General features: G+C 67.6%; 190 protein-coding genes, 1 other RNA gene, 1 pseudogene and 3 riboswitches (1 of these 195 only partly in view). Of the genes and pseudogenes, 112 read left to right on the top strand and 80 right to left on the bottom strand.

Annotated features, from left to right (window positions below; translation table 11 throughout):
• Together IC535_RS04790 and alr are read left to right on the top strand one after the other, a co-directional pair.
• Nucleotides 1-747 carry the 3' portion of a D-amino acid dehydrogenase gene (locus tag IC535_RS04790; RefSeq protein WP_228885771.1) on the top strand. Its footprint begins 564 nt before the window's first position, so only the last 747 of its 1,311 coding nucleotides appear in the window; the start codon falls outside the window, past its left edge; the stop codon is at nucleotides 745-747.
• A complete protein-coding gene (alr, locus tag IC535_RS04785; RefSeq protein ID WP_228885770.1) occupies nucleotides 726-1,802 on the top strand; it encodes an alanine racemase in 1,077 nt (358 codons plus the stop codon). Before IC535_RS04790 ends, alr begins: the two co-directional genes overlap by 22 nt.
• Nucleotides 1,803-1,901: 99 nt before the next feature.
• Here alr and IC535_RS04780 read toward each other — a convergent pair whose 3' ends face one another.
• On the bottom strand, nucleotides 1,902-2,468 hold the full coding sequence (locus IC535_RS04780; RefSeq protein WP_228885769.1) for a DUF3016 domain-containing protein: 567 nt from the start codon (nucleotides 2,466-2,468) through the stop codon (nucleotides 1,902-1,904).
• 179 nt (nucleotides 2,469-2,647) lie between these two features.
• Between IC535_RS04780 and IC535_RS04775 the strand changes: the two genes are divergently transcribed.
• The gene (locus IC535_RS04775; protein ID WP_429000360.1) at nucleotides 2,648-4,696 is read left to right on the top strand and encodes a PAS domain-containing hybrid sensor histidine kinase/response regulator; all 2,049 of its coding nucleotides are present in this window, start codon (nucleotides 2,648-2,650) and stop codon (nucleotides 4,694-4,696) included.
• Between the two features lie 113 nt (nucleotides 4,697-4,809).
• On the opposite strand, the gene IC535_RS04770 is transcribed toward IC535_RS04775, so the two are convergent.
• Entirely contained in the window at nucleotides 4,810-5,073 is a 264-nt protein-coding gene (locus IC535_RS04770) for a hypothetical protein (RefSeq protein ID WP_228885768.1), read from the bottom strand.
• Nucleotides 5,074-5,224: 151 nt separating this feature from the next.
• Here IC535_RS04770 and IC535_RS04765 point away from each other — a divergent pair, with 151 nt between their 5' ends.
• From IC535_RS04765 to IC535_RS04755, 3 genes are read left to right on the top strand one after another with little or no spacing between them, the layout of a single operon-like run.
• The gene (locus tag IC535_RS04765) at nucleotides 5,225-6,349 is read left to right on the top strand and encodes a class I SAM-dependent methyltransferase (protein ID WP_228885767.1); all 1,125 of its coding nucleotides are present in this window, start codon (nucleotides 5,225-5,227) and stop codon (nucleotides 6,347-6,349) included.
• Nucleotides 6,346-7,050 carry a pseudouridine synthase gene (locus tag IC535_RS04760; protein WP_228885766.1) on the top strand — a complete coding sequence of 235 codons (705 nt, stop codon included), beginning with the start codon at nucleotides 6,346-6,348 and terminating at the stop codon, nucleotides 7,048-7,050. Before IC535_RS04765 ends, IC535_RS04760 begins: the two co-directional genes overlap by 4 nt.
• Nucleotides 7,047-7,724: an HAD family hydrolase gene (locus IC535_RS04755; RefSeq protein ID WP_228885765.1), complete on the top strand. Its 678-nt coding sequence runs from the start codon at nucleotides 7,047-7,049 to the stop codon at nucleotides 7,722-7,724. Before IC535_RS04760 ends, IC535_RS04755 begins: the two co-directional genes overlap by 4 nt.
• Before the next feature lie 699 nt (nucleotides 7,725-8,423).
• Here IC535_RS04755 and fabB read toward each other — a convergent pair.
• Together fabB and fabA are read right to left on the bottom strand one after the other, a co-directional pair.
• Nucleotides 8,424-9,632 (bottom strand): beta-ketoacyl-ACP synthase I, encoded by a 1,209-nt coding sequence (fabB, locus tag IC535_RS04750; protein ID WP_228885764.1) that lies wholly within the window; start codon nucleotides 9,630-9,632, stop codon nucleotides 8,424-8,426.
• Nucleotides 9,632-10,147 carry a 3-hydroxyacyl-[acyl-carrier-protein] dehydratase FabA gene (gene fabA, locus IC535_RS04745; protein WP_228885763.1) on the bottom strand — a complete coding sequence of 172 codons (516 nt, stop codon included), beginning with the start codon at nucleotides 10,145-10,147 and terminating at the stop codon, nucleotides 9,632-9,634. The genes fabB and fabA overlap by 1 nt, the downstream gene beginning before the upstream one ends.
• Before the next feature lie 244 nt (nucleotides 10,148-10,391).
• On the opposite strand from fabA, the gene dinB reads away from it, so the two are divergent.
• The gene (gene dinB, locus IC535_RS04740; protein ID WP_228885762.1) at nucleotides 10,392-11,474 is read left to right on the top strand and encodes a DNA polymerase IV; all 1,083 of its coding nucleotides are present in this window, start codon (nucleotides 10,392-10,394) and stop codon (nucleotides 11,472-11,474) included.
• 391 nt (nucleotides 11,475-11,865) lie between these two features.
• On the opposite strand, the gene IC535_RS04735 is transcribed toward dinB, so the two are convergent.
• Nucleotides 11,866-12,783 (bottom strand): MBL fold metallo-hydrolase, encoded by a 918-nt coding sequence (locus IC535_RS04735; protein WP_228885761.1) that lies wholly within the window; start codon nucleotides 12,781-12,783, stop codon nucleotides 11,866-11,868.
• A gap of 65 nt (nucleotides 12,784-12,848) precedes the next feature.
• A complete protein-coding gene (locus IC535_RS04730; RefSeq protein ID WP_228885760.1) occupies nucleotides 12,849-13,487 on the bottom strand; it encodes an NAD(P)-dependent oxidoreductase in 639 nt (212 codons plus the stop codon).
• A gap of 97 nt (nucleotides 13,488-13,584) precedes the next feature.
• On the opposite strand from IC535_RS04730, the gene IC535_RS04725 reads away from it, so the two are divergent.
• Nucleotides 13,585-14,547, top strand: a complete 963-nt coding sequence (locus tag IC535_RS04725; RefSeq protein WP_228885759.1) for a LysR family transcriptional regulator — start codon at nucleotides 13,585-13,587, stop codon at nucleotides 14,545-14,547.
• An 8-nt stretch (nucleotides 14,548-14,555) separates the two neighbouring features.
• Entirely contained in the window at nucleotides 14,556-15,206 is a 651-nt protein-coding gene (gph, locus tag IC535_RS04720; RefSeq protein ID WP_228885839.1) for a phosphoglycolate phosphatase, read from the top strand.
• Between the two features lie 112 nt (nucleotides 15,207-15,318).
• On the opposite strand, the gene btuB is transcribed toward gph, so the two are convergent.
• The 3 genes from btuB to IC535_RS04705 form a co-directional block, all read right to left on the bottom strand.
• Nucleotides 15,319-17,160 carry a TonB-dependent vitamin B12 receptor gene (gene btuB, locus IC535_RS04715; RefSeq protein ID WP_228885758.1) on the bottom strand — a complete coding sequence of 614 codons (1,842 nt, stop codon included), beginning with the start codon at nucleotides 17,158-17,160 and terminating at the stop codon, nucleotides 15,319-15,321.
• A 121-nt stretch (nucleotides 17,161-17,281) separates the two neighbouring features.
• Nucleotides 17,282-17,507, bottom strand: a riboswitch (cobalamin riboswitch).
• A gap of 148 nt (nucleotides 17,508-17,655) precedes the next feature.
• A complete protein-coding gene (locus IC535_RS04710; RefSeq protein WP_228885757.1) occupies nucleotides 17,656-18,027 on the bottom strand; it encodes a TfoX/Sxy family protein in 372 nt (123 codons plus the stop codon).
• The gene (locus IC535_RS04705; protein WP_228885756.1) at nucleotides 18,024-18,506 is read right to left on the bottom strand and encodes a GAF domain-containing protein; all 483 of its coding nucleotides are present in this window, start codon (nucleotides 18,504-18,506) and stop codon (nucleotides 18,024-18,026) included. Before IC535_RS04705 ends, IC535_RS04710 begins: the two co-directional genes overlap by 4 nt.
• A 74-nt stretch (nucleotides 18,507-18,580) precedes the next feature.
• On the opposite strand from IC535_RS04705, the gene bioD reads away from it, so the two are divergent.
• Nucleotides 18,581-19,327: a dethiobiotin synthase gene (bioD, locus tag IC535_RS04700; protein WP_228885755.1), complete on the top strand. Its 747-nt coding sequence runs from the start codon at nucleotides 18,581-18,583 to the stop codon at nucleotides 19,325-19,327.
• On the opposite strand, the gene IC535_RS04695 is transcribed toward bioD, so the two are convergent.
• The 4 genes from IC535_RS04695 to msrB all read right to left on the bottom strand — a co-directional run bounded on the left by IC535_RS04695 (nucleotide 19,261) and on the right by msrB (nucleotide 24,260).
• Entirely contained in the window at nucleotides 19,261-20,691 is a 1,431-nt protein-coding gene (locus IC535_RS04695; protein ID WP_228885754.1) for a PLP-dependent aminotransferase family protein, read from the bottom strand. The genes bioD and IC535_RS04695 overlap by 67 nt on opposite strands.
• Before the next feature lie 496 nt (nucleotides 20,692-21,187).
• Nucleotides 21,188-21,862: a peptide-methionine (S)-S-oxide reductase MsrA gene (msrA, locus tag IC535_RS04690; RefSeq protein WP_429000368.1), complete on the bottom strand. Its 675-nt coding sequence runs from the start codon at nucleotides 21,860-21,862 to the stop codon at nucleotides 21,188-21,190.
• Nucleotides 21,863-21,938: 76 nt separating this feature from the next.
• Nucleotides 21,939-23,717, bottom strand: a complete 1,779-nt coding sequence (locus IC535_RS04685) for a cytochrome c biogenesis protein DipZ (RefSeq protein WP_228885752.1) — start codon at nucleotides 23,715-23,717, stop codon at nucleotides 21,939-21,941.
• A 36-nt stretch (nucleotides 23,718-23,753) separates the two neighbouring features.
• Nucleotides 23,754-24,260, bottom strand: coding sequence for a peptide-methionine (R)-S-oxide reductase MsrB (gene msrB / locus IC535_RS04680; RefSeq protein WP_228885750.1), 507 nt, complete (start codon nucleotides 24,258-24,260; stop codon nucleotides 23,754-23,756).
• Between the two features lie 147 nt (nucleotides 24,261-24,407).
• Between msrB and IC535_RS04675 the strand changes: the two genes are divergently transcribed.
• The gene (locus IC535_RS04675) at nucleotides 24,408-25,130 is read left to right on the top strand and encodes a response regulator transcription factor (protein WP_228885749.1); all 723 of its coding nucleotides are present in this window, start codon (nucleotides 24,408-24,410) and stop codon (nucleotides 25,128-25,130) included.
• Nucleotides 25,127-26,602 (top strand): sensor histidine kinase, encoded by a 1,476-nt coding sequence (locus tag IC535_RS04670; protein WP_228885748.1) that lies wholly within the window; start codon nucleotides 25,127-25,129, stop codon nucleotides 26,600-26,602. The genes IC535_RS04675 and IC535_RS04670 overlap by 4 nt, the downstream gene beginning before the upstream one ends.
• Here the strand turns inward: IC535_RS04670 and IC535_RS04665 are convergent.
• Nucleotides 26,571-27,935, bottom strand: coding sequence for an ATP-binding protein (locus IC535_RS04665; protein WP_228885747.1), 1,365 nt, complete (start codon nucleotides 27,933-27,935; stop codon nucleotides 26,571-26,573). The genes IC535_RS04670 and IC535_RS04665 overlap by 32 nt on opposite strands.
• 32 nt (nucleotides 27,936-27,967) lie before the next feature.
• Nucleotides 27,968-28,657, bottom strand: a complete 690-nt coding sequence (locus IC535_RS04660) for a winged helix-turn-helix domain-containing protein (RefSeq protein WP_429000367.1) — start codon at nucleotides 28,655-28,657, stop codon at nucleotides 27,968-27,970.
• A gap of 352 nt (nucleotides 28,658-29,009) precedes the next feature.
• Between IC535_RS04660 and IC535_RS04655 the strand changes: the two genes are divergently transcribed.
• Together IC535_RS04655 and asnB are read left to right on the top strand one after the other, a co-directional pair.
• Entirely contained in the window at nucleotides 29,010-29,621 is a 612-nt protein-coding gene (locus IC535_RS04655; protein ID WP_228885745.1) for a porin family protein, read from the top strand.
• Nucleotides 29,622-29,744: 123 nt separating this feature from the next.
• A complete protein-coding gene (gene asnB, locus IC535_RS04650) occupies nucleotides 29,745-31,670 on the top strand; it encodes an asparagine synthase (glutamine-hydrolyzing) (RefSeq protein ID WP_228885744.1) in 1,926 nt (641 codons plus the stop codon).
• Between the two features lie 142 nt (nucleotides 31,671-31,812).
• On the opposite strand, the gene IC535_RS04645 is transcribed toward asnB, so the two are convergent.
• Both IC535_RS04645 and queD read right to left on the bottom strand, forming a co-directional pair.
• On the bottom strand, nucleotides 31,813-32,163 hold the full coding sequence (locus IC535_RS04645) for a phasin family protein (protein ID WP_228885743.1): 351 nt from the start codon (nucleotides 32,161-32,163) through the stop codon (nucleotides 31,813-31,815).
• An 81-nt stretch (nucleotides 32,164-32,244) separates the two neighbouring features.
• Nucleotides 32,245-32,598, bottom strand: coding sequence for a 6-carboxytetrahydropterin synthase QueD (gene queD, locus IC535_RS04640; RefSeq protein WP_228885742.1), 354 nt, complete (start codon nucleotides 32,596-32,598; stop codon nucleotides 32,245-32,247).
• 186 nt (nucleotides 32,599-32,784) lie between these two features.
• Here queD and IC535_RS04635 point away from each other — a divergent pair, with 186 nt between their 5' ends.
• Nucleotides 32,785-35,442, top strand: coding sequence for a TonB-dependent receptor plug domain-containing protein (locus tag IC535_RS04635; RefSeq protein ID WP_306433073.1), 2,658 nt, complete (start codon nucleotides 32,785-32,787; stop codon nucleotides 35,440-35,442).
• Between the two features lie 60 nt (nucleotides 35,443-35,502).
• A complete protein-coding gene (locus IC535_RS04630; RefSeq protein ID WP_429000358.1) occupies nucleotides 35,503-38,085 on the top strand; it encodes a M14 family zinc carboxypeptidase in 2,583 nt (860 codons plus the stop codon).
• A 104-nt stretch (nucleotides 38,086-38,189) separates the two neighbouring features.
• Here IC535_RS04630 and IC535_RS04625 read toward each other — a convergent pair whose 3' ends face one another.
• On the bottom strand, nucleotides 38,190-39,596 hold the full coding sequence (locus IC535_RS04625; RefSeq protein ID WP_228885739.1) for a DEAD/DEAH box helicase: 1,407 nt from the start codon (nucleotides 39,594-39,596) through the stop codon (nucleotides 38,190-38,192).
• Between the two features lie 594 nt (nucleotides 39,597-40,190).
• On the opposite strand from IC535_RS04625, the gene IC535_RS04620 reads away from it, so the two are divergent.
• Nucleotides 40,191-41,180 (top strand): fumarylacetoacetate hydrolase family protein, encoded by a 990-nt coding sequence (locus IC535_RS04620; RefSeq protein ID WP_228885738.1) that lies wholly within the window; start codon nucleotides 40,191-40,193, stop codon nucleotides 41,178-41,180.
• 20 nt (nucleotides 41,181-41,200) lie between these two features.
• The gene (gene maiA / locus IC535_RS04615) at nucleotides 41,201-41,857 is read left to right on the top strand and encodes a maleylacetoacetate isomerase (RefSeq protein WP_228885737.1); all 657 of its coding nucleotides are present in this window, start codon (nucleotides 41,201-41,203) and stop codon (nucleotides 41,855-41,857) included.
• A 39-nt stretch (nucleotides 41,858-41,896) separates the two neighbouring features.
• On the opposite strand, the gene IC535_RS04610 is transcribed toward maiA, so the two are convergent.
• Entirely contained in the window at nucleotides 41,897-43,027 is a 1,131-nt protein-coding gene (locus IC535_RS04610) for a PilT/PilU family type 4a pilus ATPase (protein WP_228885736.1), read from the bottom strand.
• 99 nt (nucleotides 43,028-43,126) lie between these two features.
• On the opposite strand from IC535_RS04610, the gene IC535_RS04605 reads away from it, so the two are divergent.
• From IC535_RS04605 to IC535_RS04550, 13 genes and pseudogenes are all read left to right on the top strand, one after another.
• A complete protein-coding gene (locus IC535_RS04605; protein ID WP_429000356.1) occupies nucleotides 43,127-43,528 on the top strand; it encodes a DUF4398 domain-containing protein in 402 nt (133 codons plus the stop codon).
• The gene (locus IC535_RS04600; protein ID WP_429000354.1) at nucleotides 43,528-44,433 is read left to right on the top strand and encodes a hypothetical protein; all 906 of its coding nucleotides are present in this window, start codon (nucleotides 43,528-43,530) and stop codon (nucleotides 44,431-44,433) included. The genes IC535_RS04605 and IC535_RS04600 overlap by 1 nt, the downstream gene beginning before the upstream one ends.
• Nucleotides 44,434-44,815: 382 nt before the next feature.
• Entirely contained in the window at nucleotides 44,816-45,034 is a 219-nt protein-coding gene (locus IC535_RS04595) for a YdcH family protein (protein ID WP_228885734.1), read from the top strand.
• 228 nt (nucleotides 45,035-45,262) lie between these two features.
• Nucleotides 45,263-46,633 (top strand): pyridoxal-phosphate dependent enzyme, encoded by a 1,371-nt coding sequence (locus tag IC535_RS04590; RefSeq protein ID WP_228885733.1) that lies wholly within the window; start codon nucleotides 45,263-45,265, stop codon nucleotides 46,631-46,633.
• 130 nt (nucleotides 46,634-46,763) lie between these two features.
• Nucleotides 46,764-47,954 (top strand): cystathionine gamma-synthase, encoded by a 1,191-nt coding sequence (locus IC535_RS04585; RefSeq protein WP_228885732.1) that lies wholly within the window; start codon nucleotides 46,764-46,766, stop codon nucleotides 47,952-47,954.
• A gap of 3 nt (nucleotides 47,955-47,957) precedes the next feature.
• A complete protein-coding gene (locus tag IC535_RS04580; protein WP_228885731.1) occupies nucleotides 47,958-48,740 on the top strand; it encodes an ABC transporter permease in 783 nt (260 codons plus the stop codon).
• A complete protein-coding gene (locus tag IC535_RS04575) occupies nucleotides 48,737-49,969 on the top strand; it encodes an ABC transporter ATP-binding protein (RefSeq protein WP_306433072.1) in 1,233 nt (410 codons plus the stop codon). The genes IC535_RS04580 and IC535_RS04575 overlap by 4 nt, the downstream gene beginning before the upstream one ends.
• A pseudogene (locus tag IC535_RS18770) lies at nucleotides 49,935-50,216 on the top strand (wsae); the annotation flags it as partial. The gene IC535_RS04575 and the pseudogene IC535_RS18770, both read left to right, overlap by 35 nt.
• Nucleotides 50,217-50,264: 48 nt before the next feature.
• The gene (locus IC535_RS04570) at nucleotides 50,265-51,197 is read left to right on the top strand and encodes a wsae (protein WP_306433079.1); all 933 of its coding nucleotides are present in this window, start codon (nucleotides 50,265-50,267) and stop codon (nucleotides 51,195-51,197) included.
• A gap of 52 nt (nucleotides 51,198-51,249) precedes the next feature.
• Nucleotides 51,250-53,085: a glycosyltransferase family 2 protein gene (locus tag IC535_RS04565; RefSeq protein WP_228885729.1), complete on the top strand. Its 1,836-nt coding sequence runs from the start codon at nucleotides 51,250-51,252 to the stop codon at nucleotides 53,083-53,085.
• 140 nt (nucleotides 53,086-53,225) lie between these two features.
• On the top strand, nucleotides 53,226-54,326 hold the full coding sequence (locus tag IC535_RS04560) for a hypothetical protein (RefSeq protein ID WP_228885836.1): 1,101 nt from the start codon (nucleotides 53,226-53,228) through the stop codon (nucleotides 54,324-54,326).
• Between the two features lie 29 nt (nucleotides 54,327-54,355).
• A complete protein-coding gene (locus tag IC535_RS04555; RefSeq protein ID WP_228885728.1) occupies nucleotides 54,356-56,632 on the top strand; it encodes a hypothetical protein in 2,277 nt (758 codons plus the stop codon).
• A 24-nt stretch (nucleotides 56,633-56,656) separates the two neighbouring features.
• Nucleotides 56,657-57,649, top strand: coding sequence for a glycosyltransferase family 2 protein (locus IC535_RS04550; RefSeq protein ID WP_228885727.1), 993 nt, complete (start codon nucleotides 56,657-56,659; stop codon nucleotides 57,647-57,649).
• Between the two features lie 104 nt (nucleotides 57,650-57,753).
• Here the strand turns inward: IC535_RS04550 and IC535_RS04545 are convergent, their stop codons facing one another.
• The 13 genes from IC535_RS04545 to IC535_RS04485 form a co-directional block, all read right to left on the bottom strand.
• Nucleotides 57,754-59,469, bottom strand: coding sequence for a hypothetical protein (locus IC535_RS04545; protein WP_228885726.1), 1,716 nt, complete (start codon nucleotides 59,467-59,469; stop codon nucleotides 57,754-57,756).
• Entirely contained in the window at nucleotides 59,466-59,876 is a 411-nt protein-coding gene (locus tag IC535_RS04540; protein ID WP_228885725.1) for a GtrA family protein, read from the bottom strand. The genes IC535_RS04545 and IC535_RS04540 overlap by 4 nt, the downstream gene beginning before the upstream one ends.
• Before the next feature lie 56 nt (nucleotides 59,877-59,932).
• A complete protein-coding gene (locus tag IC535_RS04535) occupies nucleotides 59,933-61,786 on the bottom strand; it encodes a hypothetical protein (protein WP_228885724.1) in 1,854 nt (617 codons plus the stop codon).
• Between the two features lie 35 nt (nucleotides 61,787-61,821).
• Nucleotides 61,822-63,114 (bottom strand): NAD(P)/FAD-dependent oxidoreductase, encoded by a 1,293-nt coding sequence (locus IC535_RS04530; RefSeq protein ID WP_228885723.1) that lies wholly within the window; start codon nucleotides 63,112-63,114, stop codon nucleotides 61,822-61,824.
• A 27-nt stretch (nucleotides 63,115-63,141) separates the two neighbouring features.
• Nucleotides 63,142-64,086, bottom strand: a complete 945-nt coding sequence (locus tag IC535_RS04525) for an NAD-dependent epimerase/dehydratase family protein (protein WP_228885722.1) — start codon at nucleotides 64,084-64,086, stop codon at nucleotides 63,142-63,144.
• 29 nt (nucleotides 64,087-64,115) lie between these two features.
• Nucleotides 64,116-64,787, bottom strand: a complete 672-nt coding sequence (locus tag IC535_RS04520; RefSeq protein ID WP_228885721.1) for a class I SAM-dependent methyltransferase — start codon at nucleotides 64,785-64,787, stop codon at nucleotides 64,116-64,118.
• Nucleotides 64,788-64,813: 26 nt separating this feature from the next.
• Nucleotides 64,814-65,545 carry an SDR family oxidoreductase gene (locus tag IC535_RS04515; protein ID WP_228885720.1) on the bottom strand — a complete coding sequence of 244 codons (732 nt, stop codon included), beginning with the start codon at nucleotides 65,543-65,545 and terminating at the stop codon, nucleotides 64,814-64,816.
• A gap of 2 nt (nucleotides 65,546-65,547) precedes the next feature.
• A complete protein-coding gene (locus IC535_RS04510) occupies nucleotides 65,548-66,855 on the bottom strand; it encodes an FAD-binding oxidoreductase (RefSeq protein WP_228885719.1) in 1,308 nt (435 codons plus the stop codon).
• On the bottom strand, nucleotides 66,852-68,243 hold the full coding sequence (locus tag IC535_RS04505; RefSeq protein ID WP_228885835.1) for a UbiA family prenyltransferase: 1,392 nt from the start codon (nucleotides 68,241-68,243) through the stop codon (nucleotides 66,852-66,854). Before IC535_RS04505 ends, IC535_RS04510 begins: the two co-directional genes overlap by 4 nt.
• Before the next feature lie 114 nt (nucleotides 68,244-68,357).
• On the bottom strand, nucleotides 68,358-69,347 hold the full coding sequence (locus IC535_RS04500) for a lysylphosphatidylglycerol synthase transmembrane domain-containing protein (RefSeq protein ID WP_228885718.1): 990 nt from the start codon (nucleotides 69,345-69,347) through the stop codon (nucleotides 68,358-68,360).
• Between the two features lie 348 nt (nucleotides 69,348-69,695).
• Nucleotides 69,696-71,471 (bottom strand): LTA synthase family protein, encoded by a 1,776-nt coding sequence (locus tag IC535_RS04495; RefSeq protein ID WP_228885717.1) that lies wholly within the window; start codon nucleotides 71,469-71,471, stop codon nucleotides 69,696-69,698.
• Between the two features lie 298 nt (nucleotides 71,472-71,769).
• Nucleotides 71,770-72,708: an electron transfer flavoprotein subunit alpha/FixB family protein gene (locus IC535_RS04490; RefSeq protein ID WP_228885716.1), complete on the bottom strand. Its 939-nt coding sequence runs from the start codon at nucleotides 72,706-72,708 to the stop codon at nucleotides 71,770-71,772.
• The gene (locus IC535_RS04485; protein ID WP_228885715.1) at nucleotides 72,708-73,454 is read right to left on the bottom strand and encodes an electron transfer flavoprotein subunit beta/FixA family protein; all 747 of its coding nucleotides are present in this window, start codon (nucleotides 73,452-73,454) and stop codon (nucleotides 72,708-72,710) included. The genes IC535_RS04490 and IC535_RS04485 overlap by 1 nt, the downstream gene beginning before the upstream one ends.
• A 285-nt stretch (nucleotides 73,455-73,739) precedes the next feature.
• Between IC535_RS04485 and rfbB the strand changes: the two genes are divergently transcribed.
• From rfbB to IC535_RS04460, 5 genes are all read left to right on the top strand, one after another.
• On the top strand, nucleotides 73,740-74,795 hold the full coding sequence (gene rfbB / locus IC535_RS04480; RefSeq protein ID WP_228885714.1) for a dTDP-glucose 4,6-dehydratase: 1,056 nt from the start codon (nucleotides 73,740-73,742) through the stop codon (nucleotides 74,793-74,795).
• Between the two features lie 49 nt (nucleotides 74,796-74,844).
• On the top strand, nucleotides 74,845-75,732 hold the full coding sequence (gene rfbA / locus IC535_RS04475; protein ID WP_228885713.1) for a glucose-1-phosphate thymidylyltransferase RfbA: 888 nt from the start codon (nucleotides 74,845-74,847) through the stop codon (nucleotides 75,730-75,732).
• Nucleotides 75,729-76,286 (top strand): dTDP-4-dehydrorhamnose 3,5-epimerase, encoded by a 558-nt coding sequence (gene rfbC / locus IC535_RS04470; protein WP_228885712.1) that lies wholly within the window; start codon nucleotides 75,729-75,731, stop codon nucleotides 76,284-76,286. Before rfbA ends, rfbC begins: the two co-directional genes overlap by 4 nt.
• Nucleotides 76,283-77,188, top strand: a complete 906-nt coding sequence (rfbD, locus tag IC535_RS04465) for a dTDP-4-dehydrorhamnose reductase (protein ID WP_228885711.1) — start codon at nucleotides 76,283-76,285, stop codon at nucleotides 77,186-77,188. Before rfbC ends, rfbD begins: the two co-directional genes overlap by 4 nt.
• A gap of 92 nt (nucleotides 77,189-77,280) precedes the next feature.
• Nucleotides 77,281-78,678, top strand: a complete 1,398-nt coding sequence (locus IC535_RS04460) for a hypothetical protein (protein ID WP_228885710.1) — start codon at nucleotides 77,281-77,283, stop codon at nucleotides 78,676-78,678.
• 39 nt (nucleotides 78,679-78,717) lie between these two features.
• On the opposite strand, the gene IC535_RS04455 is transcribed toward IC535_RS04460, so the two are convergent.
• Nucleotides 78,718-80,121 carry a mannose-1-phosphate guanylyltransferase/mannose-6-phosphate isomerase gene (locus IC535_RS04455; RefSeq protein WP_228885709.1) on the bottom strand — a complete coding sequence of 468 codons (1,404 nt, stop codon included), beginning with the start codon at nucleotides 80,119-80,121 and terminating at the stop codon, nucleotides 78,718-78,720.
• A 12-nt stretch (nucleotides 80,122-80,133) separates the two neighbouring features.
• Nucleotides 80,134-81,483: a phosphomannomutase gene (locus IC535_RS04450; RefSeq protein WP_228885708.1), complete on the bottom strand. Its 1,350-nt coding sequence runs from the start codon at nucleotides 81,481-81,483 to the stop codon at nucleotides 80,134-80,136.
• A 171-nt stretch (nucleotides 81,484-81,654) separates the two neighbouring features.
• Between IC535_RS04450 and IC535_RS04445 the strand changes: the two genes are divergently transcribed.
• Together IC535_RS04445 and IC535_RS04440 are read left to right on the top strand one after the other, a co-directional pair.
• Nucleotides 81,655-82,389 carry a CoA transferase subunit A gene (locus tag IC535_RS04445; protein ID WP_228885707.1) on the top strand — a complete coding sequence of 245 codons (735 nt, stop codon included), beginning with the start codon at nucleotides 81,655-81,657 and terminating at the stop codon, nucleotides 82,387-82,389.
• 1 nt (nucleotide 82,390) lies between these two features.
• Nucleotides 82,391-83,023 carry a CoA transferase subunit B gene (locus IC535_RS04440; RefSeq protein ID WP_228885706.1) on the top strand — a complete coding sequence of 211 codons (633 nt, stop codon included), beginning with the start codon at nucleotides 82,391-82,393 and terminating at the stop codon, nucleotides 83,021-83,023.
• 104 nt (nucleotides 83,024-83,127) lie between these two features.
• Here the strand turns inward: IC535_RS04440 and IC535_RS04435 are convergent, their stop codons facing one another.
• Nucleotides 83,128-85,128: a glycoside hydrolase family 99-like domain-containing protein gene (locus IC535_RS04435; protein WP_228885705.1), complete on the bottom strand. Its 2,001-nt coding sequence runs from the start codon at nucleotides 85,126-85,128 to the stop codon at nucleotides 83,128-83,130.
• A gap of 179 nt (nucleotides 85,129-85,307) precedes the next feature.
• On the opposite strand from IC535_RS04435, the gene IC535_RS04430 reads away from it, so the two are divergent.
• Complete coding sequence (locus IC535_RS04430) at nucleotides 85,308-85,898, top strand: alpha-ketoglutarate-dependent dioxygenase AlkB family protein (RefSeq protein WP_228885704.1); 591 nt, start codon at nucleotides 85,308-85,310, stop codon at nucleotides 85,896-85,898.
• On the opposite strand, the gene IC535_RS04425 is transcribed toward IC535_RS04430, so the two are convergent.
• The 4 genes from IC535_RS04425 to IC535_RS04410 are packed head-to-tail and all read right to left on the bottom strand — an operon-like array spanning nucleotide 85,861 to nucleotide 89,408.
• The gene (locus IC535_RS04425) at nucleotides 85,861-86,535 is read right to left on the bottom strand and encodes an ABC-type transport auxiliary lipoprotein family protein (RefSeq protein ID WP_228885703.1); all 675 of its coding nucleotides are present in this window, start codon (nucleotides 86,533-86,535) and stop codon (nucleotides 85,861-85,863) included. The genes IC535_RS04430 and IC535_RS04425 overlap by 38 nt on opposite strands.
• On the bottom strand, nucleotides 86,532-87,458 hold the full coding sequence (locus tag IC535_RS04420) for an MlaD family protein (protein ID WP_228885702.1): 927 nt from the start codon (nucleotides 87,456-87,458) through the stop codon (nucleotides 86,532-86,534). The genes IC535_RS04425 and IC535_RS04420 overlap by 4 nt, the downstream gene beginning before the upstream one ends.
• A 3-nt stretch (nucleotides 87,459-87,461) precedes the next feature.
• A complete protein-coding gene (locus tag IC535_RS04415; protein WP_228885701.1) occupies nucleotides 87,462-88,292 on the bottom strand; it encodes an ABC transporter ATP-binding protein in 831 nt (276 codons plus the stop codon).
• 3 nt (nucleotides 88,293-88,295) lie between these two features.
• Nucleotides 88,296-89,408, bottom strand: a complete 1,113-nt coding sequence (locus tag IC535_RS04410; protein ID WP_228885700.1) for an ABC transporter permease — start codon at nucleotides 89,406-89,408, stop codon at nucleotides 88,296-88,298.
• 103 nt (nucleotides 89,409-89,511) lie between these two features.
• On the opposite strand from IC535_RS04410, the gene IC535_RS04405 reads away from it, so the two are divergent.
• Nucleotides 89,512-90,771, top strand: a complete 1,260-nt coding sequence (locus IC535_RS04405; RefSeq protein ID WP_228885699.1) for a threonine/serine ThrE exporter family protein — start codon at nucleotides 89,512-89,514, stop codon at nucleotides 90,769-90,771.
• Between the two features lie 318 nt (nucleotides 90,772-91,089).
• Here IC535_RS04405 and IC535_RS04400 read toward each other — a convergent pair whose 3' ends face one another.
• From IC535_RS04400 to IC535_RS04390, 3 genes are all read right to left on the bottom strand, one after another.
• Nucleotides 91,090-91,464 carry an H-NS family nucleoid-associated regulatory protein gene (locus IC535_RS04400; RefSeq protein WP_228885698.1) on the bottom strand — a complete coding sequence of 125 codons (375 nt, stop codon included), beginning with the start codon at nucleotides 91,462-91,464 and terminating at the stop codon, nucleotides 91,090-91,092.
• A gap of 152 nt (nucleotides 91,465-91,616) precedes the next feature.
• On the bottom strand, nucleotides 91,617-93,323 hold the full coding sequence (locus IC535_RS04395) for a proline--tRNA ligase (protein ID WP_228885697.1): 1,707 nt from the start codon (nucleotides 93,321-93,323) through the stop codon (nucleotides 91,617-91,619).
• A gap of 110 nt (nucleotides 93,324-93,433) precedes the next feature.
• Complete coding sequence (locus IC535_RS04390) at nucleotides 93,434-93,814, bottom strand: DUF4124 domain-containing protein (RefSeq protein WP_228885696.1); 381 nt, start codon at nucleotides 93,812-93,814, stop codon at nucleotides 93,434-93,436.
• Nucleotides 93,815-93,973: 159 nt separating this feature from the next.
• On the opposite strand from IC535_RS04390, the gene pssA reads away from it, so the two are divergent.
• The 3 genes from pssA to rimI are packed head-to-tail and all read left to right on the top strand — an operon-like array spanning nucleotide 93,974 to nucleotide 95,711.
• Nucleotides 93,974-94,753, top strand: coding sequence for a CDP-diacylglycerol--serine O-phosphatidyltransferase (gene pssA, locus IC535_RS04385; protein WP_228885695.1), 780 nt, complete (start codon nucleotides 93,974-93,976; stop codon nucleotides 94,751-94,753).
• Nucleotides 94,750-95,217 (top strand): hypothetical protein, encoded by a 468-nt coding sequence (locus IC535_RS04380; RefSeq protein ID WP_228885694.1) that lies wholly within the window; start codon nucleotides 94,750-94,752, stop codon nucleotides 95,215-95,217. The genes pssA and IC535_RS04380 overlap by 4 nt, the downstream gene beginning before the upstream one ends.
• Entirely contained in the window at nucleotides 95,214-95,711 is a 498-nt protein-coding gene (gene rimI / locus IC535_RS04375; protein WP_228885693.1) for a ribosomal protein S18-alanine N-acetyltransferase, read from the top strand. Before IC535_RS04380 ends, rimI begins: the two co-directional genes overlap by 4 nt.
• 42 nt (nucleotides 95,712-95,753) lie before the next feature.
• On the opposite strand, the gene IC535_RS04370 is transcribed toward rimI, so the two are convergent.
• The 4 genes from IC535_RS04370 to IC535_RS04355 all read right to left on the bottom strand — a co-directional run bounded on the left by IC535_RS04370 (nucleotide 95,754) and on the right by IC535_RS04355 (nucleotide 101,689).
• On the bottom strand, nucleotides 95,754-96,578 hold the full coding sequence (locus tag IC535_RS04370; RefSeq protein WP_228885692.1) for a DMT family transporter: 825 nt from the start codon (nucleotides 96,576-96,578) through the stop codon (nucleotides 95,754-95,756).
• Between the two features lie 204 nt (nucleotides 96,579-96,782).
• Nucleotides 96,783-99,626 (bottom strand): valine--tRNA ligase, encoded by a 2,844-nt coding sequence (locus IC535_RS04365; RefSeq protein WP_228885691.1) that lies wholly within the window; start codon nucleotides 99,624-99,626, stop codon nucleotides 96,783-96,785.
• 73 nt (nucleotides 99,627-99,699) lie between these two features.
• Complete coding sequence (locus tag IC535_RS04360; RefSeq protein WP_228885690.1) at nucleotides 99,700-100,125, bottom strand: DNA polymerase III subunit chi; 426 nt, start codon at nucleotides 100,123-100,125, stop codon at nucleotides 99,700-99,702.
• Nucleotides 100,126-100,210: 85 nt separating this feature from the next.
• Nucleotides 100,211-101,689 (bottom strand): leucyl aminopeptidase, encoded by a 1,479-nt coding sequence (locus IC535_RS04355; RefSeq protein WP_228885689.1) that lies wholly within the window; start codon nucleotides 101,687-101,689, stop codon nucleotides 100,211-100,213.
• 104 nt (nucleotides 101,690-101,793) lie between these two features.
• Between IC535_RS04355 and lptF the strand changes: the two genes are divergently transcribed.
• Together lptF and lptG are read left to right on the top strand one after the other, a co-directional pair.
• Nucleotides 101,794-102,873, top strand: a complete 1,080-nt coding sequence (gene lptF, locus IC535_RS04350; RefSeq protein ID WP_228885688.1) for an LPS export ABC transporter permease LptF — start codon at nucleotides 101,794-101,796, stop codon at nucleotides 102,871-102,873.
• The gene (gene lptG, locus IC535_RS04345) at nucleotides 102,870-103,976 is read left to right on the top strand and encodes an LPS export ABC transporter permease LptG (protein ID WP_228885687.1); all 1,107 of its coding nucleotides are present in this window, start codon (nucleotides 102,870-102,872) and stop codon (nucleotides 103,974-103,976) included. Before lptF ends, lptG begins: the two co-directional genes overlap by 4 nt.
• A gap of 103 nt (nucleotides 103,977-104,079) precedes the next feature.
• Here the strand turns inward: lptG and IC535_RS04340 are convergent, their stop codons facing one another.
• Nucleotides 104,080-104,556, bottom strand: coding sequence for an RDD family protein (locus IC535_RS04340; protein WP_228885686.1), 477 nt, complete (start codon nucleotides 104,554-104,556; stop codon nucleotides 104,080-104,082).
• A gap of 70 nt (nucleotides 104,557-104,626) precedes the next feature.
• Between IC535_RS04340 and xerD the strand changes: the two genes are divergently transcribed.
• Together xerD and IC535_RS04330 are read left to right on the top strand one after the other, a co-directional pair.
• Nucleotides 104,627-105,604 (top strand): site-specific tyrosine recombinase XerD, encoded by a 978-nt coding sequence (gene xerD, locus IC535_RS04335; protein WP_228885834.1) that lies wholly within the window; start codon nucleotides 104,627-104,629, stop codon nucleotides 105,602-105,604.
• Between the two features lie 86 nt (nucleotides 105,605-105,690).
• Nucleotides 105,691-106,467, top strand: coding sequence for a DsbC family protein (locus tag IC535_RS04330; protein WP_228885685.1), 777 nt, complete (start codon nucleotides 105,691-105,693; stop codon nucleotides 106,465-106,467).
• 70 nt (nucleotides 106,468-106,537) lie between these two features.
• On the opposite strand, the gene IC535_RS04325 is transcribed toward IC535_RS04330, so the two are convergent.
• Nucleotides 106,538-108,640, bottom strand: a complete 2,103-nt coding sequence (locus tag IC535_RS04325; RefSeq protein ID WP_228885684.1) for a glycosyl hydrolase family 18 protein — start codon at nucleotides 108,638-108,640, stop codon at nucleotides 106,538-106,540.
• 316 nt (nucleotides 108,641-108,956) lie between these two features.
• On the opposite strand from IC535_RS04325, the gene purL reads away from it, so the two are divergent.
• The 17 genes from purL to pncB all read left to right on the top strand — a co-directional run bounded on the left by purL (nucleotide 108,957) and on the right by pncB (nucleotide 136,984).
• Nucleotides 108,957-112,841 carry a phosphoribosylformylglycinamidine synthase gene (purL, locus tag IC535_RS04320; protein WP_228885683.1) on the top strand — a complete coding sequence of 1,295 codons (3,885 nt, stop codon included), beginning with the start codon at nucleotides 108,957-108,959 and terminating at the stop codon, nucleotides 112,839-112,841.
• 449 nt (nucleotides 112,842-113,290) lie between these two features.
• Nucleotides 113,291-120,865: an ESPR-type extended signal peptide-containing protein gene (locus IC535_RS04315; RefSeq protein ID WP_228885682.1), complete on the top strand. Its 7,575-nt coding sequence runs from the start codon at nucleotides 113,291-113,293 to the stop codon at nucleotides 120,863-120,865.
• A 157-nt stretch (nucleotides 120,866-121,022) separates the two neighbouring features.
• The gene (locus IC535_RS04310) at nucleotides 121,023-122,876 is read left to right on the top strand and encodes a S8 family peptidase (protein ID WP_228885681.1); all 1,854 of its coding nucleotides are present in this window, start codon (nucleotides 121,023-121,025) and stop codon (nucleotides 122,874-122,876) included.
• Nucleotides 122,877-122,999: 123 nt separating this feature from the next.
• Nucleotides 123,000-124,727, top strand: a complete 1,728-nt coding sequence (gene gspE, locus IC535_RS04305; protein WP_228885680.1) for a type II secretion system ATPase GspE — start codon at nucleotides 123,000-123,002, stop codon at nucleotides 124,725-124,727.
• Nucleotides 124,728-124,764: 37 nt separating this feature from the next.
• Nucleotides 124,765-125,985: a type II secretion system protein XpsF gene (xpsF, locus tag IC535_RS04300; protein ID WP_228885679.1), complete on the top strand. Its 1,221-nt coding sequence runs from the start codon at nucleotides 124,765-124,767 to the stop codon at nucleotides 125,983-125,985.
• Between the two features lie 44 nt (nucleotides 125,986-126,029).
• Complete coding sequence (gspG, locus tag IC535_RS04295; protein ID WP_228885678.1) at nucleotides 126,030-126,464, top strand: type II secretion system major pseudopilin GspG; 435 nt, start codon at nucleotides 126,030-126,032, stop codon at nucleotides 126,462-126,464.
• 84 nt (nucleotides 126,465-126,548) lie between these two features.
• Nucleotides 126,549-126,968 carry a type II secretion system protein XpsH gene (xpsH, locus tag IC535_RS04290; RefSeq protein ID WP_429000366.1) on the top strand — a complete coding sequence of 140 codons (420 nt, stop codon included), beginning with the start codon at nucleotides 126,549-126,551 and terminating at the stop codon, nucleotides 126,966-126,968.
• Nucleotides 126,965-127,393 (top strand): type II secretion system protein XpsI, encoded by a 429-nt coding sequence (gene xpsI, locus IC535_RS04285; RefSeq protein WP_228885676.1) that lies wholly within the window; start codon nucleotides 126,965-126,967, stop codon nucleotides 127,391-127,393. The genes xpsH and xpsI overlap by 4 nt, the downstream gene beginning before the upstream one ends.
• A complete protein-coding gene (locus IC535_RS04280) occupies nucleotides 127,390-128,040 on the top strand; it encodes a prepilin-type N-terminal cleavage/methylation domain-containing protein (protein ID WP_228885675.1) in 651 nt (216 codons plus the stop codon). Before xpsI ends, IC535_RS04280 begins: the two co-directional genes overlap by 4 nt.
• Nucleotides 128,037-128,900 (top strand): general secretion pathway protein GspK, encoded by an 864-nt coding sequence (locus IC535_RS04275; protein ID WP_228885674.1) that lies wholly within the window; start codon nucleotides 128,037-128,039, stop codon nucleotides 128,898-128,900. Before IC535_RS04280 ends, IC535_RS04275 begins: the two co-directional genes overlap by 4 nt.
• Nucleotides 128,897-130,054: a PilN domain-containing protein gene (locus tag IC535_RS04270; protein WP_228885673.1), complete on the top strand. Its 1,158-nt coding sequence runs from the start codon at nucleotides 128,897-128,899 to the stop codon at nucleotides 130,052-130,054. The genes IC535_RS04275 and IC535_RS04270 overlap by 4 nt, the downstream gene beginning before the upstream one ends.
• A complete protein-coding gene (gene gspM, locus IC535_RS04265; RefSeq protein ID WP_228885672.1) occupies nucleotides 130,029-130,829 on the top strand; it encodes a type II secretion system protein GspM in 801 nt (266 codons plus the stop codon). Before IC535_RS04270 ends, gspM begins: the two co-directional genes overlap by 26 nt.
• Nucleotides 130,819-131,604 carry a general secretion pathway protein GspN gene (locus tag IC535_RS04260; RefSeq protein ID WP_228885671.1) on the top strand — a complete coding sequence of 262 codons (786 nt, stop codon included), beginning with the start codon at nucleotides 130,819-130,821 and terminating at the stop codon, nucleotides 131,602-131,604. The genes gspM and IC535_RS04260 overlap by 11 nt, the downstream gene beginning before the upstream one ends.
• Nucleotides 131,605-131,614: 10 nt before the next feature.
• Nucleotides 131,615-133,822: a type II secretion system secretin GspD gene (gene gspD, locus IC535_RS04255; protein WP_228885670.1), complete on the top strand. Its 2,208-nt coding sequence runs from the start codon at nucleotides 131,615-131,617 to the stop codon at nucleotides 133,820-133,822.
• 103 nt (nucleotides 133,823-133,925) lie between these two features.
• A complete protein-coding gene (locus IC535_RS04250; RefSeq protein WP_228885669.1) occupies nucleotides 133,926-134,786 on the top strand; it encodes a glycosyltransferase family 2 protein in 861 nt (286 codons plus the stop codon).
• Nucleotides 134,783-135,619 (top strand): glycosyltransferase family 2 protein, encoded by an 837-nt coding sequence (locus IC535_RS04245; RefSeq protein ID WP_228885668.1) that lies wholly within the window; start codon nucleotides 134,783-134,785, stop codon nucleotides 135,617-135,619. Before IC535_RS04250 ends, IC535_RS04245 begins: the two co-directional genes overlap by 4 nt.
• 186 nt (nucleotides 135,620-135,805) lie before the next feature.
• Entirely contained in the window at nucleotides 135,806-136,984 is a 1,179-nt protein-coding gene (gene pncB, locus IC535_RS04240) for a nicotinate phosphoribosyltransferase (RefSeq protein ID WP_228885667.1), read from the top strand.
• Nucleotides 136,985-137,017: 33 nt separating this feature from the next.
• Here the strand turns inward: pncB and IC535_RS04235 are convergent, their stop codons facing one another.
• Nucleotides 137,018-138,334 carry an NCS2 family permease gene (locus tag IC535_RS04235; protein WP_228885666.1) on the bottom strand — a complete coding sequence of 439 codons (1,317 nt, stop codon included), beginning with the start codon at nucleotides 138,332-138,334 and terminating at the stop codon, nucleotides 137,018-137,020.
• A 364-nt stretch (nucleotides 138,335-138,698) separates the two neighbouring features.
• Complete coding sequence (gene ettA / locus IC535_RS04230) at nucleotides 138,699-140,363, bottom strand: energy-dependent translational throttle protein EttA (RefSeq protein ID WP_228885665.1); 1,665 nt, start codon at nucleotides 140,361-140,363, stop codon at nucleotides 138,699-138,701.
• A 234-nt stretch (nucleotides 140,364-140,597) separates the two neighbouring features.
• Here ettA and IC535_RS04225 point away from each other — a divergent pair, with 234 nt between their 5' ends.
• The 5 genes from IC535_RS04225 (at nucleotide 140,598) to ribD (ending at nucleotide 144,694) form a co-directional block, all read left to right on the top strand.
• A complete protein-coding gene (locus tag IC535_RS04225) occupies nucleotides 140,598-141,074 on the top strand; it encodes an RcnB family protein (protein WP_228885664.1) in 477 nt (158 codons plus the stop codon).
• A 160-nt stretch (nucleotides 141,075-141,234) separates the two neighbouring features.
• Nucleotides 141,235-142,488 carry a serine hydroxymethyltransferase gene (glyA, locus tag IC535_RS04220; protein ID WP_228885663.1) on the top strand — a complete coding sequence of 418 codons (1,254 nt, stop codon included), beginning with the start codon at nucleotides 141,235-141,237 and terminating at the stop codon, nucleotides 142,486-142,488.
• Nucleotides 142,488-142,928 carry a hypothetical protein gene (locus IC535_RS04215; protein ID WP_228885662.1) on the top strand — a complete coding sequence of 147 codons (441 nt, stop codon included), beginning with the start codon at nucleotides 142,488-142,490 and terminating at the stop codon, nucleotides 142,926-142,928. Before glyA ends, IC535_RS04215 begins: the two co-directional genes overlap by 1 nt.
• 93 nt (nucleotides 142,929-143,021) lie before the next feature.
• Nucleotides 143,022-143,540 (top strand): transcriptional regulator NrdR, encoded by a 519-nt coding sequence (nrdR, locus tag IC535_RS04210; protein ID WP_228885661.1) that lies wholly within the window; start codon nucleotides 143,022-143,024, stop codon nucleotides 143,538-143,540.
• A 71-nt stretch (nucleotides 143,541-143,611) separates the two neighbouring features.
• The gene (gene ribD / locus IC535_RS04205; protein ID WP_228885660.1) at nucleotides 143,612-144,694 is read left to right on the top strand and encodes a bifunctional diaminohydroxyphosphoribosylaminopyrimidine deaminase/5-amino-6-(5-phosphoribosylamino)uracil reductase RibD; all 1,083 of its coding nucleotides are present in this window, start codon (nucleotides 143,612-143,614) and stop codon (nucleotides 144,692-144,694) included.
• A gap of 119 nt (nucleotides 144,695-144,813) precedes the next feature.
• Here ribD and IC535_RS04200 read toward each other — a convergent pair whose 3' ends face one another.
• Both IC535_RS04200 and IC535_RS04195 read right to left on the bottom strand, forming a co-directional pair.
• A complete protein-coding gene (locus IC535_RS04200; protein WP_228885659.1) occupies nucleotides 144,814-145,695 on the bottom strand; it encodes a hypothetical protein in 882 nt (293 codons plus the stop codon).
• Between the two features lie 902 nt (nucleotides 145,696-146,597).
• The gene (locus IC535_RS04195) at nucleotides 146,598-147,236 is read right to left on the bottom strand and encodes an outer membrane beta-barrel protein (protein ID WP_228887689.1); all 639 of its coding nucleotides are present in this window, start codon (nucleotides 147,234-147,236) and stop codon (nucleotides 146,598-146,600) included.
• 154 nt (nucleotides 147,237-147,390) lie between these two features.
• Nucleotides 147,391-147,535: riboswitch (FMN riboswitch) on the top strand.
• 76 nt (nucleotides 147,536-147,611) lie between these two features.
• Here IC535_RS04195 and IC535_RS04190 point away from each other — a divergent pair.
• From IC535_RS04190 to thiL, 5 genes are all read left to right on the top strand, one after another.
• A complete protein-coding gene (locus tag IC535_RS04190) occupies nucleotides 147,612-148,244 on the top strand; it encodes a riboflavin synthase (protein ID WP_228887688.1) in 633 nt (210 codons plus the stop codon).
• Nucleotides 148,241-149,338 (top strand): 3,4-dihydroxy-2-butanone-4-phosphate synthase, encoded by a 1,098-nt coding sequence (gene ribB / locus IC535_RS04185; RefSeq protein WP_228887687.1) that lies wholly within the window; start codon nucleotides 148,241-148,243, stop codon nucleotides 149,336-149,338. Before IC535_RS04190 ends, ribB begins: the two co-directional genes overlap by 4 nt.
• 175 nt (nucleotides 149,339-149,513) lie before the next feature.
• Complete coding sequence (gene ribH / locus IC535_RS04180; RefSeq protein ID WP_038690522.1) at nucleotides 149,514-149,981, top strand: 6,7-dimethyl-8-ribityllumazine synthase; 468 nt, start codon at nucleotides 149,514-149,516, stop codon at nucleotides 149,979-149,981.
• The gene (nusB, locus tag IC535_RS04175; RefSeq protein WP_228887686.1) at nucleotides 149,978-150,457 is read left to right on the top strand and encodes a transcription antitermination factor NusB; all 480 of its coding nucleotides are present in this window, start codon (nucleotides 149,978-149,980) and stop codon (nucleotides 150,455-150,457) included. The genes ribH and nusB overlap by 4 nt, the downstream gene beginning before the upstream one ends.
• Nucleotides 150,458-150,663: 206 nt before the next feature.
• Nucleotides 150,664-151,635 carry a thiamine-phosphate kinase gene (gene thiL / locus IC535_RS04170; protein WP_228887685.1) on the top strand — a complete coding sequence of 324 codons (972 nt, stop codon included), beginning with the start codon at nucleotides 150,664-150,666 and terminating at the stop codon, nucleotides 151,633-151,635.
• A gap of 38 nt (nucleotides 151,636-151,673) precedes the next feature.
• On the opposite strand, the gene IC535_RS04165 is transcribed toward thiL, so the two are convergent.
• The 4 genes from IC535_RS04165 to IC535_RS04150 are packed head-to-tail and all read right to left on the bottom strand — an operon-like array spanning nucleotide 151,674 to nucleotide 155,710.
• Entirely contained in the window at nucleotides 151,674-153,059 is a 1,386-nt protein-coding gene (locus tag IC535_RS04165; protein WP_228887684.1) for an FAD-binding oxidoreductase, read from the bottom strand.
• Complete coding sequence (locus tag IC535_RS04160) at nucleotides 153,059-153,598, bottom strand: metal-dependent hydrolase (RefSeq protein WP_228887683.1); 540 nt, start codon at nucleotides 153,596-153,598, stop codon at nucleotides 153,059-153,061. Before IC535_RS04160 ends, IC535_RS04165 begins: the two co-directional genes overlap by 1 nt.
• Before the next feature lie 16 nt (nucleotides 153,599-153,614).
• On the bottom strand, nucleotides 153,615-153,983 hold the full coding sequence (locus IC535_RS04155) for a YraN family protein (protein WP_228887682.1): 369 nt from the start codon (nucleotides 153,981-153,983) through the stop codon (nucleotides 153,615-153,617).
• Nucleotides 153,984-153,988: 5 nt separating this feature from the next.
• Nucleotides 153,989-155,710: a penicillin-binding protein activator gene (locus tag IC535_RS04150; protein WP_228887681.1), complete on the bottom strand. Its 1,722-nt coding sequence runs from the start codon at nucleotides 155,708-155,710 to the stop codon at nucleotides 153,989-153,991.
• Between the two features lie 80 nt (nucleotides 155,711-155,790).
• Here IC535_RS04150 and rsmI point away from each other — a divergent pair, with 80 nt between their 5' ends.
• Complete coding sequence (rsmI, locus tag IC535_RS04145) at nucleotides 155,791-156,612, top strand: 16S rRNA (cytidine(1402)-2'-O)-methyltransferase (protein ID WP_228887680.1); 822 nt, start codon at nucleotides 155,791-155,793, stop codon at nucleotides 156,610-156,612.
• Between the two features lie 37 nt (nucleotides 156,613-156,649).
• Nucleotides 156,650-157,001, top strand: an RNA gene (gene rnpB / locus IC535_RS04140) — RNase P RNA component class A.
• 504 nt (nucleotides 157,002-157,505) lie between these two features.
• Here rnpB and IC535_RS04135 read toward each other — a convergent pair.
• Both IC535_RS04135 and IC535_RS04130 read right to left on the bottom strand, forming a co-directional pair.
• Nucleotides 157,506-158,015 carry a DM13 domain-containing protein gene (locus IC535_RS04135; RefSeq protein WP_228887679.1) on the bottom strand — a complete coding sequence of 170 codons (510 nt, stop codon included), beginning with the start codon at nucleotides 158,013-158,015 and terminating at the stop codon, nucleotides 157,506-157,508.
• Nucleotides 158,016-158,118: 103 nt separating this feature from the next.
• Nucleotides 158,119-158,880: an NRDE family protein gene (locus IC535_RS04130; RefSeq protein WP_228887678.1), complete on the bottom strand. Its 762-nt coding sequence runs from the start codon at nucleotides 158,878-158,880 to the stop codon at nucleotides 158,119-158,121.
• A 325-nt stretch (nucleotides 158,881-159,205) separates the two neighbouring features.
• Here IC535_RS04130 and mraZ point away from each other — a divergent pair, with 325 nt between their 5' ends.
• The 15 genes from mraZ (at nucleotide 159,206) to lpxC (ending at nucleotide 176,105) form a co-directional block, all read left to right on the top strand.
• Nucleotides 159,206-159,652 carry a division/cell wall cluster transcriptional repressor MraZ gene (gene mraZ, locus IC535_RS04125; protein WP_259209259.1) on the top strand — a complete coding sequence of 149 codons (447 nt, stop codon included), beginning with the start codon at nucleotides 159,206-159,208 and terminating at the stop codon, nucleotides 159,650-159,652.
• Between the two features lie 14 nt (nucleotides 159,653-159,666).
• On the top strand, nucleotides 159,667-160,650 hold the full coding sequence (rsmH, locus tag IC535_RS04120) for a 16S rRNA (cytosine(1402)-N(4))-methyltransferase RsmH (RefSeq protein ID WP_228887676.1): 984 nt from the start codon (nucleotides 159,667-159,669) through the stop codon (nucleotides 160,648-160,650).
• Nucleotides 160,647-160,910 (top strand): cell division protein FtsL, encoded by a 264-nt coding sequence (gene ftsL, locus IC535_RS04115; RefSeq protein ID WP_228887675.1) that lies wholly within the window; start codon nucleotides 160,647-160,649, stop codon nucleotides 160,908-160,910. Before rsmH ends, ftsL begins: the two co-directional genes overlap by 4 nt.
• Nucleotides 160,907-162,751 carry a peptidoglycan D,D-transpeptidase FtsI family protein gene (locus IC535_RS04110; protein WP_228887674.1) on the top strand — a complete coding sequence of 615 codons (1,845 nt, stop codon included), beginning with the start codon at nucleotides 160,907-160,909 and terminating at the stop codon, nucleotides 162,749-162,751. Before ftsL ends, IC535_RS04110 begins: the two co-directional genes overlap by 4 nt.
• On the top strand, nucleotides 162,748-164,253 hold the full coding sequence (locus IC535_RS04105; protein WP_228958656.1) for a UDP-N-acetylmuramoyl-L-alanyl-D-glutamate--2,6-diaminopimelate ligase: 1,506 nt from the start codon (nucleotides 162,748-162,750) through the stop codon (nucleotides 164,251-164,253). The genes IC535_RS04110 and IC535_RS04105 overlap by 4 nt, the downstream gene beginning before the upstream one ends.
• On the top strand, nucleotides 164,250-165,692 hold the full coding sequence (locus IC535_RS04100) for a UDP-N-acetylmuramoyl-tripeptide--D-alanyl-D-alanine ligase (RefSeq protein WP_228887490.1): 1,443 nt from the start codon (nucleotides 164,250-164,252) through the stop codon (nucleotides 165,690-165,692). Before IC535_RS04105 ends, IC535_RS04100 begins: the two co-directional genes overlap by 4 nt.
• On the top strand, nucleotides 165,682-166,767 hold the full coding sequence (gene mraY / locus IC535_RS04095; RefSeq protein ID WP_228887489.1) for a phospho-N-acetylmuramoyl-pentapeptide-transferase: 1,086 nt from the start codon (nucleotides 165,682-165,684) through the stop codon (nucleotides 166,765-166,767). The genes IC535_RS04100 and mraY overlap by 11 nt, the downstream gene beginning before the upstream one ends.
• Nucleotides 166,767-168,089, top strand: a complete 1,323-nt coding sequence (gene ftsW / locus IC535_RS04090) for a putative lipid II flippase FtsW (RefSeq protein WP_228887488.1) — start codon at nucleotides 166,767-166,769, stop codon at nucleotides 168,087-168,089. Before mraY ends, ftsW begins: the two co-directional genes overlap by 1 nt.
• Nucleotides 168,086-169,177 (top strand): undecaprenyldiphospho-muramoylpentapeptide beta-N-acetylglucosaminyltransferase, encoded by a 1,092-nt coding sequence (murG, locus tag IC535_RS04085; RefSeq protein ID WP_228887487.1) that lies wholly within the window; start codon nucleotides 168,086-168,088, stop codon nucleotides 169,175-169,177. Before ftsW ends, murG begins: the two co-directional genes overlap by 4 nt.
• 31 nt (nucleotides 169,178-169,208) lie before the next feature.
• The gene (gene murC / locus IC535_RS04080; RefSeq protein ID WP_228887486.1) at nucleotides 169,209-170,645 is read left to right on the top strand and encodes a UDP-N-acetylmuramate--L-alanine ligase; all 1,437 of its coding nucleotides are present in this window, start codon (nucleotides 169,209-169,211) and stop codon (nucleotides 170,643-170,645) included.
• Nucleotides 170,642-171,607 (top strand): D-alanine--D-alanine ligase, encoded by a 966-nt coding sequence (locus IC535_RS04075; RefSeq protein WP_228887485.1) that lies wholly within the window; start codon nucleotides 170,642-170,644, stop codon nucleotides 171,605-171,607. The genes murC and IC535_RS04075 overlap by 4 nt, the downstream gene beginning before the upstream one ends.
• Nucleotides 171,604-172,335 (top strand): cell division protein FtsQ/DivIB, encoded by a 732-nt coding sequence (locus IC535_RS04070; protein WP_228887484.1) that lies wholly within the window; start codon nucleotides 171,604-171,606, stop codon nucleotides 172,333-172,335. Before IC535_RS04075 ends, IC535_RS04070 begins: the two co-directional genes overlap by 4 nt.
• Entirely contained in the window at nucleotides 172,332-173,567 is a 1,236-nt protein-coding gene (gene ftsA / locus IC535_RS04065) for a cell division protein FtsA (RefSeq protein ID WP_017355446.1), read from the top strand. The genes IC535_RS04070 and ftsA overlap by 4 nt, the downstream gene beginning before the upstream one ends.
• Before the next feature lie 214 nt (nucleotides 173,568-173,781).
• Nucleotides 173,782-175,014, top strand: coding sequence for a cell division protein FtsZ (gene ftsZ, locus IC535_RS04060; protein WP_228887483.1), 1,233 nt, complete (start codon nucleotides 173,782-173,784; stop codon nucleotides 175,012-175,014).
• A gap of 179 nt (nucleotides 175,015-175,193) precedes the next feature.
• Nucleotides 175,194-176,105: a UDP-3-O-acyl-N-acetylglucosamine deacetylase gene (gene lpxC / locus IC535_RS04055; RefSeq protein WP_228887482.1), complete on the top strand. Its 912-nt coding sequence runs from the start codon at nucleotides 175,194-175,196 to the stop codon at nucleotides 176,103-176,105.
• A gap of 283 nt (nucleotides 176,106-176,388) precedes the next feature.
• Here the strand turns inward: lpxC and IC535_RS04050 are convergent, their stop codons facing one another.
• A complete protein-coding gene (locus IC535_RS04050; protein ID WP_228887481.1) occupies nucleotides 176,389-176,829 on the bottom strand; it encodes a DUF721 domain-containing protein in 441 nt (146 codons plus the stop codon).
• A 12-nt stretch (nucleotides 176,830-176,841) separates the two neighbouring features.
• Here IC535_RS04050 and IC535_RS04045 point away from each other — a divergent pair, with 12 nt between their 5' ends.
• The 5 genes from IC535_RS04045 to IC535_RS04025 all read left to right on the top strand — a co-directional run bounded on the left by IC535_RS04045 (nucleotide 176,842) and on the right by IC535_RS04025 (nucleotide 184,204).
• A complete protein-coding gene (locus tag IC535_RS04045) occupies nucleotides 176,842-177,792 on the top strand; it encodes a M23 family metallopeptidase (protein ID WP_228887480.1) in 951 nt (316 codons plus the stop codon).
• A gap of 166 nt (nucleotides 177,793-177,958) precedes the next feature.
• The gene (gene secA / locus IC535_RS04040; protein ID WP_228887479.1) at nucleotides 177,959-180,691 is read left to right on the top strand and encodes a preprotein translocase subunit SecA; all 2,733 of its coding nucleotides are present in this window, start codon (nucleotides 177,959-177,961) and stop codon (nucleotides 180,689-180,691) included.
• Between the two features lie 720 nt (nucleotides 180,692-181,411).
• On the top strand, nucleotides 181,412-182,227 hold the full coding sequence (locus IC535_RS04035; RefSeq protein ID WP_228887478.1) for a HEAT repeat domain-containing protein: 816 nt from the start codon (nucleotides 181,412-181,414) through the stop codon (nucleotides 182,225-182,227).
• Nucleotides 182,224-183,063 (top strand): hypothetical protein, encoded by an 840-nt coding sequence (locus IC535_RS04030; protein WP_228887477.1) that lies wholly within the window; start codon nucleotides 182,224-182,226, stop codon nucleotides 183,061-183,063. The genes IC535_RS04035 and IC535_RS04030 overlap by 4 nt, the downstream gene beginning before the upstream one ends.
• Nucleotides 183,064-183,250: 187 nt before the next feature.
• Nucleotides 183,251-184,204, top strand: coding sequence for a Nudix family hydrolase (locus IC535_RS04025; protein ID WP_228887476.1), 954 nt, complete (start codon nucleotides 183,251-183,253; stop codon nucleotides 184,202-184,204).
• 75 nt (nucleotides 184,205-184,279) lie between these two features.
• Here IC535_RS04025 and IC535_RS04020 read toward each other — a convergent pair whose 3' ends face one another.
• Both IC535_RS04020 and metF read right to left on the bottom strand, forming a co-directional pair.
• Nucleotides 184,280-184,864 carry a DUF4124 domain-containing protein gene (locus IC535_RS04020; RefSeq protein ID WP_228887475.1) on the bottom strand — a complete coding sequence of 195 codons (585 nt, stop codon included), beginning with the start codon at nucleotides 184,862-184,864 and terminating at the stop codon, nucleotides 184,280-184,282.
• A gap of 50 nt (nucleotides 184,865-184,914) precedes the next feature.
• Nucleotides 184,915-185,742 (bottom strand): methylenetetrahydrofolate reductase [NAD(P)H], encoded by an 828-nt coding sequence (metF, locus tag IC535_RS04015; protein ID WP_228887474.1) that lies wholly within the window; start codon nucleotides 185,740-185,742, stop codon nucleotides 184,915-184,917.
• A 122-nt stretch (nucleotides 185,743-185,864) separates the two neighbouring features.
• On the opposite strand from metF, the gene IC535_RS04010 reads away from it, so the two are divergent.
• Nucleotides 185,865-186,755 (top strand): TIGR01777 family oxidoreductase, encoded by an 891-nt coding sequence (locus IC535_RS04010; protein WP_228887473.1) that lies wholly within the window; start codon nucleotides 185,865-185,867, stop codon nucleotides 186,753-186,755.
• A 48-nt stretch (nucleotides 186,756-186,803) separates the two neighbouring features.
• Here IC535_RS04010 and IC535_RS04005 read toward each other — a convergent pair whose 3' ends face one another.
• A complete protein-coding gene (locus IC535_RS04005; RefSeq protein ID WP_228887472.1) occupies nucleotides 186,804-188,336 on the bottom strand; it encodes an amidohydrolase family protein in 1,533 nt (510 codons plus the stop codon).
• Between the two features lie 163 nt (nucleotides 188,337-188,499).
• On the opposite strand from IC535_RS04005, the gene IC535_RS04000 reads away from it, so the two are divergent.
• Nucleotides 188,500-189,057 (top strand): DUF3228 family protein, encoded by a 558-nt coding sequence (locus IC535_RS04000; protein ID WP_228887471.1) that lies wholly within the window; start codon nucleotides 188,500-188,502, stop codon nucleotides 189,055-189,057.
• Nucleotides 189,058-189,110: 53 nt separating this feature from the next.
• Here the strand turns inward: IC535_RS04000 and IC535_RS03995 are convergent, their stop codons facing one another.
• The 3 genes from IC535_RS03995 to ahcY all read right to left on the bottom strand — a co-directional run bounded on the left by IC535_RS03995 (nucleotide 189,111) and on the right by ahcY (nucleotide 191,790).
• Nucleotides 189,111-189,620, bottom strand: coding sequence for a hypothetical protein (locus IC535_RS03995; RefSeq protein ID WP_228887470.1), 510 nt, complete (start codon nucleotides 189,618-189,620; stop codon nucleotides 189,111-189,113).
• Nucleotides 189,617-190,090 carry a Cys-tRNA(Pro) deacylase gene (ybaK, locus tag IC535_RS03990; protein WP_228887469.1) on the bottom strand — a complete coding sequence of 158 codons (474 nt, stop codon included), beginning with the start codon at nucleotides 190,088-190,090 and terminating at the stop codon, nucleotides 189,617-189,619. Before ybaK ends, IC535_RS03995 begins: the two co-directional genes overlap by 4 nt.
• 239 nt (nucleotides 190,091-190,329) lie before the next feature.
• Complete coding sequence (gene ahcY / locus IC535_RS03985) at nucleotides 190,330-191,790, bottom strand: adenosylhomocysteinase (protein WP_228887468.1); 1,461 nt, start codon at nucleotides 191,788-191,790, stop codon at nucleotides 190,330-190,332.
• 81 nt (nucleotides 191,791-191,871) lie between these two features.
• Nucleotides 191,872-191,958, bottom strand: a riboswitch (S-adenosyl-L-homocysteine riboswitch).
• 126 nt (nucleotides 191,959-192,084) lie between these two features.
• Between ahcY and IC535_RS03980 the strand changes: the two genes are divergently transcribed.
• From IC535_RS03980 to IC535_RS03970, 3 genes are all read left to right on the top strand, one after another.
• Nucleotides 192,085-194,607: an alpha/beta hydrolase family protein gene (locus tag IC535_RS03980; RefSeq protein WP_228887467.1), complete on the top strand. Its 2,523-nt coding sequence runs from the start codon at nucleotides 192,085-192,087 to the stop codon at nucleotides 194,605-194,607.
• 269 nt (nucleotides 194,608-194,876) lie between these two features.
• Nucleotides 194,877-197,588, top strand: a complete 2,712-nt coding sequence (ppc, locus tag IC535_RS03975; RefSeq protein ID WP_228887494.1) for a phosphoenolpyruvate carboxylase — start codon at nucleotides 194,877-194,879, stop codon at nucleotides 197,586-197,588.
• A 304-nt stretch (nucleotides 197,589-197,892) separates the two neighbouring features.
• Nucleotides 197,893-199,986 (top strand): hypothetical protein, encoded by a 2,094-nt coding sequence (locus IC535_RS03970; RefSeq protein WP_228887466.1) that lies wholly within the window; start codon nucleotides 197,893-197,895, stop codon nucleotides 199,984-199,986.
• A 21-nt stretch (nucleotides 199,987-200,007) separates the two neighbouring features.
• Here the strand turns inward: IC535_RS03970 and IC535_RS03965 are convergent, their stop codons facing one another.
• Together IC535_RS03965 and metK are read right to left on the bottom strand one after the other, a co-directional pair.
• Complete coding sequence (locus tag IC535_RS03965; protein WP_228887465.1) at nucleotides 200,008-200,526, bottom strand: acyl-CoA thioesterase; 519 nt, start codon at nucleotides 200,524-200,526, stop codon at nucleotides 200,008-200,010.
• A 272-nt stretch (nucleotides 200,527-200,798) separates the two neighbouring features.
• The gene (gene metK, locus IC535_RS03960) at nucleotides 200,799-202,010 is read right to left on the bottom strand and encodes a methionine adenosyltransferase (RefSeq protein ID WP_228887464.1); all 1,212 of its coding nucleotides are present in this window, start codon (nucleotides 202,008-202,010) and stop codon (nucleotides 200,799-200,801) included.
• Nucleotides 202,011-202,355: 345 nt separating this feature from the next.
• Between metK and IC535_RS03955 the strand changes: the two genes are divergently transcribed.
• On the top strand, nucleotides 202,356-203,198 hold the full coding sequence (locus tag IC535_RS03955) for a UDP-2,3-diacylglucosamine diphosphatase (RefSeq protein WP_228887463.1): 843 nt from the start codon (nucleotides 202,356-202,358) through the stop codon (nucleotides 203,196-203,198).
• 48 nt (nucleotides 203,199-203,246) lie between these two features.
• Nucleotides 203,247-204,326: a metal-dependent hydrolase gene (locus IC535_RS03950; RefSeq protein ID WP_228887462.1), complete on the top strand. Its 1,080-nt coding sequence runs from the start codon at nucleotides 203,247-203,249 to the stop codon at nucleotides 204,324-204,326.
• Between the two features lie 24 nt (nucleotides 204,327-204,350).
• Here the strand turns inward: IC535_RS03950 and IC535_RS03945 are convergent, their stop codons facing one another.
• From IC535_RS03945 to IC535_RS03910, 8 genes are all read right to left on the bottom strand, one after another.
• On the bottom strand, nucleotides 204,351-205,358 hold the full coding sequence (locus tag IC535_RS03945) for a glycosyltransferase family 2 protein (RefSeq protein ID WP_228887461.1): 1,008 nt from the start codon (nucleotides 205,356-205,358) through the stop codon (nucleotides 204,351-204,353).
• A gap of 11 nt (nucleotides 205,359-205,369) precedes the next feature.
• A complete protein-coding gene (locus IC535_RS03940; protein WP_228887460.1) occupies nucleotides 205,370-207,256 on the bottom strand; it encodes a DUF7657 domain-containing protein in 1,887 nt (628 codons plus the stop codon).
• Between the two features lie 175 nt (nucleotides 207,257-207,431).
• The gene (locus tag IC535_RS03935) at nucleotides 207,432-208,259 is read right to left on the bottom strand and encodes a methyltransferase domain-containing protein (protein WP_228887459.1); all 828 of its coding nucleotides are present in this window, start codon (nucleotides 208,257-208,259) and stop codon (nucleotides 207,432-207,434) included.
• Between the two features lie 38 nt (nucleotides 208,260-208,297).
• The gene (gene dusB / locus IC535_RS03930) at nucleotides 208,298-209,296 is read right to left on the bottom strand and encodes a tRNA dihydrouridine synthase DusB (RefSeq protein ID WP_228887458.1); all 999 of its coding nucleotides are present in this window, start codon (nucleotides 209,294-209,296) and stop codon (nucleotides 208,298-208,300) included.
• A 196-nt stretch (nucleotides 209,297-209,492) separates the two neighbouring features.
• On the bottom strand, nucleotides 209,493-210,236 hold the full coding sequence (locus IC535_RS03925) for a SagB/ThcOx family dehydrogenase (protein ID WP_228887457.1): 744 nt from the start codon (nucleotides 210,234-210,236) through the stop codon (nucleotides 209,493-209,495).
• A gap of 14 nt (nucleotides 210,237-210,250) precedes the next feature.
• Nucleotides 210,251-211,588: a YcaO-like family protein gene (locus IC535_RS03920; RefSeq protein ID WP_228887456.1), complete on the bottom strand. Its 1,338-nt coding sequence runs from the start codon at nucleotides 211,586-211,588 to the stop codon at nucleotides 210,251-210,253.
• Nucleotides 211,585-212,148, bottom strand: coding sequence for a hypothetical protein (locus IC535_RS03915; protein WP_228887455.1), 564 nt, complete (start codon nucleotides 212,146-212,148; stop codon nucleotides 211,585-211,587). The genes IC535_RS03920 and IC535_RS03915 overlap by 4 nt, the downstream gene beginning before the upstream one ends.
• Nucleotides 212,149-212,199: 51 nt before the next feature.
• Complete coding sequence (locus IC535_RS03910) at nucleotides 212,200-213,057, bottom strand: hypothetical protein (protein ID WP_228887454.1); 858 nt, start codon at nucleotides 213,055-213,057, stop codon at nucleotides 212,200-212,202.
• 133 nt (nucleotides 213,058-213,190) lie between these two features.
• On the opposite strand from IC535_RS03910, the gene IC535_RS03905 reads away from it, so the two are divergent.
• Nucleotides 213,191-213,790 carry a hypothetical protein gene (locus IC535_RS03905; protein ID WP_228887453.1) on the top strand — a complete coding sequence of 200 codons (600 nt, stop codon included), beginning with the start codon at nucleotides 213,191-213,193 and terminating at the stop codon, nucleotides 213,788-213,790.
• An 821-nt stretch (nucleotides 213,791-214,611) separates the two neighbouring features.
• Here the strand turns inward: IC535_RS03905 and IC535_RS03900 are convergent.
• Nucleotides 214,612-215,604 carry a ribokinase gene (locus IC535_RS03900; protein ID WP_429000408.1) on the bottom strand — a complete coding sequence of 331 codons (993 nt, stop codon included), beginning with the start codon at nucleotides 215,602-215,604 and terminating at the stop codon, nucleotides 214,612-214,614.
• Nucleotides 215,604-216,902, bottom strand: a complete 1,299-nt coding sequence (locus tag IC535_RS03895) for a NupC/NupG family nucleoside CNT transporter (protein WP_228887451.1) — start codon at nucleotides 216,900-216,902, stop codon at nucleotides 215,604-215,606. Before IC535_RS03895 ends, IC535_RS03900 begins: the two co-directional genes overlap by 1 nt.
• A gap of 192 nt (nucleotides 216,903-217,094) precedes the next feature.
• Between IC535_RS03895 and IC535_RS03890 the strand changes: the two genes are divergently transcribed.
• The 5 genes from IC535_RS03890 to IC535_RS03870 all read left to right on the top strand — a co-directional run bounded on the left by IC535_RS03890 (nucleotide 217,095) and on the right by IC535_RS03870 (nucleotide 222,472).
• On the top strand, nucleotides 217,095-218,060 hold the full coding sequence (locus tag IC535_RS03890) for a potassium channel beta subunit family protein (RefSeq protein WP_228887450.1): 966 nt from the start codon (nucleotides 217,095-217,097) through the stop codon (nucleotides 218,058-218,060).
• Nucleotides 218,061-218,283: 223 nt separating this feature from the next.
• The gene (gene hemP / locus IC535_RS03885) at nucleotides 218,284-218,484 is read left to right on the top strand and encodes a hemin uptake protein HemP (RefSeq protein ID WP_017357220.1); all 201 of its coding nucleotides are present in this window, start codon (nucleotides 218,284-218,286) and stop codon (nucleotides 218,482-218,484) included.
• Nucleotides 218,485-218,656: 172 nt separating this feature from the next.
• Nucleotides 218,657-220,858: a TonB-dependent hemoglobin/transferrin/lactoferrin family receptor gene (locus IC535_RS03880; RefSeq protein WP_429000407.1), complete on the top strand. Its 2,202-nt coding sequence runs from the start codon at nucleotides 218,657-218,659 to the stop codon at nucleotides 220,856-220,858.
• Between the two features lie 4 nt (nucleotides 220,859-220,862).
• Nucleotides 220,863-221,459 (top strand): Hemin transport protein, encoded by a 597-nt coding sequence (locus IC535_RS03875; RefSeq protein WP_228887449.1) that lies wholly within the window; start codon nucleotides 220,863-220,865, stop codon nucleotides 221,457-221,459.
• A gap of 71 nt (nucleotides 221,460-221,530) precedes the next feature.
• The gene (locus IC535_RS03870; RefSeq protein WP_228887448.1) at nucleotides 221,531-222,472 is read left to right on the top strand and encodes a DUF6607 family protein; all 942 of its coding nucleotides are present in this window, start codon (nucleotides 221,531-221,533) and stop codon (nucleotides 222,470-222,472) included.
• 143 nt (nucleotides 222,473-222,615) lie between these two features.
• Here IC535_RS03870 and IC535_RS03865 read toward each other — a convergent pair whose 3' ends face one another.
• From IC535_RS03865 to IC535_RS03855, 3 genes are all read right to left on the bottom strand, one after another.
• On the bottom strand, nucleotides 222,616-222,969 hold the full coding sequence (locus IC535_RS03865; RefSeq protein WP_228887447.1) for a DMT family protein: 354 nt from the start codon (nucleotides 222,967-222,969) through the stop codon (nucleotides 222,616-222,618).
• 103 nt (nucleotides 222,970-223,072) lie between these two features.
• Nucleotides 223,073-225,559: an ABC transporter permease gene (locus IC535_RS03860; RefSeq protein WP_228887446.1), complete on the bottom strand. Its 2,487-nt coding sequence runs from the start codon at nucleotides 225,557-225,559 to the stop codon at nucleotides 223,073-223,075.
• Nucleotides 225,556-226,158, bottom strand: coding sequence for an ABC transporter ATP-binding protein (locus IC535_RS03855; protein WP_228887445.1), 603 nt, complete (start codon nucleotides 226,156-226,158; stop codon nucleotides 225,556-225,558). The genes IC535_RS03860 and IC535_RS03855 overlap by 4 nt, the downstream gene beginning before the upstream one ends.
• A 120-nt stretch (nucleotides 226,159-226,278) precedes the next feature.
• On the opposite strand from IC535_RS03855, the gene IC535_RS03850 reads away from it, so the two are divergent.
• From IC535_RS03850 to IC535_RS03840, 3 genes are all read left to right on the top strand, one after another.
• Nucleotides 226,279-226,929: an arylesterase gene (locus IC535_RS03850; RefSeq protein WP_306433110.1), complete on the top strand. Its 651-nt coding sequence runs from the start codon at nucleotides 226,279-226,281 to the stop codon at nucleotides 226,927-226,929.
• 100 nt (nucleotides 226,930-227,029) lie between these two features.
• Nucleotides 227,030-227,743 carry a response regulator transcription factor gene (locus IC535_RS03845; protein WP_019182442.1) on the top strand — a complete coding sequence of 238 codons (714 nt, stop codon included), beginning with the start codon at nucleotides 227,030-227,032 and terminating at the stop codon, nucleotides 227,741-227,743.
• A gap of 153 nt (nucleotides 227,744-227,896) precedes the next feature.
• A complete protein-coding gene (locus IC535_RS03840) occupies nucleotides 227,897-229,168 on the top strand; it encodes a sensor histidine kinase (protein WP_228887444.1) in 1,272 nt (423 codons plus the stop codon).
• Nucleotides 229,169-229,347 lie beyond the last annotated feature (179 nt).

Raw genomic sequence — 229,347 nt, 5'->3', positions numbered from 1 at the left:
GCGCTGTGGCTGCCGCGCGACCAGACCGGCGACTGCCAGCTGTTCACCCGCCGCCTGGCGCAGATGTGCGTCGATGCCGGGGTGGAGTTCCGCTTCGACCAGGACATCGCCGCCCTGCAGACCGATGGCGACCGCATCACCGGCGTGCGCATCGACGGCAAGCTGGAAACCGCCGACCGCTACGTGGTGGCCTTGGGCAGCTACTCGCCGTCGCTGGTCGACCCGCTCGGCCTGCGCCTGCCGGTGTACCCGCTCAAGGGCTATTCGCTGACCCTGCCGATCACCAACGCGGCGATGGCACCCACCTCGACCATCCTGGATGAAAGCTACAAGGTGGCCGTGACCCGTTTCGACGACCGCATCCGCGTGGGCGGCATGGCCGAAGTGGGCGGCTTTGATCTGTCGCTGTCGCCGCGCCGCCGCGCCACGCTGGAAAAGGTGGTGGGCGACCTGTACCCGCACGGCGGCGACCTGGCGCGCGCCGAGTTCTGGACCGGGCTGCGCCCGGCCACCCCGGACGGCACCCCGGTGGTGGGCGCCACGCCCTACCGCAACCTGTTCCTCAATACCGGCCACGGCACCCTGGGCTGGACCATGGCCTGCGGCTCGGGCCGTTACCTGGCCGACCTGATGAGCGCGCGCCAGCCGCAGATCAGCACCGAAGGCCTGGATATTTTCCGTTACGGCCATGCGGCCGCGTCCGTTGTCCACAGTGAGCCCAAAGCATGCGCCCAGCCCGCGCGTTGATCGACCTGGACGCGCTGCGTTCGAACTTCCAGCTGGCCCGTGAACTCGGCGGGGGCCGCAAGACCCTGGCCGCGGTCAAGGCCGATGCCTACGGGCATGGTGCGGTGGCCTGCGCGCGCGCGCTGCAGGGCCAGGCCGATGCGTTCGGCGTAGCCTGCATCGAAGAAGCCCTGGAGCTGCGCAGCGCCGGCATCACCGCGCCGATCCTGCTGCTGGAAGGTTTCTTCGAGGCCGACGAGCTGCCGCTGATCGTGCAGCACGACCTGTGGTTCGCCGTGGCCGCACCCTGGCAGGTCGACGCGGTGGCCGCGTTCCAGACCACCGCCACGCTGCAGGTGTGGTTGAAGCTGGACAGCGGCATGCACCGCCTGGGCCTGTCGCCGGCCGATTTCCGCGCCGCGCATGCGCGCCTGTCGGCGCTGCCGCAGATCGCGCCGATGGTGTTGATGAGCCATATGGCGCGCGCCGATGAACTGGACAGCGCGCGCACCGGCGAGCAGGCCGCTGCCTTTGCCGCGGCGATCGACGGCCTGGCCGGGGAAACCAGCCTGTGCAACTCGCCGGCCCTGCTGGGCTGGCCGGACGTGCGCAGCGACTGGGTACGCCCGGGCCTGATGCTGTACGGGGCCAACCCGTTGCCGGTACAGACCGCGCAGACCCTGCGGCTGCGCCCGGTGATGACCATGCAGTCGAAGATCTTCGCGGTGCGCCAGATCGAGGTGGGCGAGCCGGTCGGGTATGGCGCGCGCTTCGTCGCCCAGCGCCCGACCCGGGTCGGCGTGGTGGCACTGGGCTATGCCGACGGCTATCCGCAGTTCGCGCCGAACGGCACCCCGGTGCTGATCGATGGCCAGGCAGCCACGCTGATCGGGCGGGTGTCGATGGACATGCTGACCGTGGACCTGACCGACCTGCCGCAGGCCGGGATCGGCAGCACGGTGACGCTGTGGGGCGAATCGCCGCGGCTGGATGTACTGGCCCCGCTGTGCGGGGTGAGCGCCTACCAGCTGCCCTGCGCGGTCAAGCGCGTGCCGCACGAGCTCGTAGGCGGCTGAGGGCCCAGCCACGCATGGCGTGGCTACGTCCCGGCAGGATGAGCGGGTAGATCCACGCCATGCGTGGATGCCTTCCGCGCGGCGCCGGGCGGCCCGGCGCTACCGGCCTGCCGCGCCGCGCAGCTCGCGCTGGAGCCAGTCGTCGAGCAGCTTCTTCTCGTAACGCAGCGGGTCCGAGCTGCGCTGCAGCCCCAGGTTGTGCAGGTAGCCGCTGTCGGACAGCTTGCGCTCGCCCTCGGCCAGCACCTGGCCCTGCGCATCGCGCAGGCTGAAGGTCAGGCTGATCCGTGGCGGGTAGAGGTCGCGCAGGATGCGGATGTCGTTGGCGCGCGGGCCATGCCACGGTTCGTAGTCGCCGGCGCGTTCGATGTCGGTAATGGTCACCTCCAGCGACTGCCCCGGCGCCAGGCGCTTGCCGGCGGCGCTGCGCAGATACTGCGCCAGCTGCTCCACCCAGTTGCCGCGTTCGGCCTCGAAGCGGTTGCTGCTCTGGCGGATTTCGCTGAACTGGGCCGGATCGGTCCACTGCACCTGCACCGCGCTGTCGCCGGCCAGGGCCCGCGGCGCCTGGGGATCGGTCACGGTGCGTGGCGCGGCGGCCTGGGCCGCTCCGATCGCCAGCAGGCAGGCCAGGGTGCCGGTCAACAGCGGAGGCGAGCGTTTCATGACGAATCCTCGGTGGTGATCACGGATCGGGCAGGCTGTCAGTGTGATCCCGATAGGCCCCCGGGACAATCGGCAGTATCCTCGCCATACGGTGTCCGTTGCCGCCAATTCACCCGCGTCTTCATCCAGAGGGGCCATCGGTGCCCCACGCTTGACGCTACGAATACGCGCCCTGGACGATGCTGTGTCCCTCCGCTTCGCCAGTTGCCCCCTTGACGCCCTTGCCCAGCCTGCCCACCTCAACATTGGAACGAGCCCCCTTCGTGGCCACGGCATCGGACCCCGGCTTGTACCGGAGCGTGCTGGAGCAGATGAATGCCGGGTTCTGCGTGCTCGAGGTGATGTTCAAGGACGGCGTGGCGGTGGATTACCGCTTCCTGGAGGTCAACGAGGCCTTCGAACGCAATACCGGGCTCAGCAATGCCTGCGGGCAGCGCATGAGCGTGCTGCAGCCCAGCCATGAAACCGACTGGTACCGCGTGTATGGCCAGGTTGCGCTGACCGGGGTGGCCCAGCAGTTCGAAATGGAGGCCCGCGCACTGGGCCGCTGGTACTCGGTGGAAGCGGTACGGGTCGGCGAGCCGCACGAGCACCACGTGGCGGTGGTGTTCTTCGATATCACCAACCGCAAGCAGATCGAAGTGGAACTGGCCGAAAGCGAGGCGCGCTTCAGCGCGCTGGCCGACGGCCTGCCGATGCCGGTGTGGGTGCTGGACGAACGTGGCCATGCCCGCTTCGTCAACAGCGCCTTCACCGAGTTCTTCGGCGGCGATGAGCAGCGCGTGCCCGAAGATGTCTGGCGCGGCCTGGTGCACCCCGACGATGCGTCGGTATTCGAGTACGAGCTGCATGAGGCGCTCAAGGCGCAGCGTTCGATGCATGCGCTGGTGCGCGGCCGGCGTGCCGACGGCCAGTGGCGCTGGTTGGAGATGAACGCACGGCCGCGCTTCTCGCGGATGGGGCGCTTCATCGGCCTGGCCGGCAGCAGCCCGGACGTGACCGAGCGGCGCGAAATCGAAATGGCGCGCGAGGAACTGCTGCAGTCCGAACGCGCCGCGCGCAGTGCCGCCGAAAACATGGCGCGGCTGAAGGACGAATTCCTGGCCACGCTGTCGCACGAACTGCGCACGCCGTTGACCACCATCCTGGGCTGGAGCGAACTGCTGCTGCAGCGGGTGGACGCCAGCAGCCCGCTGTACAAGGGGCTGGGCGTGATCGCCAACAGCGCGATGGCGCAGAAGCGGCTGATCTCGGACATGCTGGACCTGAGCAGCATGCTGCTGGGCAAGGTGCAGCTGGAAGTGGAAGTGCTGGACCTGCGCGACCTGCTGACCGAAGCCATGCGCGCGCAGGAGCTGGTGGCCGAGGGCAAGGCGCTGGCGATGCGCCTGGTGCTGCCCGAGCAGGCCGCCTGGGTGCTCGGCGATGCCACCCGCCTGCAGCAGGTGCTGTGGAACCTGCTGTCCAATGCGATCAAGTTCACCCCGGCCGAAGGCAGCGTGGTGGTGACCCTGGACGAGGATGGCGGGCACTGGTCGATCAGCGTGGCCGATTCCGGCGACGGTATCGCCCCGGAATTCCTGCGCCATCTGTTCAGCCGTTTCCGCCAGGCCGACGGCACCACCACCCGCCGCCACGGCGGCCTCGGGCTGGGCCTGGCCATCGCCCAGCAATTGGTGGAACTGCATGGCGGCGCGGTAGCGGCCAGCAGCGAAGGCCACGGCCGCGGCGCTACCTTCACCGTGCGCCTGCCGCGCTACCAGCCGCAGGCCGAAGGCCGCCCGCTGCGCGAAGTATTCAGCGGCCCGATCAGCGAACAGGTGATCGAACCGTTCCCGCTCAAGGGCCTGCACCTGCTGGCGGTGGAAGACCAGCCCGAAGTGCTGGAATACCTGCGCCGGCTGCTGGAAGAGCAGGGCGCCGAAGTCACCGCCGCCGCCTCGGCCGGCGAAGCCCTGGCCCTGCTCGACGCCGGCGGCCATGCCGGCATCGACGTGCTGCTCACCGATATCGGCATGCCCGGCATGGACGGCTACGGCCTGGTGCGTACCCTGCGCGAGGATATCGGGGTGGAATCGCAGGTATTGCCAGCGGTGGCGGTCACCGCCCTGGCCCGCGCCGACGACCGCAAGCGCGCGCTGGCATCGGGTTTCCAGGAGCATGTGGCCAAGCCGTATTCGGTGGCCCAGCTGGTGTCGGCGGTCCGCAGCGTGCTGGCCAACCGGTAGGCCCGAGCCGCGCTCGGGCAACGCGCCCCCAATGGGTGGGTCCGAGCCATGCTCGGACATCGTGAGGTCCGGACCAACCGCGTCGGACCATGGGTCGGACCTACCGTCGAGGGTCAGTGCACGAACAGTTCCGCTTCGGCCTCGAAACGGCGCGCATAGGCGCGTTCATCGGCCACCCGCGCTACTTCCTCATCGGCCATGTCCGGGGCACCGTAGACCGCGTAGGCGACCGTACCGTCGGCCTGCTTGCCGATCTGGTGCAGGCGGTAGCGCGAATGCCCGCCGCCGGTGTCTTCGGGGTAGTGCACGGGTGGTTGCCCGCCCTCCATGTCCATTTCGCTGTTGTCCACCACGCCGCCGACAAACAATGCACGCATGAGCCATCTCCATTGCAGGTGAGCCCCCACCCTGCCGGTTTGGATGTTGGCAGGGCATCAAGGCAGCGTTGAATAAACGCAAATCCGGTCGCGCCGGGCCCGATCCGGGCGAACCGGTAGAATGGCCGTCTCTTTCAAGATGTGCCCCCCAATGGCTGCCCAGCACGACGCCCCCCTGGAAACCCTGTTCCTGCCGTTCGCCAGCGGCGTGCTGTCCTGGCCCGCCGGCCCGGTGCTGTTCCTGCGCGCCCGCGACGGCGCGCCGCTGCGCGAGCATGCCCAGCCCGGCCAACTGGTCTGCGAGCAGAGCTTCCGCCCGTTCGCCGATGCGCTGGAAGCCAGTGGCTGGACCGTGCGCGACGAACAGCAGCTGGCCGCCGACCCCACCCGCTACGCGCTGGTCCTGGTGCTGCCGCCGCGCCAGCGTGAAGAAGCCAAGGCGCTGTTCGCCCGTGCGCTGGCCCTGGCCGCCCCCGGCGGCATCGTGGTGGCCTGCCAGCACAACAACGAGGGCGCGCGCTCCGGCGAAGGCGACCTGCAGCAGCTGGCCGGCCTGGGCGGCAAGCTGACCAAGAACCATTGCCGCAGCTACTGGACCGCGCCGCTGAACGGCCAGCACGATGCCGCCCTGGCCCAGCGCTGGGCTACGCTGGATGCGCCGCGGCCGATCCTGGGCGGGCGTTTCCAGAGCCGCCCGGGCATCTTCGCCTGGGACCGCATCGACCCGGCCTCGGCCCTGCTGGTCGAGCAGCTGCCGGCCGACTTGGCCGGCCGTGGCGCCGACCTGGGCGCTGGCTTCGGCTATCTCTCGGTCGAAGTACTGTCCCGCTGCCCGGGCGTGACTGCGTTGGACCTGTTCGAGGCCGAGGGCCGCGCCCTGGCCCTGGCCCGCGAGAACCTGGCCGCGCTGGGCAAGCCGGCGCTGCTGGGCTTCCACTGGCAGGATGTCACCGCCGGGATCGAAGGCCAGTACGATTTCATCGTCACCAACCCGCCGTTCCACACCCCCTCGCGCGCCGACCGCCCCGACATCGGCCAGCGTTTCATCGCCGTGGCCGCGCAGGCACTGCGCCCGGGCGGGCGGATGTGGCTGGTGGCCAACCGCCACCTGCCGTATGAGCAGATCCTCAACGCGAGCTTCGGCCAGGTGCGGGTGGCGGCCGAGCGCGACGGTTTCAAGCTGATCGAAGCGACCCGCATGAAGGACACCGGCCGCGCCCGGGAGCCGGCCCGGGTCAAGGACAGCCCGCGCAGCCGCAACTGGGACCGTGCATGAAGCTGGTCAAGCTGCTGGCCAACCTGGGCTATGGCAGTCGCAAGCAGGTGCAGCTGATGTTCCGCGAGGGCCGGGTCACCGACGCCGACGGCGAGGTGCTGTATGCCGATGACCTGCTCGCGCACGAGGCGATCCGGGTCGACGGCGAGCCGCTGGACCCGCCGCATGGCTTGACCCTGCTGCTGCACAAGCCGCGCGGGTATACCTGCTCGACCAAGGACAAGGGCCGGCTGATCTACGACCTGCTGCCGCCGCGCTACCGCGAGCGCTCGCCGCTGCTGTCTTCGGTGGGCCGGCTGGACCGCGACACCAGCGGCATGCTGCTGATGACCGACGACGGTGCGCTGCTGCACCGGATCGTGTCGCCCAAGTCGCGCCTGGACAAGGCCTACGAGGTGACCCTGGCCGAAGACCTGCGCGGCGATGAGACCGCGCGTTTCGCCAGCGGCACGTTGCTGCTGGAATCGGACGACAAACCGTTGTTGCCGGCCGAGCTGCTGGTGCAGTCGCCGCGCCAGGCGCAGCTGGTGCTGCATGAAGGCCGCTACCACCAGGCGCGGCGGATGTTCGCCGCGGTGGGCAACCATGTCCAGGCGCTGCACCGCAGCCGCATCGGCGGGCTGTCGCTGGGCGATCTGGGCGAAGGCCAGTGGCGCACGCTCGACGCCGGCGACCTGGATACCCTGTTCAACGTGCCATGACCATGATCGCAGAACTGCCGTTCCTGCCCGACGCCGTCATTTTCGACATGGATGGCTTGATGATCGACAGCGAGCGGGTGTCGATCGCGTGCTGGTCGCAGGCCGCGCGCGAGCTGCAGTTGCCGTTCGAGGACGGGTTCTGGCTGCAGATGGTGGGCCTGGGCGACCGCGACTGCGGGCAGTTGCTGCGGCAGCGCGTTGATGCGGACCAGGTGGCGGCCTTGTTGGCGCGCTGCCACGATCTGTACGAGGCACGCACGCAGGCCGGCCTGCCGTTGCGGCCGGGGATCATGGAGCTGCTGCAGCTGCTGGACGACCACGGCATCGCCCGCGCGGTGGCGACCACCACGCGGCAGCCACGGGCGTCGCGCAAGCTGGCGGCGGCCGGGCTGCTGCGGTTCTTCGAGGTGGTGGTGACCAGCGGCGATGTCGCCCACCCCAAGCCGGCACCGGACATCTACCTGCTGGCGGCGCAGCGGCTGGGCAAGCACCCCACGCGCTGCCTGGCGCTGGAAGATTCGCCGGCGGGGATCCGCGCGGCGGTGGGCGCGGGCATGACCGCCATCCAGGTCCCGGACCTGGTGCACCCCGACCAAGCACTGCGCGCGCTGGGCCATCGCATCGTCGCCTCGCTGGCCGACGCGCACAGCCTGCTGCTGACCCACCTTCGGTAGGGTCGGTTCCCGAACGACCGCCGATACCGGTGAGCGGCACGACGAACGCATGACCCTTTCGGTAGGGTCGGTTCCCAAACGACTGCCGATACCGGTGATCGGCCCGACGAACGCATGACCCCTGCCGAATCTCGCTTCGCTTCCAGCCCATGCCATCAACGAACGTTGCGCAGGTGATCGGCAGTCGATCGGGATGCGACCCTACCAGCGCATCGCAGGTGCCTGGACGTGCCACCTCCGGTAGGGTCGGTTCCCAAACGACTGCCGATAACGGTGATCGGCACGACGAACGCATGATCCCTGCCGAAGCCCGCTTCGCTTCCAGACCATGCCATCAACGAACGTTGCGCAGGTCATCGGCAGTCGATCGGGATGCGACCCTACCGAAGCAGAACCCGCCATAGGCACCCAGGCTCCCGGCCGGTAGGGTCGGTTCCCAAACGACTGCCGACACCGGTGATCGGCACGACGAACGCATGACCGCCGCCGAAGCCCGCTTCGCTTCCAGGCCATGCCATCAACGAACGTTGCGCAGGTCATCGGCAGTCGATCGGGATGCGACCCTACCGAAACAAAAACGCGTCGATCGCCGCAGGTGCCAGGGCTCATACCCGCGCGCGTACATTGGCGATGCTGCCCGGGAACCATGAAAAAGCCCGGCGCATCGGCCGGGCTTTTCGTCACCGCATCAACCGCCGGTCACACCCGGCCGAATACCAGCGCCGCGTTGGTGCCACCGAAGCCGAAGCTGTTGGACATCACCGTGTTCAGCTGCGCCGGCGTGCTGTCGCGCACGATCGGGAAGCCTTCCACCAGCGGGTCCAGCTCGCCGATGTTGGCCGAGCCGGCGATGAAGCCGTCGCGCATCATCAGCAGGCAGTAGATCGCCTCATGCACGCTGGCAGCCCCCAGCGAATGGCCCGACAGCGCCTTGGTCGAGGACAGCGGCGGCACCGCTTCGCCGAACACTTCGCGCACCGCCTTCAGCTCGGTGACATCGCCCAGCGGGGTCGAGGTGCCGTGCGTGTTGAGGTAGTCGATCGGGGCCGACAGGTTGGCCATGGCCATGTTCATGCAGCGCACCGCGCCTTCGCCGGAAGGAGCGACCATGTCCGCGCCATCGGAGGTGACGCCATAGCCGATCAGCTCGGCATGGATACGCGCGCCACGTGCCACGGCGTGATCGTAGTCTTCCAGCACCAGCATGCCGCCGCCACCGGCGATGACGAAGCCGTCGCGGTCCTTGTCGTACGGGCGCGAGGCATTGGCCGGGGTGTCGTTGAAGCGGGTGGACAGCGCGCCCATGGCGTCGAACATGACGCTCATCGACCAGTGCAGGTCTTCACCGCCGCCGGCGAACATCACGTCCTGCGCGCCATGCCGGATCAGGTCGGCGGCCGCGCCGATGCAGTGCGCCGAGGTGGCGCAGGCGGCCGACAGCGAATAGCTCAGGCCCTTGATCTGGAACGCGGTGGCCAGGCAGGCCGACACGGTCGAGCACATCGTGCGCGGCACCATGTACGGGCCGACCTTGCGCACGCCACGCGCGCGCAGGATGTCGGCCGATTCGACCTGCCACTGGCTGGAGCCGCCGCCGGAGCCGGCGATCAGGCCGGTACGCGGGTTGGCCACCTGTTCGGTGTCCAGGCCGGCATCGGCGATCGCGTCGCGCATGGCGATATAGGCGTAGGCCGAGGCATCGCTCATGAAGCGCTTGACCTTGCGGTCGATCTGCGCGTCCAGGTCCAGTTCGATGTTGCCACCAACGTGGCTGCGCAGGCCGGCTTCGGCATGGTCGGGCAGGTGGCGGATGCCGGGGCGGCCCTCGCGCAGTGCGCTGGAGACCGTGTCCAGGTCGTTGCCCAGGCACGAGGTGATGCCCATTCCGGTAATGACGACGCGACGCATCAGAAGTTCTCGGTGGAGGTGAACAGACCTACGCGGAGGTCCTTGGCGGAATAGATTTCGCGGCCGTCCACCAGCATGCGGGCATCGGCCTGGGCCATGACCAGCTTGCGGTTGATGACGCGGGTGATGTCGATTTCGTAGCTGACCAGCTTGGCCTGCGGCAGTACCTGCCCGGTGAACTTCACTTCGCCGCAGCCCAGTGCGCGGCCGCGGCCGGGCGCGCCCATCCAGGTCAGGAAGAAGCCGGTGAGCTGCCACATGGCGTCCAGGCCGAGGCAGCCGGGCATCACCGGGTCGCCGATGAAATGGCAGCCGAAGAACCACAGGTCGGGGCGGATATCCAGTTCGGCGCGTACCAGTCCCTTGTCGTGTGGGCCGCCGTTGTCGCGGATGTCGGTGATGCGGTCGAACATCAGCATCGGATCGTTGGGCAGGCGGCCGCTGCCCGGGCCGAACAGTTCACCGCGGGCGCTGGCCAGCAGTTGTTCGCGCGAGAACGCGTTGAGACGAGTCATGGAAAACGCAATCCTGAGGAAGTTGCCATCGGGTGAAGCCGGCCATTGGTCGGCTATCTTGCTGGGATACAAGTGCTCAAGAGTGCAGAGGAAAGGTGATTCAATCAAACGTTTTAACCGTACGCCGGCGTAGTGTTTTCAGCTTGAAAAACGCATGTCGTTGTTATGAAAAGACCATACCCAGGCGTGTGGCTGTAATCTTGTTCATCTGATCCCGCCGTTCCAGGCCTGAGTCCTTTCCGCCGTGCCCGCTCTCCGCAAAATCATTCACGTGGACATGGACGCGTTCTACGCGTCGGTGGAGCAGCGCGACGATCCGTCGCTGCGCGGCAGGCCGGTGGTGGTGGCATGGAAGGGCGCGCGCTCGGTGGTGTGCGCGGCGTCCTACGAGGCGCGCGTGTTCGGGGTACGTTCGGCGATGCCGGCGTTGCGGGCCGAACGCTTGTGCCCGGATGCGGTGTTCGTGCCGCCCGATTTCGTGCGTTACAAGGCGGTGTCGCGGCAGGTGCGCGAGATTTTCCTGCGGCATACCGATCTGGTGGAGCCGTTGTCGCTGGACGAGGCCTACCTGGACGTGACGGTGCACAAGGGCGGGATGGCCGTGGCCACCGAGATCGCCGAGCAGATCCGTGCGCAGATCCGCGAGGAAACCCGGTTGACGGCGTCGGCGGGGATCGCGCCGAACAAGTTCCTGGCCAAGATCGCCTCGGATTGGCGCAAGCCCGACGGGCAGTTCGTGGTGCCGCCGCACCGGGTGGAGCAGTTTCTGACGCCGTTGCCGGTGAACCGGGTGCCGGGGGTGGGCAAGGTGATGGAGGCCAAGCTGGCCGAGCTGGGCATCGTCACGGTGGGCGATCTGCGCGCGTTGCCGCTGGAGCAGCTGGAAGCGCGGTTCGGCAGTTTCGGGACGCGCCTGTACAACCGCGCGCGCGGTGTGGATGAGCGCGCGGTGGAGCCGGACCAGCCGGTGCAGTCGATTTCCTCGGAAGATACCTTCGCCGAGGATCTGCCATTGGAAGCGCTGGAGGCGGCGATCGTGCGGTTGGCCGGGAAGACCTGGCAGGCGACGCGGAAGACCGAGCGGGTGGGGCATACGGTGGTGCTGAAGTTGAAGACCTCCCAGTTCCGGATCATCACGCGCAGCTTTACCCCGGAGTCGCCACCGGAAACGCTGGAGGAACTGCGCGATATCGCACTGGCGCTGCGGGCGCGGGTGGATCTGCCGGCGGAGACGCGTTACCGGCTGGTGGGCGTGGGCCTGGGCGGTTTCCGCGAGCGCGAGGCGGTAAGCCAGCCGGGGTTGTTTGATCATCTGGATGATGATTGATTTTCGCTTGTAGCGAATAGCTAAAAGCTAAGAGCCAGTGCGTTGGGGCGTGCCTGCTTAGGGGCTGGGGCGCGCGGGCGGGTTGGCGACCCACGCCGCAAGTACGTCCGTGTAGGCTCGTGAGCGCCATGCATGGCGCCCAACGGTCCCGCCAACCCACCCGCATCACCCCCTGACACCCGGTCGGCGCGTTGGGGCGGGCAACGGCGACATTCGCTCAATGCTCATCGTGCACGTCATGCCTATCGTGCTCGGAAAATTCTATTTGGTAGGGTCGCATCCCGATCGACTGCCGATGCTCTGTCAACGTTCTGTTGTGGCATGACAAAAACCAACGCGGCGCATTTTCTTTGACGCGTTACATCGCTTTCCTCTGCTGCTTGTCACGCCATCACGGCCACTGCATTTCCGCCTTCGCAACCTTCGCACTGATCTCCAACGAACCCACGCCCTGCAGGGTCGGGTAACGCTTTTTCATTGCGGCGATCAACGCATCGGCATCCTTGCTGCGTGCCGCTTCTTCATCGAACGCGCGGATGTAGGCGCTGGTGAAATCGATCGCGCTGACGTCGAGTTTCGATCCGCGGGCGTAGTGGCCCGGGATGACGCGGGTGGGGTGCAGCGCCTTGATCGTGGCCAGGGTCTTCAACCAGTCGGCATGCGATTGCGCGCCCTGGGTGTCGGCCATCCACACGTGTTCGCCGGCCACGACAGGGATGCCGCCCAGTACGGTACGCAGGGCGGGAATCCACAGCACGCTGCGGTCCGGGGTGGGGCCGTCCAGGCCGATGATCTGGATGGCCTGGCCTTCGAGGTTGAGGCTGTCGCCGTCCAGGATCTCGGGAATGACAATGCGCGCGGGTTTGTCGGCGCCCATCTGTGGGCCCCAGTACGCGAGTTTGCCGGCCTGGGTGGCGTTGATGTGGGCCACGGTCTGGGCGGTGGCAACGATGCGCGCGTCGGGGAAGGCATCGTGCAGGGTGGCCAGGCCGAAGTAGTAGTCGGGGTCGCCATGGCTGATGTAGATGGTGGTTAGGCGCTTGCCGGCATCGCGGATGCGCTGCACCAGCTGGGCCGCGTCGGCGGCGGCGAACTGGGCATCGACCAGTATCGCGTCGTGCTGGCCGGTGACCAGCGTCGAGGCGACGGCGAACAGGGCCTTGTCGCCGGGATGGTAGGGCTGCACCTGCAGCGCGCGCTGTCGGGTGCTGGTGGCAGCGGCGGCGTGGTCGATGCTGGCGACGGTCACGCCAAGCGCCGTGCCGATGGCCAGCGCCAGGGCCAGGGTGGTGCGGGAGAGGTTCGGCATGGCAGGAACTCCTGTGCGGGGACGGGGGTAGAGCCGAGCCAAGCTCGGCTTACCCGTCGGCTGCTTCAATACGCCGCCGTCGCGATCTGGCGCAGGTACTGCGGCTGTTCGATTTCGCTGACGAAGGCGTCGGCGTAGTCGGGATAGCTGATCCGGCTGTGGCCGTCGGCGCCGACCAGGAAGTTGCGGGCCTGGGTGCGGAAGCCGCCGCGCTGCGGGCCGGGGCCGATTTCCGCGGCCGGCGAGTAGAAGGTCCAGTCCAGGTCGTCGACGCCGCGCAGCTGCGCCAGCGTTGCGCGCGCGGCCAGCGCGACCGGCTTGTAGGCGTCCGGGAAGCCCTCGGTATCCACCAGCTGCACGCCCGGGGCCACTTCCAGGCTGCCGGCACCGCCGACCATGATGAAGCGCGGCACGTGCGCCTGGCGGGCGGCCTGGACCAGCGCGGCGCTGACGGTGGTGACCGTGTCGGGCGCATCGCCCGGGCGCGGGCCGAACGCGCTGGCCAGCACGTCGTGGCCGGCAATCACCGCGGCCAGGGCGTCGGTGTCGTCCAGCGCGGCCACGGCCAGGCGAGCACCGTCCAGTTCGGCCGGCAGGTCGGTTTCGCGGCGGACGATGGCGGTCACCTGGTGGCCGCGGGCGAGGGCCTGGCGGGCGATTTCACGGCCGATGTTGCCGGTGGCACCAACGAGGGCGATTTTCATGGGGGCAGGTCCGTTGAGGAAGGACGCCCAGCATATGCGCCTGAAATAGTACGAAAAATCCCGTATAACGGCCTAATTTGTTGCATGGATCGAGCAGATGGACCGGATGACCGCCATGAATGTGTTCGTCGAAGTGGTCGAGCGCGGCAGCCTGACCGCGGCGGCCGAGGCGCTGGAGATGTCGCGGGCGATGGTCACCCGCTACCTGGCCGAGGTAGAACGCTGGCTGGGCGCGCGGCTGCTGCACCGGACCACGCGCCGGATCAGCCTGACCGGCCCGGGCGAGGCGGCGCTGTTGCGCTTCCGCCAGATGCTGGCGATCGGCGATGAGCTGCGCGGCGAACTGGCCAGCGACAACCCCGAACCGCACGGGCTGATCCGGGTCACCAGCAGCGTCTCGTTCGGGCAGAGCCACGTTGCCGCCGCCGTGGCCGGCTTCGTCCAGCGCTATCCGCTGGCGCGGGTCGAACTGCTGGCGGTGGACCGGCTGGTCAACCTGGTGGAGGAGCGGGTGGATGTGGCGGTACGTATTTCGCGCGCGATCGACCCGGCCCTGATCGCGCGCCGGCTGGCCACCTGCCGGTCGCTGCTGTGCGCCGCACCGGCCTACCTGGCCCGGCATGGCACGCCGACCAGCGCCGAAGAGCTGGCCCGGCACAATTGCCTGACCCACCACTATGTCGGCAAGAGCGTATGGCAGCTGCAGCGCGGTGGGCGTGCGATCGCGGTGGCGGTGGGTGGCAGCATCAGTGCCAATGAGGCCTCGTTGCTGCTGGAGGCGGTGCGCGCCGGTGCCGGCGTCGCGATGCTGCCCAGCTACCAGGTGGCGCCGTACCTGCGCCGTGGCGAGCTGGTGGCGCTGCTGCCCGAATACGCGCTGGAGGAAATGGGCATCCACGCGGTGTACGCCTCGCGTCGGCAGCTGCCGGCGATCATGCGCAGCTTCCTGGACTACCTGGTGGAACGTTTCGCCGGTGACCCGTTCGGCGACGATGATCCGCTCGCGGTCGGCGCGCCGGCCGGCACCGTTACACTGGGCGGCCCCACGCCGTCGAAGTGAGCCGTACCTTGTCCTACCCGTATCCGTTGGTGGTGTTCGATCTGGATGGCACGCTGGTGGACAGCGCCGCCGATATCGCCGAAGCGCTGAACCGCACGCTGCAGGACTGGCAGCTGCCGCGCGTGCCCGAGGCGACGGTGCTGACCTGGATCGGCGATGGCGTGCGGCGGCTGGTCGAGCAGGCGTTCGACGCGGCCGGCAGCGCTATCGATCTGGACAGGGTGATGCCGGGTTTCATGCAGCATTACCAGGCGTGCCTGTTGCGCAGCCCGCAGTTGTTCGAAGGCGTGGCCGAGACGTTGGCCGCGTTGCGCGAGCGGCAGGTGATCCTGGCGATCTGTACCAACAAGCCGTCGGCACTGGTGGCGCCGCTGCTGCAGCACTTCGGCCTGCAGGAACACTTCGCGCTGGTACTGGGCGGCGATTCGCTGCCCGAGCGCAAGCCCAGCGGCGCGCCGTTGCGGCATATCGCCGCGCAGTTCGGCGTGGCCGCCGAGGCGGCCTTGATGGTGGGCGATTCGATCACCGATTACCGCGCCGCGGTGGAGGCGGGCATGCCGGTGGCGCTGGTGCGCTATGGGTATCCGCGCGGCCTGGACCTGGACAACGTCGAGGCGGTGGCGGTGGTGGATGACCTGCGCGAGTTGCTGGCGCTGTGACGCGTTGGGCAGTGTGCCGACCAACGGTCGGCACCTAGCGGGCGAACGTGTACCGACCAGCGGTCGGCACCCGCTTCGGGTGGGACGGCGGCGGTACCGCCGTCCCGGCGCCTCATTTGGGCTGGTAACGCACGCTCAGACGGTACTCGCGGCCGGGCTGGTTGTACCAGGCCACCGTTTCGTAGTGGCGGTCGAACACGTTGCTGACCCGGCCCAGCACCGACCAGTCGCGGCTGATCGCGTATTCCAGGCGCAGATCGACGGTGCCATAGCCGGCCAGGCGCACCGTGTTGGCGGCATCGTCGTAGCGCTTGCCGGCACCGTTGGCGGTCACCCCGGCGCGGAAGCCGCCGAAGCTGCGGTCGATGTCCAGGCGGGCGGTGTTCTGCGCACGGCGCGCCAGCCAGTTGTCGAACTGCACGCTGCCGTCGGTGCGGTTGCGCGGGTCGGTGTGGCTGAGCTGTGCGTTGAGGTCGAAACCGGCCACGCTGATCGAGCCGGTCAGTTCGGCACCGCGGATACGGGCCTTTTCCACCTGCGACATCATGAAGGTGGTGGCGTCATAGGTGATCAGGTCATCGATGCGGGTTTCATACACATCCAGGCCCCAGCGCCAGCCGTCGCCCTGCTGGGCGATGCCCAGGTTGGCGCTCTTGGACTTCTCCGGGTCCAGCCCCGGCACGCCGCTCCACGGATCGTACAGGTCGCTGAAGGTCGGCGCCTTGAACGCGGTGCCGTAGCTGGCGTTGAGGCGGAAACCGCCGCCCAGTGCCATGCCCCAGCCCAGGCTGCCGGTGGTGTGGTTGCCGAACTGCTGGTTGTCGTCGTTGCGCACGCTGGCCTGCAGCTGGTGGGCGCCGAAACGGCCCTGGTACTGCACGAACACGCCGGTGTTGTCGCGGTTGTCGACCAGGTAGCCGGTGCTGCTGCCGTCCAGGTTGTCCTGGCTCCAGTCCACGCCGGCACTGAGCAGCTGGCCGTCGGCGATGCCGACATCGGCCTGTACCGAGGCGCTGTCGCGGTGGGTCTGCGCCGCGCCCAGCCAGGTGCTGCCGTTGTAGTTGTCCGACTCGTTGTCGGCGCGGCCGACGTTGGCGGTCAGGGTGAAGCGCTCGCCGGGGCGATACACCACCTTGCCGCCCAGCACCTGCTGCAGCGTTTCCGAATAGTTGTAGTAGCCGTCGTAGTGGTTCTCGCCTTCGGCGCGCAGCGCGGTGCCTTCCACGCTCAGCGCATCGGTCAGCGCATAGCCGCCGCGCAGGCTCATCGACAGGTTGCGGTAGCCATCGCGGTCGGGCTCGTCGGCGCCACAGCCGGCGAAGGTGGCCGCATCGCCACGGCAGGAATTGATGCCGTCGGTATGCTGGTAGGCGATGTCGGTGCCGAACCAGCCGCGCTCACCGCTGCCGCCGAAGCCGCCGCTGGCTTCGCGCAGGCCGTTGCTGCCGGCGCCCAGCTGCAGGTGCGGGGCGAAGCTGCCGGTGTTGCGACGGGTGAAGATCTGGATCACCCCGCCGATCGCGTCGGCGCCGTACAGGCTGGACTGCGGGCCGCGCACGATTTCGATGCGCTCGATCTGCGCCAGCGGCAGGTCCTGCAGCATGGCCAGGCCAAGGTCGCCGGTATTGATGCGTACCCCGTCGACCAGCACCAGGGTGTGGGCCGAGTTGGTGCCGCGCAGGAACAGCGAGCTTTGCTTGCCCGGGCCGCCGCTGTTGTTGAGGTTGATGCCGGCGCGGCCACGCAGCAGGTCCTGCAGCGATGGCGCCTGGCTGCGCTCGATCTCGGCGCGGTCGATCACCTGCGCCGGCGAAATGCTGTCCTGCAGGGCGATCGGGGTACGGGTGGCGGTCACCAGCACCTGGTCCAGCGCGGTGGCATCGTCCTGTGCGGCGGCCAGCAGGGGCAGCGCGGACAGCACGGCCAGGGTGAGGATTCGGTTCTGCAGCTTCATCGATGACTCCATGCACCGCGCACGCCCGCGCGGCAAGGGGTGGGGATGGCGGCGCTGCAGGGGGCTTTCGACGGTGGGCGGACGCACGGCGCCGCTTGCCGCCGCCATGCCCGCCGCATCGCAACCAGTCGTCTTCCAGGCCGGTCTCCGGGCTTGCGGGTCGATGGCGGGGCCATCGTGCCAGGCGCCTTCCCATGCCGAAGCACAGTGGTCGATTGCCCGGTGTTTCCACGCTTACCGTTGCGGGGGCAGCGCCGGAGTGGCGGCGGGCAGGGCCCATGCGTCACCGGCTTCCCGTTTCAACCTGCCGGCATGCGCCGCAGGTCACCTGAAAGTGCGCGCAGTGTAGAGCAAAGTCGGCGCCGCATCAGCGCCGAACGCGAGGTCGGGCGGCGGTGGGGCGAGCTGCTGGAACGGCAGCAGCCGTAGGTACCGGCCGTTGGCCGGTACGCCAAACCCCGGTAGGTACCGACCGTTGGTCGGTACGCCTGCCGATCAGACGGTATCGTCGTCCAGCGCGAACGGCGCCGCATCGCCGGCATCGTCATCATCGATGCGTTCGGCGGTGCGGTCGTAGACCGGGCCGGAGGCCGGCGGCGGCTTCTTCAGCGGCTTGTCGGCGATGATCGCATCGTAGGCGGCGACCAGTTCGATCCGGCGCGCTTCGGGCAACTCCTGCCAGTGGCAGTCCTGCAGGGCGCCTTCCAGCGAGTACAGCAGGTTGAGGCTGGGCTTGAAGCCGGCGCGCTTGACCTTGACGAAGGCGCCGACCGAGCCGGCGGCAACCAGGTCCTCGGGCGTACGCAGACCGACCTGGCGCAGCCAGGCCGCGCTCTTGGGGCCGATGTTGCGCAGCTTGGCACTCATCCCAGCGCCTCGACGAACACCGCGGCGATGGCTTCCAGCCCGGCCTGGTCGTCGGCATCGAAGCGCGCCAGCAGCGGGCTGTCCAGGTCGAACACCCCGACCAGCGCATCGCCCTGCACCAGCGGTACCACCAGTTCCGAACGCGAGGCCGCATCGCAGGCGATATGGCCGGGGAAGGCATCCACGTCCTCGATCCGCTGGGTCACCCGCTGGCTGGCGGCGGCACCGCAGACGCCCTTGTCCAGCGGAATGCGCACGCAGGCCGGCAGGCCCTGGAACGGGCCGACCACCAGCTCGCGGCCGTCGTGGAAGTAGAAGCCCACCCAGTTCAGGTGCGGCAGCGCGTGGTAGACCAGCGCGGCCAGGTTGGCGGCATTGGCGATCCGGTCGCGCTCGCCATGCACCAGCGCACGGGCCTGGGCGGTCAGCTGGGCGTACTGTTCCGGCTTGCTGCCGGTGAGCGAGGAAGTACTGAACATGCCCGGAGTCTAGCAAGCGGCAGCCCGCGCCGGGACCACCGATAATGCACCGCTCCTTTCCGACGGCCCGGCCCATGACCGACCCGCTTCCCCCCGCGCTGTACGTCACCGGTACCGATACCGGGATCGGCAAGACCTTCAGCAGCTGCGTGCTGCTGCATGCGCTGCGCCGGCGCGGCGCCACCGCGCTGGGGATGAAGCCGGTGGCCAGCGGCTGCGTGCGCACCGCCCAGGGCCTGCGCAACGACGATGCCAGTGCGCTGCTGGCGGCCAGCGACCCGGCCCCGGCCTATGCCGATCTCAACCCCTATGCGTTGCCGCTGCCGCTGGCGCCGGAACTGGCCGCCGCCGATGCCGGGGTGAGCCTGGCGCTGGCACCGATCGAGGCGGCCTTCGCCCGCCTGCGCGCGCAGGCCGACCACGTCGTGCTGGAGGGCGTGGGCGGTTGGCTGGCGCCGTTGTCGGCCAACCTGGACCAGGCCGACCTGGTCGGCGCGCTGCGCCTGCCGGTGCTGATGGTGGTCGGGCTGCGCCTGGGCTGCCTCAACCACGCGCGGCTGACCGCTGCGGCAATCGCAGCCAGTGGCGCGCAATGCATCGGCTGGATCGCCAATGAGGTCGACCCGACGATGGCGCGCATCGATGACAACGTGGCGATGCTGCAGGCGCGCCTGCCGATGCCGTGCTGGGGCCGCCTGCCGTACGCGCCGGGCGCCGGTCCGGCCAGCCTGGCCGGGCACCTGCACGGCGCGGTTCAGGCTGGCGCGCCGTCCAGCAGTGCGCAGGCCAGTTGCCCCACCGTGGCGATCGCCGCGACGTAGGCCGCGTCCAGTTCCTGGCAGCACGACAGGCGCAGGCAGTGGCGGTAACGCGCGCCGCGCGAATAGACCTGGCCGGGCATGAACACCACCCCGCGCGCCAGCGCCTGTTCGAACAGCGCGCCGGTGTCGATGCCGGGCGGAAGTTCCACCCACAGCAGGAAGCCGCCGCTGGGTTGGGTGGCCGAGGTGCCCGGCGGGAAATGCTGGGCGACCAGGCTGCGCACGCGCCCGACCTGCTCGCTGTACAGGCGGCGCAGCCCGCGCAGGTGGTGCTCGTAGCTGCCCGCTTCCAGGAAGGCGGCCACCGCTTCGCCGAGCAGGCGCGATTCGGCCCCGGTGGACTGGAACTTGAGCAGCCCGATATCGGCGGCGAAGCGGCCGCCATCCAGCCAGCCGATGCGGTAATCCGGCGCCAGGGTCTTGGAGAAGCTGCTGCACACCATCACCCAGCCGTCTTCGTCGAAGGATTTCAGCAGCGGCGCCAGCGGTTCCTGGTACTGCAGTTCGGCGTATACGGCGTCTTCGATCAACGGGATGCGGTACTGGTTGACCAGCGCCGCCAGCCGCTGCTTGGCCGCCACCGGCATGGTGCAGCCCAGCGGGTTGTGCACGCTGGGCATGGCCACGATCGCGGCCAGGGCGCGTTGCTCCAGCTGCGCGGCCACCGCATCCACGTCCAGTCCCTGGCGCGGGTCGGTGGGCAGTTCGATCGCCTTCAGGCCCAGGCTGCTCAGCAATGGGTAGAGGTTGAAATACGAGGGCGCTTCGATGCCGACCGCATCGCCGGGCCGGGTCACTGCGCGCAGCGCCAGCTGCAGGGCTTCCATTGCGCCATGGGTGAGCACCAGGCGTTCCACGCTGGTATGCAGGCCCAGCCGCGGGCCGCGCCGCACGATCTGTTCCAGCAGCCGCCGGGCGCCATTGGGGCGCGCATAGGTTTCGACCATGCCGACCGAGCGGCGCAGTATCTGTGCGGTGCTGCGCGCCAGCTTGGCACCGGGATAGAAGCGGCGGCCGCGCGGTCCGGCGAAGGCCAGGTCGATGACGCCCGGTTGCTGCTGTGCGGCCAGTACCCGGGCCATCATCAGCTGCTGGGCCTGGGTGGTGGCCAGCGATGGGGCCTGGCGCAGCGAGCGGGTCGGCTCGGGCAGGCGCGGGCTGACCACGAAGCCGGCCTTGGGTCGGGGGGTGACCAGGCCGGCGTCTTCCAGTTGCCGGTAGGCGGCGATCACGGTGTTGAGGCTGAGTTGCCGTTGCGTGGCCAGCCCGCGCAACGAAGGCAGGCGGGTGCCGGCCGGCAGCCGGCCGCTGTGGATGGCATCGGCCATTTCATCGGCCAGGGATTGGTAGAGGTTGGCTGCCATCAGGACGGTCCGAGGAAATCTGTATCCATGCGGATGGCCTGTCGTTGGCACTGTAACCGCTGGATTACGCAGCCTAGCATGGTCTGGCCAGCGCATCGGAATCGCTCGATGCGCCTTGCCGGACTTCCCTGGCGCACGGCGGTGCAGTGTTTGGCCGTGCGCTTTTTTCCTTCTTCTGCTCTGCTTGGGCGGCGCCAGATGCTGTTGTTTCCACTTCGCGGTTTTTAACGTCAACAGCTTTCGTGCCCCTACGGGGCGCGAGTTACCTTTCTTTGCTCGTGCAAAGAAACGTAACCCAAAGAAAGCACGCCCCGTCCACGATCCGTCAGGCTACGCCTGCCGGTTCCCTGCGCTTCTCGCGCAATTGCAACCAAGCCCGCCACACGATCGGTCGCATGTCCTCCGTACGTCCGATCCGTCCAGGTAGGTCCGACCCATGGTCGGACGCTCGCAATGTCCGGATATCGCGCGGATATACCTGCGTCGTCGTGGCCGATTATCGTGCCGACAACGTCGACACCAACCGCGGCTTGTCCCGGTACAACGCCGGGTACTGGCGTTTGAGCGCCTCCACCTTGGGCAGGTCGTTGATGCGGATGTACAGCGATTCGGGGTGCAGGGTGAGGTAGTTCTGGTGATAGCCCTCGGCCGGGTAGAAGCGCTTGCCGCCGTCGACCTGGGTCACCACCGGCGCGGCGTAGGCGCGGGCGCGCTGCAGCTGGGCGATATAGGCCTTGGTGGCATCGCGCTGGGCGGCATCGTCGGTGTACACCGCCGAGCGGTACTGGGGACCACGGTCCGGTCCCTGGCGGTTGAGCTGGGTCGGGTCGTGCACCACCGAGAAGAACACCTGCATCAGCTGCGCATAGCTGACCTGCGCAGGATCGTAGGTGACCTGCACCGCCTCGGCATGGCCGGTGCTGCCGCTGCCCACGCGCGGGTAGCTGGCGTCGGCGGCGCTGCCGCCGATATAGCCGGACACCGCGTTGTCCACTCCGGTCATGTGCTGGAACACGCCCTGCACGCCCCAGAAGCAACCGCCGGCGAACACCACCTGGGCGCGGCGGACGCCCGGTTGCCTGAACTCGGCGCTGCCGCTGGGGGCAGGCACGGCCACCGGCGCCGAGGCGGCATGGGCCGGGCGGTCCAGGCTGATCACGGCGGTGACCATGACGGCGGCGATCAACGCGGCGATGCCGCCGGCGGCAAGTTTGTCCATGGCGATCTTCATCGGTGTCCTCCCGGACTCAACCAAAGGTAAAGGCGTAGGCATGCACGCCCGGATCGAGGAACTCGATGTCGAAGGTGCGTTCGCGCACCGGCCCGGTCTGGCGGATCAGCTGGTACAGGCGGTGTTCGCCGACCTGCCCGCTGCCGTCGGCCGAAACATCGCCGCCGGCTGCGGCGCCCGGTGCCTGCCCGTCGATGCGCACCCGATAACGCACCGGCTTGCCGTCCTGGCCCGGGGCCAGCACCAGATGCAGGTCGCGGGCATGGAAGCGGAATGCGATGCGACCGCCGGGCTGGTCCAGGCGCGCGTCTTCATCGCCTACCGTCCAGCGTCCGTGCAGCGCCCACTGGTTGAGCGTCAGCACCGCCGGTGCGCGGTAGTCGCTGGCGCGGTCGGCCTGCTGGCCGCCGGGCGAGGCGAAGTTCTCGGCGCGGGCGTGGCCCAGGTAGGTTTCGGGGGATTTGAGGTTGCGCATGTCCGCCTGCCGTTCCACCCCGTCGCGCGGAGCGCTCGCGCTCATGGCCATCGCCATGGCCTGCGCCGGTTCGCCGGGCAGGCTGTTGCCGGCTTCGCGCAGCAGCTGGCGGATGATCTGCTCGGACTGCGCGTAATTGCCTTCGCCGAAGTGATGCGCGCGGATCTGCCCCTTTGCATCGATGAAATAGTGCGCCGGCCAGTAGCGGTTGTTGAAGCCGCGCCAGATCGCAAACTCGTTGTCGATCGCCACCGGGTAGCTGACTTTCAGGTCCTTTACCGCGCGCTGCACATTGCCCAGGTTGCGCTCGAAGGCGAACTCCGGCGCATGTACGCCGATCACCACCAGCCCATGGTCGCGGTAACGCTCGGCCCACTGGCGCACATAGGGCATGGCGCGCAGGCAGTTGATGCACGAGTAGGTCCAGAAATCGATCAGCACCACCTTGCCGCGCAGCTGCTCGGCGCTCAGCGGCGGGCTGTTGAGCCAGCCGGTGGCGCCGGCCAGCGAGGGCAGGGTGCCTTCCACCGGCAGCTCACCGCCGGCCTGCCCGGCGGCGGCCATCATCATCGCGCTGCCGGGCGCCGGTGCCTGGCCGGGCACGGCATCGAGCAGGCCCTGTTCGAGCCGGGCGGTGCTGACCGACGACAGCCGGGTCAGCACGCCGGTGTCCCAGCCCATGCCGATCGCCACCACCCCCAGCAGCGCGGCCACGCCCAGCCCGCGGCGGATCCACTCGCCCACGCCCAGGCGCTGCTTGAGCGCGGCAAACACCCGTCCGCCGATCCAGATCGCCAGTGCCAGCGAGGTGGCCGCGCCGAGCGCATAGGCCAGCAGCAGCCCGCTGGTACCGACGCTGGCGCCCTGCAGGGCCGCGCCGGTCAGGATCAGGCCGAGGATCGGCCCGGCGCAGGGTGCCCACAGCAGGCCGGTGGCCACGCCGATCAGCAGCGACGTGCCGACCCCGCCGCGGCCGGCATCGGCCGCGGCATCGGCCGAGGCGCTCAGCCGCGCGCCCAGCCGCTGCAACGGCGACAGCAGGCGGTCGGCCAGCGCCGGCCACAGCAGCGCCAGCGCGAATACCGCCATCACCACCAGCGCGATCCAGCGCCCGACCTGGTTGGCCTGGGCCACCCATTGGCTGCCCACCGCGGCCAGGCTGGCGACCACCGCGAACATCAACGCCATGCCGGCCAGCAGCGGCAGGCCGCTGCGCAGGAACGGCCGGTCCGAGCGGGCGAACACGAACGGCAGCACGGGCAGGATGCACGGGCTGAGGATGGTGAGTACGCCACCGAGATAGGCCAACAAAAGCAGCATGGAAGATCCTTGCGGGGAAGGGGAGGAGGGCGGCGCTCAGGCGGCCGCGAAGGTCATGGCCACGCCGTTCATGCAGTAACGCAGTCCGGTCGGGCGCGGGCCGTCGTCGAACACGTGGCCGAGATGGCCGCCGCAACGACGGCAATGCGCTTCCACCCGGATCATCCCCAGCGTGGTATCGCGGTCTTCGCCGACCGCGTTGTGCAGCGGGGCCCAGAAACTGGGCCAGCCGGTGCCGCTGTCGAACTTGGTGGACGAGGAAAACAACGGCAGCGCGCAGCCGGCGCAGCTGAAGGTGCCGCGCCGATGTTCCTTGTTGAGCGGGCTGCTGAACGGCCGTTCGGTGCCCTGCCGGCGCAGCACCGCGTATTGCGCCGGGCTGAGCTGCTGGCGCCATTGCGCATCGCTGCGCATCACCTCGAACTGGCGCGCCGGCGCCGGTTGGGCGGCCGGCGCCGGGCCGCTGCACGCGGTCAGGCCGAACAGGCCGGCCGCGGCGGCCATGCCGCCCATGCCGAGCACATTGCGACGGGTGTAACGCATGGCCGATCTCCGGGTCTGAGGACGATGGCGCCATGCTGCGCCCGGGCCGATCAACGAATCCTCACGCAGGGTTAAATTTTCCGTGACACATTCCAGGCCGGATCCGTCGACAATGCAGCCATCCCCCCGGCCGGCCACCCCGCACCGATGAGCAGCGCCAAGCGTGTCCTGATCGTCGAGGACGATGTCCACATCGCCACCCTGCTGCGCATGCACCTGCGCGACGAGGGCTACGAGGTGACCCACGCCGCCACCGGCGATGAAGGCCTGGCCCTGCTCCAGGCGCAGCCGTGGAGCGCATTGGTGCTGGACCTGATGCTGCCCGGCGTGGATGGCCTGGAAATCTGCAGGCAAGCCCGCGCGATGGCGCGCTACACCCCGATCATCATCACCAGTGCGCGCGCCAGTGAAGTGCACCGCATCCTCGGGCTGGAACTGGGTGCCGATGACTACCTGGCCAAGCCGTTCTCGATGCTGGAACTGGTGGCGCGGGTCAAGGCGCTACTGCGCCGGGTCGAGGCGATGGCGCAGAACGCGCGCATCGATGCCGGCGAACTGGACGTGGCCGGGATCCGCATCGACCCGGTCGCGCGCACCGTGCAGCTGGAAGGTCGCACGCTGGAGCTGACCCCGCGCGAGTTCGACCTGCTGTACTTCTTCGCCCGCCATCCCGGCCAGGTGTACTCGCGCATGGACCTGCTCAACCAGGTCTGGGGCTACCAGCACGACGGTTACGAACACACCGTCAATACCCACATCAACCGGCTGCGCAACAAGATCGAGCGCGACCCGGCCGCGCCGCAACGCATCCAGACGGTATGGGGGCGTGGGTACAAGCTGGTCGATGCCGCCGATGGGGCGCCGGCATGATCCGCCTGACCCTGTCGCAGCGGCTGTCGGTGGTGTTCTGCGCGCTGCTGCTGGTGTGCTGCGGCGCGCTGGTCTGGATCCAGATGCGCAGCACCAGCGTGCACGAGCAGGAAACCGTGCAGCGGCTCTCGCGCGGCCTGGCCGAACACATCGCGCGCAGCGGCGAACTGATGGATGCGCGCGGCATGCGCGGCGGCGAAGTCCGCGCGTTGTTCGGCAAGCTGATGGCGGTCAACCCCAGCGTGGAGGTGTACCTGCTGGACGAGCAAGGTCGCATCCTCGGCCACGATGCGCCCAGCGGCCACCTCAGGCGCGACCGGGTCGACCTGGCACCGGTACGCGCGCTGCTCGGCGGCGCGCCGTTGCCGATCCTCGGCGACGACCCGCGCAGCGCCAGCGGGCGCAAGGTATTCAACGCGGCCCCGCTGTGGGTGCAGGGCCGCCAGGCCGGCTATATCTACGTGGTGCTGGTGGGCGAACAGCGCGAGGCGCTGGCGGCCAGCATCGCCGGCAATGCCACGCTGCGCACTACGTTGTGGTCGCTGGCGATCGTGGCGGTGGTGGGCCTGCTGGCCGGCGTGGTCGCGTTCCGCTGGGTGACCCGTCCGCTGCGCCAGCTGACCCGGCGCATCCAGGCCTTCGACGTGGACGCCGCCGGTGCCGGCACGCTGTTGCCGCCGACCCCGCTGCGCGCCGGCGAGCGCGACGAGCTGGCCATCCTGCAGCACAGTTTCGGCCATATGGCCCAGCGTCTGGGCGAGCAGTGGCAGCAGCTGCGCCAGCAGGACCTGCAGCGGCGCGAACTGGTCGCCAACATCTCCCACGACCTGCGCACGCCGCTGTCCTCGCTGCACGGTTACCTGGAAACGCTGGCGCTGAAGGACGCCACGCTCGGTGCCGACGAGCGTCAACGCTACCTGGGCATCGCCCTGGCGCAGAGCCAGAAGGTCGGTGCGCTGGCCCGCGCGCTGTTCGAGCTGGCGCGGCTGGAGCATGGCGCGGTGGTGCTGGACCGGCAGGCGTTCTCGCTGCCGGACCTGGTGCAGGATGTGTTCCAGAAATTCGAACTGGCCGCGCAGGCGCGCCGGCAGACCCTGCAGGCCGATATCGCCCCGGGCCTGCCGGCGGTGGTGGCCGACCTGGGCCTGATCGAGCGGGTGCTGACCAACCTGCTCGACAACGCGATCCGGCATACCCCCGAAGGCGGCCGCATCGAGGTGGTGCTGCGCGCGCAGGACGGCGAGGTGCAGGTCAGCATCGCCGACAGCGGCCCGGGCATTCCGGCCGAGCGCCGCGATACCCTGTTCACCACCCCGCCGGCACTGGGCAGCCAGCGCCCGGACAGCGGCGGGCTGGGCCTGTTGATCGTGCACCGCATCGTGCAGCTGCATCAGCGCCAGATCCGCCTGCTCGACAGCCGCGCAGGCGCCCTGTTCGTGTTCACCCTGCCGGCGGCGGTGCCCCCGCGCTGACCGATCCCGGCGACGCTGCCGGCGGCAGCAGGATGCGGAAACGCGCCCCGCCCAGCGCCGAGTCGACCACGTCGGCGTGGCCGCCGTGCTTCTCGGCGATCACCTGCACGATCGCCAGCCCCAGGCCGAAGCCATCGTCATGCGGCTGCAGCTGCACATAGGGCTGGAAAATTCGCTCGCGCAGCGCGGCATCCACGCCGGGGCCGTCGTCGTCCACCGCCAGCACCAGCCACTGGCCGCTGCGCTCGGCACTGAGCTGCACCTGGCTGCGCGCATGGCGCAGCGCATTGCCCAGCAGGTTGCGCAGCGCCAGCTGCAGCGCCGCGCGGTTGGCATGCACTACGCCAACCTCGGTGCCGCGCAGGGTGACGGTGACCGCAGCCGGCACGCAGGCCGCATGGCGCAGCTGCTGGAACAGCGCACGCACGCCGATCCGTTCGCCGTCGATGCGTTGCATGCGCCCGATCCGCGAGTAGTCGATGCCGGCCTCGGCCAACTGCTCCAGCCGCAGCACATCGCCGAGGATGCCGTCCAGCAACTGCTCGCGCTCGTGCTCGCTGCCGGCATCGCGCAGCATCTCCACACCAAAACGCATCCGTGCCAGCGGGGTGCGGATCTCATGGGCGACCGCATCGGACAGGATGCGCTGGCCTTCCAGCAGCACCTGCAGGCGTGCCGACAGCGTGCGCAGGGCTTCCTGTAACGGGCGGACCAGGCGCGTGCGCACCGGCGGGATGCCGGCGTGCGCAGGCCCTTCGCGCAGGGTCCGGGCCACGCCGCGCAGTGCATAGACATCGGCCCAGACGCGGTAGACCAGGAAGTACAGCGGCAAGGCGATGGCCAGCATGATGTTGAGCAGCAGCATCAGCTGGTGCACTACCTCTTCGGCGGTCTCCTGCCAGGGCGCTTCCGGCTCGGGGTAGTCCAGGAAGTCGCCCAACACCACCACCTGGCTGCTGCCGTGCAGGCGCTCGTAGCTGGTGGTGCTGCGCGAGACCACGTGTTTGCCTTCGCGTAATGCCGTGGCTTGGGTGGTGCTGAGATCGGCGGTGGCCTCGGCCAGTGTCTGCAGCCGCAGCGGGTAGGCGAAGCGCTTCTGCAGTTGCGTGGTAAGTGCAGGCCATTGCGCCGGTTCAGTCGTTGCGTAGCGGTCCTGCAGCAGGGCATGGGTGCCCTGGGTCTGTGCGCGCCAATGCACGCTGTCCTCGGCTTCTTCCCAGAACGTCACCCCGGACCACAGCCACAGCCCGGCGACCAACAGCAGCAGGTAGACCACCACGAAGGGCAGGCAGTAGCCGAGGAACACGCGGAAGTGCCCGGGCTGCGGTGGCATGGGAGCATCAGCGGCCGGTGGTGGTGGCGTGCTCATTCCCAGGCGCCCCGGTTGAACAGATAGCCGCGGCCGCGCACGGTCTTGATCCCTTGCGCCGGCTCCTGGTCGTCGCCCAGCTTGCGGCGCAGCCGAGATACCCGCGCATCGATGGAGCGGTCGGTGCCATCGAAACTGATCCCGCGCAGCGACTGGAACAGGTCCTCGCGGCTGAAGATGCGCCCGACCCCTTCGGCCAGTACCACCAGCAGGTCGAACTCGGCATCGGTCAGATCTACCCGTGCCTGATGCAGGTGTACCTCGCGGCTGCTGCGGTTGATCCGCAACCGGCCAAAGCACAGTGCATCGGGTTCGCGCCGCGCCGGCGACTGGCGGCGCAGGTGCGCACGCAGCCGGGCCAGCAGCACGCGCGGCTCGATCGGCTTGCCGATGTAGTCGTCGGCGCCCAGCTCCAGCCCCAGTACCTGGTCGATATCGTCGTTGCGGGCGGTCAGCATGCAGATCACCCCGGCATAGCGGGGGCGCAGCGTACGGCAGATGTCGAAGCCGTCGCGGCCGGGCAGGGTGGCGTCGAGCAGCACCGCGGCCGGCGCCTGCGCCAGCACGGTGGCCTCGGCCTGGGCTCCGTCCGGTTCAAGCAGCACGTGGTAGCCGTGACGCACCAGGTACTGGGTTATCAGCGCGCCCAGGCGCTCGTCGTCTTCGACTACCACGATATCGATCACTTGCATGCTCCTGCCGCCTCCAGGCAGGGAGACGCATCGTGCCGGATCTTGCTGCGCCCGGCGTCGGCCGGGCAACCGCCAAACCGAACCTGCGGTTCAGCTGTCGCGCAGAGGTGCATGCAGCGGCATCTACGCACCGCGGCAGCCGATCGGGCCAGACCGCGGGCGTGTCGCAATCGGTCTGGTGACGGCGGCGCGCGCCGGTTCGCGGGCCTGGCGGGATGTCGCATATGGCGTGTGGTTACACGCCGTTACCCAACACTGCGGTTTGGTTGCACACGGCCGACGATTTCGCTGCTGAGTGGCAGGCGTGGCGCTGCCAGCATGGGGCTCCCCAACCAAGGAGTGGAACATGTCCATTCAACGCAACGCTGTCATCGCCGCATGCCTGTCCCTGTTCGCCGCCAGTGCCCCGGCCATGGCCCATGATCGCGAAGGCAGCTATGTGTTTGCCGGTGTCGGTGCGGCCAGCACCGAGTGGAGGACCAAGGCCGCTGCAACGCCGCCCGGGCAGAAGCGCGGCAACACCAGCAGCAACACCAGCTACCAGCTGGGTGCCGGCTACCGTTTCAACAACTATTTCGGGGTGGAAAGCACCTATGCCGATATGGCCGGGCAGGCGCGGCGCGAAGGCATCGGTGGCGTGGATGGCAAATCGCTGGGCGTGGGTGCAGTGGGTTACCTGCCGATCGGCGATCGCTTCGAGTTGTTTGGCAAGGCCGGCGTGGGCAGGACCCGTTACAACTTCCAGTCCGCGGCCGAGCGCAGCGGGCCGCGCACGGTACGCGGCACCAGCTCCTCGCCAATGCTGGCGCTGGGCGCGAACTTCCACCTCAACCGTGCCCTGTCGATGCGCATGGAGTGGTCGACGCTGGCCATATCCAGCAAGGCATTCAACGAGGCCATCGGCGCCGAGTCGCTGGCCACCACGCAGTGGACGGCCGGTCTGAACTACCGGTTCTGATCGACCGCAGCCGCTGCGCCGTGGCTGCCTTGCAGCCGTGGCAGACGGCGGCCGGACGCTGTCACCGAAGGAGACGTCAATGAAGCACCGATACCCCCCACGCGCCGGCGGCAGGAGGTTGGCATGAGCGGCCTGTGCGGCGTGGTCGACCGCCGCGGGTGCGCCCCGGCGCTGCAGGCCCAGGCCATCCAGAGCATGATCCAGCGCCTGCATCGCAGCGCCAGCGGCGGCCGGCATCACTGGCTGGACCCGGCCAGCGGCGTGGCGCTGGCCCACTGCGGCACGCTGCGTACCAGCGACGCCCAACCGCTGGCATCGCCTTGCGGCCGTTTCGTGCTGGTGCTCGATGGCAGCGTGTGCAACCGCAGCGACCTGCGCCGGGCGTTGCGGCTGGACCCGGAGCATCCGGCCTGCGATGCGCAGCTGGTCCTGCAGGCCGTCGTGCGCTGGGGGCTGCGGCGCAGCCTGTCGCGCTGCCGGGGTGCGTTCGCACTGGTGCTGTGGGATGCGCAGGAAGGGCAGCTGTGGCTGGTACGCGACCGCGCCGGGCAGCGACCGTTGTACTACGGCTGGAACGCGGGCATGTTCCTGTTCGGTTCCGAGCTCAAGGCGATGTTCGGCCACCCGCGTTTCCATGCCGGGGTCGACCGCGATGCGCTGACCCTGTTGTTGCGCTACGGCTATATTCCGGCGCCGCACAGCATCCTGCAGGGGGTGTTCAAGCTGGCGCCGGGCCACGCGGTGAAGCTCGATGCCGCCGCGCTGGCCGCCGGTGCGGCGGTGCACCGCCCCGAAGATGCGGTGTGCCGCTACTGGTGCCCGCGCGCGGAGATCGAAACGGCCAAGGCCGAGGTGGAGGCAACGGCCTGCGACCTGGCTACCGCGACCGGGCAGCTGGATGTGCTGTTGCGCGGCGCCGTCGTCAGCGCCGGGCCACAACGCGGCCGCGTTGCCACGTTCCTGTCCGGCGGTACCGATTCTTCGGTGGTGGCGGCATTGGCGCAGTCGCAGAGCGCGTTGCCGATCGATACCTTCACCCTGGGGTTCGCCGATCCCGGCCATGACGAACGCCATTGGGCGGCGCAGGTAGCGCGCCAGCTCGGCACCCGGCATACCGAACATGTGATGCAGGGCGAGGAGGCGTTGGCGCAGGTGCAACGCCTGCCCGAAGTATGGTGCGAGCCGTTCGCCGATGCCTCGCAGCTGCCGACGCTGCTGGCCAGCAGCCTGGTGGCCCGGCACGTGCCGGTGGTGCTGACCGGCGACGGCGGCGACGAGCTGTTCCATGGGCATGCCAGCTATGCGCGGGCGGTGCGCAATGCGCGCTGGGCGCGGCAGGTGCCCGCGCTGCTGCGCCGGCGGCTGGGTGCCTGGCAGGCGCGCGACCCCGAACGTGCGCGGTTGGGTGGGCTGGCCGCCGTCGCCGCCGAGGCGACGGCACAGCAGGTGGAAGGGCATTACCTGCTGCGCGTGTCGCGCTGGCGCGACCCGGCCCGGGTGGTACGCGGCGGTAGCGAACCGGCGACCTGCTTCACCGACCCGACGCAATGGCTGCGCACCGGCAGCGATGCCGACCGGGTGCGCTACCTCGACTTCCGGATGGACCTGGGCGATGGGGTGCTGGCCAAGGTCGACCGCGCCGGCCGTGCGTTCGGGCTGGACACCCGGGCCCCGCTGCTGGACCTGGAGGTGATCCGGTTCGCCTGGTCGCTGCCGGATGAGTTGAAGTACGCCGGTGGCATGCACAAGCGCGTGCTCAAGGCGGTGCTGCGCCGGCACCTGCCCGATGCGCTGGTGGATCGCCCCAAGCGCGGTTTCGGCCCACCGCTGGCGAGCTGGCTGGCCGGTCCGTTGCGGCCCTGGGCCGAGGAACTGCTGGATCCGGTGCGGTTGCAGCGCGAAGGCTGTTTCCAGGTGCCCATCGTGCGCGGCATGTGGCAGGACTTCTGCGCCGGCCAGCGCAAATGGCACACCCACCTATGGCCGATTCTGATGTTCCAGGCTTGGTACGCGCGCTACCAGGCCGAGCTGGCGTCGCCACCGGGCTGAAGGGCCGCGTTCGGGCACCACGATGTTCGGGCATGGCTCGCGCCTGCATGACAGGCAAAAAAAGACCCGACAGAGGGAGGGTTCTGTCGGGTCTGGGATTGCGTGGGGGGAGGGACCCACGCAAATTCGATGTCGGTAGGGCTCAGCGTCTGCCGGCGCCGGTGCCGGCGCCCGCCAGGGGCTGCCGTGCCAGGTCGCCGAAGGCCTGGGAGGCTTTCAGGCCCAGCCCCATCACTTCCTGGCTGGCGCTGGCCCAACGGGAGAGGTTGTCGCGGGCCAGCTGCGCGCCCTTGGGCAACAGCGTGGCAGGTTCCTGTGACTGCACGATGTCACCGAGGAACCCGCTGGTGGCGGTGATGCTCTTCTCCAGGCTCTTCAACTGCACGCCGAACATGCTTTCGGCATTTTCCAGCGCGAGCCGATTGGCGCGCGTGGCCGTGGCGGCCAGCTGGCGGGTGTAGTCGCTGAAGGAATCGGTGAACGCGGACGTCATGGGACGGCTCGAGAACGTTGATGCATTGCAGCATACGCCGATTGTGGTGCGTTGCAACAAAATTTTTTACCGCGCGCGGCCTCAGCCGCGGTAACGGCAGCCGGAGGTGCAGGTTTCATGCACGGTGACTTCGCTCAGTTGGGGCAGGGACGGCTTGAGCTCGTTCCAGATCCAGATCGCCAGGCGCTCGCTGGTGGGGTTGTCCAGGCCGGGGATGTCGTTGAGGTAGTGGTGGTCCAGGCGCTCGTAGATCGGCTGGAAGGCGGCTTTGACATCGCCGAAGTCCATGATCCAGCCGCTGTGCTCGCCCGGCTCGCCTTCCACTTTCAGTTCCACCCGGAACGAATGCCCGTGCAGGCGCGCGCACTTGTGGCCCGGCGGCACGTTGGGGAGGCGGTGGGCGGCCTCCAGGGTAAAGACTTTGAAGATTTCCATGGGCCCATTGTACGGGGCCGGCGCCGGGCGGTGACGGCAATGGCCGTTCTGATCCCCGCCAAAACATATCCATCCGGATGAAGAGATGTTATTTTCTCTTATATCCGTATGAAGAGATGTTATTGGCCGGTTCATGGCCCGGCATGGACTACTGCGGAACTTGTCGTTCACCACCCCACTGAAGTCATGCCCAAGCCAACCCTTCTTGTAGCGGCACTTGCTGCCGCGCTGGCGGCGCCTTTGCCCGCCACCGCCCTCGCCGCCGGCGATGCCTCCCCCACTGCCGATGCCGCCGGCGACAGCAAGACCCTCGCCGCGGTGCGGGTCACCGGTTCCAACATCAAGCGTAGCGACACCGAGGCCGCCAATCCGGTACAGGTGATCGACCGCCAGCAATTGGAGCAGACCGGCAAGGCCACCGTCGCCGACCTGCTGCGTTCGATCTCGGCCAACACCGGCAATGCCAACAACGAAACCACCAACAATGGCTGGGCCTCCGGTTCGGCCGGCATCGGCCTGCGCGGCTTGTCGCAGAAGAACACGCTGGTGCTGCTCAACGGCCGCCGCTTGGCCAACTACGGCTTCCCGGCCGGCGGCCTGTCGGATACCTTCGTCAACCTCAACGCGCTGCCGCTGGTCGCCGTTGAGCGCATCGAAGTGCTCAAGGACGGCGCCTCGGCGGTGTACGGCTCCGATGCCGTGGCCGGCGTGGTCAACATCATCACCCGGCAGAATTTCCAGGGCGCCGAACTCGGCGGCAGCCTGGGCACCGCCGACCAGGGTGGGCTGGACGAGCAGAAACTGAAATTCATCGGCGGCATCGGCGACCTGGATGCGGACGGCTACAACATCCTGGTCAGCCTGGAGGGCTACAACCGCGAACGGCTGGACCAGGACCAGCGCGACCTGACCAAGTCCGGCATCTACAGCGACCAGCCCGGCGGGCGCTGGAACGGCTGGTCGGCCAAGGGTGCGCGCTATCTGATCAACGGCACCTCGGTGCCGATGCTCGATGCCAACGGCCAGTGCCCGCAGGGCACCGAGCTGGTGGCCAGCGCGCCGATCGACGGCCTGGCCGGCAATACCTGCGGCTTCAACCAGGCCCCGTACACCACCCTGATTCCATCGACCAAACGCTACCAGGCCTACGTCAACGGCACCTTCCGGGTGAATGACAACGTCGAAGCCTTCGCCGAGGCGTTGTACAGCGACATCAAGGGCGTGGCCTGGTTCGGCAGCAGCCCGTTCTTCACTCTGGAAAGCGGCCGTTTCGCGCTCAACGCCGCAACCGGCCTGGCCGAACCGGTGTCTTCCAGCCTGCCGGCCAGCAGCCCGTACAACCCGTACGGCCGCGTAGTGCCGATCGAATACACCTTCTTCAACCTCGGCCCGACCATCAAGACCAACCGTTCGCAGGCCTACCGCGGCCTGGTCGGGCTGCGCGGCAGCCTGCAGAACTGGGACTGGGAAGTGGGCGCGTTCGGCGCGCGCAGCAGCGAGCGCGAAACCGTCTCCGGTGGCTTCGCCAACCGCTACGCACTGGCTGGTGCACTGGCCAGTGGCAGCTACAACCTGCTCAACCCATCGGCCACCCCGGCCGAGGTGCTCAACGCGATCAACATCAGCACGCTGCGCCCGGCCGAGTCGGTCCTGCAGGGTGTGGATGCCAAGATCTCCGGCGCGCTCGGCCACACCTGGGCCGGCGAGATCGGTTTCGCCGCCGGGGCCGAATGGCGCCGCGAGAAGCTCGATTCCAACAACCCCTGGCAGATCGACGCCGGCCTGCAGATCCGCCCGGCCATCGCCGAAGTGCATGGCGAGCGCAAGGTCACCGCCGCCTATGCCGAAGTCAACGTGCCGCTGGCGCAGCGCCTGGAACTGCAGGCCGCCGCGCGCGCGGACCACTACAGCGATTTCGGCGATGCGTTCTCGCCCAAGCTGAGCCTGCGCTGGCAGCCGTGGGACATCCTGCTGGTGCGTGCGGCCGCCTCCAAGGGCTTCCGCGCGCCGTCGCTGTCGGAGAACTCCAACAGCACCAGCATCGCCTACGGCAGCGTGATCGACCCGCGCGACCCGGACGTGCCCGGCTCGCGCCAGAACCCGACCTTCTTCACCGTCGGCAACAACGACCTCAGGCCCGAACGTACCAAGAGCTTCAATGCCGGCATCGTGCTCTCGCCGTGGTCCAACACCAGCCTGAGCGTGGACTACTACCGCATCGAACTGGAGAACCTGGTCGGTACCAACAACACCCAGACCCTGGTCAACGACAACGTGCCCGGTGCGGTGCTGCGCGATGAACGCGGCAAGCTGCTGGCGGTATACAACCGTTACCAGAACCTGAGCGAACTGAAGACCTCCGGCTTCGACGTGGAACTGCGCCAGCGCTTCCCCACCGAACGCGCCGGCGACTTCGCGCTCAGCAGCGCCTTCACCCACGTGCGCAACTACAGCCGCCCGACCGTGGTCGGTGGCCAGCTGGTGGACTATGCCGGCAGCAACCTGGGCGCCACCCTGCCCAGCAACAAGGCCACCACCACCTTCGACTGGAGCTACGGCGACTTCCGCACCGCGCTGACCTGGTACTACACCAGCGGCTACGACCAGAAGGCCAGCGCCGCGGCCAGCGCCGTGCAGGATCGTGTCGATGCCTACAACCAGTTCGATCTGTACCTGGCCTATAGCGGCATCGACAAGCTCACCGTCTACGCCAAGATCCAGAACCTGGCCGATGAGGAACCGCCCTACGACGCCTCGTTCCCGGGCATCCGCGCGCCGTACGATTTCAGCCAGTACGACCTGCGCGGGCGCTACTTCACGGTCGGCTTCGACTACCGCTTCTAACACCGTCCGTATCCATCGGGGCCGGCATCGATGCCGGCCCCCGTTCCATGGGGAATTGCTGTGTCCTTGCATCGTGTCGTGTCGCGTCCCATCGCCTGGCTGGTGGGTTCGTTGTGGTTGCTGGCTGCGCCGGCGTTCGCGCAGAGCGCGTACTTTTTTCCGCAGGGCGGTGATTTCGATCCGTCCATCCCCACTCCGCAACAGTTCCTGGGCTACGAGATCGGCAGCCGCTACACCCGGCACGACCAGCTGGTGGCCTACTTCGACGAACTGGCCAGGCACTCGGACAAGATCAGGGTCGAGCGCATCGGCAGCAGCTACGAAGGCCGCCCGCTGCTGATCGCCACCATCACCTCGGCGCAGAACCACCAGCAGCTGGAAACCCTGCGCCGCCAGCACGTCACCCTGGCCGACCCGGCCCAGCCGTTGGCCGCCGCCGGCGCCAGCCCGGTGGTGGTCTGGCTGGGCTACAGCGTGCACGGCAATGAAACCTCCAGCGGCGAAGCGGCGCTGTTGACCGCCTACTACCTGGTGGCCAACCGCAGCGCGGAGACCGCGCAATGGCTGCAGCAGGCGGTGGTGCTGTTGGACCCGGCGCAGAACCCGGACGGGCGCGACCGCGCGGCCAGCTGGCACAACGCTTACGCGTCCTCGCCGGCCTCGGCCGACCCGGCCGACAAGGAACACGTCGAACCGTTCCCGCAGGGCCGCACCAACCACTACTTCACCGATCTCAACCGCGACTGGCTGGCCCTGACCCAGCAGGACACGCGGCCAAAGATCGCCTATTTCCACCGCTGGTATCCCAACGTCCAGATCGATTTTCACGAGATGGGCAAGGACAGCACCTACTACTTCGAACCGTCGCCGGCGAGCATGCACAGCCCGTTGATTCCGGCGTCGTCGTATGACTTCAACAAGACCTTGGCCAAGTACCACGCCCAGGCGCTGGATGCGCTGGGCTCGCTGTACTACACCGGGGAAAACTTCGACAACTTCTCGCCGGTGTACGGCTCGACCTATCCGGACTTCCACGGTGCGGTCGGCGTCACCGTCGAGCAGGCCAGTTCGCGTGGCCGCGTGCAGGAATCGGACAACGGCCTGCTGACCTTCGGCTTCACCATCCGCAACCAGGTGGCCACCGGTCTGGGCACCGTCCGCGGCGCAGTGACCGAACGCGACGGGCTGCTGAAGCTGCAGAAGGAATTCTTCCAGTCTGCGCTGAAGCAGGCCAACCAGCAGCCGGTGAAGTCCTTCGTGTTCGGCGATGCAGCCGATCCGGGCCTGACCCAGCGGCTGCTGGACCTGCTGCTGCAGCACCAGATCACCGTACAGGCGTTGAGCACGCCGGTGACCGTGGACGGCCAGCGTTTTGAGCCGGGCAGCGCCTACGTGGTGCCGACCGCGCAGCCGCAGTTCCGTCTCGTGCATTCGATCTTTGCCGACACCCCGCCGATCAAGGGCGATGTGTTCTACGGCAGCACCTCCTATGCGATCGCGCCGGCCTACGGCATCGCCTTTGCCGCCAGCCGCAGCCGGATCGACGGTGGCGAGCGCGTGGCCAGCGTACCGGCCGCGAACGGTGGCGTGGCGGGTGGCCAGGCGGGCTACGCCTATGTGTTCGATTGGCGCGACTACAACGCCAGCCGCGCGCTGTACGCTCTGCAGGCCAAGGGCGTGTTGACACGCGCGGCCTTCCAGCCGTTCACCGCGGCCACCGCGCAGGGGGAGCAGTCGTTCGGCCATGGCAGCATCGTGGTGCCGGTCGCTGGCCAGCCGCTGGCCGGTGCCGAGCTGCTTGCTGCGGTCGACGCGGCCGCGCGCAGCAGTGGTGTGCACATCCAGGCGCTGTCCAGCGGGCAGAGCCGGGGCGGCATCGATCTGGGCAGCGACAGCGTCAAGGCGCTGCGCAAGCCGGCGGTGGCGCTGGTGATGGGCGAGGGCGTCAGCGCCACCGAGATCGGCTCGGCCTGGTTCCTGCTCGACCGGCACCTGCAGCTGCCGGCCAGCAAGATCGACCCGGCCCAGCTCGGCAAGTTGAGCCTGGATCGCTACACCACGATCGTCCTGGCCGGCGGCACGTATGCCGGCGTCGACGCTACCGCCGTGGCCGCACTCAAGCGCTGGATCAACGCCGGTGGTTCCTTGATCACCTACGGCACCGCCGCACGCTGGGCGATCGAGCAGAAGCTCAGCGACGAAGTGCTGGGGCCGGAGGAAAAGGAGCCGGAGGCGGCGCGCCGCGCGTTCGGCGATCAACGCGACATCGCGGCGATCGAACGCGTGAGCGGCAACATCCTCAGCGCGGACGTGGACAACACCCATCCGCTCGGCTTCGGCGTGCCGCGCCGGCAGCTGGCGGTGAACAAGGAGAACGGCCTGAGCTTCCAGCCCAGCCGCAATCCGTTCTCCACCGTGGTGCGCATCGACGAGACGCCCAAGGTCAACGGCTACCTGTCCGAGCGCAACCGCAGCCGGGTCGCCGGTGCCGCCTGGCTGCTGGTGTCGCCGCAGGGGCAGGGCAACGTGGTGCTGTTCGCCGATGATCCGGCGCACCGCAAGTACTGGCACGGCACCGAGCGCCTGCTGTTGAACGCGATCTTCTTCGGCAACCAGCTCAACCCGACCAAGCCGCGCGGCTGAGACCGCGCCGGGGTAGTGCCGGCCGCTGGCCGGCTCCCGACAGACAAAAAAAAGGGCGACGCAGATGCGTCGCCCTTTTTGCGTTTCAGCGATGCCCGAAGGAATCAGCTGGCGCGCGCGCCACCGCCGCCCTGGCTGCGGCCGCCACCGGCATTGGCGCCGCCACCGCCACGGCGCTGGCCCTGCGGTTGGCCGCCACGCGGCGCACCGCGGCCGGCGCCGTCACGTTGGCCACCGCCGGCCTTCTTCGGGCCGGCATGGGCGTGGCGCGGGGCCTCGGCGTGCGGACGACGCGCGTGCTTGCGCGGCGAACGATCGCCACCGGGCAGTTCGGCCTTGCCCGGCGCGCTGTTGCCCCAGCGGATCGGGGTCTGCGGCTCGAAGCCGGGCACGTCGCGGATGTCCATGTCCTTGTCCAGCAGGCGCACGATCTGGCGCAGCAGCTTGGCCTCGTCCTGGGCCACCAGCGAGATCGCCTGGCCGGTCGCACCGTTGCGGCCGGTGCGGCCGATGCGGTGCACGTAATCCTCGGCCACCATCGGCAGGTCGTAGTTGATGACCTTCGGCAGCTCGTTGATGTCGATGCCGCGCGCGGCGATGTCGGTAGCCACCAGCACGGTCACCCGGCCGGCCTTGAAGTCGCCCAGCGCACGCAGGCGCTGGCCCTGGCTCTTGTTGCCGTGGATCGCCGCGGTCTTGATTCCGGACTTGTCCAGGAACATGGCCAGCTTGTCGCAGCCGTGCTTGGTACGGCCGAACACCAGGGTCTGCTCACGGCTGTCCTGGGCCAGCAGGTGCAGCAGCAGTTCGCGCTTGCGCGGGCCATCGACCGGGTGCACGCGGTGGCTGATGTTCTCGGCAACGGTGTTCTTCGGGGTGACCTGGATCTGTTCCGGGTCGCGCATGAATTCCAGCGCCAGCTGCTTGATGCTTTCTTCGAAGGTGGCCGAGAACAGCAGGGTCTGGCGGTTCTGGCGCGGCAGCTTGGCCAGGATCTTCTTGATCGAGGGCAGGAAACCCATGTCCAGCATGCGGTCGGCTTCGTCCAGCACCAGGATCTCGATCCCGGACAGGTCCACGCTGCGGCGCTCGATGTGGTCGATCAGGCGGCCCGGGCAGGCCACCAGCAGGTCCACGCCACGGCGCAGCACGTCGAACTGGTTGCCCATGCCCACGCCGCCGTAGATGCAGGCGCTGGGGATGCGCAGGTACTTGCTGTAGCCGCGCAGGCTGTCATGCACCTGGGTGGCCAGTTCGCGGGTCGGGGTCAGCACCAGCGCACGCGGCTTGCGCGGGCCGTTGACGGCCTGCGGGTTGGTGCCCAAGTGCTGCAGCAGCGGCAGGCCGAACGCGGCGGTCTTGCCGGTGCCGGTCTGTGCGCCGGCCAGCAGGTCGCGGCCGGCCAGGGCCAGCGGGATCGCCTGTTCCTGGATCGGGGTCGGGTTTTCATAGCCCTGCTCGGACAACGCGCGCAGCAGGAACGGGGCAAGGCCCAGGGATTCAAAAGACATCGGGTGGAAGCTCCAAAGACAAAGTAACGCCAGGCCGAATGGCCGGACGCGAGGCAGATCAAAGTGATCGGCTGACTCGGAGCGTTCCCGTAAACCGCGCTGCGAGAATTGGGTGCAGCCGGCGCGGTGCGCAGACTGGAATGCATGACGAATGGCGTCGGAGTGGGGGCGGGCGACGGATCGTTGGATCCATATCGCCGGCGGTCCCGAAGGGAAACGGACGGCCGTTGCAGACCCGGATAGTCTAACGGATAGTTGAGATCCATACCAAATCCCCCTGTTCAGTTTGGCGGAGGGCCTCAGACGCCGTAGATCCACGCCATGCGTGGATGCTCTCGTCCCGGGCATGCACGCCCTGATGGTCGCTTCGATCGGTGTTCAACGCCGGTTGGGGGGCGAGCACGGGGAAGGTGGCTTCGGATGGGGGCCGCGCTGCGCGCGGTATCCACGCATAGCGTGGATCTGCGGGCATTGCCACTTGGCCCCGGCGGCGGCAAGGATGCTTTACGGTGGGCGATGCGGCGGTGCAACTGGCGACCCTGTCGCGCATTTGATTACACTTGAAACCTATTTCGCGATCCCGGATACCCACCCATGAAGCTTGGTTCTTTGAAGGAAGGCGGCCGCGACGGCACCCTGATCGTGGTGTCGCGCGACCTGCGCCATGGCGTGCGCGCCACCGGCATCGCGGCGACCCTGCAGCAGGCACTGGAAGACTGGAGCCATCTGGCGCCGCGGCTGAACGCGTTGTACGAATCGCTCAACGACGGCAGTGCCGACGGCGTGTTCGATATCGACCTGCAGGCCCTGGCCGCGCCGTTGCCGCGCGCCTATGAATTCGTCGACGGCAGTGCCTACCTGCCGCACGTGGCGCGCGTGCGCCGCGCCCGCGGTGCCGAAGTGCCGGAGAGCTTCTATACCGACCCGTTGATGTACCAGGCCACCAGTGCCGGCTTCCATGGCCCGCGCGATGCGGTCAAGGTGGTCAGCGAGGACTACGGCATCGATCTGGAAGCGGAGCTGGTGGTGATCACCGACGACGTGCCGATGGCGGTCACCGCCGAGCAGGCCGCCGGCCATATCCAGCTGGTCGGCCTGGTCAATGATGTGTCGCTGCGCAACCTGATCCCGGGCGAGCTGGCCAAGGGCTTCGGTTTCCTGCAGTCCAAGCCGCGCTCGGCGCTGTCGCCGGTGTTCGTCACCCCCGATGAGCTGGGCCCGGCCTGGCAGGACAGCAAGGTGCACCTGCCGCTGGTCACCCACGTCAACGGCGCCTGGTTCGGCGCGCCCGAGGCCGGGGTGGACATGCAGTTCAACTTCGCCCAGCTGGTCGCCCATGCCGCCAAGACCCGGCCGCTGGGCGCCGGGGCGATCGTCGGCTCGGGCACCATCGCCAATGAGGACACCAGCAAGGGCGCCTCCTGCTTTGCCGAACTGCGCACCGTAGAAGCCCTGCGCGACGGCAAGCCGAGCACGCCGTTCATGTCGTTCGGCGACGTGGTCCGGATCGAAATGTTCGATGCCGCCGGGGCCAGCATCTTCGGTGCGATCGAGCAGCGCATCGAACCGGCCGCCACGCCCTGAACGCCGCCGCCGCCCCGTCGATGGAGCCGATCGAGCTGTTCAGCTACTGGCGCTCGAGCGCGGCCTATCGCGTGCGGATCGGGCTGAACCTCAAAGGCCTGCCGCACCAGATCACCCCGGTGCATCTGGTCCGCGACGGTGGCCAGCAGCACACCGACGCCTATGCGGCGCTCAACCCGCAGGAACTGGTGCCCACCCTGCGCCATGGCGCGCGCGTGCTGACCCAGTCGATGGCCATCCTGGAATACCTCGACGAGGTGTTCCCGGACCCGGCGCTGCTGCCCCACGATGCCGAGGGGCGGGCGCGGGTGCGTGCACTGGCCCAACTGGTGGCCTGCGACATCCACCCGCTGAACAATCTGCGGGTGATGCAGTTCTTTGGCGATACCTGGAACGTGCCGGCGCCCGAGCGCGACGACTGGACCCGGCACTGGATGCGGGTCGGCCTGGAGGCAATGGAGCGCATGCTGGTCGAATCGGTGGATACCGGCCGCTACTGCCACGGCGACAGCCCGAGCCTGGCCGACTGCTGCCTGGTGCCGCAGCTGTACAACGCCCGCCGGTTCAACCTGGATCTGGCGCCGTACCCGACCATCGCCCGGATCGATGCGGCCTGCGCGGCGTTGCCGGCGTTCGATGCGGCGCGCCCGGAGGTTCAGGCCGACGCGTCGGCCTGAACCGGTAGGTGCCGACCGTTGGTCGGCACGCATTCCCGGTCAGAACCCGTGGGTGATCGCCGCCGGGGTGCTGGCCGAGTAATCGGCGTACGGGTCGTGGTCGCCGCTGCCGCCTTCGGACAGGCGGAACTTCAGCGCCAGGCCATCGCGCGAGTCGGCCGCCCGCAGGGCTTCCTCCTGCTCGATGATGCCGCTCTTGGCCATCCGGAACAGGCACTGGTCGAAGCTCTCCATGCCTTCTTCCAGCGACGCTTCCATCGCCGCCTTGATCTCATGCACCTGGCCGCGCCGCAGCAGGTCGCGGATCATCGGGGTGTTGATCAACACCTCGGTGGCCGGCAGGCGGCGCCCGTCCTTGCCCTTGACCAGGCGCTGGGAGACCACCGCGCGCAGGTTCAGCGACAGGTTCATCAACACGTTGCGGTGCGCGCTCTCGGGGAAGAAATTGAGGATGCGCTCGATGGTCTGGTCGGCGTTGTTGGAGTGCAGCGTGGCCAGGCACAGGTGCCCGGTCTCGGCGAAGGCGATGGCCGCCTCCATGGTTTCGGCATCCAGGATTTCGCCGATCAGGATCACGTCCGGCGCTTCGCGCATCGCGTTCTTGAGCGCGTTGTGGAAGGCGTGCGTGTCCAGCCCGACCTCGCGCTGGTTGACGATGGACATCTTGTGCTTGTGCAGGTACTCGATCGGGTCCTCGATGGTGAGGATGTGACCGGTAGTGGTGCTGTTGCGGTGGTCGATCATCGACGCCAGCGAGGTCGACTTGCCCGAACCGGTCGAGCCGACCACCAGCACCAGCCCGCGCGGGGTCATGATGACGTCCTTGAGCACCTGCGGCAGGTTGAGCTCTTCGATGCTGGGGATCTTGCTGCGGATCGCACGGATCACCATGCCGACCTCGCCACGCTGCTTGAACACGTTGACGCGGAAACGCCCGGCCTCGGCCAGGGCGATGGCCATGTTCAGTTCCAGCTCGCGCTCGAATTCGGGCACCTGGCCCTCGTCCATCAGCGAGTAGGCGATCTTCTTGACCATGCCCGGCGGCAACCCGGTGTTCCCCAACGGGTACAGCTTGCCCTCGATCTTGATGTATACCGGTGCTCCGGTGGTCAAGAACATGTCCGAAGCGTTCTTTTCGGTCATCAGCTTCAGGAAATAGCCGATATCCATGCGAAATGTTTCCCCAACAATCGGCCGCGTGCCATTGCAAGCACGCCGCAGGCTTCCGACAATGGCCGCGCACCCAACCCTCTGGCGACGGCACCCCCAATGAAATCTAGCTTCGCACAAATACGCCCCATCCCGTATCTGGCCATCCTGATTTGCGTGATGGCGGGCACATTTGCGCTCGCCGGTGCCGCCCAGGCGCAGGACGGTGCGCTGGAGCTGATGCAGGCCCGGCAGGCGGTCGACAAGGCCACCCAGGCCGACGCCGACCAGTACGCGCCGGACCTGATCGCGGTGGCCCGACAAGGCCTGGAACAGGCCCAGCGGGCCGCCGGCGACCGCCGCGAGCGCAAGAACGCGCCGGCCCTGGCCGTTCGCGCCACGGTCGACGCCGACCTGGCCCGCGCCCGCAGCGACGAAGCCACCGCCACCGCCCAGCTGCAGCTGCGCCGCAATGAAGTGGCCCAGCTGCAACGTCAGCTGGCCACCGGGGAGAACCGTTGATGAAGCCTGTACCGATGAAAGCCACCGCGCTGCGCGCCTGCCGCCTGTTGCTGGCGCTCAGCCTGGCCCTGGCGGGCCTGGCCGCTGCCGCCGAGGACCCGGCGGTGGCCCAGCTGAGCCAGCGCCTGATGACCATCCAGGCCAATCCCGATGCCGCCGAGCTGGCCGCCTTCGAGCGCCTGCAGGCCCAGCAGGCGGTGGCCGAACTGGCCAAGGCCAAGCGCCGCGACCAGGACCAGGCGCGCTACCTGGCCGAACGTCGGGTCGAGATCGCCGAAACCAGCGTGCGCGCCGCGCTGGCCCGGCGCGAGGTGGACCGGCTCGAACGCACCCGCAGCGAGCTGCTGATCGAAGCCAGCCGCCGTGACGCCCAGCGCGCCCGCCAGGAAACCGAGCGCCTGCGCGTGCAGGCCCAGATCCAGGCCGAGGAGGCCGAACAGCTGCGCCAGGCCGCCGAGGCCGAGGCGCTGGCCCGCCAGGATGCCGAAACCGCACTGACCAGCGTGGCCGGCAAGCAGACCGCACGGCTGAGCGCGGCCCAGCAGAACGCGGCGCGGCTGGCCCGCGAAGAGGCCGAGCTGGTCTCGGGCAACAAGCTGCCGGGCTCGAAGTTCGACAGCCGCGGCGAGGTTTTCACGTTCAACGGCGATGCCTTTGCCGCCGGCAGCCTGTCGGCCGGGGCCAAGGGCCAGGCCAAGGCCTTGGCCGAATACCTGAACATCGGCAAGAAGGGCCGGATCCGGATCGAGGCCTATGACGCCGCCGCCGGCGTGGGCCAGCAGCGTGCCCAGGCCCTGCGCGATGCGCTGGTGGCCGCCGGGGTCAACGCCAGCCGGCTGCAGGCCAGTGGCAAGAAGGCAGCGGCTACCAAGGCACGCGCGGCCGAGGTGATCATCGCGCCGTGATCGGTGGGTCAGGCGGGCCCTACCCGGTGGGTCACAACCATTGGTTGTGACGCAACCCACTGTTTTTGTTTAAATTTCGTTGAACTGCGTGTTCAGACTGAACCTCGGCTGGGGCGCATCGAAAATAGTCGTCGAAGTGCTTGAACCCCCTCGCCGGCAGGCGTAGGGTCGATTGTCCGGGTCGCCTTCCGCGCCCCGGACGATTGGAGGGCCGGGCCGATGAACCGAGGGCACGCACCACAGCAGTCTGCAGTCCGGGCAGTTCCGGGTGCGCCTGCAGGTACGTCCGAGGCAATGGTTCTGCGCTCCACCCGAAAGCAACGCCCCGTGCCGCAAGGCCGGGGCGTTCTTGTTTCTGTTAGACAGCGATAGGAGGTTCATCATGTTTGAAGGTCAGCCCCAGAGCGAGATCGACGCACGCCGGCAGCGTGATCCGGAATTCAAGGCGCTTTACGAACGGCACCAGAAGTTGAACAAGAAGTGCATGGATGCCGAGCTGGGCGTACTTCCGATCGATGGTCTCACCCTGGGCCGGATGAAGCGTGAGAAGCTGCTGGCCAAGCAGAAGCTGGAACGGATGTACCACTCCCCCATGCATTGACGCCCTTGTGTGCCGGCCAGCGGCCGGCACTGCCACCCAACGCCGCGGGCGGCGTCCGATTCCTCGTCGACGGGCGCCGTCCGCGTCGCTCCGGCCCAGCCGGGGCGGCAGCGGTGTACCGCCCGCCGGCCTGCGCCGGCCTCCGGTCACGCCCTTACCTGACTTTCTACGCCAACCGTCGGATAATCACCGGTCCGGCCGCATTGCGGCGCGAATCGACGTGAACCGATGGCAATCCACTCCTCCGTACTCGACCTCATTGGCCAGACCCCGATCGTCAAGGCCCAGCGCCTGGACACCGGCGTCTGCGAGCTGTACCTGAAGCTCGAAAGCGCCAATCCCGGAGGATCGATCAAGGACCGCATCGGCCTGTCGATGATCGAAGCGGCTGAAAAGCGCGGCGAACTCAAGCCCGGCGCGACCCTGGTCGAAGGCACCGCCGGCAACACCGGGCTGGGCCTGGCCCTGGTCGCCCAGCAGAAGGGCTACAAGCTGATCCTGGTGGTGCCCGACAAGATGAGCCGCGAGAAGATCTTCAATCTCAAGGCGATGGGCGCCGAAGTGCGGCTGACCCGTTCGGACGTGGCCAAGGGCCATCCGGAGTACTACCAGGACATGGCCAAGCGCGTGGCCGAGGAAACTCCAGGCGCGTACTTCATCAACCAGTTCGGCAACCCGGACAACCCGGCCGCGCATGAATTCGGCACCGGCCCGGAGATCCTGGCGCAGATGGGCGGCGAGCTGGACGCGGTGGTATTCGGCTGCGGCAGCTCGGGCACCATGACCGGCCTGTCGCGCGCCTTCGCCACCGCCTCGCCGAACACCGAACTGGTGCTGGCCGATCCGGTCGGCTCGATCCTGGCCGAGTACATCAACGACGGCGTACTCAACGACAAGTCCGGCAGCTGGCTGGTGGAAGGCATCGGCGAGGACTTCCTGCCCTCGATCGCCGATTTCAGCCGGGTCACCAAGGCCTATGCGATCAGCGATGCCGAAAGCTTCCATACCGCGCGCGAGCTGCTGGGCAAGGAGGGCATCCTCGGCGGTTCCTCCACCGGCACCCTGCTGGCGGCGGCGCTGAAGTACTGCAAGGAGCAGACCACCCCCAAGAAGGTGCTGGTGCTGGTCTGCGACACCGGCAACAAGTACCTGTCCAAGATGTACAACGACTACTGGATGCTGGACAACGGCTTCCTGGAGCGCCCGCAGAGCGGCGACCTGCGCGACCTGATCCTGCGCCCGTACGGCCAGCGCGACACCGTCGTGATCGGACCGAACGACCTGCTGACCACCGCCTACCAGCGCATGAAGCTGTACGACGTGTCCCAGCTGCCGGTGATGGACGGCGACCAGCTGGTCGGCATCGTCGACGAAAGCGACGTGCTGCTGCACGTCTATGGCGATGAAACCCGCTTCCGCGATACGGTCGCCACCGCGATGGTCAGCAAGCTGGACCGGCTGGACGTCAAATCGCCGATCGAGGCCCTGCTGCCGGTGTTCGACCGCGGCCAGGTCGCCATCGTCATGGACGGCGGCACGTTCCTGGGCCTGATCACCCGCATCGACCTGCTGAACTACCTGCGCCGGCGCGTGCAGTAGGCCGGCAACGGCCCGCGCGCCGCGCTGAACTCCCGTTTATCCGCGTCAACGGCTGATTAAGCCAGCGCTGATAGACTTCCGCTCCTTTTGCGGGGGCCCCGATAGGGGCTCTCCATTGCTGGGAAACAACATGTCCGACCACGCATCCTCCGGGCACGGCAACCGTGCGCTCGCCCTGGCCACCCTGGCCATCCACGGCGGCCAGTCGCCGGACCCGAGCACCGGCGCGGTGATGCCGCCGATCTACGCGACCTCGACCTACGCCCAGTCCAGCCCCGGCGAACACCAGGGCTTTGAATACTCGCGCACCCACAATCCCACCCGCTTCGCCTACGAGCGTTGCGTGGCCTCCCTGGAAGGCGGCAGCCGCGGCTTCGCGTTCGCCTCGGGCATGGCCGCCAGCTCCACCGTGATGGAGCTGCTGGACGCCGGCAGCCACGTGGTGGCGATGGATGACATCTACGGCGGCACCTTCCGGCTGTTCGAGCGCGTGCGCAAGCGCACCGCCAACCTGCAGTTCAGCTTCGTCGACCTGACCGACCTGGCCGCGTTCGAGGCCTCGATCACCGCGCAGACCAAAATGGTCTGGATCGAAACCCCGACCAACCCGATGCTGAAGATCGTCGACATCGCCGCGGTGGCCGCCATCGCCAAGCGCCATGGCCTGATCGTGGTGGTCGACAACACCTTCGCCTCGCCGATGCTGCAGCGCCCGCTGGAACTGGGCGCCGACCTGGTCCTGCATTCGGCCACCAAGTACCTCAACGGGCACTCGGACATGGTCGGCGGCATGGTGGTGGCCGGCGACAACGCCGAGCTGGCCGAGCAGATGGCCTTCCTGCAGAACTCCATCGGCGCCGTCCAGGGCCCGTTCGACAGCTTCCTGGCCCTGCGCGGCCTGAAGACCCTGCCGCTGCGCATGAAGGCCCACTGCGCCAACGCGCTGGCCCTGGCGCAGTGGCTGGACAAGCACCCGGCCGTGGAAAAGGTGATCTACCCCGGCCTGGCCTCGCACCCGCAGCATGAACTGGCCACGCGCCAGATGAACGGCTACGGCGGCATCGTCTCGATCGTGCTCAAGGGCGGCTTCGACGCGGCCAAGCGCTTCTGCGAGAAGACCGAACTGTTCACCCTGGCCGAATCGCTCGGTGGCGTGGAAAGCCTGGTCAACCACCCGGCGGTGATGACCCATGCCTCTATCCCGGTGGAGCGCCGCGAGAAGCTGGGCATCAGCGATGCGCTGGTACGGCTGAGCGTGGGCGTGGAAGAGCTGGGGGACCTGCAGGTGGATCTGGAGCAGGCTCTGGTGGGGAATCCCTGATCAATGCAGAAGCATGCCAATCTGCTCTTCCTTTTCCGCCAATTGCTGGGGCGTGAACTGGCGGCCCGTTATCGGACGACCACGCTGGGCGTGCTGTGGCTGGTGCTGCAGCCGGTACTGATGCTCTGTGTTTACACCTTGGTGTTCAGCGGCGTCTTCAACGCGCGTTGGGCGGGGGCTGAATCCACTGGTGATTTCGCGCTGATGCTCTTCGCTGGACTGGTGCCGTTCACCCTATTGTCCGAGGTGCTGGTCACTGCCCCCGGGATTATCGCCGGCCAGCCCAACTTCGTGAAGAAGGTGGTGTTTCCGCTGCCCATACTTTCGATGGTGAAAGTTGCTGCCGCGATGACGACTGCCGGTGTAGGCCTGCTGATTCTGCTGGTCGCGCAGACTTGGCAATCTGGCTTGCCTTCGGCTTGGGCGCTCACCGCGCCGTTGATCCTGCTTGAGATGACGCCCATGTTGCTGGCAATTGCCTGGTCGTTGTCCGCGCTGGGCGTGTATCTGCGCGACATTGGCCAGTTTGTCGGCATTCTGAGCAGCGTGCTGCTGTTTCTCAGCCCGATCTTCTTTCCGGCCAAGGCCATGCCTGCCGCCGTCGCCGGCGTAATCCACTTCAATCCGTTGGTGACCCCGATCGAACAGCTGCGTGCAGTCACAGTGCAGAACTCGCCGCCTGACCTGATTGCGCTGCTGCCCCACTTTACGCTGTCGGTCGTCTTCGCCCTGGTTTCCTACGCGCTCTTCCGTCGCCTTTCCCGCGGCTTCTCGGACGTCCTATGAACAGCATGCTTACCGCTGACGCGCCGCCCCTTGCCGACGCGGCGATCGAGGTCCTGAATGTAACCAAGGATTACCCGGTCTACGCCAGCCCGCGTGAGCGTCTGATGTCGCTGCTGCGGCCCTCTGGTGACCGTGCCAGTCGAACCTTCCGTGCCCTGGACGGCGTCAACCTGATCGTGCCTCGGGGCGAGACGGTGGGCATCATTGGTCGCAATGGGGCAGGTAAATCGACGTTGCTGCAGATACTGTGTGGCACCGTCCGGCCGACCTCGGGGTCGGTGAATATCCGTGGTCGCTTCGCGGCGCTGCTTGAACTCGGCGCGGGTTTCAATCCGGATTTCTCCGGGCGCGACAACGTCTATTTGAGTGCTTCGCTGCTCGGTTTGAGCCGGAAGGAAGTGGACGACAAGCTGGAGTCGATCATCGCTTTCGCCGATATCGGCGATTTTTTCGACCGCCCCGTCAAAACATATTCCAGCGGAATGTACGTGCGCTTGGCGTTTTCTGTTGCCATCCACACCGAGCCCGATGTACTGATCATCGACGAGGCGCTATCGGTGGGTGACATCCGCTTCCAGATGAAGTGCCTGGCCAGAATCGAGCAGATCCGCGCACGCGGTGCTACCATTTTGTTCGTTTCACACTCGTTGGAGCAGGTTAAGCGCTTCTGCCAGACCGCCTTGTGGCTGGAAGGCGGCAAGGTCAAGCTGCATGGTGAGGCGAGTTTTGTCGCCGATCGCTTCCGCGACTACGAATTGGGTCGCGAACAGGCGGCCGAAGCAGCGAGCGAGGCGTGCAGAGCGCCACGCCCGGACAGCATCCCCGCGCATCTTGAAACGGTAGGGTTGAGCACCGACATGCTTGCCCCGTTTGAGCCGTTAAGCGTGGATATCACCTACACGGTGGTTGACGATACGGTGCAAGGCCTGTTGCTTGGCGTAGCGATTAAAGGGATGGATGGCCTGCACATTTTCGGCCCTAATACCTACCTGGAGCGCGTCCAGATACCTGTGTCGCGCGGATCGCACCGCGTCACTTATCACATTCCCTCGATGACACTGCTCACTGGCACATATCGCGTCGACGTCGGCCTGTTCACCGATAAGGGTCTGGTTTGCCTGGACTACCTGTCCGAAGCCAGTGTGTTCACTGTGGCTGCGCCGTACTTCAGTGAAGGCGTGGTCTATATACCTCATGAGTGGAAGGTCCATGACGTCGATGCTTCTTGATATCCCGTTCGACCACTATCAGCGTTACGCTGCGGCCGCTCACCTGCTCCAGGCACTGGAGCTCGAAGCACCAAGCGTGTTGGAAGTCGGCGCCAATCGGCAACGCCTGTTGGGCCAGTTCCTGCCGCGAGCGACGTTTCTGTACACAGACCTGCATGTCGAAGGCGACGAGAGGGACTTCGTGGTCGCCGACGCCACCGCATTGCCGTTTGCCGAGCAGCAGTTCGACGCAGTGGTGTCCCTGGATGTACTTGAACACATCCCCGCAGCGCTGCGCACGCGCGCGATCGCGGAGATGGCGCGGGTTGCTGGTCGTGCCGTGATCGTCGGTTTCCCGCCGCAGCGCCCGTGGGTAGAACAGGCCGAGGAAGAGGCCAATGGACGCTGGCATGAACTTTTCGGTGAAGACTACGTCTGGCTGCAGGAACACAAGGAATTCGGCTTGGTCGAGACGTCCGAAGTCGTGCAGACGTTCGAAGCGGCCGGCATGGAAGTACTGCGTTTTGGCCAGGGGAATGCCAGTTTGTGGGCAAGCCTGATGGGGGCTCACTTCATCAAGGTGAAGTTCCCTGAGCTGGAGCCGCTGGTGGAGGCTGCAGACCGTCTGTACAACAGCCGCGTGTTTGCCGGAGACCACAGTGACGAGCCGTACCGTGAGTACTACGTCGCCGTGCGCCGCGACGCCGATGCCGCACGCCTGCGTGCCGATCCGCCGTTCCAGGCCAGGTCCGACGCCGAAGCCACGGCCTTGCTTAACGGGCTGGCCAGTGGCCTACGCGCACTGGCACTGCGCGCCCACAACGCCGAATGCGAGTGGGAGTCCACCGCCCGGATGCTCGACGCCTATATCGCAGACCTGGCGGTCGCCAAGCGCGAGTGGGGCGCCACGGCCGAATATGTGCACCAACTTCAGGCCGCCAAGGACCAGGGCGATGTTGACTGGCAGGCGCGCGATGCCGCCAGTCAAGTGGTACTGCAGCGCGCGCAGGAGGAACTCAGGGAGCTCGGCGAGGTAGTCGCAAAGCGTGAGAGCGAGCTGGCCCAGGCCGATGAGCGCCTGCAGCGCGAGCGCGAACAGCAGGCACAGGTGCGACGCGACCTGGAACGCAAGCTTGAGGATGATGCAGTCGCCTATGCGCGCTCGCGCAGGAGATGGGCGTTGCTGATGCTGGCATTGACCATTGGCGGCCTGCTGGCCGGCTACCTTGCCGCACAGGCCACGTTGTGAGCCGGGCGGCGATGGTGCGCGACCTTGCCTCGATCCAGAAGGGAGATATCTAATGCTGTCCAAGCTGCGTAACGTGTTCAAAGCAATTTACTGGAGCGTTCGCCGTGCGCGGGGCCAAGGTGCTTCCGCAGGAAGCATTCTCTCCGTGCTTGCCCGTGCCTCACGCAAGGGGCCGCGCCATCTGGTGCGTGCGATCCTGGTCTATGCCAGCGGCCCGCAGGCCCCCGCCGTTGCGCTTGAGCCGGATATCTACGCGCAATGGCTGGCCGACCAGCCGCGAGTGCCGGTACCCGCCGATGCCGGGCTGATCAGCGTGGTGATGCCGGTATGCAACACACCGGAGGACTTCCTGCGCGAAGCGATTGCCAGCGTACGGCAGCAGAGCTACCGGAACTGGGAGATTTGCATTCATGACGATGCCTCCGACCAGCCGCACGTTGCGGCGGTCCTTGCGGAACTGCAGCGCGAGATCCCTACCCTTCGGGTGACCCGTTCACTGCAGCGGAGTGGCATCGCTGCGACCACAAATGCAGCGTTGGCCCAGGCGAGCGGTCGCTGGGTGACCTTCCTGGACCACGACGATCTGCTAGAGCCGGACGCGTTGGCGGCGGTGGTGGAATGTCATCTTCGTACCGGCGCGGACATCGTCTACACCGACCACGATATGCTTGGCGATGACGGTCGGTTGCGTAATCCATATTTCAAGCCGGACTGGAACCACGACCTGTTCATGGCGCAGATGTACCTGGGTCATCTGGTCAGCTTCGAACGCCTTTTGATCCAGCGCCACGGTGGCCTGGACAGCACATGCGATGGTTCTCAGGACTATGACCTGGTGTTGCGTTGTGTAGCTGATGGTGCAAGCGTTGCACACGTGCCGCGCGTGCTGTACCACTGGCGTGCCCACGCTGGCTCGACTGCGGCCAACGCTGGTTCCAAGCCCTATGCCCATGATGCTGGTAAGCGTGCAATCCAGCGCCATGTTGATGTGCTGTACCCCGGCGCGCAGGTGGATGATGGCAAACAGTTGTTCTGCTATGACGTCCGCTTTCCGGTAGCGGCACCGGTACCGATGGCCAGCATTATCATCCCGACTCGCGACGGTCTGGACTTGCTGCGTACCTGCGTGGAGTCCTTGATCGCCACGACCGAGTATCCAGCCTACGAGATCATCGTCGTTGACAATGGTTCCACCAAGCCCGAGACCCAGGCGTGGTTGGAGGAAATGTCGCGTCGTGAAGACTTCCGCGTCATCGATGCCAACGTGCCGTTCAACTGGTCGGCTCTGAACAACTTGGCCGCTGCCCAGGCCCGCGGTGAAGTACTGGTGTTCCTCAACAACGACACAGAGATCATCGAGCAAAATTGGCTACGCCGCTTGGTCGAGAACGCATTGCGCCGGGACGTCGGTGTATGTGGCCCGCTGCTGCTGTACGGGGATCGGACTATTCAGCATGCCGGCGTGGTTGTCGGCATGGGGGGCTGGGCCGACCACGTCTTCAAGGGCGAAGTGCCACAGCACAACCAGAACCTGTTCGTGTCGCCGGTGCTGCAGCGCCAGGTTCTGGCCGTTACCGGCGCGTGCATGGCCATCGCGCGCAGCAAATTCGAGAAGATCGGCGGGTTCGACGAATCGTTCATCGTCTGCGGTAGCGACGTTGAGCTGTGCCTGCGTGCCTATGCCGCTGGTTTCCACACGGTGTACGTAGCCCAAGCCTCGATGATCCATCACGAATCCAAGACCCGCGATCCGCGTTCCATCCCTCAGAGTGATTTCGTACGCTCGGCGCAGGCATATTCGCCCTACCGTGAAGAAGGCGATCCGTTCTATAGCCCAAATCTGGATTACATGGCGTCCTCACCGCGACTGAATCGGAGGCAAGGATGAGGCGCTTTGCTTCGCTGCTGCGTCGAGTTGCAGGCCGCCTGGAAGCTGGCGGCCCGGTCAGCGTCTCTCCGGTAACCAGCGTGGGAGAGATTACCCCTTGCACTGCGCGGCGTGATCCGTGGCAGGGTAAACGCCTGAACTTGGTGCTGCCCTCGATCAACCGTCGGCACTATTTCGGCGGCATCCACACCGCCGTGTTGATCTACCGCGAACTGTGCCGTTTTTTCCCTGCTTCGCGCATCATCCTGGTGGACAGCGAGCCGGACGAGGAGGCTCTGTCGCGCTTCCATGATCACAGCCTTGTGCCTGCTGATACCACGTCCGACACGTCGCGCCAGATCGTTCCTTTCAGTGACCGTTATGGCAAGACCTTGCCCGTCGCTGGCGACGATATCTGGGTGGCTACCGCCTGGTGGACTGCATATGCGGCACAGCGTCTGTCGGCCTGGCAGGGGACGCACGGCGGTGTGGACCGTCCAGTGGTTTACCTGATCCAGGATTTTGAGCCCGGATTCTATGCCTGGTCTAGTCAGTACGCCCTTTCATCGAGTACATACCGTTGCGATCGAGACATTGCGATCTTCAATACCCGGTTGCTCGCTGATTTCTTCGCTCATCATGGCATGAATTATGCAACCGCCAGCGTGTTCGAGCCGGTGCTGCATGATGGCCTGCGCGACGCGTTGGCTAATGCGCGCATCGATACCACCGCGCGCGAACGTCGCATGGTGGTCTATGCGCGTCCCGGCACCCCGCGCAATGCCTTCGAACTGATCTGCGAGGGTCTGCGCATGTGGGGCTGGACGGATCAGCGTTCGGCGCAGTGGCAGGTGGTCGCCCCGGGCGAAATAGAATGTGATTTGGAGCTCGGGCCGTTCAAGCTCAAGGCGCTGGGCAAGCTGGACATCGATGCATACGCCAAGCTGCTCTCAACCTCATCGATAGGGCTGTCGTTGATGGTGTCCCCGCATCCGAGCTACCCGCCGCTGGAGATGGCGGCATTCGGCATGTCGGTACTGACCAATCGTTATGACAACAAACGGCTGGACGAGAGCGTGGCCAATATCCACTCGTTGGAGTCAATGACGCCCGAGGCGATCTGCGCAGGGCTGCATGCGCTGGTTGACGCATGCGAGGCGCGCGAAATGGCTGCTGCACCGGTTGCAGGGCCGGATCATCCTCTGCTGGCCGAGGGTAGCTTCGATACTATCGCGGCTGGCGTGGCGCGGGCGTTTACGTAGTCGCATCAATCAGCTCTGGTGCAGAGGGATTGAACGGAGAACATGCATTGGAAGTGTTGAAAGCACACGCCCGCAGCAAGTTGTGGTTGTTCCTGCTCTATCTGGTAGCGGTGGCCTTGTTTGCCCAGACGCGCTGGCAGTTCGAGTTCATATTGCTGCTTACGGTTTCGCTGCTGACGATGGCGCTGATTGGGCATCGGCTGATTGCCTGGTTGGGCGTATTGCCGCGTTCCGGTGTGCCGCTGGTCTTTTTCAGTGCGTTGCTGGGGCAGTTCATCCTGGTGGTGGTGTGGTTGTTATGCAGCCCGCTGACCTACGCATGGACGCGGGGGCTCGGCCTGCCGCTGGCAATGCCATTGCTGGTAGTGAGCGTGGCTACCGTGGCGGCGTGGGGGCTGCTGAGGAAGCCACAAGGCGTTGCTTGTGGTGCGTCCGAGACAACATCGGTCCTGGCGTGGGTGCCAGTGGTGCTTGGTGGGCTGGTCTGCCTGAAGCTGGCTTCGTACTACTCCATGCGCGCTGGCAGCCTGGGGCTGGATACTCACCAGCACATCGCGTTCAGCCTGGACCTGTTTCGGGCCGGGTATCCGAAGCTGAGTGCGGGCAACACCGACTGGCTGGAAAAGTACCCGAAGATGCTTCACCTGCTTACGTCCTTGTGGGCGTGGCCTGCACTGGGCCACCACATGGGCCCGTTCCTAAAGGTGCAACCTGTATTGCAGGCGACCCTGGCTCTGTTTGCACTGCTCGAACTGATGTGTTGCTCGCTGCGGCGATCTCTGGTTGATCAGCGCTTGCAGGTCGCCTTTGCCGCGGTGCTGTCATTGCTGTGGTGCTATGTGATGGTGCGTGGAACGGCGTACCTATATCCCGTAGTAGACCTTAACAGCACCGGGCGGCTGGCAGGCTTTGGTGTACTGCTGGCACCGACTTTGTGCGCTTTGCTGTGCTGGCTAACGCCGGCCCGGGCAACTCAGCTGCTGGCATGGACGCTCTTTGCGTTCGCCGGTGCAATGGCTGCCAAACTAAATCCATCGCTGGTGATCGGTTATGCCAGCTATGCAGCGCCGCTGTTCGCCGTGGTGATGTTGTTGCCGTGGTGGAGAACCGGAACCATTGGCGGGCGACTTGGCTGGCCGTTGCTCGGGATGCTTGCTGGCAGTCTTCTCGGTGGCCTGCTGTTGGCATGTGATCCCTACTACCTTCAACTGCTGGCTGAAGTGAGCCCCGCAGTTCATCATTTCGTGGAACACACCCTCGGCCTCCGAGTGTTGGAGACATCGCACGATATCAGCTCGGCAAGCGGAGGCGTCACACGCTTGTGGGAAGTTTTGCGTTGGGAGCTATGGTACGGCCCGCAGCCGACGCTGTGGGACCAGTGGCTGCCCGCTACAGCACAGATATTCAGCTCCAAACTGCTGTGGGTAACGCGTGCGGCCGCAGTGCTGTCGCTGTTACTCAGCCTGGCGTTCATGGTGCTTATACCGTTCAAGAGTCGTCAGCGTAGCGGATTCGTGCTGATTTTCGTCCTACAGCTCGGGGCGCTGTTGGCGGTGCTGGTGGCGCTGCGGTCCTCCAACGTCATCTCATTGGTACTGGGCCACGAAACCCTACAGGCCAGCCTTCTCAGCACGTATACCCAACGTTATGTGGATTTGATCGCTATGTACAGCGTGCCGATTCACTGGCTTCTATTGAGTGCCGCTGCGGCGCTTGGGTGGGACACGCTGCGATCCCTGAGGCCCGCAGCGCTTCCGGCAGTAGGAACGCAGCGCTGGTCGACATGGGGGCTGCTGTTGATTCTGCTCGTCTGCGCTATAGCTATCCGCAGGATTGATGTACGGGGCCCGCCGCCCAAGAGCATGGGCTGGACCCTGCCGGTTACGGAGAAGAAGGTCCGACAATTTCGAGCCGCCGAGGCAAGACTGCCAGAAGACGCTGTGGTCCTGGCGCCCGCCTACAGCAAGGTGCTCAATGGCCGCGAAGACTGGGTCTTGCCGGCTGGGGAGATCGCTTCCTACCTGCCATTCGGTTCACGCGACTATCTCTTCAACGTACGCTTAGGAAGCGGCTATGCACTGCAGGCGCGCGACCTTGACGCCGCGTTCTGCCACGCCTCGCGCGCCGATGCACGTGCGTTGCTGCGTCGCCATGGCATCACCCATATCGTCGCCACCCGGGGCAGTGCCGGGGCACCGCTGTTTGACCGGGAATACTGTTCGCTGAGCTATCGAGACCTGGGCATCTGGGGCAGTGAGGTGTCCGAGGGCCCAGATAACATCGTCTTCTACCGTATCCTTCCCTGAATGATGATCTGTCGAGACATGCCGATGAGTTCCCCTCCGACTGCCCCCGCCCGCCCGTCCCGCGTTGCCGTCGTCATCCCCTGCTACAAGGTGACCCGGCACATCTTGGGGGTGATCGCGGCCGTTGGGCCGGAAATCACCGCCATCTACTGCATCGACGATGCCTGTCCCGAATCGTCCGCAGACCTGATCGAGCGCCATAGCAACGATCCACGGGTAAAAGTGGTTCGCCGCGCGGAGAACGGCGGCGTGGGCGCGGCGGTACTCACCGGCTATGCGCACGCGGTGGCGGATGGCATGGACGTCATGGTCAAGATCGACGGCGATGGCCAGATGGATCCTGCCCTGCTCCCGCACTTCATCAATCCCATTCTGCGTGGCGAGGCCGACTACACCAAAGGTAACCGCTTCTGGGATCTCACCCAGATCCGCCAGATGCCCTGGATCCGCCGGATAGGCAACCTGGGCCTTTCGTTCCTGGCAAAGGCCTCCACCGGTTACTGGGATACATTCGATCCGACGAACGGTTACACGGCCATCCACGCACGCGTGGCCGAGCGCCTGCCGGTGGACGCCATCAGCAAGCGCTACTTTTTCGAAACCGATGTGCTGTTCCGGCTGAACACTATGCGTGCGGTGGTGGCGGATGTGCCAATGGACGCGCGCTACGGTGACGAGGAAAGCAACCTTAGCATTGGAAAAGTACTGGGCGAGTTCGCTGTGAAGCATTTGCGCAATCTGCTCAAGCGCATCACCTACAACTACTACTTGCGAGACCTGTCGATCGCGTCATTCGAGCTGGTTGCCGCAGCCATGCTTCTCGTGGGTGGTGCCGCCTACGGCGGCTGGCACTGGTGGCAAGCCGCCTCGGAGAATCTACCCTCGCCGGTAGGAACGGTCGTGCTGCCCGCGATCGCCTTGGTCAGCGGCCTGCAGTTTCTGCTCGCCTTCATTGGCTACGACATCGCCGCCGTGCCGCGCCGGGCTTTGCATGGTTCACTCATGCCGCTGCGGTGAGCGATTCCAGAAAGGAGGGCGCATTGCTCCCTCCCCCCATCTGCGGCTGCTGATGGTGCCTCAGGCATCGTGCGGATTGGGTCTATGGGCCGCCGCGCCTTCGCCTACTGATAGTTGAAGGCGCCACTGCAGATACCCGGAATTACCACTTTCATCGGTCCCGGCGTCAACGCCGAGCGCGGCGCATACAGCTTGAATGGAGCGCCGAAGTCCTTATTGCCGGGCGCCCTTTCCGGCACGGCAAGGACACCGCGGCCGATAATCCTGTCCTGTGCATCCAACAGATACAACGTGCTCAGGCTATTGCCCAGGCGCTCGTCTACCAAGCCGCCCTGGAGGCGCGACCACTTTTCGGAATGTGGGAGATCGGTGGTTACCGGGGGGACCACCCCGCAACCTGCAGCAGGCGCGTCCCGGTAAATCTTGCCGATACTGTTGGAAGCGTCGCGGATCCACGGATTGGCGAAGATGGACAAGTCCTGCGCAGCGGCCTTGTGTGCGATCTCCAATACGCGTGGAGAGTCGGGGTAGGTCCACATGATCTGCTCGTCATCGCGGGCACCCATCTCCAATGCCAAGGCAGCGGTAACCTTCTCAAAATCGGCGAGCTGATTGTGCTTGATGGCGCTCAACTGCAAGGGCAGGAAGGCCAGCGGAAAGAAAAGCAACACGCTCGCCCAGCGTCCGCGCGCCCAGGCAAACCGGCCCGATAGGCGGGCGCCGCCCAATATGAGGATGCAGCCGATGACAAGCAAGGCAGGGGTCGTATAACGACTGGCAACAGCACTCTCAAGTCCGAAAATCACCCGGCTCGTGGAAACCGCGGCGGCCGACGCTCCAAGGTAGGCCAGGAACAGGCCGATCACCAGTTCCAAGTCCACCGATACCCGCCGCCGCAGCAACGCAGTCGAGCCCAGGAATGCGGCCAGTACTGTGATCACACCGCCGCATGCGGCGGCAAGCGGCACATTGGGGGCAGCCTCTGGCACAAGGTGCGCGAATGGACTGCCAAGGTAAGAGAACAGGAACCACACCACGCCTCGCGGCTGGCCCTTCAGGATCGTTGCCAACGAATTCCCGCCCGGTGAAACATAGCCATGGAAGTAAAAGCCACCGACAGCAATGGCGACGAGCAGCGCCACCGCACACCGCTTCCAGCTTTGACGGCCAATTAAACAGCCAGCGAGGACTAGCCAAGAGGCAACAACACCGTTGGCCATACTGCCTGCAGCAAGTACGGCAACGCACAAGCTTGCCGCAAACCACCAGGATCGATGTCGTCCTGGTATGCCGGAGCGCCATAGCAACACTAGGCTCGCCAGGGGCATTAGCTGGGCCAGAAAGAACTGGCTTTGGAAGCCCCATGTAAGGTTGTTTTCCTGGGTCCAAAGATAGGTCAGGGTAAGAATCACCGCAGCGATGATCCGCATGCTGGTCGTTGCCGGAACGGCGATACGCAGCCCGCACCATGCTAAAAGCGTAAACGTTGCAGCCGCCAGCACGTAGTTGGTAACCAGCAAGAACACCGCCTGGCCACCGAAGTACTGAAGGTCGAGGAAGAACAGGATCCGCGCCAGTATGATGCGGTGCTCGTTATGTTGTGCCCACCAGGCTGATGGGTCCGTCTGCTGATTCATGTAGAAGCCCAGCGACCCGTCCCACATATCCCAGAACGGAACCGGGCTGTGCGCACGGATGCCAGCGATGATGCCGAACACCGCGTAGACCAGGGCCAGCGCCAGTCCGACACTGACCAGCGGATTGTCCTTGATGTAACCGATCGCGCCCTTGAAGGGGACGGTGGGCGGGCTGGGCGTCATGGACGTGGCTCCTTGGTTTGCTTGAAGGTGAAATGCTTGTGACCGAAGTAGCTCACAACTGCCGGTGCCGCGATTCCCAACGCATGCGCGATTGTCTCAGGATGGGAGGTCATACCCAGCCAGGGGAAGACGTAGTGGGTGAATAACAGACTGATCAGCAACGTTTGCAGCAGTGCAAGCATGTTCACCGTCACGAACCAGAACACCTGATAGACGAGGGGCTTGTCGGCATCCTTGAACACGAAGGCGCGATTGAGCAGGAAGGCGGTGGCCATGCCGACCATGTAGGCAAGCACGATTGACGGCACGTAGCCCATTGCATGGCTCAAGCCGATGCGCGAGCAGAAATTGGCAAGCGCGGCCAGCCCGCTGGCGGCGACAAACAGCATGAAGCGACGGTCGATCATGAGAGGAAAGAGCCAGCGAGATGGGACGTCATGGGATGTGTGCACTTGGCCCGCATTCAAGGATGTGGCTTTGGAGGGAGGTCATCACTACGGAGTTCGTTGTCGAAAAGGCTGCCTTTGACCAACTGCCTGCATGCATCAGCAGACAATGGCGAATGCCAGACCAGACTCAGATAGCCGGCAAGATGAATGGGTATTCCCTCGGCAGACGATTCGTTGGTACACCGCCGAACTTCATCTCGCCAATCCAGCCGTTCATGAGTCCGTTGCCCATTCTGGAAGGTATGCGGAATCGGCGCCAGCAACAGTACGATCAGTAGCATGCGCGCGATTCCACGCGCTTCAACCATGAGTTGAATCAGTAGCCAGCTTACGAAGATGTATGGATAGAAGAAGTAGCGCGGCCCGCCCCTGAACGGATCCAATGAATCCACCGGTACACGCCCGGCGCTCGCTACGACGGATAGGACCAGGCAGGCGGCCACCAGCGTGATGACCAGTCCGTTACGGTGTCGCTGTGCCAAGCCGTAGACGGCTGCGATGAGCAAGACAGCAATACCAATTCCATAGGCGAGCGCGGGTGAGCCCGAATCGGGCGACCACCAAAAGTAGTTCCCTACGAACTTTCCGAGGAGACTCGGAATGCCAGGAAGCTGGTGCGGTTCCGCTCCGCGCTGTGTGTTAATCAATACCAGGGTAGCCTGCACGACGGCGAGCACGCCAGCCACGGCGGCCATGGCCCACTCGGAGCGCTGGCGAAGCCAGATCGCACGCGCTAGGTAGAGCGGTGCCAAAAAAACAATAAACGGTGATGAAAGTGCGCCCACCACCAGAAGGGGCGCGCGACGGCGCAATGAAGGATCACACCGTTCATCCCAGAAAATCGGCACCACGGCCAGGAGCGAACCCCACCATAGAGCATAGGCAGACGTGGTAAATACTTCGGGGTCGGTAGGTACGGCAAGCACGGCAATTGCGCAGAGAACGGGTGCGCGCAGTCTGGTCGGCGACATGGCGATAAACAGAATCACTACGACCGTAAACAGCGCGCACAACGCCAGGCTTATCTCTGGTAACCAGCGGAAGGAAGCACTGAGAGCGATCGCATTGATCAGCTTGTTCGGAAGGAGAATGTAGCCGGCAACGGGCTCAAACAATGTCTGCCAGCCGTACTTGACGAAATGGGGCAGTAGATCCCTGCCGTCCTCAACCCAAATATATGGATTGCTCCATTGCGACGGCCGTCTGAGCACCAAAGCAACGATGGTGACGACCGAAACGGCGAAGGCCACAATCACCGAGCGAGTACGCGTACGTGCGGGTTGATCTGCAAGCGGGGGGGCAACCCGCCAGATGAACGGATACAGCACAGAGAGTAGAAGGAGCGCGATGCTCACGGGCATCCATCCACCATTGCCGGATCCGATACCGACCCCTATCCATCCAAAGCCCTCTTTGGAGTTATCAGTAACAGTCAAGGTGCTCTGCTGGGAATGGAGCGCTTCCGGCAGCCCAATGGTCCACGGCACCCACTGATCGCCCGCACGAGGCAGTGCCACGGGATACCTGCTTCCATCTGCTCCAATGAGCGCCGCGCTTATCCCGGGGGTGTCCCCATATCCAGCGATCTCCACCCTCATCGACTCGGTACCCGGCGGAATCGGCCCGACCACCAGTTCAGCGACATCGGCGTTATGCTCGTCGCAGAACGAAATCGCGCGCGGCGATGCCGACTTTGCCTGCTTGAGGAATGGCGACAGCACCTGCGAGCAACCCCCGCTGATCTGTCCGTGATATTGCCTGTCCGTCAGACCAACGGCTGCAACCACCACGGCGGCTAACAATAAGAAGACGCGTGCTCGGGTCGAGCCCTGCCGCAGTAGTGCGCGCGGTCGCTGGTCTGCTCGCATGGAGGATGAATATCCTGGTAAGGAGGAAAGAAGACTCAGACGCTCGCCATTTCGGCCAGGCGGGTACCGACGGCCAGGCTTTCATTGATCGAGCGATCCTCCGGGTAGTAGTAGGCCGTGTCGGCCATGTAGAAGCCTTCCAGCGGCGTCTTCATCGGCGGCAGCATATCCTGGAAGCCCGGCGGGCAGATGGTCTGCGCGAACTCATAGCGATGGCAATGCGTCGCGCGGATCCACTCGGGCTTGAACGCCGGATTGATCATCGGCAGGTAGCTGATGACTTCATCGATCAGCTGCTGATTGGTCCACTGCCACTTCGGGTGCGTCTTCGGCATGTAGTAGGGCGCGTACACGATGTGCTCGCCCGGCCCCCTGCCCGGATTGAGGTTGCTGTACTCGATAAGGCCCGGAATGGCAATGCGGTCATCGCTGATGTTCATCCAGAAGTTCTCGCTGACCGGCTGCGACAGCTTCAGAATCACGCAGGCTACGGGAATGTTCTCGATTGCAGCGACCTGGTCGGCGAATGCCTGCGGCAGGCCCGGGACGAGCCTGGGCACGTACTGGATGGGCGCGGTGGAGACCACCTTGTCGCAGGCGGTGTGACCGCCCGGCGTGCGGATGCCGGTGACCTTGCCACCTTCAGAGGTGACTTCGTCGATCGGCTGGCCGAGCAGGATGTTTCCGCCCAGTCGCTTCACTTCGGCAGCCATCCGCTCCAGCAGCACGGCCGAACCGCCGTCCAGGTAACCCATGCTTTCGTTGAACAGGTTGCGCCGCGACAGCGCCACGCGCTTGATGCGGGTGCCGATCCACGACGCCGAGAGCTTGTTCTGGTACTCGAAGAACTTAAGCGCGAACGCCTTCTCCCACATCACCTTGTAGGCCTTCGGGCCGATCCAGCGGGTGATCCAGTCGCGCGCATTCTCCTTGTCCAGCGCCGCCCAGTCCTTGATGCCCTTGGTGTGCATCACGTGCAGCGCATAGCGGACCTTGTCGATCAGGCCCAGGTGCGGGAAGCCAAGCAGCGCGAAGGGCGTGCCCCACTTGTGCAGCTTGCCTTCGTAGTAGTAGCCCATCTTGGTGTCTGTCCAATGCAGGCGGTCAGACAGCTTCATCTCATCGAGCAGCTTGAACAGCGGGTAATCGGTCTTGCAGATGAAGTGGTAGTAGCGCTCGATGCGCAGGCCATCGAAATCGAAATCGGCCGACATCCCGCCGATTCGATCATCGCGCTCGTAGATGTCGACCTTGTGGCCCTGCTTGAGCAGCTCCAGCGCTGCCATGAGCCCCATGGGGCCGCTGCCGATGATGGCGAAATTGGTCATTGGAATGTCGTCCGTTTATCTGTGGGGTCAGCGCTGGAGCACGATGTGACTGTAGCGAGGATCGGTATAGCTTTCGCGGATGGCGGCTTCGAACGGGGTCTGGCGAACGCCGAACACGGCTTCGGTATCGACGCCCTTGAAGTCATCCCCGGCGCTGAGTGCCTTCAGCTGGTCCGCGGTAAACGGCGGCTTGTTGCTGAACAGCGAGTAGGTGCGGAGCAGGAATGCGAAGAAACCGATCGGGATGTGCACGATCAACGTCCGCAGGTTTTTGACCCGCTTGATGGTGCGGATGATGTCCACGTAATCCACGCGGGTATCGCCGACGATGTCGAACACCTGGCCATCGGGCTCGGTCTCGATGCACTTGGCGATGCAACGGCAGAAGTCGCGCTCGTACAGTGGCTGGCGCATGAAGCGGCCGTCGCCGGGGATCGGGAAGACCGGCGTGCGCGCCATGAAGCGCGACAGCCAGCCCAGGTGCTTGGGATCGAACCAGCCGAACATCAGCGTGGGCCGCAGCACGCAGTGGCGTTGGCCGCTGGCCGCTACCATCGCTTCCTGCTCGCGCTTGGTGTGGGTGTAATCATCCTTGGCTACCGAGTTCACCACCGAGGAGCTGATGTGGACCATGTAGGGCACATTGGCCGCCTTGCAGGCGGCCAGTACACGCTCGGTGGCGGTCAGGTTGTTGCGCACGAACAGGTCGGTAGTTTTACCGGTGATCTGTGCGTGCAGCTGTACCACCAGGCGAGCGCCGTCGAATACGGAAGTCCAGTCGCCCGGTTCGGCAAGATCGGCCAGCACCGTCTTCACGTCCGGGTGCAGCTTGCGCAGTATCTCGAGGTTGTGAGCATGCTTGTCGATGGCCACCAGCTGGGTATAGCCCTGCTGCTTCAGCTCGACGATGAGGTTCTGCCCCACCAAGCCTGCAGCGCCGGTCAGGACAATCTTGTCATTCTTCTGTGCCATGGACGAACTCGAGTACCAGTAATGAAGAATCAGCCGGGCTTGTAGGCGACGACCAGGGCCTGCTTGCCCAGAATGTGCCAGGCCAGTGGAATACGCAGGTAAAGGGAAACCAGCCATGGCGCCTGCGGCAGCCGGCTTTTGGTGGTGTAGGGCAGGAATCTAGGGATCACTACCCGCGGCTCAAGGCCGGCCATCAGCACGCCTTCGACCAGGCTGCGGTCGCTCAGCGCGGTGTGGTGGTCGAAATAGTCCCAGTACTCGTCGTACAGGAAGCGGATGTTGGGTTGCAGGATGATCGCCCGGCCACCGGGTTTGAGCATGCGTGCGCTCTCGCGCAGCGTCTGCAACACCAGGTCCTTGGTCGGCAGGTGCTCAAGGAAGTTGCTCATGAATACCGCATCGACGCTGCCGCTCGGAATGGAGCTGACCTCCGTGCACGATTCGTTGATTATCTCGATGCCGCCTGCGGCGAACCTGCGGACGTCGGGGTTGAGGTCGACGGCGATCTTGCGGCCGGCCGGAATGTTGTTGATGAATTCGCAGTAGCCCGCGCCGATGTCTACGACGGTGTCGCCGGGATTGATGAAACGGTTGAAGTACTGTGTGCACAGTACCTTCCAGATGCGGTTCTTGTTCGCCAGTTCCTCTTTCGGGAACCGGTACTGATAGAGAACGTCAAGATCGTGATCGATATCCGGCATCGCAACATGTCCATTTCTTTGAGGAGTTAAAGGGAGATACGGCGGAACACGAACTCGGGAATATTCTTGATCACCATCATGATCGCCCACCAGAAACCGGGCAGGTACGCCACCGCACGGCGGCGGTCGGAGGCGCGCACGATACCTAGTGCCACTTTGTCGGCGGACGCCCACAGCGCGCCCTTCTTGAATGCCTGGGTCATGGGAGTATCCACGAACCCGGGCTTGATGTTCAGTACGTTGATGCCCTGCTTGCGCAGGCGCTGGCCCTGGCCGCTCAGGAACGCAGTTACTGCCGCCTTGGCGCTGCCATACAGGTAGTTGCTGGCGCGACCGCGGTCGCCGGCCACCGAAGAGATCACCGCCAGGTTGCTGCCGGAGGCCAGCCGCTGGGCAAGTGCCGTGCACAGCGCGATGGTGGAAGTGCCGTTGGTGACGAATTCACGCAATGCCACGTCCACAGAGGCGTCGCAAGCGGCCTGGTCGGGCAGGGTGCCGTGGGCGATGAGCACGGTATCGATGCCGCCGTTGGCGGCCCAGGCCGCATCGAGCATGGCGGCGTGGCCGGCCAGATCGTTGAGGTCCAGGGCATAGGCGTCCACCTGGTGGGCGCCACGCACGCGCAGATCGGCGGCGATGGCGTCCAGGCGGGTCGCATTGCGGCCGACCAGGAAAATCGTGCTCGCACGGGCGGCGTACAGGCGTGCCACCGCTTCAGCGATGGCGGAGGTGGCGCCGATGATCAGAACCTTTTGCATGCTTACTCCATGACCCGGCGCCAGAAGCCGGACGAAAAACGGGGATCAACGTGATGGGAGAAGGCCTCCCAGGCCGGGAATGCCTGGCGGAACAGGGCGCCGGACATGCGCGCATCCTTGGCGGGGTACACCGCCCCACCGGCCTCGGCGACGATACGGTCGAGCCGCTCCAGCATCCTGAGCAGGTCCGGTCCGGTATTTGGGAAATCCAGCGCCAGCGTCGTGCCCGGGCGCGGGAAGGAGAGCATACCCCGCGCCGGTGCATCCCCGAATTCCTTCAGGACCGCCAAGAACGAGCCGCGCCCGCTGCGCGAGATCTCCGACAACAGGGCGGCGGTGGCCTCGCGCGCGACCGCCGGTGGCAGCACGCACTGGTGCTGCAGGAATCCGGCCGGGCCGTACATCCGGTTCCAGTCGTTGATGCCGTCCAGCGGGTAGAAATAGCTCTGGTAGTGCGACAGGTGGCGTTTGCGCCGTGCCGGCTGCCGCCAGTAATACAGGGTATTGAACGGGCGCAGGGTCAGGCCGTTGACCATCGAAACCGGCGGCACGAACGGAATGCTGCGGCGCGGCATCGCGCTGGGCGTGGCCGCGCGAGGATCGCCCCGGGCATGGTCGCCGCGCAGGAAGTGCCCGCGCCCGAGCTGCTTGCCCGTGGCCAGACAGTCGATCCACGCCACGGTGTATTCGAAGCCTGCGGCCGAGTCGCGCGAGAGCGCGAAGAATTCGTCCAGGGAGTCGAAACGGATGGATTCGGTTTCGATCCACGGGCCGGGAACGCGCCGCAGTTGCAGCTCTGCCCAGGTGATGAATCCGGTCAGGCCCAGTCCGCCCACGGTGGCGGCGAACAGCCCGGTGCTGTCGTCCCCGTCCAGTTCGATCCGTTGGCCGTCGCTGCGCAGTAATTCCAAACCCCGCAGGTGGTGGCCAAAACTGCCGGCACGATGATGGTTCTTGCCGTGCACATCGTTGGCGATCGCCCCGCCGAGCGTAGCGTAGCGGGTTCCAGGGGTGACCGGCAGGAACCAGCCTTGTGGCAACGCCAGTTCAATGATCTCGCCCAGCGTAACGCCGGCCTCGCAGCGCACTACGCCGGTAGTGGGGTCGAAGGCGATGAACCTGTCCAGCGACCGCGCCATCAGCAGTGCGCCGCCCGGATTGAGGCAGCTGTCGCCATAGCTGCGCCCATTGCCATGGGGCAGCATCAGGCCGTCGACGGCCGGCAGCGGGGCGGCACGGTCGGCCACCGGCAACAACTGCTGCGTCGCCAGGGGGTAACGCCCCCAGGACTGGCCGCCGACAGGGCTCATATCGCCGCCAGCACGATCACTACGCCCAGCGCGATCACCATCTGGCTGCCGCGGTCGGTGGCCGCGAACACGATCGGGTCATCGTGCATATCGCCGCGATGGGAGACGATCCACATGCGGCTGATCCAGTACAGGAGGATCGGGCAGAGCAGCCACAGCACCTTGGGGTGCCGATACAGCTCCAGGCTCTCGGGACTGTTGATATACAGCGCGAACACCAGCACACCGATGTAACCGGCGGCGGCGCCGAGCGACTGCACCAGTGGCAGGTCGGCGACCGAGTAACCCCGCCCGATCGCCAGCTCCTTGCCATTGGCCAGGGCGGAGGCCAGCTCGGTGTAGCGCTTGAGCATGGCCAGGCTGAGGAAGACGAACATCGAGAACGCCAGCAGCCAGAACGACAATTCCGAACCGATCGCCACGGTGCCACCGATGATGCGCACGGTGTACAGCGCCGCCAGCAGTACCACGTCGATCATGACGATGCGCTTGAGCTGCAGCGAGTAGCCCAGGGTCATCACGTAGTAGGACAGCAGGACCAGTGCGAACGAGGGGCTGCACAGCAGGGCCAGCGCAAACCCGGCCAGCGTGAGCAGCGGCGCGACCAGCAACCCGTGCAGCAGCGGCAGGGTGCCCGCCGCGAAGGGACGCTTGCGCTTGCGCGGGTGCATCCGGTCCGGGGTGAGGTCGAGCAGGTCGTTGAGCAGGTACACGCCGGACGCGCAGAGCCCGAAGGCCAGGAACGCCGTGCCCGCGTCCACCAGCGCGGTGGGGTCGAGGAAGCGGTGGGCGGTCAGCAGCGGCACCAGCACCAGCAGGTTCTTCAGCCACTGGTAGATGCGCAGCGCCTTGATCCAGGTGAGCAGGCCACCGTTCTGTGCGGGCAGGTGCGCCAGAACCTCGGTGCGCTTGGCCGCCTCACGGGCCAGGCCCTGGCCGTTGTTGACCACGATGGCGCCGCCGGCGTGGGCCCAGACCTGCAGGTCGACCCGGCCATTGCCCATGTAGTCGAAGCCGCGTTCGCCGAACCGCTCGGCCAGGGCCTTGCCCTTGTTGTGGCCGGACAGGTTGGTGTGGCCGTCGCTGGCCATCACCTCTTCGAACAGGCCCAGGTGGTCGGCGATCGGTTGCACCAGCATCTGGTCCGAAGCCGTGCACAGCACGCGTGGCCGCTGCGTGGTGGCGCGCAGGATCTCCAGCACGCGCTCGTCGTAGGGCAGGGTGTCCGCAGGCAGTTGCACGCGCGATGCCAGCTGGCGCTTGACCGCCGCCTTGCCACCCAGCAGCCAGAACGGGATCAGGAACAGATACAGCGGGTTGCGGGCCAACAGCGCCAGCAGGGATTCGTAAAGGATGTCGCTGCGCAGCAGGGTGCCATCCAGGTCCACGCAGAGGGCGCGATGTTCAATGACCAAGATTCAGGACTCCGGCGGAAGGAAAGGGATGGGGAAGTAAAAGCGAGTGTGGGCGCTCTCGGGCGAAAACGGCGTGGGCATATCCACTTAGCTCGGCTCCCTCGTTGCGGGGCCAACTTCCAGGCTCAGCATCGCCAGCATGCCCACCCCGATAGCGAGCCAGAGGGTGACCAGCCGGATGCCGACGGCGGCAGCCAATGCCACGTCCAATGCGGCGCCCGTTGCGCCCAGCATTACCACGATCGCAGCTTCGGTGGTGCCCACCCCTCCGGGTACGAACGATAACGCGCCGGCCAACATTGCGATCGGGTAGATCCCCAAGGCATGTGGCCAGGACAGATGGATGCCCATGGTCTGACAAAGGTAGGCAAATGCGGCCGCGTTGAAGGTCCACGCCAGCGCGCCCATCAGCAACCCTGGGGCCACGGTACGCGAACGCAACAGAGGGCCAGCAAGGCGTGCGCCATCGAGAAGGAAGGTAGCCAGCTGACGGATCCGCCTGCCCGGCAGCCGGACCGACAGTGCGAACAGAATCCCCTGTAACCATGACCAGCACATGGCCAGGCAAAGCACTACCAGAAGCCCAGTTACGACCCCGACCAGAGTGCCGAAGGCAGGGATCAAGCTGGCGGCACCCAGGCCGAGCGCAGTGATCACGAGCAGGTCCAGCCCGCGCTCGTAGATGAATGTGCTCAGCACTGTTCGCGACGGCACCTGGAGCCTGCCAAAGTAGCGGATGCGTAGCAGCTCGCCAGCCTTGCCTGGTGAGACGGTAAAAGCGAAGCCGGCCAGATAGGCTCGAAGTCCGGCCAACCAGGGAAGCCTGGCATGACCCTGAACGCTCAACGCCGAGCGCCACCGTTGATAGCGCAATGCAAAGCTGATTAGAACCGCCGACGCGCAGATGGCAAGCGGGCCGCCCAGGCCGCCGAGCCGGGCCAATATACCATTGCCGTGATCCACGTACAGCAGTAGTGCCAGATAGCCCGCCCCGACTACTAGTAGGAAGGCAAGCGAACGCCGCCGCTGGTCAACGGGGCGCGCAACGGCGGGGGGCGCATCGGGAAGCGGGCGCATGGGTCGGAGCTCCGCTTGGTCGTGGCTACTGATCGAACAGGCAATTCTACCTACATTGGATATCGTTTTTGAAGGCAATTTCCGCTGCCTGACCCGGGATCGGCCGGATTTGCTGCATTCGTAGCGCTCGCCGCCCCGCAGGATAGCCCGCCACCGGCGACCGGCCCGCGGCCTGCTGCGGCAACCTGGTTGTCGGCTCCGGATCGCGCTGGACGAGATGCATACCGGCTGTAGGCGCTGGCGCCCACGCATTGCAGAGTGGGCGCCAATCCGCGCTGCCGAAAAATTCGCTCAGCGTAGGACGCGCCTCCCCTAGGGCGGATCAGGAAGGCGCGCGCCCGCGCGGGGCTAGCGGGCGTCGATAACCAGGTCCATTGACTTGTAACGTTCGATGGCGCGCTTGCTCTCTTCGTAGCGCTTCTTCTGCGAGGGGGGGACGTAGTACTCCGAGTAGGAGCCGTCCCCATCGGTCAGGATGTACTCGACGCCAATGTTGGACACCCGATCCAGCGCGCATTGCTCGAAGAACGTGCAGCCCAGAAAGAGGTTGTGGGCCTTTTTGACTCCGAGCAAGCTGATCAGCGACGGCGCGAGATCCAGCGAGTTCTTGCCGGCTACGTCGATCATCCGGTGTTCGGCGCCCTTCCAATACATCAGCAACGGGATGGTGTCAACGAAATAACCTTCGACACGATCATCTGCACGGACCGCATTGGGGCTGGGAAAGGTCGAGTGGTCGGCGGTGAACACGAGCAGCGTGTTCTCATGCAGACGGCTGGCCATGAAGCGATCGAGGAGCCTTCCGACATCGCGATCATAGGTATGGAAGCGGTTGAGCAACCGATTGTCGCCGTTTCCATAGGGTTCCTCGCCATCAAGGAAGGCGTGGGTCTGGAAATTATAGGCAGCGGCGAAGAAGGGCTGGTCGTCCGGCTGGGCTTCAAGTTCGGTCAGCAGGGTGTCGAACAATTCGCTGTCGGACAAATACTTCGGACGATCACTTGCTGAAGTGCCTCGCAGGTAGTGGTCATACAGATAATCGCGGCCAAGCACGCGGTCGAAGCCCAGGGTCTCGATCATCTTGTTCAGGTATTCCTGCTGGGACAGGAAAAAAATGCTGCGGTATCCCTGCGCACGCAGAACTTCGGGGATGCTGATGCGGGAAATTGCGGTGACGTCGTTGGATACGTCGCGTTGGCCGATGCCTGTGCCTTCCTGGTTGTAGCCGTCAACTTCCTGGTGGCCGGAGGTCAATTGCCCTCGCAACCCGCGGAAGGTGGCGGCGGTGTGGTTGTAGTAGTTGCGGAACACCAGAGAGCCGTCGGCAAGGCGGTCCAGATTGGGAGTTACGCCCGGATGTACGCTGCCGTAGGTATCCATCCAGCGGGCCGACATACCCTCGGTAAAGATCACAAGGACGTTCGGCCGGTGCGGCAGTGCACGGGTGAGCTCTTCGGGAAATCCCTGTTGATAGACGGCACGACGCGAGAATTCCGCGCGGGCCTCGATCAGCTCGGCCGCGCTGAGTTGCGCGCGGCCGTTCATGCCTGCATACGTCGCTGCCGAGCGCAGGAACGAAGACACCGGTGCTTCGCCCCGAGCGACCACGATCCCGCGTGCCAGTGGCTGGGCTGCAAGGACCGCAGCATAGCCTGCCGCGAGTACCAGCATGCCTCCCACAAGTGCACCCCGTGACAGAGGGGCGTTGGGCGCCGTACGGACCAGGCAGGCGTAGCCGATGAACGCTACAAGGAAGGTAGCGAGCAATGCGTAGATACCATCAAAGGCGATCAGCCCGACAACTTCCTGATTGGCGAACGCGATTGGAGGAATCAAGCCACCGGAAATCCAGATGGAATAGAGCTGGGCCATGTAGATGCAGCCGCCAAACAGCGGCAGCGCAAGCCCCAGGCCGCGAAGCGGAACACCGTGCAATCGCAGCGCCAGTCGCGTGGTCAGATCCAGCAAGAGCAACTCCAGCGCACAGCTTGCCGCGAATATGGCCAAGTCGGAACCGGCATAGAATCGCTGCATTCTGATCAGCAGGACGACGGTCGACAGGCCTGCAACGCAGGTTCCCCATCCGGGCATGCGCCGGAAGATCTTCGAATCTGAAATCTTCATCACCTGAACGGACGATCCACTCCGGAATCCTTCCTGAAACGCTCCCTATGTCAAATATCTCTGTTTCCACGGCTTTCAATGTAAAGGCCGCGTGACAGGGTAGATCATACGATTTCTGTCGCGGAACTGAAATACTGAGGGGGTTCGTTCCGCCAGATTCTGTGGGGTAGATAACAGACTAGGCGCAATAGGCTTCCCTTCAGAGCCGCCGAAAGGATGCCGCAGGGAGCAGGGACGGGTACACGAAAAAGGCCGGAATCCTGAGGGATTCCGGCCTTTTTTTGGAGGGCTGTACGACTTACAGCGCCGCTTCCAGTTCCGGCAGCAACGTGAACAGATCGCCCACCAGGCCGATATCGGCGATCTCGAAGATCGGCGAGTCCGGGTCCTTGTTGATCGCCACGATGGTGCCGGCGTCCTTGATCCCGGTCAGGTGCTGGATCGCGCCGCTGATGCCCACGGCCACGTACAGCTCCGGCGAGATGATCTTGCCGGTCTGGCCCACCTGCAGGTCGCTGGGTACATAGCCGGCATCGACCGCGGCGCGCGAGGCACCGACGGCGGCGCCGAGCTTGTCGGCCAGCTGGAAGATCACCTTGAAGTTCTCTTCCGAGCCCACGCCACGGCCGCCGGAGACCACGCGCTTGGCGCTCTGCAGGTCCGGGCGGTCGCTGGCGCCGGCGGCCAGGCCGATGAAGCGGGTGTGGGTGGGCAGGGCCGCATCCACGCTGGCCGCTTCGATGCTGGCGCTGCCGCCGGCGGCCGCTTCCGGCCAAGAGGCCGCGCGCACGGTGGCGACCACGATCTGGTCGGCCGGGGCCTGCACGGTGATGATCGCGTTGCCGGCATAGATCGGGCGCTTGAAGCTGTGGCTGCCTTCGACGGTCATCAGGTCGGAGACCTGGTTGACGCCGAGCAGGGCGGCCACGCACGGCATCAGGTCCTTGCCGAAGGTGGTGGAGGGGCCGAGCACGTGGGTGTAGCCGGTGGCCAGCTGCGCGATCTGCGGGGCCAGCACCTGGGCCAGCGCCTGGGCATTGGCCGGGTTGGCCACGGTCAGCACCCGCGCCACGCCGGCCAGCTGCGCGGCCTGGGCGGCGACGGCGGCCGGGTCGGCGGCCAGCACCAGCACGTCGATGCTGGCGCCGCCGATGGCGGCCGCGGCGCTGACCGTCTTGGCGGTGGCGGCGTTGAGCTTGCCGTCATGGTGTTCGGCGACAACGAGGATCTTGGTCATTACAGCAACCCCTTCTGCTTGAGTGCGGCGACCAGTTCGGCCGCGTCCTTGACCATCACGCCCTTGCTGCGCTTGACCGGCGCGGCGTACTGGGTGGTGCTGAAGGTGTCGGCTGCGTCCACGCCGAGGTCGGCCAGCTGCAGGGTTTCCAGCGGCTTGGCCTTGGCCTTCATGATGTCCGGCAGCTTGATGAAGCGCGGCTCGTTCAGGCGCAGGTCGGTGGTGACCACGGCAGGCAGGTCCACTTCCAGCGTTTCCAGCCCGGCGTCGACTTCACGGGTCACCGTGGCCTTGCCATCGGCAATGTCCAGCTTGCTGGCGAAGGTGGCCTGCGGGCGGCCCCACAGGGTGGCCAGCATCTGGCCGGTCTGGTTGGCGTCGTCATCGATCGCCTGCTTGCCCAGGATCACCAGGTCCGGCTGTTCCTTCTCGACCAGCTTGAGCAGGGTACGCGCGGCGGTCAGCGGCTGGATGGCCTGGTCGGTGACCACGTGGATGGCGCGGTTGGCGCCCATGGCCAGGCCGTTGCGCAGGTGCGCCTGGGCGTCGGCCGGGGCGATGGTGACCACCACCACTTCGCTGGCGATGCCCTTGTCGCGCAGGCGCAGGGCTTCTTCCAGTGCGATCTCGTCAAAGGGGTTGGGCGAGAGCTTGACGCCGTCGGTGACCACGCCGGAACCGTCCGGCTTGACCTGAATGCGGACGTTGTAGTCCACCACGCGCTTATACGCGACGAGGATTTTCATCTGCTGCGGGATCCTTGTAGTGCCGGCCGCTGGCCGGCTCGCATTGCGGTTGAGCATCCGGTCCTGGCAACAGCAACCGGTTCGGGGGTGGGACCGCGATTCTAACTGGCCCGGGGTGACCATGCGAATGCGTATGGTTGTGCTGCAATGCAGCATCGAAAGCCTGGCGCACCCGCTCTCGTTCACGTCCGGCAGGCAACTGTGAAGGCGGTCGCGATGTATCCTGTGGCGCTGAATTGGACGCCAGCAGGCGCCCCTTACGCACAAAGAACAGGAGAACAGGTAGTGCCCACATGGCTTGTCACCGGCGGAGCCGGATTCATTGGCGGTAACTTTGTGCTCGAAGCGGTCGCCAAGGGCGTGCGGGTCATCAATCTGGATGCCCTGACCTATGCCGGCAACCTGAAGACCCTGGCCCCGCTGGAGGGCAACCCGGACCATGTGTTCGTGCACGGCGACATCGGCGACCGCGAGTTGGTGGCACAGCTGCTGGCCGAGCACCAGCCCGATGCGGTGCTGAATTTCGCCGCCGAAAGCCACGTGGATCGTTCCATCGACGGCCCCGGTGCGTTCATCCAGACCAATGTGGTAGGCACGCTGGCCTTGCTGGAGTCGGTGCGCGACTACTGGAAGGCGCTGCCGGCCGGGCAGGGCCAGGCGTTCCGCTTCCTGCACGTGTCCACCGACGAGGTCTACGGCACCCTGGGGGAGACCGGCAAGTTCACCGAAACCACGCCATTCGCGCCCAATTCGCCGTACTCGGCATCCAAGGCCGCCTCGGACCACCTGGTGCGCGCGTTCCACCACACCTACGGGTTGCCGGTGTTGACCACCAACTGCTCCAACAATTACGGCCCGTACCACTTCCCGGAGAAACTCATTCCGCTGGTGATCGCCAAGGCGCTGGCCGGCGAACCGCTGCCGGTCTACGGCGACGGCAAGCAGGTGCGCGACTGGCTGTTCGTGTCCGACCACTGCGAAGCGATCCGCACCGTGCTGGCCAAGGGCCAGGTCGGCGAGACCTACAACGTCGGCGGCAACTCGGAAAAACAGAACATCGAAGTGGTGCACGCGATCTGCGCGCTGCTCGATGCACGTCGCCCACGCGAGGACGGCCAGCCGCGCAGCAGCCAGATCACCTATGTCGCCGACCGTCCAGGCCATGATCGCCGCTACGCGATCGACGCCAGCAAGCTCAAGGACCAGTTGGGCTGGGAACCGAAGTACACCTTCGAGCAAGGCATCGGCTTCACCGTGGACTGGTACCTGGACAATCAGGAATGGGTCGACGGTGTGCTAGATGGCAGCTACCGTCTGCAGCGCATCGGCGCCAGCATCTGACGCGGGTCGCATACCGGCGGCGCGGCTCCCACGGCAAGGAAACTTATTCATGACACAACGCAAAGGCATCATCCTCGCGGGCGGTTCGGGCACGCGCCTGTATCCGATCACCAAGGGCATCAGCAAACAGCTGCTGCCGGTGTACGACAAGCCCATGATCTATTACCCGCTCAGCGTGCTGATGTTGGCAGGCATTCGTGATGTGCTGATCATCAATACCCCGCACGAGCAGGCCCTGTTCCAGACCCTGCTGGGCGATGGCTCGCAGTGGGGCATGAACATCCAGTACGCCGTGCAGCCGAGCCCGGACGGCCTGGCGCAGGCCTACCTGATCGGCAAGAACTTTGTCGATGGCCAGCCTAGCTGTCTGGTATTGGGCGACAACATCTTCCATGGGCACGGCCTGCGCGAGGTATTGCGCAACGCCGACGAGCGCCAGCAGGGCGCCACCGTGTTCGGCTATTGGGTCAATGATCCCGAACGTTACGGCGTGGCCGAGTTCGACAAGGGCGGCAAGGTCATCGACTTGGTCGAAAAGCCCGAGAAGCCACGTTCCAACTATGCGGTGACCGGTCTGTATTTCTACGACGGCAATGCCAGCCACCACGCCGCCGAACTGAAGCCCTCGCCGCGTGGTGAACTGGAAATCACCGACCTCAACCAGCGTTACCTGCGCGAAGGCAACCTGCACCTGGAGGCGCTGGGTCGTGGCTTTGCGTGGCTGGACACCGGCACCCACCAGTCGTTGCTGGAAGCGTCCAACTTCATCGAGACCATCCAGACCCGCCAGGGCCTGCAGGTCTGCTGCCCGGAGGAAATCGCCTTCGGCCAGGGTTGGATCAACGCCGAGCAGCTGGAAGCACTGGCTGCCCCGCTGATCAAGAATGGCTACGGCCAGTACCTGCATACGTTGGCTGTACGAGGAGTGGTGCCATGAAGATCGTTGAAACCAAGCTGCCCGGTTGCGTGGTGATCGAGCCGGCGGTGTTCGGTGACGAGCGCGGCTTCTTCTTCGAGACCTGGAATGCTGCCCGTTTCGGTGAGCATGGCCTGCCGACGAAATTCGTGCAGAGCAACGTGTCCAGTTCCGCCAAGGGCGTGCTGCGCGGCCTGCATTACCAGTGGCCGCGCCCGCAGGGCAAACTGGTCAGCGTGCTGGAAGGCGAGGTGTATGACGTCGCCGTCGATATCCGCCGTGGCTCGCCGACCTTCGGCCAGTGGGCGGCGGTGGTGCTCAGCGCGGAAAACAAGAAGCAGTTCTGGATTCCGGAAGGTTTCGCACACGGTTTTGCAGTGCTGTCCGAGCGCGCGATCTTCAGTTATTTGTGCACCGAGGTCTACCTGAAGGAGTTCGATGCCGGCGTGCGCTGGAACGATGCCGACATCGGGGTGGATTGGCCGATCAGTGGCCCGACCTTGTCGGCCAAGGATGAAACCGCGCCGTTCCTGAAGGACATTGCCGAAGACCGCCTGCCGGTATACCAGCCGTGACCGTGCTGCTGTTCGGCGGCAACGGCCAGTTGGGCCGGGAACTGCAGCGGGCGCTGGCGCCGCTGGGCACGGTCGTGTCGACCACGCGCAGCGGCGTGCTGCCCGATGGAAGTACCTGCGAAGTGGCCGATTTCAGTGCGCCCGGGTCGTTGGCCGCGCTGCTGGATCGCGTCCGTCCTGACGTAGTGGTCAATGCCGCTGCCTATACCGCGGTGGACCGGGCCGAAGATGAGCGCGATGCCGCATGGCATGCCAATGCCGAGGCGCCCGGCGTAATTGCGCGGTGGTGCGCAGCGGCGGCTGTGCCACTGGTGCACTACTCTACCGATTACGTGTTCGATGGTCAGGGTACAAGTCCGTACCGCGAAGACGATGCCACCGCTCCGCTGGGTGTGTATGGCGCCAGCAAGCTGGCCGGCGAAGAAGCTGTCCGCGCGGCAGGTGGCCGTCATCTTATTTTCCGTACGGCGTGGGTGTATGCCTCCCATAGCGCCAACTTCCTGCGCACGATGCTGCGGGTGGGTTCCGAGCGCGATGTACTGCGCGTAGTCGCCGATCAGGTCGGTACGCCGACCCCGGCGGCGCTGATCGCCGATGTCACTGTGCAGGTGCTGCAGCATCCGGGCCAGCTGTCCGGCACGTGGCACCTGACCGCCAGCGGCCAGACCAGCTGGCATGGTTTCGCCGAGGCGATATTCGCCGAAGCGCTGGCCACAGGCGTGCTGGCGAAGGTGCCGACGGTCGAGGCTATTGCCAGTTCCGAGTACCCGACACCGGCCCAGCGCCCGGCCTGGTCGGTGCTGGATAACCGCAGGCTTCAGCGGGATTTCGGCCTTGTGCTGCCGACATGGCAGGACGGGCTTGAACGGGTCATGGCGGAGTTGATTCCAGCCAAACGCTGAGCGGGACGACGCCGGCCGTGCGGCAGGTGTCTGCCCGGTCGTCTACGGGCGCCCGCCTGCCGCCCATCCTTCACCGTCGGCGAGAAGCACGCATGAGCAACAATGACCCGGGCAGTCCCGCAATGCGGTGGCTGTCCCCGCTGACATTGGCAATGGGCGTGGGCATGGTGGCGCTGTTGGCGCGCCTGCTGTACATCCAGTACTTCGGCACGCCGATGCCTTTCTGGGACCAATGGGACGGCGAGGGCGCCTCTGTCATCAAGCCTCTGGTGGGCGGCACGCTGCAGTTCGGCCATCTGCTGACCCCGCATAATGAACATCGGATCTTCCCGACCCGATTGGTGGCGCTGGCGACATATCTCGCAACGGGCCAGTGGAACAATGTGTACGAGGCGCGCGTCGGCGCACTGGTGTTCTGTGTGATCCCGGCATTGCTGGTCTGGCATGCATTGCGCGACGCAGGCGCGGCGGCCGGCCGCTGGCTGCTGGTGCCGGTCGCCCTGCTGCTGTCGCTCCTGCCTTTCGCATGGGAGAATTTCCTGGTCGGCTTCCAGAGTCAGTTCTACTTCCTGATTCTGTCCAGCGTCGTAGCCGTCACACTGGTGGCAAGGCATCACCAGAGCATCATTGCGTTGACCATCGCCATTGCACTGAGCGTGCTGGCAAGCATCACCATGGCCTCGGGCCTGCTGACCGCGGTCGCGGTCGGGGCGACCTGTGTGATGGCCTGCCTCTACCTGCCCGGCCGACGTGCGCCCGCCCTGTGCGCGACCGTGGTGCTGGCCGTCATCGCCGCCGTGGCATACAGCCGGATTCCGGTGATTGCCGGGCACGGCGCGCTGCGCGCACAGGGGCCGGGTGAACTGCTCCTGGCCGCGACCCATACGCTGGCCTGGCCGGCGCGCGACAACGGGGTGTTCTTCATCGTGTGGCTGCCCAGCATCATCATGGTCCTGCGCATGCTGGTCCGGCGCCAGGCAACGCCTACGGACCTGCTGATGACGGGCCTATGTGCATGGTCGGCGCTGCAGGGGCTCGCGATCGCCTATGGACGAGGCCATGATGGAATGCGCGTGCCCCCTTCGCGCTATACGGAATTGTTCGTGCCGGGGTTGTTCGCCAATGCCTGGTTTGCCATCCAGCTGTGGTGCGTGGTGCCCACGCCTTCGCGGATGCGCACCGCCGCCCGCACCGCTGCCGTGGCGTTCGCGCTGCTGTTGGTGGGTGCCCTGCTGGGGCAGGTTTCCAAGGATATGGGCAAGATCCAGAAGTTCAGTGCCGCGTGCAGGCTGCAGCAGGAAAATGTGGTCCGTTACCTGACCAGTGGCGATCCGGAAGCACTCAAGGTGGGCGAATTCGAGTTGCCCTATCCCGATGCCGCGCGGCTTAAGGCCCAGCTGGACGATCCGGCGATTCGACAGGCGTTGCCCGTCACCCTCGTTGCGCCCTCGACGCCAACAACTGCCGAAGCGCCGCTGGGGCCGCGCTGACCCACGCCGCTGAGGGTGGAATGCATAGCCTACGGCCGTTCAAGCGCGGCCGTAGGTGTCCTCGAAACGCACGATATCGTCTTCGCCCAGATAACTCCCGGACTGTACTTCGATCAGCTCCAGTGGCAGCTTGCCCGGGTTCTTCAGGCGGTGGGTTACGCCCAGCGGGATGTAGGTACTCTGGTTTTCGGTGAGCAGGATCACTTCCTCGCCGCGGGTAACCTCGGCGGTCCCGCTGACCACGATCCAGTGCTCGGCACGGTGGTGATGCATCTGCAGGCTCAGCGTGGCGCCGGGCTTGACCGTGATGCGCTTGACCTGGAAACGCTCGCCATGGTCGATCGAATCGTAGGCGCCCCACGGGCGGTATACCTTGCGGTGCCAGGTCGCTTCCGGTCGGGCATCGGCCTTCAGTCGTGCCACCACCTGCTTGATCTCCTGCATGCGGTCGCTCCTGCCCACCATCACCGCATCGTCGGTTTCCACCACGATCACATCATCCAGCCCGACCAGGGCGATCAGCCGCTCGCCGTAGGCGTAGGTGTTGCGACAGTCGATCGCGATCACATCGCCGTGGTGGGCATTGCCATCGGCATCCTGAGCCGATACATCGCGCAGCGCGGTCCACGAGCCGACGTCGTTCCAGCCGGCGTCCAACGGCACCACCACCGCATCGGCGGTCTTTTCCATTACTGCATAGTCGATCGAATCGGACGGTACTGCCGTGAACGCCTCCTTGTCCAGGCGGGTGAAGTCGGCATCGCGCCGCGCCTGCTGCCACGCGGTGCGGCTGGCGGCAAGCATGGCCGGATGGAACGCCTCCAGTTCGGCCAGGTAGCGCGAGGCCTTGAACAGGAACATGCCGCTGTTCCAGAAGTATTCGCCGGAGGCGACATACCCGGCGGCAGTGTCCGCGTCCGGTTTTTCGACGAAGCGGTCAACCGCGCGAACTTCACCTGCGGAGGCGGCCTTGATATAGCCATACCCGGTTTCCGGGCCGGTCGGGACAATCCCGAAGGTAACCAGCTTGCCTGCGTCGGCGGCGGGCACCGCGCGCAGCACGGCCGCACGGAAGGCGGCTTCGTCGGCAATCACGTGGTCCGACGGCAGCACCAGCAGCAGCGGGTCATCGCCGCCGCCAGTAGCCTCCAGCGCGGCCACCGCGATCGCCGGTGCGGTATTGCGACCAACCGGCTCAAGCAGGATCGCCAGCGGCTGTACGCCGATCTGCTGCAGTTGTTCGGCCGCGACGAAGCGATGCTCCTCGTTGGCCACCACCAGCGGTGGGCGGCCGGCGATCGGGGCGACCCGCTGCCAGGTCGCCTGCAGCATCGTCAGCTCACCGGCCAGCGCCAGGAACTGCTTGGGATAAGCCTCACGCGACAGCGGCCACAGCCGGGTGCCGGAGCCGCCGGACAGGATGACGGGGAGAAGATCGTTCATCGGGGCGGCGCCTCAGGATGCGCTGAGCAGCTGGGAAATTTCATCGGTGCACTGCTGCAGCAGCGCGGCATCGCCACGGGTTTCGATGTTCAGCCGCAGCAGCGGCTCGGTGTTGGAACTGCGCAGGTTGAAACGCCACTGACCGAAGTCCGCGCTGATGCCATCGGTATGGTCCAGCATCGGCGCCTGGGCGGCGTAGTGGTCCATCACCCGGGAGACTGCGGCCTTGGCATCGCTGACCTTGAAGTTGATTTCGCCACTGCACGGGAATTTGGCCATGCGCGCTTCGACCAGGTCGGCCAGCGAGCGGCCCGATTCGGAGACCAGGGCGGCAATCAGCAGCCAGGGAATCATGCCGGAATCAGCGTAGGCGAACTCACGGAAGTAGTGGTGCGCGCTCATCTCGCCGCCGTACACGGCATTCTCGCTGCGCATCTTTTCCTTGATGAAGGCGTGTCCACTCTTGCACAGCACCGGCTGCCCGCCGGCGGCTTGAACCATCTCCACGGTGTTCCAGGTCAGTCGCGGGTCGTGGACGATCTTGCCGCCGGGCTGGCGTGCCAGGATCGCCTGCGCGAGCAGGCCGACCAGGTAGTAGCCTTCGATGAAACGGCCGTTGTGGTCGAAGAAGAAACAGCGGTCGAAATCTCCGTCCCAGGCGATGCCGAAGTCCGCCCCGTGTTCGCGCACGGCTTGCGCGGTCAGTTCACGGTTTTCCGGAAGCAGCGGATTGGGGATGCCGTGGGGGAAGCTGCCGTCTGGTTCATGGCAGATCCGGACAAATTCGAACGGTAGGTGCGGCGCCAGCAGGTCGATGATGGTGCCGGCCCCACCGTTGCCGGCATTGACCACCAGCTTGAGCGGTTTGAGCGCACTGGCATCCACGTAGCTGAGCAGATGATCGATGTAGGCCTGCTTGTCCGGACGCGACTGCAGCCCGGCCTTGGCCTCGACTGCCGCAGCGGTATCGGCTTCGACGGCATCGGAGATGGCCAGTAGGCCGGTATCCGAGCTGATCGGTCGGGCCTGTTCCTTGACCAGCTTCATGCCGTTGTAATCCATCGGATTGTGGCTGGCCGTGACCATCACCCCGCCGGCGGCCTTGAGATGGTCGACCTGGAAGTAGACTTCCTCGGTACCGCACAGGCCGATGTCCAGCACTTCGCGCCCGGCCCCACGCAGGCCGGCGGCCAGCGCATCCTGAAGGGCAGGGCTGCTCAGGCGGACATCGTGGCCCACCACTACCTGCCCGGGCGCCAGCTGGGCGGCCAGCGCCACACCGATGCGGCGGGCCAGGTCTTCGTTGAGTTCGTCCGGCACCCGGCCGCGGATGTCATATGCCTTGAATGCGGGAAGCGTCATTGTCAGTCCTGGTTGCGGTCAGCGGCCTAGTTTAGCGGCAGCCGTGTATGGGAATCGTTTGCAGCCCGCCGCGCACGTCCAGCGAGCGTACAGCTGGGCCTGCCCGAGCCAGCGGCGCAGCGGCCGCCAGCCGCTACAATGGCCGCTTACATCAACGAGGTGAGGGCGTAGATGAGCAAGTCTCCAGACACCGCCGGGCGGCGCGGCAAGGGTTACGCCAGCGCCGCCGAGGCACTGCAGGGCGTGGTCGCCGACGGCCAGACGCTGGCGGTGGGCGGGTTCGGCCTGTGCGGCATTCCCGAGGCGCTGATCGCCGCGCTGCGCGATACCGGGGCCAAGGGCCTGACGGTGATCTCCAACAACGCCGGGGTGGATGGCTTCGGCCTGGGCCAGCTGCTGGAGACCCGCCAGATCAGGAAAATGATCTCGTCCTACGTGGGCGAGAACAAGGAGTTCGAGCGGCAGTACCTGGCCGGCGAGCTGGAGCTGGAGTTCAACCCGCAGGGCACCCTGGCCGAGCGCCTGCGCGCCGGTGGCGCGGGCATTCCGGCGTTCTTCACCGCTACCGGCTACGGCACGGTGGTGGCCGAAGGCAAGGAAACGCGCCAGTTCGACGGCAAGCACTACGTGCTGGAGACCGCGCTGCGCGCCGACGTGGCACTGGTCAAGGCGTGGCGGGCCGACGAAGCCGGCAACCTGGTGTTCCGCAAGACCGCGCGCAACTTCAACCCGGCCTGCGCGATGGCCGGCAAGCTGTGCATCGTCGAGGTCGAGGAAGTGGTGCCGGTAGGCAGCATCGACCCGGACCAGGTGCACCTGCCGGGCATCTACGTGCACCGCATCGTGCACAACCCCACGCCTGAAAAGCGCATCGAACAACGCACCGTGCGCCAGGAGGCGAACTGAGATGGCCTGGACCCGTGATGAAATGGCGCAGCGCGCCGCGCGTGAACTGACCGATGGTGCCTACGTGAACCTGGGCATCGGCCTGCCGACCCTGGTGGCCAACCATATCCCCGACGGCGTGGACGTGTGGCTGCAGTCGGAGAACGGCCTGCTCGGCATCGGCCCGTTCCCGACCGAGGCCGAGGTGGATGCGGACCTGATCAATGCCGGCAAGCAGACCGTCACCGCGCGTGCCGGGGCCAGCTACTTCGGCAGCCACGACAGCTTTGCGATGATCCGCGGCGGGCATATCAACCTGGCCATCCTCGGCGCGATGCAGGTGACCGACAAGGGCGACCTGGCCAACTGGATGGTGCCCGGCAAGATGGTCAAGGGCATGGGCGGGGCGATGGACCTGGTGGCCGGCGTACAGCGGGTGGTAGTGCTGATGGAGCACACCGCCAAGAATGGCGAGCACAAGATCCTGCCCGAGTGCACGCTGCCGCTGACCGGGGTGGGCGTGGTCGACCGCATCATCACCGAGCTGGCCGTGTTCGATGTGACCGACACCGGGCTGGTGCTGGTGGAAGCTGCGCCCGGCGTGGGCATCGATGAGCTGAAGGAAAAGACCGGCGTGGCGTTTGCCACGGCTTGAATCCGGTCCATGCCGGGTCGCGCTGGGGCTGCTGCTGGCGCGACCCCGGTCTCCGCTGTTTTAGGCCTTGGGAATGTCTGGACGAAGCAAGCCCAGGCGGGTGGTCAGCCTTTGGCAGCGTAGGAGTAGCCGGCGTCGTGCCGGAAGCCTTGGTCGCCGAACAGATCGGCCGTATCGCAGATCCGGAAACCGGCTTCGCGCACGATCGCGCCGGTCAGGCGTTCCAGCGCATGCGCCAGCGTTGCGTCGATCTGGCCCTGTTCGGCCTCGAACTGGCTGGGCACCAGGTGGGCGTCGAGCAGGGGGCGCAGGGCGTTCAGTCGTATCCAGTACATGCTGCCGGCCGCGAACGTGGTTTCCGCAGGCTCCCCATGCAGGCCCAGCCGGGCCTTGAGATAGCGGAGCTGGCTGGCATTGCCGCCGATGAAATCGGCGACCTTCAACAGGTGCCCGGCTGCGGCGACCAGTCCGACGTCCGGGTTGTCGTGGAAATACGCTGCAATGGAACGGCCGCGTTGCTGGCCAAGGAGTGCGGCAAGCAGTTCGCGACGCCACTGGTCGCCGTTGTCGCGATGGGTGGAGCGCTTGGTATGCAGCTTCAGCACTACATCTTCGTTCTCGTTGAGAAGCCGATCGGCAACATGCAGGAACGGCAGGATGTCGCGTCCGCGGTTCTCCAATGCAATGACCTCGGCCTGCAGGCGATGCCGGCCGACCAGGTCAGCCACCTGCGTCTGTCGATCCGGCGTCGTGGTGATCACTAGGCGCGCGTCGATGCCACTGGTGGCGACCAGCTCCAGCATTTCCCCGAGTACGTCCAGGTACCACGCGTGGATCACCACGCAGGGGCGCTGCGGCGGGGCCTGCCGCGGGTGCAGCGCGCGTCGCGTAGCGGCAAGCCAGGCGTGGCCCAGGCGCAGGTCGGGCTCCAGCACCGCGCTTTCGGCCCATTCGTTCCAGGCGTTGATGAACACCAGGCGCTCGGGAGCGGGAGTCTGTTGCAGCCGCTTGAAGATGGTGTCGTGCAACCAGTCGCCGTAAGCCCGTGGCGAAGCGTGCAGCAGTACGCGTCCGCGGCCCGGGCGGCGCGCCTCGTTGTCCCAGCCTGGATTCACACCGGGATACAGCCGGTACGGGCGTGCAGGAGCCGACAGGCTAAGCGTGGGCAATTCGCGCCAGTCGCGCACGTCGCCCTCGAAGTCAGGGTTGATCAGGATCTGCGCGCTCGAAAGCGAGGTCGGATTGACTACGTTGGGGGGGAACTCCACCGCTGAATCGAAACCGATGTCACGGGGGTCGGGACGCTCGAAACTCTGTACATACGCAAGGTGGATCTCGCCGATGTCGTGCTCACGGCACCACGTTCGCCAACGCTGCGCGGTGGCCTTCGGGTCCGGCAGCAGTTGTGGGCGGTACACCAGCAGCATTGGCCGGCCGTCGACCTTCAAGGCACGCCGATCACGCAGGAAATCGGCGATGTGGGCGATGAAGGCCAAGTCGTCCTCCGCGCTGTGCTGCTGCCCGATCAGAACATCCTGGTTGCGGCCATCCCAGCGTCGCGTCCAGTTTTCATTGGCCCAGCACAGGCAGAACGGCAGTTCGATGCCGTCGTCGGACAGCCACTGTCGCAGCGGCGCCTCCATCAGCGTCTGCCCGGAGAACCAGTAGTAATAGAAACAGAATGCGCCGATGCCGTAGTCGGCAGCCAACTGCGCCTGCTCGCGCATGACCTGTGGGTTACGCAGATCGTAGAAACCAAGGTCGGCCGGCAGGCGCGGCTGCGCATGGCCTTCGAACTGGGGCAGCGCGCGGGTGACATTGCGCCATTCGGTGAAGCCCTTGCCCCACCACCGATCATTCTGCTCAAAGGGATGAAACTGTGGGAGGTAGAACGCCACCAGCGTGGCCGGCGCGGGTGACGGCGGCGGGGCGGCCTCGACGGTCGGCATGTAGCCAATGGCCGGCTCATCGGCGCGAACCAGCGCGCGCGCGCCGCTCGACGGCATGCCTGCCTGGCCGCGGGGCGGCGGTGGGCTCCAGTCCCCCACCCGCCCCAGGGCGCGGTTGCGCAGCCGGTCACGGGTCGCTTGCGGCAACGGCAGCATGCGGAACACAGCGCGCAATGCCACGAATGCCCTCTGCTTGAGGCTGGACGCAGCGCCGTTCACAGCGGCTGGCTTGGCGGTAAAGGGAGGGGCATTCAGGGTTCACTGGGCGAGGATGCATGGCATTGTCCGGCAATCCACCGGCTGCCGGCAAACCGTCGCCATGCTAGCGTTCACCGATGGACCTGCACCTGCGCGACGCACACGTCAGCTGGCACCGCCACTGGCTCCCCACCGCCGAAGCCGACGCCCTGCAACGCACCCTGCGCGAGGCCGTGCCATGGGAAGTGCACCGCATCCGCCTGTTCGGCCGCCAGGTGGATTCACCGCGCCTGAGTTGCTGGATGGGCGATGCCGATGCGCGCTACCGCTATTCGGGGACCGACTTCGTGCCGGTGCCCTGGCACCCGGCGCTGCTGCCGCTGCGCGAGCGGCTGGCCGGGTTCTGCGGCGGGCCGTTCAACAGCGTGCTGCTCAACCGCTACCGCGATGGCGACGATGGCATGGGCTGGCACAGCGACAACGAGCCCGAGCTGGGCCCGGCACCGCTGATCGCCTCACTCAGCCTGGGCGCGGAGCGGCGCTTCCTGCTGCGCCGCCGCGACGACCATGCCCGCAAGGCCGAAGTGGTGCTGGGCCACGGCGACCTGCTGCTGATGGGCGGGCCCACCCAGCAGCACTACCAGCACGCGCTGCCGAAAAGCACGCGGCCGTTGGCCGAGCGCATCAACCTCACTTTCCGCTGGATTCGCCCGGCCGGGCCGGCGTGATCGCGCTGCGGGCGTGGTCCTGCTCGCCGGTGACCAGGGTCCAGCCGACTACTTCGGTGGTCAGTGCCTGCAGGCCCTGCTCGAAGGCGGCGGCTGCCTGGGCGGTGTCGGTGCCGGCCACCGGCCGTTCCTGGCGGAAGCTGCGGTCGGCCACCACGCGCTGGTCGATCACATGGATCAGCTTGGCATTGGCCTCGATCACCACCGTCGGGGTGGGCTGGCCGCGGTAGTCGGCCTCGAAGCGGCGCAGGTCCATGGCCAGCTTGTAGTCGGCGCGGATGCCGGTGGTGGCGCGCGCCACTCCGCCGATCCGGGCCGAATCCTCGAAACCGCGCAGCAGCGCGTCATCGAGCATGTCGGTGGCCGGTTGCGCCCAGCTCACGCCCTTGTAGACCTGCAGTTCGGACGGGGTGGGGCGCACGTTGATGCGCGGGCTGTCGATCACGCGGGCGGCGCTGGGCTTGACCAGGATCAACTGCCAGTCGACCTTCGGCCAGCCCGGGTCGGCCTGGATGCGCACGATCGGCGAATAGATCGTCACCGCGCTGCGCTCGTTGCTGCCCAGCAGCGAACAGCCGCCAAGCAGGGTGGCCAGGGCGATCGGCAACAGGGAACGGATCAGCGGCAGGCGGCTCATTTGGGTTCGAACTCCTTGGGCGCGTCACGGCCCAGCAGATAGCGGGCCGGGTTGTTGTCCAGGCGGTCACTGACCCGGCGCAGGTCGCGGATCAACCCGCGCAGCTCGGTCAGGGTCGGGCCGAGCTGGGCCAGGCCGTCGTTGGCGAAGCTGTTGATCGCCGCGCGGTTCTCGCCGAGGATCGAATCGGCGCTGCCGGCGGCCGAATCCAGCTTGGTCAGGGTGGTTTCCAGCTTGGCCAGGATGGTCGGCAACTGCTGCACCAGGTTCTGGTCCAGCCGCTCGATGGTGCCGTTGGTGGTCTTGAGGGTGACATCCAGGCTGCGCGCGGCGTCGCGTGCGCTGAGCAGCAGCGCCTGGGTACCCTGGTCGCGGTCGGCCAGGCCGCCGCTGATGGTTTCCAGGTTGGCCAGGGTGGCGTTGATGCTGGCCACGTTGCGGTCGCTGAGTACCTGGTCCATGCGCTCGACGATGCGGTTGGCCACATCGGTGATGTTCTGCAGCGCCGAGGGCGTGGTCGGAATGATCGGCGCCGGGTCATTGTTGACGGCGGTCAGGGCCTGCGCCTGCGGGGTGCCGCCGCTGAGCTGGATGATCGACGGCCCGGTCAGGCTGGTGATCGCCAGCTTGGCGCGGGTGTCGGTCTTGATCGGGGTATTGGAGTTCAGGCGGATCCGCGCGACCACCTGGCGCGGGTCGTCGGGTACCAGGTTCAGTTCGGTGATCGAGCCGACCGCGATGCCGTTGTACTGCACCGGGCTGCCCACGGTCAGGCCGGTGACCGCTTCGCGGAACACCACCCGGTACTCGGTCCAGGTGCGATCGGAGGAGTACTTGGCCGCCCACAGGCCGAAGGCCAGCAGGGCCAGCCCCACCACCAGGGTGAAGGCGCCGATCAGGACGTAATTGGCTTTGGTTTCCATGGCTTACTCGGTCTCGTTCTTCGTACGTCGTGCAGCACGCGCACGTGGCCCGTGGAAGTATTCCTGGATCCACGGGTGGTCCAGTTGCTCGATCTCGTGCAGCGGCGCATTGGCGATCACCTTGTGGTCGGCCAGCACCGCCACGCGGTCGCAGATGGCATACAGCGTATCCAGGTCATGGGTGATCAGCAGCACGGTCAGCCCCAGGGCTTCCTGCAGGGTCTTGATCAGGCGGTCGAAGGCGGCCGCACCGATCGGGTCCAGCCCGGCGGTGGGTTCGTCCAGGAACAGCAGCGGCGGGTCCAGCGCCAGCGCGCGGGCCAGGCCGGCGCGCTTGCGCATGCCGCCGGACAGCTGCGAGGGCAGTTTGTTGATCGCATCGGCGGGCAGGCCGGCCAGCTTCACCTTGAGCAGCGCCAGTTCGTAGTGCCAGCGTTCGGGCAGTTCGCTATGGTGTTCCTTCAGCGGCACCTGCACGTTCTCGCCTACGCTCAACGAGGAGAACAGCGCACCGTCCTGGAACAGCACGCCGGTATTGCGCTCGATATGCAGGCGGTCGGCGCGGTTGCCCGAACGCGCGTCCACGCCGAGCACTTCGATCTGCCCGGCATCGGGCGTGCGCAGGCCCAGGATGCTGCGCATCAGCACCGACTTGCCGGTACCCGAGCCGCCGACCACGCCGAGGATTTCGCCGCGGCGCACATCCAGGTCCAGCCCGTCGTGCACGGTCTGGCTGCCGAAGCGGTTGCTCAGCCCGCGCACGCGGATGGCCAGGCCGGCGGGATCGGCGGTGCCGTCGTCGGCAACTGCGTCGGTATCGGTGTCGGTGTGCATCGCCTACCAGCCCATCTTCATGAACCACAGGGCGGCGAACGCATCGATGATGATCACCAGCGAAATGGCCTGCACCACGCTGGAGGTGGTGCGCTCGCCGACCGACTGCGCGGTGCCTTCCACCTTCAGCCCTTCCAGGCAGCCGATCAGGCCGATCACCAGGGCGAACACCGGGGCCTTGGACAGGCCGACCAGCATGTTGCGCACTTCCATGGTCTCGTGCATGCGCGCGATATACATCTGCGGCGGAATGCCCAGGTCGAACGCGCCGACGGTGACGCCGCCGGCCAGGCCGGCGACCATGGCCACGAAGGTCAGCAGCGGCAGGGTCACCAGCAAGGCGATCAGGCGCGGCAGGACCAGCAGGTCGACCGGGTCCAGGCCCAGGGTCTGGATCGCATCGATTTCCTCGCGCGCCTTCATCGAGCCGATCTGCGCGGTGAACGCACTGGCGGTACGCCCGGCCAGCACGATCGCGGTCAACAGCACCGCGAACTCGCGCAGGAAGGCGATGCTGACCAGTTCGACTACGTAGATCTCCGCGCCGAAGTCGCGCAGGATGGTCGAGCCGAGGAAGGCGATGACCGCGCCGACCAGGTAGGACAGCAGCGCCACCAGTGGCACCGCGTCCAGCCCGACCTGTTCCATGTGGTGCACGGTGGCGGTGAGCCGGAAACGACGCGGCTCGCGGATCAGCCGGCCGCCCTTGACCAGGTTTTCGCCGAGGAAGCTGGCCAGCGCCACGATGTTGTGGCCCATGCCATGCACGCTGACGCCGAGCCGTTCCAGCGCGGCGAGCACGCCGAAGTCGCGCTTGGGCTTGGGCCGGTCGTCGGCGACTTCTTCGATGGTGCAGACCAGCGCTCGGTGATCGGCGCGGAAATTCAATGCGTCTTCGGCCAGGTCGGCGCGGTGGGCCACGCGCAGCAACTGCAGCACGCCGGCCGAATCGAGCTGGGTGATGCCGCTGGCGTCGATCGCGGTCAGCCCGTCGGGCATGCCGCGCAGCACTTCGGCCGCGGCCAGCGCGGTGTGCAGGGTCCAGTGGCCGGACAACCGGACAAGGCCGGGGTCCTGCGCATCCAGTTCGAGATGGGGGGCTTGGGCTGGCGTCATGGGGGCGTCCTGCACGCAGCATACCTTGTCCGCGTGGACGGCAAGTATGCGCAGGACGACACGGTTGTTCAGCCGGGGCGGGCTTCGGGTAATACTACGTCGCATGTCCGCCGATACCGCCACCATCGCCACCCCCCAGGCCACCTACGCACAGCGGGTGGCTTTCGTTTCCGAGATCGCCGGGCGCCTGCACAGCTATGGCACCACCGCCCAGCGCCTGGAGGCGGCGGTGGTGGCGCTGGCGCAGCGGCTGGACCTGGATTGCGAGCCCTGGTCGAACCCGACCGGGCTGATCCTGAGTTTCAGCGACCCGACCAAGGCGATCGGTTCATCGGACATCACCCGCGTGATCCGGCTGGCCCCCGGTGAAAACGACCTGCATAAACTCAGCATCGCCGACCAGATCACCGACGCGGTGGCCAACGGCACGATGAGCATCGCCCAGGGCCACACCGCGCTGCGGCAACTGGACAAGGACCCGGGGCGCCGCGGCAAGATCCGCATGATCCTGTCCTACAGCCTGGGCGCGGCCGGTGTGGCCGGCCTGTGGAAACTGCCGTGGCTGGATATCGCCACCGCTGGCGTGATCGGCCTGCTGATCGGGGTAATGACGCTGTATACCGACCGCCGCCCGGCCAGCCGCGAAGCCAGCGAAGCGCTGGCGGCATTGCTGGCGGGCACGGTGGCCGCGCTGGTGGCTTCGTTCCTGGGCCCGCTGAATCTCAATACGGTGATCATCGCCTCGCTGGTGGTGATGTTGCCGGGGATGTCGCTGACCAATGCGGTCAACGAGCTGGCCAGCCAGCATTGGGTGTCCGGGACGGCGCGCTTTGCCGGCGCGATCACCACCATCCTGAAACTGACGGTGGGCGCGGTGATCGCGGTAACGCTGTCGGGCATCATCGGGCTGGACCCGGATGTGCGCGCTTCGCGCCCGCAGGCCGACTGGGTGGAATGGTGCGCGCTGCTGCTGGCCGCGTTCGCCTTCGCGATGCTGTTCAAGGCCAACCGCCGCGATTATCCGTGGGTGATGGCGGCCTCGGTGGCCGGGTATGCGATTTCCAAATTCGCTGGCCAGGCCTGGGGCCTGCCGGCCGGCATTTTCATGTCGGCAATGGCGATGACCGCCGCGGGCAATCTGTTCGGCCGCCTGGTGCAGCGCCCCGGCGCGATCATCCGCCTGCCCGGCATCATCATGCTGGTGCCCGGCAGCACCAGCCTGCGTGGCGTGCTCACCCTGGTCCAGCAACAGGATGTGAGCGCCGGCCAGACGGTGCTGATGACCGTGCTCAACGTGGTGATGGCGCTGGTGGCCGGGCTGCTGTTCGGCAACCTGTTGATTCCGGCGCGGAAGAATCTCTGAACAACCGGTGTTTGCCGGCAACTGCATGGATGCACGGTGAAGAGCGGCGTCTTGATCTTCCGCGCGGGAGGAGGGCGGGCAACCCCGTGCGGGACACGCCGTAAACCCATCCGTGGGGGCTTGGCGAAAACATCCATGTTTTCGACAGTCCCGCATGGGGCTGCCCGCCCTCCTCTGGACAGTTTCAAGTGTGCGGAATGGAAAGTCGGCAAGTCCGGCCCGTGATCGGATGCTCTTTGTTCCGGCACCGCGCATGCCAGGCGAAGAAGAAAAAACGCCGGCTTCGCAGCCGGCGTCGTTCAGACCAGCAAGGCCTGCTCAGGCCTTCTTGATCAGGAACTCCTCGACCTTCTTGCCCTTGCTGGTCAGCGCGGCCAGCCAGCGCGGCTGCTTGCCGCGGCCGGTCCAGGTTTCCTTCGGGTTGGCCGGGTTGCGGTACTTCGGGGCCACCTTGCCAAGCTTGCGCACGGCCTTGGCCGGGGCCTTGGTGGCCTTGGCCGCACGGCCGCGGGCCGGGGCGGTGCCGCCGAACACTTCTTCGATCGAATAACCGTGGGCCTTGGCCAGCTTGGTCAGCTGCGCGCGCACCTTGGTCACCGCCGGGCGCTTGGCCACGATGGTCTGCTGCTTTTTCGCGTTCTTGATCAGGGCGCCCAGCTCTTTGGCGGACAGGCCACTCAGGTCAATACTCATTCAACTACTCCGAAATCTGATTAAGGACGGGGTGAGCCGGTCCTTGGCGTCGCCGACAGCATACATTTCCATTCCGATGCTGCACAGCGCCGCCGCGGATATTCGGACCGGCCGCACAAACCGAATGCCGGGATATTGCACCCGGCATCCGCTCAACCCGTCAACCGCCCCAGCAGGGCCTGCCGGTCCAGGCTCTCGGCCTCGCTGGCCCGGCGCGACCGGTATTCAAACGTGCCGGCGGCCAGGCCACGCTCGGATACCACTACCCGATGCGGCACGCCGATCAGCTCCATGTCGGCGAACATCGCGCCCGGGCGCAGGCCACGGTCGTCCAGCGCGGCATCCAGGCCGGCGGCCTGCAGTTCGGCCAGCAAACCGGCGGCCGCGGCACTGACGCTTTCGTCCTGCTTGGGATTGATCACGCACACCACCACCTGCCACGGCGCCATCGCTTCGGGCCAGATAATCCCGGCGTCGTCGTGATTCTGTTCGATCGCCGCGGCGACGATGCGCGAGATACCGATCCCGTAACAGCCCATCGCCAGCACCGCCGCCTTGCCATTCTCATCGAGCACGGTGGCATTCAGCGCCTGGGCATACTGGCGGCCGAGCTGGAACACATGGCCCACTTCGATACCGCGCGCGATCTTCAGCTGCCCGCCATCGGCGGCGCGGTCGCCTTCCTTGGCGTTGCGGATATCGGCCACGTCGGTACCAGGTGTGCCCGGTTCGGGCAGGTCGCGGCCCCAGTTGACCCCGGCGATATGCCGGCCGGCCTGGTTGGCGCCAATCACGAAGTCGGCCATGGCCGCCACGTCGCGGTCGGCGACGATGCGGATCGGCAGTACCGGGTCGAGCGGGCCGAGGAAGCCCGGCTCGCTGCCCAGGTGCGCGGCGATCTCCGCTTCGCTGGCCATGCGGTAGCCCTGCAGCCCGGCCACCTTGCCCAGTTTGATCTCGTTGACGTCGTGGTCGCCGCGGACCAGGGCCAGCACGAAACCGCCCTCGCTCATGATCGCGATCGACTTCACCGTGCGCTCCAGGCCCAGGCCGAGCAGGGCGGCAACCGCCTCGCAGGTCTTCTGGGTGGGCGTTTCCACCAGGCGCCGGGCTTCGCTGGCAGCCGGGCGCGGGCCCGGTGCCGCGGCCACTGCCGCTTCCTGGTTGGCCGCGTAATCTGACCCGGTGGAGAACACCAGCGCGTCTTCGCCCGAATCGGCGATCACGTGGAATTCCTGCGACGCATCGCCGCCGATCGCGCCCGAGTCGGCCTGCACCATGCGGAAGTCCAGGCCCAGGCGGGTGAAGATGCGGCTGTAGGCCGACTTCATGTTTTCGTACTCGCGCACCAGGCACTCATCGTGCAGGTGGAAGGAATAGGCATCCTTCATCAGGAACTCGCGCGCGCGCATTACCCCGAAGCGCGGGCGGATCTCATCGCGGAACTTGCTCTGGATCTGGAAGAAATTGACCGGCAGCTGCTTGTAGCTGGACAGCTCCTGGCGCGCGAAATCGGCCGCGGCCTCTTCGGCGGTGGGGCTGTAGCAGAACACCTGCTCCTTGCGGTCCTTGATCTTCAGCAACTGCGGGCCGAACTTCTCCCAGCGTCCGGTGGTTTCCCACAGTTCCTTGGGCTGGATGGTCGGGATCTGGAATTCCACCGCGCCGGCGCGTTCCATTTCCTCGCGCACGATGCGCTCGACCTTGCGCAGCACGCGCAGGCCCAGCGGCGACCAGATGTACAGCCCCGAGGCCAGCTTGCGGATCATGCCCGCGCGCAGCATCAGGCGGTGGCTGGTCAGCTCCGCGTCGCTGGGGGTTTCCTTGGTGGTGTGCAGGTGGAACTGGGAGAGGCGCATCGTCGGCTTCGCTGAACGGCAGAAGCCGATATTCTGCCAGCCCTGCCGCCGCGCTGCCCATCACGGTGCCGATCAGGCCCGAAGCAGGGGCCCGCACGACCCGGCCGGGCTCAGCCGGCCGGCTTGCAGTAGGCCTTGATCGCCGCCGCGGCCAGTTCCTTCTGGGCGCCGCGCTGTTCCGGGCTGAGCGGGGTGTCGGCCTTGCCGTCGCCATTGGTGTCCTGCATCACCACCCCGGTGCCGTCGAGCAGCGCCAGGTTGCTGCGCGCGGTGGTGCATTCGCCCGGTTCGGCCGGTGCGGCGGCGACCGGTTCGCTGCGCGGGGCCGGGTCGCGGCCCTGGACCTGGCGGGATTCGTATTTCTGGCCGGCCGGGGGTTTTTCCGAATACTGGGTCACGCCATTGGCGTCTTTCCACTTGTAGACGGTACCGGCATGGGCACCGGCGCTGGCGAGCAGCAGCAGGCAGCACAGCGAGGGCAGGGCACGCATGGCAACTCCGGGCATCGGGTCAGGCCGCCGATTGCAGCATCCCGGCCGGGCGCTGGCAAGCCGCTAGCGACGGGCGGGACTCCCGGGGGCGGCAGCGGTCGCCAGCGCTTGCGGCACGGTACTGCCCCAAAGGGCACCGCAGCCACTAAACTGGCCGGTATGGATCAGATGAAACCCCCGCCGCGCTCGCGCAGTATTTACCTGCTGCCCAACCTGTTCACCACCGCAGGCCTGTTCGCCGGCTTCTACGCGATCATCGCCGCGGCCAACGGCGACTTCGTCAATGCCGCCATCGCGGTATTCGTCGCGGCGGTCATGGACGGCCTGGACGGCCGCGTGGCCCGGCTGACCGGCACCAGCAGCGAATTCGGCGTGCAGTACGACTCGCTGGCCGACCTGGTCAGCTTCGGCATGGCCCCGGCACTGGTGATGTACCACTGGTCGCTGTCATGGCTGAAATTCGACGATCCGGTGCTCGGCCGGGTCGGCTGGGCGGTGGCGTTCCTGTATGCGGCCTGCGCGGCGCTGCGCCTGGCCCGCTTCAATACCCAGGTCAGCGTGGTCGACAAACGCTGGTTCATCGGCCTGGCCAGCCCTGCCGCAGCCGGGTTGATGATGTCCTTCGTGTGGGCCTTCGCCGATGGCAACCTGGGCTGGGACGGCAACGAACTGCGCTATGTGGCCTTGGGCGTGACCCTGGTTTCCGCCCTGCTGATGGTCAGCCGGATCCGTTTCTGGAGCTTCAAGGGCAGCGGTGAAAAGGGCCCGCGCGCCGACCGGGTGCCGTTCCTGGCCTTGGCGCTGGTGCCGATCGCCATTGCGATCATGGTCATCGACCTGCCGCGCGTGCTGTTCGCGGTGGGCTTTGTCTATGCGCTGTCCGGGCCGGGCTGCTGGCTGTGGCAGCGCGTGCGCAAGACGGCCGAGCCGGGCGCGTGAGCACGCCGGCCCTGCCGCCGTTGTGGTCCCCGGCGCAGCAGTCGTGGCTGCAGGCGATGGGCTACACCGTGTTCGTGGACGGGCAGATCGAGGAAGTCGCCCCGGTGGCGGCGATGGAAGTGCAGGTCGCCGTGGCCGCGCCGCCGCGTTCGCCGGCAGCGGCCGACAGCGCCCCGCGCGCCGCGCCGCCGCCGCGGCGCAGCGCACCGGCCAGTGCCGAGGCGCCGGCCGCTGCCGCCCCGGCGGTGCTGCCCGAGCGCGGCAGTGGCGTCCGGCGCCCGGCGGTACGCATGCCCGACCGCCTGCAGATCGCACTGCTGCGCGCGTCCGGCTGCAACCCGGCCGAGCCGGGGACCCAAGCGCTGATGGCCGGCTGGAACCTGGACCAGTTGCGCGGCAACGCCGCCGCCAAGCGCGCGCTGTGGCCGCAACTGCGGGCCCTGCGCAAGCGGGGCCGGCCGTGAGTGCGGTCAGCTCACCGCGCCCGCTGTCGCTGCGTGCGCTGCACGAGGCCGACCTGGACAGGGTGATGGAGATCGAGCTGCGCGGTTATCCGTTTCCATGGACGCGCGGTATTTTCGTGGATTGCCTGCGTGCCGGTTACCCGGCACTGGCGCTGGAAGACGACGGCGCGCTGATCGGTTACGGGGTGTTGAGCCTGGCCGCCGATGAGGCGCACGTACTGAATGTATGCGTGGATCCGCAGCGCCAGTCGCGCGGGCTGGGGCGTTATCTGTTCCGCGCGCTGGTGGCGCTGGCGCGCGAGCATCGCGCGCAGCGGGTATTCCTGGAGGTGCGGCCGTCCAATACGCCGGCGGTGGCGCTGTACCACAGCGAGGGGTTCAACGAGATCGGCCGCCGCCCACGCTATTACCCGGCCCGCGAGGGCCGCGAGGATGCGCTGGTGATGGCGATGGAACTGGTGGACGGGGACATCCAGACGATGCCGCCGCTGTAGCGGCGCCGGATTGGAGCAGCCACGCATGGCCTGGCGCTGCCCTCATGCCACCCGCAATACCGCGGCGCCGGCGACGATCACGCCCGCCGCGAACCAACGCACCGGCGTCACCCGCTCATGCAGGACGAACGCGGAGATCAGGATGCCGAACAGGATCGAGGTTTCGCGCAGCGCCGAGATCATCGCCACCGGCGCGATCGTCATCGCCCACAGCGCCAACCCATACGAGCTCAGCGTGCCGATTCCGCCGATGATGCCCAATCCCCAGTTGCCTCTGGCGTAGGTCCACAGCCGTGGCGCGCGCGTGCACAACGCCCACACCGGCAGCGGCAGCCCGGACAGCAGGAACAGCCACAGCGTGTAGCTCAGCGCGGCGCCGGACTGGCGCGCCCCCCAGGCATCGACCAGGGTGTAGGTGGCGATCACCCCGGCATTGAGCAGCGGCAGCCACAGGTGCTGGCGCGCGCTGCCGCGGGCCATGCACAGGATGCCGGTGCAGATCAGCGCGATGCCGCACCACGCGATCGCCGGCAACGATTCGCCCAGGAGCAGGGCACCGACCAGCGCCACCGCGATCGGCGCACAGCCACGCATCAGCGGGTAGGACGCGCTCATGTCGGTCACCCGGTAGGTTCGCGCGACCAGGACGTAGTAGATGACCTGCAGCAACGTGGATGCGGCCAGCCACGGCCAGCTGCGCGACGACGGCGCGGGCAGGAAGGGCAGCATGATCGCCGCGATCAGCGCCGCCGAGCCGGTGACCAGGATCGTGGTCAGCAGCGTATCGCGGCCGCGTTTGACGATTGCGTTCCAGCTGGCATGCAACAGGGCGGCCAGCAGCACGGTGCAGAAAATGGAGGGCGACATCGTGTCGGTAGGCACGCATTCCATGGGCGAATGCCCATCATGCCGCAGATGAAAAACCGTGTGTCAGGCGATACACATCTGCACGGCCCCCCGGTAGAGCCGCCCCTGGGGCGGCTGCACGTACCGGGCGACCCGGGCAAGCGCCGACGGCCTGCCCGGCAGGTGCCGATCCTCGACCGGCACCCCCGGCAAACCGCGCCGCGGCTACAGCTTGGCGCGCTGCTCGACCAGCCCGGCCAGCTGCGCGGTCCATTCGACCAGGCGCACGCGCTCCTGCTCGATCACCGCCGGCGGCACCTTGTCGGTGAACCGGGACAGCTTGGTTTCGCTCTTTTCCTTCTCCGACTCCACCCGGGCGATTTCCTTGTCCAGGCGGGCACGTTCGGCGCCCAGGTCGACCAGGCCCTCCAGCGGCACCAGCAGCTTGAGCTCGCCGACGATGGCGGTCGCGGCCGGTGGCGTGCCGGCGGCATCGTCCAGCCACTGGATGCTGTCCAGCTTCAGCAGGAACGACAGCGATGCGCTGTAGCGCTGCACGCGCACACGGTCCAGTTCCAGCCCGCCCAGCAGGCGCAGCGGGACCAGCCTGGACGGGGCCACGTTGAGTTCGCTGCGGACCCGGCGCAGGGCGCTGATGGCCGCCTTGAGCCATTCCACATCGGCCTCGGCCTGGGCGAAATCGCCCTGGAACTCGGCCGCGGTGGGGTAGGGGCGCAGCGACAGCGTGGTTTCGGCCAGGCCCAGCCGCGGGGCCAGCTGCTGCCACAGCTGCTCGGTGATGAACGGGGTCAGCGGGTGCAGCAGGCGCAGCAGCGCTTCCAGCACGTACAGCAGGGTGTGGCGGGTGCTGTGCGCATCGGCGGCATCGCTGGCGTTGAGTGCCGGCTTGCTCAGTTCCAGGAACCAGTCGCAGAACTCGTTCCAGGCAAACTCGTACAGGCACTGCGCCAGCAGGTCGAAGCGGTAGTTGGCGTAATGGCCCTGCGCTTCGGCCGACACCGCGGCCAGGCGCGCCAGGATCCAGCGCTCGGCATCGGTGCGCGGGCTCGGCACGCCGGTGAAGGCTGCCCCTTCGGTGTTCATCAGGGCGAAACGGCTGGCGTTCCACAGCTTGTTGCAGAAATTCTTGTAGCCCTCGGCGCGGCTCATGTCGAACTTGATGTCGCGGCCGTGGGTGGCCAGCGCGGCGATGGTGAAGCGCAGCGCATCGGCGCCGTGGGCGGCGATACCCGCGGGGAACTCCTTGCGCGTGGCCTTCTCGATCTTCTCCACCATGCGTGGCTGCATCAGCCCGCCGGTGCGCTTGGCGACCAGGTCGTCGATGCTGATGCCATCGATGATGTCCAGTGGATCGAGCACGTTGCCCTTGCTCTTGGACATCTTCTGCCCCTGGCCGTCGCGGATCAGGCCGGTGAAGTAGACGTCCTTGAACGGGATCTTCCCGGTCAGGTTGTCGGTGGCCATGATCATGCGCGCCACCCAGAAGAAGATGATGTCGAAACCGGTGACCAGCACCGACGACGGCAGGTAGCGGTCGAAACCGCGCTCGGCCATCGCCTGCGGGTTGGGCCAGCCCAGGGTGGAGAATGGCCACAGCTGCGAGGAGAACCAGGTCTCCAGCACGTCGCTTTCCTGGTTCAGCACCACCTGCGCGCCGAGCGCGTTGTTCTGGCGCACCTCCGCTTCGCTGCGGCCCACGTAGCAGGCGCCCGTGGCGGCATCGAACCAGGCCGGGATGCGGTGGCCCCACCACAGCTGGCGGCTGATGCACCAATCCTGGATGTTGCCCATCCAGTGGCGATAGGTATTGATCCAGTTCGGCGGCACGAAACCGATCGCGCCCGGCTTGCCATCGGTACCCTCGACCAGCTCCAGGCCACGACGCGCCAGCTCGTCCATTTTCACGAACCACTGGTCGGTCAGGTACGGCTCGATCACCTGGCCGGTACGGTCGCCGCGCGGCACCTGCAGCTTGTGTGCCTTGGTTTCGACCAGGATGCCCAGGTCTTCCAGCTCACCCAGCACGGCCTTGCGCGCATCGTAACGGTCCAGGCCCCGGAAGCGCTCCGGTGCGTTGTCGTTGATCGCGGCCACCGGGGTGAACAGGTTGATCATCGGCAGGCCGTGGCGCACGCCCACCTGGTAATCGTTGAAGTCGTGCGCCGGGGTGACCTTGACCACGCCGGTGCCGAACGCGCGGTCGACGTAGTCATCGGCGATCACCGGCACCCGGCGGCCGGTCAGCGGCAGCACCACGCTCTTGCCGACCAGGTGCGCGTAGCGCTCGTCTTCGGGATGCACCATGACCGCGGTGTCGCCCAGCAGGGTTTCCGGGCGGGTCGTGGCGACCACCAGGTAATCACGGGTTTCGCGCAGCGTTTCCACCCCGTCGGCGTCGCGCTCGACGTGTTCGTAGCTCAGCCCCTCATCCAGCGTGTAGGCGATCGACCACAGGAAACCGTCTTCCTCGGCGCTCTCCACTTCCAGGTCGGAAATGGCGGTCTTCAGCACCGGGTCCCAGTTGACCAGGCGCTGCCCGCGGTAGATCAGGCCCTGCTCGTGCCAGCGCACGAAGGCCTCGATCACCGCTTCGGACGGCTGCGGGTCCATGGTGAAGGTGCTGCGCGACCAGTCGGCCGAGGTGCCCAGGCGGCGCATCTGCCGTTCGATGGTGTCGCCGGAGTGCTGCTTCCACTCCCAGACCTTGCCGATGAACCCCTCCCGGCCCAGCGAATCACGGGTCTGGCCCTTGCCTTCCAGCGCCAGGTTGCGGCTGACCACCATCTCGGTGGCGATGCCGGCGTGGTCGGTGCCGACCTGCCACAGGGTGTCGTAGCCGCGCATGCGGTGGTAGCGCACCAGCGCATCCATCAGGGTCTGCTGGAAGGCATGGCCCATGTGCAGCGTGCCGGTCACGTTCGGCGGCGGCAGCAGGATGGTGTACGGCTCGCCCTTGCCGGACGGCTTGAAATGGCCGGCCTTCTCCCAGGAGTCGTACAACTCGGTTTCAAAGGTTTTCGGGTCGTAGCTGGAGGCGAGTTGGGTCATGCGGGGGAACCGGAAGGCAATCGTAGGAGGATCAGGGCGCCGGGGCCGCCCATCAAGGGGGGCCGGCGTCGGGCTACATGTCGTACTTGTTCAGGTCAAAGCCCAGGGCCTTGTACTGGCGCCAGCGTTCGCGCAGCGGTTCGCGCGCCTCGGGATCGGCCGGGACCACTTCCAGCACGCGGTCGCAGTCGGCCAGGTAGGGATCGTCGCGCAGGTTGATCACCAGCGGGCGCGCCGGCGCCGGGGTGCCGGGGACGGCGATGAGCACCAGGGCTTCTTCCTCGTCCATGTCCTCGCCGGCGATCTGGTGCGGGATGTAGGCCTCATCGTCGAACGACCACAGCAGCTCGTCCAGTTCCTCGGCCTGGGCCTGGTCGCGGGCCAGCACCAGGGTGAACAGTCCGGCGTCGTTGGCCTTGCGCGCCAGTTCGCAGACCAGGCGCAACGGCTCGGTCAGGAAACGGGGCTTGGCGATCAGGTAGAAATCAGCACGGGACATGGGCAGGCCTGGAACGAAAGGGGAGGCCCGGCGCCAGGCCGGGCGTGATCGGGGCCGCCTGGCGGCAGCCCCGATCGGCACGGCATCAGGCGCGCGCGGCCTGGTCCAGCAGCCACTGGCTCAGCAGGCCGACCGGACGGCCGGTGGCCATGCCGCGCTTGCCTTCATCGCTGGCCACGCCGGCGATGTCCAGGTGGGCCCAGCGCTGGCCTTCGGTGAAGCGCGACAGGAAGCAGCCGGCGGTGATCGCACCGGCCCAGCGGCCGCCGATGTTGTAGACGTCGGCGAAAGTCGAATCCAGCATCGGCTGGTACTCGTCCCACAGCGGCAGGCGCCAGGCGCGGTCGAACACATGCTCGCCGGCGGCCAGCAGTTCGTTGGCCAGGTCGTCGTGCTTGCTCATCAGGCCGGCGGTCTGGTGGCCCAGGGCGACCACGCAGGCACCGGTCAGGGTGGCCACGTCGATCAGCGCAGCCGGCTCGAAACGCTGCGCGTAGGTCAGCGCATCGCACAGGATCAGGCGGCCTTCGGCATCGGTGTTGCCCACTTCGATGGTCTTGCCCGACATCGCGGTGATCACGTCCGACGGGCGGTAGGCGTTGCCGTCGATGGCGTTTTCCACCGCCGGCACCACCACCACCAGGTTCAACGGCAGCTTGGCGGTGACCGCAGCGACGAAGGTGCCGATGACGTTGGCGCCACCGCACATGTCGTACTTCATTTCCTCGATGCCGCCCTGGGTCTTCAGGTTGACGCCGCCGGTATCGAAGGTGATGCCCTTGCCGACCAGTACGTAGGGCTTGGCGTCGCCGCCGTTGCTCCACTTGAGCACCACCATGCGCGGGCGGTTGGCCGAGCCGCGGGCCACGGCCAGCAGCGAGCCCATGCCGAGGGCTTCCATCTGGTGCTCGTCGAGGATTTCCGCTTCGGCGCCGGCATGGGCCTGGGCGAAGGCGACCGAGGATTCGGCCAGGTAGGCCGGGGTGCACAGGTTCGGCGGCAGGTTGCCCAGCTCGCGGGCGTACTGCACGCCGGCGGCGATGGCCTGGCCCTGGGCCAGCGCCTGGGTGTCCTGGCCGGCGATGGCCAGCCGGGTCAGGCCCGGGGCGTCGGCCTTCTTCTTGCCCAGCGTGGCGCTGTAGCGGTAGGCGGCATGGTCGGCGCCGATGATGGCCTGGCGGATGCTCCAGGCTGCATCGCGGCCCTTGACCGGGATTTCGTTCAGGGTGAACAGGGCGTGGTGGTTGACCCCGCTCTTCAGCGCACGGCTGGCATCGCCGACCGCCTTGAGGTATTGCGGCACGCCGAACTTGGCCGGCTCGCCCAGCCCGACCACCAGCACGCGCGGGGCTGTCACCCCGGGCAGGTCGTGCAGTAGGGTGGTGTTGCCGGTCTTGCCGCCGACGTCGCCACGGGCGACCAGGCTGGCCAGACGGCCGCCGCTGGCGGCGTCCAGGGCCTGCGCCGCCGGGCTCAGGGACTGGTCGGCGTAGGCGCCGACGATGACGCAATCGCACTCGGCCGAGGCCGGCGCGACGTGGTTCAGGGTGAATTCCAGGGCCATTGATCAGATTCCGTTGGCAAATCCGTACAATCGCGGGCTGTTTACGTCCCGTCAGTAGACTGGGCAGCACCGCGAACGAATCCGAGAGTTTAAACCACCGCCCCATGTCGAAGCTCGATCGCTATCTCCTGCGTGATTTCGTCCAGAGTTTCCTGGCCACCCTGATCGTTTTGCTGGTGGTGAGCGTCGGTGGTGTCCTGGTGGACATCCTGGGCAACATCGCCGACGGCCGCCTGCCGGCCCGCCTGCTGTTCTCCCAGCTGGGCCTGCAGTTCATCGTCTACATGCCGCTGATCCTGCCGCTGGCGCTGATGCTGGGCCTGCTGCTGGCCACCGCGCGGCTGTACCGGGACTCGGAAATGGCCGTGCTGACCGCCATCGGGGTGGGGCCCAAACGGCTGCTGCGCCCGGTGCTGATGCTGGTGCTGCCGGTGATCGTGCTGATCGGGCTGTGCTCGCTGTGGCTGGGCCCCTGGGCCGACCGCACCGGCGAGGCGATGATCGAGGAGGCCAACCGCAGCGTGGTGATGGCCGGGCTGGAATCGGGCAAGTTCACCTCGCTGCCCAATGGCGGGGTGGTCTACCTGTCTTCGGTATCGCCCGATGGCACCCGGCTGGGCAAGGTGTTCCTGCAGCGGCAGAAGGACGACCGCATCGAAGTGGTGTCGGCCGACCGCGGCCGGATGTTCTTCGAGGGCGCGCGTCAGCGCTACCTGGAGCTGGAAGACGGCCACCAGGTCGAGGGCCCGGCCAACGGGGCGCTGGACTACAAGCTGATGACCTTCGCGCGCAACGATGTGGCCATGCCCGATGGCGCGCAGACGCGCGACAAGGACGACCCGGAACTGCTGCCCACCGCGCAGCTGTTCGGTGACCCGCGGCCGGCCGCGCAGGCGCAGCTGCATTCGCGGATCACCCCGCCGCTGATCGCGCTGGCGTTCGCGCTGATGACCCTGCCGTTGGCGCGCAGTTCGCCGCGTCAGCAGCGTTACGGGCGGATGATGCTGGCCTTCCTGGCCTATATGGTGGGCATGAACCTGATGTTCATCGGTACCCGCTGGATCGCCGACGGCAAGCTGTCGGGCACGCTGGGCCTGTGGTGGTTGAGCCTGCCGTTGCTGGGCCTGGCCATCTGGATGTATCTGCGCGATGGCAAGCTGTCGCGCCCGCGGAGGACCGCATGAAGCTTCGACCGATGCGGTTTGACCTCTACCTGGGCCGGGCGGTGTTCGGCACGGTGCTGCTGACCTGGGCGGTACTGGTCGGGCTGGACGTGGTGATGGCGTTCTCCGGCGAGTTCAAGGACGTCGGCAAGGGCGGCTATACGCTGGGCCATGCCGCGGCCTGGGTGCTGTACACGGTGCCGCGCCGCGCCTATACGTTCTTCCCGACCGCCGCGGTGATCGGTTCGCTGATGGGCCTGGGCCAGTTGGCGGCCACCTCCGAGCTGACTGCGCTGCGCGCGCTGGGGCTGTCGCGCAAGCGCCTGAGCGTGTCGGTGGCGATCGCGTTGTCGCTGTTGACCGCGGTGATGGTGTTCAGTGGCGAAGTGGTGGCGCCGTGGGCGCAGAGCCGGGCCGACAACATCAAGCTCAGCGCCAAGTCCGGCGGCAGCCTGGCCGCGTCGCGGTATTCGGGGCTGTGGGCGCGCGAGGGCGATACCTTCCTCAGTGCCGGCAGCGGCGACGAACTGCTGCAGCCCGGCGGCGGCACGCGCCTGGTGCTGCGCGATGTGCGCCTGTACAAGATCGGCGCGGACGGGCAGCTGGCCTCGCTGACCTATGCCGGCAGCGCCGAGCATGGCGACAGCGGCTGGGTGCTCAACAAGGTGCGCCGCGATACCTTCGGCGAACGTTCGGCCACGCGGCAGACGGTGGAATCGGAGCCGTGGCAGACGCAGCTGGATCCGGCCGCGCTGGCCAGCGGGCTGTCCAAGCCGCGCAACCTCACCGCGATGGACCTGCGCACCAGCATCGAGTACCGCAAGCGCAACGGGCTGGATGCGCGCGATTACGAGGACATCTACTGGAGCCGCTGGTTCTATCCGGTCAACGTGCTGGCGTTGTGCCTGGCCGCGGTGCCGTTCGCGTTCGGTTCGCTGCGCAGCGGCGGCATGGGCAAGCGGCTGTTCCTGGGCATCCTGTTCGCGCTGGGGTTCTGGCTGCTGCAGCTGTTCTTCGGGCGCATGGCCGGCGCCTTGAAATTCGACTACCGCCTGGCCTACGCGCTGCCGCCGATCGTGATGCTGGCCGTGTCGGGGATGCTGTTCCGGCGCAAGTCGGGGTAAGGCGCGGTAGAGCGCGGCGCCTTTCGGTCCTGCGGGAGGATGGCGGGTAGGCGACGACCGTCGGTTGTCGCTGCATGCCGTCCCAGGGGCGGCATTCCCGCGATCAGCGCTTGGGCAGGCGCCGCAGCTGGGTGCCGCTGACACGGTCGTGCCAGGTCAGGCGTTGGCGGTCCAACAGCGCCCACCACAGGCCCAGGCCGCCGAGCAGCAACGAGAGGGTAGCCACGCCGTAGCGCAGCCACAGCTGGCGGCGGGTCGGGGCGCCGCCGTCGGCACCGGTCACCTGCAGGCGCCAGGGGCGCATGCCCAGGGTCTGGCCGCCGCGGCGCCAGCTGAGCGTGGCGTACAGCCCGGTGACGCCCCAGCAGCACAGCCACAGCAGCCATTGCAGGGCACTGAACGGGGCGATGTTGTCGCGCTCGGCGTGACCGGCCAGGGTGTAGCCGGCGGTGAACAGCGCGCCGAGCAGCATCCACAGCGCCAGGGCTGGGAAGAAATCGTAGAGCAGGGCCAGCAGCCGCCAGCCCAGCAGCGCGGCGGGGCGGTCGGGGGTGGCGGCGGCTGTCGTGGCGGTGGGCATGCGCCGAGCATACCTGCGCCGCCGCGCCGGTTCGATGGCCGCCGCGCGGCAGGCTCCGTATGCTGATGGCATGTCCGATGCCTCCACTCCTGCACAGCGCCGCCAATTGGTCCAGCAGCTGCCGCCGCTGCGCGATGCCGACAATGCGGCGATCCAGCGTTTCCTCGATGCGATCTGGGCCGAACAAGGCCTGGCCCGGGCCAGCCTGGACAGCTACCGGCGTGACCTGGAAGGGCTGGCGCGCTGGCGCGATGGGGCCGGCGGCGGCCTGGACGGGGTCGACCGCGCCGGTCTGTTCGACTACCTGGCCTGGCGCGCGCGGCACGGTTGGTCGCCGCGCAGCAACGCGCGCCTGTTGTCGGCGTTGCGCGCGTTCTTCGCCGACGCGGTGCGCCGGGGGCGGCGCAGCGAAGACCCCAGTGCGCTGCTGGACCCGCCGCGGTTGCCGCGGCTGCTGCCCAAGGCGTTGGCCGAAAGCCAGATCGATGCGTTGCTGGCCGCGCCGGACATCGCCGATCCGATCGGCCTGCGTGACCGCGCCATGCTGGAGCTGATGTATGCCGCCGGGCTGCGGGTGAGCGAGCTGGTGCAGCTGCCGGCCAACGCGGTCAACCTGCGCCAGGGCGTGCTGCGGGTGACCGGCAAGGGCAGCAAGGAGCGCCTGGTGCCGCTGGGCGAGGAGTCCCAGCACTGGCTGGAGCGCTATCTGGCGCAGGCGCGGCCGCAGCTGGCCGGCAAGCGGCCGGTGCCGGTGGCCCAGGACGGTGCGGTGCCGATGTTCCTGGCACCGTCGCTGCACCCGCTCAGTCGCCAGCAGTTCTGGGCGCTGGTGAAGAAGTACGCGGTGCTGGCCGGGATCGATCCGGTGCGGATCAGCCCGCACGGCCTGCGCCACAGTTTCGCCACCCATCTGCTCAACCGGGGCGCGGACCTGCGCGCGCTGCAGATGCTGCTGGGCCACAGTTCGCTGTCCACCACCCAGATCTACACCCTGGTCGCCCGCGAGCACCTGCAGAAGCTGCATGCCCGCCATCATCCGCGCGGCTGAGGCCGGCCGGCTGGGCGGTGGTGCAGCCGGGTGACAGGGTGGCTGTGCGAGAATCGCGCTTACCTTCTTCCCCACCGGAATGCTCGATGCTCCGTGTCGCCCTTGCCGCCTTCCTTGGCGCGCTCAGCCTGACTGCCTGCGCGCAGCAACCGTCCGCGCCCGCCACCAGCAAGGCCGCCGCCGCGCCCGCGGCCGGCACTGCCGACCAGCGCGTAGGCGCGGCCCTGCTGAAGCTGGACCCCAACTTCAAGCCGGACTACATCGGCGCGGCGCCGTTCCCGGGTTTCCGTGAAGTCCTGGTGTCCGGGCAGGTGCTGTATGTGTCCGACGATGGCCGTTACCTGATGCAGTCCCAGCCCTACGACATCCAGAACAAGGCCCCGGTCAGCAGCCCCGGGTTGCTGGCCTACCGCCAGAAGCTGCTGGCGCAGGTGCCGCACAACGAGCGCATCGTGTTCGCCGCGCCCAATGCCAAGTACACCGTCAGCGTGTTCACCGACATCGAATGCGGCTACTGCCGCAAGCTGCACCAGGACATCGCCGAGCTCAACCGGCAGGGCGTCACGGTGGAATACCTGGCCTTCCCGCGCATGGGCCTGGGCAGCCAGGACTACACCGACATGATTTCGGTCTGGTGCGCAGCCGACCGCAAGCAGGCGTTGACCGCGGCCAAGACCGGCACGCCGGTGGCGGCGAAGAACTGCACCAACCCGGTGGCCATGCAGTACAAGCTGGGCCAGCAGATGGGCGTCAACGGCACCCCGGCGATCTTCGCCGCCGACGGCACCCAGCTCGGCGGTTACCTGCCGCCGGCGCAGCTGAAAGCCGCGCTGGAGCGCATCACGGCCGGCGGCAGCCGCTGAAAAAACAACGCCCCGGCAGTGCCGGGGCGTCGTGGTCATGCAGTGGGGGCCGGCCGTTGGCCGGCCTTCTTCAGTTCAGGCCGTCGCGGATCGCCTTGGTCAGCGTGCCCTGCGCATCGTCGCCGCTGAACTCCCAGAAGAACGCGCCGCCCAGGCCCTGGGCCTTCACGTAGCCCATCTTCTCGGTGACCATCGCCGGCGTGTCGAAGCTCCAGAACGTGCTGCCGTTGGAAATCCAGGTGGCCTTGGCGACCGGGTCGGTATAACCCGGCCAGGCCAGGTTCTTGAGCACCTTCCAGTCTTCGATGCCGGCTTCGTAGGTTCCCGGAGCCGCACCGCTGGCGCTCCGGTACAGGCCGTTGTTGCCGCTGGCCACGCCGGTCCAGCCGCGCCCGTAGTAGCCGATGCCCAGGTTCAACTTGCCGGCCGGCACCCCGCGGCTGATGAAGGCCTCCATCGCATCGTTGCTGTTGTACAGCTTCTGGTCGCCGGTGGACGGGTCGGCCGGTGAGTCGAACAGCGCCGAGTGATGGTTGGTCTGCGCATCCCACGCGCCGTGGAAGTCGTAGGTCATCACGTTGATGAAATCCAGGTAGGGATGGTAGGCGGCCGGGTCGGTCACCCGCACCTTGTCGATCCCCGCACCCACCGCCACCGTCAACAGCAGCCCCGGCCGCACCGCATCGAGCTGGCGGCGGAACTCGGCCAGCAGCGCGGTGTAGTTGGCATTGTCGGCCGCGCTGCCGCAGCTCAGCCCGCACGCCACCGGGTATTCCCAGTCGATGTCGATGCCGTCGAACACCCCGGCCGCGGCGCCCACCCCGCCGGCACCGTCGGTCACCGGCAGGTTGCCCTTGATGTAGGCATCCACGCACGAGGCCACGAAGGCCTGGCGGTGGGCCGGCTGGGCCGCGCTGGAGAAGCCGCGCGACCAGGTCCAGCCGCCGAGCGAGATCAGCACCTTCACGTTGGGATGCTTGGCCTTGAGCTGCTTGAGCTGGTTCCAGTTGCCGCGCAGCGGCTGATCCCAGCTGTCGGCGCCGCCGCTGACGCTTTCACCGGCACCGAAGGCCTTGGTGTAGTCGGCGAAGGCATCCCCGCCCGCGCCGGTGTTGGCATCGGAGGGTTGGGTGATGCCGACCTCGCAGCGGTTGTTGCGCACGTTGCCGAACGCGTAGTTGATGTGGGTCAGCCTGGCCGCCGAGCCACTGGTGTCGATGTTCTTGACCCGGTAGTTGCGCCCATAGATGCCCCACTGGGTGAAGTAGCCGATCACCCGCTTGGCCCCGCCGCCGCCGCCGGCTGCGGTGGTCACGCTGATCGCGGTACTGCGTGCCGACGCATTGCCGGCGTTGTCGCGTGCCCGCACCGTGTAGCTGTAGGCGGTGCTGGGGGCCAGGCCGCCATCGGTGTACTGGGTGGCCGCCGGCGAGCCGACCAGGCTGCCGTTGCGGTACACGTCGTAGCCGGCCACGCCGCTGCCGCCGGTGTTGTCGGTGGCCGCGTTCCAGGCCAGGTTGACCGTGCTGGCGGTGTGCGCCGGCGAGGCCAGCCCGCCGGGCACGCTGGGCGCAGTGGTGTCGTTGCTGGGCGCGGTGACGGTGATGGCCACCGTGGCCGAGGAGGTCACCGCATTGTTGTTGTCGGTGGCCACCGCCTTGAGCGTATGGCTGCCGGCCACGGCATTGGCCCAGGCCACGCTGTACGGCGCGCTGGTGTCGATGCCCAGCGAGGTACCGCCGCGGAAGAACTCGACCTTGCTGACGCTGCCATCGCTGTCGGCGGCATTGGCGCTGAGGGTGATGGTGCTGCCGGCGCTGAAGCTGGCCCCGGCGGTCGGCGAGGTCAGGGCCACGCTGGGCGGCTGGTTGCCGGCACCGCCGTCGCAGGCGCCCAGGTTGGTGTAGTAGGGCGCCCCGGCGGGGTGGTCGGGCGGGGCATTCCAGATGTCCTGGTTGGCCCGGTACAGCACGCCGCCCTTCTGCAGGGTGGTCCCGGACAGGTAGATCACCGCCGGGTTCCATTCGGCCACCCCGGTACAGTTGGCCGCCTGGGCCAGGCCGGGCAGGCTGGCCGCCGCGGCCAGGGCCAGCAGCAGCCCCCAGCGCCTGCGGGGAACCGGGAGGAGGGAAGATATCGATGTCACCGCACTGCGCGCAATCGGGTCAGGCATGGTCTTTCTCCGATCTGGTCATGGGCGCGGGCCGCCGACATGGCGGCTCGCGTGCAGCAGGTCCGGATGCCGGTGAGAGAGGCCGGCGACAGCAGTGGGGGCGGACGCGGGACCGGCCAGGGGATCCCCCGGGCCGGGCGGTGATAACGTTGTCATGAAGCCCGGCGCCAATCTGTGAACCAGTCGATGGTTCCAACTGTGAGCCAGTTAAAGGTTTGTGCAGGCCCCGGGGGCGCCGGACGACCCTGCGGAGCAGGTCGCGGCGGTGGACTTGGGTACAATAGCCGGCCCCGTCTCCAACCACGGTTCCCCGGACATGATGGTCCTCGAGGGCGCATCCGCCCTTTCGCCGTTCCGCCGCGAACGTCTTGAATCCCGCCTGCAGTCCCTGGCCGCCGATCTGCGCATTACCGGTGCCTGGCATGTCTACTTCATCCAGACCGAGGGTGATGCGGCCCCGGACCCGGCGATCCTGAGCCGGATCCTGGAAGCCCGGCCGGCGCTGGCGCCGTTGGAGGCAGGCGCGACCTCGCGCTTCGTGGTCCCCCGCCTGGGCACCTTGTCGCCGTGGTCGAGCAAGGCCACCGAGCTGGTCCGCGGGGCCGGGCAGCCGATCGGCCGGGTCGAACGCGGCCTGCGCATCGATCTGGCCGGCTGGCCGGCCGATGCCGCCGCGCAGGAAGCGGTGATCGGCGCGCTGCACGATCCGATGACCCAGTCGGTGCTGGCCGATACCGCGCAGGCCCAGGCGCTGTTCAGCGCGCCGGCGCGCGGCGAACTGGAGCGGATCGCGCTGGATGACCTGGAAGCGGCCAACAGCCGCCTCGGCCTGGCCATGGCCCAGGACGAGATCGACTACCTGCGCCAGCGCTTCGGCGAACTGGGCCGCAAGCCGTCGGACGTGGAACTGATGATGTTCGCGCAGGCCAACTCCGAGCATTGCCGGCACAAGATCTTCAACGCCAGCTGGACCATCGACGGCGCCGAGCAGTCGCACTCGCTGTTCCGGATGATCAAGCACACCCACCAGCAGACTCCGCAGCACACGTTGAGCGCATACAGCGACAACGCCGCGGTGGTTGCCGGTTTCCCGGCCGCGCGCTATCGCCCCGATCCGGCCAGCGGCCAATACCGCAGCGAGCCGGCGGTCGATTCGGCGTTCTGCATCAAGGTGGAAACCCACAACCACCCGACCGCGATCGCCCCGTTCCCCGGTGCGGCCACCGGTGCGGGCGGTGAGATCCGCGACGAAGGCGCGACCGGCCGCGGCGGCAAGCCCAAGGCCGGCCTGACCGGTTTCTCGGTGTCGCACCTGCGCATCCCGACCCTGCCGCAGCCGTGGGAAGCGCCGCGCGCGCTGAACCCGCGCATGGCCCCGGCGCTGGACATCATGCTCGATGGCCCGCTGGGCGGGGCGGCGTTCAACAACGAGTTCGGCCGCCCCAACCTGCTGGGCTATTTCCGCAGCTTCGAACTGCCCGAAGGCGACGGCCTGACCCGCGCCTACGACAAGCCGATCATGCTCGCCGGCGGCCTGGGCGCGATCGACCAGAACCAGGTCGAGAAGCTGCGCCTGCAGCCCGGCGATGCGGTGATCGTGCTCGGCGGCCCGGCGATGCTGATCGGCCTGGGCGGCGGCGCGGCCAGTTCGGTGGCTTCCGGCGAAAGCGCCGAGGACCTCGATTTTGCCAGCGTGCAGCGCGACAACCCGGAAATGGAACGCCGTTGCCAGGAAGTGATCGACCGCTGCGTCGCACTCGGCCTGGACAACCCGATCCGCTGGTTCCATGACGTCGGCGCCGGCGGTTTGTCCAATGCCATCCCCGAGCTGTTGCACGATTCCGGCGTGGGCGGGGTGATCGACCTGGGCAAGGTGCCCGCCGATGACCCGTCGCTGTCGCCGATGCAGCTGTGGTGCAACGAGTCGCAGGAACGCTATGTGCTGGGCGTGCCGGAGGCGCGCCTGGCCGAGTTCGCCGCGCTGTGCGCGCGCGAACGCTGCCCGTTCGCCGCGGTCGGCGTGGCCACCGCCGAGGAACACCTGGTGGTCGCCTATGGCGCCACGCCGGGCAACATCCCCGCCGATGCCCCGATCGACCTGCCGATGGACGTGCTGTTCGGCAAGGCGCCGAAGATGCACCGCGACACCGTGCATCCGCCGGCACCGCGCTGGCCGGCGCTGAAGACCGCCGGGCTGGACCTGTATGAAGCCGCCCTGCGCGTGCTGGCGCACCCGTCGGTGGCCTCCAAGAACTTCCTGGTCACCATCGGCGACCGCAGCGTCGGCGGGCTCACCGCACGCGAACAGATGATCGGCCCGTGGCAGCTGCCGCTGGCCGACGTGGCCATCACCCTGGCCGGTTTCGACGGCGTCGCCGGTGAGGCCATGGCGATCGGCGAGCGCACCCCGCTGGCCCTGCTGGATGCGGCCGCCTCGGCCCGCATGGCGGTGGGCGAGGCGATCACCAACCTGTGTGCCGCGCCGGTGGATGCGCTGGAGACGGTCAAACTGTCGGCCAACTGGATGGCCGCGGCCGGCCACCACGGCGAAGACGCGCTGCTGTACGACGCGGTGCGGGCGGTGGGCATGGAACTGTGCCCGCAGCTGGAACTGAGCATTCCGGTGGGCAAGGATTCGCTGTCGATGCAGGCGCAGTGGCAGGCGGCCGGGCAGGCGCACAAGTCGGTGTCGCCGGTGTCGCTGGTGATCTCCGCGTTCGCCCCGGTGGCCGATGCCAACGGCCAGCTGACCCCGCTGCTCGAGCGCGAGGGCGACAGCGAGTTGTGGCTGATCGGCCTGGGCGCCGGCAAGCAGCGCCTGGGCGGCTCGATCCTGGCCCAGGTGCATGCCGACCACAGCGCGTTGCCGGCCTTCGGCGGCGCGGTGCCGGACCTGGACGACCCGCAGCGCCTGCGGGCATTCTTCGAACTGATCCGCGATGCGCGCCAGGCCGGGCTGCTGCTGGCCTACCACGACCGCAGCGACGGCGGCGCGTTTGCCGCGCTGTGCGAAATGGCGTTCGCCTCGCGGCTGGGCCTGGACATCGCCCTGGACGCCTGGGGCGATGATCCGTTCCGCAGCCTGTTCAACGAAGAGCTGGGCGCGGTGGTGCAGATCGCCAGGGAAGATCGTGCCGCGTTCGCCGACCTGGTCGAGCGCCACGCATTGACCGAATGCGCCCAGCGCATCGCCCGCCCGACCACCGCACCGGTGGTGCGGGTGTCGCTGCAGGGCGAGAGCCTGGCCGAGTGGCGCTGGGAAGCGCTGTTCGATGCCTGGTGGTCGGTCACCCATGCGATGCAGAAGCTGCGCGACAACCCGGACAACGCCGACCAGGAGCGTGCGATCGCACGCAACTTCAATGCGCCGGGCCTGAAGCCCAAGCTGACCTTCGATCTCAACGACGACGTGGCCATGCCGTACATCAACACCGGCGCGCGTCCGCGCGTGGCGGTGCTGCGCGAGCAGGGCGTCAACGGCCAGATCGAAATGGCCAATGCGTTCGAGCGCGCCGGGTTCAGTGCGTTCGACGTGCATATGAGCGACCTGATCGAAGGCCGCGTGGCACTGTCGGACTTCACCGGCCTGGTCGCCTGCGGCGGCTTCAGCTATGGCGATGTGCTTGGCGCCGGTCGCGGCTGGGCCACCTCGGTGCTGGAGCGCAGCGCCCTGCGCGATGCGTTCGCCGGCTTCTTCGCCCGCCAGGACAGTTTCGCGCTGGGCGTGTGCAATGGCTGCCAGATGATGAGCCAGCTCAAGGACATCATTCCCGGTGCCGAGCACTGGCCGCAGTTCCGCCGCAACCGCAGCGAGCAGTTCGAAGCCCGCACCGCGCTGCTGGAAGTGGTGGAGTCGCCGTCGATCCTGCTGCGCGGCATGGCCGGTTCGCGCCTGCCGGTGGCGGTGGCGCACGGTGAAGGCCAGGCAGTGTTCGCCTCGGCGGTGGACCAGGCCGCCGCACGCGTGGCACTGCGCTATGTGGATGGCGATGGCAACGTGGCCACCCAGTACCCGCTCAACCCGAACGGCTCGCCGGACGGCATCACCGGCCTGACCAGCACCGATGGCCGGGTCAGCATCATGATGCCGCACCCCGAACGCACCCCGCGTGCGATCAACCTGAGCTGGCGTCCGGCCGAGTGGCAGGGCGATTCCCCGTGGCTGCGGATGTTCCGCAACGCCCGCGCATGGTGCGGCTGATCGGCAGCACGCCACCTGTTCGATGCGATGAAAATCGCGTGAAGAAACCGCCGGGGATTCCGGCGGTTTTTTTTTGCCATCGGCAAAAACCATCCGCAGCAAGGAGTTACAGCGCGTTACAAGGTGAATTGCGCTTATGCCATTTGTTCACAAGAAGCTAACGAAAACACCGGTATTCCCGTCGTTTTTGTGACGCGTATCGCGGTCGTACATTTTTGGATGTCAAAGTCTTGACGTTATCGACAGGCTGCGTTAACACTGCTCACTCATTAGGAATGCATTCAGTTCTGCAGTAACCGCACGGACGGCGAATCAGCAGCACCTCTGTCGCAAGCCATTCGGCGCAATGCGGTAAATCAAGCGAATGAACGCCCCCAGGGGACGTTGGGCCATGCGGTCCGGCGTTGGCGTCGCTTTGCCCAATACCAGCCCACTCAGGAGTCGCATCGATGAATCGGATTTATCGCAAGGTCTGGAACAAAGCACTGGGGCAGATGGTTGTTGCCTCGGAACTGGCCACCAGCGCATCGGCCGGCGTGGTCATCGACCAGCGACGATCCTCCGGCACGCGCGCCGCTTCGCTGCTGTCGGCCGCCATCGCATTGACGTTGGGATTGGGCACGGCCGTCATTGCGCCGGTCGCACAGGCGCAGTCGGTGGAAGTGGGCGGTAATGCCAACTGCGTGGTGCTCAACAGCAACGTGATCGACAGCTGCGTGGTCGATGGCAATGCCACCGCCTCGGGCAGCAACGCGGTGGCGATCGGCAGCAACAGCACCGCCTCGGCCGCCAACAGCGTGGCACTCGGTGCAGGCTCCCGGGCCAACCGCGCCAACACGGTGTCGGTCGGCGATGCGGGCAAGGAGCGCCAGGTCACCAACGTGGCGGCCGGCACGGCCGCCACCGACGCGGTGAACAAGGCCCAGCTGGACAAGGTTGCGGTCGCTGCCGAAGGCGCGACCCGCTATTTCAAGGCCGATGGCGCGGGCAACGACAGCGACGCGGCGACGATCGACGGTGACGGCGCGCTGGCCGCCGGCGCCGGCGCCAATGCCGAGGGCGATGCCGCCACCGCGTTGGGGCAGGGCAGCCAGGCACTGGCCAACGCCACCACGGCCACCGGCAGCCAGGCCATTGCAGCGGGCCTTGGCGCCAGCGCGTTCGGCCAGAACACGCTCGCCATCGGCGACGCCAGCACCGCGGTGGGCCAGAGCGCGGCGGCGTTCGGCCTGGGCGATGTGGCGCTGGGCGCGCACGCGCTGGCCGCCAGCGAGAATGGCGCCGCCACCGCGATCGGTGGCCTGGCCGAAGCCAGCGCCGACGGAGCCACTGCCATTGGTGGCGGCGCATTGGCCATCGGCGCGGGCAGCACCTCGCTGGGCCGCGGCGCCGGCAGCGGCGGTGAAGCGTCCATCGCGGTCGGCGCGTTCAGCGTGGCCGTGGCCGATTTCAGCGCGGCGCTCGGCTCCAACTCGGCGGCCGTTGCCGTGGGCAGCGTGGCGCTGGGCGCCGGTTCCTACGCCGATCGCATCGACACGGTGTCGGTGGGCAATGGCGAAACCGGCCTGCGCCGGCAGATCACCAACGTGGCCGACGGCACTGAAGCCGGCGACGCGGTGAACAAGGCCCAGCTGGATGCGGTCGGCGACGTTGCCGCCACCACCAGCAAGTACTTCCAGGCCACCGGCAGCGCCGACAGCGATGCCGGCGCGGTCGCCGACGGCGACAACGCTACCGCCATCGGCGAAGCGTCCAACGCGATCGGCCACGGCGCCACGGCGCTGGGCGGCGGCGCGGCGGCCTACGCGCAGAACGCCACGGCGGTCGGCTTCAATGCGCTGGCCAGCGGCCAGAACAGCGCCGCGTTCGGCAACAACGCCCAGGCCACCGGCCCGGGCAGCGTGGCGGTCGGCGGCGCGGCGGTGGATGCCGACGGCAACCCGCTGATCACCAACGGCGGCGTGCCGGTGGATACCGGCGCCACCAGTGCCGGGGTCGGCGGCACCGCGGTCGGCGCCAGCGCCGAAGCGTCCGGCTTTGCCGCATCGTCCTACGGCGTGGGCGCCTATGCCGGCGGCGCGCAGTCCTCGGCGTTCGGCGCGGTCGCCAATGCGACCGGCGACTACGCCACCGCGGTGGGCACCCAGAGCGTGGCCACCGGCAACAGCAGTACCGCCATCGGCGGCCCGGCCGACCTGCTGCCGGGCCTGGGCTTCTTCGTTCAGACCCAGGCCAGCGGCGAAGCGGCCACGGCGGTGGGCGCCGGCGCCATCGCCAGCGGCGACTACGCCACCGCCAACGGCACCCTGACCGAGGCATCGGGCAGCGAAGCCACTGCCGTGGGCTACTTCGCCTACGCACCGGGCCAGGGCGCCACCGCGCTCGGTGCGGAAACCTGGGCCAGCGGCGAACTGAGCACCGCGGTGGGCTTCTATGCCACCGCGCGCGGCGCCAACAGCGTGGCCCTGGGCGCCAATTCCACCGCGACCCGCGCCAACACGGTATCGGTCGGCGATGTCGGCAACGAACGCCAGATCACCCACGTCGCCGCCGGCACCGAAGCCACCGACGCGGTCAACAAGGCGCAGCTGGACGGCGTGGCGGAGGTGGCCAACACCACTGCCAGCCGCTTCAAGGCCAATGCCGCCGAGGGCAGCGATGTCGGCGCCTTCGCCGACGGCGATGGTGCAGTGGCCGCCGGCGAAGCCAGCAACGCGCTGGGCGCCGGTGCGGCCGCGCTCGGCAACGGTGCCAACGCCATCGGCGATGACAGCGTGGCGGTCGGCCGCAACGTCAGCGCCAACGGCAACGGCAGTGTCGCCATCGGTGGCCTGGGCCAGGCCTACGACCAGTACAACCAGCCGCTGGTCGATGCCGACGGCAACGCGGTGAAGGTAGGCACCAGCGCCGCGCAGGATGCGGTGGCGGTGGGCGCCGGCGCGCAGGCCACCGGCACCACCAGCAATGCCTTCGGCAGCGGCGCGCAGGCCACCGGCAACAACAGCCTGGCGGCCGGCTACAAGGCGCGCGCCACCGGCGATTACAGCGTGGCGCAGGGCGACAATGCCTTCGCCAGCGGCGAGGAAACCACCGCCACCGGCGCCTATGCGTGGGCTACCGAAGACGGCGCCAGCGCATACGGCGCCAGCGCCTGGGCCACCGCCGCCAACGGCACCGCCGTAGGCCAGTCGGCCTGGGCCAGCGGCCCCGGCTCGACCTCGATCGGCTACAACAGCTGGGCCCGTGGCAGCAGCGCCACCGCGCTCGGCCGCGGTGCCTTCGGCTACGGCGACAACAGCGTGGCGGTCGGCTTCCAGGCACTGGGCAACAGCATCAACAGCATCGCCATCGGCACCAACGTAGTGGCCGGCGGTGAAAGCGCGATCGGCATCGGCGCCGGCAGCAACGCCAGTGCGTCCAACGCAGTGGCGCTCGGCGCCGGTTCGGTCGCCGACCGTGCGTACACGGTGTCGGTTGGCAGCGATACCCGCCAGCGCCAGGTCACCAACGTGGCCGCCGGTACCGAAGGCACCGATGCGGTGAACGTGGACCAGCTCGGCGCGGCCACCGCGCAGTTCCAGGCCAGCGGCGACGGCGTGGCCGTGGCCGGCGGCGAGGACAGCGTGGCCGCGGGTGCCAATGCCGCCACCGACGGCGACTACGCCACCGCGGTGGGCTCGGCCAGCTTTGCCGTCGGCAGCGGCGCCACCGCGCTGGGCAGCGGTGCCTTCGCGCTGGCCGACAACGCCAGTGCACTGGGCTTCAATGCAGTAGCCAGCGGTGCCAATGCGATCGCGGTCGGCGCCAATGCGCAGGCCAGCGGCGAATACGCCACCGCCAGCGGTGCCGAAAGCGAGGCCACCGGCGAGCAGAGCACCGCCACCGGCGCGGCCAGCATCGCTTCCGGTGCCGGCAGCCTGGCCGGCGGCGCGCTGTCCGACGCGGCCGGCGAGGAGTCGGTCGCGCTGGGATACTACAGCTCTGCCAGCGGCCAGGGCGCCACCGCCGTGGGCGCTGAAAGCGTGGTCAGCGGGACGCTGTCGTCCGGCTATGGTTTCGGCGCCGAGGCCACCGCCGGTTACACCACCGCGATCGGCGGGCTGGCCGTGGCCAGTGCGTTCAATGCCACCGCGCTGGGCAGTTTCGCCCAGGCCACCGGCTCCAACAGCGTGGCCGTCGGCGGCGATGCCGAGGCAACCGGCGCGTACAGCACCGCCACCGGCCAAGGCAGCCTGGCCACCGGCACCAACAGCGTGGCCGTTGGCGGTTCGTTGTTCGGCCTGCTGGCCACCGAGGCCTCGGGCAATTACTCCACCGCCGTCGGTGGCGGGGCGTGGTCGCCGGGCCTGAACAGCACCGCCCTGGGCAATGCGGCGACTTCCAGCGGCGAAAACAGCGTTGCCCTCGGTGCCGATTCCATCGCCGACCGCGATGACAGCGTGTCGGTCGGCAGTGGCGATGCGCAGCGCCAGATCACCAACGTGGCCGCCGGCACCGAAGGCACCGACGCGGTCAATCTCAATCAGTTGAACGCCGTGGCTGCCGCAGGCGAAGCCACCAGCAAGTACTTCCAGGCCAGCGGCAACGACAACAGCGATGCTGGCGCGTATGTGGAAGGCGATGACGCGCTGGCCGCAGGCGAAGCGGCCAACGCGATCGGCGATGGCGCCACCGCGCTGGGTGCCGGGGCCACGGCCGTGGCCGCCAACGCCACCGCCGTGGGCGTCAGCGCCCTGGCCGGTGCCGACGGCGCCGCCGCACTGGGCAGCAATGCGCAGGCCAGCGGCGAAAACAGCGTGGCACTGGGCAGCAATGCCAGCGCGAGCGAGATCGGTGCCAGCGCCATCGGTGGCAGTGCCATTGCCAGCGGCGCCTATGCCACCGCCAATGGCTTCGAATCGGCGGCCAGTGGCCAGCAGGCCACCGCCAACGGCTTCCGCAGCAGTGCCTCCGACGCCGGCGCCTCCGCGTTCGGCAGCTACAGCGAAGCCAGTGGTCGCCTGTCCAACGCGTTGGGCTACGGCGCGATCGCCTCCAACACGCTGGCCACCGCAGTCGGCACCTCGGCCACCGCCTCCGGTGCCAGCGCGGTGGCACTGGGTGAATCCAGTGAAGCCACCGGCGATGAAAGCGTGGCCATCGGTGGTTCCACGTTCTTTGGCCTGATCCCCGCCCGTGCCAGCGGTACCGGTGCGGCGGCGTTCGGTGCCGGCGCATGGGCCACCGACGACTACGCCACCGCGATCGGCTGGAATTCCTGGGCCGATGCGGCCAACACCACCGCGCTGGGCGCCAACGCCAGCGCCGAAGGCGTCAACAGCGTCGCGCTGGGTGCCGGTTCCTCCGCCGACCGCGACAACACGGTCTCGGTCGGCACGGCGACGGCGCAGCGGCAGATCACCAACGTCGCCGACGGCACCGAGGGCACCGATGCGGTCAACGTCAACCAGTTGAGCGCGGTGGCCGAGGTGGCCGAGCAGACCAACCGCCAGTTCAAGGCCTCCGGCAGCGGCAACGGCGATGACGTCGGCAGCTACGTCGACGGTGCCTACGCCACCGCCGCCGGTGAAGCGGCCAATGCGTTCGGCACCGGTGCGTCGGCCTACGGCAGTGGCGCGCTGGCCTCCGGCCGCAATGCCTCGGCATCCGGTTTCAATGCATCGGCCACTGCCGATTCGGCCACCGCCATCGGCGGCGCGCTGTACTACGAAGATGCCAACGGCAACGTGGTCCTGGACAAGGCCACCAGCGCCAGCGGTACCGGCGCCACCGCACTGGGTGCAGGTGCACAGGCGACCGGGGTGTTCAGCACCGCCAGCGGGGCCGGCGCCACCGCGGCCGGGCTGCAGTCGGCCGCGTTCGGCTACAGCGCCGAAGCCGGCAGCGACTACAGCACCGCCGTCGGTGCGTTCAGCGCCGCCAGCGGCGTGCGCACCACCGCGCTCGGCTACGGCGCCGAGGCCAGCGGCGACTATGCCTCCGCGCTGGGCTGGGGCAGCACCGCATCGGGTGCCTACGCCAACGCGATCGGCTATTCCTCGCAGGCCAGCGGCGCCAACAGCGTGGCCGCCGGTTCCAACGCCTGGGCCACCGCAGCGCAGACCACCGCCGTCGGCCAGCTGGCCTGGGCTACCTCGGCCGGTTCCACCGCGCTCGGCCAGGACAGCTATGCCTACAGCGGCATCAACGCCACCGCGCTGGGCAAGAGTTCGTCGGCCAGCGGTGCCGGCAGCGTCGCGCTCGGCGCCGGTGCCCGCACCAGCGAGGCCAACGTGGTCTCGGTCGGTGGCGGCAACGGCAGCACCGGCCCGGCCACGCGTCGCATCACCAATGTGGGCACGGCGGTGAATGCCAACGACGCGGTCAACAAGGCGCAGCTGGACAGCGTGGCGGCCACTGCCGATGCGCTCGGCAAGCACTTCCAGGCCAGCGGCAGCGGCGTGGCCAGCGCCAGCGGCAGCGATGCGCTGGCGGCCGGCTCGGCCGCGGCGGCCAGCGGTACCCGCAGCAGCGCACTGGGCACTGCGGCGGTCGCCTCGGCCACCGGCGCCACCGCGGTGGGCGCCGATGCGTCCGCGCGCGGCGACAACAGCACCGCGCTGGGCCGGCAGGCCTCGACCAATGCGGTCAACGGCGTGGCGATCGGCAACGGCGCGTTTGCCAGCAATGGCGCCGGCAGCATCGCCATCGGTGCCGGTGCGGGCGTGTCCGGTGCCGGTTCGGTGGCGTTGGGTGCAGGCTCGCGCGCGGTCGAGGCCAATGTGGTCTCGGTCGGTGGCGGCAACGGCAGCGACAGCCCGGCCACGCGCCGCATCGTCAATGTCGGCGCCGGCCGCATCGCCGCCGGCAGCACCGATGCGGTTACCGGCGGCCAGCTCAACACCACCAACCAGCGCGTCGGTGCGGTGGAGACCCGGGTCGGCGACATCGATACCCGGATCGGTTCGGTGGAGAACGTCACCGCCAATGCGCTGGCCTACGACGACAGCAGCCGCGACCGGCTGACCCTGTCCGGCCTGCAGGGCACCACCGTGGACAACGTCGGCAGCGGCTCGATCGCCTCGGGCAGCCGCCAGGCGATCAACGGCGGCCAGCTGTTCCAGTCGCTGTCCGATGCCGCCAGCTTCCTCGGCGGCGGCGCCAGCGTCGGCATGCAAGGGGTGTTCGTGGCGCCCAACTATGTGATCCAGGGCGCCACCTACAACAACGTCGGCGATGCGCTGGGCGCGCTGGACCGCAAGGTCAGCGATCTGGACCAGCGCGTGGCCGGTGGCGGCAGTGGCGGCAGTGGCGCAACGCGGGCGCGGCTTGCCGCGGCACCGGCGGCGGCCAGCCTGGCCAGTGCCACGGTAGTGGACGCCGCTCCGGCCGCCGCAGCCGCCGTGCAGGGCAGCCCGACGGTGGCCAGCGTCGGCAGCGCGCAACCGGCGGTGGCACCTGCGCCGGCCAACGGCATCAACGCGCTGGCCAGCGGCGAGGGCGCGGTGGCCAGTGGCGCGTCGGCCACGGCGATCGGGCAGGGGGCCAGCGCATCGGCGGCCAACTCGGTCGCGCTCGGCCAGGGCTCGGTCGCCGACCGTGCCGACACGGTGTCGGTGGGCAGCGTCGGCAACGAACGCCAGGTCGCCAACGTCGCCGCCGGTACCCAGGCCACCGATGCGGTCAACAAGGGCCAGCTGGACGGTGGCATCGCCACCGCCAACAGCTATACCGACCAGCGCTTCGGCGCGATGGCCGACAGCTTCGACATCTACAAGGGCGAGATCGACCAGCGCCTGCGCCACCAGGACCGTCGCATCGACCGTCAAGGCGCGATGAGCGCGGCCATGCTCAACATGGCCACCAGTGCTGCCGGCGTGCGCACCCAGAACCGGGTCGGCGTCGGCGTCGGCTACCAGGGCGGTGAGTCGGCCCTGTCGCTGGGCTACCAGCGCGCGCTCAGCGAGCGCGCCACGGTGACCATCGGCGGTGCGTTCAGCAGCGATGACAGCTCGGTGGGTGTGGGCGCCGGTTTCGGCTGGTAGGCGCAGGCGGCAAGGCGTGGCCTGGTGGGCCACGCTGAAAGCAATGCAAGGCCTGAGGGGGCGGGTTACGGGAACCCTGGCCAGGGCCGGCCAGGGAACTCGCATGGAATGTTGGCCTGAACAGTCGTTTGATCATGACCTTGAAGAGGATTTCAACGTGACCAGTAAGCAGAACCTTCGCATCAACGTGCTGGCAGCCGCCGTGCTGTCGCTCTCCGTCGGCGCCAGCGCCTACGCCGCCGGCCTGCCGGTCAAGGAACCGGTTCGCCAGTCCGCCGCTGCCCAGCAGGGCGTGGAGCGCATCATCGTCAAGTACCGCACCGGCACCGCCGCGTCCACCGACCGGTCGGCCAAGCTGGCCGCGGTGCAGTCGGCGGTGGCGCGTGCCAGCCTGGGTGGCGCCGCCGGCCGCGCGGCCGCCGCAAGCCCGCAGCACGTGCGCAAGCTCGGCACCGGTGCCGACCTGATCCGCCTGCAGGGCCGCCTCAGTGCCGTCGAGCTGCAGAAGGTGCTGAAGGAAATCAAGGCCGATCCGTCGGTCCAGTACGCCGAAGCGGACGTCAAGCTGCAGCGCGTGGACGTCCGCCCGCGCGAAGCGACCCCGCAGCTGGTGCCCAACGATCCGTACTACGCGCAGTACCAGTGGCACCTCCACAGCGCCACCGGCGGCATCAACGCTCCGGCCGCGTGGGACGTCGCCCAGGGTGAGGGCGTGGTGGTAGCCGTGCTCGACACCGGCATCCTGCCGCAGCACCCGGACTTCTCCGGCAACCTGCTGGCCGGCTATGACTTCATCAGCGATGCGGAAACCTCGCGTCGCGCCACCGACGAGCGCGTGCCCGGCGCGCTGGACTACGGCGACTGGGTCGAGAACGACAACGAGTGCTATGCCGGCTCGCTGGCCGAAGACAGCTCCTGGCACGGCACCCACGTGGCCGGCACCGTCGCCGAATCGACCAACAACGGGGTGGGCATGGCGGGCGTCGCCTACAAGGCGCGCGTGCTGCCGGTGCGCGTGCTTGGCAAGTGCGGTGGCTACCTGTCCGACATCGCCGACGCCATCACCTGGGCGTCCGGTGGCACCGTGGCCGGGATTCCGGCCAACGCCAATCCAGCCGAAGTCATCAACATGAGCCTGGGCGGCGGCGGTGCGTGCGATGCAGCCTACCAGGACGCGATCAACGGTGCGGTGTCGCGCGGCACCATCGTGGTGGTCGCGGCCGGCAACCAGGCCTCCAATGCGTCGGGCTATCGTCCGGCAAGCTGCGCGAACGTGGTCTCGGTCGGCGCTACCCGCATCACCGGCGGCATCGCCTCCTACTCCAACTTCGGTACGGTGGTGGATCTGTCCGGTCCCGGCGGCGGCGGCAGCGTGGACGGCAACCCGGGCGGCTACGTCTGGCAGTCCGGCTACGACGGCACCACCACCCCGACCTCCGGTGCTTACAGCTACATGGGCATGGGCGGCACCTCGATGGCCTCACCGCACGTGGCGGCGGTGGCGGCCCTGGTGCAGGGCGCGCTGGCGGCGGCCGGCAAGGACCCGCTGACCCCGGCACAGCTGGAGACCCTGCTCAAGCAGACCGCACGCACCTTCCCGGTCACCATTCCGGCTGCCACCCCGATCGGGACCGGCATCGTCAATGCCAAGGCCGCGCTGGACAAGGCACTGGAAGAAGAGTGCACCGAGAACTGCGGTCCGACCGCGACGCCGTTGACCAACAAGGTAGCGGTGACCGGTCTCAGCGGCGCCGGCGGCAGCGAAGCGCTGTACAGCTTCGACGCGCAGGCCGGCAAGAAGCTCAGCCTGATCACCTACGGCGGCAGCGGCAACGTGTCGCTGTACGTCAGCCAGGGCAAGGAGCCGACCGCCACCGTGTACGACGCCAAGTCGACCCGCCCGGGCAACAGCGAAACCGTACGCTTCAACGCGCCGGTCACCGGGACGTACTACATCAAGCTGGTCGGCGAGTCCGCGTTCAGCGGCGTGAGCATCCTCGCCAACCAGTAATACTGCGTGTGTGGCTGCGGGAGCCCGTCTTGTGACGGGCTCCCGTTTTTTCATCGGCACGTGGCCCGGCGCGTCTGGCGTCGCGGCGAACTGCTAAAGTCGCGGGGTCGCCAGGAGAGCTTCGTGAACGCGGTAACCCACGATCCCACTGCAGAATCCGACGCGGAAACCCGCATCGTCGAGGTATTGCTGCGCAACGGACGCCTGAAGGACGGCGACCTGGGGCGCGCGCGCCCGTTGCACCGCCAGGCCGGCGGCAGCCTGCTGCAGTTGCTGGTGCGCCTGGGCCTGGTGTCCGAGCGCGACCATGCCCAGACCAGCGCCGAGGTGCTGGGCCTGCCGCTGCTGGAGGCCAAGTCCGTGGCCGAAGCGCCACCCGAATCGCTGCTCGATGCGTTGCCGCTGTCGCTGCGTTTCCTCAAACAATTCCATGTCTGCCCGTTGGCCCTGCACGATGGCGTGCTGCAGCTGTGGGTCAGCGATCCACACGACCCGTATGCGGCGCAGGCGGTGAGCCTGGCGATGGGCACGCCGGTGCGCCTGCAGGTCGGCCTGCGTTCGGAAATCGACGACCTGATCGAACGCTGGTATGGCCAGGGCCGCAGCGCGATGGGCGCGATCATCGAAACCGCCGACGGCGAGGGCGCGGTGATCGACGATATCGAACACCTGCGCGACCTGGCCTCCGAAGCGCCGGTGATCCGCCTGGTCAACCTGGTGATCCAGCGTGCGTTTGAACTGCGCGCCTCGGACATCCACATCGAACCGTTCGAGAACCGGCTCAAGGTGCGCTACCGCGTCGATGGCGTGTTGATCGAGGGCGAGAGCCCGCCGGCCAACCTGACCGCGGCGGTGATCAGCCGGGTCAAGATCATGGCCCGGCTCAACATCGCCGAGCGCCGCCTGCCGCAGGATGGCCGGATCATGCTGCGCGTGCAGGGCAAGGAGCTGGACCTGCGGGTAAGCACGGTGCCCACCGCGCACGGCGAAAGCGTGGTGATGCGCCTGCTCGACCGCGACACGGTGGTATTCGATTTCCACCGCCTGGGCTTCACCGATGCCTTCCTGCCGCAGTTCCGCCGGGTGCTGGAGCAGCCGCACGGGATCCTGCTGGTGACCGGCCCGACCGGTTCGGGCAAGACCACCACGCTGTACACCGCGCTGAGCCAGCTCAACACCGCCGACGTCAAGATCATCACCGTCGAAGACCCGGTCGAATACCAGATCGAAGGCATCAACCAGATCCAGGCCAAGCCGCAGATCGGGCTGGATTTCGCCAATGCGCTGCGCAGCATCGTGCGCCAGGACCCGGACATCATCATGATCGGCGAAATGCGCGACCTGGAAACGGCGCGCATCGCCATCCAGTCCGCGCTGACCGGCCACCTGGTGCTGTCCACGCTGCACACCAACAACGCCGCCGGTGGCATCACCCGCCTGCTCGACATGGGCGTGGAAGACTACCTGCTGACCTCCACCATCAACGGCATCCTGGCCCAGCGCCTGGTGCGCCGGCTGGAGCCGCAGCATGCGCTGCGCTACCCGGCCTCGCCCGAACAGATCGAGAAATTCGGCCTGCGCCGGCTGCAGCCCGATGGCGAGATCTTCCTGTACCGCGCCCAGCCCTCGGCGCTGGCGCCCACCGGGTACCACGGCCGCACCACCATCATGGAATTCCTGGTGATGAACGATGCGCTGCGCGGTGCGGTGATGCGCCGCGCCGGCATGGGCGAGATCGAACAGCTGGCACGCGCGGCCGGTATGCGCACCATGTACGAGGACGGCCTGTCCAAGGCGTTGCTGGGCCTGACCACGATCGAGGAAGTGCTGCGCGTGACGGAGGAATCCTGATGCGCGGTGGACACATCCGGCAGGGCGGCCGCTGAGCATGGCGCAGTACCGCTACAAGGCATTGAACGCGCACGGCGAGCTGTTCGACGGCCAGATGGAGGCTGCCAGCGAAGCAGAGGTGGTCGCGCGCCTGCAGGACCAGGGCCACCTGCCGATGGAGGCGCGGCTGGCCAGCGAGGGCGTGGCCAGCGCCACCTCGTGGGCGGCGCTGCTGCGGCGCAATCCGTTCGATGGCGCCGCACTGCTGCAGTTCACCCAGCAGCTGGCCACCCTGCTCGGCGCCGGGCAACCGCTGGACCGCGCGCTGAGCATCCTGCTGGAACTGCCCGAGGACGAGCGCAGCCGACGGGTGATCACCGACATCCGCGATGTGGTGCGCGGCGGCGCGGCGTTGTCCTCGGCGCTGGAGCGCCAGCATGGGCTGTTCTCGCGCCTGTACGTCAACATGGTGCGCGCCGGCGAGGCCGGTGGCAGCCTGCACGACACCCTGCAGCGGTTGTCGGACTACCTGGAGCGCAGCGCCGAACTCAAGGGCCGGGTGATCAACGCGTTGATCTACCCAGCGATCCTGCTGGCGGTGGTCGGCGGGGCGCTGCTGTTCCTGCTCGGCTACGTGGTGCCGCAGTTCGCGCTGATGTACGAAAGCCTGGATGTGGCATTGCCGTGGTTCACCCAGTGGGTGCTCAGCGCCGGGCTGGTGGTGCGCGATGGCTGGCTGGCCTTCATCGTGGTGCCGGCGCTGGCCGCCCTGGTGCTGGAGCGCAAGCTGCGCCAGCCGGCGTTCCGCCTGGCGATGGATGGCTGGCTGCTGCAGCGCAGGGGCATCGGCGCGCTGCTGGCCAAGCTGGAAACCGCGCGGCTGGCGCGCACCCTGGGCACGCTGCTGCGCAATGGCGTGCCGCTGCTGGCCGGGCTGGGCATCGCCCGCAATGTGCTCGGCAACCGCGCGCTGGCCGCCGATGTGGATACCGCCAGCGACGAGGTCAAGAACGGCAACGGCCTGTCGGTGTCGCTGGCACGCGGCAAGCGGTTCCCGCGGCTGGCGCTGCAGATGATCCAGGTCGGCGAGGAGTCCGGTGCGCTGGACACCATGCTGCTCAAGACCGCCGATACCTTCGAACAGGAAAGCGCACGCGCGATCGACCGCCTGCTGTCGGCGCTGGTGCCGGTGATCACCCTGGTACTGGCCTCGGTGGTCGGCCTGGTGATCGTGGCGGTGCTGGTGCCGTTGTACGACCTGACCAATGCCATCGGCTGACCGGCCGTGGTGAACTACAACCCGATGCCCTGCAAGGAGCCCACATGACCCACCGCCGCAAGCTCACCCGTTTCGCTTCGCCGCGCCACCAGTCGGGCATGAGCCTGCTGGAAATCATCATCGTGATCGTGCTGATCGGCGCGGTGCTGACCCTGGTCGGCAGCCGCGTGCTCGGCGGCGCCGACCGCGGCAAGGCCAACATCGCCAAGTCGCAGATCCAGACCGTGGCCGGCAAGGTCGAGAACTACCAGCTGGACACCGGCAAGCTGCCGGCCAAGCTCGACGACCTGGTCACCCAGCCCGGCGGCAGCAGCGGCTGGCTGGGGCCCTACGCCAAGCCGGCCGAACTCAACGATCCGTGGGGCAATGCGCTGGAATACCGCGTGCCCGGCGAGGGCCAGCCGTTCGACCTGATCAGCCTCGGCAAGGACGGCAAGGTCGGCGGCAGCAGCTACGACGCGGACATCAAGTACGAGTAAGCGCCCTTGGCCCGTTCCGCATCCCCGCGCAGGCTCCGGCCCTACCGCGCGCCTCCGGGCGCGCGCGGGATGTCGCTGCTGGAAATGCTGCTGGTGGTGGCGCTGATCGCCATCGTCGGGGTGGTCACCGCCGCGGCGATGAACGGCGGTATCGACGGCCTGCGCCTGCGTACGGCCGGCAAGGAACTGGCCAGCCAGCTGCGCTATACCCGCACCCAGGCCATCGCCACTGGTGAGCGCCAGCGGTTCCTGATCGATCCGCAGGCACGCACCTGGCAGGCGCCCAACGGCCGCCACGGCAGCTTGCCGGCCGCGCTGGAGGTGCGCTTCCGCGGTGCCCGCGAAGTGGCGGTCGCGCCCGGCCAGGGCGCCATCGCGTTCTACCCCGATGGCGCCTCCAGTGGCGGTGGCATCCAATTGCAGGTGCGCGATGCGGTCTGGAAGATCGACGTCGGCTGGATCACTGGCGAAGTGCGCTCGGGCCAGTCGCGGAGCGACCGATGAAGCGTCAGCGCGGTTACTCGCTGCTGGAGGTGATCGTGGCCTTCGCGCTGCTGGCGCTGGCCCTGACCCTGCTGCTGGGCAGCCTGTCCGGTGCCTCGCGCCAGGTCGGGCAGGCCGAACTGCGCAGCCGCGCGGTGCTGCATGCCCAGTCGCTGCTGGCCACCACCGGGGTGATCGAACCGTTGCAGCAGGGCGAACGCAGCGGGCAATGGGAAGAGGGCCGCTACCACTGGCGGCTGCAGGTGGAGCCATATGCGGACGCCCGCGCCGATGCCGGTGCCGGCGCGCTGGCCGCCGCCGACACCGTGGCCGGTCCGGTGCTGGCGCAACTGACCCTGCAGGTGTGGTGGGGCCAGGCCGACGCCCAGCGCCTGCAGTGGCGCAGCCTGCGCCTGTTGCCGGCCAACGCGGGCACGCTGCGATGAGCTGGCCGGTGCGCGGGCCGCGCGGCTTCACCCTGATCGAAGTGCTGCTGGCCACCGCCCTGCTGGTCGGTGGCCTGGCGCTGGCGTTTGCCACGGTGCGTTCGGCCTTGGCGATCACCCAGCGCGGCGAGCGGATGGCGGCGCACAACGAACGCATGCGTGCGGTCGAAGGCTTCCTGCGCCGGCGTTTGACCATGGCCATGCCGACCGCGACCACGCCACCGGACCCGACCCGCGAACCGGTGTACTTCCTGGGCCAGCCGCAGCAGCTGCTGTTCGTCTCGGACCTGCCCGGCTATCTCGGCCGTGGCGGCCCCTATGTGCATGACCTGCAGGTCCGCGGCAGCGGCGATGCGCAGCGGCTGGAACTGGCGCTGACCCTGGTGCAGAACGGCGAACAGATCCCGGAAGACCCGCCGCGCGCCCCGGAGGTACTGGCCGATGGGTTGCGCGCGGTGCGCTTCCAGTACCGTGGCATCGACCCGCGCAACGGCAAACTGGGCGACTGGCAGGACCGCTGGGAAGATACCCGGCGCCTGCCGAGCCTGGTCTGGATCAGCGTCACCCCGCGCCAGGGCCCGCCGTGGCCGCCGATGGTGGCCGCGCTGGCCCAGGCGCAGGGCCAGACGCGCGGGTTGCAGCGATGAACCGTTCCCGTGGCGCGGCGCTGGTGCTGGTGTTGTGGTTGATCGCGCTGTTGACCGCGGTGGTGGGTGCGTTCGCGTTGAGCGCGCGCATCGAACACATGCAGCAGCGCGTCACCGGCGATGATGCGATCGGCCAGGAACATGCCCGCGCCGGCCTGGAATATGCGTTGTACCGGCTGCAGCCCAGCGCCACGCGCCCGCCCTGGCTGGCCGACGGGCGCCGCTACCGCTGGCAGTTCGACGCGCGCCGGATCGACCTGCGGATCATCGATGAGAACGGCAAGATCAATCTCAACCTGGCCGATGCCACCCTGCTGGCCGCGTTCCTGCGTGCCATGGGCCAGCCGCCCGAGCGCGCCACGCAGCTGGCCGGGGCGATCGTGGACTGGCGCGATGCCGACAGCCTGACCCAGCCCGGCGGTGGCGCCGAACTGCCCGGCTATCTCGCCGCCGGCCTGCCGTATGGCCCGCGCAACAACCGCTTTGAAACGCTGGGCGAACTGCAGCGCGTGCTCGGCATGGACAATGCCCTGTATGAACAGCTGGAGCCGATGCTGACCCTGTACAGTCGACAGCCGCGCCCCGATCCGCGCTTTGCCGCCGGCCCGGTACTGACCGCGCTGGGGCTGGATGCCGAGGCGCTGCTTGCCCAGCGCGAACAGGCCGGCAGCGGCGAAGACGAAAACGTGACCGGCCCAACGCTTGCCAGCGGCAGCGGCACCTATAGTATCGAGAGCCGCGCAATGGATGCGCGCGGCCGCGTGTCGGTCCTGCGTGGCGTGGTGCGGATGGGTACGGCGGGCACGCCGGGGACGACTTACACAGTACTTCGCTGGGAACAGGGAATGGCAGCACGATGACGGCATGGCGGGACAGTCTGGTGCGGGCGCGGGAACAGATGGCGCCGGGCGTGGGCAACGGGCTGCGCTGGTGGCGGCGTTCGCTGCTGGCCTGGTTGCCCGAACGCTGGCAATGGGCGCTGGGCTGGTCGCGTTCGCGGCTGCTGCTGCAGCACGACGGCGACCGCCTGGTGGTGCAGCGCGAAACCGGCTCGCGCTGCGATGCCGTGCTCGAACTGCCCTGGCCGCAAACCCCGCAGGCGTTGGAACAACGGCTGGATGCCCGCCTGCGGACCTTGCCGCGGCATTGGCTGCTGCCGCCGGGCGCGGCCCTGCGCCGGCCGCTGCGCCTGCCGGCGGCGGCCGCCACGCGGCTGCGCGACGTGGTCCGATTCGAGATCGACCGGCAGACCCCGTTCGAGCCGGCGCAGGTCAGCTATGACGTGCGCGAACTGGGCATCCTGGAAGACGGCCAGCTGCAGGTCGAGCTGGTGGTGATGCCGCGGCTGGCGCTGGAACAGTGGGCCGGGCAGGTCGGTCCCTGGGCGCAGGGCCTGGCCGGGGTGGACATGGCCGACGCCGATGGCCAACCGCTGGGCGTGAACCTGCTGCCGGCCGAGCAGCGCCAGACCACGCGCGATCCGATGCGGCGCTGGAACCTGATCCTGGCTGCCGCGGCGCTGGTGCTGCTGGCGCTGGCCGGCCAGCAGATCCTGGCCAACCGCCAGGCCGCCGCCGATGCGTTGCGCGCGCAGGTCGATGCCGCCGCGCGCCAGGCGCGCACGGTGGCCGCACAACGCCAGCAGCTGCAGAACCTGGTCGACGGCGCGGCCTTCCTCGAACAGCAGCGCGGCGCGCATGCCAGCACCGTGGAGCTGTGGAACGAACTGACCCGCCTGCTGCCCGACGGCACCTACCTGGAAAAACTCTCGGTCGAGGGCAACACCCTGCAGTTGATCGGGCTCAGCCGCGAAGCCGCGCAACTGGTGCCGCTGCTGCAGGACTCGCCGCTGTGGCGCAAGGTCAACCTGACCGGCGTGCTGCAGGCCGACGGCGGCGCCAGTGGCCGCGACCGCTTCACCCTCACCGCCGAACTGCAGCCGCTGCCCGGCGCACCGGCCACCACCACGCCTGCCACGGAGGTTGCCGATGGCAGTGCCGACCACACGCCGTGACCGCTGGCTGGCGCTGGCGCTGCTGCTGGCGGTGATCGCCGCGGCCTACCTGGTGCTGGTGCACCCCTGGTTCACCGTGCCGCTGCAGGCGATCAATGCCGACATCGCCACCTTGCAGGAGCGCCAGCAACGCGTGCAGGCCCAGCTGCAGCAGCGCGGCCAGGTCGCACAGGCCTTGCAGCAGGTGCGCAGCGCCCTGGCCGAGCGCCCCGGCTTCCTGCGCGAAGCCACCGCCGAATCGGCCGCCGCCGCATTGTCCTCGCGCCTGCAGGACGCGGTCGCCTCGGCCAGCCCGGGCAACCGCAGCTGCGTGATCAGCAACCGCTCGCCACTGCAGGACACCCGCGCCGATGCGGCGTTCCCGCGGGTGGCGTTGCAGGTGCGGCTGCGCTGTGGCGTGCCGGAAATGGCCGCGGTGCTGCATACCCTGGAAACCGGCAGCCCACGGCTGCTGGTGGGCAATCTCAACCTGTTGGCGCAGCGTTTCCAGCAATCGCCCAATGAAGCCGGCACCGGGCTGGATGTGTCCTTCGAACTGGTGGGGTACCTGCAGCCGGATGCACTGGCCGACGGCAACGCCGCCAGCGCGGCGGCGCCGGCCGGCCTGGCCGCGCCGGTCCCCCCGGCCGGCACCGGGCTTGCCCCGGCCGCGGCGATGGCGGTGCCGGCGGACCCGCAGGCCACCCACGACGACGCCTCGCGCGCCGCCGATGCTGCCGCCGACGCCGCCACCGACGCGGCCGGCGGCGGGGAGGAGGACAGCCATGAAGATTGAACTGGCCTCGTTGCGCAGCGGCTGGCTGGGCGTGGTGGTGCTGTGGGCGGCCGCGATCTGGGTGGCCAGCCTGTTCGGGCTGGGCGGGCGGATCGCCGCCGCCGACGGCACCGCGCGCGGCGTGGCGGCGCTGCCGGTACTGGCGCCGGCCGCACCGGAACGCATCGCCTCGGCCCAGGCCTATGCCGAGATCGGCGCGCGCCCGTTGTTCGCCGAAGACCGCAAGCCGCGCCCGTACCTGCTGGGCGGCAGCGAGCCGGGCGCATCGAGCACGGTCAGCCTGACCGGGGTGCTGCTCACCGGCGAGTTCGGCATGGCGATCCTGACCACCGACCAGAAGCAGTCGCTGCGGCTGCGCCTCAATGGCGAGCCGGTCAACGGCTGGCAGCTGCTGTCGCTGGCACCGCGCAGCGCCACGGTCAGCGGCCCGGGCGGCACCCAGACCCTGGCGTTGAACGTATTCAACGGGCAGGGCGGCGAGCCGCCGACGGTGCTGGTCAACACCGCCAATGGCCCGCGGGTACCGCCGGCCGGCGCCGGTGTGGCGCCGCCGCCGCCGCCGGTTCCCGCCCCGGCCGCCGCGCGGCCTACTCCTCCACCGATGGCCACGGCCGGCCCTGCGCCCGCAGCGGCGCCGGCCGCCCCGGCCCAGGGCCCCAGTGACGAGCAGATGCAAGCCATCCGCGCGCGCATCCAGGCGCGCCGCCAGCAGCTGCAACAACAGCAGCAACCGTCGCAGCAACCGCCCGCGGGCGGCTCCGGCAAAAACAACTAGAGTGCAAAGCATGACACTGCGTCTTTTCTCCCCGCGTCATTTCTGCCTGTCACTCGCCGTGGCCCTGCTGGTGGGCTGCGCCACGGTGCCGGCACCGGAAGTACGCCGCAACGCGGCAACCGACGGCAGCCATCAGGTGGTGGCCGGCGACGGCTCGCATGACGGCGTGGCCGCCGAGCCGCCGGCCGACAGCGGCGCCCCGCAGGCGGTGATCCGGCGCGGCAGCGGCACCATGATCAACCGCAGCGCCGCCGCGGCGGCGGCCCCGTCGCTGTCCCAGGCCGGCAGCGGCCAGGCCACCTTCAACTTCGAGGGCGAGTCGGTGCATGCGGTGGTCAAGGCGATCCTGGGCGACATGCTCGGGCAGAACTACGTGATCGCCCCCGGCGTGCAGGGCACCGTCACCCTGGCCACGCCCAAGCCGGTGTCCTCGGCGCAGGCGCTGAACCTGCTGGAGATGGTGCTGGGCTGGAACAACGCGCGCATGGTCTACAGTGGCGGGCGCTACAACATCGTCGCCGCCGACCAGGCCCTGGCCGGCACGGTCGCCCCCAGCACCGCGCCGGCGTCCAGCGCACGCGGTTTCGAGGTGCGCGTGGTGCCGCTGCAGTTCATCTCGGCCACCGAAATGAAGAAGGTGCTCGAGCCGTATGCGCGCCCGAACGCGATCGTCAACGTCGACAGCGGGCGCAACGTGATCACCCTGGGCGGTACCCGCACCGAACTGGAGAACTACCTGCGCACGGTGGAGATCTTCGACGTGGACTGGCTGTCGGGGATGTCGGTGGGCGTGTTCCCGATCCAGACCGGCAAGGCCGAACAGGTCGCCGCCGATCTGGAAAAAGTGTTCGGCGAAGACAGCAAGACCCCCAGCGCCGGCATGTTCCGTTTCCTGCCGCTGGAGAACGCCAACGCGGTGCTGGTGATCACCCCGCAGGTGCGCTACCTGGACCAGATCCAGCAATGGCTGGAACGCATCGACACCGCCGGCGGCAGCGCCCGCCTGTTTTCCTATGAGCTGCGCTACGTCAAGGCCAAGGACCTGGCCGAGCGCCTGGCCGAAGCCTTCGCCAACGAAAACAGCCGGGGCGGCCGCGGCAGTGGCGGTGGCAGCGGCGCGCTGGCCCCGGGCGGCTCGCAGATGGATCTGGACAGCGGCAGCACCTCGCTCAACAACAGCGGCACCGGCGGCAGTGGCAGCGGCGGGCTGGGCAACGGCAGCTTGAACCTGCCGCAGCGCCAGTCCGGCAATGCCAGCTTCAGCCTGGAAGTGCAGGGCGATACCGTCGGCGTGTCGGCGGTGGAGGAAACCAACACCCTGCTGGTGCGCTCCACCCCGCAGGCCTGGCGCTCGATCCGCGAGGTGATCGAGAAGCTCGACGTGATGCCGATGCAGGTGCATATCGAGGCGCAGGTGGCCGAAGTGGCGCTGACCGGCGACCTCAGCTATGGCGTCAACTGGTTCTTCGAACAGGCCGTGACCACCGGCAAGACCGAAAGCGGCATCGACCTGCCCAGCGCGCTGGGCAGGTCGATCTGGGGCAGCATTTCCGGTACGGTCGGCGGCACCGGCGTCGGCTGGACCTTCCTGGGCAAGAACGCCGCCGCGGTGGTCAGCGCGCTGGACAAGGTCACCAATCTGCGCCTGCTGCAGTCCCCGTCCCTATTCGTGCGCAACAACGCCGAAGCCACCCTCAACGTGGGCACCAAGATCCCGATCAACTCGGTCTCGGTCACCCCCGGCACCGGCGACAACACTTACAGCCAGGTGCAGTACCTGGACACCGGCGTGATCCTCAAGGTGCGCCCGCGGATCACCCGCGACGGGGTGGTGTTCCTGGATATCGTGCAGGAAGTCAGCTCGGCCGGCGCCACCCCGTCCGGCTGCGACCCGACCAAGACCACCTGCAACCCGCCGATCAACACCCGCAAGATCTCCACCGAGGCGGCGGTGCAGAGCGGGGACACCATCATGCTGGCCGGGCTGATCACCGACAACGCCGAGAGCGGCTCCAATGGCGTGCCCGGGCTGAGCAAGATTCCGGTGCTGGGCGCGCTGTTCGGCAGCAAGTCCCAGAAGAGCGGGCGCTCGGAAGTGATCGTGCTGCTGACCCCCACCATCGTGCGCAACGCCCAGGAATCGCGCGACCTCACCGACGAGTACAGCAACCGCTTCCGCGCGATGGAGCCATTCCCGGAACGCAAGAGCAAGCGTTGAGCCGCCGCGTGTCGCCCCGGCGCCGGCCGCGCCTGCTACGCTGCGGGCACACGGCGGCCGGCTGGACCGGGCCGCCGCCCGACCGCCGCGCACAGGGGGACTGATGGGGACGATCGTGTTGCTGCCGATCGGGGTCGACGACAGCGCCCTGGACCGTTGCCTGGGCGCGCTCGATGCCGGCACGCCCGCCGATACCGCGCTGTGGCTGGCCGATGACGGCCAGGCTGGGCCGCGCGCGCAGGCGGTGATCGAACACTGGCTGGCGCAGACCCCGTTGCGTGCCGAGTACACCCGGCGCGCGCGCGGCATCGGCGAGGTGGCGCACCTGGATGAAATGCTGCGCGCCTGTGCCGGCGCCGACGTGGTGGTGCTGGCGCCCGATGCGGTGCCTGCGCCGGGCTGGCTGCTGCAGCTGGAGGCCTGTTTTGCCCGCGATGCCTCGATCGGCTCGGCCACGCCCTGGTGCAACAGCGGCGAGACCGCCGCCTGGCCACGGCTGGGCGAGATCAACCCGCTGCCCGACGACCTGGCCGCGCTGGCCCAGGCCTGCGCTGCGCTGCCGCCGCAGCATCCCGAGCTGCCCTCGGCGGTGGCCCATGCGGTGCTGCTGCGCGGCAACGCGCGGCGCAAGGCCGGTGGGCTGGACATGCACAGCTACGGCTCGTGGAATGCCGCCCTGGTCGACCTCAGCCTGCGCATGGCCGGGCTGGGCTGGCGCAATGCGCTGTGCGAAACCGCCTTCGTGGCCCGGGCCGAGGAGGCGCGCGCCTACGAGGGCGACCTGGATGCGCTGGGCACGCGCTGGCCGAGCTGGCAACCGCGGCTGGCCGCGTTCCTGATGGCCGACCCGCTGCGGCAGCAGCGCCAGGCCCTGCAGCGGTTGCACCGGCAGGCGATAATGCCGCGGTCGCAGGGCGATCTGTTCGCCGTGCCCGCCACCGCCTCACCGGAGCAACCTGCTTGAGCCCAGCCATTGCCGCGATCATCGTCAGCTACCAGAGTGCCAGCACGCTGGAAGGCTGCCTGGACCGGTTGCGCGCCGCCGAGGGCGTGGCGGAAATCCGCGTGGTCGACAACGGCTCCACCGATGCCACCCTGGAGATCGTGCAGCGCCATGCCAGCGCCGACCCGCGCGTGCGCTTCATCGCCAACCCGGACAACCCCGGTTTTGCCGCCGCCAACAACCAGGGCGTGGCCGACAGCCATTCGCCGTGGTTGGCCTTCATCAACCCGGACCTGCTGGTCCAGCGCGATACGCTGGCCCAGCTGTGCCAGCGCGCGGTCGCCCTCGGCGACTGCCTGCTCGGGGTCGAGCAGGTCGACGAGCAGGGCCAGCCCGATGCCGCGGTACGCCGCCGCGATCCGGATTTCGGCGCGATGCTGCGTTCGCCCGGGCAGGGCGCGCGGCTGGCGATCCCGGCCGACCCCGGCCAGGCGCTGCAGCCGGTACCGGCGTTGTCCGGTGCGCTGCTGCTGATGCCGCGCGCGTTGTTCGACCGCATCGGCGGTTGGGATGCCGGCTACCGCCTGCATGCCGAGGACCTGGACCTGTGCCGGCGCGTGCGCCAGGCCGGTGGCCAGGTGGCCATTGCCAACGATTTGCAGGTGGTGCATGTGCGCGGGGTGTCCAGCCGCTCGCGGCCGTTCTTCGTGGAATGGCACAAGCACCGCGGCCTGTGGCGCTACTTCCGCAAGTTCGAGGCCGGCCAGCGCAGCCTGCCGCTACAGGGCGCGGTGTGGGCCGCGATCTGGGCCCACGCGTTGGCGCAGGTACCGCGACTGCTGCGCGCGCGGTAGCTGCCGACCGTTGGTCGGCAGGCGTACCGGCAGGCGCACCGGCAGGCACCGACTGTCGCCGGGCCGTATCGACCAACGGTCGATACCTACCCGGAATTGCCGTCCCGGTAGGTACCCACCGTTGGTGGGTACTTCCACGCAGGCGCATACTTCCACTGCGCAACCCCCCACGCGCATGGATCCCCCATGATCATCCAATCCCTGCTCGACACCGACCTGTACAAGTTCACCATGATGCAGGCGGTGCTGCACCAGCATCCCGGCGCCCAGGTCCAGTACCGTTTCAAGTGCCGCACCCCCGGCATCGACCTGGCCCGCTACATCGACCAGATCAACGAGGAAATCGACCACCTGTGCCGGCTGCGCTTCAGCGCCGACGAGCTGGAATACATGCGCGGGCTGCGTTTCGTCAAAGCCGATTTCGCCGATTTCCTCGGCCTGTTCCACCTGGACCGCAAGTACATCCAGCTGCGGCCATCGGCCAGCGTGCCCGGCGAGATCGAGCTGGACATCACCGGCCCGTGGCTGCACACCATCCTGTTCGAAGTGCCGCTGCTGGCGATCATCAACGAAGTCTGGTTCCGCAACACCACCACCGCCGATTTCGCCGAGGGCGAGCGCCGGCTGCAGGCCAAGACCGCGCTGCTGCGCGATACGCCCGGCTTCGAGCTGTGCCGCATTGCCGACTACGGCAGCCGCCGCCGCTATTCGCGCCACTGGCATGCGCGCATGCTGCCGTTGCTGCGCGACGCGCTGGGCGAGCAGTTCGTGGGCACCAGCAACGTGCATTTCGCCCGCCTGTACGGCATGACCCCGCACGGCACCATGGCCCACGAGTACCTGCAGGCGTTCCAGGCGCTGGGCCCGCGGCTGCGCGATTCGCAGGTGGCCGCGCTGGAATCGTGGGCGCGCGAGTACCGCGGCGATCTCGGCATCGCCTTGTCCGACGTGGTCGGGCTGGACGCGTTCCTGCGTGATTTCGACATGTATTTCTGCAAGCTGTTCGACGGCGTACGCCACGATTCGGGCGACCCGTTCGCCTGGGGCGACCGCATGCTGGCCCACTTCAAGGATCGCCGCGTGGACCCGCGCAGCAAGGTGCTGGTGTTCAGCGATGGCTTGAACATCGAAAAGGTGATGCAGCTGTTCGACTATTTCCGCGGCCGCTGCCAGGTGGCGTTCGGGGTGGGCACGCACCTCACCAACGACCTGGGGCCGACCCCGCTGAACATCGTGATCAAGATGGTCCGCTGCAACGGCCAGCCGGTGGCCAAGCTCAGCGATTCGCCCGGCAAGAGCATGTGCGACGACCCCGGTTATCTGGCCTATCTGCGCCAGGTGTTCCAGTTGCCGGCCGAGCGGTAGGTGCTGGCCGGCGGTCGGCACGCAACTCCCCGGTCATTCCAGCGCGTAGCGCAGCACGAACAGCCCGGCCACCAGCCACACCGCCGGATGCACCTCGCGCCAGCGCCCGGTGCCGGCCTTGAGCACGGCGTAGGCGATGAAGCCGAAGGCCAGGCCATTGGCGATGGAGTAGGTGAACGGCATCGCCAACGCACACAGCGCGGCGGGCACCGATTCGGTCACATCGCTCCATTCCACATCGACCAGTTCGCGCAGCATCAGCCCGGCCACGAACAGCAGGGCCGGTGCGGTGGCGTAGCTTGGGACCATCTTGGCCAGCGGCGAGAACAGCAGCGCGGCCAGGAACAGGCCGGCCACCACCAGCGCGGTCAGCCCGGTACGGCCACCGGCCTGCACGCCCGAGGCGCTTTCGGCAAACGCGGTGGTGCTGCTGGTGCCCAGCAGCGAGCCGGCCACGATCGCGGTGCTGTCGGCCAGCAGGGCGCGGCCGAAACGCTTCGGTGCGCCCGGCAGCTTGAGCAGGCCGGCACGGCCGACCACGCCGTACAGGGTGCCGGTGGCGTCGAAGACTTCCACCAGCACGAACACCAGCACCACCTGCAGCAGTACCGCCACCGGCGCGCCGCCGTCGTGGTGCAGCAGGCCGGGCAGGTCCAGCTGCAGGAAGGTGGGCGCCAGGCTCGGCGGCAGCGACATGAAACCGACGTAGGCCACATCGCCGAGCAGCCACGCCGCAGCGGTGACCGCCAGGATGCCGATCAGGATCGCACCGCGCACGCGGCGCGCTTCCAGGATGGCGATCAGCAGGAAGCCGGCCAGTGCCAGCAGCGGCGGGGCGGTATCGAGCGGGCCGAGGGCGACCAGGGTGTCGGTGTTGGCGATGATCACCCCGGATTTCTGCAGCGCGATGATCGCCAGGAACAGACCGATGCCGGCCACGATCGCCGCGCGCAGCGAGGCCGGAATACCCGCCACCAGCCAGGCGCGCACGCCGGTCAGCGACAGCACCAGGAACACCAGCCCGGAAATGAACACCGCCGCCAACGCCTGCTGCCACGGCAACCCGGCCGCACCGACCACGGTGAAGGCGAAGAACGCGTTCAAGCCCATGCCCGGGGCCATGCCGACCGGGAAGTTGGCCGCGAAGGCCATCACCAGCGATCCCAGTGCCGCGGCCAGGCAGGTGGCCACGAATACCGCGTCGGGGTCCATGCCGGTGGTGGCCAGGATGTCCGGGTTGACGAAGACGATGTAGGACATCGTCAGGAAGGTGGTCAGCCCGGCCAGCAGCTCGGTGCTCACCGAGGTGCCGTGCTGTTTCAGCTGGAACAGGCGTTCAAGCGATTTCATGGCAGGTATCCAAGGAATGGCCATTCACTGGAGAGGAGAGCGGCGGCGTTTCGATCGCTACGTGCTGGGGAGGCCGACAGGCAACCCCGCTCCGGGACACGCCGCAAGTACGTCCGTGTAGGCTGCGCCAAAACATCCATGTTTTGGAGCGTCCCTCCGGGGGCTGCCTGTCGGCCTCCCCGGGTGAATCGTGTGGTTCGGCTGGAGAACGCGTAGAGCCGCGCCGTGCGCGGCTGGTCTTGCCGCCACGCCACACGATGTCCCGGACACCTGCCCCAGCCCATAGCAATGAGGCGCTGCTCTTCGCTGATCGAATCGGACATCAAAAAAAACGGCCGCGCAGGGCGCGGCCGTTTTTCCCTTCTTACTTCAGCGCCTTGAAGCGCAGGCGCTTGGGTGCGGCGTCGTCGCCCATGCGGCGGCGCTTGTCCTCTTCGTACTCGCGGTAGTTGCCCTGGAAGAACTCCACGTGCGAGTTGCCTTCGAACGCCAGGATGTGGGTGGCGATGCGATCCAGGAACCAGCGGTCATGCGAAATCACGAAGGTGTTGCCCGGGAACTCCAGCAGCGCATCTTCCAGCGCGCGCAGGGTTTCGATGTCCAGATCGTTGGACGGTTCATCGAGCAGCAGCACGTTGCCACCCTGCAGCAGGGTCTTGGCCATGTGCAGGCGGCCGCGCTCACCACCGGACAGCGAGCCGACCAGCTTCTGCTGGTCCTGGCCCTTGAAGTTGAAGCGGCCGATGTAGGCGCGCGACTGGATCTCCACGCCGTTGATGTTGAGGATGTCCAGGCCGCCGGCGATTTCCTGGAAGACGTTGTGGTTGCCTTCCAGCGCGTCGCGGCTCTGGTCCACGTAGGACAGCTTGACCGTCGGGCCGACCACGATCTCGCCGGTATCGGGCTTTTCCTGGCCGGTGATCATCTTGAACAGGGTCGACTTGCCGGCGCCGTTGGGGCCGATGATGCCCACGATCGCGCCACCGGGCACCAGGAAGTTCAGGTCGTCGAACAGCAGGCGGTCGCCGAACTTCTTGGAGACGTTCTTGAACTCCATCACCGCATTGCCCAGGCGCTCGCCCGGCGGGATGAAGATTTCGTTGGTCTCGTTGCGCTTCTGGTAATCCACCGACTGCAGTTCTTCCAGGCGGGCCAGACGCGCCTTGCCCTTGGTGCGGCCACCCTTGGCGTTCTGGCGCGACCATTCCAGTTCCTTCTGGATCGCCTTCTGGCGGGACTTTTCCTGGTTGTCTTCCTGGCGCAGGCGGTCGTCCTTCTGGGTCAGCCAGTCGGTGTAGTTGCCCTTCCACGGAATGCCGCGGCCGCGGTCCAGTTCCAGGATCCACTCGGCGGCGTTGTCCAGGAAGTAGCGGTCATGGGTGACGGCCACCACGGTGCCGGTGTAGCGCGCCAGGTACTGTTCCAGCCATTCCACCGACTCGGCGTCCAGGTGGTTGGTCGGTTCATCGAGCAGCAGCATGTCCGGCTTCTGCAGCAGCAGGCGGCACAGCGCCACGCGGCGCTTTTCACCACCGGACAGGGTGCCGACCACCGCTTCCCACGGCGGCAGGCGCAGCGCGTCGGCGGCCACGTCCAGCTGGTTTTCCAGGGTGTGCGCGTCGCCGGCGGCCAGGATCGCCTCCAGGCGCTCCTGTTCCTTGGCCAGCTTGTCGAAGTCGGCGCCTTCCTCGGCATAGGCCAGGTACACCGCATCCAGCGCGGCTTGGGCCTGCAGCACTTCGCCCACGCCTTCCTCGACCGACTCGCGCACGGTCTTGGTCGGGTCCAGCTCCGGTTCCTGGGCCAGGTAGCCGACCTTGATGCCGGCCTGCGGGCGGGCTTCGCCCTCGAAGTCGGTATCCACGCCGGCCATGATCTTGAGCACCGTGGACTTGCCCGAGCCGTTCAGGCCCAGCAGGCCGATCTTGGCACCGGGGAAGAACGACAGCGAGATGTCCTTGATGATCTGCCGCTTGGGCGGGACCACCTTGCTGACGCGGTTCATGGTGTAGATGTATTGCGAGGACATGAGGTCTCCGAAGACGCAGCCCTGCCCCCGTTCCACGGGAACAGGGGCAGGATGAAAAGGGGTACCGCCGATTATAGCCGGAAGCGGTGCCGGCCGCCGTCGGCCCCGGCCGGCGGGGCTTGCCGGGGCCTGAACAGGCCGTCAAGGCGCTGGAAAGGGAAACCGTTTCCAGCTGGAGACCGTTCAGATGCGGTGCGCATGATGTAGCCATCCACCCACCAAGCGAGGCCAATCATGCGTATGAATCGAATTGTGGTCGGGACTGTGGCCTCGCTGCTGGCCCTGGGCATGGCCGCCCCGGCCTTCGCCGACAACGACCGTGGCCGCGGGCATGACCGTCACGAGCGCCACGACGACCGCCGCAGCCATGACCGCCACGACCGGCATGATCGCCGCGAATGGCGCGACGACCGCCGCCATGACTACCGCCAGGCGCGCCATGACCGCCGCTACTACGACGACCGCGGCTACTACCGCCCGGCGCCGCCGCCGCGCGTGGTCTACCGCTCGCATCCGGGGTACGGCTGGGCCCGTGGCCACCGCTACCGCGAGTACTACGGCGGCCCGGTCTACGTGGTCAACGACTACAGCCGCTACTCGGTGCGCCGCCCGCCGCGCGGCCACCACTGGATCCGCGACGACCGCGGCAACCTGCTGCTGGTGGCCATCGCCACCGGCATCATCGCCGACTACGTGATCAACAACCGGTAACCCGGGCACGGCCCGGCCTGCAACGACGGCGCCCTGCGGGGCGCCGTTCCGCGTCCGGCCCCGGCCCCGGCCGGGCAGGCCGGCGCAATTGGTCAGCCCCGCCCCCGCGGACTACAATCCAAGGCTCGCGCCGTACCCCCCTGCCTGCCTGGAGTAACCGATGTTCCCGCGTGACGTCCGCATCGAAACCTACGATCCCGAACTGGCCAAGGCCATCGCCGCCGAAACCCAGCGCCAGGAAGACCACGTCGAGCTGATCGCCAGCGAGAACTACACCAGCCCGGCGGTGATGGAAGCCCAGGGCAGCCAGCTGACCAACAAGTACGCCGAGGGCTACCCGGGCAAGCGTTACTACGGCGGCTGCGAGTACGTGGACATCGCCGAACAGCTGGCCATCGACCGCCTCAAGGCCCTGTTCGATGCCGACTACGCCAACGTGCAGCCGCACAGCGGCTCGCAGGCCAACCAGGCGGTGTACTTCGCGCTGCTGCAGCCGGGCGACACCATTTTGGGCATGTCCCTGGCGCACGGCGGCCACCTCACCCACGGGGCCAAGGTCAATGCCTCGGGCAAGCTGTTCAACGCGGTGCAGTACGGCGTGGACGAAGCCGGCCTGATCGATTACGACGAAGTCGAACGGCTGGCGTTGGAACACAAGCCGAAGATGGTCGTGGCCGGTTTCTCGGCCTATTCGCAGGTCATCGACTGGGCGCGCTTCCGTGCGATCGCCGACAAGGTCGGCGCCTTCCTGTTCGTGGACATGGCGCACGTGGCCGGCCTGGTCGCCGCCGGCGTCTACCCCAGCCCGCTTCCGCATGCCCACGTGGTCACCTCGACCACCCACAAGACCCTGCGCGGACCGCGCGGCGGCATCATCATCGCCAAGGGGGCCAGCGAGGAGCTGCAGAAGAAGCTGCAGTCGATCGTATTCCCGGGCATCCAGGGCGGCCCGCTGATGCACGTCATCGCCGCCAAGGCCGTGGCCTTCAAGGAAGCGCTGGAGCCGGGCTTCAAGGCCTACCAGCAGCAGGTGGTCAAGAATGCCCAGGCGATGGCCGCCACGCTGATCGCGCGCGGCTACAAGATCGTGTCCGGCGGTACCGAGAACCACCTGATGCTGGTGGACATGATCGGCAAGGACGTCTCGGGCAAGGATGCCGAAGCGGCGCTCGGCAAGGCCCATATCACCGTCAACAAGAACTCGGTGCCCAACGACCCGCGTTCGCCGTTCGTGACCTCCGGCCTGCGCCTGGGCACCCCGGCGGTGACCACCCGCGGTTACCTCGAGCAGGACTGCGTGGACCTGGCCAACTGGATCGCCGACGTACTCGACGCCCCGGCTGACGAGGCGGTGATCGCCCGCGTCCGCGAGGCGGTCGGCGCGCAGTGCCGCAAGTACCCGGTCTACGGGTGATGCAGCTCGCCCGGCAGCGGCGCCTGTATATCGCGCAGGCACTGCTGCTGGGCATTCCGACCCTGGCCGCCGGGGGTACCCTTGCGGCCGTTGCGGTCTATGTCTTTTTCGCCAACAACAGCTACATGGGCACCGTGGAAAGCCTGGTGCTGCTGGCCTGGGGGCTGTCGGGCCTCAGCGGCCTGCTGGGCTGGCTGTGGCTGAGCGGGGTCTACCTGCGGCACGGTCGCGACGGCCTGCAGCGCACCGGCCCACTGGGATGGATCGGTATCGCACTGGGTGCGGCCGGCGCACTGGCGGTCATGGGTCTGATCGGCCGGTTGTGGTGGGACGGCGACTGGCAGGCCCTGGTCTACCTGGTGGCCGGCCCGCTGCTGCTGGTTCCCAGCGCGCAGCTGGTGTGGATGCGCTGGCGGCGCACCCCGCCGCGCGGAGCCTGACGGGCGTCTCTATTTGTATGCACCGGTCTTCTCAGGTACCGTTGCGACGCTGCCGTGACCACGGCATGACGTTTTCCTGATGCAAGGCGTTCCATGTACTGTCCGTTCTGCCAGCATGCCGATACCCGTGTGATCGATTCGCGCGTCTCTGAAGACGGGGCGACGATCCGGCGTCGGCGCGAGTGCGAGGCCTGCAACGAACGCTTCAGTACCCTGGAAACCATCGAATTGAAATTGCCGGCGATCGTCAAGAGCGACGGCAGCCGCGAGGCCTTCGATGCGCGCAAGCTGCGCAGTGGCTTCGACCGCGCGCTGCAGAAGCGCCCGGTGCCCGAAGACGAGATCGAACTGGCGGTGCGCGCGGTGATGCAGCAGGCGCGCATCTGTGGCGAACGCGAAATCCCCTCGATCAAGATCGGCGAGTTCGTGATGAACGAACTGCGCAAGCTCGACCATGTCGCCTATGTGCGCTTCGCCTCGGTCTACCGCAGCTTCGGCGACGTGGCCGATTTCCGCGAGGAAATCGAAAAGCTCGAACGCGACCTGCCGGCCAGTACCGAACAGTTGCAGCTGCTCGATGTGATCGCGCTGGGCAAGAAGAAGAAAGGCTGACCGGCGCCGCGTTGCGGCACCCCGCTGGGCTACCATCGGCGCTGCACGCCTGCCGCCAGACGACTGTTGCCATGACCGACTTTTCCGCCCTCGACCACCTGCACATGGCGCACGCCCTGCGCCTGGCCGAACGCGCCGCGTATACCGCCCGGCCCAACCCGATGGTCGGCTGCGTGATCGCCCATGGCGCCGAGGTGGTGGGTGAAGGCTGGCACCAGCGCACCGGCGGGCCGCATGCCGAAGTATTCGCGCTGCGCCAGGCCGGCGAGCGCGCCCGTGGCGCCACCGCCTACGTCACCCTGGAACCCTGCGCGCACCACGGGCGCACCCCGCCGTGCGCACTGGCGCTGATCCAGGCCGGGGCCGGCCGGGTGGTGGCGGCGATGCGCGACCCGTTCCCGAAGGTCGACGGCGGTGGCTTCGACCTGCTGCGCCAGGCCGGCATCGCGGTCGCCGAAGGGCTGATGGCCGGGCCGGCGCGCGAACTCAACCGGGGCTTCCTGTCGCGCATCGAGCGCGGCCGGCCGTGGGTGCGGGTCAAGCTGGCCGCCAGCCTGGATGGCCGCACCGCGATGGCCGACGGCCGTTCCAAGTGGATCACCGGCGCGGCCGCACGCGAGGATGTGCAGCACTGGCGCGCGCGTGCCGGCGCGATCCTGACCGGCGCGGCCACCGTGCTGGCCGACGACCCGATGCTGACCGTGCGCCTGGCCGATACCGAGGTGCTGCCGCCGTTGCGCGTGGTGCTCGATGCACGGCTGCGCTCGCTGGAATGCGCGCGGGTGCGCGAAGGCGGGGCACCGACGCTGTATCTGCACGACGCCGCCATCAGTGCGCCGGATGCGGCCGATGCAGAATTTGCCAGCGTGCCCTGCCACGGCGGCCGCCTGGACCTGGGCGCGGTGCTGGCCCTGCTCGCCGAGCGCGGCATCAACGAGGTCCACACCGAAGCCGGCGCCACCCTGGCTGGGGCGCTGCTGGCCGGCGGCTGGGCCGATGAACTGCTGCTCTACCAGGCGCCCACGTTGCTGGGCGAACACGGCCTGCCGCTGCTGTCCGGGCTGGGCATCCATGCGATGGAGCAGCAGCAACGGCTGCGCGTGGTGGACCAGCGCCAGGTTGGCGAAGATATGCGACTGCTGTTGCGGGCGTAACCGGTGGCCTGCGCGACGACCAACGGTCGTCGCCTACCCGGAGCCGGTTGGCACCGACCGGAGCCGGCGGGTACCGACCAGGTCCGGTAGGTACCGACCGTTGGTCGATACGCCTCACCTCAACCGCAATCGTCGCCCCACATCGCCTCGGCCATCGAACGCAGCGCCTTGCATTCCCGGGTCATTGCCTCCGGCGTCATCACCTTGGCCTTGGCCTTGAGTTCCTCGGCCATGGCGTCCACGCCGGGCACCTGGTCCGGCGCGGTCCTGGCCAGGCACTGGCGATGCTGCTGCAGCAGCAGGTCGCAGCCCGGCACGCCGGTGACCTTGGGTGCCTCCAGCGCGGCGGCTTCCTGCGACCACACCGCGAACGGCAGCAGCGCGTTGACCACCGGCGCCACCAGATCGTCCAGGTTGGCGCTGTGCCAACCGGCGCCGTTACCGGCCGGATACAGATCCAGGCTGCCACGCACCGCCTGCCGCGGGCCGTCGCGCAGGGCGGCAAGATAAGCGTCGGTGAAGCGGGTGAGGTTGGCGCTGGAATCCTCGCGCACGGCCGCCTCGAACAGCGGACGCAGGCCGTCCAGCGCGGTTACCTGGCAGGTGAAGCCGACCGCGGCAATCTTGCCCCGGGCCACCGACGCGTTGTCGCGGACCTGTGCCTGGTCTGCGCGGCAGTGGGTGTTGTGCAGGTTGGCGCTGAGCAGGGCGGGCACCGCGCTGCCGCCGCTGGTGTCGCCGCTCTTGGCCAGCAGCGCCTGCAGCGGCGCGGCCATCGCCGCAGCCAGCCCGTCCGGGGTGGGCGTCACCGCATCCTGGCCGTCGAAGGCCGGCCGCAGTGCATCGTTGAGGGTGCGCGCGGCGGCCGCATCGTCTTCCAGCAGCACGCGTGCGTACAGGTCGAAGGTCTGTTCGGGGCTGAGCGTGGTGGCCGGTGCGGCGGTCGCCAGTGCGGGGGCGCACAGCAGGGCGGCGGCCAGTGCCAGACAGGTCGTTTTCATGGTCAGCGTCCAATGCGGGGGGGGCGCAAAATCCTACCGCATTCGTGCCATGGCGGTGCCGTGGTGCGCCTCCCGGTAGGGTCGGTTCCCGAACGACTGCCGATGGCCCTTGCCGCGTTCATCGCATGCATGGCAATGATCGATGCAATGCCCTGACGACGGTGGAGCCTGCTGCGTTCAGTGGTCATGTCGCCACCGCGCGTTGCACCGTTACCGGCAGTCGACCAAGGTTCGACCCTACCAGGTACCCCGCGCACACGCGGTGCCCCGTTACCGGCAATCGACCAGGGTTCGACCCGTACCAGGCGCCTTCGCGCGCCGGTAGGGTCGGTTCCCGAACGACTGCCGATAGCCTTGCCGCGTTCATCGCACGCATGGCAATGATCGATGCAATGCCCTGACGACGGTGGAGCCTGCTGCGTTCAGTGGTCATGTCGCCACCGCGCGTTGCACCGCTACCGGCAGTCGACCAAGGTTCGACCCTACCAGGTACCTTCCGCGCGCACGCGTTGCCCCGTTACCGACAATCGACCAGGGTTCGACCCGTACCAGGCGCCTTCGCGCGCCGGTAGGGTCGGTTCCCGAACGACTGCCGATAGCCTTGCCGCGTTCATCGCACGCATGGCAATGCTCGAGGCGATGCCCTGACGACGGTGGAGCCTGCTGCGTTCAGCGGTCATGTCGCCACCGCGCGTTGCACCGCTACCGGTAGTCGACCAAGGCTCGACCCTACCAGGCGCCTTCGTGCGCCGGTAGGGTCGGTTCCCGAACGACTGCCGATAGCCCTTGCCGCGTTCATCGCACGCATGACAATGATCGAAACAACGCCCTGCGACGCAAAAAAAACGGGCCCCTTGCGGGGCCCGTTCGATCATGGCGCAGCGAAGACCGCTGCGGCCCGATCAGAAACTGGCGCGCATGCCCACCGAGTACTGGGTGACGTCGCGGTAGGCCTGCACTTCGCCGACCAGGCCCCAGGTACGGGTGAAGTTGATCTGGCCGCCGACATTGCCGACCCAGGTACCCTTGAAATCGCTGCCACCGTCCAGGTAACCGGCCTTGGCCCACGCTTCGGTACGCACCGACGGCTTGCCGCGCACGCCCAGGGTGGCACGACCGGCGTTGGTGTGGTCCTTGTCCTTGGCGCTGTCGAAGCCGTCGACCGACAGCTTGGCTTCCACGTTCTGGCGCACCCAGGCGATGTCGGCGGTGAAGTCGACCCGGTCGCTCATTTCCATGTGGTAACCGATACCCAGCTCCGGCTGGTTCAGCTCCAGCTTGAGGCGGGCGTCGTAGCCGGCGACGCTGGCGTCATAGCTCTTGGACAGGTACGACCACGCACCGAACACATTGACCTGCGGGCCGATGTCGAACGAGCCGCGGATGTAGCCGCCGTCCACCTTCGGATCGTTGAAGCCGTCGTCGTTGGTGTCCATCTGGGTCCAGCCGGCTTCGACGTAGGTGTAGCTGACACGCTCGGCGGCCGAGGCGGCGAACGGAGTGGCGGCCAGCAGGGCGGCGGCCAGAAGCATCTTGCGCATGGGATTCCTTGGGTAGTGAGGTCCATTTCAGCCGGCCCGACAGGACGGCAGGGCGGCGATCGGTGCCGCGCGGGCCGGATATTAACAAGTTTTTTACGGAAAGCGGGCGCTCAGCTCGCCCTGATACAATGCGCGGGCCGGTTCGCCGGTACACAAACGTCTTCAGGGCGGGGTGCGATTCCCCACCGGCGGTAGGTGCGCAAGCACGAGCCCGCGAGCGCTTCCAGCCCCGCTGGAAGGTCAGCAGATCCGGTCCGATGCCGGAGCCGACGGTATAGTCCGGATGAAAGAAGACGGTGCGGCCGGGCCTTTGCGCGCGGCGTGCACCACTATGCCTTGCGGCGTTTTTCGCTCACTTTCCGCGGAGAACGTTCCTTGTTTACTGGAATCATCGAAGGCGTCGGCCGTCTGGCCGCACGCGACACCATCGGCGGCGATGTCCGCTTCACCTTCAACGTCGGCAGCCTGCCGTTCGACGCCGTGCAGCTGGGCGAGAGCATTGCCGTCAATGGCGTGTGCCTGACCGTCATCGCCCATGACGCCACCAGTTTCCAGGCCGATGCCTCGACCGAAACCCTGGGCCTGACCACGCTCGGCCAGCTGGTCGACGGCGCGGTGCTCAACCTGGAGCGCGCGATGCGCCCGACCGACCGCCTCGGCGGCCACCTGGTCAGCGGCCACGTCGACGGCCTGGGCCGGGTGCTGTCGGTGCACGAGGATGCCCGCGCGCAACGTTGGCGCTTCGCCGCACCGGCCGCGCTGCTGCGCTACATCGCCAGGAAGGGCTCGATCTGCGTGGACGGGGTCAGCCTGACCGTCAACGAAGTCGACGATGCCGGCTTCGAGGTCGCGCTGATCCCGCATACCGTGGCCAACACCGCCTTTGCCGCCACCGCCGTGGGCGATGCGGTCAACCTGGAAATCGACCTGGTCGCCCGCTATGTGGAGCGTCTGCTGGCCATGCCGGCCGACGCCCAGCCGCTGCACGGTGCAGGAGCGCGCGCATGAACTTCGCCCCCATCCCCGAGATCCTCGAAGACATCCGCCTGGGCCGCATGGTGGTGATCGTCGATGACGAAGACCGCGAGAACGAAGGCGACCTGATCATGGCCGCCGAGCTGGTCAAGCCGTCGGACATCAACTTCATGGTCACCCACGGCCGTGGCCTGGTGTGCCTGCCGCTGACCCGCGAGCGCGCCGCCGATCTGGGCCTGGCGCCGATGGTGCAGGCCAATACCGCGCAGTTCCAGACCAACTTCACGGTCAGCATCGAAGCCGCCGAGGGGGTCACCACCGGCATCTCGGCCTATGACCGCGCCCATACCATCCGTACTGCGGTCAAGCCCGACGCCAAGCCGGCCGACCTGCACCAGCCGGGCCATATCTTCCCGCTGATCGCCCAGCCCGGCGGGGTGCTGACCCGCGCCGGCCACACCGAGGCCGGGGTCGACCTGGCCATGCTGGCCGGGCTGGAACCGGCCGGCGTGCTGGTGGAAATCCTCAACCCCGACGGCAGCATGGCGCGCCGCCCGGAGCTGGAGGTGTTCGCCCGCGAGCACGGCCTGAAGATGGGCTCGATCGCCGACCTGATCGCCTACCGTCTGGCCACCGAGAAGACCGTCGAGCGCGTGGACGAGCGCGAGATCGACACCGAATTCGGCCCGTTCACGCTGGTCACCTACCGCGACCGGATCGTCCATGACCTGCATTTCGCCCTGGTCCGCGGCACCCCCGATACCGAGCCGACCCTGGTCCGGGTGCAGGTGGAGAATCCATTGGCCGACCTGCTGCACTGGCGGCGCGACGATTTCGGGGTGGCCTCCACCGATGCCCTGCGCGCCATTGCCGCCGCCGGGCGCGGGGTGATGGTGGTGTTGTCGGCCCCGCGCGACAGCAACAGCCTGCTGGCCCGCCTGCGCCAGCAGCCGGCCCCGGTCACCCCCGGCAAGGACAAGGACGTGGGCCAGTGGCGCCGCAACGGTGCCGGTGCGCAGATCCTGTCCGACCTGGGCCTGGGCAAGCTGCGCGTGCTGGGCACCCCGCGCCGCCAGATCGGCCTGGCCGGTTATGGCCTGGAAGTGGTGGAGACCGTTACCCCGTAGCGCCGGGCTCTGCCCGGCTGACAAACACCGCCCATCGCGACAGCCGGGCAGAGCCCGGCTCTACGCTCCCTGTGAGATCGGGCGCATGGCGATGCGTTCGTCGAAATGGCCCATTGGTCATCTGGCGCCCCCACCCGCGTTAAACTAATCAACCTTTTGGACCCCCACGCCGACCATGAGCCATTACGAAGGCGATCTCCGTACTCCGGAAAAGGCCCGTTTCGCCATCCTCGCCAGCCGCTGGAACGCCCGCATCACCGACGTGCTGGTGGCCGGCGCGCGGCAGAGCCTGGCCGGCAACGGGATCGACGAGGCCGCCATCGACGTGATCCGGGTGCCCGGCGCCTGGGAACTGCCGCTGGTCGCCGCGCGTCTGGCCGCCGCGCATGAACATGCGGCCATCATCGCCCTGGGCTGCGTGATCCGTGGCGACACCCGTCACTACGAACACGTCGCCGACGGCTGCGCCGAAGGCCTGATGCGCGTGCAGCTGGATTTCGGCGTGCCGGTGCTCAATGGCGTACTGGCGGTCGAGCGGGCCGAGGATGCCGAAGCCCGCGCCGGTGGTAGCCACGGCAACAAGGGTGAGGAAGCCGCACTGACGGCGTTGGAAATGGTCAATCTTCTGGAGCAGTTGCCGTGAACAAGTCAACCCCGGGCAAGCCCTCCGGCAAGCCGGTCCGCCGCGATGGCGTCGACCCGGTGCTGCGCTCGCGCGCCCGTCGCCGCGCCCTGCAGGCGATCTACGCCTGGCAGATCTCCGGTGGCAACGTGCAGTCGGTGGTGGCGCAGTTCGCCCACGAACAGGCCCGTGAAATCGCCGATCTGGCCTATTTCGAAGCCCTGGTGCACGGCGTGCTCGAGCACCGCAAGGACCTGGACGAGGCACTGGACCCGTACCTGGACCGCGGCATCGAGGAAGTGGACGCGATCGAGCGCGCCGCGCTGCGCGTGGCCGCCTATGAAATGCGCTATCGCCTGGACGTGCCGTACCGGGTGGTGATCAACGAAGCGATCGAATCGGCCAAGCGCTTTGGCTCCGAGCACGGCCACACCTACGTCAACGGGGTGTTGGACCGCGCGGCGGTGGAATGGCGCAAGGTCGAAAACGGGGGGTAAAGACGGCGCATTCGCGCTGTCGCCCCACGTTTTGCGTTGCAAAACGCGGGCCCCGGCTCATAAGCCTCCACGCCCCCGCGGCTCCGCCGCGCCCCCTTGACTCAAGGGGGGCTATGTCCTCCGGCCATTGCTGCGGTGTCTGCAGGATTTTCGGAGATCGGTAGGTACCGACCGTTGATCGGTACACGCCCCCCGCAGGAACCCTCATGTCCCTCGCCGAATTTTTGCTGATCGACCGCATCCGTGCCCGCACCGGCGCGCGCGCCGACGTGGCGCTGGGGATCGGCGATGATGCCGCGCTGCTGCAGCCGCGCGCCGGCGAACAGCTGGCGGTGACCGCCGACACGCTCAACAGCGGCGTGCATTTTCCGCCGGAAACCCCGGCCTTCGAGATCGGCTGGAAAACCCTGGCGGTGAACCTGTCCGACCTGGCCGCGATGGGCGCGCGGCCGGCGTGGTGCACGCTGGCGCTGTCGCTGCCGACGGCCGAAGCGGCGTGGGTGGACGCCTTCGCCGACGGTTTCTTCGCGCTGGCCGACGAACACGACATCCTGCTGGTCGGCGGCGATACCACCCGCGGCCCGTTGTCGCTGTCGGTCACCGCGATCGGCCAGGTCGCCGCCGGCCAGGCGCTGCGCCGCGATGCGGCGCAGGTCGGCGACGATATCTGGGTCAGCGGCACCCTGGGCGATGCGGCCGGTGCGCTGCGCCTGTGGCAGCAGGGCCGGCTGGACGTTGCCGCGGTCGCCGCCGCCGACGACCACGAACAGCTGCGCCAGCGCCTGCTGTGCCCGCTGCCGCGGGTCAAGCTCGGCCAGCGCCTGCGCGCCTACGCGCACGCGGCCATCGACATCTCCGACGGCCTGCTCGCCGACCTGGGCCATATCGTGGCGCGCAGCGGCGTGGCCGCGCAGCTGGAAGTGGACACCCTGCCGGTGTCGGCGGCGCTGCGCAACGCGCTGGGCCGCGAGCAGGCGCGCGACTGCGCGCTGCGCGGTGGCGATGACTACGAACTGTGCTTCACCGCCGCCGCCGACCAGCGCGATGCGTTGCACGCACTGGCCAACATGCTGGCCCTGCCGCTGACCCGGATCGGCCGGATCACCGCCGGCCAGGGCGTGCACGGCGACAACCTGCCCGGCGCCGACGGCTACCAGCATTTCAGCCCCACACCGTAATCGCCGGCAGCGCGAGCCGATGGCGTAGCGGCGCGGCGCTAGACCGGCGGCAGCACCTTGCCCGGGTTGAGGATATGGTCCGGGTCCAGCGCATGCTTGATCGCGCGCATCGCTGCCAGCGTGGCCGGGCTGAAGGCCTGGGCCATGAAGTCGCGCTTGGCCAGGCCGATCCCGTGCTCGCCCGACAGCGTGCCGCCCAGCGCCAGGGTCAGCTGGAAAATGCGCGGCAGCGCGGCCTGCGCGCGTGCGTTCTCGTCGGCATCGTCGGGGTGGTAGAGGATGTTGACGTGCAGGTTGCCGTTGCCGGCATGACCGAAGGTGACGATGGTCAGGCCGAATTCCCGCGCCAGCGCCTGCACCCCGGCGACCAGTTCGGGAATGCGCGACACCGGCACCACCACGTCCTCGTTGATCTTGCCCGGGGCGATGCTGCGCAGCGCCGGTGACAGCGCCTTGCGCGCGGCCCACAGTTTTTCGCGCGCGGCCCCTTCCATCGCCACGTCCAGCGCCAGCAGGCCCTCGCCTTCGGCCGCACTGGCCAGCGCCTGCAGCAGATAGGGGAGGGTGTCGTGGTCGCCGTCGGCCTCCACCAGCAGCATCGCGCCGGCGTCGGGCACCTGCGCACCATTGCCGCGCAGCAGCTGCAGGCTGCGCGCATCCATGAACTCCAGCCGGGTCGGCACCACCGGTTGCGCCATCAGCCGCGACACCGCCGCGGCGGCGGCATCGGCATCGCGGTACAGCACGCGCAGGCCGGCCTGCGCCACCGGCAGCGGGGTGAGCTTCAAGGTGGCTTCCACGATCAGCGCCAGGGTGCCTTCGCTGCCCACCAGCAGGTGGGTCAGGTCGTAGCCGGTGGCGTCCTTGGTATAGGCGCCGCCGCACTGGATCAGTTCCCCGGCGCCGGTCACCGCCACCAGCCCCAGCACGTTGTCGCGGCTGGTACCGTACTTCACCGCGCGTGGGCCGCCGGCATTGCAGGCCAGGTTGCCGCCGATGCTGCAGATCTCCGCGCTGGACGGGTCCGGCGCCCAGAACAGGCCGTGCGGCGCCAGCGCCTGCTGCAGGTCGCCGTTGAGCACGCCCGGCTCGACCACCGCGCAGCGGTTGCCGGGCTGGATATCGACGATGCGGTCCATGCGCGCGAACGACAGCACGATGCTGCCATCGACCGGCACCGCCGCACCGGTGGTACCGGTGCCGGCGCCGCGCGCGACCAGCGCGATGCGGTGCGCGCGGCAGGCGCGGACCAGCGCCACCACCTGGGTGCGGTCGCGCGGGAACGCCACGCCGAGCGGCAACTGGTGCCGCCAGGAGTTGTCCTGCGCGGCGGCGGCCAGCGCGGCGTCATCGGTGCGCCAGCCGTCCTCGCCGAGCAGGGCCTGAACGGCGGCGAGGAACGTGGCGGGCAGGGCAGCGGTCATCAGGAATTCCGGGATGGGACAGGGGCCGGTTGGATCAGCTTCCAGCCGATCACCGCGGCGGCCAGCGGCAGCCACACCCAACGCAGTTCGGACAGCAGCGTGGCCAGCCCGCGCGCGCTGAAGAACTGCCCGGCAAACGGCGATACGCGGATCGGCCGCCACGGCGCGAACAGGCGTTCGCCGCTCCATGGCCACCACAGCGCAACACCGAGCCCGCCGGAGGTCAGTGCATCCAGCAGCGGATGCGACAGTGCACTGATGCCGACGAACGCCGCAGCCTGCACCGCGCCGGCGCGCAGCGGGCGGTGCCCGGCGGCGGCCAGCAGGGCCAGCAGCGCGGCGAACAGCAGCGAATGGCTGGCGCCGCGATGGCCGAAGCTGTCGGCGTAGGGAATATGCAGGGTAAAGGCCAGCACGTCGGCGTCGGGCAGCACGGCCGCGACCACGCCGGCAACCAGCAGCGGCGTGGAGATGCGTCCGCGGTCGGCCGCGCACCACAACGCCAGTGGAATGGCCGCATGGGTGAAGATGCTGGGCATCAGGGCGTGCGGTCCATCAACAATCCTCCAGCCGGAAGGCGTCGCGCAGCCAGTGCAGCTGCGGCGGGTCGCCGCTGGCGTCGATCACATCGAAGCGGCACGGACGCTCGGCCAGGTCCGGGTGGGCGGCCAGGAACAGTTGCGCGGCCAGGACCAGCTTGCGCCGCTTGCGCAGGTCCACCGACGCCGCGCCTCCGCCGAAGCCGGCGCTGGCGCGGTAGCGCACTTCGACGAAGACCGTGGTTTCACCGTCGCGCATGATCAGGTCCAGCTCGCCGCCGCGGTAACGCGCGTTGCGGCTGATCGGGCTCAGCCCGGCCTGGCGCAGGTACGCCTGCGCGGCGGTTTCCACCGCCGCGCCGCGGCGTGCCCGCTCGCTGGGCATGGCCGTCAGTTGCTGCTGGCGATCGGCATCGGCCGGCCGCCGCTGAAGGTCGACCACGCCGGCACCCGCAGCACGTTGCCGTTGCTGTCCAGGAACAAGGTGCCGGTGGCGCCGGCCAGGCCGCCTTCGTTGGCCATCTTGTCCAGGTAGGCGCTGATCTTCCACGCATCGAAACCGAACGCGAACAGCCGGCCCGATGCGCCGCGCGCCGACGGCAGGATCTGCCCGGCGGTGGTCGCCGACGGCAGCCCGGCCACGCCGCGCACGTTCCAGGCTTCGTTCGGATAGACGATGCCGTCCAGCGCCATGTCTTCTTCCACCTTGCCGGCGCCTATGGTCAGCTGCGAGGTGCCCACGCGGGTGGCGCCACCGGCACCGGCCAGCGCCAGCTGCGGTGCCAGCGCGCGCGCCTGCGGGGCCTTCACCGCCAACAGCACGCCATCGACCGCGCCGGCATTGCGCACCTGCGCGCCGATGTCGCCGACGCTTTCGCCGACCGCGATCCTGGCCAGCACTTGGCCGCCGCGCTGGGCGAAACGTTCGGCAAAGGCGGCCGCGGCGCGGCGGCCGTTGTCGTCGTTGCTGTGGATCACCAGCACCTTGCTGCGCTCGCGGCCGCGCAGGTATTCGGCGGCGATGATGCCGTCGTCTTCCGGCGCCAGCGAGAACCCGGCGCTGCCCGAGGGCGGGCTGCCCTTGCCACGGTTTAGGGCCAGCACCGGCACCGGCAGCTGGGCGCGGCCGAACACCGCATCGACCTCGTCGCGGCCGAGCGGGCCGACGATGAAGTCCGCGCCGGCGCTGACCGCCTTGTCGTAGGCGGCCAGGGCACCGGCGGCGGTGCCGGCGGTGTCGATGAACTGGATGTCCGGACGGCGCCGGTTCTCGCCGTAATAGCCACTGAGCAGGCCATCGCGGACCGGCTGGGCGGCCGTGGCCAGGCGCCCGCTGAGCGGCAACAGCACCGCCAGCTTGACCGGCGGGCGGTAACCATCGTTCATCGCCGGCGGGCGCTTGCTGGTATCGAACTGCGCGGCACCGTCACGGTCGAACGGGCGCGGCAGCGGCAGGCCGCGCGCGATCAGCGCACGGCCGGCGAAGTTGTACAGCGGCTCGTTGGCCGGCAGGGCGGCCGCGCGGGCGCGCAGGGTGGCATCGTCCAGGCTGCCGAGCAGGCTGGCGATCGCCTGCTGGTTGTCGCTGCGCGCCTTGCCGGCCAGCGCTGCATGCGCGCGCGCACGTTCCTGGGCGGCACCGATGTTGTCGCCGGTGGCCTGCAGCGCATTGGCCCGGGCCAGCTGCCAGCGGGTGCGCAGCGGCGGCACCACCGTGTCGGAGGATTCCTTCAGCAGGGCTAGTGCCTGCGCCGGCTGCTTGTCGGCCAGGGCCAGTTCGGCGCTGGTCAGCTGGTAACGCTGCAGGCTGGCCCCGCCCAGCTGGCGTGCGGTGATCTGGGTCAGCAGGCTGCGGGCGCGGGCGCTGTCGCCGGCCTCGTTCCAGGCAAAGGCCGCATCGGCCAGTGCGGCGCTGCGCGCGCCGCCCTTGAGCGTGTTGGCCAGGGCTTCCAGCTGCACGGCCGCATCGCGCGGCTTGCCCTGTTCGATCAAGGCAAGCGCCTGGGCCTGGGCCGGCGATTCGGGCGCGCTGGTCAGGCTCGTCGTGGCGCAGCCGGCCATCAGCAGCAGCGACAACGATAGGGCGGAGATCCGTGCAGCGGGCTTGTTCATGATCAGGTCCATTCGATGGGGGCAGCGGCCGTGGCCGGGGAACGGTACGATTCTACCCTTGACCCATGAGTGCCGTTGCGATGAGTGCTGTCCCTACGCTGTATGTCGTTGCCACCCCGATCGGCAACCTGGCCGACCTGACGCCGCGGGCGCAGGACGTGCTGCGCTCGGTGGCCGCCATCTGTGCCGAGGACACCCGCCGCAGCGGCCAGCTGCTGGCCCATTTCGGCATCCAGCAACCGCTGGTGGCGCTGCACGACCACAACGAGGAAGCCCTGGCCCAGCGCATCGTCGGCCGCCTGCTGGGCGGGGAGTCGCTGGCCCTGGTCAGCGATGCCGGCACCCCGCTGGTCAGCGACCCCGGCTACCGCCTGGTGCGCGCGGCGCGTGCCGCCGGCATCCGGGTCAGCCCGGTGCCCGGGGCCTGTGCGGCGATCGCCGCGCTCAGCGTAGCCGGCCTGCCCAGCGACCGTTTCACTTTCGAAGGCTTCCTGCCGGCCAAGGCCTCCGGCCGCCGCGAGCGCCTGCAGGGCCTGGCCGGCGAGACCCGCACCCTGGTGTTCTACGAGTCCTCGCACCGCATCGTCGAATCGCTGGCCGATATGGTGGCCGCCTTCGGTGCCGAGCGCCCGGCGGTGCTGGCGCGCGAGCTGACCAAGCTGTTTGAGACCGTGCTCGATGGCGACCTGGCCGCGCTGCTGCGCCAGGTGGAGGCCGACGACAACCAGCGCAAGGGCGAATTCGTGGTGATGGTGCAGGGCGCGGCCAGCGACGAGGAGGCCCAGCTGGCCCAGGGCCGGCGCCTGTATGCCAAGCTCAGCGAGCATCTGCCGCCGTCGACGGCGGCCAAACTGGCCGCCGAACTGACCGGCGCGCCGCGCAAGGCCTTGTACGGCGGTTGACCGGCGCGGGCGTGTTTTGTGGGACAATGAGCACGGCGGAGTCGGCCAGACAGTCGCGTCATCCCTTGCGGATGCCGAGGAAAGTCCGGGCTCCACAGGGCAAGGTGCCAGGTAACGCCTGGGCGGCGCGAGCCGACGGACTAGTGCAACAGAAAGATACCGCCTACGTTCCCTTCGGGGAGCCGGTAAGGGTGAAATGGTGCGGTAAGAGCGCACCGCGAGTCTGGTAACAGACCGGCACGGCAAACCCCACCTGGAGCAAGACCAAATAGGGACCTAATGGCGTGGCCCGCGTCGGGTCCGGGTAGGTTGCTTGAGCACTGCGGTGACGCAGTGCCTAGAAGAATGACTGTCCACGACAAAACCCGGCTTATCGGCCGGCTCCGCCCCTTTCTTTGCATTCTGCAAAGAAGCCCCAAGGTTTGCGATGCAAACCTTGGGCCCCGGGGCGCCACCAGCCCCCATACCCCGCGCCTGTCGGCGCGCCCCCTTACTAAGGGGGCTGTTCCACCAGAGGGTTTGACGACATCGGTGGGGCCGAACTCTGGTCGACTGCCGATAATGGCGAACATCGCGTTGGCAGCATGAGCCTGGGTGGAAATGCAGCGCACTGCTCTCCGTTTGTCGGTCATGCCAACATCGCGCGTGGGTGGTTTCCATGCAGTTGAGCAAGCTGCAACCCTACCGACGGCGGCGCTGATGCTCTTGGTAGGGTCGAACCTTGGTCGACTGCCGATAACGGTGAACATCGCGTTGGCGACATGACCCTCGGCGAAGGCAGCTTCGTCGCCGGTCACGCCGGCATCGCACCGACAGGATTGCCGGCCGTTGAACAGGCCCAAACCCGGCCGGGGTGTTTCTCCGGCCCCGGTTTACCCGGCCTGTCGCACTACCTACCCTTCCCGGTGCGCCGGTTTACCGGCCACGCTGTCGCGGTATTGCGCGGCGGAGATGAACTGGCTGAAGGCTTCGCACCAGACCACCACGGTGGTGTAGTCATCGACATCGATGTTGCCGGGCACCTCCAGCAGGAAACGTTCGAAGGTCCTGACGTCGCCGATCAGCTGCGCGTCCTGCTTGATGCGCAGGAAATCGCTGCGGGTGTCGACGAACTCCCGGGCCAGGTACAGCTTGTAATCCGGGCCGGGGCCCATGTTGCCGCGGAAGGCGATCTGGTCGTGGCTGACGCTGACCTTGCCGTCGGCCCAGTGCACCGCATCGCTGCCCTTGAGGTCGCGCCGGAAAGTGCTGCGGTAGCTGGCCTTGCCCATCACCTCGTCCACCTGGCTGGCAGAGGGGCCATCCGGGGCGGTCAGGATCGGCAGCAGGTAGACGCCCAGGCCAACACCCAGGCCCAGGGCCAGGGCGTGGGTGGCGGCCAGGATCAACAGTCGTCGGTTCATCAGGAAATTCCCTCTGGAAAGGCGCGTGGCGCCACCGGCGCGGCAGGCGTCGGCATCTCCCTAGAGGCGGCCGGTGCGCGGAACGATCCGCGCGTTGGCCGATTCAGTTGCCGATAGGCAGGGTAGTCGTGCCGGTGCAGGTGCCAGCCGGGTCGAACCGGCGTTCGCTGATGAAACCGTGGCCATGGGCATCCAGCGCGATCACCGTGCTGGCGCGGGTGCCGTAGTCGGGGCTGGTGATGAAGGCCGACGACAACCAGCGTTCGCGTTCCAGGCCGATCCCGGTATCGGGCAGGTCGCGGTCGGCGGCCTGGGCCGGGTCGGCCAGCGCCTGCCACAGCGGGTCCAGCGCGTCTTCGCCGGCCGCCACCCAGGCGCGCAGCGCCGCGTTCAAGGCCAGGGTTTTCGGCCAGGGCGCGTCCAGCGGCCCGTTGGACATGCCATGGATGCCCGGCGCCAAGGGCTGCCGTCGCGCCGGGTGGTTGCCCAGGAACTGGCAGCTGTCGGCGTCGGCCAGCAGCAGGTTGAACGGGGCGTAGGCGGCCGCGTCGGCGGCCAGGATGTCGGCAACGCCGGCCGCCGGGGCCGTGCCGCGCAGGTAGTCCGCCACCAGCGCACCGCGCGAAGGGCCGGTCTGGCGGGCCAGCGGGTCGCGCACATTGGTGACCACCGCCATCCGCCCCTGCCGTCCCACCCCGGCCCAGGTGCCGCCCGAGCGCAGGTCGCGGCCGGCGATGACCCCGGTATCCGGGGCCGGCCAGGCCGCCAGCGGGGCGGTCGGGCGGGCGTGGAACTCATCGCGGTTGCCGGCCATGACCAGTTGCCAGCGCGGGTGGATTTTCCAGGCAAGAGCGAGCAGGCACATGGCCCGCATTGTGCCGGGTTTGCGCAGGCGCGGGCCGGTGGCGACAGCTGTGCAGATGAATGCGGCGCCATGTTTCACGCCGCCTGCACGGGACTGAACTTCGGCCCAATCTCAAAAAATGAGACGAAACAGCAACTTGTGGATAAGCCTTGAACAAGTCTCTAAAGATTGCTGCAAGCCCTTGATGCGCAAAGTGATTTCCGGCTCGCAAAGTTGTTGACAACCCAATTGGCACTGCTAAGGTGGGCAACAGAGGCAAAACCGGGTTTTTTGTGGTTTTTCGTGGTTCAATGTTTCACCGGGCGAAGGAAAAGGTGCACGCGTCGTGTTTCAAGGCGAGACGGCCATCACAGTTGACGATAAAGGGCGCATGGCGGTTCCCACCGCGCATCGCGACCTGGTCGCGCGCGTGAGCAACAACCGGCTGGTCCTGACCTACAACCCCTTCGAGTCCGGCTGCCTGTGGCTGTACGCCGAGCAGGAATGGGAACGGGTCCGCGACGACGTCATGGCCAAGCCCAACACACAGCGCGTCGTGCGTCTGCTGCAACAGAAGCTGGTCGGTTCGGCCGCGCATCTGGAGCTGGACGGCAACGGCCGCATCAGTATTCCTGCCAGCCACCGCGGTGCCGTTGGTATTGAAAAGAAGGCGGTTCTGCTCGGCATGGGCGACAAATTCGAATTGTGGAGCGAGCAGGCACATCGCGCGTTGATCCAGCAGACATTGTCTGACGGGGATCTGGGCGATGGGTTGCTCGACCTGAAGTTGTGAGCCGGGGTGCCCGGATGCGCGGAGCAGCGCAGGCCGGTCACCTTCCGGTGTCGCAGTCGCCGGCGGGGCACCTGCCGGTCCTGTACACACAGGTCCTGGATGGCCTGAGGGTGATCGAAAACGGTACGTATCTCGATGGCACGTTTGGTCGTGGCGGTCACGCCCGTGGCGTGCTCGAGCAACTCGGTCCCGGAGGCCGGCTGCTGGTGATGGACAAGGATCCCGAAGCGATTGCGGTGGCCGAGCGCGATTTCGCGCCGGACCGGCGCGTGTCGATCTTCCGGGGCAGCTTCGCCGACCTGCTGCATTGGGAGGCCACCGCCGAGGGCCTGGACGGGGTGTTGTTCGACCTGGGCGTGTCTTCGCCGCAGCTGGACGTGGCCGAGCGCGGTTTCAGCTTCGGCAAGGACGGCCCGCTGGACATGCGCATGGACCCGGACAGCGGCGAGAGCGCGGCGCAGTGGCTCAACCGTGTTGAAGAGCGCGAGCTGATGGATGTGCTGTGGACCTACGGCGAAGAGCGCCAGGGCCGCCGCATCGCCAAGGCCATCGTGGCCCGACGCGACAAGGAACCCTTCACCCGCACCGCCGAGCTGGCTGAGTTGATCGCCTCGGTGATGCCGCGTGGCAAGCCCGGAACCGATAAGAGCCGGATCCACCCGGCCACGCGCAGCTTCCAGGCCATCCGCATCCATATCAACCGCGAACTGGCCGACCTCGAAGCCGGCCTTGACGCGGCGTTGGCGCGGCTCAAGCCCGGTGGCCGGCTGGCGGTGATCAGCTTCCATTCGCTGGAAGACCGCATCGTCAAGCAGTTCATGAACCGCCACGCCAAGGCCCCGCCGAGCAACCGCCGGCTGCCCGAGCTGGCCGCGTTCGTGCCGACCCTGGACCTGCATGGTGGCGCGATCAAGGCCGAGGACGACGAACTGGCGGTCAATCCGCGTTCGCGCAGTGCGGTGCTGCGCGTGGCCGAAAAGCGCGCGGTGGCCGCATGAGCCGGCTGCTGCTCATCGTGCTGCTGGCCTGCACCATCGCCTCGGCGATCGGGGTGGTGTTCATGCGCCATCGCCACCGCCAGACCTTCGTGGAGTTGTCCAAGGTCGAGCGTGCACGCGATGAGCTCAATATCGAATTCGGCCGCCTGCAGCTGGAGCAGGCGACCCTGGCCGAGTCCACCCGGGTCGACCGGCTGGCGCGCGAAAAGCTCGGCATGAAGTTCCCCGAAGCGGCCGACGTCGTGGTGGTACGGCCATGAACAAGACCGGCCGCAACCGCGCCCGCAACAGTTTCAACCTGCGCCAGCGCCTGAAGTGGGTGGGGTTGGCGCTTGGGCTGTGCTCGGTGTCGCTGGTCGGCCGCGCCGCCTACGTGCAGATCATCAACAGCGACTTCTACCAGCGCCAGGGCGAGGCGCGCTACCTGCGCGAACTGCCGATCAACACCTCGCGCGGCATGATCACCGACCGCAACGGCGAGCCGGTGGCGGTGTCCACCCCGGTCGCCTCGATCTGGGTCAACCCGCAGGAACTGCTGCGTTCGCCGGACCGCATCCCCGAGCTGGCCAGTGCGCTGGGCATGCCGCTGGACGAGCTGACCTCCAAGCTCTCGCAGAAAGCGGACAAGGAATTCATGTACCTGCGCCGCCGGATCAACCCGGACGAGGCCGAGCGGGTAGTGGCGCTGAAGATCCCGGGCGTGGCCTCGCAGCGCGAATTCCGCCGCTTCTACCCGCAGGGCGAGGCGATGGCGCACGTGCTGGGCTTCACCAATATCGACGACCGCGGCCAGGAAGGGCTGGAGCTGGCCTTCGACGAATGGCTGCGCGGCAAGGCCGGCGCCAAGCGGGTGATCCGCAACCGCAAGGGCGACACCGTCGAGAGCGACCTGCTGCGCGCTGCCGAGCCGGGCAAGGACCTCACCCTGAGCATCGACCGCCGCATCCAGTTCCTGGCCTTCAAGGAGCTGCGCAACGCGCTGATCGCCAACAAGGCGGCCGGCGGGTCGATGGTGATCATGGACGTGGCCACCGGCGAGATCCTGGCCATGGTCAACCTGCCCACCTACAACCCCAATTCGGTCGGCGGCGCCGCCCCGGACACCCGCCGCAACCGCGCGGTGACCGACCTGGTCGAGCCCGGCTCGACCATGAAGCCGTTGACCATCGCCTCGGCGCTGCAGTCCGGCGTGGTCACCAAGGACACCACGGTGGACACCAACCCGGGCTACATGTCGCTTGGCCGCTACACCATCAAGGACGTGCCGCGGAACAATGGCGTGCTCAACGTCACCGGAGTGATTACCCGCAGCTCGAACATCGGTGCGGCCAAGATCGCCGCCAAGATGCCGGACCAGGTCTTCTACGACCACATCCACAGCTTCGGCTATGGCGTGTCCCCGCACAGTGGCTTCCCCGGCGAATCGGCCGGCGTGCTGCCGCGTCCGGCGCGCTGGAGTGGTCCGTCCAAGACCACCATGTCCTACGGCTACGGCCTGAATGTCAGCCCGCTGCAGATCGCCACCGCGTATGCGGCGCTGGGCAACGGCGGCCGGCTGATCGCCCCGACCTTCGTCAAGGGCCAGCGCAACGAAGGCAAGCAGATCATCGACGAGAACATCGCCAAGCAGGTGGTGGCGATGATGGAGACCGTGGTCACCCAGGGCGGCGCCAAGCAGGCGGCGGTGCTGGGCTACCACGTGGCCGGCAAGACCGGTACCGCACGCAAGGCCGGCCCCGGCGGCTACGAGCGCGGGCACTACAACGCGTTGTTCGCCGGCGTGGTGCCGGCCACCAACCCGCGCTTTGCCACGGTGATCGTGATCAACGACCCGCAGGGCGGCAAGTACTACGGCGGGCTGGTGTCCGCGCCGGTGTTCCACAACGTGATGGAAGGCGCGCTGCGCCTGATGGACGTGCCGCCGGACGACATCCAGTCCTGGCTGGCCGCCCAGCAGTCCGGAAAGCTGGGGCATAGCGCCGGTTCGTTGCCGGTACCACCGCCGGAAACGGTGATCGCCCCGGACGCCTCGGCCGAATTCGATGCCGCGCTGCCCAGCGCGCACGCCACGGTGCCGCCCGCGCAGGGAGGCACCCAATGAGCCAGATGATGTTGCTTTCGCAGTTGCTTCCCGACGTGGTGCTCAGCCACGACCCGTCCATCACCGGCCTGGTGCTGGACAGCCGTGCGGTGCGCCCGGGCAATGCCTTCGTGGCGATCGCCGGCTTCGGCGCGCACGGGCTGGGCTTTGTCGAGCAGGCGCGCGCCAACGGCGCCGGTGCGATCCTGTTCGAACCGCCGGCCCCGGCCGACCTGCCAGCGCCGGGCGATGCCATCGCCGTGCCGGGCCTGCGCGCGCGCATGGGCGCGATGGCCGACCAGTTCCACGGCCGGCCTTCGCGCGCGATGACCATGGTCGGGGTGACCGGCACCAACGGCAAAACCTCCACCGTGCAGCTGCTGGCCCAGGCCTGGCACCTGCTCGGCACCGCCAGCGGCAGCATCGGCACGTTGGGCGTGGGCTTGTATGGCCAGGTCGTTCCGACCGGCTTCACCACCCCGCTGGTGCTGCAGATGCACCAGGTGTTGGCGCAGCTGCGCGATGACGGCGCCCAGGCGGTGGCGATGGAAGTCAGCTCGCACGCGCTCGACCAGGGCCGTGTGGACGCGGTGCACTATGACGTAGCGGTGTTCACCAATCTCACCCGCGATCATCTCGATTACCACGGCGACATGGCCCAGTACGGCGCGGCCAAGGCCCGGCTGTTCCACCGCGACGGCCTCAAGGCGGCGGTGGTCAACCTCGATGACAGCTTCGGCAACGAACTGCTGCGTACCGTCGATGCCGGCGTCCGCCAGGTCGGGCTCAGCTCGCGCGGTGCCCAGCAGGCCACCCTGCGTGCCGACTCGCTGAAGCTCGATGGTCGTGGCATCGCCTTCGACCTGGTGGTCGACGGCGCGCGCCATCCGGTGCAGTCGCCGCTGCTGGGCCGCTTCAATGTCGACAACCTGCTGGCCGTGGCGGGCGCGCTGTACGCGCTGGACCATGCCCCGGCCGCGATCGCCGCGCTGCTGTCGCGGCTGCAGCCGATCGCCGGGCGCATGAACCGGCTGGGCGGCGAGCGCGACCAGCCCACCGTGGTGATCGACTACGCCCATACCCCCGACGCGCTGGAACAGGCGCTGTCCAGCCTGCACGGCCATCTGGCCGGCCGCCTGCTGTGCGTGTTCGGCTGTGGCGGCGAGCGCGACACCGGCAAGCGCCCGCAGATGGCCGCCATCGCCGAGAAATACGCCGATGTGGTGATCGTCACCGACGACAACCCGCGCGGCGAAGACGGCGATGCGATCGTGGCCGATATCGTGGCCGGGCTGGCCAGGCCGCAGGCCGCGCTGGTGCAGCGCGACCGTGCCGCCGCCATCGCCACCGCGATCGATCAGGCAGGGCAGGGCGATATCGTGCTGATCGCCGGCAAGGGCCACGAGCCCTACCAGGAAGTGCACGGCATCCAGCATCCCTTCGATGACACCGAGGTGGCCGGCCGGGCGCTGGCCGCGCGGCAGGCCGGAAGCCTGCGCGTGGATGCGGAGGACGCACCATGAAGCGCACTCCGCTGTCGCTGGTCGCGCACTGGGCCGGTGGCGAAATCCACGGCGAAGACACCGCCATCGATGCCATCAGCAACGATACCCGCACCCTGGGACCAGGCAGCCTGTACGTGGCGTTGCGCGGCGAACGCTTCGACGGCCATGATTTCGCCGCCGACGCGGTCGCGCGCGGTGCCTCGGCGCTGCTGGTCGAGCGCCTGCTGGACGTGGCGCTGCCGCAGATCGTGGTCGCCGACGCCGAGCGCGCGCTGGGCCGCATCGCCCACGGCATGCAGCGCGACCGCAGCACCCAGGTGTTCGCCATCACCGGCAGCAACGGCAAGACCAGCGTCAAAAGCCTGCTGCTGGCCATCCTGGAACAGGTCGCGCGCGACCAGCACAAGGTGGTCTACGCCAACCCGGGCAACCGCAACAACGAGATCGGGCTGCCGCTGGCCGTGCTCGATGCGCCCGAAGACGCCGACTTCGCCATCTACGAGATGGGCGCCGGCAAGCCGGGCGACATCGCCTACCTGACCGACATCGTGCGCCCGCGCTATGCGCTGGTGAACAACATCGCCCCGGCGCACCTGGAGCGGATGGGCAGCCTGCAGGGCGTGGCCAGCACCAAGGGCGCCATCTACGCCGCGCTGCCGGCCGATGGCGTGGCGGTGATCAATGCCGACGACGCCTTCGGTATCTGGTTCGAACAGCACATCGTCGGCCAGCCGCCGCGCAGCCGCGTGCTGCGCTACGGGCTGGACCACAGCGCCGATGTGTCGGCACTGGCGATCCGCCCCAGCGCCACCGGCAGCCAGTTCCTGCTCACCGTGAAGGCCGCGCCGCGCATGGATGCGCAAGTAGTGCGGTCGCAGGACGCGACGGAGCACCAGGTGGAAATCGCGCTGGCGCTGCCCGGCCGCCACAACATCAGCAATGCGCTGGCCGCCGCCTCGCTGGCACTGGCCGCCGGTATCGGCCTGGACCAGATCGCCGCCGGCCTGGCCCGCGCCGAACCGGTGCCCGGCCGCCAGATCGCGCACCGGCTGCCCAATGGCGCGGTGCTGATCGACGACAGCTACAACGCCAACCCCGGCTCGCTGGCCGCCGCGATCGACGCCCTGGCCGGTACCCAGGCCGAAGGCTGGCTGGTGCTGGGCGACATGCGTGAGCTCGGCCCGGACGGTGAGGCCTTGCATGCCCAGGCCGGCCGCCGCGCGCGCGATGCCGGGCTCAAGCGCCTGTACACGCTGGGCCCGCTGAGCGCGGCCGCATCGGCCGCCTTCGGCGACGGTGGCCGGCACTTCCAGGACCACGACAGCCTGGCCGCCGCGCTTGCCGTCGACCTGCATGCCGGCGTGCGCTGCCTGGTCAAGGGCTCGCGCGGCAGTGCCATGGACAAAATTGTGAAAGCGCTGCTGGCGCGAGGAGAGGAAACCCCCCATGTTGCTTGAACTGGCCCGATGGTTGCAGCAGTTGGAGAGCCTGTTCGGGCTGTTCGGCTATCTGACTCTGCGTGGCATCCTCGCCGCCTTGACCGCGCTGTTCCTGTCGCTGTGGCTGGGCCCGGCGATGATCCGCAAGCTGGCCCAGTTCAAGGGCGGCCAGCCGATCCGTACCGACGGCCCGCAGAGCCACTTCTCCAAGGCCGGCACGCCGACCATGGGCGGCTCGCTGATCCTGCTCACCATCACCCTGTCGGTGCTGATGTGGGCCGACCTGCGCAACCGCTATGTATGGGTGGTGCTGGCGGTGATGCTGTGCTTCGGTGCGATCGGCTGGTACGACGACTGGATCAAGATCGTGCGCCGCGACCCGAACGGCCTGAAGTCGCGCTGGAAGTACCTGCTGCAGTCGATCTTCGGCCTGGCCGCCGGCCTGTTCCTGTTCTACACCGCCGACGTGCCCGCCGCGCTCACCTTCTACATCCCGATGTTCAAGTCGGTGGCGCTGCCGCTGGCCGGAATCAGCTTCGTGGCCATCGCCTACTTCTGGATCGTCGGCTTCTCCAACGCGGTCAACCTGACCGACGGCCTGGACGGGCTGGCGATCATGCCCACGGTGCTGGTCGCCTGCGCGCTGGGCGTGTTCGCCTATGCCTCGGGCAACGTGGTGTTCTCCAGCTACCTGCAGATTCCGCAGATTCCCGGTGCCGGTGAACTGGTGATCATCTGCGCGGCGATCGCCGGCGCCGGCCTCGGCTTCCTGTGGTTCAACACCTACCCGGCCATGGTGTTCATGGGCGACATCGGCGCGCTGGCGCTGGGTGCGGTGCTGGGCACCATCGCGGTGATCACCCGCCAGGAGCTGGTGCTGGTGATCATGGGCGGGGTGTTCGTGATCGAAACGCTGTCGGTGATGATCCAGGTCGCTTCGTTCAAGCTGACCGGCAAGCGCGTATTCCGCATGGCCCCGATCCACCACCACTTCGAACTGAAGGGCTGGCCGGAGCCGCGCGTGATCGTGCGCTTCTGGATCATCTCGGTGGTGCTGGTCCTGGTCGGCCTGGCCACGTTGAAGGTCCGCTGATGAACGACCTGTCGCGCCAGGCAACCCGCCTTGAAGCCATCGGAGGCCACTTCGACAAGTGGCTGCTGGGCGCGATCATCGCGCTCACCGGGCTGGGCGTGGTGATGGTCGCGTCGAGCTCGATCGCGTTGATGAGCAGCCCGTTCTACTACCTCAACCGCCACCTGATCTTCCTGGCGGTCGGCATCGTGCTGGCGATCATCGCCATGCGCACCGAACTGAAGACCATCGAACAGTACAACCAGGTGCTGCTGCTGGGTTGTTTCGCGCTGCTGGTGGTGGTGTTCGTCCCCGGCCTGGGCAGCAGCGTCAACGGCGCCCGCCGCTGGATCAACCTGGGCATCTCCAAGTTCCAGACCGTCGAAGCGGTCAAGGTGCTGTACATCGTTTGGCTGTCCAGCTACCTGGTGCGCTTCCGCGACGAGGTCAATGCGACCTGGCCGGCGATGCTCAAGCCGCTGGGCGTGGCCGGCGCGCTGGTGGTGTTGCTGCTGCTGCAGCCCGATTTCGGCTCGTCCACCCTGCTGCTGGCGATCACCGCCGGCATGCTGGTGCTGGGCGGGGTCAACATGCCGCGCATGTCGATGCCGGTGGTGTTCGGCCTGGTGGCGATGAGCGCGCTGGCGATCATCGAACCCTACCGCATGCGCCGCATCACCTCCTTCCTGGACCCGTGGGCCGACCAGCAGGGCGACGGCTACCAGCTGTCCAACGCGCTGATGGCCGTGGGCCGGGGCGAGTGGACCGGGGTGGGCCTGGGCAACTCGGTGCAGAAGCTGTACTACCTGCCCGAGGCGCATACCGACTTCATCTTCTCGGTCACCGCCGAGGAGCTGGGCTTCATCGGTACCTGCCTGATCATCGGTCTGTACGCCCTGCTGGTCGGCCGCACCTTCTGGCTGGGCATGCGCTGCGTGGAGATGAAGCGGCACTTCTCCGGCTATATCGCCTTCGGTATCGGCCTGTGGATCAGCATGCAGAGCTTCGTCTCGATCGGGGTCAACCTGGGCATCCTGCCGACCAAGGGCCTGACCCTGCCGCTGATTTCCTCCGGCGGCTCCAGCGTGCTGATGACCTGCGTGGCGATGGGCCTGCTGTTGCGGGTGTCCTATGAACTGGACCGCGCCGAGCGGCGCCAGGCCGTGCGCATGGGCGCGCCGGAAGGCGATGAGCCGATCCACGCCGATGCGGGCGGCGCCGGTGGCGTGGGCGCGGCGATGCACGACGGCGCGCCGCGCGACGGCAGTTCGCGTGACAGCGCGCCACGCGGCACCAGCCGCATGCAGCAGCGGATCGAGCCGACCCTGGGGAGGATGGGATGAGCACGCGCCCGACCTCCTCCGCGCGCCCGGTGATGATCATGGCCGGCGGTACCGGTGGCCATATCTTCCCCGGCCTGGCCGTGGCCCGGGTGTTACGCGAGCGCGGCATCCCGGTGACCTGGCTGGGCAGCGACGGCGGCATGGAAACCCGCCTGGTGCCGCAGCACGACATCCACATCGATACGCTGGCGATCAGCGGCCTGCGCGGTAAGGGCAAGCTGGCCCTGCTCGGCGCGCCGTGGCGCCTGCTGCGCGCGGTGCGCGCGGCCGGCTTCCTGATCCGCGACCGCCAGCCGCGCACGGTGATCGCCTTTGGTGGTTTCGCTTCCGGCCCCGGCGGCCTGGCCGCGCGCCTGCATGGCCTGCCGCTGCTGGTGCACGAACAGAACCGCGCCCCGGGCCTGACCAACCGGGTGCTGTCGCGGTTCGCGCGGCGCGTGCTGACCGGCTTCCCGGGCAGCTTCGCCCAGCGCGAAGAAGCGGTGGGCAACCCGGTGCGCGCCGAGATCGCGTCGATCGCGCCGCCGCAGCAGCGCCTGGCCGACCGCCAGGGGCCGCTGCGCCTGCTGGTGCTCGGCGGTAGCCAGGGCGCGCGCGCGTTGAACAACGCGGTGCCGCAGGCGCTGGCCGCGCTGGGCGGCAGCGTGGCCGTGCAGGTGCGCCACCAGAGCGGTGAAAAACTGCATGCCGAAGCGTTGCAGGCCTACCAGGACGCCGGTGTCAGCGCGTCGGTGCAGCCGTTCATCGCCGACATGGCCGAGGCCTTCGCCTGGGCCGACCTGGTGGTGTGCCGCTCCGGCGCCTCGACCCTGGCCGAGCTGTGCGCGGTCGGCGTGGGCAGCGTGCTGGTGCCGTTCGCCGCCGCCGTGGACGACCACCAGACCCGCAACGCGGAGTACCTGGTCGACCGTGGCGCAGCCGTATTGCTGAAGCAGGATGAAACGCTGGCGGCGCACCTTGCAGGCGTGCTGCGCGAATTGTCCGAAAATTCCGCCCGCCGCATGCAGATGGCTGACGCCGCGCGTGCCCTGGCCAAGGTCGATGCCGCCGAGCGCATCGCCGATATCATTCTCGAGGAATCCAAATGACCACCGCTCCGCGCCAGACGCGAGGCCGCGCATGATCCGCCGCCTGCATGACACCAACGACCTGGTCCGCGCCTTCCCGCGCGTGCACTTCGTCGGCATCGGCGGCACCGGCATGAGCGGCATCGCCGAAGTGATGCTGACCCTGGGCTATGAAGTGTCCGGCTCGGACAACGCCGACAACGCCGCGACCCGCCGCCTGGCCGGCCTGGGCGCGCGGGTGATGCGCGGCCATTCGGCCGCCAACGTGCTCGGCACCGACTGCGTGGTGGTCTCCAGCGCGATCCGCGACGACAACCCGGAACTGATGGAAGCGCGCAGCCAGCGCATTCCGATCATGCCGCGCGCGGCGATGCTGGCCGAACTGATGCGCTTCCGCCGCGGCATCGCGGTGGCCGGCACCCACGGCAAGACCACCACCACCAGCCTGACCGCGGCGGTGCTCAGCGAAGGCGGGCTGGACCCGACCTTCGTGATCGGTGGCCAGCTGCTGGCCGCCGGGGCCAACGCCAAGCTCGGCGGTGGCCAGTGGCTGGTGGCCGAGGCCGACGAAAGCGATGGCAGCTTCCTGCGCCTGAACCCGCTGGTGTCGGTGATCACCAATATCGATTCGGACCACCTGGAGAACTACGGCAACGATTTCGCCCGGGTCCAGGCCGCGTTCGCCGAGTTCCTGCAGCGCCTGCCGTTCTACGGACTGGCGGTGCTGTGCATCGACGACCCGGAAGTGGCCGCGCTGGCCGCGCAGACCCCGCGCCACGTGATGAGCTACGGCATGAGCAGCAACGCCGACGTGCGCGCCGAGGACGTGGTCCAGGACGGACCGCGGATGCGCTTCACCCTGCGCCTGCCCGAAGGCAGCAGCCACCCGGTGACGCTGGCCCTGCCGGGCGCGCACAACGTGCTCAACGCGCTGGCCGCCGCCGCGGTGGGCTGGCAGCTGGGCGTGGCGCCGGAGGCGATCGCGCGCGCGCTGGAAAGCTTCGCCGGCATCGGCCGCCGCTTCAACGACCTGGGCCTGGTCACCACCCACAGTGGCGCCACGGTGCGGGTGATCGACGATTACGGCCACCACCCGCGCGAGCTGGCGGCGGTGTTCGCCGCGGCCCGTGGCGGCTGGCCCGACCAGCGCCTGGTGGTGGCCTTCCAGCCGCATCGCTACAGCCGCACCCGCGACCAGTTCGACGCGTTCGCCGCGGTGCTGTCCGAAGTGGACGCGCTGGTCCTGAGCGAGGTCTACCCGGCCGGTGAAGCGCCGATCCCCGGCGCCGATTCGCGTTCGCTGGCCCGTGCCATCCGCGCGCGCGGGCGCAGCGAGCCGGTGGTGGTCGGCCACACCGCCGAGCTGTCGCACGTGCTGCCCGATGTGCTGCAGGACGGCGACCTGCTGCTGATGATGGGCGCCGGCGATATCGGCCACGTCGCCCAGCTGATCGCAACCGAAGGCTTCACGGAGACCCCGGCGGCATGAAACCGATCTTCTTCCCATCGCTGCGCTGCACCGACCCGGCCGCATTCGGCCGCGTCGCCGTGCTGCTTGGCGGCACCTCCAGCGAACGCGAGGTGTCGCTGGACTCCGGCCGCAACGTGATCGCCGCGCTGCGCGCGCGTGGCGTGGACGCGGTGGCGGTGGACGGCATCCCGGCGCTGGCGCTGGCGCTGGTGGAAAAACGCTTCGACCGCGTGTTCAACATTCTGCATGGCCACAACGGCGGCGGTGAGGACGGCATCGTGCAGGGCTTGATGCAGGCCTTCGGCGTGCCGTACACCGGCTCGGACGTGCTCGGCTCGGCGCTGAGCATGGACAAGATCCGCACCAAGCAGGTGTGGCTGTCGCTGGGCCTGCCCACGCCGCGCTACGTCAAGCTGGTGGAAGGCGTGGACGTGCATGCCGCCGCGGCCGAACTGGGCCTGCCGGTGGTGGTCAAGCCGGCCAACGAAGGCTCCAGCGTGGGCATCAGCCGGGTCGTCGACGACGCCGGGCTGGACCAGGCCGTGGCGCTGGCCGCCCGCTATGACGGGCAGCTGCTGATGGAACAGATGGTGGTCGGCGACGAGCTTACCGTGGCCATCCTCGGCGACCAGGCATTGCCGTCGATCCGCATCGTGCCCAAGGGCCAGTGGTACGACTACAACGCCAAGTACATCGCCGAAGACACCCAGTACCTGTGCCCGGGCCTGGAGGACGACGACGAACTGGAGATCGGCCGCATCGCGCTGGCCGCCTTCCAGGCCGCCGGCTGCCGCGGCTGGGGCCGGGTGGATGTGATGCGCGACCGCGCCAGCGGCCGCTTCTACCTGCTGGAAGTGAATACCGCGCCGGGCATGACCAGCCATTCGCTGGTGCCCAAGGCGGCGGCGCAGGCCGGGATCGGTTTTGAAGAGCTGGTCTGGCGCGTGCTGGAACAGACCCTGGAGGCCCCGACGGCATGAACGCGGTGCTGCGCATCTTCGTCTGGTTGCTGGCCCTGTCGCTGGTGGCGCTGCCCGTGGTGGCGGTGCTCAACGGCTGGGTCGGTGCCGAACGCTGGCCGCTGGCCAAGCTGCGCGTGCATGCCGAGTTCAAGCGGGTGCCGGCCGAACAGCTGCAGCAGGTGGTGTTGCCGTATGCCAAGGCCGGCTTCTTCGCGGTCAAGCTGCAGGATGCGCAGGACGCGATCGAAAAACTGCCGTGGGTGGAAAGCGCCCAGGTGCGCAAGCAGTGGCCGGACGTGCTGGAGATCCGCCTGGTCGAGCACAAGCCGTTCGCACGCTGGGGCAACGACCGCCTGCTGTCCGAGCAGGGCAAGCTGTTTGCCACCCCGAAGAAACTGCAGGACCTGGCGCTGCCCGACCTGGACGGCCCCGATTCCCAGACCGCAGAAGTGGTGGCGCTGTACAACGATGCCCGCGCGCTGTTCGCCCCGGCCGGGGTGGACGTCAAGCGGGTCAGCATGGACGCGCGCGGCAGCTGGTCGTTGCTGCTCAGCAACGGCACCGAAGTGGTGGTGGGCCGCGACGACGCGCGCTCGCGCCTGCAGCGCTTCGTGCGCGTGCTGCCGCAGCTGGCCAACCAACAGGCGCCGATCGAACGCGCCGACCTCCGATATACCAATGGTTTCACGCTGAGCTGGGGTACCCCGGCCGCAACTACGCCCAAGCCGGCGCAGGACAGGACATGAATCGCAAGGGTGACAAATCACTGATCGTCGGACTGGACATCGGCACTTCCAAGGTGGTGGCGCTGGTCGGCGAGTATTCGCCGGGCAATCCGATCGAGGTCATCGGCATCGGCTCGCACGAATCGCGCGGTCTCAAGCGCGGCGTGGTGGTGGATATCGAATCGACCGTGCAGTCGATCCAGCGTGCGGTCGAAGAGGCCGAGCTGATGGCCGGCTGCGAGATCCGTTCGGTGTACGCCTCGATCTCCGGCAACCACGTGCAGTGCAAGAACTCGCCGGGAATCGTGCCGATCCGCGACGGCGAGGTGACCTGGGGCGACCTGGACCGGGTCCTGGACGCGGCCAAGGCGGTGGCCATTCCGGCCGACCAGAAGATCCTGCACGCGATCCCGCGCGAGTATGTGCTGGACGATTCGCAGGAAGGCATCCGCAACCCGGTCGGCATGACCGGCGTGCGCCTGGAGGTGCACGCGCACCTGGTGGTGTGCGCGCAGTCGGCCGCGGCCAACATCAGCAAGTGCGTGCAGCGCTGCGGCCTGCAGGTGGACGACCTGGTGCTGTCCTCGCTGGCCTCCAGCGTGGCGGTGCTGACCGCCGACGAGCGCGAGCTGGGCGTGGTGCTGGTCGACATGGGCGCCGGCACCACCGACCTGGCCGTGTTCGTGCAGGGTGCGATCTGCCATACCGCCTCGCTGCCGATCGCCGGCGACCACGTCACCAACGACATCGCGCACATGCTGCGCACGCCGACTCCGGAAGCCGAGCAGATCAAGGTGCGCTACGCCTGCGCGCTGGCCCAGCTGGCCACCGCCGAGGAAAGCATCCAGGTGCCCAGCGTCGGCGACCGCCCGCCGCGGCGGATGCCGCGCCACGCCCTGGCCCAGGCGGTGCAGGGCCGCTACGAGGAAATCTTCGAAATGGTGCAGGCCGAACTGCGCCGTTCCGGTTTCGAGGAACTGGTACGCGCCGGCATGGTGCTCACCGGTGGCGCCTCGAAGATGGAAGGGGTGGTCGAACTGGCCGAGGAAATGCTGCAGATGCCGGTACGCGTGGGCATTCCCCAGCACGTCACCGGCCTGGGCGAAGTGGTCGGCAACCCGGTGCACGCCACCGGCGTGGGCCTGCTGCTGATGGGCAGCCAGATCGAACACCCGCGCCGCCCGTCGCTGCCCACCGGGCGCGCCGGCAGCATGTTCAAGAAACTCAAAACCTGGTTCCGGGGCGAATTCTAGCCCCGGGCCGCACCACCCCGGCCCCCCGGTCGGCGCACCACCGCAACGCGCAGCACCTGCAACACCCGCAACTGCAGCACCTACCACCGGCAACACCCGGAGCGATCCGGCCAAGGCAAACCAACAACAACTCGCCGGCACGACGGTGGGGAGGACAGGAGAAGGACTCTCCGAAGCCCCCATCCGGCGTAAACGGCAACCAGAGGACACGGACATGGCGCATTTCGAACTGATTGAAAAGATGGCACCCAATGCGGTGATCAAGGTGATCGGCGTGGGCGGCGGCGGCGGCAACGCCGTGGCGCACATGGTCAGCACCAGCGTGGACGGCGTGGAATTCATCACCGCCAACACCGACTCGCAGGCCATCAAGAATTGCGGTGCCAAGCTGCAGCTGCAGCTGGGCACCAACGTCACCAAGGGCCTGGGCGCAGGCGCGAACCCGGAAGTGGGCCGCCAGGCCGCCCTGGAAGACCGCGAGCGCATCATGGACGCCCTGCAGGGCGCGGACATGGTGTTCATCACCGCCGGCATGGGCGGCGGCACCGGCACCGGCGCGGCACCGGTGGTGGCACAGCTGGCCAAGGAAATGGGCATCCTGACCGTGGCCGTGGTCACCAAGCCGTTCCCGTTCGAAGGCCGCCGCCGCATGCAGGTCGCGCTGAAGGGCATCGAGGAACTGAGCCAGCACTGCGACTCGCTGATCACCATCCCCAACGAAAAGCTGATCACCGTGCTGGGCCGCAACGCCACTATGATCCAGGCCTTCCGTGCCGCCAACGACGTCCTCCAGGGCGCCGTGCAGGGCATCGCCGACCTGATCGTGCGCCCGGGCCTGATCAACGTCGATTTCGCCGACGTGCGCACCGTGATGTCGGAAATGGGCCTGGCGATGATGGGCACCGGCACCGCGCGTGGCGATGACCGCGCCCAGGCCGCGGCCGAAGCGGCCATCCAGAACCCGCTGCTGGACGATGTGAACCTGGCCGGCGCCAACGGCATCCTGGTCAACATCACCGCCGGTGCCGACTTCACGATGGCCGAGTTCGACGAGATCGGCCGCACCATCGATGGCTTCGCCTCCGAAGACGCCACCGTGGTGGTGGGTACCGTGCTGGACCCGGACATGCAGGACGAAGTCCGCGTGACCGTGGTGGCCACCGGCCTGAACCGTGCCGTGGCGGCCAAGAGCCAGCGCCCGGGCGAGCGTGCGCCGATCAAGCTGGTCCGCAACGCCACCACCGGCCAGCCGGAATTCGGCGAGTTCGACAACGGCGGCGATGCCGTGTCCAAGGCCGTCGGCGGCATGGGCCTGGGCATGGGCCTGCGCCGTCCCAGCGCGGACACCGTGGCCGCCCCGGCCCCGTCGTCCGCCGGCCCGGCGGCCGCTGAACTGCCCAACGACTACCTGGACATCCCGGCGTTCCTGCGCCGCCAGGCGGACTGAGGATTGCCTGCCGGGGTCTTGTCCTCCCCGGTGAGCGCCTCCATGTCCCATGCTGCCGGGCCAGGATCGGCCCGGCAGTCTGCCGCCCGCCTTTCGGTTCAGAAAGCGGTAGTGGTACTGCGTGTTATTCTTGTTTGTCTCAGTCGCGCTGACCGCGCGCATTCCCGGTCCTGCCCCCCATGATTCCGCAACGCACCCTCAAGAACACGATCCGCGCCACCGGCGTTGGCCTGCACAGCGGCGACAAGGTCTACATGACCCTGCGCCCGGCCCCGGTCAACCATGGCATCGTGTTCCGGCGGGTGGACCTGGAGCCGGTGGTGGAAGTGCCCGCGCGTGCGGACCTGGTCACCGAAGTCACCCTGTGCACCGGGCTGACCTACCACGAGGCCAAGATCCAGACCGTCGAACACCTGATGTCGGCCCTGGCCGGCCTGGGTGTGGACAACATCATCGTGGAGCTGTCCTCGGCCGAGCTGCCGATCATGGACGGTTCCTCCGGTCCGTTCGTGTTCCTGCTGCAGTCGGCAGGCATTGCCGAACAGGACGCCCCCAAGCGTTTCATCCGCATTCTCAAGACGGTGGAAGTCACCGACGGCGACAAGGTCGCCCGCTTCGAGCCCTATGAGGGCTACAAGCTCGGTTTCACCATCCAGTTCGACCACCCGATGATCCCGGCCAAGCAGTCCCGCGCCGAAATCGAGTTCTCCACCGCCGCCTACACCAAGGAAATCTCCCGCGCGCGCACCTTCGGCTTCATGCGCGACCTGGAGTACATGCGCGAGCGCAACCTGGGCCTGGGCGGTTCGATGGACAACGCCATCGTGCTCGACGAATTCCGCGTGCTCAACGACGACGGCCTGCGCTACGCCGACGAGTTCGTGCGCCACAAGATCCTCGATGCGATCGGCGACCTGTACCTGGCCGGTGGCCAGGTGCTGGGTGCCTATGAAGGCTTCAAGTCCGGCCATGCGCTCAACAACAAGCTGGTGCGTGCGCTGATGGCCGATGCCGGCGCCTGGGAATGGGTGAGCTATGCCTCCACGGCCGAGGCGCCGCCAGTGGTCTACGGCCTGCCGGCCTACGCGTAACCCGGATCGGGCTCAAGTCCATGATTCAAAAGGGAATACAACGGCGCCGCAGGCGCCGTTGGCGTTTCCGGGGCGGCGTCCGGTCGGGCGTTGACGTCAGTGAACCGCGTCCGGACGTGGGTCACGGATTTGTGAACCCGGTCCAGCTTCTCGCCATATTTAACGTATTTTTAATAAAACACTAACGACTGGCGGCCGTTACGCAGCTACGATGCTGGCCGGCTCCCCGCAATGTTCACCTGGTCGTGACGCGGTGGGGAAGGGGCGGGATGCCCCGTTGCCCTCAGGACTTCTTGGATTCCACGTCCTGCAGGCAAGCCAAAGCGTCGCGTAGTCCTTTGTGCGTGGCGGCTGAAACTGCGTGGGGTCCACTGCCGTTGTCGTGCGCTGGGGAGCGCGGGGGCGTGGAGGACGCAGTCTTGACGGTCACCTTGGTGACCTTCAGCCCGATGGACCGGGCCGCGTCGATCAACTGGGCTTCGGCAAGCCGCACCTTGGCATGCCAGACCGGTGATTGGACGAGAAAAACGAGGTGCTCGCCGTTCACATTGGCCAACCGGCAACGGGAAGCCAGCATGGGCGGCAAATGGGGGCGCAACTGCCGGTCCAGTGCTTCGAGCCACAAGGCTCGCCGCAGCGGGTTCCCGGTTTTGTCCGCCATGACTGCATCCAGTGCCGGTTTCGGCACTGAAGCAGGACGGGCACTGGATTTCGGCTCAGACATGAAAACTCACTGATGGCATTCAAAAAGATCGTAATCAAAACGCGTGAAGGACAGGCCAAGACGCCGCTGGCGCGTTTGCGTTTCTACTTCGAGGATAGACCCCGTGCCCTGCTGGGCAGTGTGCTGGGGGTAGGTTGCCTGATCGGCTTCGGTGCCGGCCTGGGCGGCAGCATGTTCAACGATTCCCGGCTCCACGCCAAGGTCGCGCAGCAGGAACGCGAACTGGCGCAGGCCCGCAAGGACGCCCAGACCCAGGTCAATGCGCTCGCCGCCCGGATGGGTGAGCTGCAGGCGCAGGCCACCCGTCTCAACGCGCTCGGCGAACGGCTGACCCAGATGGGCAAGCTGGAGGACGGCGAATTCGACTTCAACGAGACCCCTGGCCTCGGTGAAGGCGAGCCCGGCCCGACCCAGGACATTCCGGTCAGCGCGGTCAATGCCGACTTACAGGTGCTGGAGCAGCGTTTCGCTGCTTCAGGCCGCCAGCTGTCGGTGATGGAGTCGCTGCTGTTCGACCACCAGCTCGAGCAGAACGCGGTGCCCGGCCGCATGCCGATCCGCAACACCTATATCACCTCCAACTTCGGTACCCGCAGCGACCCGTTCGGGCGCGGTGCGGCCACCCACAAGGGCATGGATTTCCACGCCAAGGTCGGCGACCCGGTGATGTCGGTGGCCGACGGCGTGGTCAGCTTCGCCGGCGTGAAGGGCGGCTACGGCAACGTGGTCGACGTCGACCACGGCAATGGCTATGTCACCCGCTATGCGCACAACTCGCGCCTGGTGGTCAAACCCGGCGACCTGGTCCGGGCCGGCCAGGAAGTGGCCAAGGCCGGCTCCACCGGCCGTTCCACCGGTGCCCACGTGCACTTCGAGGTCTGGGAACGGGGCCAGGTGGTCAATCCGCGCAAGTTCCTCGGCGACGGCGGCAATACCCCGGTCGGGCGCGTTTCCCGCGGCTGATCGCGCCAATCGGCCCGTAGGGGGTGCTTGAAACCCCCGACCCCCGTCCCAAGCTACAATGGGTATTGCCATAGACAGGGCGCAGTGCGCCCTGTTTCGTTTGCGGTCGACGGCTCCCCAGGGGATGCCGCGCCGTTGGGGCGTCTCATTCCAACCGGTTCCTTCAATGATCAACAGCCTGCTTACCCGCGTCTTCGGCAGTCGTAATGAACGACAGCTGCGCCAGCTCAACCGCATCGTCGCCAAGGTCAATGCGTTGGAGCCGGAAATCGAAAAGCTCTCCGACGAGCAGCTCAAGGCCAAGACCCCGGAGTTCAAGCAGCGCATCGCCAATGGCGAAGCCCTGGACAAGGTGCTGCCGGAAGCCTTCGCGGTCTGCCGCGAAGCCAGCCGCCGCGTGCTGGGCATGCGCCATTACGATGTGCAGCTGATCGGCGGCATGGTCCTGCACCTGGGCAAGATCGCCGAAATGCGCACCGGTGAAGGCAAGACCCTGGTGGCGACCCTGCCGGTGTACCTCAACGCGCTGGAAGGCAAGGGCGTGCATGTGGTCACCGTCAACGACTACCTGGCCCGCCGCGACTCGGCGCAGATGGGCAAGCTGTACAACTGGCTGGGCATGAGCGTTGGCGTGGTCTACCCGGGCATGCCGCATGGCGACAAGCGCGAGGCCTATGCCAGCGACATCACCTACGGCACCAACAACGAGTTCGGCTTCGACTACCTGCGCGACAACATGGCGCTGTCGCGTGCCGACCGCTACCAGCGCGGCCTGCACTACGCCATCGTCGATGAGGTCGACTCGATCCTGATCGACGAAGCGCGTACCCCGCTGATCATCTCCGGCCCGGCCGACGATTCGCCGGAACTGTACATCCGCGTCAACCGCGTCGTCCCCAGCCTGATCAAGCAGGAAGCCGAAGACGGCGAGGGCGATTTCTGGGTCGACGAGAAGGGCAAGCAGGTGCACCTGTCCGAAGCGGGCATGGAACACGCCGAGCAGCTGCTGGTCGAGGCGGGCATCCTCAACGCCGAGACCGAAGGCCTGTACGCGGCGCAGAACCTGACCGTGGTACACCACCTCAATGCCGCCCTGCGCGCGCATGCGATCTACCAGCGCGACGTCGATTACATCGTGCGCGACGGCGAAGTGGTGATCGTCGATGAATTCACCGGCCGTACCCTGGCCGGCCGCCGCTGGTCCGATGGCCTGCACCAGGCGGTGGAAGCCAAGGAAGGGGTGCCGGTCCAGCGCGAGAATCAGACCCTGGCCAGCATCACCTTCCAGAACCTGTTCCGCATGTACAAGAAGCTGTCCGGCATGACCGGTACGGCCGACACCGAAGCCTACGAATTCCAGAGCATCTACAACCTGGAAGTGGTGGTGATTCCGACCAACCGCCCGACCATCCGCAAGGACGGTTCGGACCAGGTGTTCCTCAACCGCGCCGGCAAGTTCAACGCGGTGCTGGCCGACATCCAGGAATGCAACAAGCGCGGCCAGCCGGTGCTGGTGGGCACCACCTCGATCGAAACCTCGGAAATGCTCTCCGAGCACCTGCGCAAGGCCGGCGTGCACCACGAGGTGCTCAACGCCAAGCAGCATGACCGCGAAGCGACCATCATCGCCAACGCCGGCATGCCCGGTGCGGTGACCATCGCCACCAACATGGCCGGCCGTGGTACCGACATCGTGCTCGGCGGTTCGCTGGAAGCGCAGCTGCACGAACTGGGCGAAGACGCCAGCGATGAGCAGCGCGCCCAGGTCAAGGCCGATTGGCAGAAGCGCCATGAAGCGGTCAAGGCCGCCGGCGGCCTGCACATCGTCGGCACCGAACGCCACGAATCGCGCCGTATCGACAACCAGCTGCGCGGCCGTTCCGGCCGCCAGGGCGACCCGGGCTCGTCCCGCTTCTACCTGTCGCTGGAAGACAACCTTCTCCGGGTGTTTGGCGGGGAGCGTGTGCAGAAAATGATGCGCATGATGGGCATGAAGGAAGAGGACGTCATCGAAGATCGGCTGGTCAGTCGGATGATCGAGAAGTCACAACGGCGCGTTGAAGCGCACAACTTCGACATCCGCAAGAATCTGCTGGACTTCGACGACGTCAACAACGACCAGCGCAAGGTGATCTATGCCCAGCGCGACGAGCTACTGGACGCGGACTCTTTGAAGGACAATGTCGATGGCATCCGCGGCGATGTGATCTACGACATCGTGGCGCGCTTCGTGCCGCCCAACTCGATCGACGAGCAGTGGGACCTGCAGGGCCTGGAAGCCACCCTGGCCGCCGACCTGGGCGTGCAGATGGACATCACCGGCCTGGTCAAGCTGCACGAGGAACTGGACGCCGAGGCGATCGCCAACAAGGTCCAGGCCCGCGTGGACGAACATTTCGCCGAGAAGGAAGCCGGCGTCGGCGACGAAACCATGCGCGCGCTGGAAAAGCACGTGATGCTGACCGTGCTCGACCAGAGCTGGAAGGAGCACCTGGCGCGCATGGATTACCTGCGCCAGGGCATTTACCTGCGCGGTTACGCGCAGAAGCAGCCCAAGCAGGAATACAAGAAGGAAGCCTTCGAGCTGTTCTCGGGAATGCTCGAGGACGTCAAGCGCGAAGTGGTGACCCTGCTGGCACGCGTGCGCATCCGCAGCGAAGAAGAAGTGGCGGCGCTGGAAGCGGCCGAACGCCAGCAGGCCGAAGCGCGCCTGCTGCAGTCGCAGTTCCAGCACCAGGACGCTGGCAGCTACAGCGCCGACGAAGAGGCGGCCCAGTTGGAAGGGGCGCAGAATAGGGTTGCTCAAGTCCGGCTCGACGACCCCAAGGTCGGCCGCAACGACCCGTGCCCATGCGGCAGTGGTAAAAAGTACAAACACTGCCATGGTCAGTTGACGTAACGCCCCAACGCCCCGCACGCGCGGGGCGTTTCTTTTTAGCTATTGATTTCGGCGCAGGGTGGCTGCGCGCAGCTACTGCGGCGCTCCATGGGAGCAGCTTCAGCGGGTGTCGAACATTCGTGGTCCCGTTGGAGTCTCTCGTGCACGTCCCGACGGCGCTGCGCCTAAGCCCGCAATCGAGTGCGCTGGCTCGGAGCTTAATTCAGCTTGTCATCGCAGGGTGGTCATCCTTGCGTAATGCTGTGTTTGCGCGCACGCAGCACCACTTGGCTGGGGTTATCCTCCTCAAAGTAGGGAATTGATGGCTTTTGAAATATAAGTTATGGCTACGACTGGAACAGTTCGCGGCAACCTGAACTATTTGCGGAAACAATTTAGTCAGCACCTACTGGCGCCGGTGTTTAATTGATGGTGACTATTGATTGCGCATTTCGATAGGTGGTTGCGTGACGATCTTTGTTGGAAAATTGGAAATATGTATTTGACCTGGCAGGACGTTAGGGGGATTTTGAGTTGCCACACAGAGTGGTTAGCTCGGAGATCGGTGATATGCAATCAGAATTCATTGGGCTGGAAGAGGAAGTCGGGTACACGCAGAGTATCGACATGCAGGCCGGGGCCCCTGTAGTTATCTTGGTGGCCGCAATATGGGTGTATGCAAATTCGTGATGCGGTTGCCAAGGGAGGGGTGTGAGCCCCTCCCTTTTTAAAGGACGTTCAATGGAAGGCATTGAGAACATCAGAAGTGATGATATTGATGACTACAAAGATTGGCTTTATGGGCTCTACAATTCAGGCGGTTTAAAGCGGTGTATATCGCGTTGGATGAGGAATTTTGCCCGCGGCGACGGTCTTGCTGTTAAGGGTGGGGCAGGGGGTGAAAATAGTGCGGTTGTCTACGAGGATGAATTTGTAATTGTGCACTTTCGGTGCATCACCGCTACTGAGCAAAATGAGTCAGCGCTTGGCAGAGTTTGCAATTCACCTGTGGCATCACTAATGATGCCTGTGTTGGGTGTGGGAGTGGAATATGTAAAATATGCGGTCTGCGGCATGTTGAATATTGAGGAATTTTCACGCGACGCTGTTCTTTCTGAGGAGGCATCCGGTGTTATCAGGGCTGGGCATATCCTTGATGTGGCACGGGGGGCGTCGTGTCTATGGCTGAACGTGCCGGAGGGCGACGTGTTTGCTGTGCAAGTGTCCAGTAGAAGGTCAGAGAAGCTAATTTGGACCTTTGATCGATATACCGGGAGAGCCTTGGCTGTAAGCTCCGCGTCGATTGATGCTACTAGGACGCAAATTGTTTGCCGCACACTTGCTAGTTTTGATGCGGTTTCGCAAAGCCCATTGCTTTGCCAGCTCGCAAGGCATAGCCCCTTTCATTTTGTACGAATGGAAGCGATAGAGTCGCTGTTCTATTTGAACTATCCAGAATTGATGCAACTCATGGCCGAGCGCGCAGAGATTGATCCCCATGCGCATGTGAGAAGGGCATGTGAGCGTAATGTAGAGCGGGCTGAGAGGATCCCATGACCATTCATTGGAGTATCGAAAGTTCCAGAAAGGTGAATTTCGCGGAGGCTTGTGAGTATTTTGAGTCGGCAGGGAGTGGATTATTTTCCAAAGACCTTGATGTGACGGCGTCGGTGCTGCGTGGCCTTTATGAGGACAGGGATTTCTTTGTCGATTTCTTGGTTGCTCAATTAAAGGCAGGGATTTCGGTGGAAAATTCCTATTCATCACAGGTGTTTGTACTTAGGAAGTCAAAGTACTACACGCTGCGTGCGGTCGTGTGGGATGCGCCTAGAGGCCTGCCGGGGGAGGAGATGTTCCTCTACGAAATGCCGCATGATCACGATTTCTCATTTTTTACATTGGGCTACCACGGTCCTGGGTATGAAACTGAGGTGTATTCATACGATAACGAATCAGTAGTTGGAGTTAAGGGTGAGGAGGTTGAAACATCTGGGCATGAGCGGTGGCGGTTGAGCGAGAGGAAGGTTGTGCTATTTGAGGGTGGAAAAGACATACATAGCCAATCTCCGCCTGAGAGTCTTTCTGTTAGCTTTAACGTGTTGCAGGATGTGGGGGCGTTTGAAATAAAGCGACGTCAGTATCAATTTGATGGATCGTTCTCGCGAATTGAGAAGGTGCTTAATGTAAATCCGCTTCCTTTGTTTGTAAGGGCAGCTTGCGCGGTTGGCGGGGATGCTGTTGAGTATGTGGAGGAGATCGCGCGATCGGCGCCCTCTGGCTACTCTAGGGCGGCTGCTCTCAAGGCACTGGTGCAGCTTGACGAAAAGTATGTGGGGCTGGCGATGCGGGACAATAGTTCTTACGTTAGAAACGCGGTCGCAGACATCCTGTAGTCAGAAGCCTCTACAGCTTCATGCTGATACATTTTGGGAAAGCTTAATGAACGCTCTGGGGCTTGAGTGAATTGTCGCTGCATCATTTGTCCGGCTTGTTCTGGCAGTTCGCCAGTTCGCTGCATTGACTGCTGTCGAACAGAAGGCGGGATTGCGCGCCCCGGTCGCGATTGGGCATGCTCTCTCCATGCCATCCCCAAAACGATCGATCCACGTCGTGGCCGGCGTCATCACCGACGCCCGCGGCCGCATCCTGCTCAACCGCCGTACCGAAGACCGCGACATGGGGGGGCTGTGGGAGTTTCCCGGCGGCAAGCGCGAGCCCGGCGAAAGTTCAGAACAGGCGCTGGTGCGCGAGCTGCGCGAGGAACTGGGCATCGAGGCCGAGGTCGGCGAGTGGATCATGGACGTGCCGCAGATCTACCCGGACAAGCGGCTGCGCCTGGAAGTGCGCCGGATCAGCAGCTGGAAAGGCTCCCCGCGCGGCCGCGAAGGCCAGGCGATCACCTGGGTGGCACCGGAAAAGCTGTCGCGTTACTCGATGCCGCCGGCCGACCTGCCGGTGGTGGCCGCCCTGCGCCAGCCCGACCGTTACCTGATCACCCCCGAACCGGACGCCGACCACGCCCAGGCCCACCACGCCTGGCACCAGCGCCTGGCCCAGGCCGTGGCCGCCGGAGTGAGCCGGGTCCAGCTGCGCACGCCGTCCAGCCCGGCGCGGGTGGCGCTGGCCGAGCAGGCCATCGGCGCCCACCGCGGCCGCGTGCAATGGTTGCTCAACCGCGATATCGAGCTGGCCCGCCGGCTCGGCGTGGGCGTGCACCTGGGCAGCGAGCAGCTGCTGCAGTTGCAGGCGCGCCCGCTGCCGGCCGGGCAACTGGTAGCCGCTTCCTGCCACGACCTGGCGCAGTTGCAGGCGGCGCAGCGGCTGGGCTGCGATTTCGCGGTGCTCGGCCCGGTCCAGGCCAGTGCCAGCCATCCCGATGCCCCGCCGCTGGGCTGGGAAGCATTCGAAGCGTTGCGCGAACAGGTTTCTCTGCCACTGTACGCGCTCGGTGGCCTGCATCCGAACGACATCGAACAGGCCCGCCGTCACGGTGCCCAGGGTATTGCCGCCATCCGCGCGCTCTGGCCCGCCTGAGCCGAGGGCCAGAGCCAACCGCCCGGAACACCCCGGTAGTGCCGGCCGCTGGCCGGCAACCCCAGCCAACCGCGGCTACAACGTGATCCAGAAACATCCGTACTGCCGCCGCAGCCCGAACACCGTGCGCGCCGGCGTTGCCGTGCTGCCCAGCGTCTGCTCCAGCCGCAACCCCACCGGGCGCGGCCGGCGCGGCGGCGCCTCCGTCAGCGGCTGCCCGTCGCCGCCCAGCACCGACGCACTTGCAGGCGCCACCACGGCGCTCTCATCGCTGGCCGGGTACACCGGCGCGATATCCACCAGCGGCCGCTGCACCACCGCTTCCAGCCGCCCGATGATCTGGTTGGCCGTGGCGTTGGAGACGTTGTTCCACAGGTAGATGGACGACAGCCGGTTCACATCCTGCTGGCTGACCGCATCGCGGATCTGCCCGGTCAACTCGCTGAGCCGACGCGCGCAACCGGCGCGGTAGATGCCGGTGTTGCCCACGGTGGGCGTGCGTGCCGGCATCCGCTCGGTGGCGCCAAGTGCATCGCAGCGGCGGTCGGTGAAGACGGTCTGGCCCTGCGCGTTGGTACACCGGTTCACGCGCTGCGCCTGCGCCGATCCCGGGGCAGGCAGGCACAGCGCGCACAGCAGCAGCGGCAGAAGCAGTTTCATCGCAGCAGAGTAGCCGCGACGGCGTTATCTGCAAGCGATTTACGCAGGGGTCAGCCCCTCAGCAGCTTCAGCACCTGGGTGGTCGGCTTGGCCAGGTTGAGGGTGTAGAAGTGCAGCCCGGGTGCGCCACCGGCGACCAGCCGCTCGCACAGGCTGGCCACCACCTCGGCGCCGAAGGCGCGCACCGACTCGGCGTCATCGCCGAAGGCCAGCATCTTCTTGCCGATCCAGCGGGGGATTTCCGCGCCGCACTGCTCGGAGAAACGGCGCAGCTGGCTGAAGTTGGAGATCGGCATGATCCCCGGCACGATCGGCACGCTCACGCCCAGCGCGCGTACCGCGTCGACGAAATGGAAATACGCATCGGCGTTGTAGAAGTACTGGGTGATCGCCGCGTCGGCACCGGCATCGACCTTGGCCTTGAAGTACTTCAGGTCCAGCAGCGCGTCGTTGGCCTGCGGGTGGGTTTCCGGGTAGGCGCCCACCTCGATCCGGAACGCATCGCCATGTTCGGCGCGGATGAAGCTGATCAGTTCGGCCGCATAGCGCAGATCGCCGGGGTGGCCCATGCCCGAGGGCAGGTCGCCGCGCAGGGCGACGATGCGCTGGCAGCCGATCGCCCGGTACAGCTTGAGCAGCTCGCGGATCTCCTCGCGGCTGCCGCCCACGCAGGACAGGTGCGGCGCCGCGTCGAAGCGGTGGTGCTGCTTGAGGTGGCGCACGGTCTCGGAGGTATAGCTCAGGGTCGAGCCGCCGGCGCCGAACGTACACGACACATACTCCGGCGCGAATGCCTTGAGCCTGGCCGCGGTGCGGTCCAGCTGGGCACGCTGGTCATCGGTCTTGGGCGGGTAGAACTCGAAGCTGATGGCGGTCATGGGGCTGGGCGGCGGCGGGTGTGGTTACATCATATCGCTCCATCGCGATGAATGTAAAAAAGGCTCGCAGGGCCTCCACGCCGCGGCGGCTACAGTGCGTGTCCACAGAGGGCACAGCGACGATGGATATCCTGATCACCGGCGGCACGGGCTTCATCGGGCAGCGCCTGTGCACGGCACTGCTTGCCCAGGGGCACCGGGTCAACGTGCTGACCCGCAGTCCCGGTAGGACGCCGCCGCACGGCGTGCAGTACATCGGCCGGCTGGACGACCTGGGCCCGGTGCAGGCGGTGGTCAACCTGGCCGGTGAACCGCTCGCCGCAGGGCGCTGGAGCCCGGCGCGCAAGCAGGTCCTGCTGGACTCGCGGCTGGGCACCACCCGGGCGCTGCTGGCCTGGATGCAGACCCTGCCGGCACCGCCGCAGGTGCTGGTGTCCGGCTCGGCGATCGGCTATTACGGGCCGCGCGATGCCACCGCGCTGGATGAAGCGGCCTGCCCGGGGCATGACTTCGCCGCGATGCTGTGCCGGCAGTGGGAGGCGCAGGCATTGCAGGCGCAGGCCCTGGGCGTGCGCACCTGCGTGCTGCGCACCGGCATCGTGCTGGATCGCGACGGTGGCGCGCTGGTGCGCATGCTGCCGCCGTTCCGGATGGGCCTGGGCGGGCCGATGGGCGATGGCAGGCAATGGATGAGCTGGATCCACCGCGAGGACCTGGTCGGGATGATCCTGTGGCTGCTGGCCAACGGGCAGGCGCAGGGCGCCTACAACGGCACCGCCCCGGTTGCCGTGGACAACGCCGCGTTCGCGCGCACGCTGGCCAGGCTGCTGGGCCGGCCTGCGTTGCTGACCACGCCCGCCTTCGTGCTGAGGCTGGCTTTCGGGGAAATGGCCGGGCTGCTGCTCACCGGGCAGAACGTGGTGCCGACGCGTGCGCTGGATGGCGGTTTCCGGTTCCAGTATCCAACGTTGGAATCGGCGTTGGAGGCGATCTTGGGCGCGCCCGCGCGCTGATCGGAGCAAGCTGCCCGCGTGCTGTGGGCTATACGTATGCCTGCATGATCACAGCTCCGCACTGACCGGGCTGCGCACGAAACCCCACACCAGTTTGGTCCACACGGCTGGTGAGCGCGCCTGGCCCCGGCCGAATGCCAACAGGTCGTCCAGTCGCTTGCGATCGTGCAATCGTCCGCCCATGAACACGGCCTGGATCCGCCGTGTATGTGCGATGTCCTCCAACGGATTTGCATCGAGCAGAACCAAATCGCCGAGCTTTCCAACCTCCACCGAACCGTGGTGCGCTTCCTTCCCCGCGTAACGGGCGGCATCCAGCGTCGCCGCCCGCAGCACCTCGGCCGGCGACAGGCCGGCGCGTACCAGCAGCGCCATCTCGTCATGGAAGCGGAAACCACCTATGGCAGTATCAGTGCCGACCAGCACGGGTACTCCTGCGCGGTACGCCGCAGCGGTCAATGCCAGGCCGTGATCAAAGTAGCCTCGGAGTGCGGCTTGGCCACGTGGACCGGGATAGCGTGCCGCCGTCGCGGCCAGATCGTCCGCATACGCCCAGCGCGAAAGCGGATCCAGGTAGACCAGCCTGGGGTCGGCGAGGAAGGCTGGATCGGTCGCGCGTGCATCTTCTTCGCGGGTGACGTGGGTGGGCACCCACCAGCTACCTGCCACGCGCATGGCATCGATACCATGCTGGCATGCCGCTGCGTCGTACCCAGCGACCATGTGTTCGGCGAGCTCGACTGGATCAAGCCGGTCCAGTGCACCGCTGCGCCAGTGGGCTGCATCGCTGAAACAGTGGCGGGTGAGCAGGTGGGCATGTTCGAAACTGCGCTGACCCTGTTGTAGCGCTTGATCCAGGCTGACTGCCTTGGGCAGATGCCCGACCAATGGCATGCCCAGGCGTCGCGCTTCGGTCGCCAGCTGCAAATAGGTTGCCGGCGCCATCCGGTTGTAGACCTTCAACGCGTCAACCCCCCTGGCCCGGTAAGCCGCAGCACGCGCCGCTGCCTGTGCCGGGGTCATCGCCGGGTCCTCGAAGTAGAAACTGGCCACTTCCACGAAACGCGGTGCCGTCATCCGACCGGTGGCGGTCAACCGGGTCCAATGGCGCTTGTCGGCGACGCAGGCGATCAGGCTGTCCTGGTGCTGCGGGCAATCCATCATGTCGCGCGTCCCGGTGACGCCGTTGGCCACGGACAAGGGAAAGTGCAGCTGGGGCGAAAGCTGGAAGGCGTGTGTGTGCATGTCCCAGAAGCCGGGAAGCAGGTAGCCTCCAGCCGCGTTGAAGACCGGGATGCCAGCACTGGCTTTCACTCCCGGCCCAATCTGCACGATCTGTCCCCGCTCGATCAGTACATGGGTAGGCGCCCCGGCGCTGCCAAGGCGCACGTCGATGATGCGCGCATTGACGATCAGGCGGCTGTCGACGGCATCCGGAAGCGGCGCCTGCGGGCAGGGCCACCATAGGCCAAGTGCGAACAGTGCGAGCGGGCCGATCACGCAGACCGCCACCACGCGCAGGGTAATACGTAGCCGGCGGCGCTCGCCCGTGGCCGGCCCTGCTTCCTTTGCTGCAGGCATGGTTCTTCGTCCTTGGACAGGATCGCGACACGACCCGGTTGCCAGAGATTCCTACATATGCGCGCATCTTTCCAGTGCCGTCGCATCGGCGCAGCGGGAGTGGGGGGCAACCACACACACGTGCTGGGTTACTCTCTGCGCCTGCCAGCCACCGTGTCCCGCCATGTCCATCGTCCTCACCGAATTCGCCCGTCCCCGCCTGTTCCCGCGCGTGCCGCGCGGCAACACCATCCAGGACTGCAGCGCCGAGCAGTTCCAGGCGCACCTCAACGCGCACGCGCCGCTGAAGGTACTCGATGGCTATGCGCCGTTCTGCAAGCTGTTCGTGTACGAAAACTGGACCTCTACGCGCTGCCTGACCGTGCCGATCACCGACGCCAACCGGCATCAGCTGCATACCGGCTACGAGGCGCGCAACCGCGACGAATTGCCGGTGCTGGTGCGCTGGTTCGAAGGGGTGGAATCACCGCGGGCGAACTACCTGGTGGTGATCCTGTACAGCGCCGAGCAGCTGGCCAGGGAGGGCTCGCCGATCGACGCCGAGTGGGGCATCGTCGGCTGCATCTACACCGCCGAGCCGGAAGAAGTGCCGATGGCGCCGATCACCATGATGCGCAACGCCCTGGGCGTGGAAGAGGGCGGTTCGGGCGTGCCGCTGGACCGCGCGGCCTACCGGCGCGCGGTGGCGTTTTGGGACAGCAATGCCAACTGGCGGCCGTGATCGGATGATCCGGTAGAGCCACGCCATGCGTGGCTCTACCCCCGGAGACAGGATCAGCGTTGCGGGAGTGGACTCCATTCCCACCACGGCGCGTGGTACTCGCGGTCGGTGCAACGCCAGCCGCGCCCGCACGCGGTGCAGGCGGCGTCCTGCGTATCTCCCCAGCCATCCTCGGCGACGCCGGTGGCGATGGGCAGCAGATGGCCGCTGGCGATCTCACGCTCGGGCTGGTAGTGCATCCAGTACGGATACAGCTGGCACAGGCAGCCGCTCCGGTCGCGCCAGTGGCGCAGCTTGCGCAGCACGAAGTCCAGTTCGTAGCGTTCACGGATCCACTTCGGGTCGGTGTTGTAGCGTGCCCGGGCGGCCTCCACGTAGGGCAGCTGCGCCGCCAGATCATCCAGCAATGCCGCCCCGCGGGTGAGGGCGATGGTGACGGCAGCCGTGCGCAGCACGCCGTAGTCGCCACTGCCCAGCGACTGCAGCAGTGCGGTGCCGGGGCCGCCTTCCTGCAGCGGTGGCAGGGGCGTGCCAAACAGGCGGTCGAACAGACTGCCGATCATCGCGGCTTGCCGATCGGTGCAACCGCGCCGTGGGTGAGCTGGAGCAGGTCGGCCGGCGCCAGGGCCACTTCCAGCCCGCGCCGTCCGGCGCTCACATGCACCGTCGGCAGTGCCTGTGCGCTGGCGTCCAGGAAGGTGCGCAGTGTTTTCTTCTGCCCCAGCGGGCTGATCCCGCCGACCAGGTAACCGGTGGCGCGCTGCGCCTGCTCGACCGGGGCCATCCCGCACTTCCGGCAGCCTGCGGCCTCGGCCAGCGCCTTCAGGTCCAGCGTGCCGCTGACCGGCACGATCGCCACCAGCAGTTCGTGCTTCTCGGTGCTGGCCAGCAGGGTCTTGAATACCTGTGCCGGATCCAGCCCGAGCTGCTGCACCGCCTCGCTTCCGTAGGAGTCGGCAGCCGGATCGTGGTGGTAGGACAGCACGCGGTGGGCGATGCCGTGCTTGAGGAGCAGGTTGATGGCCGGGGTCATGGGCACATCGTAGCGCCGCGTGGGCGTGCTGGCGTGACCCAGGCTATCGGGCTGGGCGTACCGACCAACGGTCGGTACCTACCGCGCTGGGCGTACCGACCATCGCTCGGTGCCTGCCGCGAACCGCGCATGCACAACGGGTAGATCACGACCGTTGGTCGTGATCGGTCTGGCACCAACAAAAAACGGGCGCCTTTCGGCGCCCGTCCTGGTTCAACGCAACCAAATCGGCAGGCCGATCAGTAGCGGTAATGCTCCGGCTTGAACGGGCCTTCCACCGGCACGCCGATGTAGTCGGCCTGTTCCTGGCTCAGGGTGGTCAGCTTCACGCCGATCTTCTCCAGGTGCAGGCGGGCCACTTCCTCGTCCAGCTTCTTCGGCAGCAGGTAGACCTTCTTCTCGTAAGTGTCCTTGTTCGCCCACAGGTCGATCTGCGCCAGGGTCTGGTTGGCGAACGAGTTGGACATCACAAAGCTCGGGTGGCCGGTGGCGCAGCCCAGGTTGACCAGGCGGCCGTCGGCCAGCAGGAAGATCGCGTTGCCGGCGCTCCCATCGGCAGCGGGGAAGATGTACTTGTCGACCTGCGGCTTGATGTTGATCTTCTGCACGCCCGACATCGCATTGAGCGCGTCGACCTGGATCTCGTTGTCGAAGTGGCCGATGTTGCAGACGATGGCCTGGTCCTTCATCGCGCTCAGGTGTTCGATGCGGATGATGTCCTTGTTGCCGGTGGTGGTGACGTAGATGTCGCCACGGCCCAGGGTGGACTCCAGGGTGTTGACCTCGAAGCCTTCCATCGCCGCCTGCAGGGCGCAGATCGGGTCGATCTCGGTGACCACCACGCGCGCGCCGTAGGCACGCAGCGAGGCGGCGCAGCCCTTGCCCACGTCGCCGTAGCCGCAGACCACGGCAACCTTGCCGGCCAGCATCACGTCCATCGCGCGCTTGAGGCCGTCGGCCAGCGACTCGCGGCAGCCGTACAGGTTGTCGAACTTGCTCTTGGTGACCGAGTCGTTGACGTTGATCGCCGGGATCAGCAGGGTGCCGGCCTGGGCCAGCTGGTACAGGCGGTGCACGCCGGTGGTGGTCTCTTCGGAGACGCCCTTCCAGTCCTTGACCACGCGTGCCCAGTAACCCGGGCGCTCCTTGGCCACGCGCTTGAGCAGGTTCTTGATCACCTGCTCTTCGTGCGAAGCGGCCTTCTCGTCGACCCAGGTGCTGCCGTTTTCGAGCTCATAGCCCTTGTGGATCAGCAGGGTGACGTCGCCACCATCGTCCACCACCAGCTCCGGACCGGTCAGGGTGCCGTCGGCCAGGGTGAAGGTCAGCGCGTCCAGGGTGCAGTCCCAGTACTCTTCCAGCGTCTCGCCCTTCCAGGCGAACACCGGGGTACCCGTCGCGGCGATCGCCGCAGCGGCGTGGTCCTGGGTCGAGAAGATGTTGCAGGACGCCCAGCGCACGTCGGCACCGATGTCCTTCAGGGTCTCGATCAGCACCGCGGTCTGGATGGTCATGTGCAGCGAGCCGGTCACGCGCACGCCCTTCAGCGGCAGCGTCTGGGCATGCTTGCGGCGGATCGACATCAGGCCCGGCATCTCGTGCTCGGCGATATCCAGCTCCTTGCGGCCCCAATCGGCCAGGGAGATGTCGGCAATCTTGTAATCACCTTCGGTGGAGAAGGTCTTGGCAACAGCATTCATTGAAAAGCTCCGGTAGTGACGAGCCATGCTCGTCAAGCGCGATGTCGAATATCCGACAACCACATGACCAGCAGAACTCGCATTCGCCGGGCGCCGTTGGAACAATCCTGGCCACCGAGCCTGGCCGGCCGGACAGGGTCCGGAACGGTCGCAGCGCCCCTCGGTGGAGGGGCGGCCATTATATCGCGGCGCGTTGCATCGGCATGAATCGCCGCCTGCCCCAACCATCGGCAGGGGGGGATCCGGCGGCCGGCTGTTAAGGTCGGCCACTGGTACCGCCATTAGGAATGCAAGATGACACGCAACGACCATCGCCGCGCCCCGCGCTGGGGCTGCCGGCTGATCGCGGCCATGGCCCTGCTCGCGGTCGCCCCGCTGGCGCTGGCCGCCGCTGCCGGCACGCCCCAGGCCCCGCAGGTGGTCGCGGCCAAGGGCGGGCAGGGCTACCAGCTGCCGTCGGCAGCGTTGCAGGCGGTGGTGGATGCCCCCCGCGCGCCAAGCCTGAGCCTGTCGCCGCGCCGCGACATCGCCGCGCTGACCCAGGCCCCGTCGTTGCCGTCGATCGCCGAGGTGGCCCAGCCGGAACTGAAGCTGGCCGGGCTGCGCATCAACCCGGCCACGCATTCGGCCAGCCGCTTCAGCTTCGCCGACAAGTTGTGGCTGATGCGCATCGACGATGGCAAGGCGCGCCAGATCAGCGGGCTGCCGCAGCCCCTGTCGATCGCCACCCTGGCCTGGTCGCCGGACCAGCAGTACCTGGCCTTCAACCAGGTGCATGCCGCCAGCGGCAGCAACGAGCTGTGGATCGTCGACGTGGCCGCAGGGTCGGCGCGCCGCCTGCTGGCCGATCTCAACACGGTGCTGGGCGACGGCTACAGCTGGTTGCCCGACAGCCGCGGCCTGCTGGTGATGCAACAGCTCAAGGGCCCGGTCCCGGTTGCCGGTGGCATCCCGGCCGGGCCGGCGATCCAGCAGACCCAGGCCGATGCCGGGGTGCGCGCGATCCGCACCTACCAGGACCTGCTCGGAAACGAGGCCGACGCACGCCTGTTCGACCATTACGCCAGCGCGCAGCCGGCCATGGTCGCGCTCAACGGCGTGACCACGCCGCTGTCCACCGGCGGTGTTTATTGGGACCTCAGTGTGTCGCCCGATGGCCGCCATCTGCTCAGCGAGCGGGTGCAGCGCCCGTATTCCTACCTGGTTCCTGCCAGCGCGTTTGCGCGCCGCATCGAAGTGCTGTCGGCCACCGACGGCAAGCTCGAGCACACCGTAGCCGAGCTGCCGCTGCAGGAAGGCCTGCCGACCGGCAACGATGCGGTGGCCACCGGCGTGCGCCGGATCGAATGGCGTGCCGATGCACCGGCAACGCTGGTCTGGGCCGAAGCCCAGGACGGTGGCGACCCTGCCCGCCAGGCCAAGGTGCGCGATGCGGTGCTGATGCAGGCCGCGCCGTTCGATACCCCGCCGGTCACCCTGGCCCAGCTGGGCAGCCGCTATGCCGGTATCCAGTGGGGACGTGGCGACCTGGCCCTGCTCAACGAATCGTGGTGGAAGAGCCGGGTAGTCAAGCAGTGGCGGATCGCCCCTGACCAGCAGGACAGGGCACCGGAACTGCTGTCCGAGCGTTCCTCGCAGGACCGCTACAACGATCCGGGCCGGCCCGGCCTGGTGCGCGACGTCAACGGCCGCACGCGCCTGCAGATCACCGCCGACGGCCGCAGCATCTTCCTGTACGGCCAGGGCGCCTCGCCGGAAGGCGACCGCCCGTTCGTGGACCGTTTGGACCTGGAGAGCAAGCAGACCACCCGCCTGTTCCATTCCACCGCGCCGGTCTATGCCGTACCGCAGGCCCTGCTCGATGCCGAAGGCACTTCGCTGCTGCTGACCCGCGAATCGCCCGACGAACCAGCCAACTTCTATGTGCAGTCGTTGGCCGACGCCAGCGCCGCACCGTTCGCGTTGACCCACTTCCAGCACCCGCTGCCGCAGCTGCGTGGCGTGAGCAAGGAACTGATCCGCTACAAGCGCAACGACGGCATCGACCTGACCGCCACGCTGATGCTGCCGCCGGGCTACAGCGCGAAGAAGGATGGCCCGCTGCCGCTGCTGATGTGGGCCTACCCGGGCGAGTTCAAGACCGCCGCCGCGGCCAGCCAGGTCACCGATTCGCCGTACCGCTTCAACGCGATCAGCGCCTGGGGGCCGCAGGCATTCCTGGCCAAGGGCTATGCGGTGCTGGTCAGCCCGTCGATGCCGATCATCGGCGAGGGCGACAAGGAACCCAACGACACCTACCTGCCGCAGCTGATCGCCAATGCCGAAGCGGCGGTGGACGAGGTGGTGCGCCGCGGTGTCACCGACCGCGACCACATCGCCATCGGCGGGCATTCCTATGGCGCCTTCATGACCGCCAACCTGCTCGCGCACACCCGCCTGTTCAAGGCCGGCATCGCCCGCAGCGGTGCCTACAACCGTACCCTGACCCCGTTCGGTTTCCAGGCCGAGGAACGCAACTACTGGCAGGCGCAGGACGTGTACCAGAAGATGTCGCCGTTCAATTACGCCGACAGGATCAAGGATCCGATCCTGTTCATCCACGGCGTGGACGACAACAACTCCGGCACCTTCCCGATCCAGAGCGAGCGCATGTTCGCCGCGGTCAAGGGCCTGGGCGGTACCGCGCGGCTGGTGATGCTGCCCAACGAATCGCATGCCTACCGCGCGCGCGAATCGATCATGACCATGCTGGCCGAAAGCGAACGTTGGCTGGAGCAGACCGTGGGCCCGGGTACGCCGATCAAGAAGAAGCGCTGAAAGCAACCGGTAGGTACCGGCCGTTGGCCGGCACTTGAAATGATCGGTACCTGCCGGCCGTTGGCCAGTGCACAGGAGAGCCGGCCGCTGGCCGGCTCCTCGCGACGCCGGGCATCATGCGACGCCGGCCAGCGGCAGGCACCTGTCAGATGTACATGGAGCCGGTCAACGCCCGGCACTACCAGATGTAACTATTTGCGCGACGCAGCATTGACCCCGTTGTGGGTTAGGCTTGGATGGATCCGGTTCCCGAGGCCAGCGCGTCGCAGATGAACGAGTACCGCAGCAGCATCGTCTTTGCCACTCCCGATATTCCCCTGCGTGACGATGTGCGCCGGCTCGGTGCGCTGGTCGGCGACCTGCTTGCCGAGCAGGTCTCCACGCAGTTCCTCGAAGACGTGGAACAGGTGCGCACGCGCGCCATCGCCCGCCGCGAAAGCGACGCCCCGTTGTCCGATCTCAATGATGCATTGACCGGCCTGGCGCCTGAGCGCGCCGAAGCGATGGTGCGTGCGTTCAGCACCTATTTCCAGGTGGTCAACATCGCCGAACGCGTGCACCGCATCCGCCGCCGCCGCGACTACCAGCGCGCCGGCACCGCCGCGCCGCAGCCGGATGGGTTGCAGGATGCGCTGGTCAAGCTCAAGGCGCAGGGCGTGACCCTGGACGAGCTGGGCCAGTGGCTGCCGCGCATCGATATCGAGCCGGTGTTCACCGCCCATCCCACCGAAGCGGTACGCCGGGCGCTGCTGGAAAAAGAGCAGTTGATGGTGGCCAGCCTGGTCGACAACCTCGACGGCCAGCGCACCCCCGGTGAAGCGGCGGCCGATGCCGCGCGCTTCCGCATGGCGTTGACTGCATCGTGGCAGACCACCGATTCCTCGCCGGTGCGGCCGAGCGTGGATGATGAGCGCGAGCACGTCGGCTTCTACCTGGTGCAGGTGCTGTACCGGGTGATTCCGGTGCTGTACGAGTCGCTGCAGCAGGCCCTGCTCGATACCTATGGCCAAAGCCTGCCGTTGCCGCGTTTGCTTCGCTTCGGCACCTGGGTGGGCGGGGACATGGACGGCAATCCGAACGTGGATGCCGGCACCATCCGCCACACCCTGGATGCGCAGCGCCGGGCGGTGCTGGGCCGCTACCAGAAAGACCTGCTGCAACTGGCCAGCCTGCTCAGCCAGTCCACCGAACGGATCGCGGTCAGCGACGCGCTGCAGGCGCGCGTGGCGCAATACCGGCAGTTGCTGCCGCAAGTGACCTCGCGCCCGCGCCACGCCGACATGCCCTACCGGTTGCTCAACGACCGCATGCGTGCGCGCGTGCAGGCCACGCTCGACGATGCCGACGGCGCCTATGCCTCGCCACAGGAACTCGAACACGACCTCGAACTGATCCTGGCCAGCCTGCACGCCAACAAGGGCGAACATGCCGGCGGCTTCGCGGTGCGCCGCCTGCTGTGGCGGGTGCGTACCTTCGGTTTCCATCTGGCGCGGCTGGACGTGCGCCAGGAATCGAGCGTGCACGGCCGCGCGCTGGCAAGCGTGCTGGACGGCCAGGACGCCTGGGACGCCGCCGATGCGGTCACCCGTGCCGCGCGCCTGGCACCGTTCGCCAGCGGCGCGCAGGCATTGCCGGCCAGCACCGAGGACGGCGGCGCGCGCCTGGATGCAGTGTTCGCCGCCTTGGCCGACGCGTGGCGCCGCCATGGTGCCGACGCGCTGGGCAGTTACATCATCTCCATGGCGCACGACCGCAGCGATGTGCTGGCGGTGCTGGCACTGGCCCGCCGTGGCGGTCTGGTCGATGCGGCCGGCGCGGTGCCGCTGGATATCGCGCCGTTGTTTGAAACCGTCGATGATCTCAAGCGCGGCACCGACACCCTGCGCGACCTGCTCGCCGACCCGGTGTACCGCGCGCATCTGCGCGCCCGCGGCGATGTGCAGATGGTGATGCTGGGCTATTCGGACAGCGGCAAGGATGGCGGTATCGCCGCCTCGCGCTGGGGCCTGCAGCGGGCCCAGGTGGAACTGCTCGAGGTGGCCGAGGAAAACGCGATCGGGCTGACCTTCTTCCATGGCCGCGGTGGCTCGATCAGTCGTGGCGGTGGCAAGACCACCCACGCGGTGGACGCCTCGCCACGCGGCAGCATCGACGGCCGCCTGCGCGTTACCGAGCAGGGCGAGGTGATCCACCGCAAGTACGGCATCCGCGCGCTGGCGCTGCGCTCGCTGGAGCAGTCCACCGGCGCGGTGCTGCGCTCCAGCCTGCGCCCGCGCGCGCCGGAGCCGCGCGAGGAGCAATGGCGGCCGGTCATGGACCTGGTGGCGCAGAAGAGCGCCGATGCCTATCGCGCCTTTGTCGGGCAGCAGGATTTCATGCAGTACTTCCGCCTTGCCACCCCGATCGACGTGATCGAACGCATGACGCTGGGTTCGCGGCCGTCGCGACGGCTGGGCGAGGATGCCGCACTGACCAACCTGCGCGCGATTCCCTGGGTGTTCGCCTGGAGCCAGGCGCGTGCGGTGATTCCCGGCTGGTATGGCGTGGGCAGTGGCCTGCAGGCCGCGATCGATGCCGGGCATACCGCCACGCTGCAGGAAATGGCGCATGACTGGCCGTTCTTCAGCACCTTCCTGGACGATATCGCGATGGTGCTGTCCAAGGGCGACATCACCATCGCCGAACAGTTCTCGCAACTGTCCGGCGCGCTGCACGCCCGGTTCTTCCCGCAGATCCAGCGCGAGCTGGAATTGACCGCCGGGCAGATCCTGGCCCTGACCGGACAGCACGAACTGCTCCAGCACGACCAGCGGCTGGCCTTGTCGATCCGCCTGCGCAACCCCTATGTGGACCCGATCAGCGTGCTGCAGGTGGACCTGTTGCGGCGCTGGCGCGAAAGCGGCGGCGAAGACGACGCGGTGCTGCGTGCGCTGGTGGCCTGCGTCAACGGCGTCGCGCAGGGCGTGCAGAACACCGGCTAGGCGGCGTTCTGCGGTAGGTCACGACCGTTGGTCGTGACTGCCGGCACCTCGCCTTCGTCACCCGCCCGGGAGTGGCTGGATTACATCGCCGTGATGGTTTTTCCTACATCACAACGCGCTATCGGCTTCCAACAACTGTGCGCCGCTGCAAAAAAAGCAGCGCATCAATGCACTAGCGTGAACCTGCCGGCATCAGGCTGCATCTCCCGTTTCCCACCATGCGTGGCGGCGGGTCTTGCACGGTGATGCGGCATGTTCAATTCGCGCTGTCCGCAGCAGCGGACCCTGCATCGGAGCCCTGCCCATGGCCGTAATTTCGCTTGTCCCATCACGCCCGCATCGCGTACCTGCAGCCTCTGCCTGGACCGCCGCCGGTCCGCCGCGCCTGCGTGGCTGGTGCCACCACCTGCTCGCCATCGTACTGCTCGCCGGCGCCCTGTCCGCAGGCGGTGCCTTTGCCCAGCCGGCGCCGGCGAACATCATCGGCTGGCAGGTCGAAGCCCCACCGGTGCGCGGTGCGACGGCGTCGCCGGCAACCGATGCGCCGGCAGAGCGGCAACTGCGGGTGATGCTGGACCGGGCCTACCCGGTGATGGCGCGGCTGACCTGGGTGGAGGTCGACGGCAAACGGCTCGGGCCTGCACGCGAAAGCGCGGACCTGCGCAGCCTCAGCGTGCCGCTGCCGGCGTCGGTGCAAGTAAGTCCTGCCAGCCAGGTACGCCTGGCCGAACCTGCCGTGCAGGCACGGCAGGCCGGTTCGGCGGGCGGATGGACGCCGCCGCCGGCACGGGTGACCGCCACCGATCCAGCCGATCGTGGCCCGTTGCAGGTCGACGCGTTCGATTACGCACTGGGCGACCAGGCCTTTGCCTTCCCGTTGGCGGGCAACCGGATCGCCCGCGGGGAAATGCGCGCGCGCGTATACCTGCCGCAGGACCTGGGTGGGCCGATGCCGGTGGTGCTGTTCCTGCATGGCCGCCACCAGACCTGCCATTCCAGCGACGGCCCCGGCCTGGCGTGGCCGTGCCCGGCCGACAGCGAGGTGGTGAACAGCTATCTGGGCTACGACGGCCCGGCGCATGCGCTGGCCACCCAGGGCTATGTGGTGGTGTCGGTATCGGTCAATGGCATCAACGCGTTCGACAACGGCGCCGAAGACTACGGCCGCTCGGCGCGCGCGGCCCTGCTGCGCCGGCACCTGGACTACCTGCAGCGTGCCAACGCCACGGCGACCGCTGAACTGGGCCAACGCCTGCGTGGGCGCCTGGATATGGAACGCATCGGGGTCATGGGGCATTCGCGCGGTGGCGAGGGCGCGGTGGCTGCGGCGGTCGATGCGGCGGCCGGGGTCGGCCCGCATCGCCTCAAGGCCGTGTTCGCGCTGGCGCCGACCAGTTTTGCCGATGATGCGCGCGTCCCGCAGGCCGCGCTGGCGGTGATGCTGCCGTACTGCGACGGTGACGTCTCCGATCTGCAGGGCCAGCGTTACGTGGATGCGTCGCGGCATGCGGGCGTCGGCAACGTCCCACAGGCCACCCTGATCGCGCATGGCGCCAACCACAATTTCTACAATGCGGTGTGGACGCCCGGGACCGGGCCGGGCGCGTCCGACGATGCGCTCTACTTCGACCGAAGCGGCCTGTGCCGCCAGGCTTCGCCGTACCGGCTGCCGGCGCCGGCGCAGTACCGTGCCGGCGCGGCCTACATCGCCGCGTTTTTCCGCCTGCACCTGGGTGACGAGCACCAGCTTGCGCCGCTGTTCGATGGTTCGGCCACACGGCCCCCGGGCGAGGCGGTGGTACAGAGCGTGGCATCGGCGCCGCCGCTGGACCGGCTGGACCTGGCCAGCTTCCAGCGCGATACGGCGGGCATCAGCCATCTGGGCTGGAATGCGCTGTACTGCGATGGTCGGGCCTACCAGCCCGGGCCAACCCAGGCCTACTGCGCCGACGAAAGCTGGGAGGGCACCGTGCCGCACTGGACCGGGCTGGGCACCGGCCAGATGCTGCGCCTGAGCTGGAGTGGTGGCCGCGGCCAGAGCCGGATCCTGTTGCCGGGCGGCGTCACCGATGTGTCCGGCTACGGCATGCTGAGCCTGCGCGCGATGCCCAGCGAGCGCCGGCACGGCCTGGCCGCGCCGGCATTGACGGTTGCGTTGGTGGACCGGCAGGGGCGGCGGGCGAAGGCGCGTATTCCCAAGGGGGGCGATGCCTTGGGGCCGCTGCCCGGCGGCAGCCCGGCACAGGTCAACTGGCTGTTGCGCAGCGTGCAGATTCCGCTGAAGGCATTCAATGGGGTGAACCTGAGCGAGATCGTGGCGGTCGAGCTGACCCCCGCCACCGGCGCGGGCGAGGTATTCCTGTCCGACCTGGCCCTGGTCGGGACCGGCAATCCCTAGGGCGCTGCGTCCTGCTGCCGGTCAGACCTGTTCGACCAGGTCGCCCGGCGAAGGTGGGCTGGAGGCCAGCAGTTCCCGTTGGCGCTGCTCCATTTCCTCGCGCAGCTGGCGCCGGATCAGCGCGGCGGCATGGCGGCGGCGCTCGTCGCTGGTCTCCAGCTGCAACGGCGGCACCGGGGTCGGCTTGCCGTCCTCGTCGACCGCCACCATGGTGAAGAAACAGCTGTTGGCGTGGCGCACGCTGCGCTTGAGGATGTCCTCGGCCACCACCTTGACCCCGATTTCCATCGAAGAGGTACCGGTGTAGTTGACCGACGCCAGGAAGGTGACCAGTTCGCCCACCGCGATCGGCTGGCGGAACACCACCTGGTCCACCGACAGGGTGACCACGTAGCGGCCGGCATAGCGGCTGGCGCAGGCATAGGCGACCTGGTCGAGCAGGCGCAGGACCGCACCGCCGTGGACCTTGCCGGAAAAATTGGCCATCTCCGGCGACATCAGCACCGTCATGGACAGCTGGTTGGATTTGAATTCGGGCATGGCGGCAGTGTAGCGCCGGTTCGGGGGTAGATCCGAACCACGGTCGGATGTGCTGGCCAGCGGTCGCGCCGCGATAGGGCTGATGCGCCGCGACAGTGCAGAGGCGCCGGGTTGAGGAACGCATCGCCATGCGCCTGGATGTATCCGCCCAAACGACGATGGGCCGCTTTCGCGGCCCGTCGTTGCTTCTTCGATCTTCTTCGATCATTGCCGGCCAGCGGCCGGCACTACCTACAAAGTGAAAGGGCCGCTTTCGCGGCCCTTTCGAGGTCTTACTTCAGCTTCGCATCCGCGCGCAGGGCGGCGGCGCGGTCGGTCTTCTCCCAGGAGAAGGCCGTGGCGTTGACCGTCTCGCCAGCACCGTTGAGGTAGCTGAAGTCCTTCGGCTTGCGGCCGAAGTGGCCGTAGGCAGCGGTCTGCTGGTACATCGGGTGGATCAGGTCCAGCATCTTGATGATGCCGTACGGGCGCAGGTCGAAATGCTTGCGGATCAGCTTTTCGATCTTGTCATCGCTGATCTTGCCGGTGCCGAAGGTGGTGACCGAAATCGAGGTCGGCTCGGCCACGCCGATGGCGTAGGAGACCTGCACTTCGCAACGGTCGGCCAGGCCGGCGGCAACCACGTTCTTGGCCACGTAGCGGGCAGCGTAGGCAGCCGAACGGTCGACCTTGGACGGGTCCTTGCCCGAGAACGCACCGCCGCCGTGACGGGCCCAGCCGCCGTAGGTGTCGACGATGATCTTGCGGCCGGTCAGGCCGCAGTCGCCGACCGGGCCGCCGATCTCGAACTTGCCGGTCGGGTTGATGTGGAACTTGGTGCCCTTGTGCAGCCACTTGGCCGGCAGCACCGGCTTGATGATCTCTTCGCGGACGGCCTCGATCAGGTCCTTCTGCTTCACGCCGGGGGCATGCTGGGTCGACAGCACCACGGCGTCGATGGCCGAGACCGCACCGTTTTCATAGCGCAGGGTGACCTGGCTCTTGGCATCGGGGCGCAGCCAGGACAGCGCCGAGTTCTTCTTCTTGCGGATCTTGGCCTGCTGCTCGACCAGACGGTGCGACAGGTGGATCGCGGCCGGCATGTAGCTGTCGGTCTCGTTGGTGGCATAGCCGAACATCAGGCCCTGGTCGCCAGCGCCCATTTCTTCGGGCTTCTTGCGGTCAACGCCCTGGGCGATGTGCGGGGACTGCTTGCCGATCAGGTTCAGCACGCCGCAGGTGGCGCCGTCGAAGCCGACGTCGGAGCTGTCGTAGCCGATGTCCAGGATCACCTTGCGGGTCACCGCTTCCAGGTCGATCCAGGCGCTGGTGGTGATCTCGCCGGCCACGATCGCCACACCGGTCTTGACCATGGTCTCGCACGCCACGCGGGCGCGCTGATCCTGGGCCAGGATCGCATCCAGCACCGCATCGGAAATCTGGTCGGCAATCTTGTCCGGATGGCCTTCGGAGACCGATTCGGAGGTGAACAGGTAGCTGGACATCAGGCGTAATATCCTTTGATTCGGATGGAAAGATGGTCGCGAATGATACACGGCAAGCCGCGTGCCTGCATTGTGCGCCAGCGCGGGTTGCCCGTGGTTAAGCCCGCGTGCCGGTCGCAGGGCCCGGTGGGACGGGATTGAGCGCCAGCGTCACCGCCCAGTGTTCCACCAGCGTGACAGTGGCCGGCGGTCCGCAGCCCGGCGCCTGTTCCCCGCCGCCCAGTGCCCGGGACCTCGGCGCAGGACCCGGGCGACCGTCATCCGGCTGTCGCCGAACCGCCATCGGCTTGTCGTGCGGCAGGCGCAGGCTTCGGCGCATCCGGCCGCCGGGCATGAGGGCACGCCATGCAGGAACTCGAGCAGCGCGACGTGCGGGGGACCACCAGGCGGTCGCTGACGGCCCTGGCGCCCCATCGACGGGCCGTCTTCCTTTCCGATGTCCACCTGGGCTCGCGCCACTGCCACGCCGCCGAACTGGCGCGGTTCCTGGCCGAGCTGCGCTGCGAGCGCCTTTACCTGGTGGGCGACATCATCGACCTGTGGTGGATGGCACACCGCCGGGCCAGCTGGCGGCCGGCCCACAGCGAGGTGATCCAGGCCCTGCACGCGCTGCAGCGTGCAGGCACCGAGATCATCTACATCCCCGGCAACCACGATGCCTCGCTGCGCAAGGTCTGCGGACTGATGCTGCCGGCCATGCAGGTGCGCCGGCGGGCGATCCACGTGACTGCCGACGGGCGCCGGCTGCTGGTGGTGCATGGCGACGACTACGATGGCATCACCCACTTCGGCGGCCTGCAGGAGAAGTTCGGCGACTGGCTGTACTACCGCATCCTTACCGGCAACCACCTGCTCAATGCCGCGCGGCGGCGGCTGGGGCAGCGCTACTGGTCCCTCTCCGAATTCCTGAAGAAGCGCAGCGGCGCGGCCGAGCGCTATATCGAACGCTTCGTCCAGGCCGGTCTCGATGATGTGCGCCGGCGCGGCCTGGACGGCATCGTCTGTGGGCATATCCACCGCGCCGCGCTGGTGGAGCGCGACGGGCTGATCTATGCCAACGACGGCGACTGGGTGGAAAGCCTGACCGTGCTGGCCGAGGACCCCGACGGCAGCTTGCGGCTGCTGGACCACACCGGGCAGACCCTGGTGGCGCTGCCCGGCAACGCGGCCCTGGCAAGGGCGGCCTGAGCGAAACGCCGTCGGCGCACGTCCCGTTTCGGCTGCTAGCATCGGCCAATGGACTCCTTTACCCAGATCGTACTCGGCGGCGCGGTTGCCGCCGCCATCGCACCGGCCGGCCACCGCCGTGCCGCCCTGTTGGCCGGTGCCGCGCTCGGCACCCTGCCGGACCTGGACGCCCTGGTACTGGCCTTCACCGCGGCCGACCCGGTGGCGCTGATGGTCGAGCACCGCAGCTACAGCCATTCCCTGCTGGTATTGCCGTGGGTCGCCGCGCTGATCTGGTGGGCCTTCAAGCGCTTCGGCCACGGCCGGGTGGCGCAGGCACCGGGCCGCTGGTTCTGGGCGATGCAGCTGGCGTTGATCACCCATCCGCTGCTGGACGCGTTCACCATCTACGGCACCCAGCTGTGGTGGCCGTTCACCCCGGCCCCGACAATGTGGTCCAGCGTCTTCATCATCGATCCGCTGTACACGGTGTGGCTGCTGGTCGCCTGCCTGGTGGCCTGGTTCGCCCGCGCGCGTCCGTTGGCGCAGCAAGCGCTGGTGGCCGGGCTGGTGCTCAGCTGCGGCTACCTGGGCTGGTCGCTGCTGGCCAAGCAGATGGTTGAACGCGAAGCCGACCGGGCACTGGCCGCGATGGGGCTGGGCGATGCGCCGCGGTTTTCGGTGACCACCCCGTTCAACACCCTGCTGTGGCAGGTGGTGGCGATGACCCCCAGCGGCTATGTGATAGGGGAGCGCTCGCTGGTGGCCGACCACGGCCCGATGCGCTTCGACGGTCATCCGTCCAATGTGCAGGCATTGCGCCAGGCCGCCGCGATCCCGGCGGTAGCGCGCCTGAACTGGTTCAACCGCGGCTTCATGCGCGCCCAGGTGGTCGACGGCCGGCTGCTGCTGAGCGACCTGCGCATGGGCCTGGAACCGGACTACACCTTTACCTTCGCAGTGGCTCGTGCCGACGGCGCGCAATGGGTGGAGATCACCCCCGAACAGCTGCGGCCGGCCTACCAGGGCACCCAGGGCAGGGCGATGGTGAAGCGCCGGTTCGCGGTGATGTGGGAACGGATATGGCAGCAGCCGGTAGCGCCCACCCAGGCACCGGCCGGTGCCGCGCCGGTGCCCGCCGCGCACTGAGCGCGCCACGGGCGGCCAGCGGCGTCATTGCGGCGGCAGCAGCGCGCGGTTGACCTTGATCGAGCGGTGCAGCAGCTGGCGTGGCACGTTGGCGATGTCAAAGCCGACGAACGCCAGCAGGAACTGCAGGCCGGAAATCAGCGCGACGGTGGAGATCATGATGGTCCCCACCGGTGTGGCCACCCCGGCCGCCGCCGACTGGGTCCAGTGGTACAGCCCGAACAGGCTGCCGAAGCCGAGCAGGCCGACGCCGGCGACCAGCTCCAGCGAAGCGATCGACAGATCGCGCAGGAAATAGTTGTAGCCGATCCGCTTGAGCGTGTTGCGCAGGTGCTTGAAGGCGAATTCGCCGGCGATGCGGCTGACCCGCAGGTGGCTGGTTTCGTCGGCGTAATGGGCATCCATGGCGACATCCTGGACCACCGCGCGCACGGTGTTGAGCCGGAACAGCATGTCGGTCTCGAAGAAATAGCGGTCGCTGATGGCGTCGAGCTTGAGGTGGCTGGCGACCCGCGCATGGATGGCGGTGTAGCCATTGGTCGGGTCGAACACCTGCCAGTAGCCCGAGGAGGCCTTGGTCATGAACGACAGCAGCAGATTGCCGGCGCGGCGCAGCGGCGGCATGCGCCGGATGTGGGCCAGGTTCCAGAAGCGGTTGCCCTTGGTGTAGTCGGCCTGGCCCTCGGCGATGGGGGCGACGAAGTCCATCAGCAGCGACGGGTCCATCTGGCCGTCGCCGTCGACCTTGACCAGGATATCCATGCCATCGGCGATGGCAGCGCGGTACCCGGTCTTGACCGCGCCGCCCACGCCCCGATTGGCCGGATGGACCAGTACGGTGATGCGCGGATCGGTGGCCGCGGTGCGGATCAGCTCGCCGCTGCCGTCGGGGCAGGCATCGTCGATGCAGTAGATCGCCGTCACCGCAGCGTCGATCGCCGCCAGCACCCCCAACACATGGCGGGTGACCCGGTAGCAGGGAATGATCACCGCGATCTTCGGCGCGGCGGTCGGGCTGGGGGTTGTGCGCATGGGCATCGTACTCAGGGCTGGGCCGGCGCGGCAGGGCACGGCGGTTGGCCATCGCCGGTGCAGGCCGTGGCCGGCTGCGCCGGCGGACCGGCCAGCATCGTCGCGGCAGGCACCTCGATCAGGTCGGCCTGGGGCAGCCGGGGCGCGTCGCCCTGGCCGACCGCGATGTGCGCATAGCGGTTGAAGGTGAAATTGAAGGCGTCCGCGTCCATCGTCGGGAAGCGCTGGCGGAAATACGGCAGCTGCGGGGCGTACAGCACGTGGTTGACCGCCGCGATGCCCACCCCGGAGAGCAGCGCACCATAGTGGCCGGGCACCACCAGCGTGCCATCGGCCGTGGTCTGCGCGCCGCGGGCCTGCAGCGATTGCAGGACCGCGGCGCGGTCCATGGCGAAGATCGGGCGCGCGGACTGCACCGGGTTGAACAGGCCATGGCCGAGCAGGTTGCCGATACAGGCCACCGCCAGCACCACGCTGGTGGCGTGCGCGGCCAGCCGCGGTCGCCTGGCGGCGATCGCCAGCAGCCCCAGGCACAGGTAGGGCAGCGCATCCATCGCACTGTGCAGGCGGCTGAAGCTGCCCTGGCCGAACGCCAGCTTGGCCAGGCTGCCGGCGACCAGCAAGGCGGCCAGCGTCAGCAGGCGCGCGCCGGTCAGGCGCACGCCAGCCTGGATCAGCGCGATGGCGCAGCCGATGTTGAGCAGCAGCCCGAAGGCGAGCAGCGCACGCGCGCCGGGCACTATCGACAAGCCGGTCAGCTTGCCGACCACCACCGGTACCGGCAGGAACACCCAGCAGGCGATCAAACCGGTGCCCACCGCAAACAGCACCACCGTGCGCACGTTCGCGCGCGCCCAACGGCGCAACTGCGCCCGGTCGACCAGGACCGCGGTGAACAATGGCAGCAGGCTGCCCAGCACCGCGATCTCGCACGCATTGGAAGGGGCGAAGGCCGGCAGCGGATTGAACCGGTAGGTCATCAGGTTGGGGAAGAGGTGCGCCAGCAGCGAGATGACGCTGACACCGCCGCCGCCGACTTCACGCTGGCCGGGGTACACGGTATTGCGCATCACCGCGATCAGTTCGTGGAAATAGCCGAAGAACACCGCCGCGGCAAGCACGCCGGCCAGTGCCGCATCGACCAGCCGCGCCACCGTCAGGGCATCGCGGCGCAGGGCCAGCACCAGCACCGCCATGGCCAGCAGCATGGCGATGATGAAGGGCGGGTAGGCCACCGCCATCAACCACACCGCCAGTGCGAAAGCGCTGGCCAGCACGCGCAGCCAGCGCCGGCGGATCTGCAGCCACGCCACCGCCGCCCACGGCGCCAGCGCGAACACGCCGGCGTTGCTGGTCCACCAGACCTGCACGAACGGCGAGAACAGCAAGGTCAGCGATACCAGCACCGCCGCCAGCGCCGGCACCCGCAACTGGCGCAGGAACAGCGCCCAGCCGAACAGGAACGCCATCGCCATGAACATGAAGAAGAACGCATAGGCGTTGGCCGGCGGCAGCACCAGGAAGGCCCAGTGGTAGGGCTTGAACAGCAGGCCCCAGTCCAGCAGCGGCAGTGCCTGGAACGAACGCAGCGTCTCGTGGTACGGGGAATGGGCGTTGACGTCGGCAAAGCCGTTGGCGACGGCGATCTGCACATACGGCGTATACACCATCCACTCATCGGAGCGGATCAGGTGCGCGGTGCCCAGCAACGGTGTCTGCGCGGGCAGGCCCAGATACTCGAAGGCCCGGGCGTAGGACGATGGGGTCAGCGCCAACGCAACATACAGAACGCACAGCGCCGTCAGCACGAACAGGCAGAGCCGCACGTGACGGCGGTCGAGCCCGCCCCACAGGCTGCCATCGGGGGTGAAGCGTGGCCAGTGGCTGGCTTCGGTCATTGCGCACGTTCTCCGGTGGTATCCATGCAGGCGCGGCGACCCGCATGCGGCGGTGTCGTGGCATGGGCATGGCGCGCCCTGCCAGCCACCAACCCGCCGCAGATTCTAGCCGGTTGCCGTGGGCGCAGTGGCGGCAGCAGCCATCCACGACACCCTGTGGCGACGTGGGCCAGGCTCAGTAGACCGTGGCGCGGGCCTGCACGAAGGAGAAGAAGAACACCGCATTGGGGTCGTTCTGCACCAGGCCGAACTCGCGGCGCATGCCGTCGACGGTGTCCTGCTCGACCAGGCCGGCCTCCAGCAGCGGCTCGGCCGCCGACAGCAGCAGCTTTTCCCAGAACGCGATCATGGTCTTGCGCCGGGCCGGCTCGCGGTTGTCCAGGTGGATGGTCTTGATCTCGGTATGCACATCGCGGAAGCCGCCGGCCAGCAGCAGGTTGCCCAGCTTGGCGCCGACGAACGGATCGCCGCCGTGGTCGTACTGGAAATCGTTGAAGGCCATCCAGTAGCGCCAGATATGCGGCGAGTAGGGATCGAGCAGGAACGAGGCGTTCATCACCTCGGTGACGTACACCGGCGAGCCGGGCAGCAGTACCCGGCGCACTTCATTGAGTACGCGCGCCGGCGAGGGCACGTGTTCTAGCACCCAGCACAGGAAGGCCGAATCGAACTGGCGTGCGTCGAACGGCAGGTCGCCGGCATCGGCCTGCAGCAGGGTGTAGCGCTGGCTGCACCATGGGGTCTTTTCCAGGTTGCCGCGCGCGGTGGCCAGCTGGGCCTCGCTCAGGTCCACGCCGGTCACGTGCAGGTCCGGGAAGCGGCGCAGCAGGATTTCGGTCTGCGCGCCGACCCCGCTGCCCACCTCGAGCAGGCGCCTGGCGCCGCTGTAGTCGATGCCGCTGAAGATGCTGGCCTCCAGCAGCCGTGCCTGGGTGACCAGGCGGTGCTGCTCGGTGTCGGAGAAGCCGTGCAGATAGGTCGGTGCGGCGATCGGGGAGGTCATGGCGGGCTCTTCAGGTAGTGCCGGGCGGTGCCGGCCGATCAGGTGGCAACCGCGCAGGGCGCGGTAGAGGCAGTGGCAAGACGGTCGAAGTACTCGGTGGTCAGGGCGATCTGGCTGGCGGCATCCTCGGCGCGGTTGACCACCGCGCGGAACGCGGCATTCTCCGGCCGGTCCTTGGCGTACCAGCCCAGGTGCTTGCGCGCGATGCGCACGCCCTGTTCCTGGCCGTAGAAGTCGTGCAGAGCGTGCAGGTGGCCGAGCAGGATGTCGCGCACTTCCTCCAGCGTCGGCGGCGCCAGCAGTTCGCCGGTGGCCAGGTAGTGGGCGACCTCGCGGAAGATCCACGGGCGTCCCTGCGCGGCACGGCCGATCATCACCGCATCCACGCCGGTGCTGGCCAGCACCTGGGCGGCCTTGTGCGGCGAGTCGATGTCGCCGTTGGCCAGCACCGGAATGCGCAGCGCGGCCTTGATCGCGGCGATGGTCTGGTATTCGGCCTGGCCGGTGTAATGCTGGTCGCGGGTACGCCCATGCACGGCCAGCGCGGCGATGCCGCTGTCTTCGGCGATGTGCGCGATGCGCGGGCCGTTGCGGTGGTCGCAGTCCCAGCCGGTGCGGATCTTCAGCGTTACCGGCACGTCCACCGCGTTGACCACCGCCGTGAGGATGCGCGCGACCAGGTCTTCATCGCGCATCAGCGCCGAGCCGGCCCAGGCGTTGCAGACCTTCTTGGCCGGGCAGCCCATGTTGATGTCGATGATCTGCGCGCCGTGGTCGACGTTGTAGCGCGCCGCCTCGGCCAGCTGCTGCGGTTCGGTGCCGGCGATCTGCACGCTGATCGGGTCCGGCTCGCCGGCATGGTCCATGCGGTGCAGGGATTTGCGGGTGTTCCAGAAGCGCGGATCGGAGATGGTCATCTCCGAGGCCGCCAGGCCCGCGCCCAGCTGTTTGCACAGCAGGCGGAAGGGCTTGTCGGTGACGCCGGCCATGGGCGCCAGCACCACGTTGGGCCGGATGTTGTAGGGGCCAATCTGCATTCGCGCATTGTAGTGCCGGCCGCTGGCCGGCAACCACGCAGGTACCGATACCTGTTCAGGCCGATCCGGAAGAGCCTGATGCGCTCCGGTCATGAGCATATGCTTGACGATTGCTTCCGCCGCCCCCGGCGGCGGCTGATGCTGGCGGGTTACCGGTCGCGGTTGCGCGCGAAAACGTACCGACCAACGTTCGCGTTCAGGGCGCCGGACCACAGGCATAGGCCAGCACGGCCAGATGCCGTTGCGGGTCGAGCCCGAGCAGGGCCAGGACGGCGGCATCCTCGAATGAGCCGATCGCGCAGCCGGCCGCGTTCATCGCCGCCACTTCCTGCCCCAGCGCCCCCAGCCAGACCCCGGCCTCGATCAACACGAAGCGACCACCGCGCTCACCGTACTTGGCCAGCGTGCCGGCCGGCTCGGCGACCAGGAACAGCACCGCTGCCGGCCGTTCTGGCCAATCCACGCCGAGCAGCCTGGACAGTGCCGGCCACGGCGGGCAGGGCGCCACCGGCACCAGTGCGTGTTCAAGCGGGTCGTACCAATGGATGCCCTGGGCTGCGATCGCATCGTCGCTGCCGTACAGCGCGGCATAGGCCTGGATCGGATACTTGGCGCCACCGGAAGGCAGGCGCCGGGTATCGCTGTTGCCGGGGCGGGCCCGCAACGGGGCCAGCACGCGGCCCAGTTCGCTTGCACCCCAGCGGGCGTCACCGAAACGGCGGCCACTGTGGCGCCGCGCCAGGGCATGGTCAGGTTGCACCGGGTCCGGCAAGGCGATGCCGGCCGCCGCATGCATCGGCCGTGGCGGCGAGCCGACGCGCGCGGCATCTTCGGCGATGCGCACGCGCATCACTTCGGCGCGCGCCGGATTGAGTTCGCCGTTGTGCCAGAACAGATGGAACAGCGGGGCATCCTGCCAGGGAGAAGGTGGTGACGGCATGCGGTCCTCGTGCCTCAGCCCAAAGGATGCGGGAAGGGATTGGGAAAATCGCGGCTGTGCGGCACGCCGGGATAGCGCCACGCTACGTCCCGGCAACGGCCGCCCAGGAACGGCGCTCGCTCGTCGGCATGCAGGCCGCTGAGTTGCGGCGACAGCACCCGCATCACCCGCAGTCCGGCAGCGGCCACATCGGCGGTGGTCAATTCGCGGTAGTACAGCGCGATGCCGGCGCTGCCGAGCCGGCGCCGCAGCAGATCCAGCTCGGCGATCGCGCGTTGCGCCGCGGGGCCGGCAACCGCGGCCGGCGGCGGCAGCTGCAACGTGCTGTCGCCTGCATCCCTCAGCAGCGGCAGCTGCGGCCACAGTTCCGGCCGCAGGGTGTAGAACGCGGCATGTTCGTCGAAGCTGCGCAGCGCGGCCGGTTCGCGCGGAAGGCGGTCGCCCTGGCGGCCACACAGGTGCGCGGCGAAGGTCAGCGCCTGCTGCCATTCCAGCAGCGCCTTGTGCAGCGCTTCGCCCGGATCGGCGCGGCAGGCGATGCCGAGCACGTGTCGGGGGCGGCCTTCAAACGGGATGCCGCCGGCGACGGCGATCACCGGGTGCGGGTTCCATTGCTGGGTCAGGTCGAAGGCCTGCAGTTGGCCACCGCGCTCGGCCACATGGGCTTGCCACGGCGCCGGCAGGGCGATTCTCCGGCCGGCCACGCCGTTGAGCCAGGTGACCGCCAGCGCGTCGCGCTCCAGCAGCTCCTGGGCCGCGCGCAGCAGCGCCAGCCAGGCGCCATCGCGGCCATCACGCCAGGCCGCCAGGCCGGTGGAGGTCGACGGCAGTCGCGCCTGGCCGCTGCGCGGCCCCAGCCCGACCAGTTCCTGCGGCACCCAGGTCACCCGGTTGTCGTCCAGCGCATGCACCGCGGCGAACAGATCCTCGTCGTGTTCGGGCATCGGCCATGGGAAGCCCGGCGCTGCGCGCTGGCTGGCCGAGAACAGTGCGAATGCCGATTCGTCCAGGCGTTGTGCGGGTGTCAGCGCACCGCGGGCACGCACCTCCAGGCCGGCCTGCGCCGCCGCCAGCCGCTCCAGCGCTTCGGCGACCGCGCCATCGGCGGCCGCATCGGCATCCAGCGCGACCGCGCCTGAAACGCCCTGCCAGGGATTGGCCGGGTCGGCCGGGGTGGCGGCATTGTGCACCCGCCGTCCGTCGAACAATGGGCCGGTCGCATCGCAGGCGCTGGCCTGGATCGGCTGCGCCGGGCGCACCAGGCCGCAGCGCGGGCGCGCCGCGCCATGCAGCAGGTGCGAAGACAGCGTGGGCGTGTGCCGCTCCGCCGCATCCCCGGCGGACCGGTTCATTTCATCAGGCTCAGCCAGAGCACCATTTCGAGCGCGCCGGCGGCGAACAGGCCCAGCAGCAGGCAGATGCCGATGCCGATGCCGCGCCCGAGCGAACGCCCCGAGCGCTCGTGGACGATGGCGTAGAGGCCGACGAACACCGCGACAGCGACGAACAGGCCGAATATCGGGCTGCCGATGCTCATGAAAAGGCCACCGCCGGCTGCTGCCAGCGGCAAGGCGAACAGCCCCAGCAGCACCCGGCTGGGGCGGCTCAGCCCGGCCACCGGCACGGCAGGTGCGGTTGTCCTGGTCAGGTCCGGGTCCACCGCGACGGCCGGTTCCTGCAGCGGCCCGGGTGGCTGGGTGCCAATGCCGGTGTCGGCAGTGGCCTGCACTGCGCTGCCGGCCGCTGCGGGCGCCATCGGTTGCAGCGAGCCGAGCACCATCGCCGACAGCACCGAGGTGCCAAGCAGGGTGACGATGCAGGAGCTGCAGGTGGTCGACGTCGAACCGCCGCCAGCCGCGGCAAGATCCTGGCGCGAGGCACTGGCATCGAACTGGGTAGGCAGGCGGTACATACGGTCACTCCATTGACGGCTGGGCGAACGCCCGGCACATGGCCGACATTATCACGGCAGCCCGGCGTTCCAGGGCAGCGACAGCGGTGCCGGCAGCGATGCCCCGCCGCCCCGGCAGGCGGGGCACCAGGGCAGCCGCAGCACCCGGTCGCGCTCGCCGTGCAGGCGGTGCAGGTCCAGCCAGACGCTGCGTTCGAGATACCCCAGCAACAGCTGTGGCTGATCCAGCAGGGGCGCGACCAGCGCGGCGATCCGTGCCGGCTGCGCGGCGACCGCCGGCATCGCCGGCACCGCCGCTTCGCCCCAGCGGCGCAGCACCCGGTTGCCCAGGCAGTACACGCAGGCGCTCTGGCCAGGCACCACATAGGGCCCGAGCGCGAGCGTGTGGTGATAGCTGAGGTCCAGCAGCAGGTGCGGTTGCGCCGGCATCCGTGCGCGGTAGCGGCTCAAGGCCTGTTCCCAGCCGAGCCCATGCCGGACCAGTACCAGCAGTTCGGCATCGGCGGGGGTATCGACGCGCTGCAGGTCAGCGCTGCCATGGCGGTCGAAGGCGTCGGCCAATCCGGGCAGCGGTTCGCCGAGCCAATCCAGTGCGTAGCGCTGCACCCTGTGCACGGCCTGCAGCGGCGCCAGCACACCGAGGCGGACCAACTGGCGGACCGCCGGGCCGCAGTCGGCATCGTCCTGCAAGGTCGCCAGCGTGTCGTCCTGCCAGTGGCCGAGGATCCGTTCGACGACTGCCGGGGTATCGGCCTCATCGACTACATACACTTCGTCGGCGCCACCGGATACCAGCAGCAGTTGGCGCTGCGCATGGGTCTGCGCGAACAGGGTCCAGGCCGGATTGCGCGTCCAGCGCGGTTGGCCAGCGTGCGTGCCTGCTTGTCCCTGACTGCCTGCTGCTGTCACTGCGCCCAGTCCGTGCATCCGCCAAAGCGCAAGCATAGCGGCAAACAGGCGCGCCACGTTCTGCTACGGTGCGCGCGTGCCTGAACCCTCTATTGCCAACGCTCCGGTCCCCCAGCCGCCCTGGCGCGAGGCCATGCTGTGGATGCTGCTGCTCGGCGCGATGTTCATCCACGGCTACAGCTGGACCAACCAATGGGCCGCCAGCCAGGCCCAGACCTACAGCCTGCATGGTCGCTGGGACGACGCGGTCCCGTTCTGGGCGTGGACGATCTGGCCCTACCTGGCGCTGAACCTGCTTTACCCGCTGACCTTCTTCATCTGCCCGACCCGATCGGCACTGCGCCGCCATGCGCTTGCCATTGCCCTTGTGCAGGCCGTCTGCATGGTCGCCTTCGTGTGCTGGCCGACCGGCAATATCCGGGCAGTGCCGGAGCCGGAGGGCGCCAGCGGGCTGTTGTTCGCACAACTGCGGGCGTTCGAGGCGCCGTTCAACATGGCCCCGTCGCTGCATGCCGCCGTACTGGTGCTGGTATGGCAGGCATGGCTGGGCGGGTTGCAGGCCACTGCGGTGCCATTGCGCTGGCTGTGGCATGGCGCCTGTGGCCTGATCCTGCTGTCGACCCTGACCACCTGGCAGCACGATCTGCTGGATGTGCTTGCTGGACTGCTGCTCGGGGTGCTGGCGCTGTGGATCGCCCGATCGGTGCCGATGCCGCGTAGGCCAAGTGGCTGACCGGCCGGACACGACGATGCATCCAAAAAAGGTTCTTCGCCGATTTACGGGAAGTCAGCTACACACTAAAGCCTCAGATCAACGGCAATGACCGACGTATGCGCTGATTGGGCTGGCGCGGGTGGGTTGGCGGGACACGCCGTGAACCCATCCGTGGGGGCTTGGCGAAAACATCCATGTTTTCGACAGTCCCGCCAACCCACCCACGCCAACCCTCCACACATGGCCGGTGCGCATGGGAAAGCATAGGTCCGAGCCACGCTCTGGTAGCGCCACACCCAAGGAACGGCATCCGACCACGGGTCGGAACTACCTGCGGATGGCAGGCGAATGGGCAGCATGAATCCGACCATTGGTAGATTGCTATTGCTATTGCTATTGCTATTGCTATTGCTATTGCTATTGCTGCTGCTGTTGCCCGTGATCTTGATCTACCTCCCCCTTGGAGCGAGCCGAGCATCGCAGCGGCAGCGGGGGCGAAGAGGCGCGGGTGTCTGAGCGTAGCGAGTTCCGCGCCGTCCCCCGATGACGCGAGAAGCGCAGGGCACCGGCGGGCAACGCCCGCCGGCGAGCGGACGGGGGCGTGTTCTTTGGTTACTTTCTTGCACGAGCAAGAAAGTGACTCGCGCCCCGAAGGGGCACGAAACGCTTATGAAGCTAACCGCGAAGCGGCAACACAGCAACGGCGTCCGGCCAGCGGCCGGCACTACCTGCTTTCCTGCAATGCCATGACCTTTGGGCGGTAGCCCCGGACATGGGCGAAGAACCAAAAAAAAGGCCAGCGCGAACGCTGGCCATGGTATCGGTATTGGTGACGAGGCTTACTTGTTCTCGGCATCATCCGGGGTGAAGTGCGGCATCGCCACGGCGGCGCCTTCCTTCTCGGTGGAGCGGCCGGCGAACTGGTTGGCAAAGCGCACGTGACGGATGAATGCCGCCTCGCCGTCCTGGGCGATCGACGCGCACAGCGCGCCGTTGAACGCATCGCCGGCGCCGGTGGTGTCCAGCACCTGCACCTGTTCGGCACCGACCCGGTAGTACGGCTGTGCATCGCCGCGCAGGTTTTCTTCGGCATGGGAGACAAACACGCCGACCGACCCCAGGGTCACCACCACCGTGCCATTGCCGACCAGCTTGCGGCACAGCGCGTGCAGGCTGGCGCCGTCCAGGGCGGCCACGTCGTCGGCGTCCACGCGTTCGCCGACATGGCGGCCGAGCAGGGCGGCGAACTCGGTTTCGTTCGGGGTCAGCACGTCGGCCAGCTTGAGCAGGCCGATGCTGGAGGGCGCGTCGGCCGGGGCGGCGTTGAGCACGGTGGTGACACCGGCCTGGCGGGCCAGTGCCAGTGCCGCTTCGATGGTTTCCACCGGCGACTCCAACTGCGCCAGCACCACCTTGGCACCGGCCAGCAGCGCGCGCTGGGCCTGGACGAAGTCCACGCTCAACGCAGCATTCGCGCCGGGGCCGATCACGATGGTGTTGCGCCCACGGCTGTCCACGTAGATGCCGCCGGTGCCGGTCGGCTCGGTGCTGGCTTCGGCAGCCAGCGCGAAGCCGTCCTGCGCGGCCAGGCCGCGGGCCATCGCACCGCCCGGGTCATCGCCCAGCGCGCAGACGAAGGTGGTCGGCGCGCCGGCGCGGCGGGCCGCCACGGCCTGGTTGAAACCCTTGCCGCCGGGACCGGTGCTGTAGCGCCCGGCGATGGTCGCACCCGGGGCGGGGAGCGACTCGCAACGCCAGACATGATCCACGTTGAAGGAACCGACGACCACGACACTGCTACTCATAAAGACTGTTTCTCGAAGAACGGATATCAGCTGAAATGCGTCAGCACGCCGGCGATGGTCGCCGTCATGAAGGTGGCGATGGTACCGCCCAGCACCGCGCGCAGGCCGAACCTGGCCAGATCGTGGCGACGTTCCGGGGCCAGCCCACCAATACCACCGATCTGGATGGCGATCGAGCTGAAATTGGCGAACCCGCACAGGGCGTAGGTGGCGATCAGGCGGCCTTCGGCCGACAGGCTCACGCCCGGTACCTGGCCGTTGATGATCTTGGACAGCTCCGTATAGGCCACGAACTCGTTGATGACCACCTTCTGGCCGATCAGCGAGCCCACCGTGGTGGCATCGGCCCATGGGGTGCCGATCACCCAGGCGATCGGGGCCAGCACGTAGCCGAAGATGCTGGCCAGGTCGATCGGGTGGCCGAGCCTGGCCTGCAGCCCGCTCACTTCGCCCAGCCAGGTCAGCGGGGCGTTGACCAGGGCGATCAGCGCGATGAAGGCCAGCAGCATCGCGCCGATGTTCAGCGCCAGCTTGAGGCCGTCGCCGGCGCCGGCCGCGGCCGCGTCGATGATGTTGCTGGAGGTCTTCTCCACTTCCATCTTGACCGTGCCGCGGGTCAGCGGGGTGCCGGTCTCGGGCACCAGCAGCTTGGCCACCACCAGGGTCGCCGGGGCGGCCATGATGCTGGCGGCCAGCAGGTGCTTGGCGTAGAACGCCTGCTCGACCGGGTCGCCGGCACCGAGCAGGCCCACGTAGGCGGCCAGCACGCCGCCGGCGATGTGGGCCATGCCGCCGATCATCATGGTGATCAGCTCGGACTCGGTCATCTTGGCGATGTACGGGCGCACCGTCAGCGGCGCCTCGGTCTGGCCGATGAAGACGCTGGCGCAGACGCTGGTGGTCTCCGCGCCGGACACGCGCATCACCTTGGTGATCGCCCAGGCCATGCCGCGCACGATCGCCTGCATCACGTTGAGGTGGTACATCACCCCCATCAGCGCCGAGAAGAAGATGATGGTCGGCAGCACCTGGAAGGCGAAGATGAAGCCGAACTGCTTGGTGTCCATCAGGCTGCCGAAAATGAAGCCCGAGCCGGCATTGACGAACTCCAGCACCTTGACGAAGCCCTTGCCCAGCGCATCGAACACCTCCCGGCCACCTGGCACCAGCAGCACCACCGCCGCAAAGGCGATCTGCAGGGTGATACCGGTTACCACCAGGCGCCAGTCCACGGCACGCTTGTTGTTCGAGAACAGCCAGGCGATGCCGATCAGCACCGCCAACCCGAACAGGCCGAAGCCAATCCTGCCCAAACCTTCGACCATGAGACTTCCCTTGGGGGTGCGGCGAAAAACGGGAAGCCTATAGCGGTGGCCGGGGCGGAGCAAGGAAAAGCGGCGTCCACGGGCCGATCGACCGTGATCGGGCAAGTATCCACAAGGGTTTGGGGCCGTGCAGGGCTACACTGGATGCGAATCGTTCCTGCCCGGATGCGGGCCCGCAACACGGAGAATCGCATGCAGTACCGCCGTCTTGGCCACACCGGCCTGAAGCTGTCGGCCTTGTCTTTTGGCGCCTGGGTCACCTTCGGCGACCAGATCGGCCGCGACGAGGCGCGCAACCTGGTGGCCAGCGCCTGGGACCACGGCATCAACTTCTTCGACAATGCCGAAGGCTACGCCCGCGGCCGCGCCGAGCAGGTGATGGGCGATGTGATCGCCGACCTGCGCCTGCCCCGCGATGGCTTCTGCGTGTCCAGCAAGGTGTTCTTCGGCGCGGTCGACGACCCGCGCCCGACCCAGCACGGCCTGTCGCGCAAGCATGTCACCGACGCCTGCCACGCCGCGCTCAGGCGCCTGCGGGTGGACTACCTGGACTTGTACTACTGCCACCGCCCGGACCCGGATACCCCGATCGCCGAGACCGTGCTGGCCATGGACACCCTGATCCGCCAGGGCAAGGTGCTGTACTGGGGCACCTCGGAGTGGTCGGCCGCGCAGATCCAGGAGGCGGTCGCCATCGCCCGCGCCGGGCACCTGCACCTGCCCTCGATGGAGCAGCCGCAATACAACCTGCTGCACCGGGAACGGGTGGAGCGCGAATACGCCCCCCTGTATGCCGACCCGGGCCTGGGCACCACGGTCTGGTCGCCGCTGGCCTCGGGCCTGCTGACCGGCAAGTACAACGCCGGGGTGGACGCGCAGTCGCGGCTGGGCCAGCAGCAGCTGGGCTGGCTCAAGGAGCTGGTGCTGGGCGAGCCGGCCGCGCAGCGCCTGGACAAGGTGCGCCGCTACACCGCCGTGGCCGCCGAGCTGGGTTGCTCGCCGGCGCAGCTGGCCATTGCCTGGTGCCTGCGCAACCCGAACGTGTCCAGCGTGATCCTGGGTGCCAGCAGGGTCGGCCAGCTGGAGGAGAACCTCGGTGCGCTGGACCTGCAGGTCGACGCGGCGGGTTGGGAGCGGGTGGAGGCGGCGTTCGCGTAATGCGGGGCGCTGCCCCCGCCTTGCGCGCGTTGATCGGTTTTCCGGGGAGCCGGCCAGCGGCCGGCACTACCCCCATGGGTCCGGCCGGTTCGTCTTATTGATAGATAAAATCTATTGAAAAATAGAAAACAATCATCAATTCCATCAGCCAATTTGCGAATGATTGTTGATTGTGAACTGAGAATCATTATCATTTGACTCGTCCCTCGCACGAGTCCAGACGATGATGAACACTCAAGCTGCTGTACTGCTGCGCCCCGAAACGCTCACTCTGCGCGACCGCCCGGTGCGCGTGGTGCCGCCGGAAGAAGTGATCGACAGCGAAGCCCTGCTCAAGGGCCGCCGCGAAATCCTGATCCAGCACGGCGATCGCTTCTACCGCCTGCGTCATACCAGCAACGACAAGCTCATTCTGACCAAGTAGTGCCGGCCGCCGGCCGGCTGCTCCAGGTCCGGCCGCGCCGCGGCCGCGCGATCGCCTGCCGTCCCGGGCATGCCGTTGTTCCTGCTCTCTCCCCCTCGATGCTTCGCCAGTGGCTGCGGCCGCTGGCGTCGGTCGGGGGTCTCTTTCGCTACCGCCGATGCCTGCCACGCCCATGAAGATCCGTCCCGATGCCCTGAGCGCCGCCTTGTGGCTGGCGCTGCCGATGGCCGCGCATGCCGCCGCCGATGCCGCCCCCGACGCGCGCCAGTTCGACCGGGTGCAGGTCACCGCCACCCGCACCGAGCGTGGGCTGAGCGATGTGGCCGCCACCGTCGATGTGATCGACCGCGAGCAGCTCGACAACCGGCTGGTGCACAGCATCAAGGATCTGGTCCGCTACGAGCCGGGCATCTCGGTGACCAGCAGCCCGGCCCGGTTCGGCCTGGGCGGCTTCCGTATCCGCGGCCTGGACGGCAACCGCGTGCTGATCCAGACCGACGGCATCGCCATGCCCAAGGCCTTTGCCATCGGCAGCTTCTCCGACGCCAACCGCAACTTCACCGACCTGGAAACGCTCAAGCAGGTCGAGATCGTGCGTGGCCCGGCCAGCGCCCTGTACGGCTCCGACGCGCTCGGCGGCGTGGTCGCCTTCGTCACCAAGGACCCGGCCGACTACCTGAAGGACGGGAAAAACAGCTACGTCGGGCTGAAGTTTGGTTATGACGGGCAGTGGCAAGGCCTGCTCGGCAGCGTCACTACCGCCTTCGGCGGCGACCGCTGGAGCGGCATGGTCAACCTCAACCACCGCCAGGGCCAGGAAACAGCCAGCCACGGCGATGTGCGCAGCCAGGACCGCACCCGTACTGCCGCCAACCCGCAGGACCGCGACGGCCGCAGCGTACTGGGCAAACTGGTCTATGCGCCCAGCGATACCCAGCGTTTGCGCCTGACCGTGGAAGGCAACGAAGACAGCGTGGACACCGATGTGCTGTCAGCGATCGACCACACCACCACCACCGGCATGAAGGCGCGCGACCACCAGACCCGCGCACGGGTGTCGCTGGCCCACGAGATGGACGAGGTCGGCCTCGGCCTGGCCGACAGCCTGTCCTGGCAGTTGTACCGCCAGGACAGCGAAACCACCCAGCGCACCGATGAAAGCCGCGCCAACCGCAGCACCCGCCACCGCCAGTTCAACTTCGACCAGCGCGTATACGGCCTGCAGGCCGCGTTCCACAAGGCGTTGCAGACCGGTACGGTCGAGCATGCGCTCACCTACGGCGTGGATGGCACCTGGACCGAAACGCGGCAGAAGCGCGATGGCTACCAGGTGCTGGCCAACGGCCAGGTCAGCAGCACGATCCTGCCCGATGCGTTCCCGGTGCGCGATTTCCCGGTCAGCAAGACCACCGAGCTGGGCCTGTACGCGCAGGATGAAATGCGCCTGGCCGACGGCCGCTTCTCGCTGGTGCCGGGGGTGCGCGTGGACCACTACGAACTGCGCCCGGACGTGGACGCCATCTTCGCCGCCGACAACCCCGGCGTGGCCGTGTCGAACCTGACCAAGACCAGCGTGTCGCCCAAGCTGGGCATGGTCTGGCGCTTCGCCGACCAGTGGTCGCTGTTCGCCGGCTACGCCCATGGCTTCCGCTCGCCGCCGTACAACGATGTCAACCTGGGCTTCACCAACGTGATGTTCGGCTACACCGCCATTCCCAACCCGGACCTGAAGCCGGAAACCAGCGATGGGCTGGAACTGGGCGTGCGCTTCATCGCCCCGGCGGCCTATGTGAGCCTGAGCGGTTACTACAACGACTACCAGGACTTCATCGAGTCCCAGCGCCAGGTCGGCACCAACAGCCAAGGCCTGATCGTGTTCCAGTCGCAGAACGTGGCCGATGCGGAAATCTACGGTGCCGAGCTGAAGGCCGGGGTCGACTTCGGCCAGATCAGCAGCGCGCTGCAGGGCTGGTCGGTGAACAGCTCGGTGGCCTGGTCGCGCGGCCAGAACAAGACCGAAGACGTGCCGCTGGAATCTATCGATCCGCTGCGCGGCACCGTGGGCATCGCCTTCGACCGCGACAGCTGGGGCGTGGAACTGGCCGGGACCTTCGCCAGGCGCAAGGACCGCCTGCCGCCGGCCATCGGCATCAGCCCGCCGTTCGCGCCGGCCGGCTATGGCGTACTGGACCTGATGGCGCACTGGGACTTCGCGCCCGGGGCCAAGGTCAACGTGGGCGTGTTCAACCTCGGCGACCGCCGCTACATCGACTACTCGGCGATCACCACGGCGCTGGCCACCAACAGCGCGGTGATCGACCGCTTCACCAACCCCGGCCGCACCGTGTCGGCCAGTCTTTCCGTGAGCTGGTAGCCCTATGAGCCGCGCCCTGTCCGCACTGCGATCGACCGACCGGGCGCGGTACCCCGGCCGCCTTCCCACCGCGCGGCAGCTGGCATCGCTGGGCACCGTGCTGTGCCTGTACCGCCCGGAGAGCAGCGAGCTGGGCGGCTGGAAACACGCGGTCTGCGCGCATGCCTGCCATGGCATGGACAGCGAGGGCATCCGCGAAAGCCTGTGCTTCTCCGATGCGCGCGGCCGCTGCTGCTGGCGGCTGTACCTGCTGCCGGACAGCGACTTCCTGGCCTGGGACCGGCTGGTGTCGGCGTTCCCGGCGCGGCCGGAGCCGGTCAACGATGGCAGCGTGGCCGAGCGGCTGTGGCGGCGCCTGGCCACGCGTCTGGGCGCCGAGCCGTGGCGGATGTGCGCGCTGCGCCTGCACGCCGGCGACGGGCAGCCGCTGTCGGCCAGCCTGGCCTCGCTGTCGTCGCTGGGGGCCGACGCGGCGCGCCGCATCGGCCACATGGAAGGGGCCGAAGGCGAACTGTGGGTCGATGATTGCTGCTGTGCCTCGGCCACGCGCCTTGCCCCGCCGCTGCGCGACCCCGCCGAGGCGCCGCTGATCCGCCTGTGATCGAACCAAGGAACCTCGTTGGCCGCGGACGGCCAGGATTTTTTTGCATGCCACTCCTGAAGGAACCCCAGATGAAACTCCAGACAGCCAGCGTAGTGGTCCTGCTTGCCAGCAGTGCCGCCGCCTACGCCCAGCCCTCCACGCTGCAGCGCGACCACGACAGCATCATGGCGATGAAGGGCGAATACATCGTCGATTTCGCCTTCGACGAAACCGTGCTGCTCAAGCCGGGCTATGAGCGCGCGCCGGCCGTGCGCAGCGGTGGCAACGAGGTGGTGATCGTGGTGGAGGACAGCCCGAAGCGGGTGGTCCTGCAGCACCTGCTGGTGGATCCCAAGAGCGGCCACGTGACCAAGCACTGGCGCCAGGACTGGGTCTACGAGGCACCGAACCGTTTCGAGTTCAGCGCCGACCAGACCTGGCAGGTGCGCAGCATTCCGGCGGCGGTCAATGCCGGTGCATGGACCCAGTGCGTATACGAGGTCAGCGACGCGCCACGCTACTGCGGCACCGGCAAGTGGGCCTACGCCAACGGCGTGGCCACCTGGACCAGCGACCTGGGCTGGCGCCCGCTGCCGCGCCGCGAGTACACCCGGCGCAGCGACTACAACGCGCTGGCGGTGGTCAACCGGCATACCTTGACGCCGAACGGCTGGACCCACGAACAGTTCAACACCAAGATCCTGCGCGGTGCCGATGGCAGCCAGCAGGAGATCGCCCGCGAGTTCGGCTTCAACGATTACAACAAGACCACCGAGGTGGATTTCAAACCGGCCTACGATTACTGGACCGCAACGGCCGGCTACTGGAGCAAGGTGCGCCAGCGCTGGAACGGTTTCCTTGGCCAGGCGCCGGGCGTGCACCTGAAGACCAAGCTGGACGGGATGGCGATGATCATTCCGCTGTTCACCCAGGCCCAGGACATCCAGGACGGCAAGAAGGTCAAGGACGCGCAGATCGACGCGGTGTTCAAGCAGTGGGTGGAAAAGGCGCCTGCAGAAGTCGCGCGGTAGAGCCACGCCATGCGTGGCTGCTTTCCCACCGGCTCAGCGCCATTCATGATGAAGGGCTGCCCGCTGCCCTTCACTCTGTGCAGAGAGACGCCAGTGCGTCAACCGACCAACGGTCGGTTGCTACCGGAACGATGGCGTTGCCCTCATTCCTTGAACATCAGCAACGCGGCCACCACGATCAAGCCGAACGCGGCGTAGTGGTTCCATTTCAACGGCTGGTCCAGGTACACCGCCGAGAACACTGCGAACACCACCAGCGTGATCACCTCCTGCATGCCCTTGAGCTGCGGCGCCGAATACACCGCGCTGCCCAGCCGGTTGCCCGGCACCTGCAGGCAGTACTCGAAGAAGGCGATGCCCCAGCTGACCAGGATCACCATCAGCAACGGCGCGCTCTTGTACTTGAGGTGCCCGTACCAGGCAACGGTCATGAAGATGTTGCTGCCCAACAGCAGCAGCACGGGATAGAGGTAGGCAGTGAACGGCGTGCCGGGCATCCGGGCGGTCTCAACGAGGCAGGGGCGCGCAGCATAACGCCGCACGCCCCCGCACCGTGTCACTGCCGGCTGAAGGCCGCCGCCGCGCCGCCCCGCCGCGCCCTCACACCTCGCGCAATGCCAGTGCCGGCGGGGTATGCAGGATCTGCCGCGTGCCCCACCAGCCGGCCAGCATGCTCAAGCCCACCCCGATCGCACCGCCGGCCAGCAATGGCGCCCACGGCGGGCTCAGGGTCAGCTCGAACACCTGCCGTGCCACCACGCTGCCCAGCACCGCCGCGGTACCCACCGCCAGCAGCGCCGACAACAACCCCAGCGCCCCGAACTCGACCAGCACCGCCCCGCGCAGCTGGGTGCGCGTGGCGCCCAGCGTGCGCAGCACCGCGCTGTCGTAGCGGCGCTCGCCGGCGGTGGCCTGCAGCGCGGCCAGCAGCACCAGCAGCCCGGCCAGCAGGCTGAAGCCCATCACCAGCTGCACCGCCTGGGTTACCCGGTCGACCACCTCGCGTACCCGCGCCAGGATGCCGTCGATGTCCAGCAGCGAAATGTTCGGGTAATCGCGGGTCAGCCCGGCCAGTGCCGGTGCCTGCGCGCGCGGCAGGTGGAAGGCGGTGATCAGGTTGTACGGCGCATCGCCGACCGCCCCCTCGTTGAGCAGAAGGAAGAAGTTGACCCGGAACGAATCCCAGTCGGCCTTGCGGATGCTGGTGATGGTGAAGCTGCGCTGTTGCTCGCCCATCTGCAGCGCGATCCGGTCGCCCAGCTTCATGCCGTAGCGTTCGGCCCAGCCCTGTTCGATCGAGGCCTCGGCCGCGGTGCTGCCCGCTGCCCAGTAGCGCCCGCTCAGCAGCGTATTGGCCGGTGGAAAATCGTGCCGCCAGGAGAAATTGACCGGGCGGTTGGCATCGTCGTCCTCGTTGCTGTTGTCCTGGCGCTGCTGCCGTTGCGGCGGGCGGCCGTTGACCGTCAACAGGCGCCCGGTACTGAACGGCTCGATGCCCGGCGCGGCCACGCCCAGCGCGCCCAGCGCCGCCACCACCGCGCCGCGCTGCTCGGGCTGGATGTTCATCAGGAAGTAGTTCGGCGTGTCGGTGGGCAGGCGGTCGCGCCACTGCGCCAGCAGGCCCGGCCCGATCACCGACAGCAGCAACAGCGCGCACAGCGACAGCGACAGCCCCACCAGTTGCACCACCGCCAGCCCGCGCCGCCGGGTCAGGGCCGCCAGGCCCAGCTTCCAGCGTCCGCGCAGGCGCGGTTGCAGGGTGCGCAGCAGCCACAGCAGCAGCGCGCCCACCGCCCCGGCCACCGCCGCCAGCGCGGCCAGCCCACCGAGCACCCAGCCGGCCAGCTTCACATCGCCGGTGGCCTGCACGGTCAGCGCCACCGTGGCCGCCAGCGCGGCGGCGTAGACCAGCAGCGAGCTGGGCGGCAGCGCGGCGAAACTGCGGTTGAGCACCCGCATCGGCGGCACGCGGCGCAGCCGCAGCAGCGGCGGCAGGCCAAAGCCGAGCAGCAGTACCAGACCAATGCCGGCCCCGCTCAGCGCCGGGGTGGCCTGCGGCAGCGGCAGCCGGTTGGGAATCAACCCGCCCAGCGCCTGCACCAGCCCGGCCTGTGCGGCCATGCCCAGGCCGATCCCGACCAGGCAGGCCGGTACCGCCAGCATCACCAGCTGCAGCGCCATCGCGCCGAGGATGTCGCGCTGGCGCGCGCCCAGGCAGCGCAGGATGGCCACCTGGTCGATCCGGCGCAGCGCGAAGCGGTTGGCCGCCAGCGCGGTGGCCACGCCGGCCAGCAGCACCGCCAGCAAGGCAGCCAGCGACAGGAAGCGCCCGGCCAGGTCGAACGCGCCGCGCACGCCGCGCTGGGTATCGGCGATGCCGACGATGCGGTAACCCTTGGCCTGCGGTGCCAGCCAGGTACGGAAGTCGGCGATGCGCGCCGCGTCACCGGCGAACATCATCCGGTAGGACGCGCGGCTGCCCGGGCCGAGCAGGCCGGCGGCATCCACGTCGGCGCGGTTGACCAGCAGCGGTGGCGACAACTGCATCAGTTCGCCGGAGGTGTCCGGCTCGGCCTGCAGCACGCGGCTGACGGTGAGCGTGCCGGCGCCGAACTCCAGCGCATCGCCAACCTCCAGGCCCAGTGCCTGCATCAGCCGCGGGTCGGCATAGGCCTGGCCGGGCGGTGGCGTGCCGGCGGCTTCGCTGGCCCCGCCGTGCAGGTCGCGGGCCACGCGCAGTTCACCGCGCAACGGGTAGCCGGCGCCCACCGCCTTGATGTTGGCCATCTGGCTGGCATCGCCATGGAACAGCACGCTGGGGAAGCTGACCAGGCGCGTGCTGGCCAGCCCACGCGCCTGCGCGGCGGCGGCGAAGGCCGGCGGAATATCCTCGCGCCCGCTCAGGCCGAGGTCGCCACCGAGCATCTCGGCCGCACTGCCGGTCAGCGCCAGGGTGACCCGGTTGACCAGGGTGCCTACCGCGGTCATCACCGCCACGCCCAGCACCAGCGCGGCGAACACGGTCAGCAGGTCGCCGGCCAGGAATTCCCGGCGCAGCGCCCGGGCGGCATGCCGGAACACATTCATGCCGTAGCGCCGGCAACGCGGTCGACCAGGCGGCCACCGTCGAGCTGGTAGATGCGCTGGCAGCGCTGGGCCAGGCGCAGGTCATGGGTGACTAGCACCAGGGTGGTATCGCTGGTGGCGTTGAGCGCGAACAGCAGGTCGCTGATCTGCTGGCCGGTGGCCTGGTCCAGGCTGCCGGTGGGTTCATCGGCGAACAGGATGCGCGGCCGGGCCACGAAGGCACGCGCCAGCGCCACCCGCTGCTGCTCGCCGCCGGACAGTTGGCGCGGGTAATGGCGCGCGCGATGGCTGAGCCCGACCTGTTCCAGCACCTCGCGCACCCGCGCTGGGTCTTCGCGGCCGGCCAGCTCCAGCGGCAGCGCGATGTTCTCGGCGGCGGTCAAGGCCGGCAGCAGGTGGAAGCTCTGGAACACAAAGCCCACCTCGCGTGCGCGCAGCTGCGCGCGGGCTTCTTCGTCCAGGTCGTTGAGTTCGGCGCCGGCCAGGGCGATGCGGCCGCGGCTGGGCAGGTCCAGCCCGGCCAGCAGGCCGAGCAGGGTGGTCTTGCCGGAACCTGAAGCGCCGACGATGGCCACGCTCTCGCCTTCATGGACGGTCATGCCAATGTTGTCCAGTATGTGGACTTCACCCTCCGGGCCACGCGCGGATTTGCCCACTTGGTGGGCGGCGATGGCGACGGGCGCGCTGCGGGGGGACAGGCTGTCGATGAGGATTCTCCAATGCATGCAACGATGTGGAAGGGCGGTACCGGTCCGATGCGCTGGCTGCTGGCCTGGCTGCTGCTGGTGCCGTTGCTGGCCAGCGCGCAACCGGCGGCCACCGGCCCTACGGTGCTGGTGGTCGGCGACAGCCTCAGTGCCGCCCACAATATCCCGGCCGCTTCGGGCTGGGTAAACCTGCTTCAGCAGCGGGTTAGGCAACAGATGAAGGCGCCGCCGGCGATCGTCAATGCCAGCATCAGCGGCGAGACCACCGCCGGTGCGCTGACCCGCCTGCCGGGCCTGCTGGCCCGGCACCGGCCGTCGGTGGTGGTGATCGAGCTGGGCGGCAACGACGCCCTGCGCGGGCTGACCCCGGTGCAGCTGCGCGGCAACCTGGAGAAGATGATCGTGGCCAGCCAGAAGGCCGGGGCCAAGGTGCTGCTGCTGGGCATCGACGTACCGCCCAACTACGGCCCGGCCTACCGCCAGCGGCTGAAGGAGGTCTACGCCGGGCTGGCCCGCCAATACAAGGTGCCGCTGCTGCCGTTCCTGCTGGAGGGGGTGGCGCTGCAGCCCGGGCTGATGCAGGCCGACGGCCTGCACCCCACCGCAGCCGGGCAGCCGCGGGTGCTGGAGAACGTGTGGCCCCTGCTCAAACCCTTGCTGTGACCGGGGTTTGACCTTATTCCCGATCCGGATGTGAGCGGCTTCACATCGCGTCCACTGCCGATGCGGCATGTTTCACAAAGCTGAAGAAAGAGGGAATCCCATGCGTCAGACAAAGGAGACCTCCGGCCTGGTGCTGGTGGTCGAAGACAACCGCAATATTTCCGAGATGATCGGTGAATACCTGGAAGGCCGCGGCTTCGAGGTCGATTACGCCCAGGACGGGCTGGACGGCTATCGGCTGGCGGCGGAGAACAGCTACGACGTGGTCGTGCTGGACCTGATGCTGCCGCGTCTTGATGGCATCGAAGTCTGTCGCCGGCTGCGTAACGATGCCCGCAAGTCGACCCCGGTACTGATGCTGACCGCCCGCGACACGCTGGATGACAAGCTCACCGGACTTGGGTTTGGCGCCGATGACTACCTGACCAAGCCGTTCGCCATCCAGGAGCTGGAGGCACGCCTGCGTGCGCTGATCCGCCGCGAGCGCCGCCAGGTGGGGTCGGAAGTGCTCAAGGTGGCCGACCTGGTGCTGGACCCGGTCAGCATGCGCGCCACCCGTGCCGGCACCGAGCTGCAGCTGTCGCCGATCGGCCTGCGCCTGCTCACCATCCTGATGCGCGAATCGCCGCGCGTGGTGACCCGCCAGGAAATCGAGCGTGAGATATGGGGCAACGGCCTGCCCGACTCGGACACCCTGCGCAGCCATCTGTACAACCTGCGCAAGATCATCGACAAGCCGTTCGACCGCCCGCTGCTGCACACCGTGCAGAGCGCCGGCTACCGTATTGCCGATATCGCCCAACCGATGAGCTGATGCTGCTGTTGGTGGTTGGGCCATGACCGGCGGGGTCCTGCGGGCCCCGGATCGAGGCGACGTCCCGGCTCTTGCCGGGGCGTTGTCGTTTTTTGCACGATGGAATCACGGCGCGCTTTCCTATAATCGCGGAGAACCGCTCTGGACCCCGTAATGCCGCACGGTCTGCCGCGCAAGATACGTATCGTCTTCATCCTCCAAGCCGTGCTGGCCAGCCTGGGCATCCTGCTGGGCGCGTGGCTGGTGTCGCTGGTGATCAAGCACAGCCTGGTCAGCAGCGCGCTGCGGGAGGAAGCGGCTTATTTCTGGCAGCTGCATGACGCCTCTGCGATGCAGCCGCCGCCCAATACCCAGAACATCCGCGGTTACCTGCTGGAGACCGGGCAGTCGCCATTGAGCCTGCCGGCCAATCTGCGCCGTCTTGAGCCCGGCTTCCACGAGCTCAAGGGCGACGACCAGCTGGTGCTGGTGGATGCGCAGCCGGAAGGGCGGTTGTACCTGGTGTTCCTGCGCTCGCGCGCGGAGATGCTGGCGTTCTGGTTCGGGATCGTGCCGGTGCTGTTGACCCTGCTGGCGGTGTACGGGGCCTCCTGGATCACCTACCGGGCCTCCAAGCGGCTGGTGTCGCCGGTGAACTGGCTGGCGCGGCGGGTGTCGCGCTGGGACCCGGGCCACCCCGAGGCGACCGACCTGGCCCCGGACAAGTTGCCGGCCGACATGCAGGGCGAGACCCGGCAGCTGGCCGCGGCACTGCATTCGCTGGCCACGCGGGTGACCGCGCACGTGGCGCGCGAGCGCAATTTCACCCGCGACGCCAGCCACGAGCTGCGCACGCCGTTGACGGTGATCCGGGTGGCCAGCGATATGGCGCTGGGCGACCATGAACTGTCCCCGCGCCTGCGCCGCGGCCTGCACCGCATCCAGCGCGCCGGGCGCGACATGGAGGCGGTGATCGATGCCTTCCTGATCCTGGCCCGCGAGGCAGACGTGGAGCCGCAGATCGAGCTGTTCGATGTCAACGACATCGTCCGCTACGAGGTGGACAACGCACGCGAGCTGCTGGCCGGGCGGCCGGTGGAGGTGTTCGTGCACAGCGCCGGGCCGGTATACCTGCACGCGCCGCCGCGGGTGCTGCAGGTGGTGGTCAGCAATCTGCTGCGCAATGCCTGCAGTTACACCGATGAGGGGCAGATCGAGGTGGAGGTGCTGGAGGACCGGGTGGTGGTGTGCGATACCGGGATCGGGATGTCGGCCGAGGCGCTGGGGCGGGCCTTCGAGCCGTTCTACCGCGCCGAGCCGAGCCGTCCGCAGGGCACCGGGCTGGGGCTGTCGATCGTGCGCCGGCTGTGCGACCGCTTCGGCTGGAAGATCGCCTTGACCAGTGAGTTGGGGCAGGGGACGCAGGCGACGATCGTTTATCGGTGATGGTGTTGGCGACGGTGAGAACTGGAAGAGCAACAGCTGTTGTTGCCTGATTGTCTGCGTATGGGTGCGGCGTGGGCGGGTTCGCGGGACACGCCGTAAACCTGTGGTGGTCAAGCTTTTCTGGACACTGCCAAGGGGCGTTCAGGCCGCCTGCGCTTCGTGGAGCGCAGGCGGTACCA

Source organism: Stenotrophomonas rhizophila, assembly GCF_020857975.1.
GTDB lineage: Bacteria > Pseudomonadota > Gammaproteobacteria > Xanthomonadales > Xanthomonadaceae > Stenotrophomonas > Stenotrophomonas rhizophila_C.
Note: the sequence above shows the minus strand (reverse complement) of the source record. Positions and strands in the feature narration are given on the sequence as shown.

Bases quoted from the DNA above. Each gene is read 5' to 3' on its own strand.
- alr (WP_228885770.1), top strand. From the start codon at position 726: ATGCGCCCAGCCCGCGCGTTGATCGACCTGGACGCGCTGCGTTCGAAC.
- IC535_RS04780 (WP_228885769.1), bottom strand. From the start codon at position 2,468: ATGAAACGCTCGCCTCCGCTGTTGACCGGCACCCTGGCCTGCCTGCTG.
- IC535_RS04775 (WP_429000360.1), top strand. From the start codon at position 2,648: ATGCTGTGTCCCTCCGCTTCGCCAGTTGCCCCCTTGACGCCCTTGCCC.
- IC535_RS04770 (WP_228885768.1), bottom strand. From the start codon at position 5,073: ATGCGTGCATTGTTTGTCGGCGGCGTGGTGGACAACAGCGAAATGGAC.
- IC535_RS04765 (WP_228885767.1), top strand. From the start codon at position 5,225: ATGGCTGCCCAGCACGACGCCCCCCTGGAAACCCTGTTCCTGCCGTTC.
- IC535_RS04760 (WP_228885766.1), top strand. From the start codon at position 6,346: ATGAAGCTGGTCAAGCTGCTGGCCAACCTGGGCTATGGCAGTCGCAAG.
- IC535_RS04755 (WP_228885765.1), top strand. From the start codon at position 7,047: ATGACCATGATCGCAGAACTGCCGTTCCTGCCCGACGCCGTCATTTTC.
- fabB (WP_228885764.1), bottom strand. From the start codon at position 9,632: ATGCGTCGCGTCGTCATTACCGGAATGGGCATCACCTCGTGCCTGGGC.
- fabA (WP_228885763.1), bottom strand. From the start codon at position 10,147: ATGACTCGTCTCAACGCGTTCTCGCGCGAACAACTGCTGGCCAGCGCC.
- IC535_RS04735 (WP_228885761.1), bottom strand. From the start codon at position 12,783: ATGCCGAACCTCTCCCGCACCACCCTGGCCCTGGCGCTGGCCATCGGC.
- IC535_RS04730 (WP_228885760.1), bottom strand. From the start codon at position 13,487: ATGAAAATCGCCCTCGTTGGTGCCACCGGCAACATCGGCCGTGAAATC.
- IC535_RS04725 (WP_228885759.1), top strand. From the start codon at position 13,585: ATGGACCGGATGACCGCCATGAATGTGTTCGTCGAAGTGGTCGAGCGC.
- btuB (WP_228885758.1), bottom strand. From the start codon at position 17,160: ATGAAGCTGCAGAACCGAATCCTCACCCTGGCCGTGCTGTCCGCGCTG.
- IC535_RS04710 (WP_228885757.1), bottom strand. From the start codon at position 18,027: ATGAGTGCCAAGCTGCGCAACATCGGCCCCAAGAGCGCGGCCTGGCTG.
- IC535_RS04705 (WP_228885756.1), bottom strand. From the start codon at position 18,506: ATGTTCAGTACTTCCTCGCTCACCGGCAGCAAGCCGGAACAGTACGCC.
- bioD (WP_228885755.1), top strand. From the start codon at position 18,581: ATGACCGACCCGCTTCCCCCCGCGCTGTACGTCACCGGTACCGATACC.
- IC535_RS04695 (WP_228885754.1), bottom strand. From the start codon at position 20,691: ATGGCAGCCAACCTCTACCAATCCCTGGCCGATGAAATGGCCGATGCC.
- msrA (WP_429000368.1), bottom strand. From the start codon at position 21,862: ATGGTCACCGCCGTGATCAGCCTGGACCGCCCGGCCCATGCCGCCTCG.
- IC535_RS04685 (WP_228885752.1), bottom strand. From the start codon at position 23,717: ATGCTGCTTTTGTTGGCCTATCTCGGTGGCGTACTCACCATCCTCAGC.
- msrB (WP_228885750.1), bottom strand. From the start codon at position 24,260: ATGCGTTACACCCGTCGCAATGTGCTCGGCATGGGCGGCATGGCCGCC.
- IC535_RS04675 (WP_228885749.1), top strand. From the start codon at position 24,408: ATGAGCAGCGCCAAGCGTGTCCTGATCGTCGAGGACGATGTCCACATC.
- IC535_RS04670 (WP_228885748.1), top strand. From the start codon at position 25,127: ATGATCCGCCTGACCCTGTCGCAGCGGCTGTCGGTGGTGTTCTGCGCG.
- IC535_RS04665 (WP_228885747.1), bottom strand. From the start codon at position 27,935: ATGCCACCGCAGCCCGGGCACTTCCGCGTGTTCCTCGGCTACTGCCTG.
- IC535_RS04655 (WP_228885745.1), top strand. From the start codon at position 29,010: ATGTCCATTCAACGCAACGCTGTCATCGCCGCATGCCTGTCCCTGTTC.
- asnB (WP_228885744.1), top strand. From the start codon at position 29,745: ATGAGCGGCCTGTGCGGCGTGGTCGACCGCCGCGGGTGCGCCCCGGCG.
- IC535_RS04645 (WP_228885743.1), bottom strand. From the start codon at position 32,163: ATGACGTCCGCGTTCACCGATTCCTTCAGCGACTACACCCGCCAGCTG.
- queD (WP_228885742.1), bottom strand. From the start codon at position 32,598: ATGGAAATCTTCAAAGTCTTTACCCTGGAGGCCGCCCACCGCCTCCCC.
- IC535_RS04635 (WP_306433073.1), top strand. From the start codon at position 32,785: ATGCCCAAGCCAACCCTTCTTGTAGCGGCACTTGCTGCCGCGCTGGCG.
- IC535_RS04625 (WP_228885739.1), bottom strand. From the start codon at position 39,596: ATGTCTTTTGAATCCCTGGGCCTTGCCCCGTTCCTGCTGCGCGCGTTG.
- IC535_RS04620 (WP_228885738.1), top strand. From the start codon at position 40,191: ATGAAGCTTGGTTCTTTGAAGGAAGGCGGCCGCGACGGCACCCTGATC.
- maiA (WP_228885737.1), top strand. From the start codon at position 41,201: ATGGAGCCGATCGAGCTGTTCAGCTACTGGCGCTCGAGCGCGGCCTAT.
- IC535_RS04610 (WP_228885736.1), bottom strand. From the start codon at position 43,027: ATGGATATCGGCTATTTCCTGAAGCTGATGACCGAAAAGAACGCTTCG.
- IC535_RS04605 (WP_429000356.1), top strand. From the start codon at position 43,127: ATGAAATCTAGCTTCGCACAAATACGCCCCATCCCGTATCTGGCCATC.
- IC535_RS04600 (WP_429000354.1), top strand. From the start codon at position 43,528: ATGAAGCCTGTACCGATGAAAGCCACCGCGCTGCGCGCCTGCCGCCTG.
- IC535_RS04595 (WP_228885734.1), top strand. From the start codon at position 44,816: ATGTTTGAAGGTCAGCCCCAGAGCGAGATCGACGCACGCCGGCAGCGT.
- IC535_RS04590 (WP_228885733.1), top strand. From the start codon at position 45,263: ATGGCAATCCACTCCTCCGTACTCGACCTCATTGGCCAGACCCCGATC.
- IC535_RS04585 (WP_228885732.1), top strand. From the start codon at position 46,764: ATGTCCGACCACGCATCCTCCGGGCACGGCAACCGTGCGCTCGCCCTG.
- IC535_RS04580 (WP_228885731.1), top strand. From the start codon at position 47,958: ATGCAGAAGCATGCCAATCTGCTCTTCCTTTTCCGCCAATTGCTGGGG.
- IC535_RS04575 (WP_306433072.1), top strand. From the start codon at position 48,737: ATGAACAGCATGCTTACCGCTGACGCGCCGCCCCTTGCCGACGCGGCG.
- IC535_RS04570 (WP_306433079.1), top strand. From the start codon at position 50,265: ATGGCGCGGGTTGCTGGTCGTGCCGTGATCGTCGGTTTCCCGCCGCAG.
- IC535_RS04565 (WP_228885729.1), top strand. From the start codon at position 51,250: ATGCTGTCCAAGCTGCGTAACGTGTTCAAAGCAATTTACTGGAGCGTT.
- IC535_RS04550 (WP_228885727.1), top strand. From the start codon at position 56,657: ATGAGTTCCCCTCCGACTGCCCCCGCCCGCCCGTCCCGCGTTGCCGTC.
- IC535_RS04545 (WP_228885726.1), bottom strand. From the start codon at position 59,469: ATGACGCCCAGCCCGCCCACCGTCCCCTTCAAGGGCGCGATCGGTTAC.
- IC535_RS04540 (WP_228885725.1), bottom strand. From the start codon at position 59,876: ATGATCGACCGTCGCTTCATGCTGTTTGTCGCCGCCAGCGGGCTGGCC.
- IC535_RS04535 (WP_228885724.1), bottom strand. From the start codon at position 61,786: ATGCGAGCAGACCAGCGACCGCGCGCACTACTGCGGCAGGGCTCGACC.
- IC535_RS04530 (WP_228885723.1), bottom strand. From the start codon at position 63,114: ATGACCAATTTCGCCATCATCGGCAGCGGCCCCATGGGGCTCATGGCA.
- IC535_RS04525 (WP_228885722.1), bottom strand. From the start codon at position 64,086: ATGGCACAGAAGAATGACAAGATTGTCCTGACCGGCGCTGCAGGCTTG.
- IC535_RS04520 (WP_228885721.1), bottom strand. From the start codon at position 64,787: ATGCCGGATATCGATCACGATCTTGACGTTCTCTATCAGTACCGGTTC.
- IC535_RS04515 (WP_228885720.1), bottom strand. From the start codon at position 65,545: ATGCAAAAGGTTCTGATCATCGGCGCCACCTCCGCCATCGCTGAAGCG.
- IC535_RS04510 (WP_228885719.1), bottom strand. From the start codon at position 66,855: ATGAGCCCTGTCGGCGGCCAGTCCTGGGGGCGTTACCCCCTGGCGACG.
- IC535_RS04500 (WP_228885718.1), bottom strand. From the start codon at position 69,347: ATGCGCCCGCTTCCCGATGCGCCCCCCGCCGTTGCGCGCCCCGTTGAC.
- IC535_RS04495 (WP_228885717.1), bottom strand. From the start codon at position 71,471: ATGAAGATTTCAGATTCGAAGATCTTCCGGCGCATGCCCGGATGGGGA.
- IC535_RS04490 (WP_228885716.1), bottom strand. From the start codon at position 72,708: ATGACCAAGATCCTCGTTGTCGCCGAACACCATGACGGCAAGCTCAAC.
- IC535_RS04485 (WP_228885715.1), bottom strand. From the start codon at position 73,454: ATGAAAATCCTCGTCGCGTATAAGCGCGTGGTGGACTACAACGTCCGC.
- rfbA (WP_228885713.1), top strand. From the start codon at position 74,845: ATGACACAACGCAAAGGCATCATCCTCGCGGGCGGTTCGGGCACGCGC.
- rfbC (WP_228885712.1), top strand. From the start codon at position 75,729: ATGAAGATCGTTGAAACCAAGCTGCCCGGTTGCGTGGTGATCGAGCCG.
- IC535_RS04460 (WP_228885710.1), top strand. From the start codon at position 77,281: ATGAGCAACAATGACCCGGGCAGTCCCGCAATGCGGTGGCTGTCCCCG.
- IC535_RS04455 (WP_228885709.1), bottom strand. From the start codon at position 80,121: ATGAACGATCTTCTCCCCGTCATCCTGTCCGGCGGCTCCGGCACCCGG.
- IC535_RS04450 (WP_228885708.1), bottom strand. From the start codon at position 81,483: ATGACGCTTCCCGCATTCAAGGCATATGACATCCGCGGCCGGGTGCCG.
- IC535_RS04445 (WP_228885707.1), top strand. From the start codon at position 81,655: ATGAGCAAGTCTCCAGACACCGCCGGGCGGCGCGGCAAGGGTTACGCC.
- IC535_RS04440 (WP_228885706.1), top strand. From the start codon at position 82,391: ATGGCCTGGACCCGTGATGAAATGGCGCAGCGCGCCGCGCGTGAACTG.
- IC535_RS04435 (WP_228885705.1), bottom strand. From the start codon at position 85,128: ATGCTGCCGTTGCCGCAAGCGACCCGTGACCGGCTGCGCAACCGCGCC.
- IC535_RS04430 (WP_228885704.1), top strand. From the start codon at position 85,308: ATGGACCTGCACCTGCGCGACGCACACGTCAGCTGGCACCGCCACTGG.
- IC535_RS04425 (WP_228885703.1), bottom strand. From the start codon at position 86,535: ATGAGCCGCCTGCCGCTGATCCGTTCCCTGTTGCCGATCGCCCTGGCC.
- IC535_RS04420 (WP_228885702.1), bottom strand. From the start codon at position 87,458: ATGGAAACCAAAGCCAATTACGTCCTGATCGGCGCCTTCACCCTGGTG.
- IC535_RS04415 (WP_228885701.1), bottom strand. From the start codon at position 88,292: ATGCACACCGACACCGATACCGACGCAGTTGCCGACGACGGCACCGCC.
- IC535_RS04410 (WP_228885700.1), bottom strand. From the start codon at position 89,408: ATGACGCCAGCCCAAGCCCCCCATCTCGAACTGGATGCGCAGGACCCC.
- IC535_RS04405 (WP_228885699.1), top strand. From the start codon at position 89,512: ATGTCCGCCGATACCGCCACCATCGCCACCCCCCAGGCCACCTACGCA.
- IC535_RS04400 (WP_228885698.1), bottom strand. From the start codon at position 91,464: ATGAGTATTGACCTGAGTGGCCTGTCCGCCAAAGAGCTGGGCGCCCTG.
- IC535_RS04395 (WP_228885697.1), bottom strand. From the start codon at position 93,323: ATGCGCCTCTCCCAGTTCCACCTGCACACCACCAAGGAAACCCCCAGC.
- IC535_RS04390 (WP_228885696.1), bottom strand. From the start codon at position 93,814: ATGCGTGCCCTGCCCTCGCTGTGCTGCCTGCTGCTGCTCGCCAGCGCC.
- pssA (WP_228885695.1), top strand. From the start codon at position 93,974: ATGGATCAGATGAAACCCCCGCCGCGCTCGCGCAGTATTTACCTGCTG.
- IC535_RS04370 (WP_228885692.1), bottom strand. From the start codon at position 96,578: ATGTCGCCCTCCATTTTCTGCACCGTGCTGCTGGCCGCCCTGTTGCAT.
- IC535_RS04365 (WP_228885691.1), bottom strand. From the start codon at position 99,626: ATGACCCAACTCGCCTCCAGCTACGACCCGAAAACCTTTGAAACCGAG.
- IC535_RS04360 (WP_228885690.1), bottom strand. From the start codon at position 100,125: ATGTCCCGTGCTGATTTCTACCTGATCGCCAAGCCCCGTTTCCTGACC.
- IC535_RS04355 (WP_228885689.1), bottom strand. From the start codon at position 101,689: ATGGCCCTGGAATTCACCCTGAACCACGTCGCGCCGGCCTCGGCCGAG.
- lptF (WP_228885688.1), top strand. From the start codon at position 101,794: ATGTCGAAGCTCGATCGCTATCTCCTGCGTGATTTCGTCCAGAGTTTC.
- lptG (WP_228885687.1), top strand. From the start codon at position 102,870: ATGAAGCTTCGACCGATGCGGTTTGACCTCTACCTGGGCCGGGCGGTG.
- IC535_RS04340 (WP_228885686.1), bottom strand. From the start codon at position 104,556: ATGCCCACCGCCACGACAGCCGCCGCCACCCCCGACCGCCCCGCCGCG.
- xerD (WP_228885834.1), top strand. From the start codon at position 104,627: ATGTCCGATGCCTCCACTCCTGCACAGCGCCGCCAATTGGTCCAGCAG.
- IC535_RS04330 (WP_228885685.1), top strand. From the start codon at position 105,691: ATGCTCCGTGTCGCCCTTGCCGCCTTCCTTGGCGCGCTCAGCCTGACT.
- IC535_RS04325 (WP_228885684.1), bottom strand. From the start codon at position 108,640: ATGCCTGACCCGATTGCGCGCAGTGCGGTGACATCGATATCTTCCCTC.
- purL (WP_228885683.1), top strand. From the start codon at position 108,957: ATGATGGTCCTCGAGGGCGCATCCGCCCTTTCGCCGTTCCGCCGCGAA.
- IC535_RS04315 (WP_228885682.1), top strand. From the start codon at position 113,291: ATGAATCGGATTTATCGCAAGGTCTGGAACAAAGCACTGGGGCAGATG.
- xpsF (WP_228885679.1), top strand. From the start codon at position 124,765: ATGGCGCAGTACCGCTACAAGGCATTGAACGCGCACGGCGAGCTGTTC.
- gspG (WP_228885678.1), top strand. From the start codon at position 126,030: ATGACCCACCGCCGCAAGCTCACCCGTTTCGCTTCGCCGCGCCACCAG.
- xpsH (WP_429000366.1), top strand. From the start codon at position 126,549: ATGCTGCTGGTGGTGGCGCTGATCGCCATCGTCGGGGTGGTCACCGCC.
- xpsI (WP_228885676.1), top strand. From the start codon at position 126,965: ATGAAGCGTCAGCGCGGTTACTCGCTGCTGGAGGTGATCGTGGCCTTC.
- IC535_RS04280 (WP_228885675.1), top strand. From the start codon at position 127,390: ATGAGCTGGCCGGTGCGCGGGCCGCGCGGCTTCACCCTGATCGAAGTG.
- IC535_RS04275 (WP_228885674.1), top strand. From the start codon at position 128,037: ATGAACCGTTCCCGTGGCGCGGCGCTGGTGCTGGTGTTGTGGTTGATC.
- IC535_RS04270 (WP_228885673.1), top strand. From the start codon at position 128,897: ATGACGGCATGGCGGGACAGTCTGGTGCGGGCGCGGGAACAGATGGCG.
- gspM (WP_228885672.1), top strand. From the start codon at position 130,029: ATGGCAGTGCCGACCACACGCCGTGACCGCTGGCTGGCGCTGGCGCTG.
- IC535_RS04260 (WP_228885671.1), top strand. From the start codon at position 130,819: ATGAAGATTGAACTGGCCTCGTTGCGCAGCGGCTGGCTGGGCGTGGTG.
- gspD (WP_228885670.1), top strand. From the start codon at position 131,615: ATGACACTGCGTCTTTTCTCCCCGCGTCATTTCTGCCTGTCACTCGCC.
- IC535_RS04250 (WP_228885669.1), top strand. From the start codon at position 133,926: ATGGGGACGATCGTGTTGCTGCCGATCGGGGTCGACGACAGCGCCCTG.
- pncB (WP_228885667.1), top strand. From the start codon at position 135,806: ATGATCATCCAATCCCTGCTCGACACCGACCTGTACAAGTTCACCATG.
- IC535_RS04235 (WP_228885666.1), bottom strand. From the start codon at position 138,334: ATGAAATCGCTTGAACGCCTGTTCCAGCTGAAACAGCACGGCACCTCG.
- ettA (WP_228885665.1), bottom strand. From the start codon at position 140,363: ATGTCCTCGCAATACATCTACACCATGAACCGCGTCAGCAAGGTGGTC.
- IC535_RS04225 (WP_228885664.1), top strand. From the start codon at position 140,598: ATGCGTATGAATCGAATTGTGGTCGGGACTGTGGCCTCGCTGCTGGCC.
- glyA (WP_228885663.1), top strand. From the start codon at position 141,235: ATGTTCCCGCGTGACGTCCGCATCGAAACCTACGATCCCGAACTGGCC.
- IC535_RS04215 (WP_228885662.1), top strand. From the start codon at position 142,488: ATGCAGCTCGCCCGGCAGCGGCGCCTGTATATCGCGCAGGCACTGCTG.
- nrdR (WP_228885661.1), top strand. From the start codon at position 143,022: ATGTACTGTCCGTTCTGCCAGCATGCCGATACCCGTGTGATCGATTCG.
- ribD (WP_228885660.1), top strand. From the start codon at position 143,612: ATGACCGACTTTTCCGCCCTCGACCACCTGCACATGGCGCACGCCCTG.
- IC535_RS04200 (WP_228885659.1), bottom strand. From the start codon at position 145,695: ATGAAAACGACCTGTCTGGCACTGGCCGCCGCCCTGCTGTGCGCCCCC.
- IC535_RS04195 (WP_228887689.1), bottom strand. From the start codon at position 147,236: ATGCGCAAGATGCTTCTGGCCGCCGCCCTGCTGGCCGCCACTCCGTTC.
- ribB (WP_228887687.1), top strand. From the start codon at position 148,241: ATGAACTTCGCCCCCATCCCCGAGATCCTCGAAGACATCCGCCTGGGC.
- ribH (WP_038690522.1), top strand. From the start codon at position 149,514: ATGAGCCATTACGAAGGCGATCTCCGTACTCCGGAAAAGGCCCGTTTC.
- thiL (WP_228887685.1), top strand. From the start codon at position 150,664: ATGTCCCTCGCCGAATTTTTGCTGATCGACCGCATCCGTGCCCGCACC.
- IC535_RS04165 (WP_228887684.1), bottom strand. From the start codon at position 153,059: ATGACCGCTGCCCTGCCCGCCACGTTCCTCGCCGCCGTTCAGGCCCTG.
- IC535_RS04160 (WP_228887683.1), bottom strand. From the start codon at position 153,598: ATGCCCAGCATCTTCACCCATGCGGCCATTCCACTGGCGTTGTGGTGC.
- IC535_RS04155 (WP_228887682.1), bottom strand. From the start codon at position 153,983: ATGCCCAGCGAGCGGGCACGCCGCGGCGCGGCGGTGGAAACCGCCGCG.
- IC535_RS04150 (WP_228887681.1), bottom strand. From the start codon at position 155,710: ATGAACAAGCCCGCTGCACGGATCTCCGCCCTATCGTTGTCGCTGCTG.
- rsmI (WP_228887680.1), top strand. From the start codon at position 155,791: ATGAGTGCTGTCCCTACGCTGTATGTCGTTGCCACCCCGATCGGCAAC.
- IC535_RS04135 (WP_228887679.1), bottom strand. From the start codon at position 158,015: ATGAACCGACGACTGTTGATCCTGGCCGCCACCCACGCCCTGGCCCTG.
- IC535_RS04130 (WP_228887678.1), bottom strand. From the start codon at position 158,880: ATGTGCCTGCTCGCTCTTGCCTGGAAAATCCACCCGCGCTGGCAACTG.
- rsmH (WP_228887676.1), top strand. From the start codon at position 159,667: ATGCGCGGAGCAGCGCAGGCCGGTCACCTTCCGGTGTCGCAGTCGCCG.
- ftsL (WP_228887675.1), top strand. From the start codon at position 160,647: ATGAGCCGGCTGCTGCTCATCGTGCTGCTGGCCTGCACCATCGCCTCG.
- IC535_RS04110 (WP_228887674.1), top strand. From the start codon at position 160,907: ATGAACAAGACCGGCCGCAACCGCGCCCGCAACAGTTTCAACCTGCGC.
- IC535_RS04105 (WP_228958656.1), top strand. From the start codon at position 162,748: ATGAGCCAGATGATGTTGCTTTCGCAGTTGCTTCCCGACGTGGTGCTC.
- IC535_RS04100 (WP_228887490.1), top strand. From the start codon at position 164,250: ATGAAGCGCACTCCGCTGTCGCTGGTCGCGCACTGGGCCGGTGGCGAA.
- mraY (WP_228887489.1), top strand. From the start codon at position 165,682: ATGTTGCTTGAACTGGCCCGATGGTTGCAGCAGTTGGAGAGCCTGTTC.
- ftsW (WP_228887488.1), top strand. From the start codon at position 166,767: ATGAACGACCTGTCGCGCCAGGCAACCCGCCTTGAAGCCATCGGAGGC.
- murG (WP_228887487.1), top strand. From the start codon at position 168,086: ATGAGCACGCGCCCGACCTCCTCCGCGCGCCCGGTGATGATCATGGCC.
- murC (WP_228887486.1), top strand. From the start codon at position 169,209: ATGATCCGCCGCCTGCATGACACCAACGACCTGGTCCGCGCCTTCCCG.
- IC535_RS04075 (WP_228887485.1), top strand. From the start codon at position 170,642: ATGAAACCGATCTTCTTCCCATCGCTGCGCTGCACCGACCCGGCCGCA.
- IC535_RS04070 (WP_228887484.1), top strand. From the start codon at position 171,604: ATGAACGCGGTGCTGCGCATCTTCGTCTGGTTGCTGGCCCTGTCGCTG.
- ftsA (WP_017355446.1), top strand. From the start codon at position 172,332: ATGAATCGCAAGGGTGACAAATCACTGATCGTCGGACTGGACATCGGC.
- ftsZ (WP_228887483.1), top strand. From the start codon at position 173,782: ATGGCGCATTTCGAACTGATTGAAAAGATGGCACCCAATGCGGTGATC.
- lpxC (WP_228887482.1), top strand. From the start codon at position 175,194: ATGATTCCGCAACGCACCCTCAAGAACACGATCCGCGCCACCGGCGTT.
- IC535_RS04050 (WP_228887481.1), bottom strand. From the start codon at position 176,829: ATGTCTGAGCCGAAATCCAGTGCCCGTCCTGCTTCAGTGCCGAAACCG.
- IC535_RS04045 (WP_228887480.1), top strand. From the start codon at position 176,842: ATGGCATTCAAAAAGATCGTAATCAAAACGCGTGAAGGACAGGCCAAG.
- secA (WP_228887479.1), top strand. From the start codon at position 177,959: ATGATCAACAGCCTGCTTACCCGCGTCTTCGGCAGTCGTAATGAACGA.
- IC535_RS04035 (WP_228887478.1), top strand. From the start codon at position 181,412: ATGGAAGGCATTGAGAACATCAGAAGTGATGATATTGATGACTACAAA.
- IC535_RS04030 (WP_228887477.1), top strand. From the start codon at position 182,224: ATGACCATTCATTGGAGTATCGAAAGTTCCAGAAAGGTGAATTTCGCG.
- IC535_RS04025 (WP_228887476.1), top strand. From the start codon at position 183,251: ATGCCATCCCCAAAACGATCGATCCACGTCGTGGCCGGCGTCATCACC.
- IC535_RS04020 (WP_228887475.1), bottom strand. From the start codon at position 184,864: ATGAAACTGCTTCTGCCGCTGCTGCTGTGCGCGCTGTGCCTGCCTGCC.
- metF (WP_228887474.1), bottom strand. From the start codon at position 185,742: ATGACCGCCATCAGCTTCGAGTTCTACCCGCCCAAGACCGATGACCAG.
- IC535_RS04010 (WP_228887473.1), top strand. From the start codon at position 185,865: ATGGATATCCTGATCACCGGCGGCACGGGCTTCATCGGGCAGCGCCTG.
- IC535_RS04005 (WP_228887472.1), bottom strand. From the start codon at position 188,336: ATGCCTGCAGCAAAGGAAGCAGGGCCGGCCACGGGCGAGCGCCGCCGG.
- IC535_RS04000 (WP_228887471.1), top strand. From the start codon at position 188,500: ATGTCCATCGTCCTCACCGAATTCGCCCGTCCCCGCCTGTTCCCGCGC.
- IC535_RS03995 (WP_228887470.1), bottom strand. From the start codon at position 189,620: ATGATCGGCAGTCTGTTCGACCGCCTGTTTGGCACGCCCCTGCCACCG.
- ybaK (WP_228887469.1), bottom strand. From the start codon at position 190,090: ATGACCCCGGCCATCAACCTGCTCCTCAAGCACGGCATCGCCCACCGC.
- ahcY (WP_228887468.1), bottom strand. From the start codon at position 191,790: ATGAATGCTGTTGCCAAGACCTTCTCCACCGAAGGTGATTACAAGATT.
- IC535_RS03980 (WP_228887467.1), top strand. From the start codon at position 192,085: ATGACACGCAACGACCATCGCCGCGCCCCGCGCTGGGGCTGCCGGCTG.
- ppc (WP_228887494.1), top strand. From the start codon at position 194,877: ATGAACGAGTACCGCAGCAGCATCGTCTTTGCCACTCCCGATATTCCC.
- IC535_RS03970 (WP_228887466.1), top strand. From the start codon at position 197,893: ATGGCCGTAATTTCGCTTGTCCCATCACGCCCGCATCGCGTACCTGCA.
- IC535_RS03965 (WP_228887465.1), bottom strand. From the start codon at position 200,526: ATGCCCGAATTCAAATCCAACCAGCTGTCCATGACGGTGCTGATGTCG.
- metK (WP_228887464.1), bottom strand. From the start codon at position 202,010: ATGTCCAGCTACCTGTTCACCTCCGAATCGGTCTCCGAAGGCCATCCG.
- IC535_RS03955 (WP_228887463.1), top strand. From the start codon at position 202,356: ATGCAGGAACTCGAGCAGCGCGACGTGCGGGGGACCACCAGGCGGTCG.
- IC535_RS03950 (WP_228887462.1), top strand. From the start codon at position 203,247: ATGGACTCCTTTACCCAGATCGTACTCGGCGGCGCGGTTGCCGCCGCC.
- IC535_RS03945 (WP_228887461.1), bottom strand. From the start codon at position 205,358: ATGCGCACAACCCCCAGCCCGACCGCCGCGCCGAAGATCGCGGTGATC.
- IC535_RS03940 (WP_228887460.1), bottom strand. From the start codon at position 207,256: ATGACCGAAGCCAGCCACTGGCCACGCTTCACCCCCGATGGCAGCCTG.
- IC535_RS03935 (WP_228887459.1), bottom strand. From the start codon at position 208,259: ATGACCTCCCCGATCGCCGCACCGACCTATCTGCACGGCTTCTCCGAC.
- dusB (WP_228887458.1), bottom strand. From the start codon at position 209,296: ATGCAGATTGGCCCCTACAACATCCGGCCCAACGTGGTGCTGGCGCCC.
- IC535_RS03925 (WP_228887457.1), bottom strand. From the start codon at position 210,236: ATGCCGTCACCACCTTCTCCCTGGCAGGATGCCCCGCTGTTCCATCTG.
- IC535_RS03920 (WP_228887456.1), bottom strand. From the start codon at position 211,588: ATGAACCGGTCCGCCGGGGATGCGGCGGAGCGGCACACGCCCACGCTG.
- IC535_RS03915 (WP_228887455.1), bottom strand. From the start codon at position 212,148: ATGTACCGCCTGCCTACCCAGTTCGATGCCAGTGCCTCGCGCCAGGAT.
- IC535_RS03905 (WP_228887453.1), top strand. From the start codon at position 213,191: ATGCTGTGGATGCTGCTGCTCGGCGCGATGTTCATCCACGGCTACAGC.
- IC535_RS03895 (WP_228887451.1), bottom strand. From the start codon at position 216,902: ATGGTCGAAGGTTTGGGCAGGATTGGCTTCGGCCTGTTCGGGTTGGCG.
- IC535_RS03890 (WP_228887450.1), top strand. From the start codon at position 217,095: ATGCAGTACCGCCGTCTTGGCCACACCGGCCTGAAGCTGTCGGCCTTG.
- hemP (WP_017357220.1), top strand. From the start codon at position 218,284: ATGATGAACACTCAAGCTGCTGTACTGCTGCGCCCCGAAACGCTCACT.
- IC535_RS03880 (WP_429000407.1), top strand. From the start codon at position 218,657: ATGAAGATCCGTCCCGATGCCCTGAGCGCCGCCTTGTGGCTGGCGCTG.
- IC535_RS03875 (WP_228887449.1), top strand. From the start codon at position 220,863: ATGAGCCGCGCCCTGTCCGCACTGCGATCGACCGACCGGGCGCGGTAC.
- IC535_RS03870 (WP_228887448.1), top strand. From the start codon at position 221,531: ATGAAACTCCAGACAGCCAGCGTAGTGGTCCTGCTTGCCAGCAGTGCC.
- IC535_RS03865 (WP_228887447.1), bottom strand. From the start codon at position 222,969: ATGCCCGGCACGCCGTTCACTGCCTACCTCTATCCCGTGCTGCTGCTG.
- IC535_RS03860 (WP_228887446.1), bottom strand. From the start codon at position 225,559: ATGAATGTGTTCCGGCATGCCGCCCGGGCGCTGCGCCGGGAATTCCTG.
- IC535_RS03855 (WP_228887445.1), bottom strand. From the start codon at position 226,158: ATGACCGTCCATGAAGGCGAGAGCGTGGCCATCGTCGGCGCTTCAGGT.
- IC535_RS03850 (WP_306433110.1), top strand. From the start codon at position 226,279: ATGCATGCAACGATGTGGAAGGGCGGTACCGGTCCGATGCGCTGGCTG.
- IC535_RS03845 (WP_019182442.1), top strand. From the start codon at position 227,030: ATGCGTCAGACAAAGGAGACCTCCGGCCTGGTGCTGGTGGTCGAAGAC.
- IC535_RS03840 (WP_228887444.1), top strand. From the start codon at position 227,897: ATGCCGCACGGTCTGCCGCGCAAGATACGTATCGTCTTCATCCTCCAA.